The sequence below is a fragment of the Acinetobacter sp. ANC 4973 genome (assembly GCF_002135275.1).
GTDB classification, from domain to species: Bacteria; Pseudomonadota; Gammaproteobacteria; order Pseudomonadales; family Moraxellaceae; genus Acinetobacter; species Acinetobacter kyonggiensis.
The window spans coordinates 57,672-268,270 of record NZ_NEGM01000003.1 but is presented as its reverse complement, the minus strand read 5'-3'; the positions used below and the strand labels follow the sequence as shown (position 1 = coordinate 268,270).

General features: G+C 40.3%; 178 protein-coding genes, 4 tRNA genes, 3 rRNA genes, 1 pseudogene and 1 riboswitch (1 of these 187 only partly in view). Of the genes and pseudogenes, 116 read left to right on the top strand and 70 right to left on the bottom strand.

Annotation, left to right across the window (positions count from 1 at the left end; genetic code table 11):
* The first annotated feature begins 34 nt into the window (after nucleotides 1-34).
* The 11 genes from B9T30_RS05925 to B9T30_RS05875 all read left to right on the top strand — a co-directional run bounded on the left by B9T30_RS05925 (nucleotide 35) and on the right by B9T30_RS05875 (nucleotide 20,016).
* Nucleotides 35-6,250 (top strand): type I secretion C-terminal target domain-containing protein, encoded by a 6,216-nt coding sequence (locus B9T30_RS05925; RefSeq protein WP_205666508.1) that lies wholly within the window; start codon nucleotides 35-37, stop codon nucleotides 6,248-6,250.
* 128 nt (nucleotides 6,251-6,378) lie between these two features.
* Complete coding sequence (locus tag B9T30_RS05920; protein ID WP_086184181.1) at nucleotides 6,379-7,464, top strand: glycosyltransferase family 2 protein; 1,086 nt, start codon at nucleotides 6,379-6,381, stop codon at nucleotides 7,462-7,464.
* 874 nt (nucleotides 7,465-8,338) lie between these two features.
* A complete protein-coding gene (locus B9T30_RS05915) occupies nucleotides 8,339-9,841 on the top strand; it encodes a TolC family outer membrane protein (RefSeq protein ID WP_086184180.1) in 1,503 nt (500 codons plus the stop codon).
* The gene (locus B9T30_RS05910; protein WP_086184179.1) at nucleotides 9,838-11,979 is read left to right on the top strand and encodes a type I secretion system permease/ATPase; all 2,142 of its coding nucleotides are present in this window, start codon (nucleotides 9,838-9,840) and stop codon (nucleotides 11,977-11,979) included. Before B9T30_RS05915 ends, B9T30_RS05910 begins: the two co-directional genes overlap by 4 nt.
* A 3-nt stretch (nucleotides 11,980-11,982) precedes the next feature.
* Complete coding sequence (locus B9T30_RS05905) at nucleotides 11,983-13,173, top strand: HlyD family type I secretion periplasmic adaptor subunit (RefSeq protein WP_086184178.1); 1,191 nt, start codon at nucleotides 11,983-11,985, stop codon at nucleotides 13,171-13,173.
* A 350-nt stretch (nucleotides 13,174-13,523) separates the two neighbouring features.
* On the top strand, nucleotides 13,524-14,162 hold the full coding sequence (locus B9T30_RS05900; RefSeq protein WP_086184177.1) for a vWA domain-containing protein: 639 nt from the start codon (nucleotides 13,524-13,526) through the stop codon (nucleotides 14,160-14,162).
* A gap of 30 nt (nucleotides 14,163-14,192) precedes the next feature.
* On the top strand, nucleotides 14,193-14,834 hold the full coding sequence (locus B9T30_RS05895; protein ID WP_086184176.1) for a TerD family protein: 642 nt from the start codon (nucleotides 14,193-14,195) through the stop codon (nucleotides 14,832-14,834).
* A 10-nt stretch (nucleotides 14,835-14,844) separates the two neighbouring features.
* Complete coding sequence (locus B9T30_RS05890; protein ID WP_086164908.1) at nucleotides 14,845-15,480, top strand: vWA domain-containing protein; 636 nt, start codon at nucleotides 14,845-14,847, stop codon at nucleotides 15,478-15,480.
* Between the two features lie 98 nt (nucleotides 15,481-15,578).
* Entirely contained in the window at nucleotides 15,579-16,631 is a 1,053-nt protein-coding gene (locus B9T30_RS05885) for a TerY-C metal binding domain-containing protein (RefSeq protein ID WP_086184175.1), read from the top strand.
* 40 nt (nucleotides 16,632-16,671) lie between these two features.
* Nucleotides 16,672-18,459 carry a PP2C family serine/threonine-protein phosphatase gene (locus tag B9T30_RS05880; RefSeq protein WP_086184174.1) on the top strand — a complete coding sequence of 596 codons (1,788 nt, stop codon included), beginning with the start codon at nucleotides 16,672-16,674 and terminating at the stop codon, nucleotides 18,457-18,459.
* A 27-nt stretch (nucleotides 18,460-18,486) separates the two neighbouring features.
* Entirely contained in the window at nucleotides 18,487-20,016 is a 1,530-nt protein-coding gene (locus tag B9T30_RS05875; RefSeq protein WP_086184173.1) for a helix-hairpin-helix domain-containing protein, read from the top strand.
* 2 nt (nucleotides 20,017-20,018) lie between these two features.
* On the opposite strand, the gene B9T30_RS05870 is transcribed toward B9T30_RS05875, so the two are convergent.
* Genes B9T30_RS05870 through B9T30_RS05850 form a run of 5 tightly spaced genes read right to left on the bottom strand, consistent with a single transcriptional unit; the run spans nucleotide 20,019 to nucleotide 25,007 of the window.
* The gene (locus tag B9T30_RS05870) at nucleotides 20,019-20,951 is read right to left on the bottom strand and encodes an HpcH/HpaI aldolase/citrate lyase family protein (protein WP_086184172.1); all 933 of its coding nucleotides are present in this window, start codon (nucleotides 20,949-20,951) and stop codon (nucleotides 20,019-20,021) included.
* Nucleotides 20,948-22,108 carry a cysteine protease StiP domain-containing protein gene (locus B9T30_RS05865; RefSeq protein WP_086184171.1) on the bottom strand — a complete coding sequence of 387 codons (1,161 nt, stop codon included), beginning with the start codon at nucleotides 22,106-22,108 and terminating at the stop codon, nucleotides 20,948-20,950. The genes B9T30_RS05870 and B9T30_RS05865 overlap by 4 nt, the downstream gene beginning before the upstream one ends.
* Nucleotides 22,101-22,880 carry a hypothetical protein gene (locus tag B9T30_RS05860; RefSeq protein ID WP_086184170.1) on the bottom strand — a complete coding sequence of 260 codons (780 nt, stop codon included), beginning with the start codon at nucleotides 22,878-22,880 and terminating at the stop codon, nucleotides 22,101-22,103. Before B9T30_RS05860 ends, B9T30_RS05865 begins: the two co-directional genes overlap by 8 nt.
* Nucleotides 22,870-23,991, bottom strand: a complete 1,122-nt coding sequence (locus tag B9T30_RS05855) for a phosphoribosyltransferase domain-containing protein (protein ID WP_086184196.1) — start codon at nucleotides 23,989-23,991, stop codon at nucleotides 22,870-22,872. The genes B9T30_RS05860 and B9T30_RS05855 overlap by 11 nt, the downstream gene beginning before the upstream one ends.
* Nucleotides 23,991-25,007: an ATP-grasp domain-containing protein gene (locus B9T30_RS05850; protein WP_086184169.1), complete on the bottom strand. Its 1,017-nt coding sequence runs from the start codon at nucleotides 25,005-25,007 to the stop codon at nucleotides 23,991-23,993. Before B9T30_RS05850 ends, B9T30_RS05855 begins: the two co-directional genes overlap by 1 nt.
* Before the next feature lie 294 nt (nucleotides 25,008-25,301).
* Here B9T30_RS05850 and B9T30_RS05845 point away from each other — a divergent pair, with 294 nt between their 5' ends.
* The 7 genes from B9T30_RS05845 (at nucleotide 25,302) to B9T30_RS05815 (ending at nucleotide 31,529) form a co-directional block, all read left to right on the top strand.
* Nucleotides 25,302-26,498 carry a TerD family protein gene (locus B9T30_RS05845; protein WP_086184168.1) on the top strand — a complete coding sequence of 399 codons (1,197 nt, stop codon included), beginning with the start codon at nucleotides 25,302-25,304 and terminating at the stop codon, nucleotides 26,496-26,498.
* Between the two features lie 43 nt (nucleotides 26,499-26,541).
* Nucleotides 26,542-27,117: a TerD family protein gene (locus B9T30_RS05840; protein WP_086184167.1), complete on the top strand. Its 576-nt coding sequence runs from the start codon at nucleotides 26,542-26,544 to the stop codon at nucleotides 27,115-27,117.
* Between the two features lie 20 nt (nucleotides 27,118-27,137).
* Nucleotides 27,138-28,208, top strand: a complete 1,071-nt coding sequence (locus tag B9T30_RS05835) for a DUF475 domain-containing protein (protein WP_086164898.1) — start codon at nucleotides 27,138-27,140, stop codon at nucleotides 28,206-28,208.
* A 21-nt stretch (nucleotides 28,209-28,229) separates the two neighbouring features.
* Nucleotides 28,230-28,808, top strand: a complete 579-nt coding sequence (locus B9T30_RS05830) for a TerD family protein (protein ID WP_086164897.1) — start codon at nucleotides 28,230-28,232, stop codon at nucleotides 28,806-28,808.
* Nucleotides 28,809-28,913: 105 nt separating this feature from the next.
* On the top strand, nucleotides 28,914-30,200 hold the full coding sequence (locus B9T30_RS05825) for a vWA domain-containing protein (RefSeq protein ID WP_086184166.1): 1,287 nt from the start codon (nucleotides 28,914-28,916) through the stop codon (nucleotides 30,198-30,200).
* Nucleotides 30,201-30,209: 9 nt separating this feature from the next.
* Nucleotides 30,210-30,932 (top strand): TIGR00266 family protein, encoded by a 723-nt coding sequence (locus tag B9T30_RS05820; protein WP_086164895.1) that lies wholly within the window; start codon nucleotides 30,210-30,212, stop codon nucleotides 30,930-30,932.
* Nucleotides 30,933-30,944: 12 nt separating this feature from the next.
* The gene (locus tag B9T30_RS05815) at nucleotides 30,945-31,529 is read left to right on the top strand and encodes a TerD family protein (RefSeq protein WP_004649611.1); all 585 of its coding nucleotides are present in this window, start codon (nucleotides 30,945-30,947) and stop codon (nucleotides 31,527-31,529) included.
* 256 nt (nucleotides 31,530-31,785) lie between these two features.
* Here B9T30_RS05815 and B9T30_RS05810 read toward each other — a convergent pair.
* Together B9T30_RS05810 and B9T30_RS05805 are read right to left on the bottom strand one after the other, a co-directional pair.
* A tRNA-Gly gene (locus tag B9T30_RS05810) sits at nucleotides 31,786-31,861 on the bottom strand.
* A 40-nt stretch (nucleotides 31,862-31,901) separates the two neighbouring features.
* Nucleotides 31,902-31,977: transfer RNA gene (locus B9T30_RS05805), tRNA-Gly, on the bottom strand.
* Nucleotides 31,978-32,211: 234 nt separating this feature from the next.
* On the opposite strand from B9T30_RS05805, the gene B9T30_RS05800 reads away from it, so the two are divergent.
* The 5 genes from B9T30_RS05800 (at nucleotide 32,212) to B9T30_RS05780 (ending at nucleotide 35,060) form a co-directional block, all read left to right on the top strand.
* The gene (locus B9T30_RS05800; protein ID WP_086164893.1) at nucleotides 32,212-32,523 is read left to right on the top strand and encodes a BolA family protein; all 312 of its coding nucleotides are present in this window, start codon (nucleotides 32,212-32,214) and stop codon (nucleotides 32,521-32,523) included.
* A gap of 13 nt (nucleotides 32,524-32,536) precedes the next feature.
* On the top strand, nucleotides 32,537-32,929 hold the full coding sequence (locus B9T30_RS05795) for a SirB2 family protein (protein WP_086164892.1): 393 nt from the start codon (nucleotides 32,537-32,539) through the stop codon (nucleotides 32,927-32,929).
* Between the two features lie 82 nt (nucleotides 32,930-33,011).
* On the top strand, nucleotides 33,012-33,854 hold the full coding sequence (locus tag B9T30_RS05790; protein WP_086184165.1) for a ParA family protein: 843 nt from the start codon (nucleotides 33,012-33,014) through the stop codon (nucleotides 33,852-33,854).
* Between the two features lie 8 nt (nucleotides 33,855-33,862).
* The gene (locus B9T30_RS05785) at nucleotides 33,863-34,252 is read left to right on the top strand and encodes a hypothetical protein (RefSeq protein WP_086164890.1); all 390 of its coding nucleotides are present in this window, start codon (nucleotides 33,863-33,865) and stop codon (nucleotides 34,250-34,252) included.
* 217 nt (nucleotides 34,253-34,469) lie between these two features.
* Entirely contained in the window at nucleotides 34,470-35,060 is a 591-nt protein-coding gene (locus B9T30_RS05780; RefSeq protein WP_086184164.1) for a LysE family translocator, read from the top strand.
* A 27-nt stretch (nucleotides 35,061-35,087) separates the two neighbouring features.
* Here B9T30_RS05780 and B9T30_RS05775 read toward each other — a convergent pair whose 3' ends face one another.
* Complete coding sequence (locus B9T30_RS05775; RefSeq protein ID WP_086184163.1) at nucleotides 35,088-35,720, bottom strand: DedA family protein; 633 nt, start codon at nucleotides 35,718-35,720, stop codon at nucleotides 35,088-35,090.
* Nucleotides 35,721-35,912: 192 nt separating this feature from the next.
* Between B9T30_RS05775 and B9T30_RS05770 the strand changes: the two genes are divergently transcribed.
* From B9T30_RS05770 to guaA, 3 genes are all read left to right on the top strand, one after another.
* Nucleotides 35,913-36,329 carry a DoxX family protein gene (locus tag B9T30_RS05770; protein WP_086184162.1) on the top strand — a complete coding sequence of 139 codons (417 nt, stop codon included), beginning with the start codon at nucleotides 35,913-35,915 and terminating at the stop codon, nucleotides 36,327-36,329.
* Nucleotides 36,330-36,464: 135 nt separating this feature from the next.
* Nucleotides 36,465-36,833, top strand: a complete 369-nt coding sequence (locus B9T30_RS05765; protein ID WP_086184161.1) for a NirD/YgiW/YdeI family stress tolerance protein — start codon at nucleotides 36,465-36,467, stop codon at nucleotides 36,831-36,833.
* 152 nt (nucleotides 36,834-36,985) lie between these two features.
* Entirely contained in the window at nucleotides 36,986-38,569 is a 1,584-nt protein-coding gene (gene guaA / locus B9T30_RS05760; protein WP_086184160.1) for a glutamine-hydrolyzing GMP synthase, read from the top strand.
* Between the two features lie 322 nt (nucleotides 38,570-38,891).
* Here the strand turns inward: guaA and B9T30_RS05755 are convergent, their stop codons facing one another.
* Nucleotides 38,892-40,163, bottom strand: coding sequence for a GGDEF domain-containing protein (locus B9T30_RS05755; RefSeq protein WP_086184159.1), 1,272 nt, complete (start codon nucleotides 40,161-40,163; stop codon nucleotides 38,892-38,894).
* Nucleotides 40,164-40,488: 325 nt separating this feature from the next.
* Here B9T30_RS05755 and B9T30_RS05750 point away from each other — a divergent pair, with 325 nt between their 5' ends.
* The 3 genes from B9T30_RS05750 (at nucleotide 40,489) to B9T30_RS05740 (ending at nucleotide 42,598) form a co-directional block, all read left to right on the top strand.
* Complete coding sequence (locus B9T30_RS05750) at nucleotides 40,489-41,436, top strand: pirin family protein (protein ID WP_086184158.1); 948 nt, start codon at nucleotides 40,489-40,491, stop codon at nucleotides 41,434-41,436.
* Nucleotides 41,437-41,460: 24 nt separating this feature from the next.
* Nucleotides 41,461-41,862 (top strand): OsmC family protein, encoded by a 402-nt coding sequence (locus tag B9T30_RS05745; RefSeq protein ID WP_086184195.1) that lies wholly within the window; start codon nucleotides 41,461-41,463, stop codon nucleotides 41,860-41,862.
* A gap of 88 nt (nucleotides 41,863-41,950) precedes the next feature.
* A complete protein-coding gene (locus B9T30_RS05740; protein ID WP_086184157.1) occupies nucleotides 41,951-42,598 on the top strand; it encodes a glutathione S-transferase in 648 nt (215 codons plus the stop codon).
* A gap of 387 nt (nucleotides 42,599-42,985) precedes the next feature.
* On the opposite strand, the gene phoR is transcribed toward B9T30_RS05740, so the two are convergent.
* From phoR to B9T30_RS05725, 3 genes are all read right to left on the bottom strand, one after another.
* Complete coding sequence (gene phoR / locus B9T30_RS05735) at nucleotides 42,986-44,344, bottom strand: phosphate regulon sensor histidine kinase PhoR (RefSeq protein ID WP_086184156.1); 1,359 nt, start codon at nucleotides 44,342-44,344, stop codon at nucleotides 42,986-42,988.
* Nucleotides 44,345-44,369: 25 nt separating this feature from the next.
* Nucleotides 44,370-45,080 (bottom strand): phosphate regulon transcriptional regulator PhoB, encoded by a 711-nt coding sequence (gene phoB / locus B9T30_RS05730; protein WP_004649592.1) that lies wholly within the window; start codon nucleotides 45,078-45,080, stop codon nucleotides 44,370-44,372.
* A 221-nt stretch (nucleotides 45,081-45,301) separates the two neighbouring features.
* Nucleotides 45,302-46,009, bottom strand: coding sequence for a TetR/AcrR family transcriptional regulator (locus B9T30_RS05725; protein ID WP_086184155.1), 708 nt, complete (start codon nucleotides 46,007-46,009; stop codon nucleotides 45,302-45,304).
* A 231-nt stretch (nucleotides 46,010-46,240) separates the two neighbouring features.
* Here B9T30_RS05725 and B9T30_RS05720 point away from each other — a divergent pair, with 231 nt between their 5' ends.
* Nucleotides 46,241-47,080: an SDR family NAD(P)-dependent oxidoreductase gene (locus B9T30_RS05720; RefSeq protein WP_086184154.1), complete on the top strand. Its 840-nt coding sequence runs from the start codon at nucleotides 46,241-46,243 to the stop codon at nucleotides 47,078-47,080.
* 403 nt (nucleotides 47,081-47,483) lie between these two features.
* On the opposite strand, the gene B9T30_RS05715 is transcribed toward B9T30_RS05720, so the two are convergent.
* The 3 genes from B9T30_RS05715 to B9T30_RS05705 all read right to left on the bottom strand — a co-directional run bounded on the left by B9T30_RS05715 (nucleotide 47,484) and on the right by B9T30_RS05705 (nucleotide 50,633).
* Nucleotides 47,484-47,780, bottom strand: a complete 297-nt coding sequence (locus B9T30_RS05715) for an LLM class flavin-dependent oxidoreductase (protein ID WP_227518943.1) — start codon at nucleotides 47,778-47,780, stop codon at nucleotides 47,484-47,486.
* A 209-nt stretch (nucleotides 47,781-47,989) separates the two neighbouring features.
* Nucleotides 47,990-49,357 carry an MATE family efflux transporter gene (locus tag B9T30_RS05710; protein ID WP_086184153.1) on the bottom strand — a complete coding sequence of 456 codons (1,368 nt, stop codon included), beginning with the start codon at nucleotides 49,355-49,357 and terminating at the stop codon, nucleotides 47,990-47,992.
* A 121-nt stretch (nucleotides 49,358-49,478) separates the two neighbouring features.
* Nucleotides 49,479-50,633 (bottom strand): methionine aminotransferase, encoded by a 1,155-nt coding sequence (locus B9T30_RS05705; RefSeq protein ID WP_086184152.1) that lies wholly within the window; start codon nucleotides 50,631-50,633, stop codon nucleotides 49,479-49,481.
* Between the two features lie 226 nt (nucleotides 50,634-50,859).
* On the opposite strand from B9T30_RS05705, the gene B9T30_RS05700 reads away from it, so the two are divergent.
* From B9T30_RS05700 to B9T30_RS05685, 4 genes are read left to right on the top strand one after another with little or no spacing between them, the layout of a single operon-like run.
* Complete coding sequence (locus tag B9T30_RS05700) at nucleotides 50,860-54,231, top strand: type VI secretion system Vgr family protein (protein ID WP_086184151.1); 3,372 nt, start codon at nucleotides 50,860-50,862, stop codon at nucleotides 54,229-54,231.
* A gap of 5 nt (nucleotides 54,232-54,236) precedes the next feature.
* The gene (locus tag B9T30_RS05695; RefSeq protein ID WP_086184150.1) at nucleotides 54,237-54,773 is read left to right on the top strand and encodes a hypothetical protein; all 537 of its coding nucleotides are present in this window, start codon (nucleotides 54,237-54,239) and stop codon (nucleotides 54,771-54,773) included.
* Nucleotides 54,770-57,163 carry a M23 family metallopeptidase gene (locus B9T30_RS05690; protein ID WP_086184149.1) on the top strand — a complete coding sequence of 798 codons (2,394 nt, stop codon included), beginning with the start codon at nucleotides 54,770-54,772 and terminating at the stop codon, nucleotides 57,161-57,163. The genes B9T30_RS05695 and B9T30_RS05690 overlap by 4 nt, the downstream gene beginning before the upstream one ends.
* Nucleotides 57,164-57,173: 10 nt before the next feature.
* The gene (locus B9T30_RS05685; RefSeq protein WP_086184148.1) at nucleotides 57,174-57,638 is read left to right on the top strand and encodes a hypothetical protein; all 465 of its coding nucleotides are present in this window, start codon (nucleotides 57,174-57,176) and stop codon (nucleotides 57,636-57,638) included.
* Nucleotides 57,639-57,670: 32 nt separating this feature from the next.
* Here the strand turns inward: B9T30_RS05685 and B9T30_RS05680 are convergent, their stop codons facing one another.
* Nucleotides 57,671-58,591 (bottom strand): Dyp-type peroxidase, encoded by a 921-nt coding sequence (locus B9T30_RS05680; protein ID WP_086184147.1) that lies wholly within the window; start codon nucleotides 58,589-58,591, stop codon nucleotides 57,671-57,673.
* Nucleotides 58,592-58,753: 162 nt separating this feature from the next.
* On the opposite strand from B9T30_RS05680, the gene B9T30_RS05675 reads away from it, so the two are divergent.
* Complete coding sequence (locus B9T30_RS05675) at nucleotides 58,754-59,374, top strand: LysE family transporter (protein ID WP_086184146.1); 621 nt, start codon at nucleotides 58,754-58,756, stop codon at nucleotides 59,372-59,374.
* Between the two features lie 108 nt (nucleotides 59,375-59,482).
* Here the strand turns inward: B9T30_RS05675 and znuB are convergent, their stop codons facing one another.
* From znuB to B9T30_RS05660, 3 genes are read right to left on the bottom strand one after another with little or no spacing between them, the layout of a single operon-like run.
* A complete protein-coding gene (gene znuB / locus B9T30_RS05670) occupies nucleotides 59,483-60,283 on the bottom strand; it encodes a zinc ABC transporter permease subunit ZnuB (protein WP_086184145.1) in 801 nt (266 codons plus the stop codon).
* Between the two features lie 3 nt (nucleotides 60,284-60,286).
* Nucleotides 60,287-61,078 carry a zinc ABC transporter ATP-binding protein ZnuC gene (gene znuC, locus B9T30_RS05665; protein ID WP_086184144.1) on the bottom strand — a complete coding sequence of 264 codons (792 nt, stop codon included), beginning with the start codon at nucleotides 61,076-61,078 and terminating at the stop codon, nucleotides 60,287-60,289.
* A complete protein-coding gene (locus tag B9T30_RS05660) occupies nucleotides 61,054-61,548 on the bottom strand; it encodes a transcriptional repressor (RefSeq protein ID WP_086184143.1) in 495 nt (164 codons plus the stop codon). Before B9T30_RS05660 ends, znuC begins: the two co-directional genes overlap by 25 nt.
* Nucleotides 61,549-61,689: 141 nt before the next feature.
* Between B9T30_RS05660 and B9T30_RS05655 the strand changes: the two genes are divergently transcribed.
* From B9T30_RS05655 to adhP, 13 genes are all read left to right on the top strand, one after another.
* A complete protein-coding gene (locus B9T30_RS05655; RefSeq protein ID WP_086184142.1) occupies nucleotides 61,690-62,529 on the top strand; it encodes a metal ABC transporter substrate-binding protein in 840 nt (279 codons plus the stop codon).
* Nucleotides 62,530-62,699: 170 nt separating this feature from the next.
* Nucleotides 62,700-63,098 carry an ATP synthase subunit I gene (locus B9T30_RS05650; protein WP_086184141.1) on the top strand — a complete coding sequence of 133 codons (399 nt, stop codon included), beginning with the start codon at nucleotides 62,700-62,702 and terminating at the stop codon, nucleotides 63,096-63,098.
* A gap of 105 nt (nucleotides 63,099-63,203) precedes the next feature.
* A complete protein-coding gene (atpB, locus tag B9T30_RS05645; protein ID WP_086184140.1) occupies nucleotides 63,204-64,079 on the top strand; it encodes a F0F1 ATP synthase subunit A in 876 nt (291 codons plus the stop codon).
* 82 nt (nucleotides 64,080-64,161) lie between these two features.
* On the top strand, nucleotides 64,162-64,407 hold the full coding sequence (gene atpE / locus B9T30_RS05640) for a F0F1 ATP synthase subunit C (RefSeq protein WP_000424060.1): 246 nt from the start codon (nucleotides 64,162-64,164) through the stop codon (nucleotides 64,405-64,407).
* A 38-nt stretch (nucleotides 64,408-64,445) separates the two neighbouring features.
* Nucleotides 64,446-64,916 carry a F0F1 ATP synthase subunit B gene (locus B9T30_RS05635; RefSeq protein ID WP_086184139.1) on the top strand — a complete coding sequence of 157 codons (471 nt, stop codon included), beginning with the start codon at nucleotides 64,446-64,448 and terminating at the stop codon, nucleotides 64,914-64,916.
* Between the two features lie 12 nt (nucleotides 64,917-64,928).
* Entirely contained in the window at nucleotides 64,929-65,465 is a 537-nt protein-coding gene (locus tag B9T30_RS05630; RefSeq protein ID WP_086164853.1) for a F0F1 ATP synthase subunit delta, read from the top strand.
* A 45-nt stretch (nucleotides 65,466-65,510) separates the two neighbouring features.
* On the top strand, nucleotides 65,511-67,055 hold the full coding sequence (gene atpA / locus B9T30_RS05625; RefSeq protein ID WP_086184138.1) for a F0F1 ATP synthase subunit alpha: 1,545 nt from the start codon (nucleotides 65,511-65,513) through the stop codon (nucleotides 67,053-67,055).
* A gap of 88 nt (nucleotides 67,056-67,143) precedes the next feature.
* A complete protein-coding gene (gene atpG / locus B9T30_RS05620; protein WP_086184137.1) occupies nucleotides 67,144-68,013 on the top strand; it encodes a F0F1 ATP synthase subunit gamma in 870 nt (289 codons plus the stop codon).
* Nucleotides 68,014-68,039: 26 nt separating this feature from the next.
* Complete coding sequence (gene atpD, locus B9T30_RS05615) at nucleotides 68,040-69,434, top strand: F0F1 ATP synthase subunit beta (RefSeq protein WP_086164851.1); 1,395 nt, start codon at nucleotides 68,040-68,042, stop codon at nucleotides 69,432-69,434.
* 27 nt (nucleotides 69,435-69,461) lie between these two features.
* A complete protein-coding gene (locus B9T30_RS05610; RefSeq protein ID WP_004649563.1) occupies nucleotides 69,462-69,881 on the top strand; it encodes a F0F1 ATP synthase subunit epsilon in 420 nt (139 codons plus the stop codon).
* A gap of 121 nt (nucleotides 69,882-70,002) precedes the next feature.
* On the top strand, nucleotides 70,003-70,479 hold the full coding sequence (locus B9T30_RS05605) for a DUF2846 domain-containing protein (protein ID WP_086184136.1): 477 nt from the start codon (nucleotides 70,003-70,005) through the stop codon (nucleotides 70,477-70,479).
* 207 nt (nucleotides 70,480-70,686) lie between these two features.
* On the top strand, nucleotides 70,687-70,989 hold the full coding sequence (locus B9T30_RS05600) for a hypothetical protein (RefSeq protein ID WP_086184135.1): 303 nt from the start codon (nucleotides 70,687-70,689) through the stop codon (nucleotides 70,987-70,989).
* Nucleotides 70,990-71,486: 497 nt separating this feature from the next.
* Nucleotides 71,487-72,521: an alcohol dehydrogenase AdhP gene (gene adhP, locus B9T30_RS05595; protein ID WP_086184134.1), complete on the top strand. Its 1,035-nt coding sequence runs from the start codon at nucleotides 71,487-71,489 to the stop codon at nucleotides 72,519-72,521.
* Between the two features lie 58 nt (nucleotides 72,522-72,579).
* On the opposite strand, the gene B9T30_RS05590 is transcribed toward adhP, so the two are convergent.
* The 4 genes from B9T30_RS05590 to B9T30_RS05575 all read right to left on the bottom strand — a co-directional run bounded on the left by B9T30_RS05590 (nucleotide 72,580) and on the right by B9T30_RS05575 (nucleotide 75,608).
* On the bottom strand, nucleotides 72,580-73,164 hold the full coding sequence (locus B9T30_RS05590; protein WP_086184133.1) for a hypothetical protein: 585 nt from the start codon (nucleotides 73,162-73,164) through the stop codon (nucleotides 72,580-72,582).
* 147 nt (nucleotides 73,165-73,311) lie between these two features.
* Nucleotides 73,312-73,668, bottom strand: coding sequence for an RcnB family protein (locus tag B9T30_RS05585; RefSeq protein ID WP_086184132.1), 357 nt, complete (start codon nucleotides 73,666-73,668; stop codon nucleotides 73,312-73,314).
* 226 nt (nucleotides 73,669-73,894) lie between these two features.
* Complete coding sequence (locus B9T30_RS05580; protein ID WP_086184131.1) at nucleotides 73,895-74,440, bottom strand: glutathione peroxidase; 546 nt, start codon at nucleotides 74,438-74,440, stop codon at nucleotides 73,895-73,897.
* Between the two features lie 409 nt (nucleotides 74,441-74,849).
* The gene (locus tag B9T30_RS05575) at nucleotides 74,850-75,608 is read right to left on the bottom strand and encodes an AraC family transcriptional regulator (protein ID WP_413772554.1); all 759 of its coding nucleotides are present in this window, start codon (nucleotides 75,606-75,608) and stop codon (nucleotides 74,850-74,852) included.
* Between the two features lie 186 nt (nucleotides 75,609-75,794).
* On the opposite strand from B9T30_RS05575, the gene B9T30_RS05570 reads away from it, so the two are divergent.
* Nucleotides 75,795-76,709, top strand: coding sequence for a DMT family transporter (locus tag B9T30_RS05570; RefSeq protein ID WP_086184130.1), 915 nt, complete (start codon nucleotides 75,795-75,797; stop codon nucleotides 76,707-76,709).
* Between the two features lie 390 nt (nucleotides 76,710-77,099).
* Here B9T30_RS05570 and B9T30_RS05565 read toward each other — a convergent pair whose 3' ends face one another.
* The 3 genes from B9T30_RS05565 to B9T30_RS05555 are packed head-to-tail and all read right to left on the bottom strand — an operon-like array spanning nucleotide 77,100 to nucleotide 80,031.
* Nucleotides 77,100-77,669 (bottom strand): L-threonylcarbamoyladenylate synthase, encoded by a 570-nt coding sequence (locus B9T30_RS05565; protein WP_086184129.1) that lies wholly within the window; start codon nucleotides 77,667-77,669, stop codon nucleotides 77,100-77,102.
* 43 nt (nucleotides 77,670-77,712) lie between these two features.
* A complete protein-coding gene (gene dprA, locus B9T30_RS05560; protein ID WP_086184128.1) occupies nucleotides 77,713-78,858 on the bottom strand; it encodes a DNA-processing protein DprA in 1,146 nt (381 codons plus the stop codon).
* An 18-nt stretch (nucleotides 78,859-78,876) separates the two neighbouring features.
* A complete protein-coding gene (locus B9T30_RS05555; protein ID WP_086184127.1) occupies nucleotides 78,877-80,031 on the bottom strand; it encodes a LysM peptidoglycan-binding domain-containing protein in 1,155 nt (384 codons plus the stop codon).
* Between the two features lie 119 nt (nucleotides 80,032-80,150).
* Here B9T30_RS05555 and def point away from each other — a divergent pair, with 119 nt between their 5' ends.
* The 8 genes from def to rrf all read left to right on the top strand — a co-directional run bounded on the left by def (nucleotide 80,151) and on the right by rrf (nucleotide 89,491).
* Entirely contained in the window at nucleotides 80,151-80,681 is a 531-nt protein-coding gene (gene def / locus B9T30_RS05550) for a peptide deformylase (RefSeq protein WP_086184126.1), read from the top strand.
* Between the two features lie 92 nt (nucleotides 80,682-80,773).
* The gene (locus tag B9T30_RS05545) at nucleotides 80,774-81,199 is read left to right on the top strand and encodes a DUF2946 family protein (RefSeq protein WP_086184125.1); all 426 of its coding nucleotides are present in this window, start codon (nucleotides 80,774-80,776) and stop codon (nucleotides 81,197-81,199) included.
* 88 nt (nucleotides 81,200-81,287) lie between these two features.
* The gene (locus tag B9T30_RS05540; protein WP_086184193.1) at nucleotides 81,288-83,345 is read left to right on the top strand and encodes a TonB-dependent copper receptor; all 2,058 of its coding nucleotides are present in this window, start codon (nucleotides 81,288-81,290) and stop codon (nucleotides 83,343-83,345) included.
* A gap of 781 nt (nucleotides 83,346-84,126) precedes the next feature.
* A 16S ribosomal RNA gene (locus B9T30_RS05535) occupies nucleotides 84,127-85,666 on the top strand.
* Nucleotides 85,667-85,727: 61 nt separating this feature from the next.
* A tRNA-Ile gene (locus tag B9T30_RS05530) sits at nucleotides 85,728-85,804 on the top strand.
* 50 nt (nucleotides 85,805-85,854) lie between these two features.
* Nucleotides 85,855-85,930: transfer RNA gene (locus B9T30_RS05525), tRNA-Ala, on the top strand.
* 366 nt (nucleotides 85,931-86,296) lie between these two features.
* A 23S ribosomal RNA gene (locus B9T30_RS05520) occupies nucleotides 86,297-89,194 on the top strand.
* Nucleotides 89,195-89,376: 182 nt separating this feature from the next.
* Nucleotides 89,377-89,491, top strand: a 5S ribosomal RNA gene (gene rrf / locus B9T30_RS05515).
* The 16S, 23S and 5S rRNA genes sit together here with 2 tRNA genes alongside, the layout of an rRNA operon.
* A gap of 329 nt (nucleotides 89,492-89,820) precedes the next feature.
* Here rrf and B9T30_RS05510 read toward each other — a convergent pair.
* A pseudogene (locus B9T30_RS05510) lies at nucleotides 89,821-90,569 on the bottom strand (IS5 family transposase).
* A 409-nt stretch (nucleotides 90,570-90,978) separates the two neighbouring features.
* Here B9T30_RS05510 and B9T30_RS05505 point away from each other — a divergent pair.
* The 4 genes from B9T30_RS05505 to B9T30_RS05490 all read left to right on the top strand — a co-directional run bounded on the left by B9T30_RS05505 (nucleotide 90,979) and on the right by B9T30_RS05490 (nucleotide 95,141).
* A complete protein-coding gene (locus tag B9T30_RS05505; RefSeq protein ID WP_086184124.1) occupies nucleotides 90,979-92,328 on the top strand; it encodes an MFS transporter in 1,350 nt (449 codons plus the stop codon).
* Nucleotides 92,329-92,546: 218 nt separating this feature from the next.
* Nucleotides 92,547-93,227 (top strand): helix-turn-helix domain-containing protein, encoded by a 681-nt coding sequence (locus tag B9T30_RS05500; protein ID WP_086184123.1) that lies wholly within the window; start codon nucleotides 92,547-92,549, stop codon nucleotides 93,225-93,227.
* A gap of 60 nt (nucleotides 93,228-93,287) precedes the next feature.
* Entirely contained in the window at nucleotides 93,288-93,611 is a 324-nt protein-coding gene (locus B9T30_RS05495) for an ankyrin repeat domain-containing protein (RefSeq protein ID WP_086184122.1), read from the top strand.
* Nucleotides 93,612-93,959: 348 nt separating this feature from the next.
* On the top strand, nucleotides 93,960-95,141 hold the full coding sequence (locus B9T30_RS05490) for a PQQ-dependent sugar dehydrogenase (protein WP_086184121.1): 1,182 nt from the start codon (nucleotides 93,960-93,962) through the stop codon (nucleotides 95,139-95,141).
* Between the two features lie 604 nt (nucleotides 95,142-95,745).
* Here the strand turns inward: B9T30_RS05490 and B9T30_RS05485 are convergent.
* From B9T30_RS05485 to ribF, 5 genes are all read right to left on the bottom strand, one after another.
* On the bottom strand, nucleotides 95,746-96,288 hold the full coding sequence (locus B9T30_RS05485) for an NADPH-dependent FMN reductase (protein ID WP_086184120.1): 543 nt from the start codon (nucleotides 96,286-96,288) through the stop codon (nucleotides 95,746-95,748).
* A gap of 138 nt (nucleotides 96,289-96,426) precedes the next feature.
* On the bottom strand, nucleotides 96,427-96,909 hold the full coding sequence (locus B9T30_RS05480; RefSeq protein ID WP_086184119.1) for an FKBP-type peptidyl-prolyl cis-trans isomerase: 483 nt from the start codon (nucleotides 96,907-96,909) through the stop codon (nucleotides 96,427-96,429).
* Entirely contained in the window at nucleotides 96,902-97,444 is a 543-nt protein-coding gene (gene lspA, locus B9T30_RS05475) for a signal peptidase II (RefSeq protein ID WP_004650871.1), read from the bottom strand. The genes B9T30_RS05480 and lspA overlap by 8 nt, the downstream gene beginning before the upstream one ends.
* On the bottom strand, nucleotides 97,437-100,283 hold the full coding sequence (gene ileS / locus B9T30_RS05470) for an isoleucine--tRNA ligase (RefSeq protein WP_086184118.1): 2,847 nt from the start codon (nucleotides 100,281-100,283) through the stop codon (nucleotides 97,437-97,439). Before ileS ends, lspA begins: the two co-directional genes overlap by 8 nt.
* A gap of 64 nt (nucleotides 100,284-100,347) precedes the next feature.
* Entirely contained in the window at nucleotides 100,348-101,349 is a 1,002-nt protein-coding gene (gene ribF / locus B9T30_RS05465; RefSeq protein ID WP_086184117.1) for a riboflavin biosynthesis protein RibF, read from the bottom strand.
* 206 nt (nucleotides 101,350-101,555) lie between these two features.
* Between ribF and B9T30_RS05455 the strand changes: the two genes are divergently transcribed.
* Together B9T30_RS05455 and B9T30_RS05450 are read left to right on the top strand one after the other, a co-directional pair.
* Nucleotides 101,556-102,686: a TDT family transporter gene (locus B9T30_RS05455; protein WP_086184115.1), complete on the top strand. Its 1,131-nt coding sequence runs from the start codon at nucleotides 101,556-101,558 to the stop codon at nucleotides 102,684-102,686.
* 582 nt (nucleotides 102,687-103,268) lie between these two features.
* Nucleotides 103,269-103,838, top strand: a complete 570-nt coding sequence (locus B9T30_RS05450) for a 5'-nucleosidase (protein WP_086184114.1) — start codon at nucleotides 103,269-103,271, stop codon at nucleotides 103,836-103,838.
* Between the two features lie 116 nt (nucleotides 103,839-103,954).
* Here B9T30_RS05450 and B9T30_RS05445 read toward each other — a convergent pair whose 3' ends face one another.
* From B9T30_RS05445 to ubiG, 13 genes are all read right to left on the bottom strand, one after another.
* Nucleotides 103,955-104,569, bottom strand: a complete 615-nt coding sequence (locus tag B9T30_RS05445) for a TetR family transcriptional regulator C-terminal domain-containing protein (protein WP_004650865.1) — start codon at nucleotides 104,567-104,569, stop codon at nucleotides 103,955-103,957.
* 364 nt (nucleotides 104,570-104,933) lie between these two features.
* Complete coding sequence (locus tag B9T30_RS05440; RefSeq protein ID WP_086184192.1) at nucleotides 104,934-105,743, bottom strand: ABC transporter ATP-binding protein; 810 nt, start codon at nucleotides 105,741-105,743, stop codon at nucleotides 104,934-104,936.
* A gap of 10 nt (nucleotides 105,744-105,753) precedes the next feature.
* Complete coding sequence (gene ssuC, locus B9T30_RS05435; RefSeq protein WP_004650863.1) at nucleotides 105,754-106,569, bottom strand: aliphatic sulfonate ABC transporter permease SsuC; 816 nt, start codon at nucleotides 106,567-106,569, stop codon at nucleotides 105,754-105,756.
* The gene (gene ssuD / locus B9T30_RS05430) at nucleotides 106,569-107,744 is read right to left on the bottom strand and encodes an FMNH2-dependent alkanesulfonate monooxygenase (protein WP_086184113.1); all 1,176 of its coding nucleotides are present in this window, start codon (nucleotides 107,742-107,744) and stop codon (nucleotides 106,569-106,571) included. Before ssuD ends, ssuC begins: the two co-directional genes overlap by 1 nt.
* A gap of 30 nt (nucleotides 107,745-107,774) precedes the next feature.
* A complete protein-coding gene (locus B9T30_RS05425) occupies nucleotides 107,775-108,770 on the bottom strand; it encodes an aliphatic sulfonate ABC transporter substrate-binding protein (protein WP_086184112.1) in 996 nt (331 codons plus the stop codon).
* Between the two features lie 17 nt (nucleotides 108,771-108,787).
* On the bottom strand, nucleotides 108,788-109,759 hold the full coding sequence (locus B9T30_RS05420; RefSeq protein ID WP_086184191.1) for a sulfonate ABC transporter substrate-binding protein: 972 nt from the start codon (nucleotides 109,757-109,759) through the stop codon (nucleotides 108,788-108,790).
* 656 nt (nucleotides 109,760-110,415) lie between these two features.
* Nucleotides 110,416-111,768: an amino-acid N-acetyltransferase gene (gene argA, locus B9T30_RS05415; protein ID WP_086184111.1), complete on the bottom strand. Its 1,353-nt coding sequence runs from the start codon at nucleotides 111,766-111,768 to the stop codon at nucleotides 110,416-110,418.
* A gap of 150 nt (nucleotides 111,769-111,918) precedes the next feature.
* On the bottom strand, nucleotides 111,919-112,287 hold the full coding sequence (locus tag B9T30_RS05410) for an RcnB family protein (RefSeq protein ID WP_086184110.1): 369 nt from the start codon (nucleotides 112,285-112,287) through the stop codon (nucleotides 111,919-111,921).
* 233 nt (nucleotides 112,288-112,520) lie between these two features.
* Nucleotides 112,521-112,919, bottom strand: a complete 399-nt coding sequence (locus B9T30_RS05405; RefSeq protein ID WP_086184109.1) for an RcnB family protein — start codon at nucleotides 112,917-112,919, stop codon at nucleotides 112,521-112,523.
* 298 nt (nucleotides 112,920-113,217) lie between these two features.
* Nucleotides 113,218-113,373, bottom strand: a complete 156-nt coding sequence (locus B9T30_RS16470) for a hypothetical protein (RefSeq protein WP_167356328.1) — start codon at nucleotides 113,371-113,373, stop codon at nucleotides 113,218-113,220.
* A 195-nt stretch (nucleotides 113,374-113,568) separates the two neighbouring features.
* Entirely contained in the window at nucleotides 113,569-114,315 is a 747-nt protein-coding gene (locus B9T30_RS05400) for a YciK family oxidoreductase (RefSeq protein WP_086184108.1), read from the bottom strand.
* Between the two features lie 34 nt (nucleotides 114,316-114,349).
* Nucleotides 114,350-115,048 carry an HAD family hydrolase gene (locus B9T30_RS05395; protein ID WP_086184107.1) on the bottom strand — a complete coding sequence of 233 codons (699 nt, stop codon included), beginning with the start codon at nucleotides 115,046-115,048 and terminating at the stop codon, nucleotides 114,350-114,352.
* Nucleotides 115,045-115,761 (bottom strand): bifunctional 2-polyprenyl-6-hydroxyphenol methylase/3-demethylubiquinol 3-O-methyltransferase UbiG, encoded by a 717-nt coding sequence (ubiG, locus tag B9T30_RS05390; RefSeq protein WP_086165387.1) that lies wholly within the window; start codon nucleotides 115,759-115,761, stop codon nucleotides 115,045-115,047. Before ubiG ends, B9T30_RS05395 begins: the two co-directional genes overlap by 4 nt.
* A gap of 180 nt (nucleotides 115,762-115,941) precedes the next feature.
* Between ubiG and B9T30_RS05385 the strand changes: the two genes are divergently transcribed.
* Nucleotides 115,942-116,559 (top strand): thiol:disulfide interchange protein DsbA/DsbL, encoded by a 618-nt coding sequence (locus B9T30_RS05385; protein ID WP_074946839.1) that lies wholly within the window; start codon nucleotides 115,942-115,944, stop codon nucleotides 116,557-116,559.
* A gap of 349 nt (nucleotides 116,560-116,908) precedes the next feature.
* Here the strand turns inward: B9T30_RS05385 and B9T30_RS05380 are convergent, their stop codons facing one another.
* Complete coding sequence (locus B9T30_RS05380) at nucleotides 116,909-117,580, bottom strand: TetR family transcriptional regulator (protein ID WP_086184106.1); 672 nt, start codon at nucleotides 117,578-117,580, stop codon at nucleotides 116,909-116,911.
* A gap of 173 nt (nucleotides 117,581-117,753) precedes the next feature.
* Between B9T30_RS05380 and B9T30_RS05375 the strand changes: the two genes are divergently transcribed.
* The 4 genes from B9T30_RS05375 to B9T30_RS05360 all read left to right on the top strand — a co-directional run bounded on the left by B9T30_RS05375 (nucleotide 117,754) and on the right by B9T30_RS05360 (nucleotide 121,717).
* Entirely contained in the window at nucleotides 117,754-118,776 is a 1,023-nt protein-coding gene (locus B9T30_RS05375) for a flavin reductase family protein (RefSeq protein ID WP_086184105.1), read from the top strand.
* Between the two features lie 43 nt (nucleotides 118,777-118,819).
* Complete coding sequence (locus tag B9T30_RS05370) at nucleotides 118,820-119,956, top strand: fatty acid desaturase family protein (protein ID WP_171259182.1); 1,137 nt, start codon at nucleotides 118,820-118,822, stop codon at nucleotides 119,954-119,956.
* Between the two features lie 633 nt (nucleotides 119,957-120,589).
* Complete coding sequence (rph, locus tag B9T30_RS05365) at nucleotides 120,590-121,306, top strand: ribonuclease PH (protein ID WP_086184103.1); 717 nt, start codon at nucleotides 120,590-120,592, stop codon at nucleotides 121,304-121,306.
* Between the two features lie 228 nt (nucleotides 121,307-121,534).
* The gene (locus B9T30_RS05360) at nucleotides 121,535-121,717 is read left to right on the top strand and encodes a hypothetical protein (protein WP_086184102.1); all 183 of its coding nucleotides are present in this window, start codon (nucleotides 121,535-121,537) and stop codon (nucleotides 121,715-121,717) included.
* Here B9T30_RS05360 and nadC read toward each other — a convergent pair.
* Complete coding sequence (gene nadC, locus B9T30_RS05355; protein WP_086184101.1) at nucleotides 121,714-122,559, bottom strand: carboxylating nicotinate-nucleotide diphosphorylase; 846 nt, start codon at nucleotides 122,557-122,559, stop codon at nucleotides 121,714-121,716. The genes B9T30_RS05360 and nadC overlap by 4 nt on opposite strands.
* A 174-nt stretch (nucleotides 122,560-122,733) precedes the next feature.
* Between nadC and ampD the strand changes: the two genes are divergently transcribed.
* Together ampD and murJ are read left to right on the top strand one after the other, a co-directional pair.
* A complete protein-coding gene (ampD, locus tag B9T30_RS05350) occupies nucleotides 122,734-123,309 on the top strand; it encodes a 1,6-anhydro-N-acetylmuramyl-L-alanine amidase AmpD (RefSeq protein ID WP_086184100.1) in 576 nt (191 codons plus the stop codon).
* Nucleotides 123,310-123,382: 73 nt separating this feature from the next.
* Nucleotides 123,383-124,933 (top strand): murein biosynthesis integral membrane protein MurJ, encoded by a 1,551-nt coding sequence (gene murJ, locus B9T30_RS05345; RefSeq protein ID WP_171264126.1) that lies wholly within the window; start codon nucleotides 123,383-123,385, stop codon nucleotides 124,931-124,933.
* A gap of 201 nt (nucleotides 124,934-125,134) precedes the next feature.
* Here the strand turns inward: murJ and B9T30_RS05340 are convergent, their stop codons facing one another.
* A complete protein-coding gene (locus tag B9T30_RS05340; RefSeq protein WP_004650841.1) occupies nucleotides 125,135-125,293 on the bottom strand; it encodes a DUF1328 domain-containing protein in 159 nt (52 codons plus the stop codon).
* 192 nt (nucleotides 125,294-125,485) lie between these two features.
* Here B9T30_RS05340 and B9T30_RS05335 point away from each other — a divergent pair, with 192 nt between their 5' ends.
* Nucleotides 125,486-125,938: a YcgN family cysteine cluster protein gene (locus tag B9T30_RS05335; RefSeq protein ID WP_086184098.1), complete on the top strand. Its 453-nt coding sequence runs from the start codon at nucleotides 125,486-125,488 to the stop codon at nucleotides 125,936-125,938.
* Here B9T30_RS05335 and B9T30_RS05330 read toward each other — a convergent pair.
* Together B9T30_RS05330 and B9T30_RS05325 are read right to left on the bottom strand one after the other, a co-directional pair.
* Nucleotides 125,935-126,402, bottom strand: coding sequence for a DUF523 domain-containing protein (locus tag B9T30_RS05330; protein WP_086184097.1), 468 nt, complete (start codon nucleotides 126,400-126,402; stop codon nucleotides 125,935-125,937). The genes B9T30_RS05335 and B9T30_RS05330 overlap by 4 nt on opposite strands.
* A gap of 112 nt (nucleotides 126,403-126,514) precedes the next feature.
* Nucleotides 126,515-128,671, bottom strand: coding sequence for a bifunctional diguanylate cyclase/phosphodiesterase (locus B9T30_RS05325; protein ID WP_227518942.1), 2,157 nt, complete (start codon nucleotides 128,669-128,671; stop codon nucleotides 126,515-126,517).
* Between the two features lie 276 nt (nucleotides 128,672-128,947).
* On the opposite strand from B9T30_RS05325, the gene B9T30_RS05320 reads away from it, so the two are divergent.
* Nucleotides 128,948-130,222 (top strand): replication-associated recombination protein A, encoded by a 1,275-nt coding sequence (locus tag B9T30_RS05320; protein ID WP_086184095.1) that lies wholly within the window; start codon nucleotides 128,948-128,950, stop codon nucleotides 130,220-130,222.
* A gap of 260 nt (nucleotides 130,223-130,482) precedes the next feature.
* Here the strand turns inward: B9T30_RS05320 and purC are convergent, their stop codons facing one another.
* The 3 genes from purC to dapA are packed head-to-tail and all read right to left on the bottom strand — an operon-like array spanning nucleotide 130,483 to nucleotide 132,757.
* Nucleotides 130,483-131,202, bottom strand: a complete 720-nt coding sequence (gene purC, locus B9T30_RS05315) for a phosphoribosylaminoimidazolesuccinocarboxamide synthase (RefSeq protein ID WP_074946872.1) — start codon at nucleotides 131,200-131,202, stop codon at nucleotides 130,483-130,485.
* Nucleotides 131,203-131,238: 36 nt separating this feature from the next.
* Nucleotides 131,239-131,844 (bottom strand): lipoprotein-34 precursor (NlpB), encoded by a 606-nt coding sequence (locus tag B9T30_RS05310; RefSeq protein WP_086184094.1) that lies wholly within the window; start codon nucleotides 131,842-131,844, stop codon nucleotides 131,239-131,241.
* 13 nt (nucleotides 131,845-131,857) lie between these two features.
* Nucleotides 131,858-132,757 carry a 4-hydroxy-tetrahydrodipicolinate synthase gene (gene dapA / locus B9T30_RS05305; RefSeq protein WP_086184093.1) on the bottom strand — a complete coding sequence of 300 codons (900 nt, stop codon included), beginning with the start codon at nucleotides 132,755-132,757 and terminating at the stop codon, nucleotides 131,858-131,860.
* Nucleotides 132,758-133,476: 719 nt separating this feature from the next.
* On the opposite strand from dapA, the gene mhpT reads away from it, so the two are divergent.
* The 3 genes from mhpT to B9T30_RS05290 all read left to right on the top strand — a co-directional run bounded on the left by mhpT (nucleotide 133,477) and on the right by B9T30_RS05290 (nucleotide 136,624).
* Complete coding sequence (gene mhpT / locus B9T30_RS05300; RefSeq protein WP_086184092.1) at nucleotides 133,477-134,685, top strand: 3-(3-hydroxy-phenyl)propionate transporter MhpT; 1,209 nt, start codon at nucleotides 133,477-133,479, stop codon at nucleotides 134,683-134,685.
* Nucleotides 134,686-134,932: 247 nt separating this feature from the next.
* Nucleotides 134,933-135,565, top strand: coding sequence for a bifunctional nicotinamidase/pyrazinamidase (gene pncA / locus B9T30_RS05295; RefSeq protein WP_086184190.1), 633 nt, complete (start codon nucleotides 134,933-134,935; stop codon nucleotides 135,563-135,565).
* Nucleotides 135,566-135,667: 102 nt separating this feature from the next.
* Nucleotides 135,668-136,624 carry a bile acid:sodium symporter family protein gene (locus B9T30_RS05290; protein ID WP_086184091.1) on the top strand — a complete coding sequence of 319 codons (957 nt, stop codon included), beginning with the start codon at nucleotides 135,668-135,670 and terminating at the stop codon, nucleotides 136,622-136,624.
* Nucleotides 136,625-136,686: 62 nt separating this feature from the next.
* On the opposite strand, the gene B9T30_RS05285 is transcribed toward B9T30_RS05290, so the two are convergent.
* Nucleotides 136,687-137,940, bottom strand: a complete 1,254-nt coding sequence (locus B9T30_RS05285; protein ID WP_086184189.1) for a hypothetical protein — start codon at nucleotides 137,938-137,940, stop codon at nucleotides 136,687-136,689.
* A gap of 77 nt (nucleotides 137,941-138,017) precedes the next feature.
* Between B9T30_RS05285 and serB the strand changes: the two genes are divergently transcribed.
* The 3 genes from serB to B9T30_RS05270 all read left to right on the top strand — a co-directional run bounded on the left by serB (nucleotide 138,018) and on the right by B9T30_RS05270 (nucleotide 140,613).
* Entirely contained in the window at nucleotides 138,018-139,238 is a 1,221-nt protein-coding gene (gene serB / locus B9T30_RS05280) for a phosphoserine phosphatase SerB (RefSeq protein ID WP_086184090.1), read from the top strand.
* A 412-nt stretch (nucleotides 139,239-139,650) separates the two neighbouring features.
* Nucleotides 139,651-139,986, top strand: a complete 336-nt coding sequence (aciT, locus tag B9T30_RS05275; protein WP_086184089.1) for a ciprofloxacin tolerance protein AciT — start codon at nucleotides 139,651-139,653, stop codon at nucleotides 139,984-139,986.
* 147 nt (nucleotides 139,987-140,133) lie between these two features.
* Nucleotides 140,134-140,613 carry an SCP-2 sterol transfer family protein gene (locus B9T30_RS05270; RefSeq protein ID WP_086165369.1) on the top strand — a complete coding sequence of 160 codons (480 nt, stop codon included), beginning with the start codon at nucleotides 140,134-140,136 and terminating at the stop codon, nucleotides 140,611-140,613.
* An 84-nt stretch (nucleotides 140,614-140,697) separates the two neighbouring features.
* On the opposite strand, the gene dtd is transcribed toward B9T30_RS05270, so the two are convergent.
* Entirely contained in the window at nucleotides 140,698-141,138 is a 441-nt protein-coding gene (gene dtd / locus B9T30_RS05265; protein WP_086184088.1) for a D-aminoacyl-tRNA deacylase, read from the bottom strand.
* Nucleotides 141,139-141,457: 319 nt separating this feature from the next.
* Here dtd and pncB point away from each other — a divergent pair, with 319 nt between their 5' ends.
* From pncB to asd, 3 genes are all read left to right on the top strand, one after another.
* On the top strand, nucleotides 141,458-142,663 hold the full coding sequence (gene pncB, locus B9T30_RS05260) for a nicotinate phosphoribosyltransferase (RefSeq protein ID WP_086184087.1): 1,206 nt from the start codon (nucleotides 141,458-141,460) through the stop codon (nucleotides 142,661-142,663).
* 113 nt (nucleotides 142,664-142,776) lie between these two features.
* Complete coding sequence (locus tag B9T30_RS05255) at nucleotides 142,777-143,625, top strand: sulfurtransferase (RefSeq protein WP_086184086.1); 849 nt, start codon at nucleotides 142,777-142,779, stop codon at nucleotides 143,623-143,625.
* The gene (gene asd / locus B9T30_RS05250; RefSeq protein ID WP_086184085.1) at nucleotides 143,622-144,473 is read left to right on the top strand and encodes an archaetidylserine decarboxylase; all 852 of its coding nucleotides are present in this window, start codon (nucleotides 143,622-143,624) and stop codon (nucleotides 144,471-144,473) included. Before B9T30_RS05255 ends, asd begins: the two co-directional genes overlap by 4 nt.
* Nucleotides 144,474-144,653: 180 nt before the next feature.
* Here asd and B9T30_RS05245 read toward each other — a convergent pair whose 3' ends face one another.
* Together B9T30_RS05245 and argS are read right to left on the bottom strand one after the other, a co-directional pair.
* Complete coding sequence (locus B9T30_RS05245) at nucleotides 144,654-145,265, bottom strand: SPOR domain-containing protein (protein WP_086184084.1); 612 nt, start codon at nucleotides 145,263-145,265, stop codon at nucleotides 144,654-144,656.
* A 169-nt stretch (nucleotides 145,266-145,434) separates the two neighbouring features.
* Complete coding sequence (argS, locus tag B9T30_RS05240) at nucleotides 145,435-147,225, bottom strand: arginine--tRNA ligase (protein WP_086184188.1); 1,791 nt, start codon at nucleotides 147,223-147,225, stop codon at nucleotides 145,435-145,437.
* 194 nt (nucleotides 147,226-147,419) lie between these two features.
* On the opposite strand from argS, the gene B9T30_RS05235 reads away from it, so the two are divergent.
* On the top strand, nucleotides 147,420-147,704 hold the full coding sequence (locus tag B9T30_RS05235) for a DUF2798 domain-containing protein (protein WP_086184083.1): 285 nt from the start codon (nucleotides 147,420-147,422) through the stop codon (nucleotides 147,702-147,704).
* A gap of 61 nt (nucleotides 147,705-147,765) precedes the next feature.
* On the opposite strand, the gene B9T30_RS05230 is transcribed toward B9T30_RS05235, so the two are convergent.
* Genes B9T30_RS05230 through B9T30_RS05220 form a run of 3 tightly spaced genes read right to left on the bottom strand, consistent with a single transcriptional unit; the run spans nucleotide 147,766 to nucleotide 150,246 of the window.
* Nucleotides 147,766-149,073 (bottom strand): DUF445 domain-containing protein, encoded by a 1,308-nt coding sequence (locus B9T30_RS05230; protein ID WP_086184082.1) that lies wholly within the window; start codon nucleotides 149,071-149,073, stop codon nucleotides 147,766-147,768.
* Between the two features lie 30 nt (nucleotides 149,074-149,103).
* A complete protein-coding gene (locus B9T30_RS05225; RefSeq protein WP_086184081.1) occupies nucleotides 149,104-149,655 on the bottom strand; it encodes a CC0125/CC1285 family lipoprotein in 552 nt (183 codons plus the stop codon).
* A 51-nt stretch (nucleotides 149,656-149,706) separates the two neighbouring features.
* Complete coding sequence (locus tag B9T30_RS05220; RefSeq protein ID WP_086184080.1) at nucleotides 149,707-150,246, bottom strand: DUF924 family protein; 540 nt, start codon at nucleotides 150,244-150,246, stop codon at nucleotides 149,707-149,709.
* A 212-nt stretch (nucleotides 150,247-150,458) separates the two neighbouring features.
* Here B9T30_RS05220 and gshA point away from each other — a divergent pair, with 212 nt between their 5' ends.
* Together gshA and B9T30_RS05210 are read left to right on the top strand one after the other, a co-directional pair.
* Nucleotides 150,459-152,036, top strand: a complete 1,578-nt coding sequence (gene gshA, locus B9T30_RS05215) for a glutamate--cysteine ligase (RefSeq protein WP_086184079.1) — start codon at nucleotides 150,459-150,461, stop codon at nucleotides 152,034-152,036.
* Nucleotides 152,037-152,054: 18 nt separating this feature from the next.
* Complete coding sequence (locus B9T30_RS05210) at nucleotides 152,055-152,579, top strand: disulfide bond formation protein B (RefSeq protein ID WP_086184078.1); 525 nt, start codon at nucleotides 152,055-152,057, stop codon at nucleotides 152,577-152,579.
* 49 nt (nucleotides 152,580-152,628) lie between these two features.
* Here B9T30_RS05210 and B9T30_RS05205 read toward each other — a convergent pair whose 3' ends face one another.
* The gene (locus B9T30_RS05205) at nucleotides 152,629-153,960 is read right to left on the bottom strand and encodes a hypothetical protein (RefSeq protein WP_086184077.1); all 1,332 of its coding nucleotides are present in this window, start codon (nucleotides 153,958-153,960) and stop codon (nucleotides 152,629-152,631) included.
* Nucleotides 153,961-154,207: 247 nt separating this feature from the next.
* Here B9T30_RS05205 and B9T30_RS05200 point away from each other — a divergent pair, with 247 nt between their 5' ends.
* Both B9T30_RS05200 and parE read left to right on the top strand, forming a co-directional pair.
* The gene (locus tag B9T30_RS05200; protein WP_086184076.1) at nucleotides 154,208-154,789 is read left to right on the top strand and encodes a YqiA/YcfP family alpha/beta fold hydrolase; all 582 of its coding nucleotides are present in this window, start codon (nucleotides 154,208-154,210) and stop codon (nucleotides 154,787-154,789) included.
* Between the two features lie 14 nt (nucleotides 154,790-154,803).
* Nucleotides 154,804-156,684, top strand: a complete 1,881-nt coding sequence (gene parE / locus B9T30_RS05195) for a DNA topoisomerase IV subunit B (RefSeq protein ID WP_086184075.1) — start codon at nucleotides 154,804-154,806, stop codon at nucleotides 156,682-156,684.
* A 130-nt stretch (nucleotides 156,685-156,814) separates the two neighbouring features.
* Here the strand turns inward: parE and B9T30_RS05190 are convergent, their stop codons facing one another.
* The 4 genes from B9T30_RS05190 to B9T30_RS05175 form a co-directional block, all read right to left on the bottom strand.
* On the bottom strand, nucleotides 156,815-157,102 hold the full coding sequence (locus tag B9T30_RS05190) for a hypothetical protein (protein WP_086184074.1): 288 nt from the start codon (nucleotides 157,100-157,102) through the stop codon (nucleotides 156,815-156,817).
* Between the two features lie 120 nt (nucleotides 157,103-157,222).
* Nucleotides 157,223-157,978: a hypothetical protein gene (locus B9T30_RS05185; protein WP_086184073.1), complete on the bottom strand. Its 756-nt coding sequence runs from the start codon at nucleotides 157,976-157,978 to the stop codon at nucleotides 157,223-157,225.
* A 461-nt stretch (nucleotides 157,979-158,439) separates the two neighbouring features.
* Nucleotides 158,440-158,943, bottom strand: a complete 504-nt coding sequence (locus B9T30_RS05180) for a GNAT family N-acetyltransferase (RefSeq protein WP_086184072.1) — start codon at nucleotides 158,941-158,943, stop codon at nucleotides 158,440-158,442.
* A 104-nt stretch (nucleotides 158,944-159,047) separates the two neighbouring features.
* Nucleotides 159,048-159,776: an outer membrane protein OmpK gene (locus B9T30_RS05175; protein WP_086184071.1), complete on the bottom strand. Its 729-nt coding sequence runs from the start codon at nucleotides 159,774-159,776 to the stop codon at nucleotides 159,048-159,050.
* Between the two features lie 488 nt (nucleotides 159,777-160,264).
* Here B9T30_RS05175 and B9T30_RS05170 point away from each other — a divergent pair, with 488 nt between their 5' ends.
* The 5 genes from B9T30_RS05170 to B9T30_RS05150 all read left to right on the top strand — a co-directional run bounded on the left by B9T30_RS05170 (nucleotide 160,265) and on the right by B9T30_RS05150 (nucleotide 164,697).
* On the top strand, nucleotides 160,265-160,645 hold the full coding sequence (locus B9T30_RS05170; protein WP_086184070.1) for an HPF/RaiA family ribosome-associated protein: 381 nt from the start codon (nucleotides 160,265-160,267) through the stop codon (nucleotides 160,643-160,645).
* 170 nt (nucleotides 160,646-160,815) lie between these two features.
* Entirely contained in the window at nucleotides 160,816-161,358 is a 543-nt protein-coding gene (locus B9T30_RS05165; RefSeq protein WP_086184069.1) for an ankyrin repeat domain-containing protein, read from the top strand.
* Between the two features lie 27 nt (nucleotides 161,359-161,385).
* Nucleotides 161,386-162,153 carry a transporter gene (locus B9T30_RS05160; protein ID WP_086184068.1) on the top strand — a complete coding sequence of 256 codons (768 nt, stop codon included), beginning with the start codon at nucleotides 161,386-161,388 and terminating at the stop codon, nucleotides 162,151-162,153.
* Between the two features lie 18 nt (nucleotides 162,154-162,171).
* Nucleotides 162,172-164,013 (top strand): protein-disulfide reductase DsbD, encoded by a 1,842-nt coding sequence (gene dsbD / locus B9T30_RS05155; protein WP_086184067.1) that lies wholly within the window; start codon nucleotides 162,172-162,174, stop codon nucleotides 164,011-164,013.
* Between the two features lie 3 nt (nucleotides 164,014-164,016).
* A complete protein-coding gene (locus B9T30_RS05150) occupies nucleotides 164,017-164,697 on the top strand; it encodes a glutathione S-transferase family protein (RefSeq protein WP_086184066.1) in 681 nt (226 codons plus the stop codon).
* Here B9T30_RS05150 and B9T30_RS05145 read toward each other — a convergent pair.
* A complete protein-coding gene (locus B9T30_RS05145) occupies nucleotides 164,694-165,890 on the bottom strand; it encodes a GGDEF domain-containing protein (RefSeq protein ID WP_171264125.1) in 1,197 nt (398 codons plus the stop codon). The two genes, B9T30_RS05150 and B9T30_RS05145, sit on opposite strands and share 4 nt — an antisense overlap.
* Nucleotides 165,891-166,152: 262 nt before the next feature.
* Here B9T30_RS05145 and B9T30_RS05140 point away from each other — a divergent pair, with 262 nt between their 5' ends.
* The 3 genes from B9T30_RS05140 to B9T30_RS05135 all read left to right on the top strand — a co-directional run bounded on the left by B9T30_RS05140 (nucleotide 166,153) and on the right by B9T30_RS05135 (nucleotide 167,886).
* On the top strand, nucleotides 166,153-166,719 hold the full coding sequence (locus B9T30_RS05140; RefSeq protein ID WP_086184186.1) for an FMN-dependent NADH-azoreductase: 567 nt from the start codon (nucleotides 166,153-166,155) through the stop codon (nucleotides 166,717-166,719).
* A 249-nt stretch (nucleotides 166,720-166,968) separates the two neighbouring features.
* The gene (locus tag B9T30_RS16790) at nucleotides 166,969-167,100 is read left to right on the top strand and encodes a hypothetical protein (protein WP_264754374.1); all 132 of its coding nucleotides are present in this window, start codon (nucleotides 166,969-166,971) and stop codon (nucleotides 167,098-167,100) included.
* Between the two features lie 348 nt (nucleotides 167,101-167,448).
* Nucleotides 167,449-167,886 carry a DUF2147 domain-containing protein gene (locus B9T30_RS05135; protein WP_086184065.1) on the top strand — a complete coding sequence of 146 codons (438 nt, stop codon included), beginning with the start codon at nucleotides 167,449-167,451 and terminating at the stop codon, nucleotides 167,884-167,886.
* Nucleotides 167,887-167,970: 84 nt separating this feature from the next.
* Here B9T30_RS05135 and B9T30_RS05130 read toward each other — a convergent pair whose 3' ends face one another.
* Nucleotides 167,971-168,318, bottom strand: a complete 348-nt coding sequence (locus tag B9T30_RS05130) for a Spx/MgsR family RNA polymerase-binding regulatory protein (RefSeq protein ID WP_086165347.1) — start codon at nucleotides 168,316-168,318, stop codon at nucleotides 167,971-167,973.
* Nucleotides 168,319-168,760: 442 nt separating this feature from the next.
* On the bottom strand, nucleotides 168,761-169,588 hold the full coding sequence (locus B9T30_RS05125; protein WP_086184064.1) for an exodeoxyribonuclease III: 828 nt from the start codon (nucleotides 169,586-169,588) through the stop codon (nucleotides 168,761-168,763).
* 41 nt (nucleotides 169,589-169,629) lie between these two features.
* On the opposite strand from B9T30_RS05125, the gene pyrE reads away from it, so the two are divergent.
* The 8 genes from pyrE (at nucleotide 169,630) to B9T30_RS05085 (ending at nucleotide 191,706) form a co-directional block, all read left to right on the top strand.
* On the top strand, nucleotides 169,630-170,280 hold the full coding sequence (pyrE, locus tag B9T30_RS05120; protein WP_086184063.1) for an orotate phosphoribosyltransferase: 651 nt from the start codon (nucleotides 169,630-169,632) through the stop codon (nucleotides 170,278-170,280).
* 409 nt (nucleotides 170,281-170,689) lie between these two features.
* Nucleotides 170,690-173,350, top strand: coding sequence for a DUF11 domain-containing protein (locus B9T30_RS05115; protein WP_086184062.1), 2,661 nt, complete (start codon nucleotides 170,690-170,692; stop codon nucleotides 173,348-173,350).
* Between the two features lie 19 nt (nucleotides 173,351-173,369).
* Nucleotides 173,370-176,060 (top strand): hypothetical protein, encoded by a 2,691-nt coding sequence (locus B9T30_RS05110; RefSeq protein WP_086184061.1) that lies wholly within the window; start codon nucleotides 173,370-173,372, stop codon nucleotides 176,058-176,060.
* On the top strand, nucleotides 176,047-180,153 hold the full coding sequence (locus tag B9T30_RS05105; protein WP_086184060.1) for a beta strand repeat-containing protein: 4,107 nt from the start codon (nucleotides 176,047-176,049) through the stop codon (nucleotides 180,151-180,153). Before B9T30_RS05110 ends, B9T30_RS05105 begins: the two co-directional genes overlap by 14 nt.
* Before the next feature lie 264 nt (nucleotides 180,154-180,417).
* On the top strand, nucleotides 180,418-180,912 hold the full coding sequence (locus B9T30_RS05100; protein ID WP_086184059.1) for a hypothetical protein: 495 nt from the start codon (nucleotides 180,418-180,420) through the stop codon (nucleotides 180,910-180,912).
* Between the two features lie 39 nt (nucleotides 180,913-180,951).
* Nucleotides 180,952-183,648 (top strand): beta strand repeat-containing protein, encoded by a 2,697-nt coding sequence (locus B9T30_RS05095; RefSeq protein ID WP_086184058.1) that lies wholly within the window; start codon nucleotides 180,952-180,954, stop codon nucleotides 183,646-183,648.
* Between the two features lie 179 nt (nucleotides 183,649-183,827).
* Nucleotides 183,828-189,860 (top strand): SdrD B-like domain-containing protein, encoded by a 6,033-nt coding sequence (locus B9T30_RS05090; RefSeq protein WP_227518941.1) that lies wholly within the window; start codon nucleotides 183,828-183,830, stop codon nucleotides 189,858-189,860.
* A 235-nt stretch (nucleotides 189,861-190,095) separates the two neighbouring features.
* Nucleotides 190,096-191,706, top strand: a complete 1,611-nt coding sequence (locus B9T30_RS05085; RefSeq protein ID WP_086184056.1) for a DUF4435 domain-containing protein — start codon at nucleotides 190,096-190,098, stop codon at nucleotides 191,704-191,706.
* A gap of 11 nt (nucleotides 191,707-191,717) precedes the next feature.
* Here B9T30_RS05085 and B9T30_RS05080 read toward each other — a convergent pair whose 3' ends face one another.
* Entirely contained in the window at nucleotides 191,718-191,924 is a 207-nt protein-coding gene (locus B9T30_RS05080; RefSeq protein ID WP_086184055.1) for a DUF3565 domain-containing protein, read from the bottom strand.
* A gap of 116 nt (nucleotides 191,925-192,040) precedes the next feature.
* Between B9T30_RS05080 and gshB the strand changes: the two genes are divergently transcribed.
* From gshB to lpxC, 8 genes are all read left to right on the top strand, one after another.
* The gene (gene gshB / locus B9T30_RS05075) at nucleotides 192,041-192,985 is read left to right on the top strand and encodes a glutathione synthase (RefSeq protein ID WP_086184054.1); all 945 of its coding nucleotides are present in this window, start codon (nucleotides 192,041-192,043) and stop codon (nucleotides 192,983-192,985) included.
* A 322-nt stretch (nucleotides 192,986-193,307) separates the two neighbouring features.
* A complete protein-coding gene (murG, locus tag B9T30_RS05070; protein ID WP_413772553.1) occupies nucleotides 193,308-194,393 on the top strand; it encodes an undecaprenyldiphospho-muramoylpentapeptide beta-N-acetylglucosaminyltransferase in 1,086 nt (361 codons plus the stop codon).
* Nucleotides 194,394-194,406: 13 nt separating this feature from the next.
* The gene (gene murC / locus B9T30_RS05065; protein WP_086184052.1) at nucleotides 194,407-195,855 is read left to right on the top strand and encodes a UDP-N-acetylmuramate--L-alanine ligase; all 1,449 of its coding nucleotides are present in this window, start codon (nucleotides 194,407-194,409) and stop codon (nucleotides 195,853-195,855) included.
* Between the two features lie 56 nt (nucleotides 195,856-195,911).
* The gene (locus tag B9T30_RS05060; RefSeq protein ID WP_086184051.1) at nucleotides 195,912-196,841 is read left to right on the top strand and encodes a D-alanine--D-alanine ligase; all 930 of its coding nucleotides are present in this window, start codon (nucleotides 195,912-195,914) and stop codon (nucleotides 196,839-196,841) included.
* A 3-nt stretch (nucleotides 196,842-196,844) separates the two neighbouring features.
* On the top strand, nucleotides 196,845-197,699 hold the full coding sequence (locus B9T30_RS05055) for a cell division protein FtsQ/DivIB (RefSeq protein ID WP_086184050.1): 855 nt from the start codon (nucleotides 196,845-196,847) through the stop codon (nucleotides 197,697-197,699).
* Nucleotides 197,700-197,770: 71 nt separating this feature from the next.
* Nucleotides 197,771-199,033, top strand: coding sequence for a cell division protein FtsA (ftsA, locus tag B9T30_RS05050; protein WP_086165333.1), 1,263 nt, complete (start codon nucleotides 197,771-197,773; stop codon nucleotides 199,031-199,033).
* A gap of 159 nt (nucleotides 199,034-199,192) precedes the next feature.
* On the top strand, nucleotides 199,193-200,383 hold the full coding sequence (ftsZ, locus tag B9T30_RS05045; protein WP_086184049.1) for a cell division protein FtsZ: 1,191 nt from the start codon (nucleotides 199,193-199,195) through the stop codon (nucleotides 200,381-200,383).
* A gap of 123 nt (nucleotides 200,384-200,506) precedes the next feature.
* Nucleotides 200,507-201,409 carry a UDP-3-O-acyl-N-acetylglucosamine deacetylase gene (gene lpxC, locus B9T30_RS05040; RefSeq protein WP_086184048.1) on the top strand — a complete coding sequence of 301 codons (903 nt, stop codon included), beginning with the start codon at nucleotides 200,507-200,509 and terminating at the stop codon, nucleotides 201,407-201,409.
* 97 nt (nucleotides 201,410-201,506) lie between these two features.
* Here the strand turns inward: lpxC and B9T30_RS05035 are convergent, their stop codons facing one another.
* Nucleotides 201,507-201,947 (bottom strand): DciA family protein, encoded by a 441-nt coding sequence (locus tag B9T30_RS05035; RefSeq protein WP_086165331.1) that lies wholly within the window; start codon nucleotides 201,945-201,947, stop codon nucleotides 201,507-201,509.
* A gap of 108 nt (nucleotides 201,948-202,055) precedes the next feature.
* On the opposite strand from B9T30_RS05035, the gene B9T30_RS05030 reads away from it, so the two are divergent.
* From B9T30_RS05030 to guaB, 6 genes are all read left to right on the top strand, one after another.
* Entirely contained in the window at nucleotides 202,056-202,739 is a 684-nt protein-coding gene (locus B9T30_RS05030) for a M23 family metallopeptidase (RefSeq protein WP_086184047.1), read from the top strand.
* Between the two features lie 281 nt (nucleotides 202,740-203,020).
* Nucleotides 203,021-205,723: a pyruvate dehydrogenase (acetyl-transferring), homodimeric type gene (gene aceE, locus B9T30_RS05025; RefSeq protein WP_086184046.1), complete on the top strand. Its 2,703-nt coding sequence runs from the start codon at nucleotides 203,021-203,023 to the stop codon at nucleotides 205,721-205,723.
* Between the two features lie 2 nt (nucleotides 205,724-205,725).
* Entirely contained in the window at nucleotides 205,726-207,687 is a 1,962-nt protein-coding gene (locus B9T30_RS05020; protein WP_086184045.1) for a 2-oxo acid dehydrogenase subunit E2, read from the top strand.
* 131 nt (nucleotides 207,688-207,818) lie between these two features.
* A riboswitch (yybP-ykoY riboswitch) is annotated at nucleotides 207,819-207,960 on the top strand.
* A 74-nt stretch (nucleotides 207,961-208,034) separates the two neighbouring features.
* Nucleotides 208,035-208,610 (top strand): TMEM165/GDT1 family protein, encoded by a 576-nt coding sequence (locus tag B9T30_RS05015; RefSeq protein ID WP_086184044.1) that lies wholly within the window; start codon nucleotides 208,035-208,037, stop codon nucleotides 208,608-208,610.
* Nucleotides 208,611-208,792: 182 nt separating this feature from the next.
* Nucleotides 208,793-209,590 (top strand): MBL fold metallo-hydrolase, encoded by a 798-nt coding sequence (locus tag B9T30_RS05010; RefSeq protein ID WP_004650768.1) that lies wholly within the window; start codon nucleotides 208,793-208,795, stop codon nucleotides 209,588-209,590.
* Between the two features lie 234 nt (nucleotides 209,591-209,824).
* Nucleotides 209,825-210,599 carry the 5' portion of an IMP dehydrogenase gene (guaB, locus tag B9T30_RS05005; protein ID WP_004650767.1) on the top strand. Its footprint extends 692 nt past the window's final position, so 775 of the gene's 1,467 nt are visible here — the first part of the coding sequence; it begins with the start codon at nucleotides 209,825-209,827; its stop codon lies off the right edge, out of view.

The window sequence follows — 210,599 nt, the reverse complement described above, 5'->3', positions numbered from 1 at the left end:
AACTGGTTCTACAGGTGGAACAGGCTCTACCGGTGTGACTGGTGATATTGGCGCAACTGGTTCTACTGGTGTGACTGGCGCTACAGGCGGTACAGGATCTACCGGTGCGACGGGTGATATTGGTGCAACTGGTTCTACTGGTGTGACTGGCGCTACAGGCGGTACAGGATCTACAGGCGCTACGGGTGCCACAGGCGATACGGGTGCTACAGGTGGAACGGGATCTACCGGTGCGACGGGTGATATTGGCGCAACTGGTTCTACTGGTGTGACTGGCGCTACAGGATCTACAGGATCTACGGGTGCCACAGGCGATACGGGTGCTACAGGTGGAACAGGCTCTACCGGTGCGACGGGTGATATTGGCGCAACTGGTTCTACTGGTGCTACAGGCGGTACAGGATCTACAGGCGCTACGGGTGCCACAGGTGATACGGGCGCTACAGGTGGAACAGGCTCTACCGGTGCGACTGGTGATATTGGCGCAACTGGTTCTACTGGTGTGACTGGCGCAACTGGTTCTACTGGTGTGACTGGAGCTACAGGCGGGACAGGATCTACAGGCTCTACCGGTGCGACTGGTGGTATTGGTGCAACTGGTTCTACTGGTGTGACTGGCGCTACAGGCGGAACAGGATCTACAGGCTCTACGGGTGCTACAGGTGGTACAGGCTCTACGGGTGCGACGGGTGATATTGGCGCAACTGGTTCTACTGGTGTGACTGGCGCTACAGGCGGTACAGGATCTACAGGCTCTACGGGTGCCACAGGCGATACGGGCGCTACAGGCGGGACAGGATCTACCGGTGCGACGGGTGATATTGGCGCAACTGGTTCTACTGGTGTGACTGGCGCTACAGGATCTACGGGTGCCACAGGCGATATTGGTGCAACTGGCTCTACCGGTGCGACGGGTGATATTGGTGCAACTGGTTCTACAGGTGTGACTGGCGCTACAGGCGGGACAGGATCTACAGGCTCTACGGGTGCCACAGGTGGAACGGGATCTACCGGTGCGACTGGTGATATTGGTGCAACTGGTTCTACTGGTGCCACAGGCGATACGGGTGCTACAGGTGGAACAGGCTCTACAGGTGCCACAGGCGATACGGGTGCTACAGGTGGTACAGGATCTACCGGTGCGACGGGTGATATTGGCGCAACTGGTTCTACTGGTGTGACTGGCGCTACAGGCGGGACAGGATCTACGGGTGCGACTGGTGATATTGGTGCAACTGGTTCTACTGGTGTGACGGGCGCTACAGGTGGAACGGGATCTACGGGTGCGACGGGTGATATTGGCGCAACTGGTTCTACAGGCTCTACGGGTGGAACAGGATCTACAGGCTCTACGGGTGCCACAGGTGATACGGGCGCTACAGGTGGAACAGGCTCTACTGGCGTAAGTGGTTCAGCTGATTTGATCACTGGAACCAAACTAAATTCTGATGCTAACTCTAATGGCAAATTAAGTCAGGGAGAGCTTCGGGATGGCCCAAATACAATAACGATTGCTCTAGGTGCAGATGCAAAAGCGGGCGATAAGATTATTGTGAATGGTACAAGCTACACACTGATCCAAGCGGATATCAGTGCTAAAGAGATTACCGTTCCTGTAACTGTTGTTGATGGGCTAAACTTTATTCGTGTGGATGCTAATAATCCACAAGGTCAAACAGATGTAGAGTTTAAATTCTTTGAAGTATCAGCGGGTAAATACATTGGCAATGTTGAGGTTGTAAACGATGCAAATCACAACAATATTATTGATAATAGCGAGTTAGGTGTAGGCAATACTGTTAATGTGCGTGTGCAGATAGGCGCCGATGTTCGAGCTGGTGATGTTGTTACTTTGGATGGCATAAACCATACAGTAACTGCTGCGGATATAAGCAATGGCTATGTAGCGTTTAATAATGTCCCAGTCACACAAGGACAAAAGGAAACGCTAGAAGTTGAAATAAAAACAGGTGTTGATGTATTAGACAGTACTTCGAAGGATATCAGTGTCGATGGTGCAGCTCGCAATATTGTAGAGTCAATTGCCTTCCCGAATGATGCGAATGTGGATGGCACGCTTAATATCGTCGAAATGAATGGTAAAAATTATACAGCCGTTAAAATTACCTTGGGTACAGGTGCTAAAGCGGGAGACATCGTTGTTGTCAATGGTGACAAATATATTCTTAATGCAGCAGAAGTGGGCAGTGGAATACTCAATGTAAATGTCGCTGTACGAGAAGGTCAAAATCCAATTGAGGTCACAGCAACAGATGAGTGGGGTACTGTTGATCGTACATCTAATTCAATTATTGTTGATGTCTTACCGCCAGCCTCTCCAACACTTGCCCCAATAGCCATTGATGATATTCTATTGCATATAGGCAATATTTCCGATGGCTCGGTGACCAATGATAATCGTCCAGAAATTACAGGTAGCGGACGGACACAAGGAGAAACCATAACGCTTTATGTCAATGGTACAGCAGTGACTGGAGCAGGAACCCCCATCATTGTGCAAGCGGATGGTAAATGGAGCTACACACCTACAACTGGTTGGCCAGATGCTAATTATGACATTGCTTATACGGTGTCAGACAGCAATGGTAATGTCTCAAATCAATCACCAAAACTGAATTTTAAAATTGATACTGGTGCGCCTATAGGCGGTACAGTTGCGATTAATACACCAATCGCAGGTGATGGTGTGGTTGATACAGGTAAAGCGGGTACGAATATCTCGGTAACAGGTACAGTGACCATTCCTGTTGATGCAGTCACAACGAGCATCACAGTCACAGTGAATGGGCAAGATTATCAGGCGATTGTAAACACATTGACAGGAACATGGACAGCAACCATTCCAGGCAGTCAATTTGCCAAAGCTGCGGGCAATGTTCATGTAAAAGCCATCTTTACAGATGCCGCGGGGAATACATCCTTACCAGCAATTGACGATGAACCTTATAGCCTCAATATTCCTGCCCTCTTAAGTGATGCCGTACTTGCAGGCACAGGTGCAAACCCACCTGTAACAGGCAGTAATCTTAAAGCAGGTATCAGTTTGGGCATGAATAATGCCACAGAGCCAGTAACGGTTGTTGATGGCAATGGTAATCCAGTTCCACTGACTGTCGGTGGTGTACCACTGGTATGGAGTGGTACAGGTACAAGTGCTGATCCATTTGTTGCAAAAGCAAATGGTGTTGAAGCATTCCGAATTACCCTTACCGATGCTGGTACATACAGCATTGTACAAAGTCATAGTGTGGATCACCGCTTAGCCGGTGCAGACAAGATCACAATTAACATTCCAGTCTTGGCAGGTGGTCAGCCGCATGATGTATTGAAACTTGAAATTGCCGATGATGTACCGACTGCAACACCAGCTGCTAGTGCTAATTTAACTCAGACTGTGACACAAGGAGCAGATACGCTGATAGTGAGTACACCGCAAACCTATCGTGGCAGTGCCGTCGGAACATTTGGCGGTGATATGGATGGTGCGCATGTTAGCAAAGTCACGATTGAAGGGGTTAATTTCAGCTATAACGGTACCAGTGTTACGCCCCCTGCGAGCTTTGCGGGCACCAATGTCGTAGCGTCTCATACCGTGACGGATAGTTCAGGCACATCGTTAATTGTCACCACCGTCCGTGGTGAGACCATTACAGTGAATCTGAATACAGGTAACTATACTGTAGAGGTGACAGGTCAAGGCGTTGCACTCAATGAAGCGCCTGAGGCAAATATTACTGGAACTGGTGGTCTGCTAGGGGGCGGTATTATTAACGCTGATGCGTTGGGTGTGATTGATCTGGCGCAAACCCAAACCTTCTCGGTTTCAGATGCCAATGAGAACTTGCTGAAAGTGAATGTCGGTTATGAAACATCTAGTTTAACAACTGCTTTGGATGGATTGGTTACACAGCAGTTGGATAGCACTCTAGTTGCCTTAGCGAAGATTCCTGTAGTTGGTCCTATTGTTGCAAACCTCTTAATTGGGCTTGGGGTTAAACAACTTTTAAATGTGTTATTAAATAATCCTGTAATGCAATTGGTATCTGCTGCTGTTCTTAAACCTTTAACGGATACAGTACAGGCTGTTCTGAATAGCAAATTACTATTGGATTATGATGCTCAGCTTGCAGCCGAGCTTGGCTTAAAAGTCACTGCTGTTGCTGGAGATTATAACAATAACTTTAAAGCAAGCTTAGTGGTTGAATCCCTTACTGCAAATGGTGTAGTCGATTCTTTAGCGGTCAATCAACTATTAAGTACAGTTCACGCGAAAGATGATGGCGGTGGTTTGCTTGATTTGTTGGGTTCAAATCTTAACTTGTTGACCTCATTAAAATTGCAAGCTTTTGATCAGGACGGTGCTACTAGTACTCCAGAGTCTCAGGATATTACCGTTCAACTTGGCTTAATCACATCCAGTATTCAAGCGAATAGCATAGTGATTAAGGATAACGGCTCTAATCTGGATCAGAGTGGTGCAACATCATCGGTGCAAATCTATGGCCTAGGTGGAGACGACACCATCATAGGTAGTAACTTTGCTGACATTATTCGTGGCGGTACGGGCATTGATACCATTGATGGCGGTGCAGGAAATGATCTGATTATTGGCGGTAAAGGTAATGATATTTTAACAGGTGGCTTGGGTCGTGACGTTTTCCGCTGGGAAGCTGGCGATCAAGGTATTGTGGGAACACCCGCAATAGATACGATTAAGGACTTTGATATTCGTTCAGTGGCTCAGGGCGGCGATGTGCTTGATCTTTCCAGCTTATTGTCTGGTGCGAGCCGTGTCGGGACGAATTCGGTAAATATTGGTCAGTATCTTTTCTTCACTGAAAATGCGGGCAACACTGAAATTCATATCAGCAGTACAGGTAATACCGTAACGGCAGTCGATCAAGTGATTGTGCTTGAGGGTGTGACAGGTTTTGTGGGTCAGTTTGCCAGTAAGGAAGACTTGATTTCTTACTTGCTAAAGTCAGGTAAATTAATTATTGCAGATAAAACGGTTGATCAAGCCACTTACGATTTGATTAAAGGCGATGGTGAGCTAAATATTGACATTGAAATTCAGGATGGTGATGGTGACAAGGCATTACACGAAGTGGATTTAACGGTTGGTAATCTGCAAGATGCCAATAAATATTTACCAGACTTTGATCCAAACAATGTTGCACCAGAAGTGAGTGTCGAACTCAATCAGCTTTTAGGCTTGATTGGCGCAGATGCACTTGGGTTACTGGATTTAAGCCGTCAGGCCTATTCAGTGATTGATGTAAATCATAATTTACAACGAGTTGAATTGGTCTATCAACCGGTGGTGAATGTGGGTCTAACCCGTGCTTACTATTCTGTGAGTGCAGAATTAGCGGCAGAGCTGGGCTTAAAAGTTGAATCTGTGACCAAGGGCGGTCTATTAAATCTGCTTGGTTATAGTAATACGCTCATCATTACATCGTTGGATGGCAAAACCATCAGTAATCTTGCCATGAATGAGCTGTTAGCCGCAGTCGAGTTAAGAGCAGAAAATGGCACTTTGTTGACAGGAAATTTGTTGACAGCCGATGTCCTAAACTCGGTTTCCCTCACTGCAATTGACAGTCAAGGCGAATCCGCATCAGCAAGCGGTGATCGCTTAGTTGACGTGAATTTGCTGGATCAATTCAGCAATGGTCAAGAATACATTTTCGAAGGTAATACTGTAGCCAATCTATTGGATCATTCTACCAAAATCGAAAGTGTTCGCTTATATGGCTACGATGGTGACGATACGCTGATTGGTGGTTCAGGCCATGATTTATTGCGTGGCGGAGACGGTAACGACATCTTAAATGGCGGGGCAGGCAAGGACTTACTGATTGGTGGATCTGGTAATGATACGCTCACTGGTGGTACTGGTGCCGATACCGCATTGTTTGAGTTATTAGATAATCTTGATACAAGAGGCGGCAATGGTACGGATACGTGGACTGATTTTACCCTCGGAAATGTCAATACCAATAGCGAAGCAGATAAAATTAATATCGCGAGTCTATTGGATGGTCATCAAACCGAGGCAAATTTAGGTGACTATTTGTCTGTCAGTTTTAATGGCACTGATACGGTTATTCGTATTGATCGTGATGGTGGTGCTACAGCCTTCGCAGGAAAAGTCGATTTACTGATCTTAAAAAATGTCGATACAAATCTGCAAGATTTATTGAATAACGATCAAATTATCTTTTAAATTTTAGAATTTAAGGGATGCAAAAGGCACTTTGTAAATTGGTTTACAAAGTGCCTTACAAGTTGATAAAGCATTAATTTGATATATGTTTTTGTGTTGATTATATAAGTGAGGAGATTTTGAATTTAATGGAAACGCATATTCGCCTTAATATGATTGTCAAAAATGAAGCTCATGTTATTTTAAGATGTTTAGCCTCTGTAAAACCATGGATAGACTCTTGGTGTATTGTGGATACGGGTTCTAGTGATGGTACTCAGGAGCTTATTCAGGACTATTTAAAAGATATACCCGGACAGTTGTATGAACGTCCTTGGAAAAATTTTGGTTTTAATCGTACAGAAGCAATTGAACTTGCTCAATCCAATGATTTACCCCATGCGGACTATTTACTCTTTATTGATGCAGATGAAACCTTATTTGCCGATCCAGATTTTAACCCTCCCCCGCTGAAAGAGTCTGCTTATTATTTTAATGTGGTTTATGGCAGTTTGCGCTATAGACGAAATGCTTTGGTTTCGACCCAGTTAACATGGATTTGGAAAGGGGTATTGCATGAATTTTTACACTCTGCATCGCCCCATGTCTGGCATACCTTAGACGGCTTAAATATTTGTGTTCAGCATGATGGTGCACGAGCAAAAATTGCCGATACTTATTTAAAGGATATTGCATTGCTGGAGCAAGGTTTGCAGGATGAACCTGATAATTTGCGCTATTTATTTTATTTAGCCCAGAGTTATCGTGATGCAAAAATGCTAGAAAAAAGTCGTGAGTTTTACTTAAAAAGAGCCAGTGCAGGCGGTTGGGAAGAAGAACGCTGGATGGCGCAATTTCGTGCGGCCCAAATGGCTGAACGTCTGGGGCTAAGTGAAGAAATTGTCTACAAAGAGTATCTACAAAGTTGGGTTGCTCGGCAGCAACGCGCAGAGCCACTATATGAATTAGCACGATATTATAGAGGAAAGAACCTTTTTGATTTGGCGAGTTATTTTGCACAGCAGGCGGCAAATATTACTCTACCGCAAGATAAATTATTTGTGGATGCCAGTGTGTATGAGTGGCGTGCTTTGGATGAACTTGCTGTTGCAGCGAGTTATTGTGTTGCTTATAAAGCTGCGGGTAAGGCAGCAATACAAAAAATGATTATAGATAATAAATATCCGACTTCACAAAAGGAACGTATTTTAGCCAATGAAAAATTTTTTAAATAAAATTTAACATTAAAGTAACCGAATAATAATATTAACTGTCACTAGGTTTTCTAGTGGTGGTTAATCTATTATACTTATAATCTGTGGTTGTGTTTTTAATGTAGATAAGCTAAAAATAAAATATTAATTTGCTAAAATATAAATGGTTTATATGCTGAATGTTATTCACTTAATGATTATTTAAGGATAGGTTTATGCATTAATTTGGATGTTGATAAATTTAATATTGTTGCTCTATATTCTACGTTTCAACTTTAATAAAGAGTTTATTTTTATATTGGAAGTTATTGCAATTGATTGGGTTTTTAAAATAATTTGTATTGTGTTTGTCCTGTCTTTAATTAATATCTTATATTTAATATGGTTTTTATTTTTTTCAAATGATCAACATGTGCTTAAGCCTTTATTAAATCACAGATCAGTATGAGTGGAATGAATTAATATTTCAAGTAATTGATTTTTATGAATATGTAAAATTATTTTTTAATGATTTTACATATTTATATCATGGTTATGAATAAGACTGTAGAAGAAAGTAAAATTGAATTTTAATGAGTATGTAATGTGAAAATAATATAAATTTTATCAAAACAATTATGATGCTTAGATGTTTTTTCTTAAATGATGTAAATGATTTTTTTGTTAAATAAAATAAAAAATTATAATATGATATTTGAGTGATGCTAGTCATCAAAAATGATTTGTACTTGATTTTAATCTGCTCTATTTTTTTTTGTATTTGTTGTTGTCCTGAGTGGTTGTTGTTTTTTATATTTATAATGAATTTTTATTTTTAATTTGGTTTAAAATGCAGGTGGAATAATTAAAAATATATGCTTAAATAAGAAAATCAATTTTAATTATAAATTACTTAATGATGAAAATAAGGGTTACAATAATTTTAATTTTGCCTTTTTCTGTACCCATTGCATATGTTCATGCAGAAACATCAACAGACTATTTAACTTCTGTGCAGAGTGGAATCAGTCAACTGTTTACACCAAAGCCAACAGAAGATGTCAATAAAGTTAGTGTTCGCTCATTCAGTCATTTTCAATTAGATACTTCTCAAGTTCAAGAATTGCCGCAAGTGACTCTAGCCATAGGGGCTAATGCTGAAAGACAAAAACCATTTGCGGGTTATGCAACCAGCTTAAATTTTAATGAGGCGATTTTAGCGGCATTACAACGCCGACCTGAAATTACCCAGAGTATTGCGTCAGTCGCTGCTCAAAGTGCCTATATTGATGTGGCAAAAGCGCAGTACTATCCACAGCTTTCAGGTGGGATTGGCACAGGGGATTTAACTTCGGGGGAACGTGGGCGGCAAGTACTGAGTCTTTCAGCGACGCAAATGTTGTATGACTTTGGCAAGGTTAAAACCTCAGTTAATGTTGAGCAAGCCAAACGATTACAAGAACAAGCGAAGGTGCTGGTGACGCTGGATGATATGGCTTATCAAGTTGCCGATGCGATTGTCAATATCAAGCGTTATCAGGACATTGTGTTGATTGCAAATCAGCAAATCAAGGGCATTGGCCGGATTGCTGAAATTGCCAATTTACGCGCCAAAGCGGGCATTAGTAGCCAAGCTGATCCCATCCAAGCGCAGTCGAATTTAGAAGCGGCACAATCGAATTTAATTATTCAACAAACCTACCTCGGGCAGTATCAACAAAAGCTCAGAACCCTGCTGGGTTATGATATATCCGCAATTCATTGGCAAATTCCAGAACGTTTGGTTAAAGATTCTGAACTTTATGCCGATCCAGAATTTAATCAAATTCCCCGCATGATGGTGGCACAAGTGGGGGTGGAAGTTGCAAAATTACAAAAGCAAAAAACCAAACTGAGCAATTATCCCACGTTGAATGTCAAAGGCTCTTTAAGCCAAGCCATTAATGGTCGAAACCCCAATAATAATGAAGATGACGGTTTTTATAATTCCATCATGCTAGAAGCATCGAGCAATTTTTATCAAGGTGGTGCAATCGCTTCGCAAACACGTGCCGCCAGTTATGCAGAAGAGGCAGCAAAGGCGCAAGTCAATACCACCTATCTTGAGGTGTTAGATCAAATCCGATTGATTCGTGAAGAAATTGAAAATAAACAAAGGCAAATCGGCGTGTTGGCGGCCAGAAAAGAAACCACGGTTCGTACCAAAGAGCTGTATCAAGAACAATATAAATTAGGGACACGCACAGTGGTGGATTTATTAAATGCAGAACAAGCCATTCACGGTGCAGCACAAGAAATTGAAGCCGCACGGTATGACATTTATAGCGCTATTGTGAGATATATCCGAGTCACGGGTCGTTCACGTGACCTGTATGACCTCAATAATATTTCCATTCAAGGGTTTGAGGTGCAGCCATGAGTCATAGCATCAATTATCAGCCGTGGCTGCAAGCGGTCTTCACCATTGCCAAGCATTATCGTATCGAACCTTCTGAAGAACGTATTCGTTTGCAATTGGATTGGAATCCGAATCAGAGCATTGATGACATCTTGACCCTAATCACACGCCAAATTGGCATGAGCCTGCGCAAAGCCAGTTTTAGTGAAGATTTAATCAATCCATGGCGTCTTCCCGTGCTGGTTGAATTCCATAGTGGGCAAGTGGCGATTATTGACAAGGTCGATGTCGATGGCAATGCCAGTGTTCAGTTCAGTGGTGATCAGGGACTGGCGCAAATCTTAACGCTAGATGTGCTGAAAGAAAATATTGGTCATGTTTATATTCTCCGACCTGCAAAGTCAGTGCCTGATGCGCGCGTCGATGAATATATTAAACCCTATGAAAGCAGCTGGTTTTGGTCGATTGTTTTACGCGACTGGAAGCGTTATGTCGATGTCATGTTTGCATCCATGCTGGCCAATATTTTGGCATTGGCTACCATCGTTTTTTCCATGAATGTCTATGATCGGGTCATCCCTGCACAATCGACCACCACGCTTTGGGTACTGGCGGGTGGGGTGTTAATTGCGGCTATTTTTGAATTTAGTTTAAAAGTCGCACGGATTTATTTATCTGACATTATTGGTAAGCGTGCCGATTTACGTATTTCCGATCGGGTTTTTGGTCATGCCCTCAGAATTAAAAATAGTGAGCGTTCCAAATCAACGGGGAGTTTTATTTCACAAATCCGTGAGCTGGAGGGTGTGCGTGATTTGGTGACCTCGACCACAATCTCCGCCATTTCAGATTTACCCTTTTTCTTCTTATTTCTTGGCATTTTTTGGCTCATCGGTGGCAATTTATTTTGGGTGATGTTGGTTATTGTGCCTTTAATGATTCTTCCCGGTCTATTGGCACAAAAACCTTTGGCTAAACTGGCCAATGAAGGGATGCGCGAAGGGGCGATTCGTAATGCCATGTTGGTTGAAGCGGTACAAGGGATTGAAGATATTAAATTACTGCGTGCCGAAGCACGCTTTCAAAACCAATGGAACCATATGAATGAAGCATCTGCGGATGTTTCTATGCGACAACGTAAAATTGTCGGGGTCATGTCAGCATGGACACAAAAAATCCAAGGTTTGGCTTTTGCCATTGTGGTTTTGGTGGGTGCTTTTGCAGTGATGAAAGGTGATATGAGTACAGGTGCTTTGGTGGCGTGTTCGATGTTGTCTTCTCGGATGCTGGGTCCAATTGCACAAATCACTGGGGTGTTAGGGCGTTGGCAACAAGCCAAAGTAGCAAAAGCGGGTTTAGATGAGTTAATGAAAAAAGCGGTAGACCAGCCTGATCATGCACATTTAATCCATCGACCAGTGCTGAATGGGCATTATGAATTAACAGGCGTGAACTTTAAATATGGCGAAGATGATCCCAAGCCCAGCCTGATGATTGCTCAGCTTGAAATTAAAGTGGGTGAGAAAATCGCCATTCTTGGGCGTAATGGGGCCGGTAAATCGACCTTATTGCAATTGTTGTCTGGGATGCAAACACCTGTGCAAGGAAAAATTAAATTAGATGGTGTAGAGCTGGGCTTGATTGATCCGTCAGATGTGCGTCGTGATATGGCGTTATTAAATCAGAACGCGCATTTATTTTTTGGTACGGTACGCGAAAACTTAACTTTAGGCGCACCTTTAGCCAATGATGAAGAAATTTTAGCTGCACTGAAAATCACGGGGGCAATCAACTTTGTACAAGAAAAGAAAGAAGGCTTAGACCACATTATTTTAGAAGGCGGTGTCGGTTTTTCTGGGGGACAAAAACAAGCCTTACTGTTGTCGCGCTTGTTGATTCGTCAACCGAACATTCTGCTCTTAGATGAACCTACCGCGTCCATAGATGAAGTCTCGGAAAAACAATTTATTGAGCATTTAAAAGGCTGGCTCGGACAAAAAACATTGCTGGTTGCAACACATCGTCGTGCTGTTCTGGAATTGGTGGATCGGATTATTGTCATTAATGACGGCAAGGTGGTGATGGATGGGCCACGGGATCAAATTTTAAACCAAAATCAAAATCAACAACCACCAAAAGTGCATGTGGTCGGGGGCTAAATCATGGGCGAGAAAAAATTAGCATTAGAACGTCCGATGAAGGTGGTGGAATTAGAACCACCGTTACCGAAGGCGAGTGTTTTTATTTGGATTATTTGTATTGGCTTATTGGTTATTTTGGCTTGGGCTTGGTTGTTTAAATTAGAAGAAGTTTCGACCGGAACAGGTAAAGTCATTCCTTCATCCAAAGAGCAAATAATTCAGTCTTTAGAAGGCGGTATTGTCACCAAAATGAATGTGCATGAAGGAGAAATTGTCACCCAAGGTCAAGTCTTGGCGCAGTTAGATCCCACACGATTTGCATCCAATGTGGGCGAGTCCGAGTCCTTGCTAATGTCATCCCGAGCGACAGCAGCGCGTCTACGTGCAGAGGTCAATGGTACAGCACTGATTTTTCCACCTGAAGTTTTATCTGAAACTCAATTGGTGCATGAAGAAACGGCTTTGTACCGTTCACGTCGTGCCAATTTAGAACAATCTATTTCTGGTTTAGCACAGGCTTTGGTTTTGGTGCAACAAGAATTAGCCATGACCGAACCTTTGGTTGCCAAAGGGGCTGCGAGTGAAGTGGAGGTTTTACGTTTAAAACGTCAGGCCAATGAATTACGTAATCAAATGAATGATATACGCAACCAATATTATGTGAAATCGCGTGAAGAGTTGTCGAAAGCAAATACCGATATTGAAACTCAACAACAAGTGGTAAAAGGTAAGACGGATACTTTAAGTCGTGCAGTGTTTAAGTCACCTGTACGTGGCGTGGTCAAAGAAATTGATGTCATGACCATGGGTGGCATTGTGCCGCAAAATGGCAAACTGATGACCATTGTCCCTTTAGATGAACAACTGCTGATTGAAGCGAGAATTTCACCACGGGATATTGCCTTTATTCATCCTGGACAGGAAGCCTTGGTCAAAATCACTGCCTATGACTATTCGATTTATGGCGGGTTAAAAGGCAAAGTCAGCATCATTTCGCCAGATACTTTGCGGGATGAAGTGAAGCAGGATCAATTTTACTATCGGGTTTATATCCGCACAGATTCAGACAAATTAAGCAATAAAGCAGGTCACACATTCAGTATTACCCCCGGTATGGTGGCAACCGTGGATATTCGTACGGGTGAGAAAACAGTCTTGGATTATTTGATTAAACCCTTTAATAAAGCGCAAGAAGCATTACGCGAACGATAGGCTGTAATGTTTCATCAAATATTGAACAAGAACATGAATAACAATTGATGAGTGATGTAGCATTTTAGGCTTAACTCATCCGTTGTGATTTTTGAAAATAATAGAAAGCACATTTGCTTTAGGTTTTGGTCATACAGGTTGAATGGTGGTTTTGTGTAACTTAGCTAATAAGTTTCATCAAGGATATTTGAATGAGTGATCAAAAAATTGTAACTTTCACTTGTGGTTCTCTTGGCTTAATATTATTAATATTCAATAGAAAAAATTATAGGATTTTTTATAACGAATCAAAATTTTTATGATCAATCGCGACAGAATAAGAAAAAATTTAAAATTTTTTAGGGGGTAAAATGAGAAGACTACCAGTTTATTTATTACTCGATACATCAGGGTCAATGATGGGGGAACCTATCGAAGCAGTCAAAAATGGTGTTGAGACGCTGGTCTCTTCATTAAGACAAGATCCTTATGCATTAGAAACAGCGTATCTTTCGATCATTAGTTTTGACACACATGCAAAACAAATTATACCTTTGACTGAAATCGCGATGTTTAACTCCCCACCATTGCAAGCGACAGGAACAACACAGTTAGGCGAAGCATTGGTCTTATTGGCTGATAAAATTGAACAAGAAGTTCAAAAAACAACGCCTGAAACTCGGGGAGATTGGAAACCATTAATTTTTATTATGACCGATGGTATTCCTACTGATGATTGGAAAAAAGGCTTTGAAAAATTAAAACAAGTAAAAACAGGAATGATTATTGCCTGTGCAGCAGGTCACAATGCCGATACTTCAATTTTAAAGCAAATCACTGAAGTTGTGGTCGAGTTGGCAACTGCCGATACCAATACCATCAAAGCCTTCTTTAAATGGGTTTCTGCAAGTATTTCTACGGGCAGTCAGAAAGTTGATGCTGGTCAGAAAGAAGTGAGTGGATTGAATGATTTACCGCCGCCACCACCTGAAGTAAATGTTGTACTCTAATTAAAATTCAATAATACAAAGGAAATAATAATGGCGATCACATTAGCCAAAGGGCAAGGTTTAAGTCTTGAAAAATCACAACATAATTTGTCTTTAGTGACGATTGGTTTAGGTTGGGATATTGCAGCACAAAAGAAGCGTTTTTTAGGGGGTTTATTTAGTGAGCAACCTGCCGAATATGATCTAGATGTGGTTGCTTTTTTATGTGATGCAAACGATACAGTCCGAGATGTAGGACGTGATTCGTCAGGAAATCCAACGCTTAAAAACAGTGATGTAATTTTTTTTAATAATCTAAAACATCGTTCAGGTGATATTTGGCTGACCGGAGATAATCGTACAGGAGCCGGTGATGGAGATGATGAACAAATTATTGTGAAGTTAAATTCACTGTCTAATGATTATCACAAGATTGTATTTATTGTTCAGATTTATGAGGGTGCTAAAAATAATCAGCACTTTGGTCAAGTTCAGAATGCATTTATTCGTGCAGTTGATGCTTCTGGTAAAGAGATGGTGCGTTTTAATTTGTCAGGAAAAGATCAATACGATCAACAACGTTCATTATTATTTGCAGAGTTGGTTCGTGAAAGTAATGGCTGGAAATTTAATGCGCTAGGTTCATCTTCTGCATCTGATAATTTTGTAGAATGGTTAAAAAAATACGTCTAAAGAGATAAAAATGCGTCGTCTACCAGTTTATATTTTGCTTGATACCTCGGGTTCTATGCGAGGAGAACCGATTCATTCTCTCAATGTTGGGCTTCAGTCTATGCTCAGCGCATTAAGGCAGGATCCTTATGCTTTAGAAAGTGTACATTTGAGTGTCATCACATTTGATATGGACGCAAAAGTATATTTGCCTTTAACGCCTTTAGATCAAATCCAAATTCCTGATATTGATGTACCAAATGTGGGTGCAACTTTTATGGGTGCTGCTTTGGAGTTGTTAACGCATGAAGTTCAGCAAAATGTTAAAAAAACGACAGACGAGCAAAGAGGAGATTGGCGTCCATTATTATTCTTAATGACCGATGGTTCACCGTCGGACGTTTATGCCTATCAACAAATTGTACCCGTCATTCAGCAATTAAACTTTGCGAGTATTGTCGCTTGTGCTGCGGGACCGAAAGCGAAAACAGAATTTTTATTACAGCTAACCAATCAGGTGGTTGTACTCGACACAATGGACTCTAATTCTTTTTCAAGTTTCTTTAAGTGGGTTTCAGCCAGTGTGGTTGCGGGGAGTAGCAGTGCTGGAGTGACTGACTCTATTTCTTTACCGCCACCACCATCGGAAATACAGTTGGTTTTATAGTCCGTATTCAAAAGACATATGCACCATTCATAGCTGTCTTTTGAATATCCCAACCCTTTATATTTGATTGATATAACAAAAATAAGCTAGGTAAAAATATGCGCCGATTACCCGTTTTTTTCGTCATTGATTGTTCTGAATCTATGGCTGGACAGCCTTTACAGGCAGTACAGGAAGGCATTGACTTTATCATGAGTGGTTTGCGTACCGATCCCTATGCTTTAGAAACGGTCTATGTTTCAGTGCTTGCTTATGCAGGAATTGTAAGGACTTTAGTACCGTTGACAGAGCTTTTTGCCTATAGAAGTTGTGAACTTCCTTTGGGTGGAGGTACACATTTAGGCAAAGCACTTGATCATTTGGCTAAAGAAATTGAACGTTCTGTGATGAGAACGACGGCAGATGTCAAAGGGGACTGGAAACCGATTGTATATTTATTTACGGATGGTCGTCCGACAGATGATTATGAAGATGCAATTTCTCGTTGGAACGCTAAATATGAAAACAAAGTTACATTAGTCGCTATTGGTTTGGGACAAGATGTTGATTTTTCCATATTAAAACGTTTAACAACAAATTGTATTTCACTGACCCAGATTGATCATGAATATGTCAAAAGCCTATGTAAATGGATTAGTGCTTCTGTTGTTTCACAGAGTATTAGTGTTGGGAATAATCAAGAAAAACAAGATCTTTTGCCATTGGATGAGCGGTATATGCATTTGGCTAAGGAAAAGCTTTCGTTCCGAAAAGGTCGGGTTGATGATCGTACGGTTACATTTATAGGACGTTGTCAAAAGCTTCATCATCCTTATATTTTAAAATATACACGTCACTTACAGTATGGCGAGCTTTCTGATGTAAATATCAATTTATACAATTTTAAATTACAAACCTGTACCGGTATTTCAGAAGATTATTTTAGTTGGACAGATCATGCTGCTGAAAAGCCTAAAATTAATACCTCTGTTTTAGAGGGCGGTTCTAATTGCCCTCATTGTTATGCTGAAACAGCTTTTGCAATGTGTGCATGTGGCAATTTGATGTGCTATGACGGATACAGTGAATTTGCAGTTTGTCCATGGTGTCTGCGTCAAATTAGTTTTTCTGCATCAGGGGAAGATTTTAATCTCACTCGTGGGCAAGGTTAAGGCATAAAAATAGCAAAATGGTTCAGACTGGGGGAAAGTGATGATTGAATTTAAATGTAAAATAAAAACATTGTTAGAAAAAAATGAAATAGGATTGAATGATCAATTTATTCGCTATATTTCTACTGATGAAAATTTAGGACAATTATCCAAGTTATTACAAGCCTTGCGCCTGAACCCAAAATCGGGTTTAGGAATCGGAATTTCCCAACCTGAACAAAAGCAAAATTTTGCTCAAGAAAAAGCCGCTGCGCCATTAAAATTGACCGAAATTGAAGCGCTTGAGACTGCCATTATAGAACCCGTTCTTCAATCCAATAATGATCCCGTCAATACAGCAGAAAAAATATCTAATCTTTTTTTAATGCCAGAGGAAAGCGCTAAAATACAGTCTGCGGTGGTGAGATTAGAAGATCAACGTGAAACTGAACATCCTGATTTAGGTCAATCAATTGAAAATAAAGTCGATGATATGGGCACGACTTTAAAGCCTCATTTTAACAAAACGGAATCAGTCGTAGATCAAGTGAATATTCAAGATGCTATTCACATAGATACAAGTACCCTCAATCAAAATAAAAATAGAGCCGAAATGACCGACGTATTTAATAACGTATTTGCAGATGAAGTAAAATTTCAGGTCGAGAATGCTCGTGTAGGTCAACCCTACCAATCAAGCATTATGGTGATGTCTAAGCATGATCCTAAACAGATTACTTTTAAATCAGACAGTTTTAAATTTGCTGAGCATGATTTTTATTTTGATGATGAAACACAGACTGTCCAAGGTAAGCCTGAAATCGCAGAAGAACTAATCTTTTCTTTTCAATACTGTATTAAAAATGAGACTCGCACGGCAAAGTGCAAAATGAATATTATTCCTGATCCACGAAATTTATGGAAAGTACTTGAGCCTGAAGCAGAACAGCCTTTTATTAAAGCCCATACAGAACAAAAAATGATACAGACTGAAGATTATAAGATCATTGCAGCCAGTCGACGTGGTCGCTCACATGAACATGGCGGGACATTTCGTGATGATGATTTTACCATCATGCATATTCCAAATAGCGCATGGTCAGTGATTGCCGTTGCTGATGGAGCGGGGAGTGCAGAGTATTCTAGGGAAGGTTCACGTATTGCCGTGGAAATTGTGCAAAGTGAATTCCAGCGTTATTTACATGATTACACCATCGACTCTTTAAATGAGGATATCCAAAAATGGCGAGTGGGTCATCAAGATGAGCAAACCAAAGTCATTGCAAATAAATTGAATCAACAATTTTTTCATGTTTATTATGAAATTTATAAATCTATTATCACTCAAATAGAACAACACGCTCAAGACATGGGTGTGGCTGCTAAGGCCTTTTCAACAACTTTATTAATCGCGGTACTGTGTCACCAGAAAGATAAAACTTTTATGAGCACTTTTTCAGTCGGTGATGGCGTCATTGCAGCCTATAGCGATGCGCTGGTTCGCATTATGAATGTTGCGGATGGTGGAGAATATGCAGGTCAAACCAAGTTTTTAGACCGCAGTATTGGGCAAGAATTGGGCGCTCGGATCAAAATTGGATGTTATAGCAATATTGATGCAGTCATGGTGATGACCGATGGGATTTCAGATCCTATATTTGAAACAGAGGTTGGATTGGCAAACCAGCAAAAATGGAAAGACTTATATGGTCAATTAGCCCCGTTATTCCACACTGAAAATGCGGCAAGTAAGCTTTTGGAATGGATGCATTTCTTTACGCCAGGCCATCATGATGATCGTACCTTGGCGGTACTTTGCAATAAAAATAAGGCAGAGTTGCTTCAGTAAAATAGTTTAAAGATCAGGTGAATACATATGTCTGCAAAGATTATTAAGTGCAACACTGTAGATGGTAGAGCAATTGAATTTGTTGATGAAGTGATTGCTTCAGGCGCAATGAAAGATGTTTATTTTTCCCCTGACCGTAGTTATGTGGTCTGCTTTTTCAGTAAAGAAAAAAATAAATTTTATGAATCAAAAGCAGCATTAGAACAGCAAAAAGATCGCTTAAAAGAAATTGTTGGCAATAAGTGGGATGGTATTTTTAATGGTGTCGGTGGCGATTATTGGAAAAATATTTTTTGTTGGCCTGATGGACTCATTGAATACAATGATTTGTTAGGAATCACCGCGCCTACTTATAAGAAATATTACTTTTTTGCTTATGGTTCAAAAAATAACGATTTTTTAAAAATCAAAGGCAAGGAAAAGGAAGGGAAGTGGTTTGCGAGTGCCAATAACCAAAACCGCTTTTTAGATGAGCGCGAAAAAGGAAGTTGGCTGAATTACCTGAAAATTGGTATTTTAATTTCACGGGCTGTACGTCGAATGCATGCTGCTGGTTTAGCACATTCAGATTTATCTTATAAAAATGTACTGATTGATCCCGTGACAGGCAGTGCTTGTGTAATTGATGTGGATGGTTTAGTCGTTCCAGGAAAATATCCACCTGATGTTGTGGGTACACCTGATTTTATTGCACCTGAAGTGGTGATGACCAATCATTTATCTAAAGAAGATCCAAAGCGGTTTTTGCCCAGTATTGCAACAGATAAACATGCTTTAGCTGTGCTGATTTATATGTATTTGCTATATAGACATCCACTGCGCGGTGGCAAAATTCATGATATGGATGATCCACAAAAAGATGAAAATATGGGCATGGGGGAAAAAGCATTATTTGTTGAACACCCAACGGATCATAGTAATCAAGTGAAGTCTAATCAACTGAAATCATCACAATTACCTTGGGCTGATCCCAGTCAAATTTCATATCAAGTCACTGGACCCTATTTAACAGCATTATTTAATAAGAGTTTTATTGAGGGTTTACATGAGCCAAGTAAACGTCCATCTGCCAATGATTGGGAAACAGCCTTAGTTAAAACGGTCGATTTAATCCAACCCTGTCACAATGCAGCATGTAGTCAAAAATGGTATGTATTTGATAACACAACTCAGCCAAAATGCCCATTTTGTAATACCGCTTTTATCGGTAAATTACCGATTTTGAATCTTTATTCAGCGCGTCAACAAGGGAATTATAGACCCGATAATCATCGTTTAATGGTTTGGACAGGACAGTCTCTATTTGCATGGCATGCCAATAATATGATTGCACCCAATGAGCGTTTAACATCAGAACAAACGACACGTAAAGGCTATTTTGTCTTGCATAATGAGCGTTGGTGGTTAGTCAATGAGGGTCTTACAGATTTGACGGATGTAACAACCAAAACGGTGATCCCGATTGGAGGTAAAATTGAACTCAAAAATGGCGTTCAAATTTTACTTTCAAAACAAGAGGGTGGCCGTTTGGCTGTAGTACAGATGGTTGAAGCCTAGCGTTAAAATGTATTGAGCATGAATTTATCTTGGATAGATGCTTGAGACTTACATAAACCAAAAGTTTTATAGCGTAATAAAATCATTTCTGCCCAATTACGATGGGTCGCTGGTTCTAACATGGAGCCGTGGCTTTTAAATACACTTTTAGCATCTTTCGATAAAATTTGCTCTGCTTCATGAAATTCTTCGCTATTGATTTGAAAGGCGCGATGAATATATTCAATTTGCGAGGGGTGAATAGCCGTTTTGGTATAAATCCCGTTATTCATATCTTGGCATAATTCATCCATCAGCAATTGCGTATGGTCAATATGTTCACAGACTGGTGAACTGAGTTGAAAGCCAGATGGAATAAATAAGCCTGCCAATTGTGAAATTAACATGCCCACTGGCGTTTGGTAAATTGTACTGTTTTTAGGACGGCGTAAATGCAAACAGGACAACAGATCATTACCGCCAATTCTTAGACATAGGGTTTTATGAAAGTCATATTTGAGTGCTTGATTAAGCTCCATATTATGCCCCATATCAAAAATTTCTTTGGTTTCAAGCGTTGGCATTAGGTTAATGCTGGGCGGTAGCACTTCCATCCACTGTTTTAGATCGTGCAGCGTAAACTTGGGTAAAATCATGCCACTATAGGTGTGATTTAAGTCCCAATCGACAATGTGTTTCGCCATTTCAATATTTCTAGGGCGAATAAAGAGCGCAGGTGCTTTTAAGTTGGGTTGCTCTAAGCGCTTTTGTAATAAAAGCTTTAGATTGACCATTGCAGTTTGAACATCTTTTTCCAATACGGCATCTTCTAAACAGACCGCAATAGATTTTAGTATCGGAAATTTAATGCCTTCAGTCACGTTCCATAATTGCTCATGGGTTGCAGGAATATACATGGTTGCACCCAGTTCAATCGCATGTTGCAGTTGTTTCATTTATTTTTCTCGACTTTTTTTATCAGAGTCACTGCATGATATGGACCTAACTTGGCACCTAAAATATCTACGGGAATATTCTGTTCTTTGGCAAAATGGAGTAGCAATTGTACATGCGGATTGGATGGATCACGGATTAATATTTTTTCAGGAATGCGTCTTAATACAGCACGTGTGGCTTCTGCAATGCTGGGTTTAATATGATTAATATTTTTAATCATATAGGTGTCAGAAATCCAATCAATCGTGTCTAAACAAATTTTTTGTTGCTTGAGTCGAATGTGATTATTCCAATCTGCCAAATCGGTATGCGGATTTTGTTGAATAATATTTAAAATTTTGTCTGTAAACTCGACCGAAATATCATGCTGAGCCAGATGTTGATAAACTAAACAGCTATGCCAGTTATTTGGATCGGAGCAATTTTTTTTTGCCAGATCGAAATCGATGGTATCTTTTAAAATCGTCCGTGAGATCAAACCTGAAATCACAGATCCTAGCATCCCAAACGGAATCAGCCAGTCCTCACAGCTGGCACTTAGCCATGAATAACCGCCTAAATCGGCTAAGGTCACAAGGCGAGGAACCTCCCATCCTGCATCAAATAATGCTGGATAATCTGCCAAATTTTGGGTTAATTCTCGACAAATTGCACCCTTACCTGTCCAGCCATCCACAAAAACAATATTTTCCGCGCCGTGTTGCTCAATAATGGCATGTAAGGCGGCAAAATCAATACCGCGATCACGGATAATACTAATCCCGTAATGCTCACAATCCTGATGCTTGTGAATATAGTGTTTAAGGAGTACGCCTAAAGGAACACCTGCCCGCACTAAGCTAACCAAAATAATCGGTTGCTTGGGAAATCGAACCATCAATGAGTTGCCAATCTTCTGCACATCATTAGCCAGACGTTCAGCACCTTGCTCAAAAGCGTATTCAAAATGTCGCATTTGCTCATCTGTAGGCGGATGCTCGACACTAATCATTTGCGAGTAATGTTTTTTTCCTGATTGAATCAGGTATTCTTTTTCAGCGACTGGTGTCGGGTCTATTTCATCAATATTGAGCAAAAAGGTTACATCTTCAGGTCGATAAGAGCCATGGAAACCCAGTGTTTTAAGACTAGATGGTAACGCATGGTTTTTATACATGTCCTAAATATCCTTTTGAATGATGATCTTGTACTAGATTTTGGATTAAAAACTTATCCAGCTGACTATTTTTAGGCATACCAAACCAATCACAGCAGCCTAAAAAGCCTGCATCAGACAAACTGTCGCCCCAACCTAAAATGGCACGTTCGCGATTTGGGTCATATTTATTGATAAAAAATTCCACCGCTTTTTGTTTAGACACAAATTTGGGAATAATCGCCAAATTATTGCCATTGATATGCACATAGCAGTGTTCAAGTACTTCAGCGGGTAAGTTTTCAATCATTTGGTGCAGAAATAAAGGCGCAGGATCATTTTGCTTGGCAACGGTATAAACTTTCCCACCATTTTCTTCCATCGTCCAAGTTCGAATTGAACCCAATGGTTTGGCATAATCGAGCAAGAGCGCTGGTAAATTACTCAGTAATTCATCCAGTTCAGCTGCTGCCTTGTGCTGGATGGCAAGCCATTCCTGATCAACCTGTTGATCTGCTGCTAAAATAGTTCCACCATGTGAGCATACAGCACCATGCAAAAAAGGAAGATGTACGCGCTGCAAGCCTGCAACTGAGCGTGCAGTCACAGGAATAACATCAGCAGATGCCAACAACCAATTCACGAAAATTTGCTGTTTGGGAAGCATATAAGACAGCGGCTCACCAAATTTATCTAGTGTGGCAATTTTATGTAGTGGTGTCGGGGTACTTTTACGATTTGTTTGAAACAGCGTGTCATCTAAGTCAACAAAAATTAACGGCTTAGGATTCATAACTAATAATTTCCAAATTTTCTATTTGTTCAAATAGGAGAGGGTCAACGCTATTCTGTGCTGTTTCAATGACCAATAAAACCCGATCAAACTGTTGATGTTTAACGTTATAGGCATAATTATTAATATTTAGTCCATAATTGTCTTTAAATGAACAAATACTTTCAATGGCATGACCTTGCTTGATGGGAGAGCGCGTGGTTGAACTGTAATAGACCTCAGCACCTTGCTGCTCTAATTTCTCGGCGATCAAAAATGGAATCCAGCTAAACTCTCCTGAACCTAAGACCAAGATTTTTTCATTAGGCCGAGTGGGCTGAATATTTTGCCAAGCGCTACAATTGAGAAAGGTCGGTTCGCGTCCCCAATCATGAGGGGCAATAATTTTTTGTGCTTGCTGTTGGGTTGAACTAACATCTGGCATATCAATGTCAATATGTTGTTGGTTCTGCTGCCACTGCCAATGACCATGTAATAATGACACGACCTCAACAGGAATCCCTAAGTCATCAGTGACTAAATGTTGTTCCGCCCAATTGACCAAAGTCACCAAAATAATCCGTTCTACCTGTTGTAAACCCGATTTTTTCAGACTCAAGATTAAATTTCTAAAGGTCTTTCCTGTTGAAATTTCATCATCAATTAAAATGAGCGTTTTTGATGCAAGAATATGTTGATGCTTAAGCGGATCATGGCTGGATAAAATAAATTGATCTTGTGCATGGCTATGTTCTTCTAAAAATAAACCTAGCGTAGGCAACGTTTTAACTGGATGCCGCGTGGTGGTTAAAAAGATGGCATTTTGCCCAAAATCTTGTTTCAGCTCGCGATAAACGCCTGCCCCTAAACCCACTGCGGTCTCCGCCATACCAATCACACTAATTGGATAGGGCAGATCTTTAGGAACGATTGCAGCAAGGTCTTGATAACTTCTTTGCATAGTCGACGGTGCAACGGGGATATGTTTTCCAAGAACTTTAGAAACAAATAAAAATGCACGTTTGGGATTAATTCTTTCTGCAAAGCTGAGCAAATCATCCAATTTCCATTGTGGATGATGCTGATTCACAGTCACACTAATACGACCACGACTTAAATCAATATGTTTTATCAATGCTTACAATCCATTTTTATACTTTGTGTAATGGGTAAAACTTGAACGACGGGAACCAGTTCAGTGTGTTGCAGTGCTAATTGCAATTTTTTAGCCATCAATTCTGCAATTAAATTAATACCCGTATGTTGTGTATAGGCAAAACCACCTGCGGGGCGAGGGTTAATTTCTAAAATATGCCATACACCCTGATTGTTTTGCTTAAATTGCACATTGATCAATCCATCACATTGGAAATGTTGGACCAGAACTTTGCAGATTTCATGACAAGGATGCTCGATATAGCATTCCTGATAAAATTTAAATTTAATTCGAGTCACTAAGGCTAAAATTTCCCCATGGCTACAGGCAATATCGACAGAACATTCTTGCCCAGTTAAAAAAGGCATAATTAAATATTCAATAGGTTGATCTAATTGAGCATATGCTTCTATAAATTGTTGCGTATTACACTGCGTATTGAGTTGAAACTGCTTAAAATATGAAACGTCATTCAACAGTTGGACAAAACCAGAACCATATACGCCATACACCGGTTTTGCACAAATACGTGAATATTTTTGTTGATAATCTTCAATCGCTTGCTTTAATCCAACTGCATTATCCACTTTCGTGGCAGGAATGTTGGGTAAGTTCAAACTTTCACAAATTTGTCCAAATAAAAATTTATTGTTAATGTTTTCCTGTTGTGTAACGCCAATGGCACCCGTTATGAGTTGAATATCATGACGAGCAAATTCTTCACGAAATTTTTCAATAAATTGACCGTGTTTTCCACAAAATAGAAGTTGAATGGCATGCACTTTACATTGTTCTAAAAGCCAAGTTGCGCTGTCTTCAACGGGAGGTTGTTGAAAAAAATGATCTGCGTGCAGTTTTAGTTCTGGGCGTTGTTTACTATGAGAACAAAAAATTGTCAGATGATCAGTTAAATTTGAGCGTTTTAATAATTGAATAATGTCATTTTGACAGGAATAACTTTCAGCAATCCAGATGTTGTAGTGCGATTTCACAGTTGATTTGATCTCAATTTTCTTGAATAACAATTATTAATTTGTGCTTTTGATATATACCGCGTCAGGAATATATAATTTTTCATGCTGTTGGCGCAATGATTTTCTAAGGCCAAATATGCAATTGCAGAAATTGATTAAAAAACTCAATTTTGCTATTGAGCTTAAAAAAAATATGTTAAAACAATAGAAGCTTATTTAACTCGTTTTTTGACGAGTAATCTCAATTTTTATATTAATAATTCATATATTTAATGAATTAAAAAAATATTACGATCTCTTAAGAGGGTGTCTATGCAACTTGTTGCTGGTGGGAATATTGGTTTAGTCTCTGAGACTGTTGAAATATTAATCAAAACAAGTGTTTCTACACAAATTGAGCTTGATCTTACGGCATATCTTTTAGCACAAAGTACGCAAAAAGTGCGCGGTGACCAAGATATGATTTTCTATGGACAAGCTCAAACACCGAACCAGAGTGTTGTGTTGGTTCAATCTACATCAAATGATCCCTATTTAACTCAACTTAAAATTAATACAGCATTGCTTGATCCAGAAATTCAAAAAGTCACCTTATGTGCAACGATCAATGAACCGAATAATTTTAGTCGAATATCGCCTATTCATATGGAGCTTTTATCGGGGAGTCAAATTATCGCCAATGCAGTCGTAGAGACTCAAGCCAAAACTGAAAAAGCCTTAATTTTGGCTGAGGTGTATAAGCATAATGATAAGTGGAAATTTAGATTTATCAATCAAGGCTTTAATGGCGGTTTGAAACCTTTGGCTGAAAATTTTGGTGTCGTGATTGAAGAGACTCAAAGTAACATTCCACTAACACCAACACCAACACCAACACCAACACCAACAAAGTCGAGTCTTAATTTGTCAAAAATTAAGTTAGACAAAAATAATTCTAGAATTAATTTAACCAAAAAAGGCACAGGTTTTGGCAAAATTTTGGTGAATTTAAACTGGAATAAATCCGCACCTAAATCCGAATCCTTTTTTCAAAAATTAACCCGTTCCAATTCAATCGACCTAGATTTGGGTGCAATGGTGCAGCTTAAGGATGGCAGTATTGATTTAGTTCAACCCCTTGGAAATCGCTTTGGTCATTTTGAACAAGTCCCTTATATCAAATTAGATGCAGATGACCGCACGGGCGCATCGATTAATGGTGAAAATTTATATATTAATGGCAATCAATGGGATCGCATTGAGCGAATTGTCATCTATGCTTATATTTATGAAGGTGCAGCACAATGGGCCGCAACAGATGGTGTAGTCACCATTCGTCTTCCCGATCAACCTGAAATTGAGGTGCGTTTAACCGAAGGTAATCAATTAACGACTTGTGCAATTGTAGAATTAAAAAATATAAATGGCGAAATTCAAGCCAATCGAGAAGTCCGTTATTTCAAAGACCAACAATTTTTAGATAAGTTTTATCGCTTTGGTTTCCGTTGGACTCAAGGTTCAAAAGATTAACTGTATCAATTTAATTTACATGTAATAAAGAAGAGGGAAAATTATGGCTATTTCATTAAATAAAGGTGGAAATCTATCTTTAAGTAAAACTGATCCATCACTCAACCAAGTCTTGATTGGGCTGGGTTGGGATGCTCGGGCTACTGATGGCGTAGATTTTGATTTGGATGCTTCGGCATTTTTATTGGCCGCAAACGACAAAGTTCGTGGTGAAACAGATTTTATTTTTTATAACCAAACTCGCTCTCCAGAAGGTTCTGTAGAACATACTGGCGATAACCGTACAGGCGCAGGTGATGGTGATGATGAAGCCGTTAAAATTGATTTGGCTAAAGTGCCCACTGAAGTGCAAAAAATTGCCATTACCGTCACCATTCATGATGCAGAAAGCCGTGGTCAAAATTTTGGACAAGTGCAAAATGCGTTTATTCGCGTCGTCAATGATCAAACGAATGTTGAAATTGTACGTTTTGACTTAAATGAAGATTACTCGACAGAAACAGCGATGATTTTTGGCGAGTTATATCGTCATAACGGTGAATGGAAGTTCAGAGCTGTAGGCCAAGGTTATAACGGTGGTTTAAGTGCCATGTGCCGTCAATATGGCATCAGTATTTAAACGCTATTCTTAGGTGAAAAATGAAACATTTCCGTTTTTCGATAATCTTTAGCATTATCTGCTTGGCCATTTCAGCATATTGGGGTTTTACCCATGGCCCCCAAGCAGGCTTAATGGCAATGTTCAAAGTATTGGCTATTACTGCAATTTTAGCTGTCATGGAGGTATCGCTCTCCTTTGATAATGCAGTCGTCAATGCCTCTGTGTTGAAACATTGGAACCAATTTTGGCGCACCCTGTTTTTAACAGTGGGTATTATTGTTGCTGTATTTGGCATGCGACTAATTTTTCCCTTGCTTATTGTGGGTGTCACAGCCGATATGAGCATGATCGAAGTTGCTCAATTGGCGTTAAATGATCCCAAGTCTTATTCAGAAAAACTGATGGCTCATCATGCTGAAATCGCAGCATTTGGTGGCATGTTCTTATTGTTGGTATTTCTGAACTTCTTGTTTGATGATGAAAAAGATGAGCATTGGTTTCATTGGCTTGAATCAAGATTAGCCGATTTAGGCAATATTCAAGCGATTTCAGTCTTCATTTCATTGGTGGTTCTACTTATTCTCGCAAGCTATATCCCTGATGCATCACGTTTGGTGGTAGTGATGGCTGGAATTTGGGGTATTGTCGTCTATGTGGGGGTGAAGGTCATTGGTCATCTATTAGAAGGCAGTAGCAATGATGATGAATCTGAGCAATCAAATGGCGCAACTGCAACAGGCACGATTGTCAAAGGTGGTATTGGTGGTTTCTTATATTTAGAAGTATTAGATGCATCTTTTAGTTTCGATGGTGTAATCGGTGCTTTTGCAATTACCAGTGATGTGGTAATTATTATGCTGGGTCTTGCCATTGGTGCGATGTTTGTCCGCTCAATGACAATTTACCTTGTTGAAAAAGGTACGCTTGATGCTTATGTATATTTAGAACATGGTGCACATTATGCAATTGGTGCACTTGCGTTCATTATGCTGGCGAGCGGCACAGGATTACATATTCCAGAGGTTATTACAGGATTGGTGGGTGTTGCCTTTATTGTTTGGGCGGTCATCTCTTCAATTTCATATAGTAAAAAGCAACAATCTTCATAAACGAAAGTTAAGGAAACAAAAATGGCTATTAATTTATCAAAAGGCGGAAATATCAATCTTTCCAAAACTGCTCCGACAATGAATAAAGTCGACTTGGGTTTAGGTTGGAATCCACGCGCAACTGATGGTAAAGCATTCGATCTAGATGCTGTCGCATTCTTAACGGGTGAGGACGGTAAAGTTCGTTTAGATGGTGAATTTATTTTCTTCAATCAAAAAACATCACCATGTGGATCGGTTAACCATAAAGGCGATAACCGTACTGGCGATGGTGAGGGCGATGATGAAACAATTTCTGTCGACCTTTCTAAGGTTCCTCAAGAAGTTGTAAAAATTGTTTTTGCTGTGACAATTCATGAAGGACAGCAAAATGGTCAAAACTTCGGTATGGTTGATAAAGCCTATATCCGTGTGATTAACCAAGATGCGAATGCAGAAGAATTGGCTCGTTTTGATTTATCTGAAGATGGTAGCACTGAAGTTGCGATGATTTTTGGTGAATTATATCGTCACAATGGTGAATGGAAATTCAAAGCAGTCGGTCAAGGCTTTAATGGTGGTCTTGGCGCTTTAGCAGCAAGTTATGGTGTTGCAGTTTAAGTAAATAAGTTAAGTACTAAAAGAGTCATCTTTTAGTACTTGAAAGTAATTGATATAGATCTATTTATATTGAATTATTTTCAAGTACTAAATTAGAGAATCAAAATGCAGTTAGTTTCTGGACAAAAAATAGCGCTAAATCAACTGATTCAAAATGATACGAAATTTACTTTACGTGTGCACTTTAACGCACCATTTGATGTCGATATATCAAGTTTTGCTGTGGGACAAAACGATAAACTTTTCAATGATGATTATATGACCTTTTATAATCAACCTCAGACACCTTGCGGTGAAGTGCAATATCATCAGCAAGAAAACGCCAATTTATTTACTTTTGATTTAAGTAAAATCAACGTAGCACAGACCCCACGATTTGTGATTTGTGCAACAGTGGCGAATGATCAAGCCATGATGCAAAATATTCAAAGTGGTCAAATTTCTCTTGTGAATCATCAAGGCGAAGTTTTGGCCAATTACCAATTAAATCCATCAAATTTTAGCCAAGAAAAAGCGGTCATGCTGACTGAAATTTACTTTAAAAATGATCTGTGGCGAATGGCTGCTATTGGACAAGGTTTTAATGGCGGATTAAAGGCTTTAGTTGCTTATTTTGGAGGGGAGGTTGCTGAAGAGATCTCTTCTCCTATCCATCCCGCTGCTAAACTTGATTTAAAGAAAAAAGTGATTTTAGCTAAAATTGAAAATGCGGCGCCACATCTATTAGATCTCACTAAAAAATCATTGATGAGTTTAGAAAAAAACAATCTGTTGGGCATCAAAGCGCGTGTTGCTTTGGTTCTCGATTATTCAGGTTCAATGAACCAACAATATAAATCGGGTGATGTACAACAAGTGCTAGATCGAATTATGCCTTTGGCTTTGAATTTTGATGATGATGGGAGTTTTGAGTGCTGGGCATTTGCAGAAAAAGCACTTCGTTTAAATGATGTGCGTCTTGATAATTTAAATAACTATATCGCTTCAGAACAAGGAGGCTATAAAAAATGGAATGCGGGAGCTGGCTATAATAATGAGCCTGCCGTTCTTGAAGAAGTATTGGCTTATTTTAATAAAGACAGTTCATCAAACTTACCTGTATATATTGTTTTTATTTCTGATGGTGGTGTTTCTGAAGCTAGAAAAATTAAGAAAATTTTACAAGAGGCATCATCACAACCTATATTTTGGCAATTTGTAGGGATTGGGGGGCGAAATTACGGCGTGTTAGAAAAATTAGATACCATGGAAGGCAGAGTGGTAGATAATTGTAATTTCTTTAAAATAGATAATATTAAAAGTATTTCTGAATCAATGTTATACGATTTTTTACTTCAGGAATTTCCGATATGGTTAACAGAAGCAAAAAATAAAAATATCGTGAGTGGATAGGTAAATATAATGGCAGAATTTAATCTTGTTGGCAGTCCAGAACCTTTTTTACATGTCAGTATGAAGCAAGGTGAAGCAATTTATTGTGAATCTGATGCCATGGTTATGGTTGAACAGAATCTTGAAGTTGGCGGTAAATTACGTGGCGGAATTTTCCAAGCATTTATGCGTAAATTTACCTCTGGAGAGTCTTTGTTTCAACAGCAAATTAAAGCCGTTAAGGGGGCTGGAGAGTGTTTGTTATCACCAAATTTGGATGGTGATATGCAGATTCTTGATGTGGGTCAACGACAGTATATTTTATCTGATGGCTCTTTTGTTGCAGCAACCGAACACACCATGATCAAAGCAAAAGTGCAAAGTAATATAGGTGGTGCATTGTTTGGGGGCACGGGCGGTTTTGTGGTCATGGAAACCAGTGGGCAGGGTAAAGTCTGTATTTCTGGTAGTGGAACCTTACTCGAGCTGGATATTACACCAGAGCAAGGTGAAGTCACCATCGACAATGGTCATGTTACCGCTTGGGATGCATCGTTAAATTATAATATTGGCATTCCAAGTTCGGGCAGTGGTGGCTTTGTTGGCAATATCGTCAATAGCTTTACGAGTGGTGAAGGTTTAGTGATTAAGTTTCGTGGACATGGCAAAGTAATTGTGTGTTCACGTAATCGTGCGAGTTATTTACAGTGGTTAGCTACGGCTTTAGGTCGTGGTCATTCAAATTCAAACTGAGGTGAATTATCAATGGGCATTAGTTTAGTTAAAGGTCAAAAAATTTCTTTAGAGAAAGGTGATGGTTCATCTTTAACTAAAATATTTCTTGGCGCAGGTTGGGATGTCGCAAAAAAAGGCGGTTTACTGGGTATGTTCGGTGGTGGCGGGGATTCGATTGATCTCGATGCCTCTGCAATCGTTTTTGATGAGAACAACAAAGCTTTAGATAGCATTTGGTTCGGTCAATTACAGAGTCGTGATGGCAGTATCAAGCATTCTGGCGACAATCGTACTGGTGATGGCGCAGGTGATGATGAAGCGATCCATGTGGATCTGACTCAAGTTCCGAGCCAAGTAAAATCAATTGTATTTACAATTAGCAGCTTCCGTGGACAAACTTTCGAAAAAGTTGAAAATGCTTTTTGCCGTGTAGTTGATGCGACAACCAATGTTGAAATTGCAAAATATAATCTTTCAGCAAAAGGTAATTATACCGCGTTAATTATTGCTAAAGTTTATCGTCACAATGGTGCATGGAAAATGTCTGCATTAGGCGAAACCTGTAATGGCAAAACAATTCAGGATATGGTTCCATCCATTTTACCTATTTTATAAAGTAGTTTAATTTCGTTAAAGTGGCTTGATGAATCAAAAACTTGGTTTGTCAGGCTTTTTAAGTATATATGACTTTGTTTTATAAATTTTTTAAGGTGAAACCATTAAATTTGAAGTTTTAGAGTCGTTCACTTAAGCAGGATTAAGTTAAATTATATTGCGCCAAGAAAGAATCAATCTGCATGAGACATATTGAATTTAAATATATTTAAACATAAAAAAAGCCCCAGTCTTTCGACTAGGGCTTTTTTGAATTTGGAGCGGGAAAAGAGACTCGAACTCTCGACCCCAACCTTGGCAAGGTTATGCTCTACCAACTGAGCTATTCCCGCTTATTGAGCAGTTTTTAATAAAAACTTACACTAAAAAATTTGGAGCGGGAAAAGAGACTCGAACTCTCGACCCCAACCTTGGCAAGGTTATGCTCTACCAACTGAGCTATTCCCGCATGCCGTGTATAATACAGCATGTGAAAATGTGGTCAATCATTTTGTGAAAAAACTTGTATCAATTGCATAAAATAAAACCATTTTCCCCAAAGTGGGTTGTTTTATCAGCAAAGTTGATAGCCGTAAGAAAAATTTGAGCTGGAAAATGATGAATGATTCTGGAACGACAGGCAAAAGATTGAATCAGAACACGTTATACTGAAGCGAGAACTAGAGCCTTTGGGAGTATTATTTTGAATTTAGAACAGCAATTAATTCAACGATTACAAAGTTTGTCACCAAGCCATTTAGAAGTGGTGAATGAATCATCTGGTCATGGTGGTTATTTCCCAGGTAAAGAGTCACATTTTAAAGTGGTTGTGGTGAGTGATGCTTTTGAAGGATTACGTTTGGTACAGCGTCATCAAAAAATTTATGCTGCCGCAGGCGACTTACTCAGTCCTGGAGCGATTCATGCTTTGGCGATTCATGCTTTTGTTGCTTCGGAATGGCAAGGTCAAGCGACTGCTAGCCCTGAATGTGCGCATGCACCCAAATCTAAATAAGGAATATTGAAAAATGGACATGCAGCTGACAGTTAAAATTGTGCATATGATCAGTGTGACCTTACTGATTGGTGTGGTGATTGCGCGCGCTTTTACTTTATTTGTAGGCGTTCAGGGCAATCAACCGAATCCTGTAGCACGTAAACTTTTTGTGGCATTACAACATCTTTCAATGACTTTAATTGTTTTGACGGGTCTGACCTCTTTAGTCATTAAAAACTTTGAGGTGCAATCGTGGTTTTATGCCAAAGTCGTATTATTTCTGGTCTTATTTTCATCTTTAATCAAAGCTTATAAAAAAGATGATCATATTTTATTGCTACAACGTCGTGCAGGCTTAGCCATTGCTGTGGTGGCATTGATTGCGATAATTGGTCTGGTGATGTTGAAGCCTAATTTCGGCTAATTGTTAGACATTATTATTTGTGCAGCAATCGGTCTAGGTTAAACTGCAAACAATACATAAATATAAAGCATGGAGGTTATTAATGCGGACACGTGTAGTTTTTAATCAAAAAGGTGGGGTCGGTAAATCTAGTATTGCCGTGAATCTGGCAGCAATCAGTGCATATCAAGGTTTTAAGACCTTGTTAATTGATCTAGATCCACAAGCCAATTCTAGCCAATATTTATTGGGTGATGATGCAACGTATTCGGCGGATAAACCCGCTTTGGAGCCGAATATTGAAAATTATTTTGAAGAAATGTTGGGCACAACACAAAGCAAAGGGCTTTTGAGCAACGCGATTGGTTCTATTCTAAAAAATCGTGCCAAAGGTTTACAAAGTTATGTGCACTCATCTCCTTTTAAAAATTTAGATGTGATTCCTGCAAGCCCAACCTTGGGTGCGCTAGCCTATGCTTTAGAATCGAAACATAAAATTTATAAATTGCGTGATGCTTTACAGCAGTTGGAGGGAGAATATGAGCGTGTTTATATTGATACACCGCCAGCATTTAACTTTTTTACCCTATCGGCTTTAATTGCTTCGGATCGGGTATTGATTCCTTTTGATTGTGATGTTTTTTCAAAACGTGCTTTACAGACCTTAATTGAAAATGTCATCGAAACACAAGATGATCATAATGATCGCTTGGAAATTGAAGGGATTGTGGTGAATCAATTTCAAGCACAAGCAAAATTACCACGTGAAGTGGTACAACAACTTAAAGATGAAGGTTTACCCGTTTTAGCCAGCATGTTGCCGCCGTCAATTTTGATGAAGGAATCTCATTTTAAAAATCAGCCTCTCATTCATTTGGCTACTGATCATAAATTGACGCAAGCCTATCAATCGTTGTTCAATGAAATTGAGCAAAATAAGATTTGAGATTTCCTATGAAAAAAATTTATGTCAGCCTATTCATGGCAAGTAGCGTTTTATTAGGTGCATGTGCGACCACAGTAAAACCGACTTATATATCACCCACGCAGTATCAAGCTTTGAACTGTCAACAATTACAAAGCGAATATAACCGTATTCAGCAATATGTCGATAATGGTGTGCAACCTGCTAAGCGTACTGGCGTAGGTGTCGGTGTTGGATTGGGTGGGGGCTGGGGCAGTCGTGGCGGTTGGGGCATTGGTCCAAGTGTTTCAGTGAACATGGGGCAGTCTTCTAATACGAAAAATACTGAACTAGCACGTCTTTTAGGTGAGCAAGAAGCGGTGGTTCAAGCGGCAAAATTCAAAAATTGTCCCATTATTATTCGTAATAAAGCACAATAATGATCGGAATAAGCACACTGTTGTTGCGCTTTGAGAAACAACAGTGTGATAAAATATTAGCAAAATGTTTCAATAAAATATAATAAATATCATATGTTTAATTATTTACAAGATGGTATTTAAACGCTTGAAGTCATATTTTTTGATCGAAAGACTTGTCACTTTTTATGACTTTCATATAAGGTGTGTCACTGTTTAATGGTGATGTTAGGTCTGTATGATTGAGAGTTGGCTTTTTGTATTGGCAGTGATTGCGGTTCTGATGATTCCCGGTCCGACCAATGCATTACTTGCAAGCTCGGCACATCAAAAAGGGGTGGCAAAAACCAGTCTTTTTATTCCAGCAGAGCTATTGGGTTATTTTTATGCCATTAATTTGTGGGCATTATTTATCCATTTATGTAGCCCAACGTGGCCACATTTAATCAACTTATTACATTTACTCAGTGCCCTGTATGTTTTTTGGTTGGCTTTTCATTTATGGAAATCATCCCATTTGGAACAGCATAGTCAACGCTATCCATCTATTCGACCTCGCCAACTGTTCTTTTCGACCTTAAAAAATCCAAAAGCTTTATTGTTTGCTGCGGGCGTATTGCCGCCTGAAACTTGGCAGAATCCGAGCAATTTTATTTTAGTTTTTGCTGTGTTTGCTTTGGTACTTTTACCAACGGTGATGTTTTGGATGTCTTTTGGACGTGCGATTTTGGCAGGTCAATCAAAGCAAAAAAAAGCCGATCTTTTATATAAAGGATCGGCCATGTTATTGCTGCTGTGTATGTTACCCGTGGTGATGCGGTTTTTTTAACACTTACACCTTTTATCACACGCGTATTTAATGGCTCTTTTTCAGCTTTTGACGAATGAAACCAATAATACCGGGAAGTACACTAATAATAATAATGCCAAAAATAAGATGGGTAAAATTGTCTTTGACAATCGGCATATTGCCAAATAAATAGCCCAATGTAATAAATGAACCAACCCAGCAGATTGCACCAATCACATTAAAACTAAGAAAAAATTTGTAATTCATATTGCCTGCACCCGCCACGAATGGAGCGAAAGTGCGAGCGAAAGGAACAAAGCGTGCAAAAATAATGGTCTTGCCACCATGTTTCTCAAAGAACTTTTGCGTGTAATGTAAATGCTTTTTATTAATAAAACGTGATTCCATTTCAAATACACGTGGCCCGATAAATTTACCAATATGATAATTCAGTGTGTCACCGAGTACGGCCGCAATAAACAATAGCACCACCAAAACAAAGGGATCCATCACGCCCGTTGAGGCAGCTAGCGCACCTGCGGCAAACAATAAGCTATCACCCGGTAAAAATGGCATCACCACTAAACCCGTTTCTACAAAAATAATTAAGAACAGAATGGCATAAATCCAGATGCCATAATTGGTGATAAATTCGAGTAAATGGTCATCAACATGTAATATAAAATCAATCAGTTCCATGGGGTCACAGACAGCGAAAATGTGCTGAAATCCTAGCAGTCTAAGGTATGAAAGTCAGTATAAAAACGTAAATAAATTCCAGTTTAATCATTCTATATTTGCAACGATGTATCTACAAATAGCTGCTTTATTCAGCAAAAAAAACAGCCTAGTATCAATCCATCATCACAAAAATATTGAATAGGTCACCTCATGTTAAATCCGAATGTTGTACTAAAAAATCTGCTACAAGGCCCACAGGCCGATGCTTTGATCAGTCTCATTGCGCGTGTTCTGATGGCTTATATTTTTATTATTGCAGGCTGGGGGAAAATCACGGCTTATAGTGCAACTGTTGGCTATATGGAGTCGATGGGTGTACCCGGAGTCATGCTACCTTTAACCATTTTGGTTGAGTTTGGAGGTGGTTTGGCGTTGTTATTGGGTTTTCAAGCACGCTTTGCTGCATTGGGCTTAGCGGTATTTAGTTTGATCACGGCTTTCCTTTTCCATAATGGTGCAGAAGATGCAATTAATTTTATGAAAAATATGGCCATGACGGGTGGGCTATTGTTCTTGATGTTACACGGTGCGGGTAAATTCAGCCTAGATCATCATATTGAAAAATAATAGATTGATTTTTAGCGTTATAAAGGGTGATTTTATCTGGCTTCAATGGCCTTGAAATTACAAAAAGTCAGCGTACAGAGGGTTCAAATTTTGTTTAGATAAAATTTTAGCGCACTTTAGAATAGGAAAATAAATATGCATAAGATTTTGATGGTTATTCTATTCACTAGTTCTATTTTTACAACGGTAAATACTTGGGCGGGTAAGGACGATCATATTATTATTCGAGAAGCTGCAAGCAATCAGGTGAAAGTGGCAGAGGTTAAAAATTTAAAAGACGAAACTGCTGTCACTTTAACGGGTATTTTGGTGAAGCATTTAAACCAAGAACATTATGAGTTTAATGATGGCACAGGTTTAATTTTACTTGAAATCGATGATGATCTTTGGAAATCGGCAGGTGTTCAGGTGGGTGACAAAATTATAGCCATTGGTGAAGTGGATAAGCATCGTTATAAACCAACCGATATTGAAGTGGTTAAAATAGAAAAAGTGATGGATTGATTGCTATAGAGCACCCGAAAAAGGGTGCTTTTTTAGTGCTGAAATATAATGCAATCAATTGAATGTGTGCCTTGGATGAATGGTGTGCGTCTAGCAGATAAAAATGATAGAATGTCGCGCTTATATTCGTTTGCCTGCATAGTGGTTTATCCATGACTACCAATACCCAAATTACTGAAGATCGTATCCTGATTTTGGATTTCGGTTCTCAATATAGTCAGCTTATTGCACGTCGTGTACGTGAAGCTGGTGTTTATTCTGAAATGTATGCCTATGACATGTCTGAAGAAGACATTCGTGCGTTTAATCCGAACGGTATCATCTTGTCTGGTGGGCCTGAAAGTGTGCATGAAGAAGGTAGTCCACGTGCGCCAGAAGTTGTGTTCAACTTAGGTGTACCTGTATTAGGGATTTGCTATGGTTTACAAACCATGTCAGAGCAGCTTGGCGGTAAAGTAGAGCCAGGTACAGTTCATGAGTTTGGTTATGCAGCTGTAGATGTATTGGTTCGTGATCAGCTTCTTGGTGATTTAAACGATGCTGATTCTGAAAGTGGCGACAACAAACTCAATGTTTGGATGAGCCATGGCGATAAAGTTTCTGCGATCCCTGAAGGTTTCTCAGTCACTGCAAGCACGCCAAGCTGTCCATTTGCAGCGGTAAGCGATGAAAAGCGTCGTTTCTACGGTGTGCAGTTCCACCCAGAAGTGACCCATACTGCAAAAGGTGCTGAGTTACTGTCTAACTTTGTGCACAGCATTTGTGGATGTCGTAATCTTTGGAATTCTGAAAACATCATTGACCTCCGCGTTGAACAATTACGTCAACAAATTGGCGATCAAAAAGTTCTTTTAGGTCTTTCAGGTGGTGTTGATTCATCGGTTGTTGCGGCACTTTTACACCGTGCGATTGGCGATCAGCTGACTTGCGTATTTGTAGATAACGGTTTACTTCGTTTGAACGAAGGCGAGCAAGTGATGGACATGTTTGCAAAAAACATGGGTATCCGTGTGATTCGTGCCGATGCTGAAGAGCGTTTCCTAACTGCACTGAAAGGTGAAGTTGATCCAGAGAAAAAACGTAAAATCATTGGTCGTGAATTCATTGGCGTATTTGCTGAAGAAGCACGTAAGCTTGATGGCGTAAACTTCCTTGCACAAGGGACAATTTACCCTGACGTGATTGAATCTGCGGCAACTAAAAATGGTAAAGCACATGTGATTAAATCACACCATAACGTGGGTGGTTTGCCAGAAGATTTAGCCTTTGAATTGGTTGAGCCAATTCGTGACTTGTTTAAAGATGAAGTACGTCGTTTAGGGACTACTTTAGGTTTACCGTTTGAAATGCTATATCGTCATCCATTCCCAGGTCCTGGTTTGGGCGTGCGTATTTTGGGTGAAGTGAAAAAAGAATATGCTGACATTTTACGTCTTGCAGATGATATTTTCATGCAAGAGCTTCGTGCCAGCGGTTGGTATGATAAAACTGCGCAAGCATTTGCGGTATTCCAACCAGTTAAATCAGTTGGTGTTGTAGGTGACGGTCGTCGTTATGCATGGGTGATTGCGCTTCGTGCAGTTGAAACGGTTGACTTTATGACAGCGCGTTTTGCACATCTTCCTTATGATTTGGTTGATAAGATTTCAACACGTATCATGAATGAAATTGCTGATGTTTCACGAGTTGTTTATGACGTATCGTCTAAACCACCAGCAACGATTGAGTGGGAATAATTTAGGGATTTCAAGAAGCAACGCTTCTTGCCTAAATTACGGCAAAGGCTATGCCTGCGGCAGTGAGTAAAAAATTACTTCAAAAAGAGCGCTTAGGCGCTCTTTTTATTTAAAATTAAATCGTTAAAGAGAAATTTTTTTATTTTATGATCCGTGAAGGCTCTTATTCATGAAATTATTGGCAGAGAAAATGTTGCTATCAAAACTTTAAATGCTGTCAATTGCTTTGCTCAATAATTAGGATTAAGTGAAGAAGAACTAAATTTGATGTACTAAGCGTAAGAATATTTTTTAAAATCGTTTCGATGAAGAAAATTTATAGTTATTTATACGTATAAATGGCGACTTGATTACGTCCATTTTTCTTGGCTTCATAGAGTGCAATATCTGCATTTTTAATCAGTAAATTTAAATCGTTTTGCTGTGGTTGCAGTTGAGAGATACCAATGGACACGGTAAAGTTGAAAAACAATTTATTTTGAATACAAATTTGATGGTTTTCAATTTTCTGGCATAAGCGATTGGCAATAATAATTGCTTCATCCAGTGTGGTGTTGGGCAATAAGGCAATAAATTCTTCGCCTCCAAAACGAGCGAGTACATCGGTGTAGCGCATTTCTTGGCGAGAAATCTCAGCAAGTATACGAAGAACCTCATCCCCGACATCATGTCCGTAGGTATCATTAATTTTTTTGAAAAAATCGATATCAAACATCAGTAAGCAGGCTAAATTATATTTTGGCCATTTCTGAATGGTCTTTTCAGCCATCTGCATAAATTGTCTACGATTATTGAGTTGGGTTAGTTCATCTGTATGAGCAAGTTGACATAAAGCGTAATAATTCCAATCATTTAATAAAACCCGTAAAAAATTCCGTTTTGAATTTAAAGTATTATTCCAACTGATATACATGCTGAGTAATAAAACAGGGGTATATGTGAATGAAAATAGGATAGCTTCCTGAAAACTGACTAAGTTAAATACTCCTCCTAAAATAATTCCACTAGTGAGTAAAGAGGTAAATATGGAATATCGAAAGGAGACCTGTATGCATAAATTGCCCAATAAAATAAAAATAACAGAAGCATAGATATAGGTGTGAACGAGTGGACTCTGTGATAAATACAACAGTCCTAACCAGACGACCGCGGCTATTGCGACATAAATAGGCAGTAAACTGTCTAAAATATTAATATTTTTACAGTAACGGAAGAAGAAGATATTGATGAGTATTGCGCCTAGTACCAAACTGAGCCGCGCTATAGCAGAAATCATAACGATTTCAGGTAATAAGAACCAATCTACAAAAAAATAGATTAAAAATGTAAGTTGACCAATGTAATTAACGTATTTTAAAAATTGTCGTTGGTGTTTATTTTGATAGTTTAAGTAATATTGCTGAAATTGTATTGGAATACGCGTGATTGGAGCATCTAATGCTTGTTCTATTATTTTTCGATTTTCAGCACTACACACTTGCTCAGGTAAAATATAAGCAGTTTCATGGTTAAATTTTTTTTCTCTAGGTGTTTTAAAATGATGACTATTTTTATCATTTTTGTCACGAGAGCTTTTTTGATCTCTCCTAAACATTTAAATCAGCCCTGTATGGGGTGTACGTAAAGAATCATATGCTGAAGAATAAAACTTGTATATAAGATAAATACTGAACGGTTAGTGCAATTGTGACAATTTTTTTTATATGTATAAAATTCATATGAATAAGAGATTAATATTCAATTAGATCAATCAGCAAAGGATTGCTCATCAAGAAAAGTTTCAAAAATGATATTGTCCTATACATAGTATTCAGCGTATTAACTGACTTATAGGCTGAGTGTGTAAGAGTCTATATGATGATAAGAATAGATGAAGACATTAAAAGCACGGTTTAGTCCGTAAGACTTAGGATAAGAATATGACCAATAGTAACTATATAGAGCTTTCTAACTCAGACGATTGTGAAAAATACGTGAATCAATTTATTCAGGAATTCCCTTTGCGTAGTGCAGAAATTGGGCAGGGAACCGTCATTAAACGTGCATTGCCCAGTCGCCACAAACGCTTAATTGGCGCATGGTGCTTTCTAGATCATGCAGGGCCAGTCACTTTTCCTCAAGGTGATGGTTTAGATGTTGGCCCACATCCGCATATGGGTTTACAAACCTTCACTTGGATGATTGAAGGCACCATGATGCATACCGATAGCTTAGGCACCAAACAATTGATTCGCCCGAAGCAGGTCAATTTGATGACCGCAGGTTATGGTATTTCACATACTGAAGTTGCGCCAGAAACGGAAACCCATATGCATGCTGCTCAGCTTTGGATTGCATTGCCTGATGATAAAATAAATATGGCACCGCGTTTTGACCATTATCCAGAACTTCCCGTAGTCGAAAAAGATCAGGTGGAATTCACCATTTTGGTTGGTGAGTTTTTAAAAACCAAATCTCCTGTTGCGGTGCATACCGAATTACTCGGTGTCGATTTAACCGCAAAAGAATCGACCACCACGCGACTTCAACTCAATCCAACCTTTGAACATGGTTTTATGGCTTTGGATGGGACGGCTGTGGTGAATGGTCATGAATTGACTGAAGACAATATGGTGGTGTTAGAGCCCGGTCTGGCTGAAATTGAAATTCAGTTGCATGCTGGCAGTCGTATTTTATTGTTAGGCGGCGAACCGTTTGAGTCACCGATATTGCTATGGTGGAATTTTGTCGGACGTACGCCGGAAGAACTGAGCCTTGCCCGAGATCAATGGATTAATCAAGATCAACGCTTTGGTGATATTGCGGATTATCCAGGTCCAAGATTAGAAGCACCTGCCTTCCCAGATAAAATGCGTGCATCGCGATAAAAACAAAATAGAGGATTCATGATTATGGCAATTATTGCAAATGCTGAAGTACGAACGCTTGCTGAACCTTGGTCGGGTGAGGTGAGAAGTGGCACACACCAATTTATCACCGATAAACCTGAGTCTTTTGGTGGACAAGATCAAGGGCCTGCACCTTATGATTTGATTTGTTCTGGCCTGATTTCTTGTACCATGATCACGCTAAGCATGTACGCCAGCCATAAAGGGCTTGAGTTGGGTGAGTTTTCGGTTGAAGCTGACTTTTATGCCAATAAAGAAGGCAAAGAATGGATTGAACGTCGTTTATCTTTTGCACAGCCGCTATCGGAGGAACTGAAGCAAAAAGTTTTAGAGATTAGCAGTAAAACGCCTGTGACCAAAACCTTGTTGCGTAGTGTAGAGATAAAGACCGTACTTGTTGAATGACCCGATAGTTATGACATTTTGTGTAAAGCAGGGTGTCATTTTTTTAGAGCGATGCGTATAGTCAAAGCATAAAAATAGAGGTCAAAAAATGATTACATTACACCACTTAGATCAGTCGCGTTCTTTTCGAATTTTATGGGCTTTAGAGGAATTGGAACTTGATTATCAAGTGCAGTTTTATCAGCGCTTACCGACTTTTGCTGCACCCCCTGAATTAAAATTGGTGCATCCTTTGGCGAAAGCACCAGTATTAACCGACGATGATCAAACCATTGCGGAATCTGCGGTTATTTTACAGTATTTGCAAGAAAGCTATGATGTGCACCAGCAGTTTAAACCGCAGCATAAAGCAGAACAGCAGCAGTATCGTTATTGGATGCATTATGCGGAAGGTTCGTTAATGCCTTTATTGGTGATGCAGCTGGTGATGAATAATGTACCCAAACATGTGCCGTGGTTGATTAAGCCGATTGCAGAAAAAATAACAGTCGGGGTCAAGACTGGATTTATTCGTCCTCGTTTAAAAGATCATATTGAATATTTGGAAGATTATTTATCCAAGCATGAATATTTTGCTGGTACATTTTCTTTTGCAGATGTTCAAATGTGGTTTCCATTAGAAGCGATTCAATCCAGAACAACGGGTTCTTATCCAAATATCAAGGCATATCTACAACGTATTGCGCAACGTCCAGCGTTTCAACGTGCACGCTTGAAAGAGCAAAATTTAGCTTAAATTAGATAGTTTGTATAAATCAAAAAATGTTCAATATTTGATTTTTTAAAATCAGCACTACCTCACTTGATGAATTCAATTTTTATGCCTTTGCGTAGGCAGTATTTCTACTTTTGAAAGGTCAAAATGAGGAGCACTGCTACGCAAGAAAAACCTTTTGTTTCCCATACACGACATCCTGAGCCAGTTTTAAGCACTGCTTTAAAATGCAGCGCAAGGATGGGAAACGTGTGGCATCCATGCCACACTCATGAATTCAATACCTGTTAAAATTTGTTTTAAATTTTGGCTTTACGAACTACTCATTTTGATCAAGAAACGACTTGTAAAAGAAGTCTATTATTGATACTAAGTTTAAAAAACAGGCACTATAAAGTGCTGATATCGTTAGCTCATATGGTAGAGACGTTCTTTCGGGAACACCACTTTAAAGGTTGAACCTTGATTTTCTTTCGATTCAATTTCTAAGTGTGCGCCGTGTTGCATGAGCACATGCTTGACAATTGCTAGACCTAAACCTGTTCCCCCAGTTTGACGGCTACGTGCGCTATCGACACGATAGAAACGTTCGGTTAAACGGGGTAAATGTTTGGGGTCAATGCCAATGCCAGTATCTTCAACGGTAAAATACCCTTGTACTCCGTCATCGTGCCAGCCCATGGTAATAGTGCCCCCTTTGGGGGTGTATTTAATGGCATTGGTAATGAGGTTGCTAAACGCACTGGCAAGTTCCATATCCGAACCAATCAGGTCACAATGACTATCAATTTCGAGGTTCAGTGTATGCCCATAATCAACGTTATAGGCTTGCGCATCATCAAATAATTGATTCATCAGACTGGGCATTTCAATAATCTGATTTTTGGCAATTTGTTTGTTGCTTTCTAAACGTGAAAGCAACAGTAAGTCATTGACCAAGGCATTCATCCGTTTGGTTTGTGCCTGCATTTGGTCAAAGGCACGTTTCCAGCGCGGGTTTAAATCTTCTTGATCGGTAAAAGTTTCAATATAACCACTCAGTACAGTCAGTGGCGTGCGTAATTCATGGGAAATATTATCGACAAAGTCCTTACGCATTTGTTCTAGGTTATGCATACGCGTCACGTCATATGCCACCAATAAGCGACTTTCTCCACCAAAACGGGTCATTTTAACTTGCACATAATGATCTTCAAAAGCTGAAGATTTCATTTTTAAGCCGTCAGGTGCTTGGTCAATATGATTAAAATATTCAATAAAATTAGGCTGACGTAGAATCGTTAAAATATTACGCCTACGGTCTAGAGGTTGAATCCCCAGCAATTTTTCTGCTGCTGGATTCCACCATTCAATTTGGTGTGATTCGTCAATTAACACCACGGCTTCTGCTAATGCCACCAGTGAGGATTGAGCACGATCAATTAAGCCGACCATTTCTGCTTGTACAATACGTTCTTGGCGCTGTGCACGATAAACATTAAATAGTAATGCACCCCAAATGCCGTCTAAATTAGGCGGTACATCATAAGGACGATTAGAAATCCATTCATTGACCAAATACAATGAACGTAATTGCAGGACAAAAAAGATGCTAAAAGCGATAAAAATTAAAATCCAAAAATACCCAATCCCGATGCCAATAAAACTGGCAATCAGCAGGAGAAAGGCGAGTAGACGTAAATCTTGCTTCGCAAAAGTCCATAAGCTGCTGTAGCGAAATTTTTGATGTTCTCGTGTCAATTCTGGGACAGGGTACGGTTCATACATAAAACACAATTTACCTAAAAAACGGCTAACCTAAAGCGATATCCGCGCGGGTAGAAAAACGATAACCTGTGCCACGAACCGTTTGGACAAAGCGGTCTACAGCATATGGTTCGAGCACTTTGCGTAAACGTCGAATATGCACGTCAATGGTACGGTCTTCAATATATACGTTACCACCCCAAACTTGATCCAGCAATTGAGCGCGTGTATACGCACGTTCTGGGTGGGTCATAAAGAAGGCCAATAAACGATACTCGGTAGGACCCATCTCTAAAATGTTCTGACCAAAACTAACACGTTGGCTCACTGGGTCAAGGATTAAACCATTGGCATCAATGGTTTTTTCGCCACTTAGCGCATTGGCACGACGTAACACCGCTTTAATACGCGAAACCAATTCTCGGGTAGAAAAAGGCTTGGTCATATAGTCATCTGCACCTGCATCGAGACCTTGAACTTTATGGTCTTCTTCACCGCGTGCGGTCAGCATAATCACTGGAATTTCGGTCAGTGTCTCGTCACGTTTTAAGCGGCGACACAAGTCAACGCCACTGATCCCACCCGGTAGCATCCAATCGAGTAAAATAAGTGCAGGACGTTGATCCACAATCATTTGGTGCGCTTGTTTCGCATCTTCTGCTTGTAAGCATTGAAAGCCTGCCATGTCTAAAGAGGTATGAATCATCTCTCGAATGGGAAGTTCGTCATCGACGATTAAAATATAGTCATCTTTCACAACGCAATATCCTATTTGATGTTAACGGTGAACCGTTTTGTATTTATGACAGGCTTATTACAAAGATTAATTATGACAGTATCATTGCAGAAAAGGGCACTCTGCCCATTTTAGCAAATAAATGTGACAATTTTTATCTGATAAAATCAAGATTTTAAAATAAATCAGTCATATAAATATAACAAATTCAAAGCTTTGAATATTTTTTGATATGCTCATGATCATGGGTTTTCTTTTTTTAATATTTTTCCTTTTTCTGAAAAAGTATTCAGCAATGATAAAAAAACGATACTACACGATGATAAAACATCTTCCAGCGATTGTTTAAAGCCGCTGACCACCCAACGAATCGCAATTTGAGTCACATAACCATTCAGCCCCGTAGCAACGAAGGAAATTTCACGTTCTGAGCGATCAATATGCGGCATCATCAGCATGACAAAGGCCTGAATCATACGGTCAAAGCGTAACATGGTTTCATGAATGGTGGCTTGATTATGCAGTTCTTGAACCAGCATGGCATCGATATAAATAATTCGTGCCATTCGTGGATTATCTCTTAATGTGGTGAGTAAAGCGGTTAAACCTGCTTCAATCATTTTTCGTGGATCGGTGGATGCCTGCATGATGGCTTGCATCACATTGTGTTGTAATTGATCAATTAAGGTTAAAAAGATAGTTTGAAAAAGTTCATCACTTTTCTTAAAAGATTCATAAAAATAGCGCTCGGTAAGCTTGGCTTGATTGCAAATATCTTTGACCGTAACCGCAAAGAAACCATGTGTACCATAAGCTTCAATGCCCGCTTCAATCAGTTTTTCACGACGTGCTTGTTTACGTTCAGTTAAAGATAAGCCTTTAAATTGACGTTCTTTGGTTTTTGACGTTTTCTTTTGTTTTTCTTGGAGATGGTCGTGTGGTTCAGTCATAAAAGTCGTGTGCCAAATGCAATCAAGGTTTGCCCTATGTTAACAATAATTTGTGCGTAGACCTATGCTGGAAATCGAAGGAGGGTCTTTATTCTGTTGTTGATCTAATATTATATTGACAATGAGTATTGTCAAAATTATATTGGGTGGATGAACTGTACATCATTGCAGTAAAAAAATAACCAATCTGTTTGGCTTGATGATGCAGAAAGAATTGAATAAGGATGAGTCATGAAAAATTTTAAAAATAAAGTTGCAGCAATTACAGGTGCAGGTTCGGGCATTGGACAGCAATTGGCTGTTCTTTTGGCGAAACAAGGGTGTCATTTGTCATTGAGTGATGTTAATGCACAAGGTTTAGCACAAACCGTTGAATTGCTAGAAAAAAGTAATGTTCGTGTCACAACGCAAAAGTTAGATGTTGCCGACCGTGATGCAATGAAGCTTTGGGCTGCTGATACGGTACAGAATCATGGTTCAGTCAACATGATTTTTAACAATGCGGGGGTCGCACTGGGTTCAACCGTTGAAGGGGCTTCTTATGAAGAACTTGAGTGGATTGTGAATATTAACTTTTGGGGTGTGGTTTATGGCACCAAAGAGTTTTTACCGCTGATCAAGAAATCGGGTGAAGGGCATGTGATTAATATTTCCAGTCTTTTTGGTTTAACGGCGCAACCGACGCAGTCTGCCTATAATGCGACCAAGTTTGCGGTGCGTGGTTTTACTGAATCATTACGTCAAGAACTGGATATTGAAAATTGTGGCGTGAGCGCATTATGCGTACATCCGGGAGGCATTCGGACCAATATTGCCAATGCCGCAAAAATGAATGACAGCTTAAAAGCACTCGGGATGAATCCTGAAAAATCGGCAAAGACCTTCAATAAATTATTGCGTTGTCCACCTGAAGAAGCAGCGCGTCAAATTTTGGAGGCTGTACAAAAAGATAAGCGCCGTTTATTGATTGGTAACGATGCAAAAACCTTAGATTTAATTCAACGTGTTTTACCAACCGGTTATCAAAAAGTAACCGCGATGGCGACGACATGGAGTAAGCGTTTTAAATAAAAAAATCGCTTCGAAAACCCGCAATATTGATCTGACCTTCGAAAGTTGGATGGTTTGATTCAGCGGCTTTTAAGGACTGAGTTCTGTACTCTACAGGGCTCAGTCCTTTTAATTTAGCCTTGATTTGTTTTGCCTTACTGAGTTTAAGTATCGCAAGTTAGTCATTTTGGTTATGGCCTGCAAGTGTGTCGCTCGGTCTAGGTTTGGGCATGTTGCACATTGTCAACTTTATGTCTTTTGCCAAAGTGGGGGAGCAAACTTAGATGAGAGAGATTTCACCTTTTTTACAAGAAGATTCTTCAATCACACAATCACACAATCACACAATCACACAATCACACAATCACACAATCACACAATCACACAATTACACAATTACAGAGGCAAGAGCCATGAGCCTAACTCAAGCAGAGGCGCAACCAGTCACTGTGGCAAGTGCGGCAAATAAAGTCACTGGCTCAAAACCGACACCTTTATCGCCTAAGCCCAATTCACCTTCTTGTGCAGACCCCCAACGCACCGATAAACCATCTGCTAGAAAATAGGCATCAAATAAACCTTTTTCAGCGGTTTGCGCCAGTTCGATGGCATAATCTAGACTTAAATGATCCTGCGGACGTGACTCCGGATGACGCCAACCTGCGGCATGTTGTGAGGTGGTTGGAATGAAGGCACCCAGTTTAATTTGACGTTTTGACATTGTTCTATCCTATTGATTGTATTTTTCTCAATAGTGCATATTCAATATCTATGCCAGATAAAAAAATTAATTAAAACAATAGTATAAAATACATAATATTTTTAGGTGTTTAAAAATAAACAGCAAAAATGGGCGATTGTTGAGAATCAAACAGCATAAAAAATACTGATGTTATCTCAAACATGATCTCAATCAGATTGATCTCGGCGTTAAATCAAAGCTTGAATGGTTTTTCTTTTCCAGACCAATTGATAATACAGACCTTGCAGAATACATAAGCAGACAAATGCCAAAGCATAAGCATACCAAATGCCTTGTAATCCCCACCATTGACTAAATAAATAGGCACATGGCACTTCAATGGCAATAATAGCGAAGATGTTAATGATCATGGGTACAGTGACCGTCCCGCTGGCACGCATGATTGAGGCAAAAATTGAACTGGCACCAAAGAATAGAATTGACCACAACACGATAAATAATAACTGTTGCCCCAGCGCCACGACATTAGGGTCGGTAATGAACAAGGCCATTAAATATTTGGAGAATAGATAAGCTAAAGTGACCAAAGTGCCCGTAACCAAAATATTCATACTCAGTGCGGTACGCGTCACTTGCGCGAGTAAGTCCGATTTTCCTGCGCCAATGGCTTGCGCTGCAAAAATTGAAGCCGCAATGGAAATAGACAGGGCAGGGAATTGAATATAATTCAACACCTGATTGACGGCACCATAAGCTGCTGTTGCATTTGAACCATAATGATTGACTAAGCCGACAATCACCAAACCTGCAACGGATGTCGTTACCATTTGGATGCCTGTTGGAATTCCTAAACGCAGCACGATTTTACTCAGTTCGGGATGATGGCGAATATGACTCAATAGCAGACGGTCTGGTTTGAGTGGGTGATCTTTTTTATTTAAGTACACAAACAAAAAAATCAATACGGCAAAATAGCCAACAATGGTGGCAATAGCAGGGGCAATAATGCCCATTTTCGGGAAACCAAAATAACCTGCAATCAGCACAGGGGTAATTAATAAACCAATTAAAATGGTCATTCCTGAGACAATCAACGGTGTGGTGCTGTCACCAACACCGCGTAAAATAGAGGTGTAAATAATATAGAGAAACAGCAGTGGGCTTCCTGCCAGCATCCACTGCACATAGGGCAAGGACAGATGCATCACATCTGGGTCTGTGCCTAAAGCCAGTAGTATATGTTTGGCAAACACTACACCTAATAACGCAATCACACTGCCGCCAATTAAAGTCATAAACAGCGTTGAACCAACGACACAGCGGACTTTTTCAATATTTTGTGCGCCCCACGCTTGTCCGACCAAGACCGTTGCACCTGCGGAAAGTCCAATCACAAAAGCCATCAGAAAAAATAAAATGGGGAAGAATACCGCCACGGCAGCAATCGCATTGACCCCCATCATTTGTCCGACAAAAATGGTATTAATAGTCCCTGACAGGTTTTGCAGAATATTAGTCGCAATCAAGGGCATGAGAAAAATAAAAAATGTTTTCCATAAATTGTGTTGATTAACCATCGGCTGGTTTTTAGGCATTGAACGTCCTGTAAATATATTTTTATCATTTTGCAGATTTAAACTTACACTACCTGAGTTGGTTAAAAAAAGCCTTAGCTTTTAGGTAACTAAGGCGAAATTTTATCAGCTAATAATGCATTTAAACTGCTGACAAAATGGTAGCGGCACGTTCAAGCGTTTCATCTTTTTTAGCAAAACAAAAACGGATTAAACGTAAATTTTCGGGCGCTTGTTGATAAAAAACCGAAATTGGAATGGCGACAATGCCATGCTGTTCGGCCAGAAAGGTACACATCTCCACATCATTTAAATCGGGGCGAATCGCACTGTAATTTAAGTTCTGAAAATAGGTGCCTTGCGATGGGGTAAATTGAAAGCGTGAATTTTTCAATCCTGAATTAAACAGATCGCGTTTTTGCTGATAAAAGCTTGCCAATTCTTCAATATGTTCAGTATGTTGCTGCATAAAAGTTGCTAGTGCCATTTGCACAGGCGTGACAGCGCAGAAACTGGCAAATTGATAAACCTGTCTGAACATTTTCGTCAGTTCAGGGGCCGCAATGCAATACCCCGTTTTCCATCCCGTGACATGGAAGGTTTTTCCAAATGAACCGACCACAATACTGCGATCACGCAATTCAGCAAAAGACAGCGCTGAATAGTGTTTTTGACCATCGTAAATCAGATGTTCATAGACTTCATCGGACAGCAACACAATGTTTTTATCCCCCATCAATTCAATTAAATTTAACCAGTCTTGATGTGACCAAATTGCACCCGTTGGGTTATGCGGAGTATTGATAATGATCATTCGGGTTTTGTCATTGATGGCATCTTTCACTTGATTCCAGTCCACCGAAAAATCTGCTGAACTTAAGGCAATATGAACGGCTTTTCCACCGACCAGTTGTACACTCGGCGCATAACTGTCATAACTGGGATCAAAAATAATCACTTCATCATCGGTAGCAATAAGTGCTTGAATGGCCGCAAAAATAGCAATGGTTGCCCCAGAACTAATGGTAATTTCAGTCAAGGGGTCAAGGATGAGTTGATCGCGTTTTAAAAATTGTTGTGCCAATTGTTCACGGAGCGAAATGAGTCCATCACCCGAAGCATATTGATTAAATCCGTCTAAAGTTGCTTGGCTGAGGGCTTCAAGTAGTGCAGGCGGAGCAGCAAAGTCTGGAAAACCTTGCGATAGATTTAAGGCATTTAAGCGCTGTGCCATGGCGGTCATCACGCTAAAAATGGTGACCCCTTGTGCAGGTAGTTTGGAATGGAGATGAAGCATGATCCGAACTCTTTTAATATATTTTGATCATTTTTGAGTGTACCAGTAACCTCACAGGAGCAAAATAAGCCTGTAAATTTAATCGCTTAATTTTAAAATAGATGTATAAATTTAACCGAATTTCTGTTTTTGCTAAAATTAATCAAAAATTAACTAGACTAAAAAAACAACATTTTCTAGAATGCAGCCACTAATTAAAATAATACCCCTACAACAATAAATTATTATGCTAAAAACAATCCATGCTGTTATGGACGCTATGGGCTTAAGTTTGCAAAAGCGCGCCCTGCATATCCATTTTTCCAATGAATTACTCAATCCTCAAGTCTTGATTCAAAGAATTGAAGGATATCATCGTATCAATCAGGGGCTTAAAGCTGAACTGATTTGCTTATCGAGTAATGCATACATTCCACTGAAACAATTTATTGGCGCCCAAGTGGCCGTCGATCAAATCACGGATTTAGGGGAACTGTACCGAATTACAGGCATCATTACGGGGGCGAGCCAAGGGCAAAGTGATGGTGCATTAACTTTATACAAATTGACCCTTGAAGATGCCACCACACTTTGGCACAAACGCCGTAATAGTCGCGTATTTATGAACAAAACTGTGCCTGAAATTAGTGAAATCTTATTTAAAGAATGGCAAAGTAAGAGTGCATTATTTGCAGCAAGCCTAAGTTTAAACGCGCAGGGCTTAAACCAAGAATATGACGTGCGTCCTTTTGTGATGCAAGCCAATGAAACTGATTATGAGTTTTTAACACGACTCTGGCGCAGTGAAGGTATCAATTGGTTAATTGATGAAGCTGAGCATATGGTGCTGACTTCAGCGGCAGCGATTCAAGCACAAAAATTACGTTTAATTGATAATCATCAACCATATAGTGCTTTAAGCCGAAGATGTATTCGTTTTCATCGCAGTCATGCCACCGAACATTTAGATAGCATCACCCATTTTAGTGCTGAACGTTATTTACAAGCAACGGCTATACAGACACAGCGTTGGCAAGCCAATCGCTTATCTCAAGATCAAAGCAATAGTCTACTGACTCAGCATCAGCATAGTGATGTACAAGACAATGAAAGCTTAAGTTTGGAACAGGCTTGGAGCCTCAGCCCCGCGTGGACAGCTGATTTAACAGGGGCAGATCAAAGCACAGCTTCAGGCAGTCAGCAATTAGATAAACTTAGTCAAAAACTGTCGCAATATCAGAACTTACAATCCAAATATTTTACTGCCAAGAGCAGTGTACGTGATGCACAAGTGGGTTATTGGTTTGAATTAATCGATCATCCTGAAATTGATTCACATTCAGGTTCAGACAAAGAGTTTCTGATTTTAGGCAAAACTTTTTATCACCAAAACAATTTGCCCAAAGATATTTTACCGCAATTCGATCATCTATTAAGTTTAAGTCATTGGCAGCATCAAGGGGATGAACGACAAGCCAATGAGCTGTATGTGGTGCGCCGTACGATTCCCGTTGTGCCTGAATATCATCCTTTACAGCATCGCCCAGCAGCCTATCCACAACGTGCCAAGGTGGTTGGGCCTGAAGGTGAAACGATTTATGTCGATGCTTGGGGACGGATTAAAGTTCGCTTTATGTTTACTCGTACCAATGACCATGCACATGATGGCGGTGCGGGAAGCAATGACAATGATGCCGATTCTGCTTGGGTGGATGTGTTGACCCCTTGGGCAGGTGAAGGCTATGGGGCGAGATTTCATCCACGTATTGGTGAAATTGTAGTGATTGATTTCTTTGAAGGCGATGTTGATCGTCCCTTTGTGGTGGGGCGTATTCATGAAGCTGAGCGCCATCAGACCATGTTTGATATCAAAGGACAGTTACCCGATACCAAAAAACTCAGTGGCATTCGTTCACAAGAGGTTCGTGGTTCGGGGTTTAACCAGCTACGTTTTGATGATACGACGGGACAAATCAGTACTCAATTACAGAGCAGTCATGGTGCGAGTCAGCTTAATTTGGGTCATTTAAGTCATCCAAAAGCCGCTGAGACCAGTACGGGGCGAGGCGAAGGCTTTGAACTCAGAACCGATCAATGGGGAGCTGTTCGGGCGGGCAAAGGGATGCTAATTAGCACCTATGCTCAGGAACAAGCCATTGCAGATCATTTGGATGCAGCGCAAGCACAGTCTTTACTCATCCAAGGTCACGAAAGCATGAAAATGCTCAGTGACATTGCCGTTAAACAGCAAACCGATGCACTCAATGTGATTGGTCGCTTACCGAAATTGATTCAATCTTTGGAACTCAAAAGTACCAGTCAAGCCTTGAATACCACACTTGATTTATTTAAACAGAGTGTCAGTCGTGATCCACTGAATGCTTTAAAAGATTGTGGTGGTTTTATTCAGGATATAGGGCAGTTTGCTGAACATAGCAAAGGCGTTGTTGATGAATTTAATCATTTCTTCACCGATACAAAAGAAGCAGTCGAAAACTTAAAAGAATTTATTGAAAATGTCGAAAAACATGGTTCTGACCTGATCAAAGGCAAGCTTGCGAGTATTAAAGAGAATATTGAATCGAATCCTTTCGGCAGTTTACAAGACGTGAGCAAAGTGTTGGCAAATGTTGATATCCAAGATTTTGACATTATGAGTACTTGCGGCACGTTCAGTAAGGGCAACAAATTAGACATCACACCAAATAAGGCATTCAGTTCATTACAAGGCTTTATGGAGGATTATACCCAAGGTTTAGAAAGTAGTCGTGATACTGGAAAACAGCAACAAGGAAAATTGTTTAGACAAGCATTGATGTTATTGGCTTCACCGAATGGTATTGCTTTAACCACACCTGAAGACATTATTTTACAAGCGTCTCAGGATGTTGCGACGAGTGCACAAGGTTCAATTAACTTAAGTGCACAGAAAAATATTGTGGCACATGCTCATGAGAAAATTAGTTTATTTGCAGCACAAAAAGGACTCCGAGCCTTTGCTGCGAAAGGCAAGGTCGAAATTCAAGCTCAGGATGATGCTATTGAAGCTATTGCACGTAAAGTCATAAAGCTGATTTCAACTGAAGAAAAAATTGAGATAACCAGTCCAAAAGAAATTGTACTGACTGCTGGGGGTTCACAGTTAAAGATTAATGGTGATGGGATTTTTACCACGACTGGTGGCAAGTTTGAGAGTAAAGCAGGGCAGCATTTATTTACTAGTGGGGCAACTGTAAATGCGCAGTTACCGAAAATGCCGGAGAGCGGTATATTTAGTCGGAGATTTGATTTTGGTGATATTTTTAATTTAGAAAATTTGAAAGATGAAATTAGATTTAAAGTCATAAACAAAACAAAAAATACTGAATATATTGGAATATTGGATGAAATGGGGCGGACACCAAGGATATTTAGTGATTCATCAGATAATGTTGAAATTCAATTTATTAGTAATAGTGATGATGAAAGTATTATACCTACAAAGGAATTAGACGAAGATCTTTATAATCATGATACTGGGGATTTAGTAGATGATGGGATTCATAGTCAGCTTGAAGAAGCTTCAGACGATGAATATAAAGATGACTTAGAAGATGATTTTAATAAATTTGGAGTATAAGAGAGATGAAACGAATTCTAATATTGGTGCTGAACACATTTATTTCAATCCAAGCTTTTGCTGAAGAAAATGCTTGTGAAAAAATTTGGGATATCTTCAAAAATAAGAATGAAAGTATCAAAATTGATAAAAGTAATGTCCCATGTAAACAAATTTGGGAAGATGCCAATAAAGCAAAACTTGTAAAGACTGTGGGCTTAAATCCAAAGGATGCTCAATGGATGTCAATAGGAGAATGCCAAGTTATTGAAGTAAATAAAAATAAATACCAAGTTTATTATGCTTATCTAAAAAATGACCATAGTGACATAAGAATAATTAATGACACTAATGGTAATTATTTTTCATATTTTAGAAATTTAGGCCACTATGATATGTTTGAAGATAAGTTTTCTCCAACAAAAAAAGCAAATAAAAATGGTGTGGAGTTAAGTTGCCCAGGATTGGGTGATTTTGAGAAATTAAAACCTATTTTAAGCTCATATATCAATAATAAAAAAATTGATATTAAGCGATTTAGTTTTGAGGACTTAAATAAATGAAAAATGGTAAATCTATAAATCAAAAATCTTATCCATTAACGCGATATGGATTTATTTGTGCCGTTTCAAGAAAAGAATCTTCATCAGATTTAAGTTTACCTTTAAATGCATCTGTAAACATTGACGTAAGCAAAATAAAAAACTCTCTGGGTTATATTGGTTTTTTTCAGTTTGGTGAAGCTGCACTTATAGATCTCGGCTATTATAAGCATTGGGATAATAATTCTGATAAAACCAAAGCAAATGATTGGACTGGGAGTTGGGTTGGACACAATGGTGTTAATTCTTTATCAGATTTTTTGAAATCCCCAGCTAAGCAAATTCAAATCATTGGAGAATGGATAGATCTTCTTTGCAAACGACTAAGAAATAGAAGCTTTAATGAATACTATGGAAAAATAGTAAATGGAATTGAAATTACTGAATCAGGTGCTATAGCAGGGGCTCATTTAGTTGGTGAAGGAGGATTGGGTTCTTTTTTAGGTGTGCCAGGTTTTAAGGGAAACTATAAAGAATCAGATGGGAATAAAGTTCATATTAGTAAATATATTGATATGTTCAACCATTATGATTTAGAAAGCTGTTGTAGTAGGAAAATATATATATCCTTAAAAAATCAAATAGGACAAATAGCAAAAAATAAAAAAGTAACTATTGAATCTGAATATAGTGGTAAGTTTAAACAATCTAAATTTATTGTAAATGCAGAGTCAGACGAGCAAGGACTATTACCTGTTATTATTAGACATCCAGGCAGTAAAATTGTCATTAAAGCAGATGGTAAGCAATCGACTGTTATCATACAAGCTACTGATAAAAAGCAATCTATTGAATTAAGTGTAAGTGAAAATATTAAAGTTCAATCTGTCTTACAAAAAACTGCTGAACCAGAATCAAAACAAGAAAAAGTTGTCGTTGTTGAACAGAAAACGAGTGATTCTAAGAAAGATGAGGTGAAAACAGAGGCTTCTAAAGATATAAAATTTGATATATCCATAATAGAAAGTGACACAAATAGAAAAATAACGAACATGAAGTTTTTTGTAAGATATAAAGATAAAATCAAAGAACATACTTCTGATGGTTCAGGAATAAAAACAGGTCTCATTGCTGAAGAGGGTGAGAGTTTAGATATATTAGTAAATGGGAGTAAAGGTCATCAGAAATTAAAAACAATATCTGTAACTAAAGGAGTAGAAAATAGCTGTATATCAGTCCCATTAGGGCTTGTCAGCGTAAAATTGAAGATACATGATAGTAATGGTAAGATTTTAAAAAATAATAAGTTTTTTGTCTCATATAGAGGTAGAGAAATAGAAAAAACAACAGATGATAATGGCTTTATTCAATTAAAAATGTTAAATGCATTTATTTATAAGTTATTACTTTTAAATAAAAAACCTATTTTAACATTAAGAAATGATCCGAGTATCTCAGTTATCAATGTGAACTTAAATCCTGCTGCCACAACAATACAGATGCCTCCAGTGGCTTCAAATACTCCAAGTAAGACAGTACCAGTAAAAACAGCACCAGCAAAAGAAACACCAGCTAATAATGAAGAGAGCTTTGTTGATTACTTAATTGATTTTATTCCTTCACTTGGAAAAACAGAGAATGTTCATACAGAGAAAAATGGTAATCCATTAACAAAGCAATATGGTAGTGATGTTTCATTCACTATAAAAACAATAAATAAAGGAACGGGTAAGGAAGAGAATCTTTCCTACTCGATTAATTACAATGGAGCAAAAAGAACGCACTATACAGGACAAGATGGGGTTGGATTAAAAAAACATAGAGGAGAGGATGGGAAAAAAATAGAAATTATTGTAGATCTAAATGGAAAAGATCAAGTTCTCTATATTGCAACTCTAAAAAACCCTATGCCAGTTATTGAAATAAGAATAGATAAGCCAAAAGATGATGGATTATATTTATTCCCGCTAAAAGTGCGGACAAATTCTTATAAAAAAGGCTTTGCTCGATTTGGTTCTAATCGAAGTGGAGGAAAACGTAAACATGCTGGATGTGATCTTTATGCTTCAGCAGGGACAGAAATTAGAGCGATGGCTGATGGTGTGGTAAGAAGTATTTATTACTTTTATGATAATACTGATGCCATTGAGATTACTCATCAAAAGCATATTATACGTTATGGTGAAGTTAGAAAAGGTAAAGCCTTAGTAAAAGCAGGGGATAAAGTCGTGAAAGGGCAAGTAATAGCTCATGTTGGTAGCTTAACAACTAAGGGTATTCCAAGTATGATGTTGCATTTGGAAATGTACTCAAACCCAAGTAATAAAGGCACTTTAAGCGGCACAAGTGTCTATAAACGGCGTTCGGATTTAGTTGATCCAACACCAATTTTAGATAGCGCATCATTATGAGCACTCTTTCATGAAGAATATTTATATCTTAATTTTTATAAGTACTTTAATTGCATGTAGTAGTAAAAGCCAGGATAAAACACAAGGTAGTTCAAATAACGAACAAACTGTAATAAATACCGAAGCGCAAGAGCAACAACCTATTGATACAAGTGAAGCTTTAGCGGTAAGTGAACCAAAAGAAGCTGTAGATAAGGCAGTTGCAACGAAAGAAAGTGATCAAGCAGTTCAAATCTCTTGTTCAAATCAAAATATTAAAGAATGGTATGGTTTCAATGAGGTATTTGAGGAACCGAAATGCCAAAAAGTGAATAAATTGAGTCTAATATCTTACAAATGTGAAGTTTCAAAAAATGCTTTTGGTGCAGATAATGATGCAATTTTATTGGAAAATAATGAGCAAAGAGTTTTTGCTTATTCTAGTTTGAAAGACTGTAAAGAAGCACTTGAAATACGAAACTCTAATGCACCCTAAGAAAAAGCTGACGAAAGTCAGCTTTTTATATTTCAACCTTTCAAAATTTCTTCTAATAATTCTTCACTTGGTGCAAAATAATACGCTCCATCCATTGGGGTGACAAAATGAAGCAGTCGGTCATGAATACCATCACCACTGGTTCCAAACATACGGAATAACATTGCATCAATAATGCCTAAATTTTGGGTGTAAGCAATAAAAAATAAACCTTGATCACCTTTACCATCACCATAAGGCAGTGAATGACGAAGAATTTCCATTTCTTCTCCCTCAGCATCTTCAACCACTGTACGGGCAACATGAGAGTTTTCAGGTTTGACCTCATCATCAAGTTCGATAGACTCTAATTTAGTACGACCAATCACTTGTTCTTGTGTATCAACTTTGAGTTGTTTCCATTTTTCTAAGTTATGTGCATAACGTTGCGCAAATACAAATGACCCATCAGAAAAAACACCATGATCTTCACCCAGTAAAGCAACTTCAGCACGATCATCTGGGAATTGAGGGTTTTCAGTACCATCAATAAAACCCGTCAAGTCACGACCATCAAAATTGCGGAAGCAAACGCGTTCCTCCAGTACGTCAACCTTGTCCGTAATCCCTTCAAAAAAAGCTTGGCTCAGTGCAAAACAGATATCTGTACGCTGCGCTGCAATATGAATGAGCACATCGGCAGGTTTTACAGGCATTTCAAAAGAACCATGAATGGATGCTAATGGTTTAAAACCTTCAGGTGCTTGTTGATAAATTTGTGCCCAAAGCTCAGGACCAAAAGCAATGGCTATTTTAATTTGTGCATGAGGATGTTGCGTGATTAAACGATCACGTGTTGATAATAAAGCTTCAATTTTTTCTTTTAATTCTTGAATGCTTAAGTCTTTTAAACGCAGAACAATAAATCGAGCATGATCTGAAGGTAAGGGCAAAATTACAGATTGGGCGGTCATTTATGGCTCCTAAAATTTTTATAAGATACGTGGCTAGCTTTTATTGTGCCTGATCATCAAGAGAGTGAATAGCCTAAAATTCTATTTTAGTGGGTGGGAATTTGCGCATTTAAAAGATGAAACATCATATAGTTTGAAGGTCTTTCTCTTACGCTGTTGAATATGTCTTACCAAGTTTGGCTGGCTTATATGCTGGCGTGTTGGATGATTAGCATTTCACCCGGCGCAGGTGCAATTGCATCTATGTCGAGTGGTTTAAATTATGGATTTCGACGTGGTTATTGGAATGCTTTAGGTTTGCAATTGGCCTTATTGCTACAAATCGGCATTGTCGCGACTGGGGTTGGGGTATTATTTGCCACAAGCCCTTGGGCTTTCATGTTGGTAAAATGGTTTGGTGTGTTGTATTTGCTGTATTTGGCTTTTTTACAGTGGACAGCGCCGATGCAATCTCTGGATATTCAAACCGAGCAACCCAATAAGTCTATTTCTCAATTGGTTTTGGCTGGTTTTTGGGTCAATTTAAGTAATCCAAAAGCGATTGTCTTTTTACTGGCTGTGTTACCGCAGTTTTTGGATTTGTCCAAACCGCAGTGGATTCAGTATCTGATTATGGCTGTGACCATGATCAGCATTGATCTGATTGTCATGGCTGGATATACCGGTTTAGCTGCGAAGCTACTTCGATTATTAACTTCGCCAAAGCAGCAAAAATATATGAATCGGACTTTTGCTATATTGTTTAGTTGTGCAGCGTTGTTCTTAAGTATGCTGCATCAATAATTAAACTTTCTAAAAGCTTTCCTTTAAAACAAAAAAGCATGCTCCACCAGAGTCATCTGGATTGAAGCATTGTTTTTTTGTTGCGGAACAGGAGCTAAAAAATATGATTCAAGCGATCTTTTTAATTTTCTGAAAAATAAAAATCCCAGTAAATAGAATAGCCATGGTGAGAACAATACTTAAACCCGTGGAAATATTTAAACCAGCACTTGACCATAAACCAACCGTCACCCCAATTTGCGCCATCACAAAAGCCCAAATCACCATCTGTTTGGGGGAGTGTGCCAGTAAACGTGCCGTTAAGGCGGGAATAACCAGCAGGGCACCCATCAATAATGAACCAACGGCACGTAAAGCCAATACAGTAAACAATGCCAACAGCAACATAAACACCAAGCGTTGCCATTGCGCATTTACCCCTTCGCTTACCGCTATATCAGGATCAATGGCAATTTGAATTTGCGCTTGCCAGTTTTTATAGAGCACAGCTAACGCAGCCATAATCACTAAGGCAAACATGGGCAAGTCTGACCATGAAATTTGTAGTAAATCGCCAAATAAGTAGCTGAGTAATTCAGGTCTCAAGCTTGGAATATGTTGAATAAACAATAAACCTGAGCAAAGTAGGGTAGCTGAACAGAGCGCAAGCAAAGCATCATTCGGGAGGCGAGGGTCATGGAGTACCCATAAAATCGCCACCAATAAAAAGGCTAAAAAAGTCACACCCAGCCAAAGCGGTAAACTTAAAGCCCCTGCAATGGCTACACCAAGTAAAGTTCCATGCGCCATGGTGTCAGCAAAAAAAGACATACGTCGCCATAACATTAAGCAACCCAGTGGTGCAGTGAGAAACACCAATAAAGTGCCCATTGTCCATGCAGGTAACAAGAGTTGTAACCATTCCATCATGGCTTAGGCTTCCGGTTCAGGGTGAATGTGTGGTCGTGAATCATGTTGACATGGAACGGCACTATCACCATGTCCACAATGGTCATGATGATGTTGATAGAACACCCGATTGGTGCCAAAAATAGCTTGATATTCTGGGTGTTGTTGTACGTTTTCAGGTAAGCCGCTACAGCAAATATGCTTATTTAAACAGACCACTCGATGGGTTCCTTGCATCACCCATTGCAGATCATGTGAAACCATGAGTACAGCACAGCCATATTTTTGTGGCAGGCTGCGTACATAATCATACAATTCGGCTTCAGATTGAATATCCAAACCTTGCATCGGTTCATCAAGCACTAAAATGTGGGGTTGACGCAGTAAAGCACGTGCCAATAACACCCGTTGTCGCTCGCCACCAGACAATTGTTGTACTTTGGAATTCTGTAATTGAGTAATGCCCGTATCACGAATAATTTCTGCTTTTTTCAGAGCATCACATTTTTCTAGAGCCAATAAATCCTGTACGCGCAACGGTAAGCTATGCGATGGATTAAACTTTTGTGGCACATAAGAAAATTTTAACTTTTGCTGGCTCAAAACTTTGCCTGAATTGGCTTTTACAATGCCTAACAGGACTTTAATTAAGGTCGATTTCCCTGCGCCATTGGGACCAATTAGCGTGACAATTTCTTGCTCATGTAGCGTAAAATCGACATTTTTTAAAATGTCGATTTCATCAATCCGCACACTGATTTTATCTAAGGTAATCAGCGTATTCGCTGTGACTATTTGCTGCAACACTGCTGACATATCCCAGAAATTTCAATAATACTGTGATGTGCAGTAAATTGATCAGATGCTGAAAGCTCATCTAATTGTTTAAGTAAACCTTGTGCAGATGCTTCTTTAACATTTTTGCATTCTGTACAAATTAAAAATGCAGCCTGATGCCCTTCACGCGGATGGCAACACGGAATATAAGCATTAATTGAAGTTAAACGATGAATTAAACCTTTTTCTAATAAAAAGTCTAAAGTACGATATACCGTGGGTGGAGCAGCAGGGCGATCAGATTCACTTTTTATTTTTGCCAACAAGTCGTATGCACCCATTGGTCCTGTCGCATTTAAAATCAGTTCGAGGACTTCTTTACGTAAGGGCGTTAAGCGTGCACCAACAATTGCACAGAGGTTTTCTGCTTCAGCAAGACGTGTTTCGACATTATGATGGTCATGTACGCCATGTAATGCATTGTGATGTTCATGTGAACATAAGCTCATAGCAAAACCTCAAGAGCGAAATTGATAAAAACAAAATGACATGAAATCTTAACATGAAGCGCTAGCTGTTTCGATTAGACGTATGTATTTCTGCCTATTTGTTATATTATAACACCTAATGAATATTTGGTGATCTTCTTCATGTCCCGTTTTTTTGCATTTTGTACACTGGCTTTATTGAGTACCTTAGGCTGGTCACACAGTTTAGTGGTTTCGACGCATCCGATTTATTTGATTGCGCAAGAAATCACGCAAGGTATTGAAAAACCTGTACTGTTGTTGGAAAACCAAACTGGACATGATGTGACTTTAACACCTGCTCATCGCAAGGCAATTCAAGATGCCTCTTTGGTGATTTGGTTGGGTAAGGCCCATGAAGCACCGCTAGATAAGTTATTATCAGATAATCCTAAAGCGATTTCTATTTTAGCTTCAGACATTGTTCAAACGCTACCGCAGCGTAATACCCGTGGTGTTGCTTTAAACAATACTGTCGACACCCATGTTTGGCTTGATCCAAATAATGCAGTACGGATTGGTTTTTTTATTGCGGCATTGCGTTCACAGCAAGTTCCTGAACAAAAAGAGGCGTATTGGGCGAATGCAAAACGTTTTGCCCAAGAAATGTTAATAACGGCACAACAATATAATAGCAACTCATCTTTGAAGACTTACTGGTCATATCATGATGCTTATCAATATTTAGAGCGCGCCTTAAATTTAAAATTTGCTGGAGCGTTGACTGATGATCCTCATGTTGCACCGACCCTTGCACAAATTAAATACCTAAATGACAGTCGTCCAAATCGAAATATGTGCCTCTTGGCAGAGGGACATGCCAGTAAAAATCAGTATCAGAAGCTAAATCCCATTACCTTTCAAGCGGTCGATGAAAGTATGAGCGGGGCAGGGGATTTTGTGCTGGCATGGAAAGCATTGGCTTCGAAAACCTCTAACTGTGTGCAAAATGCACGAAAGTAAGGTAAAAAATAAACAAAAATTGAATGTAGTAAAGCAGGCTGAACTTCGAAAAAAACACGACTAAGGTCGGGAAAAGATTGCATGTTCAGGGGTGTAACTCTATAATGCCTGCGATTAAAAACGATCATCAGCTAGACTTGTCAAGCATGAATGCTGTGAGTGAATAAATAATGAGCCGAACTAGTCGCATGGTTGACCGACGATTAGCGAAAGCTTTAGTCATTTTACAAGCAGGCATGATCCCTGTTTCAGCCTTGATAGCGTGGGTCTTGAAAGACTCAACTGCAGCTTTAAGCGCCGCACTTGGTGCGTTGGTTTGTTGGCTTGCCAGTTGTTATTTTTCTTGGCAATCGTTTCGAGCCGCAGGTGCGCGAGCCTCAAAACAAGTTCTTTCGAACATGTATCGGGGGTTAATGGGCAAGTTTGCAATTGTGATTGTTGGTTTCATTTTAATTTTAAACACTGTTAAACCGTTGTCAGCGGCGGCATTGTTTTGTGGTTTTATTCTCGTTCAAGCCATGTCGTGGGTCGCGCCATTTTGGGTGTCACGGCAACAAAAACGAGTATAGGCGCAACAAAAAATTGAAAAGTTTTTTAGGAGATGAACGAGATATCAAGCAGCACGCGATGTTCGTTCACTCTATTTAGTATTTGACATTGACCAGGTGTGATTTATGGCTGCTGAAGAACATGCCCTTACTTCGACCGAGTATATCAAGCATCACTTGACCAATTTGACCTATGGCAAAATGCCAGATGGTTCATGGAAGTTGGCTGAGACTGCTGATGATGCTCAACAGATGGGGTTCACTGCTATTCATTTGGATTCAATGGGTTGGTCAATCACCCTTGGTGTGATTTTCTGTTTGTTGTTCTGGTGTGTAGCGAAAGCTGCTAACTCTGGTGTTCCAACCAAGTTCCAGTCTGCAATCGAAATGATTATCGAGTTTGTTGACTCAAGTGTCCGTGACACATTCCATGGCAAATCACGCTTAATTGCACCACTTGCACTGACCATTTTCGTGTGGATTTTCCTCATGAACACAATGGACTTAATTCCTGTTGACTTTATCCCGTATACGGCTCAACTGATTGGTGCAAATGTATTTGGTATGGATCCTCACCACGTTTACTTCAAAATCGTTCCATCTACTGATCCAAACATTACCCTAGGTATGTCTTTGTCAGTTTTTGTTCTGATCTTGTTCTATAGTATTCGTGAGAAAGGAATCGGCGGTTTCGTCGGTGAATTGGCACTCAACCCATTTAACCCAAGTAACCCAGTTGCAAAAGCGTTGCTTATTCCAGTAAACCTTATTTTGGAATTAGTAACATTCCTTGCACGTCCAGTTTCATTGGCTCTTCGACTTTTCGGTAACATGTATGCAGGTGAGTTAATCTTCATCTTGATCGCATTATTACCGTTCTGGATCCAATGGGCGTTGTCTGTGCCTTGGGCGATCTTCCACATTCTTGTTATTACGCTACAAGCATTCATTTTCATGATGTTGACTATCGTATACTTGAGCATGGCAAGCGAAAAACATTAATGGTATTGCCTAACTATCACGAGATGGTTAGGTACAGTTTTTTAACTTAATTTGGTATAAACCTAACCTCTGAGGAATTATCATGGAACTCACTTTAGGTCTAGTTGCAATTGCATCTGCTATCTTGATCGCTTTTGGTGCTTTAGGTACTGCGATTGGTTTTGGTCTTTTAGGCGGCCGTTTCCTTGAAGCTGTTGCTCGTCAACCAGAATTGGCTCCACAACTTCAAACTCGTATGTTCTTAATCGCAGGTCTTCTTGATGCTGTGCCTATGATCGGTGTTGGTATTGGCTTGTTCTTCATCTTTGCTAATCCATTTGTAGGTTAATTGGCTTAATTCCTAAATTAAACTATTGAGGAATAGCAATGAATATTAACCTCACATTGATTGGTCAAGCGATTTCATTTGCGATCTTTGTCGCATTTTGTATGAAATTTGTATGGCCACCACTAATCAATGCGATTAGTGAGCGTCAGCGTCGTATTGCTGACGGCTTAAATGCTGCTGAAAAAGCGAAAGCTGATCTTGCTGATGCGCAAGCACAAGTTAAGCAAGAAATTGATGCAGCAAAAGCACAAGCGGCTCAATTGATCGAACAAGCGAACCGTCGTGGCGCACAATTGATCGAAGAAGCGCGTACCCAAGCATCTGCTGAAGGTGAGCGTATTCGTCAACAGGCGAAAGAAACTGTTGATACTGAAATCAATGCTGCTCGCGAAGAATTGCGTCAACACGTAGCTGCTTTAGCAGTAACTGGCGCAGAAAAAATTCTAAACCAGCAAGTTGACGCAGAAGCTCACAATGCCATGCTAACTCAGCTGGCTGCTAAACTTTAAGCGAGGCGAAATATGGCTGAACTCTTGACGTTGGCACGCCCGTACGCCAAAGCAGCATTTGCTTTCGCTTCTGAGCAAGGTGCAACTGACAATTGGTCGAATGCGTTACAAGTGCTCAGTGCTGCGGTGCAAGACGAAGCATTTTCCGCTTATTTGAATCGCCCTGAGCTTACTCCTGCTGAGCAGGTCAGTATTTTTGCAAAAGTTTTAGGTGAAAACCAAACACAAGCAGTGTCAAACTTTTTGACGCTTCTTGCGGACAATGCGCGTTTAGCGTTGTTACCTGAAATTGAAGCAGAATACGAACTACTCAAATCACAGAATAACAATACTGTGGATGTTGTGATTGAATCAGCATTCCCAATGACTTCTGTACAGGAACAATTATTGACCCATGCGTTAGAGAAAAAGTTTAACGCTGCAGTAAATGTTTCTGTTGAAGTTAACCCAGCGTTAATCGCGGGTGTTGTTATTCGTGCAGGCGACCAAGTGATAGATGACTCTGCGCTTAACAAGCTTGAAAAAATGCGGACTCGTCTTCTTGCATAACTGCTCGAAGAAGACTGAACTAATAAAAGATTGAGGTATAGCGCAATGCAACAACTGAATCCATCCGAGATCAGTGCGCTCATTAAACAGCGTATCGGCGATCTGGACACCAGCGCGACTGCTAAAAACGAAGGGACCATTGTTATGGTTTCCGACGGTATTGTGCGCATTCACGGTCTTGCTGATGCAATGTACGGTGAGATGATCGAATTCGACGGCGGCTTATACGGTATGGCACTGAACCTAGAACAGGATTCAGTGGGCGTCGTTGTTTTAGGTAACTACTTAAGCCTTCAAGAAGGTCAAAAAGCACGTTGCACAGGTCGTGTATTAGAAGTTCCGGTTGGTCCAGAACTTTTAGGCCGTGTAGTAGATGCTTTGGGTAACCCAATTGATGGTAAAGGCCCGATTGATGCAAAACTCACTGATGCTGTTGAAAAAGTAGCACCAGGTGTAATTTGGCGTCAATCAGTGGATCAACCTGTACAAACTGGTTATAAATCAGTAGATACAATGATCCCTGTAGGTCGTGGTCAACGTGAGTTGATCATTGGTGACCGTCAAACTGGTAAAACAGCAATGGCGATCGATGCGATCATCGCTCAGAAAAACTCTGGCATTAAATGTGTATACGTAGCTATTGGTCAAAAACAATCGACTATCGCTAACGTTGTACGCAAGCTAGAAGAAACTGGTGCTATGGCGTATACAACTGTTGTCGCTGCTGGTGCAGCCGATCCAGCAGCAATGCTGTATTTGGCACCATATTCTGGCTGTACAATGGGCGAATACTACCGTGACCGCGGTGAAGATGCGTTGATCATTTATGATGACTTGTCTAAACAAGCTGTTGCGTATCGTCAAATTTCATTGCTTTTACGCCGTCCACCAGGTCGTGAAGCGTATCCAGGTGACGTATTCTATCTTCATTCACGTCTACTTGAACGTGCTTCACGTGTATCTGCTGACTATGTTGAGCAATTCACTAAAGGTGAAGTTAAAGGCCAAACTGGTTCATTAACTGCATTGCCGATTATTGAAACTCAAGCGGGTGACGTATCTGCATTCGTACCGACTAACGTAATTTCGATTACGGATGGTCAGATCTTCTTAGAAACATCATTGTTCAACGCGGGTATTCGTCCTGCTGTGAACGCGGGTATCTCTGTATCTCGTGTTGGTGGTTCTGCGCAAACGAAGATTATCAAAAAATTGTCTGGTGGTATCCGTACTGCTTTGGCGCAATACCGTGAATTGGCAGCATTTGCTCAGTTCGCTTCTGATCTTGATGAAGCAACGCGTAAGCAACTTGAACATGGTCAACGTGTAACTGAATTAATGAAGCAAAAACAATATGCTCCATATTCAATTGCTGACCAAGCTGTTTCAATTTATGCATCAAACGAAGGTTATATGACTGACGTTGAAGTGAAGAAAATTGTAGACTTTGATGCTGCATTAATTTCTTACTTCCGTTCAGAAAATGCTGCGTTGATGCAAAAAATCGATGAGTCTGGTGATTATAACAAAGACATCGAAGCTGCAATTAAAGCAGGTATTGAAAGCTTTAAAGCGACTCAAACTTACTAATTTTAGCAGTTGCTAAAAGCTAGTTAAGTTTGGTTCACGGATCAACCTTCGGAGGCTTGAAAAAGCCTTCGAATACTAGGTTAAGCGTATGGCAAATTTAAAAGAAATTCGCGCCAAAGTAGCCAGTATCAAGAGCACGCAAAAGATTACTCGAGCGATGCAAATGGTGGCTGCTTCTAAAATGCGTCGTGCGCAAGAGCGCATGGCTCAAGGCCGTCCGTATGCCGAAAATATGCACCGTGTAATTGCTCATTTGGTACAAGCGAACCCTGAATACAAACATCGTTATATGGTTGAACGTCCGGTAAAACGCGTTGGCTATATTATTGTTTCTTCAGATCGTGGTTTGGCAGGTGGCTTGAACATTAACTTGTTCAAGAAAGTTGTTAAACACGTACAGCAACAACAAGAGCAGTCAATTGAAGTTCAATTTGCTTTAATTGGTCAAAAAGCGGTTTCGTTTTTTAAAAACTACGGCGGTAAAGTGCTTGGTGCAACGACAAATGTCGGTGATACACCAAGTCTTGAACAGTTATCTGGTTCAGTGCAAATAATGTTGGATGCATTTGATAAAGGCGAGTTAGATCGTATTTATCTTGTATCGAATGGCTTTGTGAATGCCATGACTCAAAATCAAAAGATTGAGCAACTCGTTCCTTTGGCTGCGGCTGAAGAAGGCGATAATTTGAACCGTTCATACGGTTGGGATTACTTATATGAGCCTGAAGCTGAAGAGCTTTTAAATGGCTTATTGGTTCGCTATATCGAGTCTGTGGTGTATCAAGGTGTGATTGAAAATATCGCATGTGAGCAATCTGCACGTATGGTCGCTATGAAAGCAGCGACGGATAATGCGGGTGACATCATTAAGAGCCTACAACTTATTTATAACAAGCTGCGTCAAGCCGCGATTACTCAGGAAATTTCTGAGATCGTTGGTGGTGCCGCTGCCGTTTAACATTATTTTGAATTGAGGAGACAGCAATGAATAGCGGTCGTATCATTCAGATCATCGGCGCGGTTATCGACGTCGAGTTTGAACGTAATAGCGTTCCTAAGATCTATGACGCTCTGCAAGTTGTTGGTACTGAAACTACTTTAGAAGTTCAGCAACAGCTTGGTGATGGCGTAGTTCGTACCATCGCAATGGGATCTACTGAAGGTCTTAAGCGCGGTTTAACCGTTACGAATACTGAAGCACCGATTTCTGTACCAGTAGGTACAGCATGTTTGGGTCGTATCATGGACGTTTTAGGACGCCCTATCGACGAAGCTGGTCCAGTTGCAACTGAAGTGCGTTTGCCGATTCACCGTCAACCACCTTCATATGCAGAACAAGCTGCTTCTACTGATCTTTTAGAAACTGGTATTAAAGTCATTGACTTACTTTGCCCGTTTGCGAAAGGTGGTAAGGTTGGTCTGTTCGGTGGTGCCGGTGTTGGTAAAACTGTAAACATGATGGAATTGATCAACAACATCGCGAAAGCTCACTCAGGTTTATCTGTGTTTGCTGGTGTTGGTGAGCGTACTCGTGAAGGTAATGACTTCTATCACGAAATGAAAGATTCTAACGTTCTAGACAAAGTAGCAATGGTCTACGGTCAGATGAATGAGCCACCGGGTAACCGTTTACGCGTAGCGTTGACTGGTTTGACCATGGCTGAATATTTCCGTGATGAGAAAGACGAAAACGGTAAAGGCCGTGACGTATTGTTGTTCGTTGACAACATTTACCGTTACACATTGGCTGGTACCGAAGTGTCTGCACTTCTAGGTCGTATGCCATCTGCAGTAGGTTATCAGCCTACACTTGCAGAGGAAATGGGTCTTCTTCAAGAGCGTATTACATCAACTAAGTCTGGTTCGATCACTTCGATCCAAGCGGTTTATGTACCTGCCGATGACTTAACAGATCCATCGCCTGCTACAACGTTTGCTCACTTAGACGCAACTGTTGTATTAAGCCGTGATATCGCATCTTCTGGTATTTACCCAGCGATCGATCCACTAGATTCAACTTCACGTCAGCTAGATCCTTTAGTTGTTGGTGTTGAGCATTATGAAATTGCGCGTTCTGTACAGAACATTTTGCAACGTTATAAAGAGCTTAAAGACATCATCGCAATTTTGGGTATGGACGAATTGGCTGAAGAAGATAAATTGGTTGTTTACCGTGCGCGTAAAATCCAACGTTTCTTCTCTCAACCATTCCACGTAGCTGAAGTATTTACTGGCGCGCCTGGTAAATTAGTATCTCTTAAAGAAACGATTCGTGGCTTTAAAGGTCTTCTAGCTGGTGAATACGACCACATTCCAGAACAAGCGTTCTATATGGTTGGTGGTATTGACGAAGTTATTGCTAAAGCAGAGAAACTTTAATTAGCGACTCTAATTTAGGAGATTCTCATGGCGACTATGCAATGTGATGTTGTAAGTGTAAAAGAGTCTTTGTACTCTGGCACTGTAACTATGCTAATTGCGAAAGGTGCTGGTGGTGAGTTGGGTATTATGCCTGGCCATGCTCCACTGGTAACTTTGCTTAAGCCGGGCGCGATTCGCGTTCTGCTAGAAAACGGTACAGAAGAGTTAATCTATGTATCTGGTGGTGTTCTAGAAGTTCAACCGCATGTTGTTACTGTTCTTGCAGATACTGCAGTTCGTGCTGACAGCTTAGATGAAGTAGCAATTCTTGAAGCGCGTAAAAACGCTGAAATATTGCTTGCGAATCAAAAAAGCGATTTGGACTCTGCTGCTGCATTGGCTGCTCTTGCAGAAACTGCTGCACAGTTGGAAACCATCCGCAAAATCAAAAACCGCGCTCAATAAGAGACGGTTCGAGATTGAAGAAGCCATCCGAAAGGGTGGCTTCTTTTATTATAAATAACATCTTTCTAAAAATTACTTATTTTACAAATTGATATATTTAACTTAAAAAATAGGGCATCAAATGACCATTAAATTAATTTTTCCAGTGCTTGTCGCATCATTATTTGTTGGGTGTGCATCAGTACCTAAAGTAGATCAACAGCTGTCTCAAAATATAAAGGAATTAACAGCACCTCAAGAAGGTAAGGCTGGTCTATATGTTTATCGTTCTAATACTATTGTGGGTTCAGCATTAAAAAAAGATATTTGGGTTGATGGGGAATGCTTGGGTGAGACAGCGAGAGGTGTATTTTTTTATAAAGAAGTGGTAGGAAATCAAAATCACACCGTTTCAACTGAATCAGAATTTTCTCCAAATCATTTGAAAATTGAAGCACAAAGCGGCAAAAATTATTTTATTCAGCAATATATTAAGCCTGGTGTTTTTGTGGGTGGTGCAGATTTAAAATTAGTAGATGATACTCAGGGTAAAAAGGCAATTACTGAGTACAGTCTAGCTTCAGCTGGTAAATGTAGTAAAGCAACGATTCAACTTTAAAATTAATGTTGAATGGCAAGGGTATTTATGGGATTCAGCTCATTCAGAAAAATGCCCTTGCTTTATTGTAAAGACTAAATTTTTTATCTGACAGACTTTTTTAGAATGCAGACAGATGCAAGAAAGAATAAAAAATTATATCTAAAGTTGAATTCGTTTAAGGCTTGCATTGAGTTAAGCTTTTAGGAAATTGCATAAAGATTATTAATGAACATCATCGAACACGAACCGCATTTCTGGGAACTGTACCAAGACTTTGAAAACTATTATTTGAGTATTGCTGTCGATATGAGCTCAGTGGTGTCATGTTGGGACTTGGTATTAACCCAAGATGAAATTTTGGCTTATGAACATCGTGGCCGTGAAAGTATTGTAACTTTGGCAAAGTCGATGGTTGCTTTAGCTTATCGAGGTGATTTTACCGAAATGGAATCTCGTTTAGCCAAACCTGATGAACGGCAGGCGATGCAGTTGGCTTTTAAAGCTTGGCAGGACAGCCAAAAAAGTTAAACCCTGATTGATACAAAAAGAAGCTGAATGGGAAATTCACTATTCGCCTCCAATGTTGACTTTAAAAATTTCGTCAAAACCTTTAGCTAAACTTGATGGTTTTCACTTTTATACGTTGTATCTACACTCACTTTAGCCAGATAGCTTGCATTATTCGGAAGCAATTTGGTATTTAAGAGACTGTTTAACTTGGTGTTAAAATAATAATAAATCACTTCCAAGCCAGCCGCTTGAGTACGCCATATATATACGCATTCTGCTTGAGAGTTGGATGGGTACGATCAATGATGCTCTGCATTTTAAAACTGAACAAGTTTCAAAAATCATCACTTTAAATTGTGATGAAAACTGAGCCTACAAATGAACTGTAATAGGCATCTAAACCCATCGAATTCGCTACAAATTCGCCACTCTTGATTATTTATTATTCTCTATAGTTAAAACAAGGGTTCTTAAAGAAGGACTTTTTCGGTATTTGGAATATGGAGAACATCACAATGGCGAATACGATGAAAGCAGCGGTAGTCACTGAATTTAATCAACCGCTACAAATACAAGAGGTCGAAATTCCTAAAATCAGTTCGGGTAAAGTGCTGGTGAAAATGATTGCAACAGGTGTTTGTCATACCGATTTACATGCGATGCATGGGGATTGGCCAGTAAAACCGACTTTACCTTTTATTCCGGGACATGAAGGTGTAGGGGAGGTCATTGAGATCGGTGAAGGGATTGAGCATTTAAAAGTCGGTGATATTGTGGGGGTTCCATGGCTTTATTCAGCCTGTGGTCACTGCGATCATTGTTATGCAGGCTGGGAAACGCTATGCAAGAAACAACAAAATTCAGGTTATTCGGTCAATGGAAGCTTTGCCGAATATTGCCTTGCAGATGGTGATTATGTCGGGGTGATTCCTGATGGTGTAGACCTTCTGGAAATTGCACCGATTCTATGTGCTGGTGTCACGGTCTATAAAGGTTTAAAAATGACTGAAGCTAAAACTGGGGATTGGGTTGCCATTTCCGGAATTGGCGGTTTGGGTCATGTGGCGATTCAATATGCCAAAACCATGGGCTTTAATGTGGTCGCGATTGATGTTGATGACAGTAAAATTGAGCTGGCCAAAAAATTGGGTGCCGATGTTGCCATTAACGCGCTTAAAGCTGATGTGAAAGACGAAGTACTAAAAGCCACAGCTGGTGAGGGCTGTCATGGTGTGTTGGTGACTGCGGTATCGCCCAAAGCCTTTGAACAAGCTGTTGCCATCGTCCGTCGTGGCGGAACCATGGTCTTGAATGGTTTACCACCTGGAACATTCGACTTATCTATTTTTAATATGGTGCTTGAAGGGATTACAGTTCGTGGCTCAATTGTCGGAACACGTTTGGATTTGAAAGAAGCACTGGATATTGCGGCACGTGGTAAGGTGAAAGCACATATTCATGTTGAACCATTAGAAAATATTAATGATATTTTTCACCGTATGGAGCAGGGCAAAATTGATGGTCGTATTGTCATTGATATGAGACTTTAACACTAAATTTTACTCGACCAATTCAGTGTTAATGAATTGGTCTGAGTGACTTTGAATATTAGCTTTCTTGCTCTTGCTTATCCTGTCCTTGTGGAATCATCATGCCTGCCAATTTGATCATTTCCGTTTGTATGCTGCCCATTTGCTGTTCAATTTTTTTGAAATCGAGCTGATTTAAATCGATGTTGCCATTTAAAAATGGTGTAGCAAGGACTTGTTGATTGGCATGCAGAATATTTTGGCGAATTGAATCAATTTCTTGGCTTTTTAAGTTCAAGCTGGTCAGTGCTTGATTAAATCCAGTCAGTTGTTGTTGCAGGGTTTTGGCCGTCGCTTGTAGTTGTTGTTGATCTTTGTCATTGATTGCCGTTTGTAACTCATTTTGAGTTTGCTTGAGTTGTACAACATAATCACCTGCTTTCAGTTGCATATCGGCAACATCGCGAACCATATAAAACATATTGCCGCTTTTTAAATCGGCTGTCGCTGTTGTTTCAGTGGGTTGATTCAGCGCAACATCAGTCGATTGCGTTGTTTGAATGTCATCAGACTGAGGTTCAGAAGCTTGTTCACAACCACTCAATAAAATGCCTGCACTCAACATTGCAAAAGGTAAAACTGCCTTTTGGATGAATTTTTTCATAACTCAATTGATATTATTTCTAGATTAGAACGAATATAAGACTGAAAGATGTGTAAAAAACGGATTGTTGCAAAGCAATAACAAATTTACTTCATCATACTTAAAAAGAGTGCCAAAGCACTCTTTTCACCCAATGATAGGCGTGTTTTAACCTTGAATGACTTTAATCACTTTATACGTGGTGCTGTTCATAAGCACATAATCACCATTCACTTTAATCCACTGCTGATTTTTAGTCGGTTTGCTTAATTTTTTATATTTGCTGGCATCTACTTTAAAGCTGTTGCCGTGATATTGGGTCGGTACTTTATGACCTTGCTGCCAGTCGTGTGAAGGACGGTCTGTTTTTTTGAGACTATGCTGAGGTACTTTGATCGAGTTTTTGGCTTGTTGTTGAGCTGTATGTTGCGGTGATGAATGATGCTCTTGTGGAGCAGCCATCACAGGGGCTGCAACTAAAGCGCTGGATAAAGATAAAATGATGGCTTTGATGAGAGTATTCATATTTTAAATTATCTTCATGGTGGTTTGTTTATCCTGTTATCTTATTTCTAAGCTATTTATAGACCATGAATAAAGTGTTGTTCAAGTATTAAAATAATGAACAAAGTATGAAGTGTTCAATTCTATTTTTATGTCATTCAGCTCTGTTGCACTTCGTCTGAGAATCTAAGTAATGAAAAACGTAAGCAGCTATAGCATGTATAAATGCTTACGTTACTATAATGAATTACTTGGCAAGTTCTGCGTTAACGGCATCTACGATACGTGCATCATCTGCGGTAATATCGGGCGCAAAACGTGCCACCACTTCACCCTCTTTATTGATTAGAAATTTTTCAAAATTCCATAGCACTTCTGGTGGTTCATTTGGGGTTAAACCATAATCCACCAAGTCTTTCCACCAAGGGCCTTCACCAATACGTTCTGGAATCGCTTGAGTCAAAGTTTGATAAAGCGGATGTTTATCTTCGCCAGCCACTGAAATTTTAGAAAACAGTGGAAAAGCAACTTGATAATTCAATGAACAAAATTCTTGAATTTCTTCATCAGAACCAGGTTCTTGTGCTAAAAAATTATTGGCAGGGAAACCTAAAATTTCAAGTCCTTGCTCTTTCTTGTCTTGGTATAGTTTTTCTAAGCCTTCATATTGTGGTGTTAGACCACACTTTGATGCGGTATTTACAATCAACAGTACTTTACCTTGATATTGGTTCAGTGTGGTTTCATCGCCTTGAATGGTTTTGACTGGGATGTCATAAACAGAATGGCTCATTCGCTTGTCCTTAAATACTTGAGATTATTACTGCTTTGTTGTAACGGTTATTGGGTATATCGACAAGCATTTATTATGATTTGTGTATAAATATTTGTGTGATAAAAGAATAAGAAAACAGCTTAAGAGTGCTATTTTTCATGATCAGCTCGAAATTATGGGCAGTATGGCTTTTGTTTTAGCAATCTATAGTTTATTGCACGACTGTTTTTAAATCAGTTTTAATATCCATCTGTATCGATTTTATTTCATTATTAAGCCTTATACTCTTGTTTTTAGATTTAAAAATATTGCACATATTCAATTAAGTATGGCAATAAAATCATATCTGGATCTTTATTTTGATGAGATTGTTTTTGTTGCTCAGCTGCTACAAGTTGCAAAAATGGTAATTGAAACAGGTAAAAGATTAAACATCACGTAATTGAGCAGGTGTTTGTTCTGTATAGCGTTTAAAGAACTCAATAAAACTGGAACTATGCTGATACCCCAATTCATAGGCGAGTTTTTTCACTGTTTTACCTTGGCGAATTTGCGTAATGGCATATAAAATTTTAGCGCGATTGCGCCATTCCGATAAGCTTAACTGTAATTCTTGTTGGCTTAAACGCAGCAAATGTCGTTCACTCATCGAGGCATTGTTGAGTAGTTGTTGTAAGCTTTTATGAAAGAGTTCTGGATTGGATAACTGTTGTAAAAGTGGCTTCAGTGAAACATGGGTGCTCTGAGGTAAATAATGTTCATAGGCGGGGGCCGCTTTCAATTGATCGACCAATACTTGTAACAAATGCCGATAGTCCGCGGTTGCACTTCCTTTTTGTTTCTGTTCTAAAATTTCATGTACCAGATGGCGAAGAAAAGGGCGAATACTTAAAGTTTTGGTGCAAGAGGCAAAATCTCCACAGAGGGAGGGATGGATGCGAATACAGACATAGTGCGTGATTTGTTCATCTAAAGCGATGGAGGTGTGCGCGGTTTGCGGGGGTAGCCACAAACCATAATTTGGTGGTGACAGATAAATTTGTTGTTCAATTTCATATTCTAAAATACCATTCAAACTAAAATTAAAATCGCCCCATAGCGAACTATGCGGTGCCACAATTTCATCTTTCTGATAAAAAAAATCATCCACTTCTATGTATTGTTCAATCGGCAGCTGCATATCCATGTCCTGTTTTTGCTTTTTTATCTGTCTATATGTCCATTTTTTAGCGTGTAGAAATTTTATTGAATTACTGAATGAAAATATCGCGGTGTCTGTAGCGCGATATTGATGTCTGAAATTCGATATTCTAATTATTTCAGACTTCAGTGAAAATGAATACTGAGAATATGGATACATCGGGAGAAAGACATGACGCAGCAAAACAAAACAGTCTGGTGGGCGCTAGCTTTACCGCTGTTGGCCGTTTTAATTTGGTCATTGAATATTACCGTGACACGTTATGTGGTGGATTATATTTCTCCCGTCAGTATTAGTTTTTATCGTTGGTTGGTGGCTTTTCTGGTTTTAACCCCTTTTATGTCGGTTAAAGTTTGGCGTGAACGTCAGTTGGTGGTGCAACATTGGAAACAGCTTGCGGTACTTGCTGCTTTTGGGATGGTGCTGTATCAAGGCTTGGGCTATACCGCAGCGCATTATACCACTGCGACCAATATGGGCATTATTAATGCTTTTATTCCAATCTTTACCATTTTTGTTTCTATGTTGATGCTGAAGGACATTCCCAACCGTTTTGCTGTGGTGGGGAGCCTTTTATCTTTTACGGGCTTACTCTATGTGATGGCACAAGGAAATCTACTCAATCTGGTGCAATCGGGGGGGCATCTAGGCGATGTCATGATGGTGCTTGCGGTATTCTTCTATGCTTTTTATGGCGTATTTTTGAAAAAATGGCAGCTGAAAATTCCATTGATGATTAGTCTGTATGTGCAGATTATTTTTGCATTGTTGTACCATCTGCCTTTTGTTTTATGGCTAGGACTAGATGCAATTAATCCACAAAATGTGGGGAGTGTGCTCTATGCCGGTATTTTTCCGTCACTGATTGCTCCTTTGGTTTGGATGTTGGCAGTGCAAATGATTGGCCCGAATCGAACCAGTATTTTTATGAACTTAATGCCAGTTTTTACCGCAATTATTGCCAATATCTGGTTAGCAGAAGCATGGACGGTGTATCACAGTCTGGGCGGTGTGATCATTTTATTGGGCATTGTATTGGCACAAAAGAAAGATGGGGCAGTCAAAGTCGCAAAATTAAATGTATAATGCAAGTGTTGATTAAAAAACAATCAAACGAATTTATTTTTTTTGACTTGTTTTTAATTGAATGAGTGTGTGAATAATCATTTTAAAATGTTTTTTTTCACAAAAGTTTATTAAAAAATAGTGAGATAATTTAAATTGTTAAGAAGAAATGATGAATCCATCATCATATTCAAATTTTTTATAAGATGAATAATATATTTGTATAATAAAACAATTTATTACATAATACGTATCTCGTAAATATTTAAGTTATTGTTGATAATTGCTTAGGTTTTACCGCCAGATTGATAGACCCTCTGGATGTGTTTATGCACATCCTTTTTTATGCTCAACCATGTTATATGGTTGAGCTTTTTTTTATCTCAATTTTTGTCAACGCAGATACCATGCTCAAGCACGAATGACTTCACCTGTTTCAGCATCAATAATTCGGCTTGCTTCTTGGCTAAGCCCTAAATCACCATTCAAATAATTAATTTGATTTGAAAAATACAGGTTGGCCTGTTGTAGTGATAGGGCTGGTTTTTCCCCAGTGGGATTGGCACTGGTCGATACAATAAAACCATGAAATGCATTGCATAGCGCCATGCATAAAGGATGGGTTGTGACGCGTACAGCCACTTTGGGATGGTTGCCTTTAATCCATGTTGGGATATTGTCACCCGCAGGCAATAACCATGTCGTTGCTCTTTCGGTGGGGGAGCGGTGACTCCAAGAATCGATGACTTTTTGGTACATTTCTGGACTGAGGGGTTTTAATAAATGTTCGACTTGTGCAATTTGTGCTGCCAATAAAATAACGCCTTTTTCAATTGGACGTTGTTTTAAGCGTAAAATTTCTAAAAAAGCGAGTTCATTAAAAGGATCACAGCCTAAGCCCCAAACGGCCTCTGTCGGGTATGCTAAAACATGTCCTTGTTTTAAACATTCAGCAGCTTCGGCAACAGAGGTGGTAATCATTAGATTTTATCTCGTCAAATTTTTTAAAGGGCTATTGTGAACTTTATTTGCTGAGACGACAACGGAGATACAAACCTGCTTGTTGTATACATAAGCCCAGTAACTCTAATTCCATGAGCTGGCTGGTCAATGTGCTGATATCTAATCGCAGTTTGATAATCAGCTGATCTAAATTTTGCCCAATCCAATCCAGTTGCGTATACAGCGGTGCTAAATGCGTAGGTAATTCGATTTGTATTTCAAGCTCAGGAATGCTTTTTGATTGTTCAATCTGTTGTTGATTTTGCCATTGTGTTGGCAGTGCTAAGTCTTCAAGCACTTGCTCAGGATGATCAACTAAAATTGCGCCTTCACGAATGAGTTGGTGGCAGCCTTGATGGTGTTCACTATAAATATGTCCCGGAATGGCAAAAACCAATTTACCTTGTTCAGCTGCAAGTTTTGCGGTAATCAGTGAACCACTTTTCAGTGCGGCTTCAGCGACAACCACGCCTAAACTTAAAGCACTGACAATTCGATTACGCCGTGGGAAATGATGTTGTAAAGGTGGGGTTCCGGGTAAAAACTCAGTAATGACTGTGCCTGAATGGGCAAGAATTTGTTGTCGTAATGCTTGATGCTGTGAGGGATAAGTCTGTTCTAAACCTGTGCCCATTACTGCAATGGTTTTATGATGTCGTAAAGCCCCCTGATGTGCCGCCTCATCAATCCCTTGCGCTAAGCCACTGTTAATATAAAAGCCTTTTTCACTTAAATAATAAGCAAAATCGTAGGCGACTTGTCGTCCATGAGCGCTAGGTTTTCGACTGCCGACAATGGCAATTTGAGCTTGTGATAGGGCTTTGGCATCGCCTTGACCAAATAAAATAGGCGGTTTATCTGCATAAGGGCGTAGTTGGGTCGGATAGTCTGGATGATCCAGTGTCAGAATAAAATCGCTATTTTTCTGAATGTCTTGTAATAGGATTTGGAATTTTTGTTGCCCTATTGCAGTCTGAAATTCACTGAGGCGCTGTAAGTGACTTTGATGTAATGCGAGTGTCGACCATTGCGGAAAGTTTTGAGGATCAATCGCTTCGCGAATATTGCCAAAGCGCTGTTCCAGCTTATAAAAACTCGATAGCGAATGTTGAACCAAATACCATAGCGTAATCGTTTCAATTTGCGTTGCTGATAAATGATTCAACATAGAATGACCTTAAATCAATTAGTCATCCATCAGCGGTGGTTGAATACCAGCGCCGACTTTAATTGGTAATTCACTATCAAGAACATAAGCATAGCTTAAATGATCAAAGCTTTTGAACACCATGACATTACCAATACGTTGTCCAGGTAATTGAATACGTTCTTTGGTTTTTGGATCGGTGACCACTTCACCTTTTTGGTTAATGCTGAATACATGACCGACTTGAACACCTTGTAAGCTACCGCGATCAATTGTTACCACACTATTTTTTGCAGCAGTACCAATGGAGCCCATCACGCGAACCACTTGACCACCAGCTGCGACATCTTCGGCATTGGTTGGATAGAACAATGTCGGTAACATTGGATCATATTCAGGTAGCACACGGTCACCACGACGGACTTCAGAATTATAGGTGTCAGTCAATTCAAGCGTGGTAATGTCATTTTCACCGCGTATAGCAACCCCTGCGGCCACTTGAATGAGTTCAAGACCTGCATTAAATTTTTTGCCATTTGCACCAGTAAACATATACGGTTCTCCTTCACGGTAAACTGCATAACGCTGACCAATTTCGAGACCATTACCGCGGGCATAAACAGTTTGCCCTTTTGCCGCAAGGACACGTTGGTCGGCGGTGCCTAAAATGTAAGGTGTAGATTGAATGGATTCAGGCGCAACAATACTGGTACGTTCTAGCCAGTGTTGGATATATTCCAGTGGAATTACAGGAATGGCATTATTTAAAGATTCAATGCGAACTTGAGGTTGTAACTTGGTGCCACCTGTATAGCGACGGATAATCCCTTCACAACCATCACCTTCGTCTTTACCGATAATCGGACGGCCATTATAGGTACACATCAATAAACGGTCACCGGGGAAAATCCAATGCGGGTTTTTTACGTGTTTGTTACTTGCCCAAATTTCAGGCCAGCGCACTGGGTTTTTCAAAAAACGTTTTGAAATATCCCACAAGGTATCGCCTTTTTTCACCACATAGACCTGTGGTGCACCTGCTTTCAACGCGGGTGGATTGACATTGCGAGCTGGTGCCGCTTCAGCAACATTGACGACACCAACCCCAACACTTACGCAAACTGCAAGTGCCAATAATTGTTTTTTAAACCCCAAGGCACTAAAAGTTGGCATGCCCTTAAAAACCTTTTTCATTATCATAATTCCTAAAATTATGTATGTAGTTGCGTTATAATAACGATATTACACACATTTTTTTGATGAAGCATTCCTTCATTTTGTTTTTTGATCAATGGCATAAGTGAGGACACCGTATGGCCTTATTACCTATTTTAAGTTTCCCGGATCCCCGTCTTCGCACCATTGCTAAACCAGTCGAAGAAGTCACTGATGAAATTCGTCAGCTTGCAGCAGATATGTTTGAAACCATGTATGAAGCTCCGGGCATTGGCTTGGCTGCGACACAAGTTGATCAACATATTCAGCTGATTGTCATGGATTTATCTGAACACAAAGATCAACCCCTAGTGTTTATTAACCCGAAGGTTACGCCATTAACTGAAGAAACTCAGCCTTATGAAGAAGGCTGTCTATCTGTGCCTCAAATATACGATAAAGTTGAGCGTCCGTCACGCGTAAAAATTGAGGCCATTAACCTTGAAGGTCAATCATTTGAGGTAGAAGCAGACGAACTTCTCGCTGTTTGTATTCAACATGAAATGGATCACTTAAATGGTAAATTATTTGTCGATTATTTATCGCCCTTAAAGCGTCAACGTGCACGTGAAAAAGTGGAAAAAGTGGTTCGTCAGCGCCAAAAAGACAAAGTCGCAGTAAAGCGCTAAGCGACTGCTTTAAGAAAAAATATGCCAAACAAAGCCCAATTTTGATTGGGCTTTGTTATACTTGCGGCGCGAAAAATTGCAGGATTCACTTTTTGCTGTTACGTAGTGGCTTATTGCTATCTTGTATAGCTGTGTTTTTACAGATTGCTGTTTTTTTACAGCCCTTGTTACCGAAGCAGTATCAGATTGCTCCGGTCTGTGAAACCATCACGCGTGCATTATTGCTTCAGCCTGCTACTTCTCATCAGTCCCATCACCAATCTTCTCATCACTTTGTTGATCAGGACAGTCAACTGCATAGCCAAGATGCAGGACATCATCACGATGCCAATCATCAATGTCAGTACTGTACGGTTTATGGCAATTTGGTTTTGCCACCTGAATTAAATGTCAAAGAAGTGTTAGATCGGATACAGATTCGTTTAGTTGCCTTTCAAAAAGCATTTTTACATGTTTATTTTGTTCTGCAACGCCTCTATTTACTCCCTCAAGGGCGAGCCCCACCACACTTTGCTTAAATCAAAACTTAATTTTTAGGGTCTTTAAGACGCTAGACCTTGTGCTGCTTTATTCGCAGCCCATATTTATGATTTAAGAGAGATGAAAATGGCTCAGCCAAAATTCTTTTTACAGCCTTTGTCGGCTGCAATTTTTGTTGCGTGTTATTCGGGGGCGGCATTTGCTGCGGAGCAAGTCCATGTGGCACAACGTTTAGCGCCAATCGTCGTGACAGCTCAGACTGCACATGATGCCAATGGGCTGATTATTCGGGCCGATCCTAAACAGCCGATTCAACCCATTCCAGCCACCGATGGTGCAGATTATTTACAAAGTATTCCGGGCTTTAGTTCAATTAAAAATGGTGGAACCAATGGCGATGTCACGTTTCGTGGCATGTTTGGTTCACGGATTAAAATCTTAACCGATGGTTCTGAAAGTCTAGGCGCATGTCCAGCACGTATGGATGCCCCGACGTCTTATATTCAGCCCGAAAGTTATGATCAGATTTCTGTGGTTAAAGGCCCGCAAACTGTGCAATACGCCAATACAGGCTCAGCGGCAACGGTTATTTTTGAACGAAAAAAACCAGAACTCACTGCTGCAAAACCTTATCAAGGTCAAGCCAGTGTACTAATGGGTTCCTTTGGACGCTTGGATCAAAATGTGGAAACAACACTCGGGGATGCCAAGAAATATATTCGTTTAAATGCCAATCGTTCAGAATCGAATAGTTATCAAGATGGTGATGGGAATACAGTACCCTCTGCTTGGGAGCGCTGGAATGCCGATGTGGCACTGGGTTGGACCCCAGATGAAAATACGTGGTTGGAGTTGACGGGTGGAAAGTCGGATGGCGAGGCTTTATATGCAGGTCGTGATATGGATGGTTCACGATTTGCTCGTGAAAGTCTGGGGCTGCGTTTTGAAAAGAAAAACCTGACCGATGTGATTCAGAAAGTTGAAGGGCAGGTCAATTATAGTTATAACGACCATGTCATGGATAACTTTAGATTAAGAACGCCACCGATGACACACGACATGATGACGCATCAAATGGTATCTAATCCATCAGAGATGCAAGTCACCCGCCGTACTTTGAATACCCGTTTCGCCATGACCAGTGAGTGGGACAAGCTGAATTTAATCACTGGTATCGACTCTCAGCAGAATCATCATGCAGGAAGCATGATTATGTACGCCATGCCTACAATGAATACACCATTGACCACCAATATGAAATTTCAGTCCTATGGTGCATTTGGTGAGATGGCGTATCAATTCAATGAGCGCTCTAAACTGGTAACAGGTGCACGACTTGACCAAGTCAAAATTGATGCGTTGAAGCTCAATGATGACCGTTCAGAAACTTTACCTAGTGGTTTTATCCGTTTAGAAAACCAATATCCTGAACATGATGCGAAAAGCTATATCGGGTTAGGCTATGTTGAACGTGTTCCTGATTATTGGGAGTTGTTCAGTACCGCGCACGGTAACTCTGGGATGTCTAAGCCAGCATTTAATGATTTAGATACTGAAAAAACCTTGCAGTTGGATTTGGGCTATCAGCATCAACATGGTGCTTTTAATTCATGGGCTTCAGCTTATGCGGGTTTAATTAATGATTACATTTTGATGAGTTACCATAACCATAGTTCAGGTCATGGTCATAGCTTCAGTGCAGGAGCAAAAAATGTCGATGCCACTATTGCAGGGGCGGAAGCAGGATTAGGCTATCAATTTAGTGATGCTATTCAGGCGGATGTGAGTGCTATGTATGCATGGGGTGAAAACAGCACAGACAATAAGGCATTACCGCAAATCGCACCGTTAGAAGGGCGCTTTAATCTGCGTTACGTTCAAGATAAATATACCTTGGGCATGTTATGGCGTGTCGTTGCAAAACAAGATCGCATTAGCTTAAACCAAGGGAATATCGTGGGCTATGACATAAATGAGAGCAAAGCGTTTAGCACACTGGCATTAAATGCCTCTTATCACCTTATGAAAGATGTTGATGTAGCCGTTGGCGTTGATAACGTTTTAGATAAAACCTACACCGAACACTTAAATAAAGCGGGAAGTTCAGGTTTTGGTTTTGCCAGTAATGAGCAATTCAATAATACTGGTCGTAATTATTGGGCACGAATCAGTCTGAAATTTTAATATTTTATCTTTATAAGTATGGAAAACCGCTGTTGAGAAATGGCGGTTTTCTTTTTTACAGCTGCTTAAATACATATTTAAGTGATATTGAGCCTAAAGTTTGAAAAGAGTATCTGGGATATAAAACGGGGTTTTGATGATTAAACAACCAATGTGATGCAGAATACAGCAAGATTGGTGTTAAATTTAAACGATAAATTTCAGATTAAACATATTAATTTAAATTAAATAATAAAAAACAATATCTTATGTTTGTTTGTTGTAGATATTGATGAGTGATCTAAAAAATTATAAAAATATTAAAAATAAATAAGCTTTATATATCAATTGTATATGTGTTTTGTGGTTTGAAAATCAAGCATGTAAAATGAAATATGCCAAATAAGGGTTGCATGGGAAATTTTTTCCCCTATAATGCGTATCCATCGGCGGTGATGTTAAATAAAACCTCTGGTAAATCAATGAGTTGGTTGGATTGTTAAGATTTCGAATGAGATTTTAAGATTAGATTTAAACTTGGGTTTGTCGGAAAAGAATTTAACAAAACCTGTTGACTTTCTCTGGAAAGAGAGTAGTATAGCCGACCTAGCTTGTTGATGACGAATCAGCAAGAAGATCATTAAGAGATTATGAAGAACAACTTGTGTGGATTTTTACTGGTTGATTGATCGAAATTATTTTCATTGATTGATGGTAGAAATTACTCGAAGTTTATTTGAGAAATATTTGTCAGAAAATTGATGAGCCAAGATTGGCACCCTTTAAGGTGCTAAGCAATATTAAACTGAAGAGTTTGATCATGGCTCAGATTGAACGCTGGCGGCAGGCTTAACACATGCAAGTCGAGCGGAGATGAGGTGCTTGCACCTTATCTTAGCGGCGGACGGGTGAGTAATACTTAGGAATCTGCCTATTAGTGGGGGACAACATCTCGAAAGGGATGCTAATACCGCATACGCCCTACGGGGGAAAGCAGGGGATCACTTGTGACCTTGCGCTAATAGATGAGCCTAAGTCAGATTAGCTAGTTGGTGGGGTAAAGGCCTACCAAGGCGACGATCTGTAACGGGTCTGAGAGGATGATCCGTCACACTGGGACTGAGACACGGCCCAGACTCCTACGGGAGGCAGCAGTGGGGAATATTGGACAATGGGGGGAACCCTGATCCAGCCATGCCGCGTGTGTGAAGAAGGCCTTTTGGTTGTAAAGCACTTTAAGCGAGGAGGAGGCTACTTAGATTAATACTCTAAGATAGTGGACGTTACTCGCAGAATAAGCACCGGCTAACTCTGTGCCAGCAGCCGCGGTAATACAGAGGGTGCAAGCGTTAATCGGATTTACTGGGCGTAAAGGGTACGTAGGTGGTCTTTTAAGTCGGATGTGAAATCCCTGAGCTTAACTTAGGAATTGCATTCGATACTGAAAGACTAGAGTATGGGAGAGGATGGTAGAATTCCAGGTGTAGCGGTGAAATGCGTAGAGATCTGGAGGAATACCGATGGCGAAGGCAGCCATCTGGCCTAATACTGACACTGAGGTACGAAAGCATGGGGAGCAAACAGGATTAGATACCCTGGTAGTCCATGCCGTAAACGATGTCTACTAGCCGTTGGGGTCTTTGAGACTTTAGTGGCGCAGCTAACGCGATAAGTAGACCGCCTGGGGAGTACGGTCGCAAGACTAAAACTCAAATGAATTGACGGGGGCCCGCACAAGCGGTGGAGCATGTGGTTTAATTCGATGCAACGCGAAGAACCTTACCTGGTCTTGACATAGTAAGAACTTTCCAGAGATGGATTGGTGCCTTCGGGAGCTTACATACAGGTGCTGCATGGCTGTCGTCAGCTCGTGTCGTGAGATGTTGGGTTAAGTCCCGCAACGAGCGCAACCCTTTTCCTTATTTGCCAGCGGGTTAAGCCGGGAACTTTAAGGATACTGCCAGTGACAAACTGGAGGAAGGCGGGGACGACGTCAAGTCATCATGGCCCTTACGACCAGGGCTACACACGTGCTACAATGGTCGGTACAAAGGGTTGCTACCTAGCGATAGGATGCTAATCTCAAAAAGCCGATCGTAGTCCGGATTGGAGTCTGCAACTCGACTCCATGAAGTCGGAATCGCTAGTAATCGCGGATCAGAATGCCGCGGTGAATACGTTCCCGGGCCTTGTACACACCGCCCGTCACACCATGGGAGTTTGTTGCACCAGAAGTAGGTAGTCTAACCGCAAGGAGGACGCTTACCACGGTGTGGCCGACGACTGGGGTGAAGTCGTAACAAGGTAGCCGTAGGGGAACCTGCGGCTGGATCACCTCCTTAACGAAAGATTGACGATCGGTAAGAATCCACAACAAGTTGTTCTTCATGAAGATGTATCTGAGGGTCTGTAGCTCAGTTGGTTAGAGCACACGCTTGATAAGCGTGGGGTCACAAGTTCAAATCTTGTCAGACCCACCAATCTAACGCGAGCTAGAGAGAAGAAGATATATCGAATCTAATGATAAGCTGGGGACTTAGCTTAGTTGGTAGAGCGCCTGCTTTGCACGCAGGAGGTCAACGGTTCGACTCCGTTAGTCTCCACCATATATAAAGCTAGGTGATTACAGAATTTAGTAAATATACAATCAAATCATTGATTGGTATTGTGTTTATTAAATTCTGTGATTTATCACAGTTACCTACGATCTGACGAAGACGTAGTTAATCATTAACAGATTATAAATTTGAGTTGAAATAAATTGTTTAAACTCAGAACCAATTAAACACAGCAATGTGACACGCAAGTGACATGTTGGAGTGAATAAAAGGAACTGAGCACTAGCGATTAACTGAATCAAGCGTTTTGGAAAACGAACTAGATTGAAGCTGTACTGTAGTTAAATCTACAAAACTTTAAGCAAGGTCATCAACATTAACTTGTAGTGTTGAAACGACTGTTTGGGGTTGTATAGTCAAGTAATTAAGTGCATGTGGTGGATGCCTTGGCAGTCAGAGGCGATGAAAGACGTAATAGCCTGCGAAAAGCTCCGGGGAGGCGGCAAATATCCTATGATCCGGAGATTTCTGAATGGGGAAACCCACTTACCATAAGGTAGGTATCGCATGATGAATACATAGTCATGCGAAGCGAACGAGGGGAAGTGAAACATCTCAGTACCCTTAGGAAAAGAAATCAATTGAGATTCCCTTAGTAGCGGCGAGCGAACGGGGAAAAGCCCATTAAGTTATCTAAGTTCTAGTGGAATGCTCTGGGAAGTGCAACCATAGTGGGTGATAGTCCTGTACACGAAAGGGCTTAGATAATGATGTCGAGTAGGGCGAGGCACGTGAAACCTTGTCTGAATATGGGGGGACCATCCTCCAAGGCTAAATACTCCTGACTGACCGATAGTGAACCAGTACCGTGAGGGAAAGGCGAAAAGAACCCCTGTGAGGGGAGTGAAATAGATCCTGAAACCGCATGCATACAAGCAGTGGGAGCCGGCATTGTGTCCGGTGACTGCGTACCTTTTGTATAATGGGTCAGCGACTTATATTCAGTAGCGAGGTTAACCGAATAGGGGAGCCGTAGAGAAATCGAGTCTTAATAGGGCGAATTAGTTGCTGGGTATAGACCCGAAACCAGGTGATCTATCCATGAGCAGGTTGAAGGTTGGGTAACACTAACTGGAGGACCGAACCCACTGTCGTTGAAAAGCCAGGGGATGACTTGTGGATAGGGGTGAAAGGCTAATCAAACTTGGTGATAGCTGGTTCTCCCCGAAAGCTATTTAGGTAGCGCCTCGGACGAATACCATTGGGGGTAGAGCACTGTTTCGGCTAGGGGGTCATCCCGACTTACCAAACCGATGCAAACTCCGAATACCAATGAGTACTATCCGGGAGACAGACTGCGGGTGCTAACGTCCGTAGTCAAGAGGAAAACAATCCAGACCGCCAGCTAAGGCCCCAAAATTATAGTTAAGTGGGAAACGATGTGGGAAGGCATAGACAGCTAGGAGGTTGGCTTAGAAGCAGCCACCCTTTAAAGAAAGCGTAATAGCTCACTAGTCGAGTCGGCCTGCGCGGAAGATGTAACGGGGCTAAAACTATATGCCGAAGCTGCGGATTTGCAATTTATTGCAAGTGGTAGGGGAGCGTTCTGTAAGCCGATGAAGGTGTATTGAGAAGTATGCTGGAGGTATCAGAAGTGCGAATGCTGACGTGAGTAACGACAATGCGAGTGAAAAACTCGCACGCTGAAAGACCAAGGGTTCCAGTCCAACGTTAATCGGGGCTGGGTGAGTCGACCCCTAAGGCGAGGCCGAGAGGCGTAGTCGATGGGAAATTGGTTAATATTCCAATACTTCTGTGTAATGCGATGAGAGGACGGAGAAGGTTAAGTCAGCCTGGCGTTGGTTGTCCAGGTGAAAGGTTGTAGGCATGTATCTTAGGCAAATCCGGGGTACTCTATGCTGAGAACTGATAGCAAGCTGTACTTGTACAGTGAAGTGGCTGATACCATGCTTCCAGGAAAAGTCTCTAAGCTTCAGTTACACAGGAATCGTACCCGAAACCGACACAGGTGGTCAGGTCGAGTAGACCAAAGCGCTTGAGAGAACTCTGCTGAAGGAACTAGGCAAAATGGTACCGTAACTTCGGGAGAAGGTACGCTGCCGACGGTGATGGGATTTACTCCCTGAGCGGTTGGCAGCCACAGAAACCAGGCCCCTGCAACTGTTTATTAAAAACATAGCACTCTGCAAACACGAAAGTGGACGTATAGGGTGTGATGCCTGCCCGGTGCTGGAAGGTTAATTGATGGGGTTAGCGTAAGCGAAGCTCTTGATCGAAGCCCCAGTAAACGGCGGCCGTAACTATAACGGTCCTAAGGTAGCGAAATTCCTTGTCGGGTAAGTTCCGACCTGCACGAATGGCATAATGATGGGGGCGCTGTCTCCAGCAGAGACTCAGTGAAATCGAATTCGCCGTGAAGATGCGGTGTACCCGCGGCTAGACGGAAAGACCCCGTGAACCTTTACTGCAGCTTGACATTGAACTTTGATCTTACTTGTGTAGGATAGGTGGGAGGCTTTGAAACTCGGACGCTAGTTCGAGTGGAGCCAATCTTGAAATACCACCCTGGTAATATTGAGGTTCTAACTCTGCTCCATTATCTGGAGCGAGGACCATGTCTGGTGGGTAGTTTGACTGGGGCGGTCTCCTCCTAAAGAGTAACGGAGGAGTACGAAGGTGCGCTCAGCGTGGTCGGAAATCACGCGTAGAGTATAAAGGCAAAAGCGCGCTTAACTGCGAGACCCACAAGTCGAGCAGGTACGAAAGTAGGTCTTAGTGATCCGGTGGTTCTGTATGGAAGGGCCATCGCTCAACGGATAAAAGGTACTCTGGGGATAACAGGCTGATACCGCCCAAGAGTTCATATCGACGGCGGTGTTTGGCACCTCGATGTCGGCTCATCTCATCCTGGGGCTGAAGCAGGTCCCAAGGGTATGGCTGTTCGCCATTTAAAGAGGTACGCGAGCTGGGTTTAGAACGTCGTGAGACAGTTCGGTCCCTATCTACCGTGGGCGTTGGAAATTTGAGAGGATCTGCTCCTAGTACGAGAGGACCAGAGTGGACGAACCTCTGGTGTACCGGTTGTGACGCCAGTCGCATCGCCGGGTAGCTATGTTCGGAAGGGATAACCGCTGAAAGCATCTAAGCGGGAAGCCTACCTCAAGATAAGATTTCCCAAGGACTTTATGTCCTCTAAAGAGCCGTTGAAGACTACGACGTTGATAGGTTGGATGTGGAAGTGCAGTGATGCATGAAGCTGACCAATACTAATTGCTCGTGAGGCTTGACTATACAACACCCAAACAGTTGTATTGCTCATCTAATTCGATACAAAATACTTGATTTAGTTCAAAAGCTAGTTACAATACCAACTCAAATTTAGCATAATCTGTTAATAACTCATTTGGAAAAAGCGAAGGCATACACTGAAAAGTGCATAAATAAGACCCAAGCAAGTATCCATAAACAGTTGTGCTGGCGACAATAGCAAGAGTGAACCACCTGATCCCTTCCCGAACTCAGAAGTGAAACCTCTTCGCGCTGATGGTAGTGTGGGGTTACCCATGTGAGAGTAAGTCATCGCCAGCTCATTATTCCTAAAAACACCCCCAACCTAAACGTTGGGGGTGTTTTTTTATGTGGGGAATAATGATTAAAATATTAGGCGGCATAGTATGAATCGACTTGACTACTTTACATACAAAATAATGATCGAAATACGCTGTCGAGCTGTATAGATAATCGTTGAAGTTTATTTTTTACTTAGGGCTTGTTAATATTTACTAGATCACTTGTACTAAAGCAGCTGATTTAGATCAAACCGATAATTTGAAAATAGATATAATTCATATCAATCCGCTAACTTTATTTTTGAGGATAAGCCATAAAATTAGAGAGAATGATTCTAGAGCGTGTCCTCATTTGGCTTTACACCAAATAAACATGCAGGCAATGTAGACCATAGACTGATAATTTCGTGCAAGCTTATCAAATCGTGTTGCAATAACTCGGAAATGTTTTAACCTCGCAAAGGCATTTTCAACTAGATACCTTAATCGATATAGATATTTATCAAATTCTTTATTTAATCTTTTATTATTTGATCTGATTGGAAGAACTTGGATCATCTTCTTGTTTTTATTAAATATTCTTATGTTGTCAGCATCATATCCCTTATTTGCAATCAGATAATCTGCTTCTTCTACAGGATCTATCAATTGCTCTCTAATTGGGCTGTCGTGGACTTCACCCCCAGTGATTTTAAAATCAATCGGCAATCCATTCGCGTCGGTTGAAGATGTATTTTTGTTGTTCATCCACCGCGTGATTGTCCAATTGTTCGTTCGAAACCATTCCCAGCTCCACTTGCATATTGATGCACGCGTATGTAGCTTCCGTCAATGAGTACCCATTCTTAATCCAAGACGCCTCGTAATCTAAAAAAACTTATTCCACAATCCCTTACTTGCCCAGAGATTAAAACGATTATAAGCAGTTTGCCAAGGACAAAATTCTTGAGGAATATCACGCCATGTCGCGCCTGTACGTATTTTCCACAAGATAGCTTCCATGATATTTCTACTGTTCTTTGAACAGTAGTAACCGTACACCGCGTTGTATCTTGGATTTGTTGCCAAATATCATCTGTTAAAATGGTACGTACCATTGAAAAATATAGAAATACAAATAATTTGGAAGACTATTTTAAGTCTTTAAAATCTATTCTTCAAATGAGGACAGGCCCTAAAAGAAGAGTAAATGCTTTGGGTAAAGTGAGAATAAATATATAAAAAACACACTAAAAATAAAGTGCTAGCTGTTTAGTAGAAGTGGATAAAAGTAGAAAGAGTACTGTCTAAAATATGTATGAAATAAAGATAACTCCTGCATAAAAATTATATTTTTAGAAAATAAATATAAAAATCATATGTTTGTAGATTATTTAATATAGCGTTACTGTTTATCCCTAGGTCTAATTGTCCATGAAATTTGACTCGCGTATATTGCGCCAAAATTGAATTTTACTTAAAAATTCATGTGAAATTTTTAGCAAGTACTCATGGGAGATGAGAACGATGACAACAGAGAACTTAGATATTAATTCTGTAGTCGATAAAGCGAAATTTACCCCGTTCCACTTCAATGTCGTGGCTTGGTGCTTATTGATTATTTTATTTGATGGCTATGATTTGGCAATTAATGGTGTGGTATTGCCGCTTTTAATGCAAGATTGGGGCTTAAGCGCTGTGCAAGCTGGAATGCTTGCGAGTACAGCATTGGCTGGTATGATGTTTGGCGCAATGTTCTTTGGCTCTTTAGCAGATAAGATTGGCCGTAAAAAGGTCATCATGATTTGTATTGTATTATTCAGTGGTTTAACCTTTGCTGGCGGCTTTGCATCTAATCCAACTGAATTCGGTATTTTGCGCTTTTTAGCTGGTTTAGGTATTGGCGGTGTAATGCCGAACCTTGTTGCATTAACTTCTGAATATGCACCCCAAAAGATGCGCAGTACACTGGTGACTACAATGTTCAGTGGTTATGCGGTGGGTGGTGTAATGGCCGCATTATTGGGTTCATGGTTTACCCCAACATTTGGCTGGCAGGTGATGTTCTTTATTGCTGGTATTCCTCTTTTTTTATTGCCTGTGATCTGGAAATTTTTACCTGAATCTTTAGCATTTATTGTAAAAGAAAATAAACAGGAAAAGGCCCGCAGTATTGTTCGTCGTTTGGCGCCAAATCTAACGGTCAATCAGAATACAACATTTACTTTGCCGAAGGTTGATGAACCTGAGTCTGCAAATGTCGTGAGTTTATTCCGTCGTGGCCGTACAAGCAATACACTCTTGTTCTGGTTAGCATTTTTTACATGCTTACTGACGATGTATGCATTGAGCAGCTGGTTACCGAAGCTGATGATGGCTGCGGGCTACTCAATGGATAACAGCTTAATGTTCATGATGGTTATGAATGTAGGGGCGGTAGTCGGTATTGTCGGTGGTGGTATTTTAGCGGATCGTTTCCATTTAAAGCCAGTGTTGATGTGTCTTGGTATGATGGGTGCAGTTGTAATGAGCTTAATGGGCTTCCAGTCGAACCAGTTCCTACTTTATATTTTGGTGTTCTTGGCTGGGGCGGCTTCAATTGGTTCGCAAATGCTGTTGTATAGCTATGTTGCACAATTTTACCCATTGGCGATACGTTCAACAGGCATTGGCTGGTCGTCTGCAATTGGCCGTATGGGTGCAATTGTTGGCCCAATTTTAATTGGCAGTTTATTGGGTATGGACTTGCCTGCGCACTTTAACTTTATGGCAGTGGGTTTACCTGTATTAATTACGGCAATTGCGGTTGCTTTAATTATGCATGATGATGAGCCTGAGAAAGTGAGCAGTGCTGAACCAGCAGTTTCTAAAGCTTAAGAAATCAAATTTAAAAAGGAGCCTCCGAAAGGGGGCTTTTTATTGTATATTGAATACATCTAATAATTTATAATATTTAAAAATATGAGCGGCTTAGAAACAATAGGGTTAGGTGTAATTACTAATTTAATTAGTGATGGCATAAAGAAGATTAAATCTCCGAAAAAGAAATCGGAATCAAAAAAATTTCTGAACGTCTTCAACTCATTCTTAAATTAATGAATGAAGAACGTAATGAGAAATTTACAATCGCAGAATTTAGTAAAATATTAAAATTAAAGAAAGTAAGTGACTTAGAAAAATATTTTCTGAATGAAGATGAACCAACTTTCAAATTTCTAAAAAAATTTTCAAATGAATTTGGAATTAATATCACATGGCTGACTGAAGGGAAAGAATATCCTTTCAAATGGGATCAAGATATATATATTCATTACTATGATAATTGTTTAAATAAAATTGAAAAATTAAATCCTCAAATTATTTATTTTATTAGATCTGATAGTTTAAATGGCGAAACCTGCATAATGCTTGAAATTGATGATCATCACTTTATTGTTCTAAATACATTTTTTCATTTTAGTATTCAGAATGGTCATGGTGGTACTCTTTCCTTAGTTGATTTAAGAAAACTGATTATGACCCTTATAATAGAAAAGAAATATATAACTAAAGGAATAATCGTTTCTAATAAAATTTTCAATGACTTATATGAAGGAAAAATTTCTCCTTACACTGCCTTATGTCGAAAGAAGGGGAGATTTCAACATTGGCATGATGATTTTACCGATATTCATAATGAAAGATATGGTTATCAACATCACCAAAAATATAATCAAAATTTTAAAGATGCCTTTAACATTGTAAAAAATTACATTGAAATAAATAGTGAAATTTGACTCCTATTCCTTTTTTGGAGTTTTATGTTTTAATCGATTAAAGTTTTTGGAAAAATTTATATGCAATTTAATTCTATCTCCCCAATCCCTGAAGATGATGACGAGCTGCATCTTCCTGAACTGGTGTACTGGGCATCTTTAGGCGACATCGAACAGGTCGAGCAGGCGCTACAGGAAGGTCTGGACGTCAACTCTGCCGATGAAGAAGGTTATAGTGCCTTACATGCAGCAGCTGAAAATGATCATTTAGAGGTAGTGAAGCTATTGATTAGTAAAGGTGTAGATATTAATCATCGCAGTACTTATACAGCTTTAGAACTTGCTGAAATGGCAGGAAATCAAGAAATAGTGAGTTATCTAAAGAGCTTAAAAGGAATAGCTTAAATCACTTAAATGCAAAAAAGCCCTATCATGATGAGAGGGCTTTTTTGTATGCGTTGCTTAGGTATAACTTCTGCCATACCTCACATCCTGATGTTCAAACTTATTGTTATTGTTTTCATTTGAGAAACGTCCTGTTTCCTAATGAGTTAAGCATAATAAAACTCCATTCGTTGGTATATACGCAAAAAGCAGCAGCCTGTGTACGTTATTTCCTACACTATATATAATTTTTGTCCATTATTTTTTTTAGGATCAATGGGCAGTAGCAATTAACAATAAAAAATAGTGATTTTGAATAAATTACTTAGAATGACAATGATAGCAACTTGCATAAAAGTGGAAATCATAATGAAAATATTACGACTGAGTCTGCTTACTACGGTGACTTTAACAAGTTCTTTGATTTTAATGGCATGTAATGCACAAACAAACTCTTCTAAATTTGAGCAAAAAACAGCGGCTGAAACAGCCAAAGCAACATCTGCAAGTCGGATCGATCAAACCTATCAAATGAAAATGATTGCACAGTTTAATGAACCTTGGGCAATGGCAGCTTTAAAAGATGGTCGTGTACTGGTGACGGAGCGTAAAGGAAAGTTAAAACTATTTAATCCAAAAACAAAACAACACGTTGAAATTAAAGGACTACCTACAGTGGCTTATGGTGGACAAGGCGGCTTAGGAGATATTGCATTACATCCTCAGTTTCAACGTAATCATTGGCTTTATATCAGTTATGTCGAAGCGGGACAGGGTGGTTATGGTGCTGTGGTTGCACGTGGTGAATTAGATTTGTCGGATGCTCAAAACCCGCAGATAAAACATTTAAAGACCATTTGGACACAAGTGCCCAAAGTACAGGGGCAAGGACATTATTCACATCGTATTTTATTTGGTGCAGATGGAAAGCTATGGATTAGTTCAGGTGAGCGGCAGAAATTTGATCCTGCACAGGATATGAACTCCAATTTAGGCAAGATTTTACGTTTAAATGATGATGGTACAGCTGCGTCGGGTAATCCTTTTGTAGACAGAGGTGAAATTGCCAAACAAGTCTGGTCATTGGGGCATCGTAATCCATTAGGTATGGCATTTGATGATAAAGATCAGCTTTGGAGCGTTGAAATGGGTCCTAAGGGTGGCGATGAACTCAATATTATCGTTAAAGGTGAAAATTATGGCTATCCCGTGGTTTCGAATGGCGATCATTACGATGGTACAGATATACCTAATCATGATACTTATCCAGAATTTAAAGCACCTGCGATGAGTTGGACACCTGTTATCTCCCCATCTAGTTTAATTTTTTATACAGGAAATCAATTTCCTGCATGGAAAAATAAAGCGCTGATTGGTGGCTTATCTTCTAAGGCAATTGTGATTGTGGATACTGAAATGAAGCCTGTGATTGAAGTACAGCATTTAAAGATGCAGCAACGGATACGTGGTTTACTCGAAGTTGGGGATGGTTCAATTTGGGTGCTTGAAGATGGGAAAAATGCCAGATTACTGCAATTCACCGCGCAATAATCTGCCTTTAATCAGGGGTAATAGACGCTGTACATAACGCTTTAAAAGAAGCCTTTTAACTTCCTAAAATAGATCGTGATGTTCATTTAGTGGTGCATCGCATTGATTTTCTGCGCCACCAGACTTATGACAACCCGAACTGTTTATGCTCATCCGTATTGATTGTTTTACGGGGCGATCTTGAGCGACTCAACGTGATTTATATCGCTTGATTGTGGAAAAATTACATCACTTCTCAATTTCATCAGGTCAAAATTATTTTACGAGAAAGTGCTTTAGAGAATGGGGAGCATACGGGGTGGGCAAGCGGCGTTTAATGTTGATTTAGGCTTTCAAGTAAATCTTTAATTGATAAATTCTGAGTGTCCCAAGCATGAAATAAAAAAAGCCCCGACATCCTGTCGAGGCTTTTTCATATTCATTTAAAGGTATTACTCCTGTCGTACTTATCAGCTTCCTGCTGTTTATGCTTTATTGTTATTTTTTTATGCATTAGAGACTTCCTGTCTCTGTATGACTTTAATATAGCGTTATAAATGATGTGTGAAAAGTGCTGATTTTCTGCAACTGTTGTAAGCCAAAACCGACAACAGGCTAAAAAATATCAGGCACTGACATATTGGATCAATTTATCCAAAATGGATGTCAGCCTTTTTTCATCAAATTCATTGGGTTCAAATTCTTCCGTTTTATTGCGTGAGAAGATGTCACGAATTTCAATGACTGCATTACTGTCAATTAAGCCCAATTGTGTGCCGACTTGACGAATTTGATCAATCGAACGTGATCCATTGGTTGCACCATAGCCAATATAGGCCGCGGGTTTACCTTGCCATTCTTTGCCTAAGTAATCTAAAGCATTTTTTAAGGCTGGACTGTAGCCATGATTGTATTCAGGGCTGATAAAAATAATGGCATCGGCTTGGGAGATTTTGTCTGCCCATTCTTGTTGTTTGGGTTGATCATAAATACCCGTAATTGGAGGATGTGCTCCTGCAAAAATAGGCAGATCCCATTGTTTTAAATCGACCAGTTCAGTCTGAACGGTACTAAAATTTGCTTTTTCGATACTGCGTTGTACCCAACGTGCGACTTTAATCGCAATACGCCCTTCACGCACACTACCAACAATAATTTGAATTTTCATGTTGAACCTGTATTTTTTTATGTCGTTGCGCTCTAAATTAATATGAATATGCAGGGCTGAATATGAAGATTTTGTATTTGACTTAACCTAAAAAAGCTCCCGAAGGAGCTTTTTAATGAGGTTTCAGCGAATGCTGAATTACATAATTTTAATGCCTTGCTGACCAGCAGGTGTGACTTTAAAGATTTCCACTTCAAAAGTAATATCTTTGCCAGCAAGCGGGTGATTGAAATCAATTTCAGTAATATCTTCACCGACTGATTTCACCACACCAAATAAGCTTTGTTTGGCTTTATCTTCAAATTCAATCATATGACCGACAATTGGCGTTTGTTCGAATTTCACCGTGTCAAAAGTTTGAATATTTTCAGAATTCCACGGACCAAAAGCATCTTCGGGTGGAAGGCTGACGGTACGACGGTCACCAGCACGTAAACCAAACAGTGCTTTTTCAAAGCCCGGCAGTAAGCTGCCATCGCCCATGACAAGGCTAACAGGTTCTTCACGGCTACGGGTATTGTCAATTTCTACGCCATTTTCAATAGCAACAGAAAAGTGAAGCTCTACTTTTGAGCCTTCAGCAATACGGGTTTCTTCATTGGGATTAATCATTTCAGTCATGTTGTTGCACTTCAGCACGTTGAATACGTTGTTTTTCGAGGAAAAACGTATCGATAAGCAGCAGAATTGTGCCTAAGGTAATGGCACTATCTGCAATATTAAAAGCAGGGAAATGGCTGTTGTTGTAGTACACATGAATAAAATCGACCACATAACCTAAAGAGACACGGTCAATTAAATTACCGATGGCACCACCCAAAATGAGGGCAATCGCCAGCGGTAAAATCACGATTTTTTTTGGCATACGCATGAGCCAAAATACAAAAATGACAGACACTAAACCTGCGAGTGAAGTAAAGAAATAACGTTGCCATCCACCTGCATCGGACAAGAAACTAAAAGCTGCGCCATAGTTATGTAGCAATGTCCAATTTAAAAAGGGCAGTACCGGCACAGGATCTGCATAATTCAGATGTGTCGTTGCAATCCATTTCGTCCATTGGTCGAGAATAATCGCGACAATGGATAAACCCACCCACACTAAATTGTGTAGGTAGAATTGGAATAAGCCCTTTTTCGGTTGTGGATTAGGCATATTTTCTCTCTTCGCCTTGACCTGTAGGAAGGTTGATAATACAACGAGAACACAGACTTGGATGTTCAAGATGTGTATTTACATCTGGAAGGACATGCCAGCAACGCGCACACTTTTCACCTTCCGCAGCCGATACCTTGACGCGTAAGCCTTCGAGATCAGTCGCTTCACCTTGGGTCTCATCAAATGCATTGACAATTACAGTTGAGGTAATTAGGACGAAACGAAGCTCATCATTTAATTGATCCAGTACCGTTTTGAGCTCAGCATTGGCCCAAAGTTCAACTTTGGCAGACAGATTTGAACCAATCAATTTAGCATTACGTGCAGCTTCAATTTGCTTGTTCACTGCCGATTTAACTGCAATCATGGTTTGCCAATCGGCTTCTGAAATTAGGTTCGCAGTTGAAGCAACAGGAATGTCATACCATTCAGTGGTGAACACGTATTTTTCAGTTTGACCCGGAATTAACGGCCAAGCTTCTTGTGCAGTAAAGGTCAAGATTGGTGCCATCCAACGGACAAAGGCTTGTACCAAATGATACAACGCGGTTTGTGCAGAATGACGTGCTTGAGAATCAGCTTTGGTGGTGTACTGACGGTCTTTGATGATGTCGAGGTAGAAACCGCCCAAGTCATTGATACAAAAATTAGTCAAAGCATTGGTGACGATATGGAAATTCATATCTTCGTAGGCTTGTTGAATGGTTTTCTGTACATCCGCAGCACGTTGTAAAATATATTGATCTAGTGCGATCAATTGGTCTACAGGTAACGCATCTGTTGCAGGAGTGAAACCATTTAAGTTGGCTAACAAGAAACGCAAGGTGTTACGAATACGACGATAACCATCTGATGCACGGCTAAAGATTTCTTTACCTGCGGTCATTTCATAACGGTAGTCTGCAGATGCAATCCAGAAACGTAAACCATCAGCACCCATATCTTTAATGATGTCTTGAGGGGCAATGATATTACCCAGTGATTTAGACATCTTACGACCTTTCTCATCCACCACGAAACCATGGGTGAGTAGGCCTTTATAGGGTGCACGCTTATTAATGGCAATCGAAGTCAATAACGATGATTGGAACCAGCCACGGTGTTGGTCTGAACCTTCAAGGTACAAATCAGCAGGATCAGTGAGTTCTTCACGTTCACGCAGTACGGCAAAATGGGTTGTACCTGAATCAAACCAGACATCTAAGGTGTCACGAACTGCATTGTAGTGCTGCGCATCTGCACCGATAAACTCAGATGCATCGCGGTTATACCAACCATCAATGCCTTCTTTTTCAATCAGTTTAGCCACTTCTTCAATCAGTTCAGGCGTACGAGGATGTAGCTCGTTGGTGTCTTTGTGCACGAAGAATGGGATTGGCACACCCCAAGTACGTTGACGTGAGATACACCAGTCTGGACGACCTTCAATCATCGAGTGAATACGGTTTTTACCCCAATCTGGTACAAAACTGATGTCATTTTCGATGGCATTGAGCGCATTTTGACGTAAGCCTTGATCATCCATGCTGATGAACCACTGTGGGGTTGCACGGAAGATGATTGGTGTTTTGTGACGCCAGCAATGTGGATAGCTGTGTTTGATCACCACATGCGCCCAAAGTTTATTGTTGGTCGTTAATGCTTCAATGATTTTCGGATTGGCTTTGTAAATATGTTCGCCTGCAAAAATGGGTGCAGTCGGTAAATACACACCGTTACCGCCGACAGGATTATCCACTTTTAAGTTGTACAGCAAGCCAACTTTATAGTCGTCCACACCATGGCCGGGAGCAGTATGTACCGCACCTGTACCACTGGTTGCGGTGACGTGTTCACCTAAAATGACGGGTACTTGGCGCTCAGAAATTAACGGATGTTGTAATTGTAGATTTTCAAGTGTGTTACCCCTAAAGTCTGCAATGACTTCAACGGTAGTAAAGCCATAGCGTTCAGTGGCAGATTCCACTAAATCTTTTGCCAAAATGAAGTTTTGCGTAGCTTTTTCTGTCCCGCGTGCGGTGACTAATTGGTATTCAATATCTGCATGTAATGAAACGGCTTGGTTGGCAGGCATCGTCCAAGGTGTCGTGGTCCAGATCACGATATCGGTTGAATCTGTAACACTTACACCGACACGTGCAGACAAATCAGCTAAATCAACAACGCTAAAACCGACATCAATCGCATCTGATTTTTTATCTTCATATTCAACTTCAGCTTCTGCCAGTGCAGAACCACAATCTAAACACCAGTTGACCGGTTTCAGACCGGGTTGGATATGACCTTGTTTTTGAATTTCGCCCAATGAACGCACAATGTTGGCTTCTTGTGCAAAGTTCATGGTTAAGTAAGGATTGTCCCAATCACCGAACACACCCATACGCACAAAGTCTTTCTTCTGTAATTCGACTTGAGTGTAGGCATATTCACGGCAATGTTTACGGAATGTTGCGGCATCGACTTTGACACCGACTTTCCCCACTTTTTCTTCAACTTTCAGTTCAATTGGTAAACCGTGACAGTCCCAACCCGGAACATAGGGCGCATCAAAACCATCCATAATACGGCTTTTGATGATGATGTCTTTGAGGACTTTATTCACCGCATGACCGAGGTGAATTTGACCATTGGCATAAGGAGGGCCGTCATGAAGCACATATTTTTTCTTGCCAATACGCGATGCACGAATCTGCTGATAAATGTTGTCGGCATACCACTCTTCTAACCATTTTGCTTCACGTACTGCAAGATTTGCTTTCATTGCAAATTCAGTACCTGGGAGGTTTAGCGTGGCTTTATAATCCACTGCATTTTCAGGAGTTTGCTTATCGCTCATGCAAGTTGTCTTCCAATTTAATCAGGCTTAGGCTGACGCATTTTACAGTAAAAAAATTTGGGATTTAAAAGGGAAAATGAGGGCTGTTTTGTCGAAACTCAAGCAGTTTCTCAACATCATCATCAATTCCCGCTTTTAATGCTTCAAGCGAAGGGTAGTCCTTTTCACCATGTAAATAGTTTAAGAACGTCACCCGCATTAACAGGCCATACAGATTAGCAGAAACATCAGGAAAATGTACTTCTAATCGCCATTCAGGATGTTCCTGTTTGATGGCTGGCCGTGTACCCACATGTCCTGCACCAAACAGGGCAGTGGGGTCATAAGCTGCAATCCCGAGTTTTTCAGGATGCTCGGCTTGGACTTTATCTTTTAAAGATTCGGTTTCACATAAGACTTCAACGCCGTAAATACCATTTAAACAGGGTTTATGACGGTTGAGACGGACATTGATGGTCGGGAAATTAATTGTCCGTCCAATTTGATCACCATATTGCACCCGACCTGTGATGCTATAAGGGCGACCTAATAATTGTGCAGCGAGTGCTAAATCACCAGCTTGTAAGGTTTGCCGAATACGGGTGGAACTGACCCGTTCACCGTTTTGTTCGATGGTATTTAAATTGGTGACATGGAAACCATAGTGACGTAGAAATTCGCTATTGCCCTGACGGTTTTTGCCAAAATGGAAGTCATCACCCAATACAAGGCTATGTGCATTGAGTTTTTGTTTGAGTATTTGTGCAAACTCTTCAGCACTTAAGCTACGGAAATAATTATCAAATTTTGCGATGACAATATAGTCGACACCCAGTTCAGTCAGATATTCGACTTTTTCACGTAATGAACTAATACGTGGCGGTGCTTCATAACCTTTAAAGAACTCTAAAGGTTGTGGTTCAAAAATCATCACCAAGGTTTTTAAATTTTGCGCTGCTGCAAGGTCTTTTAATTGTGCAATCATCGCCTGATGACCCAAATGTACACCGTCAAAATTACCAATGGTGACGGCAGTTTTTGGCAATTGAAAATTAGGCGCTAAAGCATTCAGGCGGAGCAGCTTCATGGGCGAATCAATAAATGAAAAATTATCAGGGCTATATATTGCCATAATCTTCAGCATTCGTCTTGTTGTTGTGTTTTTACTCAAAAAAATTAATGAAAGATTGGCTTTGTTATCAATTAAATTGATTAATCGAATAAAAATAAATCAATTTTTCTTATTCTTAAAGGCTCGTAAAATACGGATATAGCCTTTGATGAGCAACAGCGATGAAAAAGCCATTTTATCAACTTGAACAAATGCAAGATATTGTGCGCCAATTTACCCCAAACTGGTTTACTGCCAGCATGGGGACGGGTGTTGTGGCCTTGATTCTAGCTGAATTGCCCTTTGCCCACACTCTGATGGTGCAATTGGGAGCATCCTTATGGCAACTGAATATTGTATTGTTTATGACCTTTTGTATTTTATATGGGCTGCGTTGGCTCATTTATCCGACTGAAGCCAAACAAATTTTCTCGCATGCCAGTATGAGCCTGTTTTTGGGTGCCATTCCGATGGCACTGGCGACCATCATCAATGGCTTATTAAAGTTTGGCATTAGCCTATATGGCGATGGGGTGATTCAGCTGGCGCAGATGTTGTGGTATGTCGATGTATTGCTTGCGGTTGTTATTGCTTGGCTGGTGCCATTTTGTATGTTCAGTCGGCAGGAGCATCAATTACATAATATGACAGCAGTGTGGTTATTGCCGATTGTGGCTTGTGAGGTTGCGGCAACCTCTGGTGGTTTGTTGTTGCCACACATTGCCGAAGGGCAACAGGCAGTGGGCATTTTGGTTGGGAGCTATGTGTTATGGGGTATTTCAGTGTTGCCTGCCTTTGCAATTTTAACCATTTTAATGCTGCGTTTGGCACTGCATCAATTGCCCAGTAAGGAGTTGGCCATTACCAGTTGGTTGGCATTGGGCCCCATTGCGACAGGTGCATTGGCCTTGTTGGTACTGGGTGCACAAGCACCACAAGTATTGGCAACTGTGGAGATGCAAAGTTTAGGTGTGTTTTGTCAGCAGGCGGGGATCGTGGCGAGTATGCTGTTACTGGGTTTTGCTGTGTGGTGGTTGGGCATTGCCGTTTTAACCACCTTAAAACATGCCAAAACGGATTTACCTTTTAATTTGGGATGGTGGGGTTTAACTTTTCCATTGGGAGTATTAACCCTTGCAGTGCTGAATTTGGGGCAACAGATTCAGGTCAGTTTTATTCAGTCTATTGCTTATGCTTTGGCAATCATACTGGTGATGTTATGGCTGTTGGTGGTGAGCAAAACAGCGCAAGGTTTTTACCGTGGCAATTTGTTCTTTTCACCGTGTTTAAAATGCTATTTGGAGCAGAGATAAAGTTTTTCTCTTTTCGGAAAGAATAAATAAATTATGTAAGGGGGAAATAGGTGTTAAGTCTAAATTTTTTAATCCCCCTAAATCCCTAATGCCAGTCAGTTAAGAAATTGACTGGAATTTTATTTTTAAATTCATGATGTTATTCGATACGCGGAAACGTCATTCGCAACTGTTCGAGGCATGAGGTGTATACACCGCAAGATTAAAAAAGTAAGGTTTCTGCGATTTATTAATCAATAGAAGGTATTTGGCGAGTTTTGCGGATGACAAATGCCTTTGATTACTTTGGGCTTATCCAAAGTAATAGATGAGCTCCAAGTATTTGATTTAAAAAATATAAGACTCCGTCATGAACAACTAAAAACTAAGGACTTTATTTCTAAAACCCTTAACTGATTGGCATTACCCTAAATCCCACCTTTTTAAAGGTGGACTTACTGCCATGAATACCTTCAAGAAAATAAGTAAAAGCACAGCTCCTCAAGAAAAATACCCCTTTGAAAAAGCGGATTAAAATTTGCACCTGATGGTATTTTCTTTTCTAATGAGCACACTTTTTACCTTTCTCCATGAGTACATCACATGATTTCTGATCTGGCTTTAATTATGGCATTGCCAAATGAATCGAAAGGCTTATTTGAGCAAGCAGGGATTGATGTGCATTACAGTGGTATCGGTAAAGTCAATGCGGCATTTAAAGCCTTTGAGGTGATTCAAAAGACTGGTTGTAAAACGCTATTAAATTTGGGCACAGCAGGCAGTTCACATTTTGATGCACATAGCTTGGTTGAAGTCATGACGTTTGTACAACGCGATATGGATGTTTCACCACTGGGCTTTCAGGTGGGTGTGACCCCGATGGATCATGATTATCCAGCTGAAATTGCTTTAGATGTCCATTTCGGGCATTTAGCCCAAGGGATTTGTGGCACGGGAGACAGCTTTGAAACAGGTCTACCGAAAGTGCCGTGTAACCTCGTGGATATGGAAGGTTATGCTTTGGCCAAAGTGTGTAAAAAGTTAGATGTACGTTTAATTTCAGTCAAATATATTACCGATGGCGCAAATGATACGGCACATTTAGAGTGGGAAGAAAATTTATTATTGGGGGCGCAAAAATTATTGGCACTTTATCAAAAGCATTTTGTTTAAAATGAAAATCGTGAGTTTTTATTATTAAATTATTAGTAAGTCATTTATTGGGAAGTTTGGCGACCATAGAGGGCTATGGTCGTATGCCAAAATTATCGCGCACGATAATTTAAGGTTTATGCACGAGGAATAACGCCATATAACATCATATGGACTGTATGTTGAATAATACGTTGCTGCATACTGCGGTTACGTAAAGTTTTGCCTGTCACCATTTCCATTTGGGTGGCAAAATCTGCATAGTTTTGTGTGATAGCCCAAATGTTAAGAATTAACAGCTCAGGATCAATTTCCTTGGCAATTTTTCCCTGTTCTTGCCATAAAGCAATCACTTTGGCTTTACGCTTCACCAATTTCTTTAATGGACCTTTTAAAATAGGCAAGATATGTGGCGCACCTTGAATCACTTCCAAAGCAAACAATCGAGACGCTTTCGGTTGGGTACGAGAAACCTCAATTTTCTGCAATAAATAATTGCTGATTGCTTCTTCAGGTTCGAGGTCTGTTTCCAGCATTTGCAGTGGAGAAAGCCACTTTTGCAATACCGTGGTCAGCACTTCAACATATAGCGCTTCTTTATTTTCATAATAATAGAAAATATTAGATTTGTGCATTTCAGCAATTTGAGCAATTTCGTCTAAGCTTGCTCCATTAAAACCATAAAGGGAAAATACATCCAGCGCTGCATTTAGCAGTTGATGTCGTTTTTGAGTACTCTTTTTTTGTTCCATTGGCAATGCGACAATAATCAAAATTGGAATCTTAAATTGTACGGCAAATCGTCAGATTTGTGCACAGGCAAAAGTTTTAATTTGATGAATATTGGTGATTTATTTTTTAGATTGGCGATTAAAGCATTCACTTTTTGAGCAATGTAAAACTATCCTGAAAAAGACCAAATGGAATAAATTAATGAATATTTATTAAAACTTTCAATAAGATTGAATTTTTATATTTTGTCATGTCTTACATTTAAGCCGTTAGCTGTTGCATGAATGCTTAAAATGACTCAAGAATCAGCTTACATTTAGACAACAGAATGCTGAAATGAGCCCAAACTAAACCAGAGTAATGTGCCCATTTCACCTGTAAAAATTATGTTGCCAATACGGCATTTAAAACCTGTTGCTCTAATTCGGTAAACGCATAATCTTTTTTTCGTGGTCGTGCCAAATCTACTTTAAATTGCTTAGCAATATGGCCTTTATCGAGCAGGATAATGCGATCGGCCAATTGTACGGCCTCACTGACATCATGCGTGACCAAAATAGCGGTAAAACCCTGTTCACGCCATAGTTTTTCAATCAGTGCCTGCATGTCTAAACGCGTCAGTGCATCCAGTGCGCCTAAAGGTTCATCGAGTAATAAAATGCGTGGTTTGTGTGACAGTGCACGTGCCAATGCAGTACGCTGACGTTGCCCACCTGAAAGTTGCGAAGGCCACAATGCGGCTTTATCTTTTAGTCCGACTTTTTCTAAAAGGGAGGAGGCATTGTCTTGTTGTTGTTTGGCTAAACCGAGTTGTACATTTTGTTCAATGCTGCGCCATGGTAACAGTCGTGGGTCTTGGAACATGACTCGAATATCATCACTAGTAATGCCTTCACGAATGTGACGAGCCGATTTAAACTTAATTTCACCATAACTCGGTTGTTCTAAATCGGCAATCAGGCGCAGTAACGTACTTTTACCACAACCACTACGCCCGACAATAGCAAGGAATTCTCCTGGTTGAATATGCAGGTCTAAATCTTCTAAGACACTGACTTCACCGTAAAATTTATATAATTGCTCAATCAAAATTTCTGCACCGACCACAGCGCTTGGATTGATGTCGGTAGTGACAGGATATTGGGGTGCCGTAGTATCTTCAGCGACGTGGCGCCCTATGCTTAAATCAGTCATAACCCATTCCTTATTTTTGGTATCCAGCATGCCAGCGCAATAGATATTTTTCTAAAGTCACTGCCAAGACATCCGCTAATTTACCCAGTAGGGCGTATAACAAAATCCCGACCAGTACCACATCTGTTTGTAGAAATTCACGTGCATTCATGGTCATGTAGCCAATGCCCGATTGAGCCGAAATGGTTTCTGCCACAATCAGCAATACCCAAACCAAACCCAGTGAAAAACGTAGGCCCACTAAGATGGACGGCATTGCACCCGGTAAAATAATGTCTTTATACAATTGCCAACGTGTCAGTCCGTAGCTTTTACCCATTTCAATCAATTGTGGATCGACTGAACGAATCCCATGATAGGTATTAATATAAATTGGAAAAAACACCCCAATGGCTACAAGAAATAATTTTGCTGATTCATCAATTCCAAACCATAAAATCACCAAAGGAATTAAAGCTAAAGCAGGAATATTACGGATCATTTGCAAGGTGGTATCGAGTAGCGTTGATGCCAGTTTAGATGAGCCATTGAGTAGTCCCAGCAGTAAACCCAAACCACCGCCAACCAGTAAACCCAGTAGGGCACGTCCAGCACTGACTTTGACATGTTGCCAAAGTTCACCGCTGATCAATAGCTGCCAAAATGCAGTCACGACAGCACTTGGTGCAGGCAGAATACGGCTGGCTAAAAGCCCAGTGCTCGACGCGATTTGCCAAATCAAGATCAGAACGATGGGGAACAACCAAGGCAGCAAACGCTGCCCAAATGCTGTTCCACGTGAAACCTTAGTTTTTACCAAGGCTTCAGCAGAAATGCTTTTGCTCATTAAGCCGGCTCCTTAGTTTTGACTGCTTTTTTGGCTTCATCGGGAACATAGTTATTCGCTACGATTTCACCAAATGGCCCTGTTAAATTCGGTTGTGCTAATTTTTGACGTATTTCTAATGGAAGCAATGGGAACACTAATTCAGCAAAGCGAATGGATTCTTCTAAATGAGGATAGCCCGAGAAAATGAAGGTATCGATACCCAAAGCGGCATATTCCTGAATCCGTGCAGCGACAGTTTCTGGGTCTCCGACCAGTGCCGTACCCGCACCACCACGGACTAAGCCGACACCTGCCCAAAGGTTAGGCGAAACTTCTAGTTTAGTTCGATCACCATTATGTAATTCAGCCATGCGACGTTGGCCCACGGAGTCCATTTGCTTGAATTTTTTCTGTGCTGCGGCAATGGTGGCATCATCGACATATTGGATCAGTTCTTCAGCTGCTGCCCATGCTTGTTCATTGGTTTCCCGCACAATGACGTGTAAGCGAATACCATAATTTAACGTCCGGCCACGTGCTGTGGCTTTAGCACGCATGGTTTCTACTTTTTCTTTTACCGCAGCAGGTGGTTCACCCCAAGTTAAATAGGTATCGACTTGTTCCGCAGCAAGTTCAAGGGCTGCATCAGAAGAACCACCGAACCAAAGGGGTGGATACGGCTTTTGTACTGGTGGATAAAGCAGTTTTGCATCATCGACTTGTAAGCGTTCGCCGTGGAAAGTAAAGGATTCACCTGTATGCGAACGAGTTAAAATTTCACGCCAAATTTTGGTGTATTCAGCAGCAGTTTGATAGCGCGTTGCATGATCTTCGTAGACTCCATCGCCTTTTAATTCTTGCTCATCACCGCCTGTTACCAGATTGAGTAACACTCGACCATTGGATAGACGATCAAAGGTTGAAGCCATACGTGCCGCCAGTGCAGGTGTCGTTACTCCCGGACGTAATGCCACGAGAAATTTCAAATTTTTGGTGGCATCAATTAAACTTGCGGCAGTAATCCACGGATCTTCACATGAACGACCTGTTGGAATAAGTACCCCTTCATAGCCCAAGTGATCTGCCGCGACCGCAATTTGTTTCATATAAGCATGATCAACTTGGCGTGCACCTTTACTGGTTCCTAAGTAACGACTATCACCATGGGTAGGAATAAACCAAAAGATTTTCATGTCAGATTTCCTTCGTTAATTTTGAATAAATTACTGTTTGCTCGGAAGTGTCCAGACCGCGTCTTGAACGTTAATTTTTTGTGGAATCAGTTGAACCTGCTGAAATAAATCAGCGATATTTTGTTGTGTCTGGATCACTTCAGGCGTTAAGGTCTGAATTGGTGATGGTTTTAAGCGGCGATCAAAAACACGCTGTGCAATGCTTTTATTTAGACCCGTACTTTGTGCATAAATATCTAAAGCCACTGTTTGATTTTTTAAAATCCATTGGTCTGCGCTATTCAATCCGCCAATAAACTGCGCTACAGCCTGTGGGTGTTCAGTAATGAACTTGGGATTGGCAATATAAAATGAATAGGTTTTTGGAAAATCTGCCGCACTGCTGAGTACTTTCGCTTTACTGTCTAGCTCCGCCGCACTTAAGTAGGGATCCCAAATTGACCATGCATCAATAGATTGCTTGTCAAATGCAGCGCGCGCATCCGCTGGGGGCAACCAGATGGGTTGAATATCTGTCCAGCTTAAACCCGCTTTTTGTAAGATCTTTGCCAGTAGCTCATGGGCACTCGAACCTTTTTGTACCGCAATGCGTTTACCTTTTAAATCAGCAATGCTTTTAATGCTGCTACCTGCTGGAATAAGTAAGGCTTGAGAGTGTTCAGGCACCACTTCATAACCGATGTAACGTAAATCTTTATTGGCTGCTTGAGCGAAGATTGGGGGAGTATTACCGACATAGCCAAAATCGACTGCATTCACGGCCAATGCTTCAAGCATTTGTGGGCCAGCAGGGAACTCGCGCCATTCAATTTTAGCTTGAGGAAATTGCTGTTCAAATAAGGCGTGTTGACGCGCAACCAATAAATTTAAGGATGATTTTTGGTAGCCAATAGACAATGTTTTGACTGGAGTACCTGCACTGGTTGCAGATGTGTTGGCTTGTTTTTGTTCAGGTTTTTGGCATGCAACCAGCCCAAGACTGAGTGCGGTCACAGCAATTAGGCTAAAAGATTTAAGTACACCCATGATGCTAATCCTATTATTTATTTGCTGGCCTGATTTAAAATGGCAGCTTGAATATTGATTTTATTGGGGATGAGTTTTTGTTGATAAAACGCATCAGCGACATATTGCTGTTCTTGAGTCACTTCCGCAGAAATGGGTTGCACACCGAAACCCATGCGTGAAATAGAGGTTTTCAGGATGTCGGACGATAACCCTGTAGGTTTTTCTAATAGTTTTGCCGCTTCATCTTGGTGCTGTGAAACCCATTGGGTGGTGGTGTTAAGTTCATTCACCAGCGTTTTTAAAATTTCTGGGTTTTGCTCAGCAAATTTACGCTCGGCTAAATAGAATTGGTGGTTGCTAACGAGGTTCTGACCGGTGGCCAGAATACGCGCACCAATTTGATGTTCGGCTGCTGCAAAGAAGGGATCCCAAATGACCCATGCATCGACAGCGCCACGTTCAAAGGCAGCACGTGCATCAGAAGGTGGCAGGTAAACCACTTGAATGTCTTGCAGCGTCAGTTTATTGGCTTCTAGTAGTTTTAATAATAAATAATGTACGTTTGAGCCTTTATTCAGCACAACCCGTTTACCTTTTAAGTCTTGAATGCTTTTGATCGGTGAATCTTTTTGTACAATCAGTGCTTCTGCCAAAGGCGCAGCGGGTTGGTTGGCAATATAAACCAAGTTTGAATTTGCCGCCTGAGCGAAAATAGGGGGTGCTTCACCAGCTTCACCAAAGACAACACTGCCGACATTTAAGCCTTCAAGTAATTGTGGGCCAGCAGGGAATTCAACCCACTTTACGGTCACGCCTTGTTCTTTTAACGCACTTTCTAAAGAGCCTTGTGCCTTAATAATCGGCAATAAACCATATTTTTGAAAACCAATATTTAAGGTCACCGTTTCAGCTGGTTTTTTGCCACAACCAGACAGCATCATTGCACCGGCAATTACTGAAGAAAGAACCAGAAATTTCGCTAAAAAAGGTGCTTGAATGGTGCTCATGAACGTGTGCTCCGCAACAGGAAGTGTTGAATATTGCACACAGGCTAAAGTCTTTTCTTTTTCGAAAAAAATAAAAAAATAGGGATTGATCATGAATAAAAAAGATAAATAAAAAACAGCAAAGCTTTGCTCAAAAAACGATTTATATGGTCAGTAAAATATGTAAATTTATTTTATAAGTTATTAATTATTATTGTATTTTATTCTAAGTGTGACATGGCTATAAGTTTATGAAAAAAGTGTATAAGTTAAATGCGCCAGATTCAGCCAAATGCGAGATAAAGTTATCAAAAATAAAGATATCGTAAAATAAAAAAAGCCACCTTAAAGTTAATACCAGTCAGTTAAGGATTTTAGAAATAAAGTCCTTAGCTTTTTAGTTATTCATGACGGAGTCTTATATTTTTTAAATCAAATATTTGGAGCTCATCTATTACTTTGGATAAGCCCAAAGTAATCAAAGGCATTTGTCATCTGCAAAACTCGCCAAATACCTTTTATTGATTAATAAATCGCAGAAACCTTACTTTTTCAATCTTGCGGTGTATACACCTCATGCCTCGAACAGTTGCGGATGACGTTTCCGCGTGTCGAATAACATCATGAATTTAAAAAATAAAATGCCAGCCAATTTCTTAACTGACTGGCATTACACCTTAAAGTGACTTTTTGAAGACCAATGAATTACGTTGATAGTTATATAGGGCCTGACGTGTATTCGGCAGATCATCGACACTGGCAGGTTCAAAGCCATGTTCCACAAACCAATGTGCGGTACGTGTGGTCAATACAAACAGTTGCTGAATGCCTAAGCCTTTTGCCTTGTCTTCCAAATAGTGCAGAATTTGGCTGCCCCGATTGGATTTTCGATAACTTGGATCGACCGCGACACAGGCAATTTCCGCCGACTGAATTTCATTGGCAGCCGTGGGAATGGGGTAAAGCGCTGCACAGGCTAAAATCATGCCATCCCGTTCAATCACTGCAAATTGCTCAATTTCACTTTCGAGTCGTTCACGCGAGCGATAAACCAAAATCCCTTCAGCTTCGAGTGGACGAAGTAAATTCATCAAGCCGCCAACATCTTGAATATTGGCGGTGCGAACTTCTTCATAATGTGCATCGGTCATCATGGTGCCTGAACCATCGCGGGTGAAAAGTTCTTCCAGTAATGCACCATCGTAAGTATAGGAAATCAGATGAACGCGATTGACCCCTTGAAGGGAGGCATTTTTTGCCCCACGGAGCTGTAAAGCAATATCGGGGTTTGAGTCTTGATATTGTAAAATATGCTGATCGAGCTGATGGGGTGGAATTTCTCGTTGTAATTGCCCCAACTCATTGACTAAACCTTGTTGTTTACCCAAGAAAATCAGTTTATCTGCTTTCAGTAATATTGCGGTATTGGTTGCCACTTCTTCTGCGACCAAGTTAAACACTTCACCCGTATTGGAATAACCGGTTGGGCCGAGCAAGACAATATTATGATTTTTAAGATGGCGTTGAATGGCGTGAGTATCTACAGTGCGCAGTTCACCGGTCAGTTGAAAGTCAATGCCATCACGAATGCCATAGGGTTTGGCGGTGACAAAATTGCCTGAGATCACATCAATACGTGCGCCGTACATCGGTGAATTGGCCAGTCCCATAGAAAGTAAGGCTTCAATTTGCAAGCGAATAGAACCGACTGCGTTCATGACACAACTTAAAGATTCGCGGGTGGTAATGCGGCGGTGCTTATGAAATGGCGTTTCAATACCACTGGCTTTTAAATTTTGATTGATTTGCGAACGTGCGCCATGAACTAAAATCAAGTGAATGCCTAAAGAATGTAACAGGGCAATGTCATGAATAATATGTTGGAAATTTTCATGTTGTACTGCTTCACCATCAAACATAATGACAAAAGTTTTATTCCGATGGGCATTGATATAAGGCGCAGAATGTCGAAACCAATGCACATATTGCAAAGTTATGCTTTGTGATGTTTCAGAGGAATTCGCGTGCATACCTATCTCAAATGAAGAATAAAATCCTATGCATGATTCTAATCAAAAAAAAGCTGAGCGGAACAATAAAATAAAAAAAACACCTTAACGATGGTTAAAGTGTTTTTAAGAGCTGATAGATTTAATGAACACGTACGGAAAATAAATGCCTTAGTTTTGAATACGAAGAATGCGATTGTTACGTTCATTCACTAAAACATAATCACTATTTATTTTATACCATTGTTGATAACGACCTGTTTTAGCTAAGCGGCGTGCTTCACGGTCACTGACTTGAAAACGTGAGTTGCTGTATTGACGTGGTAGGGTTTGACCGACACGCCAGTCACGGCTTGGGTTAACACGCTTATTGTCATAACGATCGTGGTCATAATGGTTGTTGTTATTGTTCCAACGATTGTCTTGAGTATGGTTGTTATAGCGTTGCTGATCGTCATAACGATGATCCGATGCTGCCATTGCAGACGTTGCCATCAATGCAGATAAAGACAGCGCAATTGTAGTGATCATTTTTTTCATTTCTTTCACCTTATTTCAAATAGAATGCTTATTTCGATGAGTTAAAAATAACGAAAAAGTCGAGATAAAAGATGAGAGCTGTATAGTTGAATTGTGAAATTCGTGGAGAAAAAAAGAAGATGGCAAAACGCTGAAAAAGCCACAGAGCAAGACTAAGCGCTAAAATAAACAAGACGGGAGACATAAAAAAAGCCCAAATTTGCGTTTGAGCTGAGTGTGTTTAGAATAGGGGACTAGAACCCTTGAATACGCAGAATATTATTACTGTCGGTATCGACTAAAATATAATCATTATTAATTTTGTACCATTGTTGATTACGCGACGGTTTGGGTAAGTCATGCTCTTTATAATCGACTTTATAACCATTACCACGATAATGCTGTGGCATCACATAACCCGTTTGCCATTTATGCTGCTGTAACCGTTTTACGCCACGTTCTTCGCGAACCCGACGTTTATCTTGCATACGGTCATCGTCGTCATCATTGTCACGAAAGTCGCGCCCTTTATTCTCAGATTGATGACGTGGTTGATCCCAATTGCGGTCGTTATCGTGAGGTGCAGCAGTGGTTACACTGTTTGCCATCAATGCACTGAAAGAAATTGCCAAAATTGTCAAAATCTTTTTCATGTTGAACCCCCATAAAAAAAGTATTAATTTCACTAACACTAATGTACGAAATAATTGCAGAGAAACTGTGAAGATCAATCACTCATTTATTAAAAAATGCAGAGACAATCAGGATATTCTGCATCTATAGCGCATGATTGAAAAATTTGAAGACATTTTTATAGTTTGGATTAAAGACCATAAAAACAGCATTTTGATTAAAAAATTGTATCCAATTTTGGACATTCATTTTATGGTTTTCAACGGCTGCTGTCAAAATGCTATAACAATGTATTACAACAGGTTAGTCCAGCATATTTTAGTTCCATTGTTCGGCTAAGTCTTGTAAGGAGCGGATGGCTTCAGCAATGCTTTCTGCTTGCTTGGCATCATTGAGACCGATTATTAAGGCTGTTGAAAGTTGTAAATTTTCAATCGAGCGAATGGTATCCATTTTACGTTTTGGGTCAGCCATTTTAGATTCCTCAAATGTGGTGTTTTGCCATGAGGATCAGCATAGCTGGATTGAATTGATTTGAAAAACCATATATTTTTATAAAATTTATTTGAAAATACGATTAAAAGTCATGTTTATGCAATATACGGTGAAATGCTTTAAAAAATAGCCATAAAAAAGGAAGCACGTTCTGCTTCCTTTTTAGTTTAAAGCTTAGTCCTGTGCATCAATACTTTCACCATTCATCGCTAAGCTGTCTTCACCCATTAAATACAGGTAAGCCGGCATAATCATTTCAGGTGTGGCTAAGGTTTTTGGATCTTCATCTGGATAGGCTTTAGCACGCATGGCTGTACGGGTCGCCCCGGGATTAATACAGTTGAAACGTACATTAGGGTAGACATTTTCTTTGGCAAAGATCTGGTTGACGGCTTCAATGGCAATTTTGGATACCGAGTATGCACCCCAACGCTCACGTGCTTCGCGACCAACGCCTGAACTGGCAAAAACCACAGAGGCGTGATCTGATTTGTTAAGTAGTGGCAACAGTTCTTGGGTCAAAATAAAAGGTGCGCGTAGATTCACTGCCATCACATCATCCCAAACATCAATCGGGTAATGAGCGAGTTCTGTGCGTTCACCCAGAATCCCAGCATTATGCAAAATGCCGTCTAAGCGACCAAATTGTTTTTCTAAAGTATCGACCAGTAATTCATAATCTCGAGGAGAGGCGCTGGAGAGTTGCAACGGTAGAATAGCCGGTTGTGGTGCACCTAAACTTTCAATTTCATCATAAATGACTTCAAGTTTATTTAAGGCACGTCCATGCAGTACCACTGTTGCACCGTGTAGTGCATAGCTCAGTGCTGCTGCACGACCAATACCATCGCCCGCACCTGTAATCAGGATAATGCGATCTTTTAACAGATCGGGGCGAGGTTGATATTCTGAATATTTCATTGCAGACCTCCTCGTTTATTGTATTTTTATGTGTTTATGAAATCAGAGAATGATGTTGTTGTTTAGGCATAAGCAGTTGCTGAATCACCTGCTGCAATTCAGCAACAGTATTTACTATACAATCCGCTTGCCATGCTGTTAAGTCATCTTTGTGCTGCAATGGTAAATAACCATAGGCCGCTAAGATGGTGTACATCTGGGCATGACGACCCGCATCGATGTCACGTGGATGGTCACCGACATAGATACAATCTTCTGGCTGAATCTGAATGTGTTTCGCTGCCAAATACATCGGTTCAGGATCGGGTTTGGTCTTGCTGACATCTTCTGGACAGACCAAAACAGCACAGCGATCGGTCAAATTCAGCGCTTTAAGTAAGGCTTCGCTTAACCAACGTGGCTTATTGGTAACAATGCCCCACGGAATATCTTGGCTTTCTAATGCTTCTAGCAGTGGATACATGCCTTCAAACAAGTCAGTCTCTACTGCAATATCATTGCCATAGATATCTAAAAAACGTTGTCGATGAGCGAGAAAAACTGGATCTTCAACATCCAATTCTGGATAAACCAATTTCACCATAGCACGTGCGCCTTCCGACACTTGGGTGCGAATTAGATCGGCAGCCACCACTTCACATTGTTTATCGCGGCACATATCTTGAATAATGCGAATAAAGTCAGCAGCAGTGTCAATGAGTGTGCCATCTAGGTCAAACAGAACCGCTTTCATTCGGCACCTGCTTTGACGGTATAGACCATGTAGTTCACGTCAACATTTGGTGCCAACCAATAACGCTTCGTGAGTGGATTGAAATGTAATCCTGTCATGTCTTTGAGGGTTAAACCCGCACTACGAATATCATGTGCCAGCTCAGATGGTTTAATAAATTTATGATAATCATGGGTGCCTTTTGCCAGCATGCGTAACACATATTCCGCGCCAATAATGGCGAATAAATATGATTTTGGATTACGGTTAATGGTCGAAAAGAACACATGACCACCCGGTTTGACCAGTGTTTGGCAGGCTTGAATAATCGATGCCGGATCGGGTACATGCTCCAGCATTTCCATACACGTCACTACGTCATATTGTCCCGCTTGTTCTTGGGCTAATTCTTCTACTGGAACTTGACGGTATTCAATATTGCTCACACCTTCTTGTTCGGCATGAATACGTGCGACATTTAATGGGGCTACACCCATGTCGATACCCAAAACCTGAGCGCCACGACGTGCCATACTTTCAGATAAAATACCGCCACCACAGCCGACATCAAGTACTTTTTTGCCTGCAATGCCACCTGAATGTTCATCAATCCAATTTAAGCGTAAAGGGTTAATTTGATGCAGTGGACGGAACTCAGAATGCTGATCCCACCATATGGCTGCGAATGCTTCAAATTTGGCAATTTCTTGTGGATCAACATTCAATTGCGACATCGGTGTCACCTCAATCAAGTCATTATAATTTAAAAAATCTCATCTGCATTAGTGTAGCGTTAATTCTAAAAAAAGCGATAAAAGCTGTAAAAAAGTTCACAGAATGAAAACGAATTCGGGATAATTGATTTATAGTGATCGTATAAACTCATCATAATGATTTAGAGGACAATAAGGTCAATGAAACAATTCCTTTTCAGTAGTGTTGCTACTGCTATTTTTGCCTTTTCAGGCACGGCAATGGCTGCCAATTTTGTTGCAGGTAAAGATTACACCGTTGTTGCCAATCCCGGTACAGTTCAGGTTCCAGGGAAAATTGAAGTCCGTGAATTCTTTTGGTATGGCTGCCCACACTGCTTTAAATTAGAACCACATATGCAGACTTGGCTCAGAAATATTCCGAAAGATGTCAATTTTATCCGTACACCGGCTTCAATGAACCCATTGTGGGAGCAAGGCGCGCGTGGTTATTATGTTTCAGAAGCTTTAGGCATCCGTAAAAAAACCCATCTTCCGCTGTTCCATGCAATTCATGAGGGTGGTCAACAAATTTTCGATCAAAAATCACAAGCTAAATTTTTTGTGAAATATGGTGTACCTGAAGCCAAATTTAACAGCATGTTTAATTCATTTGCGATTACCTCAAAAGTGGCTCAGGCAAATAAATTGGCACAGCAATACCAATTGACAGGCGTGCCTGCAATTGTGGTGAATGGTAAATATGTGGTGCAAGGTGAAGACGGTAAAGTAACGCAAGTGGTGAGCTACTTGGTGGAAAAAGAACGTAAAGCAAAATAATTTTTTTGTATAAAAGCCCGCAATCATTGTAATGCCAGTCAGTTAAGAAATTGACTGGCATTTTATTTTTTAACTTCATGATGTTATTCGATACGCGGAAACGTCATTCGCAACTGTTCGAGGCAAAACTATTTTAAAAAAATAAGGTTTCTGCGATTTATTAATCAATAAAAAGTATTTGGCGAGTTTTGCGGATGACAAATGCCTTTGATTACTTTGGGCTTATCCAAAGTAATAAATGAGCTCCAAGTATTTGATTTAAAAAATACAAGACTCTGTCATGAATAACTAAAAACTTTATTTCTAAAACCCTTAACTGACTGATTGCGGGTTTTTTATGTCTGAGGGTTTAGGGGCGGGATGACTCCGCTGCTGTCGTTGGCACCATATCCCAATTCGAAATACCCCGAAAAATTAAGTGAACTTGGGTAATGGTCTGTAGCTTGAATTGTTTTTGTTGTTCTAGGCGTGCTTGGTCTTGAAATTGACGACTCATGTTCATCCACGTCATGGCCCAAGTAAAGGATAAATTGATTAAAATATTGGCAAGGACTTGTAAGTCTTGTGCATTACGAATGTGTTTGACCGTTTCCATTTGCGCTAAATCATTGGCCAAATCTTCAATTAAAAAATTAATTTCACGTGCAATGGCATGTCGAATCACTTCCGAGCCTCCCCAACGCTCTGCAATCAAAAACACCCAAGGTTCAGGATTATGCTCAACGGCTTGGAAAAACAGATCTAAGCTAATTTTTGTTTTGGTATTAGGTTGATAAATATAGGCTTGCCCCAGTTGATGCAAAATGCCTTTTAAATGCAGTGCAACTTGATCCACCAACTCTAGTCCAAGCTCATTCATGTCTTGAAAGTGACGATAAAAAGCCGTCGGTACTAAACCGACATGGCGTGCGATTTCACGCAAACTAATGCTACTGAAAGAACGTCCAGACGTGCTTAAAGCAAGTGCAGCATCCAAAAGTGCTTGGCGGCTTTGTTGTTTGCGCTCATCCCGTATCGACATTCGACTACCCTAAAAAGATCCTGAGCGAAGTCTATCAAAAAAATACAGATTAAACGACGAATGTCAGTGAACAGGTGTTGACTGAATGAAAAAATAATTATAGTGTACAAGTGTTCACTATAAGAACACCTGTTCACTCAAATAAATAACCAGCAATAAAAGAGGAACGTCATATGAGTCATGTGATGCAGTATCAGCCGCAATGGATTCGAGAAGATTTCGTCGATTTTATTGCTGAAAAAATAAATCCACTGTGGGCGTGGAAAAAAGTGAAAGCCACGATTGTCGATATTCAAGCCATTGCGCCTGATTTTTATCAAATTCAGCTGCAACCGAATCATAACTTCCAAGCCGAGGCTTTTTCTGCTGGGCAAAGTATTTTAGTGACTGTGCTGATCGCGGGTGTGCGTCAGCAACGACATTATTCGATTGTGAAAATCACCAATACTGGCAACATCATCATTGCAGTGAAACGTCAGGGCAAAGTATCGAATGCTTTAAGCCATTTGAGCAGCGGCAGTGTGGTGGAAATTTCACAGGCTCAAGGTGATTTCAGTTTAAATTCATCTCCAGATTCTATTTTATTGCTGGCTTCAGGCAGTGGTATCACTGCAATTTATGCGCTGCTACAACAGGCACTCACGCAAAAAATTAGCCAGATTGACCTGATTTATTTTAGCCGTGATGAGGCTTTTCATGCCGAACTGTTGCAACTGGCAGAGCAATATCCACAGTTGCACTATCATTATTTTAATACCGTGGCACAGCAGCAACATTTAACTTTACCACTGCTGGAAACTACGGTGGCAGATTTCGGGCAACGCCTAAGCTATGCCTGTGGTGCTGCGGGCATGATGCAAAGCCTGAATCAAATTTATCAACAGTTGGGTATTGCTCAGCAGTTGAAACAAGAATATTTCCAAGTCTTAGTTGATGAAACAGCTTCTGTACAACCAGTGGTGTTTTTACGTGCGCAACAACAGTTTGAGGCCAAGAGTAATTTACTGGACAGTGCTGAACAGGCGGGTTTAAGACCCGCGCATGGTTGTCGTATGGGCATTTGTAATACCTGTACCTGTACCAAAGTCAGTGGTTCAACCAAAAACGTATTGACCGGTGAAATTGACCACGATAGCAATACCCAAATTAAATTGTGTATTAGCCAAGCGGTGAGTCCTGTGGTGATTAATCTTTAACAATATATTGTGCTTATTTTGGCTGAGGAGAAAAACAATGAATATGTCAGTTAAATTTACAGAAACGAGTAAATCGAAACATCTAAATGCGGAACAAATGGCAGCATTTGGTCAACAAGTCGATGCTATCCGCCGTGAAATTATGGACAGTATTGGCGAGCAAGATGCCCAATACATTTATAAAATTCGTAATTTTGTTCGCTATAGTGAAATCGCATCACGCGGTATGTTGATGTTCGGTGGCTGGATTCCACCGATTTGGTTGTTGGGTACAGGTTTATTGGGTATTTCTAAAATTGTAGAGAATATGGAGTTAGGGCATAACGTGATGCATGGTCAATTCGACTGGCTCAATGACCCAAGCTTAAATGGTGCCAATTATGATTGGGATACCATGGCCACAGGCGATGATTGGAAATACACGCATAATTATATTCATCATACCTATACCAATATTGTCGGCAAAGACCATGATGTTGGCTATGGCTTGTTGCGTGTCAGCGAGTCGCAAAAATGGGAACCGCGCTTTTTATTCAATATTCCTTTAGCCATTCAATTGATGGTGTTTTTTGAATGGTATGTTGGCTTGCAAAATTTGCATATTGAAGATGTCGTGGCTTATAAAACCAAAACATGGAAAGAAGTCTGGAAAGATTCAGCGAAATTCCGTAAGAAAGCAGTACGTCAGGTCACCAAAGATTATGTATTTTTCCCGTTGATTGCAGGACCCAATGCCATTCCTGTGTTTGCGGGTAATGCTGTCGCCAATGTCATTCGTAGCTTATGGTCATCAGCGGTGATTTTTAATGGTCATTTCACTGAAGATGCAGAAACCTTTGAAGCAGACAATACTGAAAATGAGACCCGTGCGGAGTGGTATTTACGCCAAATTCGTGGCTCAAGTAATTTTACGGGAACCGAATGGTTACATATTTTAAGTGGCAATTTAAGTCATCAAATTGAACATCATTTATTCCCAGACATGCCCGCCAATCGTTATGCAGAAGCAGCACCTAAAATTCGTGCCTTATGTGCAGAATATGGCATTCATTATAACGAAGCCAGTTTTATAAAACAGTTTGGCAGTGTATGGGTACGTTTAGCCAAAGCTTCATTGCCAAATCACTGGTCGTCTAGCATTACCCAGTCTATGCAAAAGGTGAAAGGACTGTTTGCCTGATTGAATGGAGCAAATGCTGAGTCACTATCTAAAATGTGGTTTAGCATTCAAAGTTTTGGTATAGGCATGATAGATAACTTGCATAAATCAAAAAATGTTCAATATTTGATTCTTTAAAATTAGCACTGCCTCATTTTGAGTACTTCAATTTTTATGCCTTTGCGTAGGCATTATCTCTACTTTTGAAAGGTCAAAATGAGGATCTCAAAATATATTTTGAGTCCGCAAGAAAAACCTTTTGTTTCCCATACACGACATCCTGAGCCAGTTCTAAAGCACTGCTTTAAAATGCAGCGCAAGGATGGGAAACGTGTGGCATCCATGCCACACTCATGAATCCAATATTTTCTAAATTTTGTTTTTAATTCTGGCTTTATGAATCACTTATATTGATAAAAAATGACTGATGAAAAAGTCTGATATTGATCAGGCATCGTAACCAAATCCCTTAGTTGTGCTGAAGGAGCCTCTTTGTTCCTCAGCACAACGTTTGCTTATTCCTTTTTGTGAATTGAATCTTTATGGTGTTGCTTAGAGCACGATATGCAAAAACCATCAAGTTGTAGCAAAATCATCTGATCTGCTTCTGTTATACTAAGCCGCAATGAATTTTAGCCCCAATAAGGACCCATTATGCGTATCGACCAACGTACATTAGATCAATTACGTGATGTAAAAATTACCCGTAACTATACGCGTTATGCGGAAGGTTCAGTATTGATTGAATTTGGTCATACTAAAGTTCTTTGTACGGCCAGCATTGATAATTCAGTGCCACGTTTCCTTAAAGGTAAGGGACAGGGTTGGGTGACAGCAGAATACGGCATGTTGCCACGTTCTACCCATACTCGTAGCGACCGTGAAGCGGCACGTGGTAAACAAAGTGGTCGTACGCAAGAAATCCAGCGTTTAATTGGTCGTAGCTTACGCGCTATGGTCGATTTGAAAAAACTGGGTGAAAATACCATTACCATCGACTGTGATGTGATTCAAGCCGATGGCGGTACACGTACCGCTGCAATTACTGGTGCAGCAGTGGCTTTAATTGATGCCATGAATGTTTTACTTGAAAAGAAAAAAATTAAACAAGATCCTTTAAAAGGCTTGGTTGCTGCCATTTCTGTGGGCATGTACAAAGACCAAGCATTATTGGATCTTTGCTATGAAGAAGACTCAAGTTGTCAAACCGACTTAAACGTGGTGATGACCCAAGCGGGTGAGTTTATTGAATTTCAAGGCACTGCCGAAGAAAAGCCATTTACTCGTGCGCAGTGCAATGAAATGCTTGAGTTGGCTGAAAAAGGCATTCAAGAGTTAATTAAAAAACAACAAGAAGCTTTAGGCTGGTAAGTTGTTAATTTCAAAAATGCACGTTTAGCTGTGTTTTAGATAAAGAACAAAACCCCATCACAGAATTCTGGATGGGGTTTTGTTTGTTCTGTGCTTTCTTTAAACAATTGAAAATAAAAACTGTCAGATACAAAAAGGGTGCAATCGCTGCACCCTTTTAAACATTTGCTTAATATGACGTTCATATTTGCTGTTTAGACTCAGCTTTTCGCTTTAAGGAGTCTTAAGATGTTGAATATCTTGATCATCGTTATTTCTATGGTAACGCTGGCATTGATGACCAGTGATCCAAGAGCATCCGCACAAAAGACCGAGCAATCCGCTTGGCAGCAAGCATCGACTGACATTCAAGATTTAGCCGCTAAAGCAGAATTAGCCTCTAAAGCAAAAAATAAGACCGAGCAAACTTAAGCATTAAAACGCATGGATAAATCGATCGCTTTCACATCTTTGGTTAAAACACCCATCGAAATATAATCCACGCCAGTGGTTGCCACTTCACGCAAATTTTCAATGGTAATGTTGCCTGACGCTTCCAATTTACAACGACCAGCCACATATTGAACCGCATCAATCATTTGTTGTTGGCTAAAATTATCCAGCATCACAATATCGGCATGCGCTTCTAAAGCTTGATTCAGTTCATCCCAGGTTTCCACTTCCACTTCAACGGGTTTACCTGGGGCAATTTGACGCGCTTTGGCAATCGCTTGAGCAATGCCACCTGCCGCCATAATATGGTTTTCTTTAATTAAAAATGCATCAAATAAACCTAAACGATGGTTTTGTCCACCGCCCATTGCCACAGCATATTTCTGTGCAATACGTAAGCCTGGCAGGGTTTTTCGAGTATCTAATAATTTAGTGTTTAAACCATCGAGGTGTTTGACATATTCAGCGGTTTTCGTCGCAACCGCGGATAGGGTTTGCACAAAGTTTAGTGCAGGACGCTCAACCGTCAGTAAGCTACGTGCTGAACCAGCCAATTTTAAAAAAGCTTCATTGGCTTGAACATGGTCGCCATCATTTTTCAGCCATGTTACTTGTACATTGGCATCGTAGGCTTGAATTAACGCATTGACCCAAGGTTGCCCTGCAAGAACCATCTCTTCACGGCTAATAATGGTCGCTGTGGCTTGCTCATCTTCAGGAGTTAATAAAGCGGTGAGATCACCTTCGCCAATATCTTCTTGTAATGCCTGTTGAATATTGATTTGAATCGATTGTTCAAGCAACGATTGAGAGATGCTCATAAGTATTTCCGTATCTTTTTTAACCCATGAAAATTGCGCGTTATATTAGCATTGTTCATTTAAAAGAAATGTTTTTTCAATGGATTTTATCTTTGTAATTTTAGATTTTAAGCTTAAAGTTTAAGGATTGCGCTAAAATCAGCGACTTAAACCCACACGACTCAGGATAGGAATATGCAACAGGTGCCGTCTTTTCAGGTCATCGATGGTCAGTTAATCGGTGCAAGGCAAATCGCATCCCCGAATTATAATCAACGTCCTGAACAGACCGAAATTCAATTGCTTGTGGTGCATAATATTAGTTTGCCACCCTCGCAGTTTGGTGGGGGCTATATTGAACAATTTTTTCAAAATCAGCTCGATTGGTCTGTGCATCCTTATTTTCAAACCATTGAAGGAATGCAGGTTTCCACTCACCTGTTAATTTTGCGAACGGGTGAGGTTCTACAATTCGTCAATTTTAATGACCGTGCTTGGCATGCGGGGCGTTCCACCTATTTAGCGAAAAAAGAATGTAATGATTATTCGATAGGCATTGAACTTGAAGGCAGTGATGACAGGCCTTTTGAAGATATTCAGTACACGGTTTTAGCGGAAGTGATTCGCGTATTGCAGGCAGCATATCCTAAAATATTACAGCATTTGGCAGGGCATTCAGACATTGCACCGGGACGTAAAACTGATCCAGGGCCATTTTTTGATTGGGCAAAAACCAGAGCGTTAATACAACAAGCGAAAGCAGATCAATAATAACTCGAGTTTATGATTTAACAACGAAATTCCTCTGGAGTTTCTTTACAATAGCGACTTATTTTAGTACTAGGTGGAAACGATGGCGCTTTGGCGATCGACCTTTATTGTTAGTGCAATGACGATGTTGTCTCGGGTCTTGGGTTTAGTCCGAGATATCGTTTTGCTAAATGTATTTGGTGCAGGTAAAGATTTCGATACCTTTGTGGTGGCCTTTCGTATTCCGAATTTCTTTCGGCGGCTCTTTGCCGAAGGGGCATTCTCACAAGCTTTTATTCCGATTTTAACCGAATATAAAAGTACGAAAACCCATGCTGAAGTGCAAATTTTGATTAGTCGAGTGTTTGGTTGCTTAGCAACCTTCATGACGGCTTTGACGTTTATTGCGATGATTGCTGCACCTGCAATCTTGTATATCTATGCACCGGGTTTCCATGATGACCCTGAAAAATTTGCTTTAGCCACGGACATGTTCCGCCTGACTATTCCCTATTTACTGTTTATGTCATTGACTGCTTTTGCCAGTAGTATTCTCAATAGTTACGGTTCATTTTCGACCCCTGCATTTGCACCCGTTTTATTAAATATCACCATGATTGCAGCTGCATGGTGGTTAACGCCATATATGGCTGAACCAATTATGGCTTTGGGGTGGGCGGTCGTGGTTGCAGGTGTGCTGCAACTGGCGATTCAAATCCCTGAGTTATGGCATAAAAAGTTGCTGATTCCACCTAAAGTTGATTTTAAACACGAAGGTGTCGACCGCATCATGAAACTGATGCTTCCTGCATTATTTGGTGTGTCTGTGACGCAAATTAATTTGCTGTTGAACACCATCTGGGCATCATTTATGCAAGATGGTTCAGTCTCATGGTTATACAGTGCGGAACGTATGACTGAACTGCCTTTAGGTTTAATTGGCGTTGCCATTGGTACGGTGATTTTACCGTCTCTGTCGGCACGTCATGCCGAGCAAGATCAGGTCAAGTTCCGCGGCATGATTGATTGGGCTGCAAAAGTCGTGATGTTGGTGGGTATTCCAGCCAGCATTGCTTTATTTATGCTGTCGACCCCGATTATTCAAGCGCTGTTTCAACGTGGTCAGTTCACCCTAGAAGATACACAAATGACCGCACTGGCATTGCAATGTATGAGTGCTGGGGTCATTTCCTTTATGTTGATTAAAGTCTTTGCACCCGGTTTTTATGCACAACAAGACACCAAAACCCCTGTCCGTGTGGGCTTAATGGCTGTGGCAGCGAATGCGATTTTAAACGTCATTTTTATTGGTTTCTTTAAGTTAATTGATTGGCAAGCAGAGCACATGGCATTGGCATTGGCATCTTCAGGCTCTGCCTTGGTCAATGCAGGGATGTTGTATTTCTATCTGCATAAACGGGATATCTTCCGTTTCGGCGCACACTGGAAAAAACTGTTTCTTCAGTTTGCTATTGCCAATATCAGCATGATTGCGGTGCTTTGGTATGCCCTGACTTGGTATAATAGCGAGCTATCACAATGGATTCGTATCTTTGAAGTGATCGGGCTGTGTGTGGTGGGGGTATTGGCTTATAGTATTGGTTTAATTGCGACTGGTTTTAGACCACGTCATTTAAAACACTAAGCGATCGTTAAAAATATAGCCTTTAGCTTAGAAAAATGAATCTTGATTTGAAGTTAATGGACAGAAAACGTATGTTTCATCAATTAACTTCAAGTTTTTTATAAAATGGTATTAATGAAATTTACAGATGAAAAAAGAGCCTCAAATAGACTCTTTTAACGATGTTTACGTCCTCAGTTTCTATTTACATGTAGGGGATCGTTATACTTTGCCTCGAGATAGGAAACCGATAATCGCTAAAATCACCGCGATCACCAGTAAAATAATCGCAAAGTCCTTTGATAAGCCTGCGACACCACCGAAGCCGAGTAAACTGGCGATCAGCGCAATCACTGCAAAAATAATTGCCCAACGAAACATAAGCTTTCTCCATGCGTTGTTATTTTCAAAGTAGATTCAGTATAGGGCTTAGAAATTTCGAAGATTGTTATGCTTCTGTTTGTAAAGTGTTCAATTGAGTGGTAAGTATATGATTAAAAGTAAAAATAACATTCCATACATCATGAACTTGAACACGCTATAATAAGCAATATTCTTTATTTTTTCACTTTTATGATCGAGCAATTACGTCCGCAATTCTGGAAAAAATATCCTTTAGCTGAACTGAATCATGCTGAATGGGAGGCATTATGTGATGGCTGTGGTTTATGTTGTTTAATCAAATTGGAAGATGAAGAACTTCAAGAAGTGGCCTATACCAAAGTGTCCTGTAAACTTTTAGATTGCAAAACGGCACAGTGTAGTAATTATGCGCAGCGCCTTGATTTTGTCCCTGATTGTATTCAATTAACCCCAGAGAAATTAGCGACCATTCATTGGCTGCCAGCAAGTTGTGCTTATCGTCGTTTAAAGGAACAGAAAAAATTACCCTCTTGGCATTATTTAAATACTGGTACACGCAGCAGTGTGATCCAAGCCAGAAAATCGGCAGCAGGTCGTTGTATTTCTGAAGTTGAAGTTAATGAAGATGAGATTGAAGATTATATCGTGCGTTGGGTACGTTAAGTGGATGGATGGAATAATTCAAAAAAAGCCGTTTCTGAGATTACGTTAAAACCATGTTGTCTTAATAGTGCAGTTGTTACGCCCATCGCACTGACTTTTTGATTGGAAAAAGTACCATCATAAATAAAGTTACTTCCACAGGAAGGGCTATTTTCTTTTAGCACCACAGTGGATACATGATGCTGCTGAGCCAAAGCTAAGGTTTGATACGCCCCTTCAATAAAAGCGTGCGTGACATCAACACCATCTAGATCGATGACTTGCGCACGACCTGTTAACACATCTTCTCCAGTACCCCCAAAAATTTCTGCGGGTTTACGTGGAATGGAGAGTCCTGCTAAAACTTCAGGACAAGCCGTGATGACTTGTTTTAGTTCAATGAGGTGTTGAATTTGATCATGCAAATATGATTTTCCATCATAACGTACCGCTTCACCTGCAAGACAAGCACTGATTAAATACATGGTAGCCCCCAAGTTTATTGGTCATATGATCTGAATCGAATAAAGTTTTGCAATAAAACAATGTGCTCAGACATTTACTGTTTTATAGAATGGCGCAGCGGTGAGTAGCGATTTAAGATCCCGAATCAGGCGCATCCACAGGCTGTAATAATGCTGTGATATGATCAAATGCCATCGGACGATGAAAATAAAAACCTTGTCCAATATGACAGTCACATGCTTTAAGTGCATCTAATTGTTCTAGATGTTCAATGCCTTCAACCAATATATTTAACGAAATGCTGGCGCCTATTTGGCTAATGGCTTTGACAATTGCCATTGCGGAAGGATCATCATGCATATTTTCGATAAAGTTACGATCGATTTTAAGACAATCTACAGGATAATTTCTTAAGCGGGTTAAGGATGAATGTCCTGTACCAAAATCATCTAATGAAATGTGAATTCCCGCTTTTTTTAATAATTTAAGGGCACGAATGACATAGTCTGAGCCGCGTTCTGAAAGACTTTGCTCAGTAATTTCGATTTCCACCATTTCATATGGAATATTAAACTGCGCCAGTCGATTTAATAACGTTTCTGCATAATTATCTCTTAAGAATTCAACCGGTGCAGCATTAATTGAAATGGGTAAAAGCTGCATGCCTGAGTCTAGCCACTGCGTCATATCTTGAAAGACTTTTAATTGCATAATTTCGCTGATGCGCGTCGCCAGTTCATAATCTTGAAAAGATGAAAAAATATGCGAGGGCAGTTGTATGCAACCTTCTTTATCGTACCATCGCAGTAAAGCCTCAAAACCAATCACTTTCGCATCAGCCAGACGTACTTTAGGCTGATAGAACGGAACAATTTTATCATTTTGAATGATTGCTCGAGCAAGGGCCAATTGTTTTGTGGCGACCTCGATGGCTTTAAACATGGTACTTTTAAACATACGAATGCCACCACGGCCACTGATTTTAAGATCATTCAAGGCGACATCTGCGCATTGCAGTAACGTTGAGCTATTTTGCGCATCGCGAGGATAAATGGCACAGCCAGTACTCATGCCACCATTGATATATTGGCCTGCATAACAAATCGGGATATCCAGCTGTAAACGAGCTGTTTTGGCAATCTGTAATAATTCTGATTCATCAGTCAGATTGGGGACAATAATCGCAAATTCATCACCACCTAATCGTGCAACCACGACCCCACTTTTAAAACAACCACTTAAACGTTGACCTAAAATCTGAAGTAAATAATCTCCAGCAATATGACCGAGAGTGTCATTGATATGTTTGAAATAATCTAAATCAATCAGTAAAAAGCCGACCGATTGTTGCTGCTGACGTGCATTTTGAATGGTTTTTTTAAAGATCTTATTAAATGCCCGACGATTATATAAACCTGTTAATTCATCTAATTCAATGACTTGTTTTAGTTTTTTTTCAGCCATTTTTTGTGGGCTGATATCACGAGAAACACAGAGGATGCTCTGGATTAGACCCGCATCATCCAGTACAGGACTTAAAGTATGCTCCCAATACTGCGCTGGTTGACCTGCAATGACCATCATGCCATCAAAATGTGAATTTTCTCCTTTTATGGCATGGTTGAATGCATTTTGGCCTGAATTTCGCATGGATTCAGGTAATAAGTTTAACCAAGACATACCGATTTTTTTTGCATTTATGGATACGCCAAGCGCAAGACAAGCTGAGCGATTCATATCGCTGACCCGACCATCCGCTGTTAACATTGTAATGCCATCTAGACTTGCATCTAACATTTGGCTTTTTACGGTGACTTGGTGAGCCAATTCAAGTTGTTTTAAATAATGCTCATGGATATCGTTCACGGTGACCATCCAAGCAAAATTATTTAAATTTTTAGGGTGATGCTGTACGGAAATCAAACAAAATCGATATCCTTTTTGCGCATGCTTAATGCGACATTCTTTTGCAAAATCGTGTTGTGTGAGTAATGCTTGTTGCCATAAAACAATGAAGTGTTCAAAATCTTCAGGATGAATAAAGTTTTGCCAAAAAATTATCTCATGTTGATTGAGATTTTTACCAAGATATTGGCATATTGCTTGATTATAATAATATTGATTTTGTTTGCTTTTCACCCAAATAGGTTGGGGTAATTCATCTAATAAGGCTTGGGACATTAAAGTTTCTGTAGGTAATTGAACATTACTTACTTCATTGATATGGTCAAGCTGAATATTAAACTCCTGTCTAAGAGGTACTAGCTTGCTTTTGAAAGTATATTTCATACAGCCTACCCATTTAAAAACGACCATAATAATGAGAGAAATGTGATGCTATTCACATAATAATTATACACTTTTTTGATAAAAAGGAGAATTATTAATCTATAATCACAGTAAATATAGTTTATTTTATTTCAATCTGGATTCAGATAATCAACAGTAATATGGCATAAACTTAAAAAAAAGCGATATGATTTTTTTGTAAAAGCCTTAAATTGAAATACGCGAGCTTAAAATTACATAGTAGACTTGTTTTAAGCACAGTAAAGAAATAACAAGATGTCAGACAGTAACATTCCTCTTCCTGAACGGCTCCGCCCACGCGATTTATCCGAGATTATGGGGCAAGACCATTTGTTAGGTGCTCAAGCACCGTTACGCCAAATGATTGATCAGGGGCATTTACCCTCCATTATTTTTTGGGGCCCGCCTGGTGTTGGAAAAACCACCATTGCTTTGCTGTTGGCACAAGCGGTAGATCGGCCTTTCGTCAGTCTATCGGCACTCAATACTGGGGTGAAAGAGCTTCGTGAAGTGATTGCCGAAGGTGGGGATTTACTAACGCCTGTAGTCTTTATTGATGAAATTCATCGCTTTAATAAGTCACAACAAGATGCATTACTGAATGCTGTGGAAAAAGGCAAAATTACTTTAATTGGCGCGACCACTGAAAACCCTTCTTTTGAAGTCAATAATGCTTTGCTATCGCGTTGTCAGGTTTATAGCTTAAATGCATTAACAGACGATGCTATTCAGACCTTGTTGAATCAAGCGTTGCAAAATGATGATTTTTTAAAACAGCGCTATATTCAAATTGAAGAATATGAGGCATTGATCCAATTTGCGGCGGGAGATGCACGTAAGGCATTAAACCTTTTGGATCTGATCGCCAGTACTTTTGAAGCTGAATTGGAAAATAGCATTACCAATGCTGTGGTGGTAAAAGTTGCACAGCAAAGTATTGCCCGTTATGACAAATCGGGTGAGCAGCATTACGATTTGGTTTCTGCCTTTATTAAGTCCATTCGCGGCAGTGATCCAGATGCGACCTTATACTGGATGGCACGTATGCTTAAAGGTGGTGAAGATCCAGTTTTTATTGCTCGTCGTATGCTAATTGCAGCCTCGGAAGATATAGGTAATTCCAACCCAAATGCCTTGTTGCTGGCTGGTGAATGCTTTCGTTCGGTTCAAGCGGTCGGCATGCCAGAATGCCGAATTATTTTGGGACAATGTGCTGTGTATTTGGCCACCAGTGCCAAGAGTAACAGCACTTATTTAGCCATAAATAAGGCGTTGGATTTAGCTGAAAAAACCGCTCATTTATCCGTGCCATTGCATTTAAGAAATGCCCCGACCAAGTTAATGAAAGAGCAGGGTTATGGCGTGGATTATCTCTATCCACATAATTATCCTGAGCATTTTATTCTGCAAGAATATTTGCCGCCTGAATTAAAAGGCACCAAGTTATATGAGTCAGCTCGAAATAAACGTGAAGTGGAAGGTGAAAAACTTCAACAACGTCGTTGGCAGCAGGAACAGCAGCAGCAATAAAAAAAGCCCAACTCGGGAATGAGTCGGGCTAAAAAGGATGTCTGAGATTGGGAGAGGACATCCTTTAGGAATAACAGTTGAGCGCAATTAAATTTGGCTTCAAGACCTTAAAGTTGATCTTGTCTGCGATATGATTATTTTAGCGCGATAACTGAATTTTGTAAAAACGATCATTTTTATTAGTAACATTTGTTTTTTCGATTTATGGGCGCATAAAAAAACCGAGCCATCAGGCTCGGTTTTTTGAATCAGTATGCGGATTAGATATCAGAAAGGTCGATACCTAAACGTGTAGCCACTTCTTCATAGGCTTCAACAACACCACCTAAACCTTGACGGAAACGGTCTTTGTCGAGTTTTTTCTTGGTGTCTTTGTCCCATAGACGGCAACCGTCTGGAGAGAACTCATCACCAAGAACGATACGGTCGTGGAACACACCAAATTCAAGTTTAAAGTCAACCAGAAGCATATTGCCTTTGTCGAACAAATCTTTTAGGACTTCGTTTACTTTGTAAGTCAGTACTTGCATTTGTGCAAGTTGTTCCGCAGTTGCCCAACCTAAAGCAATGGCTTGAGATTCGTTGACCATTGGATCGCCAAGCGCGTCGTCTTTGAAGAATAATTCAAATGTAGAAGGGGTTAATTCTTTACCTTCTTCAACACCTAAACGACGGCACAAGCTACCCGCTGCGTAGTTACGAATTACACATTCAACCGGAACCATTTGCAATTTTTTCACTAAAACTTCAGTTGGAGAAAGAAGTTTTTCAAAGTGAGTTTCAATGCCAGCAGCAGCCAATTTTTCCATGATAAAGGCGTTGAAACGGTTATTAACCTTGCCTTTGCGATCTAGTTGTTCGATTTTTTCGCCATTAAACGCAGAGGCATCATCACGAAAGACTAAAATCAGGTGATCTTCACTGTCTGTTTCATAAACAGATTTCGCTTTACCAGTATAGAGCAAGGTTTGTTTCAACATGGGGGAACCTTTTTCAAAAAAAAATGCCTAGTACGACTAGGCTGGCCAATTTTGGTAAATCTGGGTTAATAATTCAGCAGCGATTTCTTGGTCTGCAAAGCTATTATCGGCATTGAACACGGCTAGGTTATTACTTGCACCGACAGAGGTCAGTCTTAATACATACACCTTTTGATCGACCTTAATGGTTACTTCGTAACGATTTTTGCTCTGACCAACAATGCTATGGTTAAGGCTGCTGAGGGTAGCAAGTGTGTACTGCCAAATTGTAGCAGAATTTCCATCAATTTTGAGTAACGGATTTTGATTTCCATCACGAACAAGTTGTGGACGACTGACATTGGTATTGTCATCTTGACTATTGATTAAGCTGTTTTCTTGCACTTGATTTGGACGGGGAATCGCAAAACGGTTGCCCTTTTTATTTTCCAGTTTAGGTGCGTGTTCAAGGGCAAGAGGGTCAACCTTTGGAGCTGGGTACAATGGCGTTGCAGGTCGAACCATTGAACCTTCAGGATATTTCAGGGGTTCAAGGGATGCAGTATTTTTATAATCCAGAGAACCATTGTTGATTCCCATAGAACTACAACCCATTAAACCAAATGCTGAAAGTGCAAGGGTTAAACCAAAACGTAATTGCATAGTGTTGTGCTCTTTATTGAATGACACCCGAAGCGTTGAGTGCTTCACGCAACGGTGTGCGATATTGTTCTGCAAGAGGAGTTAATGGTAAACGAATACCCGTACCAATTAAGCCCATTTCATGAAGTGCCCATTTCACAGGAATTGGGTTGGATTCACAAAATAGAATATTGTGTAAATTTGCAATTTCGTTGTTCAAAGTTTCAGCACGCTCTGAATCACCTGAAATAGCAGCAGCACAAATTTGGCTCATTTCTTTCGGTGCGATATTTGCAGTCACAGAAATGTTGCCTAGTGCGCCTAGTGCGATCAGTTGATAAGCCGTTGCATCATCACCAGAGTAAACGGTCATTTCTTTACCGCGTAATCCTTCAATCAGCGCTTGACCACGTGGTACATCACCTGTGGCATCTTTAATCCCAACAATTTGCGGGATGTCAGCAAGGCGAATCACGGTTTCATTAAGCATGTCTACGCCAGTACGGCCCGGGACATTGTAAAGAATTTGAGGTAAATCAACTGCTTCAGCAATCGCTTTGTAATGCTGATATAAACCTTCTTGTGTGGGTTTATTATAATAAGGGGTCACTAACAGTGCGGCATCTGCACCCAACGCTTTTGCTTCTTTGGTGAGTTCGATTGCTTCATGGGTCGAATTGGCACCCGTACCTGCAATGATTGGAATACGTTTGTTGGCTACACGAACGATTTCTTTAATGACTTGTTTATGTTCAGCCAGACTTAAAGTCGATGCTTCGCCTGTCGTACCAACCGCAACAATACTGTTCGTGCCTTGTGCAATATGCCACTCAACGAGCTTTTCTAGACCCTTCCAATCTACGCTGCCATCTTCAAACATCGGAGTGACGATTGCGACAATTGAACCTTGGATGATCTGTGCTTGCTGAGTCATTTTAAAAAAATATCCTATTTGTCCATCCGGCAGAGGTAGAAAAACATAAATTTGGATGGGTGCGTATTTTGATTTATAGCAATTTCAATACGATTAAAGCGAATTGAATAATGCTTATGCAAATTATGAACGAACAAACGATGAAGAACAATATGCTTTAGTCAAAGCATATAAAAACTTTATGCAAAGTCGTTAAAATAAATATAGCAAAGTTATGTTCAGAAAACCTTTAGCCCTAAAATTTTAATGAATATCATGACCAGTGTCAGGCTATTTTTGTATAAAAAATACGAGTAAAAATGTCCTATTTGCACTTTAAAGCCAACAGCAGCAGCAATTCCGTGTAAAAACATCAGGATTTAAGATTTAATAGAGATTAGCATAGACTTTTAAGCTATATAAAACAAGAATTTAATCTATGTAAAACCGTATTAAAAAGTTGCAGAATAATCAGTTAAAACGATGACTGCCATTTTTTTATTTCATTATAAACAGGCGTATAAAGTTGTAATTATAGAGAAAGACTTCAGTTTTTTACGCTGTGGATAATCCGATTAAGTGTTTTTGCGACTATTTGTTCTGCCCACGAAAAACGTTAAATATCTATTATTTTTGTTCATAAACTGTAAATCCTTCCACTTATTGGTAGTTATTTGAATTTCCTGAGTCATGGATGATGGCGTTCTATTTTGGACACTGATTGAATAGGGAAATTGCCAATGGAAAGATCAGATAACAGGCATGCTGCAATTACGGTGGCAATCTGCTTTTTAATTGCGGTTATTGAAGGTTTGGATATTCAGGCAGCAGGCATTGCAGCGGCGGGTATTCGTGAAGCCTTTGGTTTAGACAGTTCGCAATTGGGTGTGTTTTTTAGCGCAGGGATTTTAGGTTTATTACCTGGAGCGCTGATTGGTGGGCGATATTCAGATCGTATTGGGCGTAAAAAGGTATTGATTTGCTCCGTTGCAGTTTTTGCCTTATTTACTTTATGTACGGTATGGGTGAACAGTTTTAACAGTCTGTTATTGGTTCGTTTTTTAGCGGGTGCAGGTTTAGGTGCGGCAATGCCGAATTTAATTACGCTGGCTTCTGAAGCGGTTAAAGCTGAAAACCGAGGACGTGCTGTTGGTCTAATGTATTGTGGTATGCCTGTCGGCGCTGCAATTTTGTCGTACATTGCAAGTTTAGATTTTGGTTCAAATTGGAAAAACATTTTTTATTTAGGTGGCTTGCTGCCTATTTTTGTTATTCCAATCATGATGAAATTTTTACCCGAGTCACGTGAATTTTTAAAAGCAAAAAATACAGCGGAAACCACAGCAGTAACGACTCAAGGTTCTTTTAAAGATTTATTCAATAGTCATAACGTGGCGCGTACCTGCTTAATTTCAGTGAGCTACTTCTTTACCTTGATGGTGGTTTACATCATGTTAAGTTGGTTACCTTCACTGTTTATGGAGCTGGGCTTTACGCGTAAAGAAGGCAGTACTGCACAATTTTTCTTTATGCTCAGTGCAACCGTTGGTACGGTAGTGTTAGGCATGTTGACTGACCGCTGGAAAAAAACCTATGTGATTATTTTAATGTACGGTGGCATTTTAGCTGGTTTATTTTGCTTAAATGCGGCAAGTTCATTGACGCAAATGTATTTGGCTTCAGCATTGGTGGGTGCCTTTGTGATTGGTTGCCAAGGAGTACTGTATGCGTTTGGCAGTATTGTTTACCCAACTGAAGTCCGTGCAACAGGTGTGGGAATGGCTTCAGCTGTAGGTCGGATAGGTGCAATGCTGGGTCCTGCAATTGCAGGTCAACTCCTTGCAGCGGGCTTTGGTGCAGCAGGGGTTATTTCAGCCGCTATTCCTTGTATTGTGATTTCAGCGATCTTCATGTTGATTTTGGTTCGTCGTTTACAAACATCAGCTTAAGTTTTAGTTTGATGAAATAGCTCGCATATTGCGGGCTATTTTTTTAACTTAAAATGTATTTCTATCTTTTAGCCATAGTAAAAAAATTTCGAACTTTCAATGATGCTACATATCGAATTTGCCCAAGTATCGTGATTATTTAAGTTGTCAGTCATCTTATTTTTACTGTCCAGCCTAAATACTGAAATTTATTTTGTTATATGCTTAGTCACAAAAATGACAACTCACTAAGAATGGATTGAAAATGATGCAAAACAATACTGCGCTGATCGTCGTGGATGTGCAAAATGGTTTTACCCCGGGTGGAAATTTAGCTGTGGCGCATGCAGATCAGATTATTCCGAACATTAATCAATTGGCGCAGTATTTTAAAACGATAGTGATTACTCAAGATTGGCATCCTGAAAACCATGTGTCATTTGCTATCAATCATGATGCTAAACAGCCGTTTGAAACGATTGAGCTGGACTATGGTACGCAAGTCTTGTGGCCTGTACATTGTGTTCAAGGTACGCCAGATGCAGAACTGCACCCTAATCTTCATTTGCCCAGTGCCCAATTGATCATCCGTAAAGGCTGTCATGCGCATATCGACAGTTATTCTGCTTTTATGGAATCTGATCAAAAGACCACGACAGGCTTGGCAGGTTATTTAAAAGAACGTGGCATTGATACAGTGTTTATTGTCGGCATTGCCACCGATTTTTGTGTGGCATGGACGGCAATTGATGCATGTAAGTTTGGTTTTAAAGCCTATGTCATTTCCGATGCCACCAAAGGCATCGACTTAAATGGTTCATTGCAGCAGGCATGGCAAGAGATGTTGGCGAAAGGGGTGAAACGGATTTTGGTGAAAGATATTATTCAGCAGCATGCATGAAAAATGCATAATCGGGCCGAGAACAGAAACACTTGAGTTCGATGAGCCTGTTAAAAGTGATCTCACGATTTGAGACTAGAATAAATAGGGGATGTCACCGTTATGTTTACTTTTTTGCGCTTTACCCAATTTATTCAGAAAACCTTTGCGCTCTGGGTGGTGTTATTTGCGGGTATTGCGTTAATCGTACCTGAAGCTTTTGTCTGGCTGAAAGTCTATATCATTTGGATGCTGGGCATTATTATGTTCGGTATGGGCATGACCATGACCGTAGATGATTTTAAAGGGGTGCTACACAGTCCTAAAGCGGTGCTGATTGGCGTGGTGGCACAGTTTATGGTGATGCCTGCACTGGCTTATCTGTTGTGTCAGTTGTTTCAATTGCCGCCTGCAATTGCGATTGGGGTAATTCTTGTCGGTTGTTGCCCAGGGGGAACCGCATCTAATGTAATTACCTATATGGCCAAAGGTAATACCGCTTTATCGGTGGCGTGTACTTCCGTTTCGACCATTTTAGCCCCTGTATTCACCCCAGCAATTTTCTATTTTTTAGCCAGTCAATGGATTGAAATTAATGCACTATCGATGCTGGGTTCAATTTTAAAAGTGGTGTTATTTCCCATCATTTTGGGACTGATGGTTCGTTCGGTGCTGAAACAAAAAGTAGCGGCTTATATTCAAGTCATGCCACTGATTTCGGTGGTTGCGATTGTCACCATTGTCGCAGCGATTATTGCAGGCAGTAAGACGCAAATTTTGGAATCGGGTTTACTGATTTTAGCCGTGGTGGCATTGCATAATGGTTTGGGCTATTTACTGGGTTTTGGGGCAAGTCGTTTATTTAAATTGCCCTATGCCGACAGCAAAGCGATTGCCATTGAAGTCGGTATGCAAAATTCGGGTTTAGGTGTGGCTTTGGCTGCGGTGCACTTTGCTGCATCACCGATTACTGCTGTACCGAGTGCTATTTTTAGTTTATGGCATAATATTTCGGGGCCAGCGCTAGCGACATATTGGGCCAGCAAAGCCAATCAAATAAAAACAGATCCCATTGAATAGTCTGTTGTTTGAAGCGAAAAAAAAACCGAGCACATCGGCTCGGTTTTTTGTTGCATCCGTTTTTAAGATGCTTTCGATTGTTTAGCTTTTAAAATTTCAGTTCTAAAGGTTTGTGCCAGTTCAGCCACTTCGCTGTCCATACCATTCATCATAAATGCGTGACGCGTCAGTACATTGGTTGGATTAGGAATACTGACCAATTGGTAACGATCTGAAATGTCTTTGAGTAATTCATTGGGCAAATGAATCGCACTTTCTTTTGCAGCCAATTGTTGCACCAGACGTTCCGCTGCTTGTACTGGTGTCAGTTGCATGGCATCGACATGACTGGAAATGGCACTACGGGTTTGTAAAACAAAGCGCTTTTCTTCACGGTAGCGTTTGTATAAGACATCTGACAACAGTTGGAATACGGTGCTGATCATGACCAAACATTGCACTGCATTTGGTGTTTCTACCGACATGCTAATAGTGGCACCATGTTCATCAAATTTATGTACTGTAGAAATATCTGAACTATTGAGTTTGTAGTGTTGTACACATAACTCTGCTGTTTTATTCAGGAAAATTTGACACAAATTAAAATAAGGCACCGAAACTGTTTTATTGACCGAATCCATCAGTTGTTTAGGGTCATAGAACTGAATATTTAAGGCAATACAGTTGTCATTCAGTACGACAGGCTTTGGCTCTTTGATTTTAGCTTTTGCTTGCGCATGGTGTTGTGCTTGGGCAATAGCGACAGCAGCATTGTGTTGTTCTTGTTGTAAAGCTTGAGTCAAGGTTTGAATTTCATGTTTTAGGCGTGATTCATTATTAATCCGCGCCAAATATTCGGTACGACTTGGGCGGGCAATTGCACGGTAAGCCAACCAAATTAAGCCATGAATGATAAATGACAATAAAATGGCCAACCATTGGGTACGTAAAATTTCACCAATACTGGATTGAATTAAAGTAATTTCAATACTGCCGACTTTCTTTTCATTTTGCAGCGCTTCACGAACAAAGACTTCACCTTGACGTGTTTTGGTTAAACCACCTGTTGCAAGTACCTGATTATTCGCATCTAAAATACGAATAGAAGCAACACTTGGGTTGGTTGCATAACGGTCGGCTAATAATGCTAAGGACACAGGATTGGCAGGTTCAAGCTCGGATAGGCTGTCTGTGACCAATTGTGTGGTCATCAGTTGTCCCTGACTGGCACGATTTGCATTGAGTTGGTGTGTCGTCGCAAGTACCAGTAAAAACGTGTGTAAAGCAAAACTTACAATTAGTAGGCTAGCAAATAGCCCTTGTCTAGGCGCATTCAACGTAAACTTCCAAGGCATTTATATTCAAATTGGATTATGATTCTTACAATAGTTGTAGCTCAGATCCGAGTCAATTCATGCGAGAAATCATTCTTATATCATTTTTGGGACCAGACCAGCCTAATCAATTTACACGATTAATGCAGGTGTTGTCCGTACATTCTTTACAAATTCTGGATGTTGGACAAGCCGTCATCCATAACCAACTGACTTTAGGTATTGTTGTTTCGTCAGATGACCAAACTGCTACAGCATTAGCCATGAAGGAGATCTTGATTCTAGCACATGATATTGGCTTAACAGTGCGCTTTAAACCAATCTCTACAACAGAATATGATCAATGGGTCAGTGAGGGTGGTCAGACCCGTTATATCGTTACGGCACTGGCACCAGAATTGACTGCTTCGCAATTACAAGCCGTGACCAAGATTGTCTCGAATCAAGGTTTTAATATTGAAACCGTGACACGCTTATCGGGTCGTCCAGATCTTCATCGTCAAGTCGATGAACCTAAACGTTCTTGCGTACAATTTGGTTTAAAAGGGCAGATGTTAGATGCCATTGCCATGCGTGCGGCATGTTTACGTTTATCCTCTGAACTGAATGTAGATGTCGCGGTTCAAGAAGACAATGCATTCCGTCGTAACAGCCGTTTGGTCTGCTTTGACATGGACTCGACTTTAATTGAACAAGAAGTGATTGATGAACTTGCGATTGAGGCAGGTGTCGGTGAGCAAGTCGCTGAAATTACTGAACGTGCGATGCAGGGTGAACTGGATTTCCAACAAAGCTTCCGCGCTCGTGTGGCCTTGTTGAAAGGGATGGATGCATCTGTGTTACCTAAAATTGCACAACGCTTAACGGTCACAGAAGGGGCGGAACGTCTGATTTCAACCCTGAAGGCATTGGGCTATAAAACTGCGATTCTTTCAGGTGGTTTCCAATATTTTGCTGAATATTTGCAAGCAAAATTAGGCATTGACGAAGTGCATGCCAATGTTTTGGATGTGCAAGATGGCAAGGTAACAGGTGAAGTCAAAGGGCATATTGTCGATGGGGCGCGTAAAGCTTTATTGCTGCGTGAACTTGCCGACAATATGGGCATTTCATTAGAACAAGCGATTGCTGTAGGTGATGGTGCAAATGATTTACCAATGTTATCGATTGCAGGTTTAGGGGTCGCATTCCGTGCCAAACCTTTGGTTCGTCAAAATGCAAATCAAGCGATTTCAAGCGTGGGTCTAGACGGTGTGTTATATCTGCTTGGTGTACATGATAAAGACCTTAATCGTGCCTAAGTATTGAAGTTTATTGACGAAACGCGACACTAATGTCGCGTTTTTTGTGGCAAAAATCACTAAAATACGATGAACGGTTGACTTGGGTTGCTGATAAAAACAGCGTTCAATCGGTTCTGAAAAAATATTTTTTTAAGGCTAAAAATGCCTATTTTTTTTGTAATGACACGGCAAGTCCTAGCCCATCTCACTTTTAGAAAAAGTTAAAAATAAAAAAATGTAATGACAAAATAATATTGCGACAAGGTATGTCGCTTTATAAAAATACAAGACTTTTTTTCTTGCAAAAACTCCGCATAATGTTTGCATAAGAAATTGATATAGATATATTCCATCATTTATTTAACGGTCATCGGGGATTCGATTTAGGCAAAACTTAAATGTCCAAATGGAGTCTTAGACGGAGGTTTTTATGGTCACAGCAAATTTAGCAACCATTGTGGGCTTAAGCTTTATTGCGGCTGCGTTAATAGCTGTTTTCTTCTCACCTTATCGTCGTTTGTTAAGCTTTATGTTCGCAGGGATGTTGTTTTGGGGTTTGATTGAAATCGTCCGTTTCAGTACAGAAATGGTGTTTGAATTGCCCATGACCTATAGCTATCTCACTGCGATCATGTCAGCGATGCTGATTGTGACGATGCTGTTATTTCGGGAAGACCACCGTGCAGAACGTGCTTTAGCCAAACGCCGTTGTATTGAACATACCCCCGTGTACGAAGATGACCAACAACAATGCTCCAGCCGTTAAAGCAACGGATCTAAAAATTTTCAAAAAGAGGTGCTTTGAGCACCTCTTTTTTGTGCATTATTATTATACAAAGCCTTAGTTCAAAAAACACAACTTATGTTAGGATAAGTCGTCAATTTTTCAACAATTACAATAGGCTTAAATGTCATGAAACTTTCTTCGATTCCTGTCGTAAAATTACCACTGGTCGATGTCAGCACGGATCCGCTTGATTTGTTAGTGGCGGGTTTGGCTTTGCGTATGAAGCAGTTGGCGCGTACCAGCCCAAAATTTATTGAGCTGGTTCATGAACGTCAATTCCGTATTCAAATTGGGACTGATTTGGGCGTTGCACGTCAAATTATCGTCAACAACGGGCAAATTGACAGCGTATCTGGTGCTGCTGAACAAGCTGACTTTATTTTGCAATTTGCAGACAGTGAACAAGGGGTCAAAACCTTAATGAAAGGTGATCCGACCGCTTTCATGACAGGCATGCAAAATGGCAGCATTAAAATGGAAGGCGATTTTGGTCTTTTGGTTTGGTTTAATAAAGTCGCGAAGTTGATTCCACCTAAACTACCAAAACCAATTAAAGAAAAAGTAAAATTGGTTCGTTCATTTATTCGTGAAAAAACGGGTAAGTAATTCAGTTTTAGCTGCTTAAATGCATTAAAAAAGCCCTGAATGATCAAACTTCAGGGCTTTTTTGTTTCTGATTGCTTTAACGGCTTATTCAACTTCCAAATTGAATGTCACAGGTCCATCATTGACCAAATGTACTTTCATATCAGCGGCAAAAATACCAGTTTGTACAGCTTCAAATTGGCTTTGAGCATAAACAACCAATTGTTCATATAATGCTTTGGCTTCAGTAGGTGGCATGGCTGGTCCAAAGTCAGGACGTAAGCCTTTTTGTGTTTGTGCCATTAAGGTGAATTGAGAAACCAATAATAATCCACCCCCTGCTTGAGCAACATTCCAGCCCATCTTGCCTTGTTCATCATCAAAAAAACGATATTTTAAAATCTTATCAATCAGCTTTTTGCCTTTTTCGAGATTATCTTCTTTCGCTAAACCCAGAAAGACCACAATACCATGTTGAATTTCTCCCGTTGTTTCAGCATCCACGACAACTTTTGCTTCAAGAACTCGTTGCAATAACGCACGCATAATTTAACCAAATCAGTAATTTCAAATTTGCTGTGAATTGTAGCAAATACACACTTAAAGACTAAACCAAGTCCGTCTTACTCTATGCTGAAATAATTGGTTTATTTTCACTGAGACTGGTTTGAGGTTGCCTTAGTTAAAAAAGGGGGCTTATTTTTTAAGATGCCGTAGTGTGAATTGAACGAAGTGAATAGGCGGGTTGAGCTTTTATACAGGTGCTGTAAATCATCCAATTGCTTTGAGCATTTACGAAAACTTTCGTTATTCAACTGAATAAAATATGCTTTAATGCAAGTAGTTGATAAAAACTGAAAGTTATATGTCTGCAATTATTCATTCATTATTAGATACCGACTTGTATAAATTTACCATGTTACAGGTGGTCTTACATAAGTTTCCTCAAACGCATAGTGTCTATCATTTCCGTTGCCGTAATTTGGAAGATACGGTTTATCCACTGACGGATATTTTGCATGATTTGAATGAGCAGTTGGACTATTTATGTCAGCTGAAGTTTAAAGAAGATGAGCTGCTTTATCTGCGCAGTTTACGTTTTATCAAAAGTGATTTTGTTGATTATTTAGAATTATTCCAACTGAAACGTCGTTTTATTAAAGCCAGTATTGATTCAGAAGGTCGTTTGGATATTTGGGTTGAAGGCCCGATGGTTCAAGCAATGATGTTTGAAATTTTTGTCCTCGCCATTGTCAATGAATTGTATTTCCGCCGTATTCGTAGTGATGAGGTTTGGGCAGAAGGCGAACGCCGTTTACAGGCCAAAATGGTGCTGCTGAATCAATATCAACAAGAACAAAATTCGAATGATCCACCCTTTTTAGTGTCCGACTTTGGCACGCGCCGTCGTTATAGTTATGACTGGCAAAAACATGTGATTGAAGCCTTTAATCACGCTGCGCCTGATATTTTTCGTGGCACCAGTAATGTCCTGATTGCTAAAGACTTGGGTTTGACCCCAATTGGCACTATGGCACATGAATTCCTGCAAGCCTTCCAAGCTTTAGATGTGCGTTTACGCGATTTTCAAAAAGCAGCATTGGAAACATGGGTACAAGAATATCGTGGCGATTTAGGTATTGCGTTAACCGATGTGGTCGGTATGGATGCTTTTTTGCGCGATTTCGATCTGTATTTTGCCAAACTATTCGATGGTCTACGTCATGACAGTGGCGATCCCTATGAATGGGGCGATAAGGCCTATGCACATTATAAAAAACTCAAAGTCGATAGCAAAAGTAAGATGTTAACCTTTAGTGACGGGCTGAACTTAGAAAAAGCTTGGGCTTTACATCAATACTTTAAAGATCGTTTCCAAGTGAGTTTTGGTATTGGCACCAACTTAACCAATGATATGGGACAAACCCCCTTAAATATTGTGTTGAAACTGGTTGAATGTAATGGTCAATCGGTGGCGAAAATTTCCGATAGCCCCGGCAAAACCATGACCGATAATGATACTTTCCTTGCCTATTTACGTCAGGTGTTCCAAATCACAGAAACAGCATAAAGTTCGCTTTGCTATATCTGATTTTTTGCTAAATGAATGCAAAAAATCAGAATAATAGTGAAAATGACTTGTGCTAAGATCACAGATGTTGATCTAAATAAAACGCGAAAAGTATGACGATATCTACATTTAATTTTGCGCTGCTGATTGAAGCAGAACAGCTGTTGCCACATTTGGGTCATGATCAATTACGTATTGTCGATTTAAGCCGTAGTTCTGTTTATGATCAATTACACATTCCGCATGCGATTCATGTCAAACCTAAGCAGTTGCTACGCCAAGAAGAACAAGCTTCGGGTTTACTGCCAGATGTGGAGGCGCTGCAAGCACTGATTGAATATTTAAATATTTCTCCACAGCATCATGTGGTGGTCTATGACGATGAAGGTGGTGCATGGGCAGGGCGTTTAATTTGGAATTTACATTGCTTGGGTTTTAAAAATACCAGCTTACTCAATGGTGGAATTCATGCTTGGTTAGCTGCGGGTTATCCAACCTCTTCAGAAGTGGAAAAATTAACCCCTGTAGAACATTTAGTTGAAATAAAGCAAACGGATATCGATCAATATCGTATTGAATATCCAGAACTGCTGGATAAAGTACAAAACAATGCAATCCAAATCTGGGATTGTCGTACAGAAGATGAGTACACTGGACTGCGACTTGCAGCGCGACGCGGTGGTCACATTCCAAATGCCCGACATTTTGAGTGGAGTACTGCCCTTAACCGTGAAAATCATTTAAAATTACATCCCTTAGAACGCACTCAACAACGCTTAGAACAATTGGGATTCAATTTAAATGAACCAGTCGTGGTGTATTGTCAGTCACATCACCGTTCAGGTTTAGCTTATATCTTGGGTCGATTACTCGGTTGGCATATTCAAGCTTATGACGGTGCGTGGAGTGAATGGGGCAACCGCCTCGATAGTCCGATTATTACCGGAGAGTTACCATCTTGAGCTTCACATCACGTTTAAAAAAACAAATTTTTATTCAAGCACAACGTGTTGTGCCACAACATCAATTATCACGTGTGGTGGGCAAACTTGCAGCCAGTGAAAACCCAATTGTAAAAAATACGGTGATTCAGGCTTTTAAAGCTCAATATGGTATTGATATGTCAATTGCTGAACAAAGCAATGCATTGAAATATAAATCATTTAATGAGTTTTTTACTCGTTCATTAAAAGATGGTGTACGCGCGATTGATACTGATCCTAAAAGTATTGTTTCTCCAGCAGATGGCGCAATTTCACAATTGGGTAAAATTGAACAAGGTGATATTTTCCAAGCCAAAGGTCAAACTTTTTCGGTGGAAAAATTAATTGCCGATCCACAATTGGCTGAACCTTTTAAAAATGGTCAGTTCGCAACAGTATATTTATCACCTAAAGATTACCATCGTGTACATATGCCTGTTGCAGGGACGTTAACTGAAACGCTCTATGTGCCGGGTGAGTTATTTTCGGTCAATCAAACCACTGCGGAAAATATTCCGGGTTTATTTGCACGTAATGAACGCATGGTCTGTTTGTTTGATACTGAATTGGGTCGTATGGCCGTGGTTTTAGTCGGTGCGATGATTGTGGCTGGCATTGAAACGGTAGCAACAGGCAAGGTGAAACCTACAGGGCGTTTGGAACTCAATCAACATGACGTATTCCTTGAAAAAGGGGCAGAATTGGGGCGTTTCTATTTAGGTTCTACCGCAGTCATTTTATTTGAACAAGACAAAATGGTTTGGGATGCCGCATTTAAAGCCAATTCAACAGTGGTGATGGGTGAAGCTTTAGGACATGCGGTTTAAATGCTTTTAGCCTCCCTTTTTAAAAGGGAGGTTGGAGGGATTTAAAGAATTTACTTTTATTAAGTGATCTAAATCCCCCTCATTCCGCCTTTTTCAAAGGGGGAGGCTCCTTCTCCTAAATGCAGAGGAGTCGGGCAAGGTCAAAAAAAGCGCCATTAGGCACTTTTTCATATCTGGGGTTTATCGTTTCACCACAATCGAATCAATACCACTACGTTGTAGCGTTTGCTGGGCCATGATCGCAGCTTCAGGTGAATCATAAGGGCCAGACATAACACGATACCAAGTTTGACCATTTTCCACTGATTTAACCACATCGGCAGATAGACCATTTAAAATAATTTCAGCGCGTCGCGCATCGGCACTATCTGGATCTGCATAGCTACGGACTTGAAGAATATAACTGGGCTGATGTACAACGGGCGCTTCTGATGCTTCAAGACTTGGTTCGGTGACGGGAGTGTTGGTCGCAGGTTCTACTTCTGGTGCTTCAACAATGACTACGGTGCTTGCATTCTTGCTTTCAGGCACAGCTTGTTCTGGAATAGGTGTGACTTGCTGTTGAGGCAATAAATCGTAGAAACGATAGTCTTTATTGGTGTCTTCTTGATAATGTTCAGAATTAATCTGATTCTTCGGCTGAACAGGTGCCCACGGTTTCCATAGCATTAACGCTACGGCAAAACTTAACACGATTAAAATGACCACAAGTGTCCCCAGCCATGTCGGAATCAAGGGCTTTTTCGGTTTATTTGGTCGCTCTGATACACCGCGCTGCGTTTTTCCAAACACTTGTGAACCTCATTATTCTAATATTCAATTGGTTGTGCTTTAAGCATTGCCCACATCAGGAGCATACCCAGTATTATTTCACATATGGACGCAGACAATAGTCGTCATCAAGTGAGCATAGCAGTGTTGATATGCTCACTCGGACTTTGTCTTGCAGCAATGTAAAATATTACATGCTCTCGGGAGCGGATACACCTAATAATTCTAAACCATTACGTAGCACTTGTTGTACGTTTACTGAAAGTAATAAACGTGCTTGCGTAAGTTCAGCATCATCATTGAGTACTTTATGCTCATTATACCAACCGTGGAATAATGCAGCCAATTCTTTCAGATAATTACCCACTTGATGTGGTTCATAACTATTTGCTGCGCGAATCACAATTTCAGGATAAGCGGCAAGTTTAGCTAAAATTTCCGTTTCAGCATCCAGATCAAGTTTTGCCGCAAATTGACGTGCATTCACAGCATCAAAATTCACGTCAGTCGCTGCTGCTTTTTCGAGCATACGGCAAATACGTGCATGGGCATATTGAATGTAATACACCGCATTGTCTTTGCTTTGTGACACAGCAAGGTCAAGGTCAAAGTCAATGTGTTGTTCAGATTTACGCATCACGTAATAGAAACGTGCGGCATCATTACCGACTTCTTTACGTAGGTCGCGTAATGTTACGAACTGACCTGAACGCGATGACATTTGTACCATCACGCCACTACGCCATAGGCTGACAAACTGAACCAACAGTACCGTCAATTTTTTCGAGTCATAGCCGAGCGCATCAATCGCTGCTTTGACACGGGAAATATAGCCATGGTGGTCAGAACCCCAAATATCGACAATGTCGGTATAACCACGTTGTAATTTATTCAGGTGGTAGGCAATGTCAGAGGCGAAGTAGGTGGTTTGACCATTACGACGTTTTACCACACGGTCTTTTTCATCGCCAAATTCAGTCGATTTAAACCAGATGTTACCGTCTTGTTCATATAAGAAGCCACGTTGATCCAGCATTTGTAGTGCTTCATCAATTTTTTCAGTCAAACTGGCTTCACTGAACCATTGGTTAAAAGTTACCCCGAATTCGCCAAGATCATCTTTAATGTCATCAAGAATGGCTTTTAACGCCGCTTGATGGAAAACACGGTAGCCTTCGCCAATCAAACGCTGTGAATTATAGATTAAGCCATCGATGTGTTTTTCTTTGTCACCTGAAATTACCACTTTATTGCCATCGCTATCTGGCTCAGCTGCATATTGCACATCTTCAGGCACATCTTGATAGACTTCAGCGACAGGGCGTGCGTACGCATCGCCATCTTTGTCGATAATACTTTGTGCAATTTCTTTAACATAGTCGCCCTGATAGGCATTTTTTGGGAAAACCAGTTCCTGACCTGTTAATTCAAGGTAACGTAAATACGTCGATGTTGCGAGGATGTCCATTTGACGACCCGCATCATTGACGTAATATTCGCGGTCAACCGTTGCACCCGTTGCTTCAAGTAGATTAGCAACAGTCATACCATAGGCGGCACCACGACCATGACCGACATGTAGGCTGGATGTCGGGTTAGCAGAAACGAATTCTACTTGAACACGTTTGGCTGCATTTGCACTGGTGCGACCGAATTGATCTTGTTGTGCTTGAACCTGATCCAGTACAGCAAAGCGTTGGTCGGCATTTAAAAAGAAATTAATAAAGCCAGGGCCCGCAATTTCTGCTTTGCTGATATCAGCGACTTCGGGAAGATGTGCGAGGATTTTTTCCGCGAGATCACGAGGCTTGAGACCCGCAGCTTTAGAACCAATCATTGCAATATTTGACGCGAAGTCACCGTGGCTTCGGTCTTTGGTTCGCGTTAAGTTACCACTGTTATTAAAGTCGGATGGGAGTACACCTTCAGCTTGAAGAGATTGCACTGCATGTTCGAGAGCTGCTTGGATTGCCGTATTCATAATCAGTCGAAAAATAAATGTCGCGGAAAAACAATGAATATAGCAAATTTTGCCGTCTTTAGGTAAACCCATTTGTATTGAATAAAACATGTCCGATAGTCTACATCGGGAGGAAGGGGATAAAACGAGGAAAATATTCAAAAAAGCATGATTTATGGCATATTAGAAGACTGTAAAAAATCCGAGTCGAGCATATGCAACCTGACCGTCCTATGATTATCGGTAATATTCCCAAACTGCCTGCAAAATGGGCCACAGTGGTGATGCCATTTATTTTGTCTTGTCTGATGAGTGGTATTATTTCTTTTATTAATATGCTGCGTAATTTAGGTTGGATCGACGGTTTTATCAATTTATGGCTGCATAACTGGATGATTTCTTGGGCTTTTGCTTTTCCTATTGTGTTGGCTATTTTGCCGCTAGTACGTAAAGTGACGGGCAAACTGGTTGATATGCCTGCTCAGAATGCACCAAAGTAAATCAATACTTAAGTGCAGATTGCCTGTGGGTCGAAGATGATTTTTTATCTGAAACACATTTTTACAGTACTAAATCAACCAAAGCACGAATAATCCCAAGCACCAAGCCAATAAATGCACCGACAACCACGCCATTGACGCGGATCATGTGCAGATCACCACCGACTTCATTTTCAATTTTGTCGATCATTTCTCGTGAATCCCATTCATGAATGCGTTCGCTAATAAAACGAATGACTTTTTCACTATATTGATCACTTAAATTGATGGCAATAGCACTCATTTTTTCATTCAGTAGATCACGTACTGCTTGATTAGAAATAATATTTTCACCAACTTGTTGAATGGCGACCCGCAGATTTTGGGCAATGCCTGAATTGGCTTTCAGTAAGTCCGCTTTAATCGCATCACATAAAATCACCACCGCGCCACTAATAAAATTCAGCACTTGTGGACTATCGAGCAAGGCATTTTTGCTGCTGTTTAAGCGATGGCTGGCACTACTTTCATCATCCGCAAGTTCTAGCATGAGCTGATGACCGATTTCTTCAATCTGTTGTCGCCACGGATGTTCTGGGTCGGCCAGCATGGATTCAACCCGTGCGATTAATGAATCAATGGTACGCTGTTGTACATCAATGCCAATCCAACTGGCACCTTTGGCCAGTTTTAACACCCCCAGTTCTTTGAATAACTTACGGGTCAGTTCGCGGGTTTCTTCTGGATGTGAAAGCATCCATTCATGTGCTAAGTCGAGTCCGTGTTGTAACACATCTTGGTGGAAATCATTTTCTAAAACGGCACGCAGCATTTCACTGGCGAGGGTGTTGATTTGGGTGTTACGTACCCATTGCACGCTATTATTTTGAATAAAACGTCCAATTTGTTCCTGTCCGACAAATTCAAAAATTTTCGGTACGGTTTGCTGAATAACCTGTGTAACTTGAGCATTATTTTCAGTTTTTGCCAGCCATTGGCCCACAGCAAGGCTAATATCAGTACTGTGTAGACTTCTTTCGACCACTTGTGGAGACAAAAAGTTTTCTTGAACAAAGCGGCCCATCGATTCTGCAATACGTGCTTTATTGCGTGGAATAATTTCGGTGTGATCGAGTAAAAATTTAGGAATGGGCATTTTGCCAAATGGGTTGCGAAACAGCACCGTAATGGCATACCAATCTGCTAAGCCACCGACGACCCCTGCTTCAGCAGCGAGCATTAAAATGTGAATCAGCCACACATATTCAGGAAGGAGCTTGGCAACCACCATCAGGATTAACCATGTGACAATCGCCATGATCAGGGCAATGGTGGCAAGGCGTTTACTGCGTTGCAAACTTGGGGTGGTTTCTGCTTCCGCTATGGTCATGCAAGCTTCCTGTTGATGTGTGACATCGGGTTATTTTGTTGTTGTCGGCATTTGCGGTGCTAAGACTTGACCTGTCGGGCTAAGTCCGTATTTTTGACCCAAAGACTGTAAAATTAAAGTGGCATCAAAAGCATCGCTCGGTGCTTTTTTTTGATCTTTATAGCATTCAATGGTATAGGAAACTTGCACGGGGTCAATCGTGACCACTTGTGGCATATCATAAAATGGATCAGGCCAGAAACCAGGGTAACGACGGTAATAACCGTATGGAGCGTACATTGGGGTTGGATAGACTACGGCTTTGCGTGGTGGTTGGTTGACATTGCTCGGATCATTCAGCACTTTAAAATAGCGGAATCCATTTTGTATTGTGGTTTGCGCTGCTTTGACTAAGGTAATTTCTTCTGCTGTGCCAAAACTCATATTGGGACGGGCTTGAAAACTGATGCGATAGGATTGAGCATTCAAAGGCGTATTACTGAATTGACCCAGTTGGTCAAAAGTCAGCGGTTTTGAAGGCGTCATGGCACAGCCAGAGAGGGCCATCACCAGTCCTATACTTAGGATAAAATTATTTTTCATGTTAAACCTCCATACTAATTTACTGTGCAAGGGAGGAGACACAATAAATACTTAAAAGCTACTGTTGGGTTGAGTTAAAAATTCGAGTTCTTCGGCAGTCGAGGGACGCGCTAAAATTTGGTTACGATGCGGATAGCGCCCGAAACGATCAATAATGACTTTATGCTTTTTTTCATAATCCAGACCGATAGGCAGGCCTAATTGTTGAAACAATTTTAGCCCAACCTCGTGGATCAATTTCGATTCACTGTGCATAAAGGGCATATATAAAAAAGCACGTTGTTCTGGGTTTAATTGCTGATCTAAATTTAACTCGATGACTTCTTGGGCAAGTGCCAAGGCTAAAGCATCTTGGGCAAAGGCTTGCGCCTGATCACGAAACAAATTACGCGAAAATTGGTCAAGTATGATCACTTCAGCTAAGCGACCTTCAGCGCTTTTACGCCAAGACCATAGCTCGGCTTGTGCGGCTTGATGATGTATGTCATAAAATTTTTGATGAATTAATCCATCAAAATCATCATTTTTTGCAAACCAGTAGGCTTGAGTGTCTGGATGAAACCAAAAGTCCAAAATATCTGAATAATTCATAATATTTACAATTCTTTAGCACTTATTATTCAATACAATCACAAAATTTAGATGTCTTGTAGAGTAACTTTGTGATAAAAATTTGCCAGAAATATAATTGACGGTTTACTTGAAAAATATACAGCAGATCATGTGACAGTCCCAAATCACGTTATACTGCTATAAACTGATGATTTTATTTTAGTAGTTATCTTCCGATAAGCGAGATTGTAATGAGTCAACCCGAATCGACCTCTCACGTTGTATTGCCAACTTGGGTGGATTCTTCGCTGTTTAAAGGCATGTTGCGCGGTATTGAGCGTGAAAGCCTGCGTATGCAAAGCAATGGTTTTTTATCGCAAGCCTTGCATCCAAAAGCATTCGGGTCGGCTTTAACACATCCGCATATTACCACTGACTATTCTGAAGCCTTGATGGAGTTTATTACCCCTCCACAAGACAGCATCAAAAAAGCATTACATTATTTAGCCGATATCCATGCGATTGCACATCGTCATTTGGAAAATGGTGAAAAGCTCTGGCCGTTGTCGATGCCGTGTATGCTGGATGATCAGGAAGAAAACATTCGTTTAGCCCAATATGGAACATCGAATGTTGGTCGCTTTAAGACCTTGTATCGTCATGGTTTAGGGGTGCGTTATGGTCGTCGTATGCAGACCATTTCAGGGGTGCATTATAATTTATCTTTCCCTGATCAAGTCTTTGAAGCACTGCAACAGCATGAGAGCGATGAGGCTTTAAAAAGTTTGAGCTTACAGGATTATCGCAGTCATCGTTATTTTGCTTTAATTCGTAATTTTATTCGTTTAACTCCATTGGTGATGTTCTTGGTTGGTGCTAGCCCTTCGGTGTGCCAGTGTTTTATGACTGGACGTGAGCATCACTTATTGCCTTTACTTAAAGGCACGTTATTTCTGCCTTATGCCACAGCATTACGCATGGGCAATTTTGGCTATCAAAATTCAGCGCAGAAACAGTTGGGTATTCACTACAATACCATGTCGGGCTATTTAGAAGGTTTACAGAAAGCGGTCAAAACGCCTTATGCACCGTTTAGCCATTTAGGTTTAACCGATGAACAGGGTGAGCCGATTCAAATTAATGATCATGTGCTACAAATTGAAAATGAATACTATAGTTTAGTCCGTCCGAAACAAGTGCCGAAAGCGGGTGAAACACCATCGCAAGCCCTTGAAAATCGAGGGGTAGGTTATGTTGAATTACGTGCAGTGGATGTCAATCCGTACAGTTCAATTGGCATAGATGAAAACACGGCGGCATTTTTGGAAGTGTTAGCGCTGCATTGTTTATTACAAGATAGTCCTGATTTACTGGATCAAGAACAACAGCAGATTGAACGTAATCAAGCAGAAGTTGTCAATCGTGGTCGTGCACCGAATGCCTCCATTTTAGATGCGACAGGTGAGCATCCGATTGAAGCATGGAGCCGTATGCAGGTCATCGCAATGCAACCTTTAGCTGATTTACTGGACGCAACCTATACTACTGATTTGTATTCAGCCGCCTTAGCATTGATGCTCAAACGTATTGATGAAGTGGATGAAACGCTGTCTGCACAGGTGATTGCCGATACTTTAGAAAATGGCGGTACATGGGGCTTTGGTAGTCTGATGGCACAACAACATGCTATGAGCTATGAGCAGCATCCATTAAGCCCAGATACCTTGTCGTATTTTGATGATTTGGCTGTACAGTCATTGCAACAACAACAGCAACTTGAACAAGATAGCAGCCTCAGTTTTGAGCAATATCTTGCTGATTATCGATAAAAATTAAGAGGATTTGCCATGCAATGGCGTTATCGTTCCGTGAGTGGTTTTTTATTTTTAGCCAGCGTTATTGGCATGGCTTTTGCGCTGTATTTAGAACATGTACAAGGTCTTGAGCCTTGCCCACTCTGCGTCTTTCAGCGTATTGGATTGATCGGGTTAGGGCTTATTTCTTTGCTTGCTTTCATTCATAATCCGAATTCAAATGTTGGAAAACGTGTGTATGCCTTTTTGGGTACGCTTTCTATTCTTTGGTCGGCAGGTGTGGCAGCACGTCATGTTTGGCTGCAAAATTTGCCACCTGACCAAGTGCCGAGCTGTGGTCCGGGCCTAGATTATTGGCTCAATACCTTGCCATTAAAATCGGTTTTCCAACAAGTTCTAACTGGTTCTGGTGAATGTGCAGTGGTTGATTGGACCTTTTTAGGGCAATCCTTGCCTGTCTGGTCATTCTTGTTTTTTGCTGTATTGGTGCTGGTGAGTGTGTGGCAATTATTGCGTAACTATGCTTTGACTACGCCTAAAGCAGGGAAGAAGAAATAAAAATGGTCATCTAAAAAAGCCACCGCAAGGTGGCTTTTTTATGATTCATTTAAATTGGTGCACTGTTGGATAAATCTTCGAACTGCATCCGATATTCATGAACCTGTTCTTTAATTGGGGCATCAGGAGGCGGATAAAACCATCTCACAATCTGTTCAGCTACATTGGAGTGATAGTGAATCTCAAAGTGATGGATGCCATAGAAAATGGCTTTATTTGATTTGGGCAGCTTCAATTGAAAACGCGGATTAGGATGTTCTCCCAACGCACTTTTAACACTGACTAAATAGTCACCTAGCAGGTCGAAATGACGATTTTTTCTATTTTCATAGACAACAGACCCTGCAATTAAAAAGGTGTTGATATGCGAAGGTAGCGGGGCAGGTTTACGATTGTCATCCATGCCACCAATGCGGGCCGTATTATGTTCCCAATCATCATCACGCACGCTGCCATAACGTAAATCCAGAATGCCATTGCTGCGAATATTCACAATATGTCGGACGATTTTCACAAACGGGAAGTGCCCCAGTCGATCCTGTAAAATAAAACCAAAACGTTCTAAAACTGCCCCATGATGTGGTGAGCCTAAGCAGACTAAATTTTCAGTCAGGTGCATCCATTGATGCATATTTTGTTTGCCATAAAATAAGGCACTGCGTAACACTAAGCCCCCCATGCTATGTCCAATTAAATCAATACTGGTAATCAATGGGTTACGTTGAAGCAAATCTTCTAAAGTGTTGGCAAGGCTGCGCCCATTGGCAGAAATACGGCGTCCAGTATTGTAGTTTAAGTAGAGCATGGTGTTATGGTCACGCTGAGCCAATAATTTTTCACCAATACCACCGTATTGACGGGTTGACCAGTCTAAATGGTTCATGCATAAGCCATGGGTAAAAATGACCACACGGCCTGAAAGATCACCTTTTTGTAATTCAGTATAGTGGTCGTAGAGCACCATGGGTAATGCAAGCGGGTTTTGATATTTTAATAAATAATCACCCAGCACCCCGTTTAAAGCCCCAACTAAAAAATGCAATGCAGGGGTGAGTGGTTTTTCATGTAATTTTGGATATTTTTCAATAATTTGGCGCAAACTTGGCGCAATTAAGTAATGACCATAACTGAGTAAGCTGTCATAGGCAAACTGGTACATTTTGTCAATATAGGGGATTTTTTGTATTTTTTTCGAGCGTTGTTCACTCATCCCAAATATGCTGATCAAAATTTCACGTTGAATTTCTTGTATAAGGTCTTGCACCACATCCCCTAAACGAGTCGTTACCAATTGAGCAAGTCCTTCTAATACATCGGCTTGGCTTGGTGGTGTACGATCCCATTTACAATAGGTTTCATGCAATGGTGTTAAACTTGGCATTTTATCCTATCCCTTTTATGGCACTACTATCTGAGGCACTTTATTTTTTCTTAAGCTCACGCTATCAATTCGTTGCTTTTAATTTAATATGATTCATCTCGAATAGCTTTTACAATAACGAGGATGAGCTATAAGTTTTAACTTTTTTGTCTGACAATTGCTGTTATATACACATTAAAATAAAGTTGCGCTAGGTATCTTATTTTTTATAACTTAAATTAAACCCATTGGTATGTCATAAAAAGCAATGAACATCATCTATTTGCATGGATTTCAAAGTAGTACTTTATCAATTAAAGGGCAATACATTCAGGCATTTTGTCAAAATCAGCATCATATTCAAGTGCATTTGCCTGATTTAAATATGCCCCCGAAACAGGTGTTGGCCCATGTTTCAAAGATGATTGAATGTTTAGATCAAGTGGTCTTAATTGGGAGTAGTCTTGGTGGTTTTTATGCGACACAATTGGTCGCAAAACATGCTGTGCCTGCTGTTTTAATTAATCCAGCTATGCGACCATGGCAATTATTTCATGATTTATTTGGCGCTGAGCTGCCTTATGTGGTGAATGCCCAATGGACTTTAGATCAGACACAACTTGATCAACTCGAGCAGATGGCTGTGCCATTTGTGCAAGATGCAGACAAAATTCTAGTGTTACTGCAACAAGATGACGAAGTTTTGGATTATCGTGAAGCACAGCGTTATTATAGCAATGCTGCGCATCCGTCGATGATGATCACGGAAGCAAATGGCAATCATGCGATGGATAATTTCGCAGACAAAATACCGATGGCATTACAGTTTTTATCGGATTGTATAAAATAAGGAAACAGTACAACGTGTCTCAATATACGGCTCAATCACTTGAAGTTTTATCTGGTTTAGATCCGGTTCGTCGTCGTCCCGGCATGTATACCGATACCACTCGTCCAAACCATTTGGCACAAGAAGTAATTGATAATGCAGTGGATGAGGCACTTGCAGGACATGCCAATAAAATTACCGTGACGGTCTATAAAGACGGTTCTTTGTCGGTAGACGATAATGGTCGTGGCATGCCCGTCGATATCCATCCTGAATATGGTCAAAGTGGGATTGAAATTATCCTGACCAAGCTCCATGCAGGGGGTAAATTCAGCACCGATAACTACCAATTTTCCGGTGGTTTGCATGGTGTAGGGATTTCTGTGGTCAATGCACTGTCGAATCGAGTCGAAGTTGCCGTACAACGCCATGGTAATCTTTATCAAATGGCATTTGAGCATGGTGAACCTGTCTCACAACTTGAAGTGTTGGAAGGTAAGGCACCTAAACGTGCTTCAGGAACCACCGTTCATTTTTGGCCAGATGCAAAATATTTTGATTCACCCAAATTTTCCTTAAAAGCGTTAAAACATAATTTAAAAGCCAAAGCCGTGTTAGCCGCAGGCTTACAAATTATTTATTTCGATCAAATTAATCACGAAAAAATTGAATGGCAATTTGAAAATGGTTTAGTTGATTATTTGATGGATGAATTGCAGGATCGCGATATTATTCCGTGTCCTGCCTTTGTGGCAACGGGTGAGGCTGAGCGTGCCAGTGCTGAATTTGCGATTTGCTGGAATGCTGAGGGTGGCGAGCAAGTTCAAGAAAGCTATGTCAATTTAATTCCAACCGCACAAGGCGGTACACATGTCAACGGTCTGCGTTCAGGTGTGACCGATGCGATGCGTGAATTTTGTGAACTGCGTAATTTGTTACCGCGTAATTTAAAATTGTCTGCGGAAGATGTTTGGGATGGGGTAAATTATATTCTGTCGTTAAAATTCCAAGAACCACAATTTTCGGGGCAAACCAAAGAACGTCTTTCCAGTCGTGAAGCATCGGGTATTGTATTGAATATTGCCAAAGATGCTTTTGCACTGTGGTTAAATCAAAACTCTGATATTGCGATGCAGCTTGCTGAATTGATGATTGCGAAAGCAGGTCGCCGTTTAAAAGCTGCCAAAAAAGTAGAGCGTAAAAAGATTGTTGCTGGCCCGACGTTACCAGGAAAATTATCCGACTGCGTTGGTCATACTTTGGAAGAATCTGAACTGTTTATTGTGGAAGGCGATTCTGCCGGTGGTTCAGCCAAGCAAGCACGCGACAAAAACTTCCAAGCCATTATGCCCATTCGCGGTAAAATTCTAAACACATGGGAAGTTTCTTCCGATGAGGTTTTAGCCTCACAGGAAGTGCATAATATTGCAATTGCAATTGGCGTAGACCCAGGCAGTGATGATCTTTCAGAATTGCGCTACGGCAAAGTGTGTATTCTTGCCGATGCCGACTCGGATGGTTTACATATTGCGACCTTATTGTGTGCTTTATTTGTGAAACATTTTCCGACCTTGGTGGAAGCAGGGCATTTATATGTGGCTATGCCGCCCCTATTTCGTATAGATGACGGCAAAGATGTGCATTACGCTTTAGATGAGGCTGAATTAGAAGTAACGCTCAAGAAAGCCAAGACCAAGTCCCCGCAAATTACCCGCTTTAAAGGTTTGGGCGAAATGAATGCCAGTCAGCTTCGCGAAACCACTTTAGATCCAGACACGCGTCGTCTGGTGCAGCTGGATTTAGACGATGCGCATTTTACTTCAGGCTTACTGGATAAATTGTTGGCAAAAAAACGAGCAGGTGACCGTAAGCATTGGTTGGAACAAAAAGGCAATTTAGCCGATTTGGCTGTTTAAGTGTAGATTGTAGGATAACTCTATAAAATTGTAGGAATAAGCTATAAATTGTGTAGGATCATACTTTGTTATTTGCATTGATGATCCTCATTCATAAATTTATCTAAAGAGTTGATAGGCTCTCACTGCCTTATTTCTTCTTATTAAAGAATAGTAAAATAATTGAAAGTAAAGATAAGATAAAAATTACAGGCCAAATAATAAGTAAATCTACCCGAATATTTGCATCTGGTGTTTTTATTTTTATTAAGAGCTCCCATAGTGCATAGAGTAACCATAATATAGAGGTCATCCCTAAATATCTTGTGCGATGTCCGAGGTTAAACTTACGAACAATTAAATATATAATCAAAAATACAAGAGCAATTAAGAAAATAGAAAAGGGTTTTCCAATCAGTAAGTTCGCTAACAATTGCATAAACTCTCCTCGCTATCAGTCTGTAAAGGGCTTATTACAAATGTACTTTACTGCCTTCGACTAGCTCAGGCAGTATGTGGATTAAGTTGGTCGAGATCTAACTTACGAAATTTGGTCAATTTATCCACCAAATACAACGGCATCAGGAACTTCATATCGCTCAGTTCCTATTCGAATCATATTTAAGTCAGCTTCTTTGGTACTGCTAAATTTTTGATGGTCAATCTGACTGTTTTCATAGCCAACAGCTTGTCCATTTTTAAAGATAATAGTGCGAGTTTTCCCATTGGGGTGAGTAACCGTAACTAACGCATTTCCATTTTCTTTTCTTACCACACCAAATTGACAATCTCCTGTTGGTTGCCCAGATGCAAGTGCGCATGGTACTTTTCCGACAGCATGATATTTTGTTCCCGCGACTTTAGCATCAAAACTTCTCGACGTAGTAGATGAGGACTGATTATTCACCATAATTTCCAGGCGATAAGGTGCAACTTCATTTCTCCGTGCAGCAGATCGCATCATATAGACACGGATTTTATACTGCCCTGTTTTAGGTAAAGCCCCTTCGAACTGGTTACCACTATTTGAACCAATAAACATTGCTGTTTCATTTTCTCCAGGCGCGAGAATATTAAAGTACGTTGCTGTATTTTTTGTCGCTAAACTCGTGTTCATGACCTGCCCAGCACTTGCCCTAAGCACATAGTCAACAATTTCATATCCTTTAATAGAAGAAGAAATAACAGTACTAGATGTCCCTTTCTTAAATTGAACTTGTTCAGTACGGATGTCCGTTGCAGCCAAAATCATTGGTGTTTGTAATAAGCATAGAGACAACAAAAAAGGTTTAAGGAAGCGATGATGTATTGTCATGATTAGATCTCGCGTTTTATTGTTTTTTTAGTCTAATTCTTAAACTTGAATTAATCAATTAAGTGGGTTGTAGATTAAACATTTTTTATTTACCTAAGCTTAAAAAAGATAGCAATCGATTTAAGGAACTCTTAAACTGAAATCGAATAATAATTAATCAGAATGCTAAGAAACTTAAGATGAGGGGCATAAATGAAGAAATTGTTGCTTTTAATTCTTGGAAGCATTGCAGTCGCAGCCCACAGTGCAGATGTTGTAGCTTTTTATAGTCTTATCCTACAATTAAATTTATAAGTTTATGGTTCAACAGACTTAGTTAAACTGGAAGTTGGCTCATTTTTTATAAAGTTATCCTACAACCGACATTAAGTATGCTGAGCCCCGAAAGGGGCTTTTTTATTTAAATCATCCATGAACAGGCAAGTGAACTTTCTAATACCGTGCAAAATTTTTCTGTATCCTTAATCAAGGATGCGTTGCATCAAAACTAAATCACGCCATTGCCCAAATTTTTTTCCAACTTGTGGCATATAACCAGTTTGAATAAAGCCTAATTTTTCATGCAACACAATCGAGGCTTTATTTTCATGATCAATTGCCGCCACCATGACATGGATCTTATGCTGCTGAGCATGATCAATCAGTTTGAGCATTAAGGCTTTGCCCAGACCTTGACGGTTAAAGTCTGGATGAATAAAAACCGAATGTTCAACGGTCTGTTTAAAACCATGAATTTGACGGAAAGCGGAATAATCAGCGTAGCCCGCAATTTTTTTCGATGTGCGATGTTCCGCGACAAAGAGTGGAAATTGTTGCGCGACTAAGCTGCTAAACCATGTTTGAAAATCAGCGCTAGACTTTGGCGTATTATTCCAACTCGCAGTGCCATCTAGAATTTCAGCATTATAAATAGCTAGAACCTGTTCTAGATCTGATATTTGAGCGGGACGCAGGAGAAAGTCCATGACATATGCCGAATCAATAAAGAGTTTATTGTAGAAATAATCCTATTTTAGGGCAATAAAAAAGCAAGACCGAAGTCTTGCTTTTTTGACATCAACAATCAAGATTAGAAATGGTATTTAACCAATGCACTGACATTGTTTTCATCTTTGTCTTTTAGACCGAATTTGTTGTTCCAAACTGAATGTTCGATACCAAGGTATAAGCGCGTATCTGGAGAAATGTGTTTACCAGCATTCCATTTCCACTGTGTGGTCCAGTTAAGCTCACTTGCATGGTCATTTTTTTCAGCTGTAGACCAGTCAAGGAAACCATCTACAAGAAAATCTTCAGCGCCTAATTTAAATGGTACGCCATAAGTAAGCGTCATTTGATAGTCATCTTTAATTTTTTCGTTGTTAGCACGGTAGAAATTTACACTCGCATATTGGAAATATGGAATATCAAGATCGAAACCAACACCATAAAGGAAGTTGTCGAAGTTGTTGCCATCTTCACTATTACCTTCCCAAGTCGTAGACACTAACAGGTCTTTTACAGGACCAAATGCCAGTTTTTGACCAGTCACTTCACCCAAGCTTAAACGAGGCGATAATTCAAAATAAGTTGATTTGTGGTCATTACCACCGCGCATACGGTCAGCAAAGAAGAAAACATCTGCATATTTAACTTTTGCTGCATATTCAACAGTTAAAGTCGTTTCTTTCTCATCTACAACTTCGTAGTTTTCACCATAAAGACCTGTCAGGCTAAAATCTTGCCAGATTGGTGCAGCTTGAGTAAGTGCAGCAGTTGAAGCCAATGCACATGTAGCAAAAATTTGTGTAAGTTTCATTAAAAAATATCTCCCCCGAGAAGCAAGCAAAGCATACAGATTCTTAAGCAAAAATAAAGCCAAAATTGATCAATGACCTAAAAATAATAGATTTTCTAAAACATTCGATGGCTAAAATAACAGTACAGCTTGAATACTTAAAAATACATATGGATAAAACCGATAAAACGAAGTGAAGCACAGTTTTAAGCGAGGAAAAAATAATGTGAGACTTATCAAATAACTTAAGCAATAAAGTTGAATCACATATTGACTATAGGGAATTGCAAAAAATATCAAAATACTACTTGCATATGCTTCGCTTAGCCCCTTATATTCAAGGCATAAGGACACGATTCTGCAGACTCAAAAGTGTTCATCGTTCAATGTGGAGGAATTCGTTCCAAACTAAGTTGAAGATGCTCAGCGCTGTTTTTGACAGCAAAGTTAAACGTGCCAAGATAAGAAGTTTTGCACAAAAAAGATTCGAATAAAGAGGATGATATTATATGAACATTGAAATCCGTACTGATAAAAACATTCAAAATAGTGAACGTTTAATTACTTATGTTCGTGCAGAACTGAATGCAGAATTCCAGCGACACAGTGAACGTATTACCCATTTTTCCGTCCATTTAAGTGATGAAAATGGCCCCAAAGGTGGGGACGATGATATTAACTGTATGATTGAAGCACGCCCAGCAGGATTGAAACCTGTGGTTGTGAATCATCGCGGTCATAATATCGATACAGCAATTCATGGTGCGATCGATCGTTTAAAACGAAGTCTTGAACATCTCTTTGAAAAGAAAGAGAACCCACGTGGTGGAGCACTTGAATTTGCAGAAACCACTGATGTGAATGGTACAGATGATCTCGATGATGACTAAGCCAAATTTTGCTTAAATTAGACAGAAAAAAAAGCTCTTCGGAGCTTTTTTTATGTGCCGATGTTATGCAAGCCAAATGAAGAATAAATATATTTGTTATACATTTACCCAAAACAAAGCAACTTTTATTCGGCATAATAGTTTAAAACTGATTAAAGAGAGCTTTCTCCATGTTAACCGCGCAACAACAAGTCTTTGTGCAAGCCATAGAAGAACTAGACCTTGCTCAAGTGCAAAGCCTTTTAGCAGACGGTCTGGATCCTAATTTTATTGATCTTGAAAAAGGCCCAGCCATTTCTGTCTGGTCAGATGGTTTGTTCAAATGGTGGGAGCAAATTTGTGAAGCACATGAAGCGGGTACGCCGTTATCTGAGCAAGAAAAACAACAAAATTTGGCTCCGCATATTGAAATTTTAGATGCACTGATTCAAGCCAAAGCAAATCTACATTTATGGGATGCAGAAGAACTGTATGGTCCATTATGGGATGCTGCAAGTTCCGCGTGTGTCCCTGCGGTGCAACGCTTATTAGCAGAAAACGTCGATCCAAATAGCAAAGATGAAGAAGGTCTCACCATTTTGTCTTCAATCAGTGATTTATTCTTTGATTGTGATTTTGACGAAATTAACTGGTCGGAAGCGTTGGCTGAAGAAAAACAAACTTTAGAGTTGCTTCGTAGCCACGGGGCTAAAATGAGCAAAGAACTCATATAAAAGAACCAACATCAGAGTGAGATAAAAATGTCAGCAGTAAAAACAGTAGGTTTTATTTTTGGCGCAGCTTTAAGCATGAATGCGATGGCTGCCGATTTTTCCTTTGACCGCCCTGGCGCAGGTATGGGGACAGGCATTACGCCTGTCGGGAAGCTGGCATGGGAACAAGCGTTACCCAGCGCCAATTATAACGAAACGATGGTGAATGGCGAAAAGCAAAAAACCGTTACTTTAAATGGTGATATGTTATTTCGTACCGGTTTGGCGAAAGACCTAGAGTTACAATTGGGGTGGCAAGGACCCGCATGGAGCAAAGTGAAACGTGCAGGTCAGTCGGTTGAAGAGGATGGTTTGGGCGATGTCAGTATTGGCGTGAAAAAAGCCATTGATTTAGATGATGACAAACTCTCGATGGCTGTTGCAGCAGAAGCTATTTTAGCGACGGGCAATGATGGCTTCAGTAATGATGACGATATTTACAGCATCAGTTCTGCGGTTGCTTATGATTTTAGCGATTTAATTTCGACCTCCATCACTATGCGTTACGAAGTACAAGACAGTAATTGGGCTGTGACTGCCGTGCCGACGATTGAATATAAAATTGCCGATAAATGGTCAGGTTTCTCTGAATTGGTTTATCGTAAAGTTGAAAGTGAGCCTTATCAATATTCATTGGGTTCAGGGGTTATTTATGCTTTGAATACACGTATGCAATTAGATGCGAGTGTCGGTGTGGACTTAAATGGTAAAGATAAAAGCTATCAATCAGGTTTGGGTGTATCCTTCTTATTTTAATTAAAACTATAAAACCATATGAAAAAGCATCTTCAAGATCTTGAGTTCTTGGGCAGGTCTGCAATCAGTGGATTGATTTGTAGTGTCATTTTTTTATTTTCAATGACCTTACAAGCGCAGGATCAATTACTTTCCGCAGAAGATGCTTTTTCTTTTACGGTTGAATCTCATCGTGAGCATGAGGCACAGCTTAATTGGCACATGCCCGAGCGTTATTATTTATATCAGCACAAATTTGAAGTCCAACAGGGCACACAAAAACTGGCTTTAAAGTTACCTCCAGCAACGGATTTGTATGATGAAAATTATGGCCATACGCAAGTTTATTTTCAGAATGTACAATTTAATATTGCAACCGAAGCATCGAAAACCTATCAGGTGACTTGGCAGGGCTGCGCCCAAGACCGTATTTGTTATCCACCACAAACCATTGAGTTTCAGACCGATGTCGATGGTTTAGTGTTGCTGCAAAATCAGGCCAAATCAAATAAACGTTTACTCGATCTTGCCCAAACATCCAATAGCAATACAAGTGCTCAGCCGACTTTTGCCGCTGAAAATCATGCTTCGCGCAGCACGGCTCAACCTGTGGACATGGATACTGCTCAAGATCAAATATGGTCAGAAAAATTGGCTGAAAGCTCTTTGTTTTATGGCTTATTGTTGTTTTTTGGCTTAGGCATATTATTGGCTTTTACACCATGTTCATTGCCGATGTTACCTATTTTGACCTCCCTTATTGTACGGGACAGTAAAGGCTTAAAAGCATGGATGATTGCTTTGGTCTTTGTTTGTAGCATGGCGATGGTATATGCCATTTTGGGCTTAATTGCATCTTCGGCTGGGCTAAATTTCCAGCGCTGGTTACAGCAGCCTTCCACGCTGATTGCTTTTAGTGTGCTTTTTGTCCTGTTTGCCTTGAATTTATTTGGTCTGTTTGAAATTAAATTACCGCATGCTTTAGTGAACCGTTTAGATCGTGTGCATTCACTACAAAAAGGCGGCAGCTTAGTGGGTGCAGCGGTGATGGGGATCATCTCTGCGTTATTGGTCGGCCCTTGTATGACTGCACCCTTGGCAGGAGCGCTATTATTTATTTCTCAGACGCAAAGTCAGTGGCAGGGTGCATTGTTATTGTTCACATTGGGTTTTGGTATGGGCACACCATTACTATTAGCGAGTGTTTTGGGGGCAAAGGTACTGCCTAAAGCAGGGTTGTGGATGCACCAAATTAAGGTATTTTTTGCCTTTATTATGTTGGCTTTAGCACTGTATTTTATTCGGCCTTTAATGTCTGAAGCATGGATGCAATGGCTCAGTCTGGCTTTGGGCTTAAGCTTTATTGTTTATCTACTTTCTCGCTTAATCACACAAAAGACCCAGTTTAGATGGCTGTATATTGTGGCTTTGCTGATGGTGATTCCTTATTTGGCATATAGTCAATATCAACAAAGTCAGCGCTTTTTTGTTGAACAAAGCACTACTCAAGCGACATGGCATATTGCGAAAACAGCAGCCGAATTTCAGGCATTATTAGCCCATGCACCATCGAATCAAGCCATTATTATTGATGTTTATGCCGATTGGTGTATCGCCTGTCAGCCAATTGAACATCGTGTTTTAAAAGCAGCCCAAGTTCAGCAGGCGATAGCGCCCTATTTTTTAATTAAACTGGATTTGAGTGCCTATGATGCAACACATCAGGCTTTGCTGAATCAATGGGATATTTTAGGCCCACCGACCTATTTATTTTTAGATCCGAAACAGCAGGAAATTCGTGGTTTGCGTTTAACGGGCGCATTTACCGAAGCTGAATTAATAAAACAAGTCAGTATGTTTCAAAAACATTTAGGGCAATAAAGAATGTATCAGCTGTATATCGCCAATAAAAATTATTCCAGTTGGTCAATGCGTCCGTGGTTGGTACTTCAAGCCTTCAACCTGCCTTTTGAAGAAATCATGCTGCCATTTCCATCAGAACGTCATACAGGCACTTTTAAGCAGGATATTTTAGCCATTAACCCCAATGGTAAAGTCCCTGTGTTAATGGATGATGGGCTGTTGCTTTGGGATTCCTTGGCCATTTGTGAGTATCTGGCAGAACAACATCCAGAGCAAAATTTATGGCCAAAAAATTCGCAGCAACGAGCGCGTGCCCGCTGTATCGCTGCGGAAATGCACAGCGGATTTCCACATTTACGTAATGCCTGTGGGATGAATATTCGAGCCAATTTAAGCCAAGTGGGCAAGCGTTTATGGCAGGAAAATGCAGAACTGCGTGAAGAGGTTGCACGCATCGAGCAAATTTGGTCAGAACGGCCAGAAGCACAGGATTTTTTATGTGGCGAATTTTCGATTGCAGATGCATTCTATGCACCTGTCGTGACACGTTTAATGAGCTATGCTTTACCTGTAAGTGATGCGACGCAGCAGTATATGCAAACCATGTTGCAACATCCTGCAATGAAAGCTTGGGTGACTGCTGCATTACAAGAAGTGGCTTGGGTAAATTATTTAGAGCCTTATCAACACCACGTACTTTAGTATAGTTTGGCTTCGACCAAGCGTTCTGCATAACATTTGACTTGATTACGACCACAGGCTTTGGCTTCATACAGGGCTTTATCGGCTTGGCTTAATAATTTTTGTGGGTTGGTCTCTGTACTGGAGAATGCAACTCCAAAGCTTGCAGTCACTTTAATAATGTCGCCCACATTGCTGAGTAAATGCAGGGCTTGAATTGCTTGGCGACAGCGCTCAGCAATATTTTCTGCTTGTGCTAAAGAAGACTGATGCAGAATCAGAATAAATTCCTCTCCACCAAAGCGACCGACCACATCGTTATCACGAATGATTTGTGAGAGGGCTTGACTGACTTGAATAAGAGTTTCATCCCCTTTGTTATGACCATATTGATCATTAATTTGTTTAAAATGATCTAAGTCAATTAAGATCAGTGCATATGCTTTTGTGGGTTTATGTTCTAATTTTTCTAAACAGGCTTTAATACTGCGTCGATTCAATGTATTGGTGAGTGGGTCAATTTGACTTAAATGTTGAATCAGTTGTTCTCTATGCCGCCATTGGCTAAGCAAAATTTCAAATAAAATTAAACAAATAATCAGAATAGGTACAATGAAATACAACATTGAGATGACCCAAAACTTATTTTGGTAAGGGCTTGTGCTTAGATTAAATAGAGGCGCATAACTGATTTGACCTTGCAGGCTTAAATAATTGGATAAGATTAAAAATAGGGTGACGGGGATCAAAGTATAGTAAACAATTTTACGGTTAAACAGCACCAAACCCACCGTGACTAAACTGACGTAAGAGACCATGGTGGCAGGGCTGAGTACACCGATCATAGAGCCATTACGGCATAAAGAGAGCACCAAAATTCCAATGGATAAATAGGGCAGCCAGCGTTGTGCCCACTTTTTTTTATGCCAATAAGTACAAGGGAAAACCATTATGATTAGAAGGCAGCAGAATAAAATATCGAGCTTAAGTTGTAGTTTGAGTAAAGGTAAATGAACAAAATCCCATAAATTGGGAGAAAGTAGAATAAAACTTTTCCAAATAATCCAGATGACATGCACCAAGCTGCCTAAAATCAGGATGAGAATACATTTATTGAGGACACTCCAATTCATGATCACTTCATCTTCGAGCAAATATTTTGCAATTTTTGCTTTGAATGAGGTCAGAGTATTGGGGGGCAAATTTTTCTTCATTGAATAGCGCCGACCTCTAAATCTTTAAATGATAATTTAAGGATAATTTGATCTAATTTATTTTTTATAATTCACAACATAGCACGTTTTTTTATGAATGGTAATGGCTATATTTCATACAGATTAAAATCTAAAAATAGAGTTCATTACAATGAAGTTTGTTCTAAAAATAAAACAGTGTGTTGTATATAAGTATATTATTCTATTTTTATAGATCGCTTAAACTGCTGTTATTGAATAAATACAGATGAAAGGTTTAAGCATGAAAGTTTTACATATCGATTCCAGTATTTTTGGTGATGCTTCTGTTTCACGTCAACTTAGTCAGGCCATTGTTACGCAATTAACTGCGAAACATAGCGATGCCAGCGTGGAATATTTAGATTTAGCGACACAGATGATTCCACATTTAACTGCTGAAATTTTGATGGGACAAGATGCTGAACAAGCCGCTTTAGGCGAAAAAATTATTCAGCAATATCTAGATGCAGACGTTGTGGTGGTCGGTGCTGCCATGTACAACTTTGGACTTCCTTCAACCTTAAAAGCATGGATTGATCGTATTAGCGTGGCGGGTAAGACCTTTCAATATACTGAAAATGGTCCTGTTGGTTTGGCCGGTGATAAAAAGGCCTATATTGCCAGTAGTCGTGGTGGTGTTTATGGTGCAAATAGCCCAGCAGACTTCCAAGAAGGTTTTTTGCAAACCGTCTTTAACTTCACTGGTGTGAAGGATGTTGAAATTATTCGTGCTGAAGGTGTGAATATGGGGCCAGAGTTAAAAGAGCAAGCGATTGCAAGCGCTTTAGCTCAAGTACAGGCACTATAATTTTTAATTTAAGTCTTCCTCTTTGGTCAGCTTCGGCTGACTTTTTTTATTGATGTGATTATATTCATTGAGATTTAGTTTTGATTGGGTTGATGTGTAGATTTGGTAAAACAGACCCAAGCCAAACGTGTACAGAAGAATGATTAGATAAAATAGATTTTTGGCTTGAATGCTTTCATTGAACAAGTTGTGATAGAGGTCAAAAATGACATCCATCACTTCAGGTTAAGGGTGTACAGGTGACAAGGGATGTTTGACATAAATCACTTGTATTTGTGTGTAGTGAAAGGGGCTAAAAATGCCCGATGGGTATTGAGTGAACCTAAAAAAGCAGGTTTCGCCATGCAGATGAAAACAGTGAATTATGATGATTTATTTTGAGATTTTAATTGTTTAGCCACTCAGTCTAATGGTCGAATTTGAACCAGTTTATTGCTTGAAAACCCACGTCATATTTGCTCTAATGTAAAACGTAGCGCGTCGGGAGTGAAGTTCAATTGGTTGGGTTTACGGATGGTCATTTTTAAAATACTTTCTGTAATGAGTTGTTTCCATAAAGGACTTATCTTCATTTTTTCCATCTCGTTTTTCTGTTATGAGATGCTGCTGTATTTACCAATACAAGTTACAAAGTTACACTAAACTAAATAGTCACATTCAAAAATTGCAAAAATGGTGTGACTTTTTAACAATAAACAAGTCTAAACCAGACTAGGGAAATGAACAAAAATGAAAAAAATTGCACTTGCATTAGGATTGCTTGGATTAACCGTTTTAGCGAACGCTGCTGACCCATTAAATGGTACGGTATGGAAAACAATTGATGACAAAACCAAACAACCCAAAGCTATTGTAAAATTTACTGAGCAAAAAAATGGTTCACTCTCAGCGAGTATTCAAACCATTTTGACACCAGGTGAAGAAAATGCATGTAAAAAATGTGAAGGTCCGTACCATAATAAATCTTTAAAAGGTTTAAGAATTGTTCAAGGCCTTAAAAATGCGGGTGATAATAGCTATGAAAATGGCACAATTCTTGATCCTCAATCTGGTAAAACCTATAAATTAAAAGGTGAAATAGTAGAGGGTGGTAAAAAATTAGAATTACGTGGCTTTATTGGCGTTTCTGTTTTAGGTCGTAACCAAGTTTGGATTCGTGCAAACTAATTCAAAAGAAGAATAAATCAATAAAAAAACCTAGCTGATATTCAGTTAGGTTTTTTTTTATTGCAGCAGGCTACTACTGAATTTTTACTTTAAAGCGTGATAAGCGGCTTCATCATAACCCACAATATAGCCTTGCTCAGTTTCCAGTACAGGGCGTTTGATTAAACTGCTATGCGTTGTTAACGTATGAATTAAATTAGTTTCATTGGAAAGTGCAGCTTGTTGTTCTGCTTCGGTTAATTTGCGCCATGTGGTGCCTTTTTTATTGAGAATCACATTTTCCCCAACCTCATTCAGCCATTTTTTGACCGTTTCAGCATCAATACCTTGTTTTTTATAATCATGAAATTCATATGCCAAACCAAGTTGATTTAAGAGATCGAAGGCTTTTTTCATTGAACTACAATTTTTGATACCATAAATTTTAAGCATAAGAGGATCATTCCATTTTCTATTGCGAGATAGCGTAACGAAAATTTTATAGAAGCTCTAGAGGAAATAAGCAGGATTAAATCTTTAAAGATCGTGAACAATGTCATGAAATTGACATTTAGATTTGCCAATATAGTGCTATAGATCAAAAGAACGTGATGATTAAAAGAATAGAGATATAAAAAGAGAAAACCCGCATTTAATCATCCTGATCATGCGGGTCTCAATATAACGTCCATTGTCACATCCTTGCAAAATAAACAACCAAAGTGGTTTATTTTGTTTTCATCCTACGGCGTCCTATCCTTTTGCTGTCATCCTGACATGTCCCTGTGCCGTGAAGCTATAATGCACTTAAAAAGGCTGTATAAAAATATACAAACGCGTCAAGTGTTGTAGGTTTTTGGGTGGTATTGAGTGAACTGGTGTTCACTCAAATGAACTATATCGCTTCGATTTTATAATCAATAATCACTGGGGCATGGTCGCTAAACCAAGTCTCTTTATACACCCAAGCATTGATGGTACGTGGCTTCCAGTCAGGCGAGCAGGCTTGGTAATCAATACGCCAACCGACATTATTGGCACGAGCTTGTCCGCGATTTGACCACCATGAATAGATTTCAGCTTCTTTACGAACTTCACGGAAGGTATCGACATAACCTAAATCATCATAAATATGATCTAGCCATGCACGTTCATGTGGTAAACAGCCCGAAGATTTTTGGTTACCTGACCAGTTTTTAATATCGATGCGTTTATGTACGATATTGTAGTCACCACAGACGATGATTGATTTATCTTCATCCCGCCATTGTTTTAAAATATGTTGATATTGATCTAAAAAGTGGTCTTTACGTGCTTGAGCTTCTTCACCTGATGAACCTGAAGGTAAATAAAGTGAACAAATATGGACTGGCTTGTCTAAACCTAAATCGAATTCCGCAGCAATAAAGCGTCCTTGAGAATCGGCCAGTTCAAAACCTAAACCCTCCGTTACAGAAACAAAAGGTAGGCGACTATAAATTGCAGTGCCTGCATAACCTGCTCGTTCCGCAGGGAAGAGGTGGGCATACCAGCCTTCAGGTTTAAATTTATCCGTCCATTGAGCATGGGTGATCCTACTTTCTTGCATGCAAATCACGTCTGCATCAGATTGTTCCATCCACTCCAGTAAGCCTTTGGTGACAGATGCACGCAAGCCATTGACGTTAATTGAAACGACTCGTAGAATTTTTTGATCACTTGGATAGCTACTCTTTGGTATCATGCGCAGTCATAACCTCTATATTATGAATTTCGGAGCACCTCATGACCTCGCAAGCGACTTTTAACCCTCAAGCTTTTATCGAACTTGCACTCTCACGCGGTGTGCTTAAATTTGGTGAGTTTACTTTAAAATCAGGTCGTGTGAGTCCTTATTTTTTTAATGCGGGTTTGCTCAATGATGGTGAAGCGCTAACACTGTTGGCTTCTGGCTATGCGGATCAATTAATCGCTTGTGATAATGTTGAAGTGATTTTTGGACCTGCATATAAAGGTATTCCATTTGTTGCAGCAACGGCGGTGGCTTTGTCTCAAAATCATGGTGTAAGTGTGCCTTGGGGTTTTAACCGCAAAGAAGCCAAAGATCATGGTGAAGGTGGTGTTTTGGTCGGTGCTTCTGTTGAAGGTAAAAAAGTTTGGATCATTGATGACGTGATCACGGCAGGGACTGCGATTCGTGAAGTGGTGACGGTTCTTAAAAATGCTGGTGCGCAAATTGCAGGTGTTTTGGTCGCTTTAGATCGTCAAGAAAAAGGTCAAGGCAAACTTTCTGCGATTCAAGAAGTGCAAAAAGAGTTAGAAATTCCAGTTCATGCATTAATTACCATGAAAGATTTAATGGACTTTTTGGATGCTAAAGGTGAGAAAGAGGCTTTAGCGAAAATGGAAGATTACCGTGTGAAATATGGCATCTGATTACAGTATTGCTAGGATTTGAAAATAAGGAGCTTAAAGCTCCTTATTTTATATATTGCAGTATAGATAGAAGAATAAAAATCATACATCACCGCCAGCATGGCGCGCTGATTTTGATTGCTGGTCGGGTTTATAACTATATGATTCGGTAGCAAGAATGTTGCTGTAAAAAGAGTATGAATTTGAAGTGTTTTTGAACGTTTATCAGATTAAATGGCTTAAAATATGACGAATGAAAAGTGCTAGCTGTGAATTCTTTAAAATAATGACCAATATATAGAATTATTTTCTGTGTGATAATTTAACGAAAATGTTTCATTGTGTGTTTAAGTTCATATTTTTGTAGTATTATGTGTTGAGAATTGTAAATAAACTTTGTCTTTATAATAAATGTTGCAGGTTCATACACATGATAAGCCAATTCAAGAAAAGTGCTGTTGCAAAAACGTCATTGATCACTTTGTTTGGCTTATTTATTGGATTTCAAAGTTCAGCGGTTTTTGCTCAGCCTAAAGCAGGAAGCAGTATTACCAATATTGCGAGCGGTGATTTTTATGACGAGCAGGGCAATCTGCAAGTTATTAATTCCAATGCTGTTGTTCTAACTGTTCAGGCCATTTATGCGCTCAACCTGCAAAGCAATCAACAGAATATTGGTACCATTGGCAGTAAGCTCAATTTTCCACATGTACTGACCAATACCGGTAATATTGTAGATAATTACACATTAAGTTTAAGCCAGCTGAGCAATGATCAATTTAATCTAGACAATGTGGCTGTTTATATTGATCGGGATCAAAATGGTGAGCCTGATGATAACAATAATTTACTTAATTCCAGTGCCAGTCTTCGATTAGAAGCTGGTGAGTTTGCTTCGCTGATTGTTGTTGGAGGGATTCCGACCAATGCAGCAGCGGGCAACATCGCGAATTTTACTTTAACGGCTGTCAGTCAGTACGATAATGCAATTATAAAAACAGTCAGTGATACCGTAAAAGTTGTTGATGATGCTGTTATTCAGGTCACTAAAGCTCAAAGTATAAGTACAGGGAAAACAGGCACAGAAATTACCTATACCCTTGCTTATGCAAATACGGGTACAGCAGCGGCTCGACTGGTTTTACGCGATACATTAGCAGCGGACGTGAGCTATAAATTAGGTAGTGGTAGTTGGGGCAATGGTTTAGGCGCTCTTACTGATGCCGATGATGTTGAAACGGGTGCGAACTCAGCAGTTAAGTATCAAGTGAATAATGGTTTAGTCGAATTTGAACTTGCCAGTGTTTCTGCTTTAAGTAAAGGTACAGTCAGCTTTAAAGTGACAGTGAATCCGAATGCGCTAGAAAAAGTTCCCAATACTGCGGACTATCAACAATATAATGCATCAAATACGGTGTTAAAAAGTACGACCACCAATACTGTAATCTTTAATGTGCAGCAAACTTTAGGCGTAGTATTGAACTATAGTTCTGCCAATGCAAATGACGATGGTGAGCCAAATGGTGGTTTGAATAATTTGCAAACCCAAAATAATACATTTGGTGGGATTGCTAAGGAAGTTCAATTTGATCATTATGTTTGGAACACAGGGCAAGCCACAGACACTTATAATTTAAGTTTCCTCAAAAGTAATGTTCCAAGTTGTGCAGTTGTTCGTTTGTATCATGCTGATGGTCGTACTTTACTGACGGATACCAATGGTGACGGCATAATTGATACAGGTGGTTTAGCGACTGGAGTTTCAAAGAGAATTAAACTTGGTGTTTATTTCCCTGCGAATTGTACATCAACAAGTACAATGGATTTTGACATCACTGCGACATCGGTTACGGATACAAGTATAAAAAATAGTACGCGTGATCGATTGATTAATACCGTTGCTGTCGGTGAAAGTGATTTATATAACAGTAACAATTCTGGTCTGGGTGTTGGAAATGTTGCTGGTTCAGATGGACAGGCATTATTGGTCAAGAATGCTGTAAACGCTACTGATGTTGTTTTTCCGTTGGTGATTAAAAATAGTAGTGCAGTGTCAAATAATTATAATTTATACGCTTCGAGTACAAATATTGATATCAATAGTATAAGCACAACGTTACCAACAGATTGGAAGGTTAAATTTTATAATGGTGATACGACTTGCCAGTCCCTACAAAGTGAAATAACCAGTACAGGAAATTTAGTTGCTGGAGCAACAAAACAATATTGTGCGGTGGTTAGTGTTCCTGCCAATACAACTGTATCGAATTTACCCATTTGGTTCGCAATGAAATCTCCGATGAATGCTCAAGGAGATAGTATTAAGGATCAAGTGGATATTGCATTACGCAAATTAACCTTGGCGAATGATCAACAAGGGCGAATCAATATCGGTGGTACAGTTGTTTATCTGCACACTTTAAAGAATATGGGTTCATTTGTTGAGGGGGATACGACTGGCAAAGTGAGCCTCAATGTCGTACCGCAAAATATCAATGATGGCTTTAGCTATACCTTATATTATGACGCCAATAATAACGGGGTACTGGATGGCACAGATCCAATCGCCACGGATTTATTTATTTCCAGCGGTTTAGCACCTCAAAATTCAATTCAGCTGCTGCTAAAAGTTCAGGCGCCAACCACAGCAACCAATGGTATGGCGAGCACTGCCAATATTGTTGTATCAGCAACAAATACGATTCAAGGTTTAACACTTACATCTATTCAAAATACAGATTTAACCACTGTCGATCCTACACAACTTCGTTTAACCAAAGAACAAACTAAAGATGAAGCTTGTGTATTGATGAATGCTGCTACAGCAACATATAGCAGTACGCCATTAATGATTAAACCGAATCAATGTGTGACCTATCGATTAACAATCAAAAATGATGGTTCAACACCAGCCGCTAATGTTGTGATTAATGATGTCGTACCTGCTTATAGTATTTTGCGCAGCAGTTTAGCGCCATCGGTAAGCAAAGGTGCTGTAGTGGTGAGTGGCAATCAAATTTCAGGAAATATTGGAGCACTTGCACCACAAGAGCAGGCTGCATTGTATTTTTCTATTCAAGTAATACCTTAAATTGGGCGGATAATAGAAGATGAATATAATGAATACATTCGAAAATTTCCGTACCAAAATCATTTATTTCGCTGTTTTAGTCAGTACTGTGCTGGTGATGCAGCAGTCCAGTTTTGCAGCTGCTTCGACTCGGCAAATTATCAGTAATATGGCAATTGGTGAATATACCGAAGAAGGCTCTACGGTTGTTCAGGTCAGCCGCTCGAATTTAGTTCAAACCAAGATTCTGCCTGTTTATTCAGTCAAGTTAACGGCAGACAATATAAAAACTGTTGTTGCAGGGCAAACGGTCTATTTTAGTCATACCTTAACCAATACTGGTAATGAAACAGATCAATACAGTTTTGTTGTCAGCAATAATACAAATGATGATTATGATTTTAATAATGTATCGGTCTTTTTAGATAAAAATAGCGATGGCGTGCCAGATGGTGCTGCAATGACATCTTATGCCTTAAGTGCAGATGAATCTGTAGGATTAATTGTTGCAGGCACCCTGCCGAATACGGTGGCTTTAGGGCAGAACGGAAAATTGACTTTAAATGTCAATTCATCCAACAGTGCTTTAGATAATAACATCAATATCGATACAGCTACGGTTACCAATCAGTCGGCTTTAGTGGTACGTAAAAAGTTTTATCAAACCTCCGTAGCCAATGGTGATGTTGTGACTATTCGCTTGGATTATCAAAATCTAAGCAATGTGGCGACTGGTAGCGTGACCTTAACCGATACGCTGGATTCTAGTTTGGTATATCAATCAAATAGTGGGGAAAATTGGAATGGCACAGCGGTTGATTCAGGTATAGGAAATGATCCAGCAGGGATTAATTACAATGTCACATCCAATGTGGTTAGCGCTGTATTAAATACAGTAGCGGCAAATAGCGTCGGCTATATCGAATTTAAAGTTAAAATAAATAAAGTGTTGGCTGGCACAGTTAACAATACCGTTATTTTTCAATACGATCATGATAATGACAATAATGTTTCCACATTGCCAATTTCTGATTTAAGTAATACCGCAGTCGTCAATGTGGCACCAATTTATGCGGTCAAAATTAATGGCAGCACAAGCGATGTAAACAACAGTACTGCAATTACTGCTGCATCAGTCATGCAAGGTGGCGAGCTAGTTTTTAATAACTATGTTTGGAACACAGGAAACAGTGTCGATAGATTCAATCTAACTTTGACTGGGAGTACATTTCCTGCGGGTAGCCAAATTGAATTTTATCGTGCGGATGGTGTAACACCATTATTAGACAGTAATGGTGATGGAATTCCTGACACGGGTTTATTGTCATCGAGTACCAATTTCCCCATCGTTGTCAAAGTGCGTTTACCAAGTAGTTATGCGGTTACAGCAGATACAACATTTGAGGTTTCACCTCAAGCACAATCTTTAGGTGATATAACAAAAACCAGCTTAATTAAGGATCAAGGGGACTTACTTGCAACCACCATGGCTCAATTGGTTGATTTAACCAATAGTCCTGAAAACAATGCTTTAGGTAATGGCAATGTTGATAATGCAGGCAATGCTTGGAAAACGATAACGACATCAACCAGTATTAATCCAGTCGCTGGTGGTCAAGCAGTTTTTCCATTAAAAGTAACTCATACCGGTGTTGGAACAGAATATTTACTCAGTGCAAATGCGAGTAGTGATTTTACGAATTTGATTTTGCCTAATGGGGTAAATAGAGTTCGTTTTTATGTATCAGCAAATGGTTCAAATTGTAGTGTTTTGGGAGCTGAGACGGGTAAAATACTTTATTTAAATAATGGTGAAAGCCAATTGGTTTGTGCTGTTGTGGAGGTTGATCAACTTAATAACAGTGTGATTACACCCATTTATTTTCGTGTCCTTTCTACAAGTTTTGTCAGTGGAAATAACAGCAGTAATCCAAGTCAAGACACGATTAAAAATGCGATTACCATTCAAAGTGTAAATGCTGTAGCTAAAGTAGAATTTATGCCGAACTCCCGTGGTCAGGTTTCACCTTTGGGGACAGTGATTTATAGCCATACGTTAACAAATAATACGGATACAGATCTTACTGGGAATTATAGTTTTCTTGTGAGTAATGATCAGGAAGCATTTAACAGCACACTTTTCTATGATGTGAATGGAAATGGCGTGTTTGATGCGGGTGATTTAGTCATGAGAAGTTTGGCTGATTTGCCAAGTGGTAAGTTGGCTGCACATCAGCAGGTAAAATTGCTATTGCAAGTTCAGAATATGGCTGCGAATAACACCACTCAAGCAAATAGTACTGTGGTGAATCTGACAAATTCCAGTAACAGTCAAGTTTTAGCTTCCATTGTTGATGTGACCACAGTGGCTCAGGCACAGCTTAAGCTGAATAAATTGCAAGCACGAGATTTTGACTGCAACGGTACAGCGGACGAAGCATACAGCACCAATACTTTGAACATTGGTCAGCAAGCCAATGGGCAGGGTCAGTGCGTATTGTATAAAGTGACTTTGACCAACACCAGCGCAGCGGATTTGAATCGTGTTTTTACTTTTAGAGATATGACACCTGTTTATACAGTGCTATCACAATCTCCAGTGTGTACATCTTGCAGCAGTGTCACCAGTCCTGCAATGGGACAGGTGGGGGCATTAACTGGAACGTTAAATAGTGTAATGGCAAATCAAAGCTACGAATTTAATTTTGGGGTGCGCTATGTTGGGCAGTAATCAAAATATACAGAAAAAAATATACGAGTTCAGTGTGCGATATTGTTTTGCTTTATGGATAATAATAGCGACTTTTTTTATTAGCCAAAGTATTTTTGCGGTTACATTTGATTCAACAGCTGCTACAGCTCGTTTTGAAGTTACTGGTACGACACAATCGCCAATTGTACGTGGCGGATCGGGAACACAAGTGATTACGGTTCAGAACAAAGGACCTAATAATGCAACAAATACTGTTGCAATAGTAAAAGCAAGTTTATCTACAGGTGTAACGATTGCTTCTGTAACTTCATCTGTAGGATCTTGTTCTGGGAGTGGAGCTGGACCTTATACTTGTAGTATAGGTTCTGTGGTGAATGCAGGAACTTTTATTTTAAGTATTACCTATAATGTAAGTCTTGCTGCATCAGTTGGAACAGCACAGCAAATAGCAGTGAGTGTAAATAGTGATCAGTATAACCCAGGTAGTGGTTCAGGGGAAATATTGCACAATGCTTGGGGTGCGATTGGTGCTGAAACAACAGCTTCACAATATGGTGCATTTTGGGTTGGACGGACGAGTACTACTGCAACTTGTAATACAAAATCATCTCCTTGTTTATTGGGTTCTGCCTCGGAAGAAGGTGATGCTTTATTGTCAGCTTGGCCAAAAGATCAGGTCAATCCTACAGGGCAATATTTGAATAGTGCCGTAACAGGTAATAATAACGATACTTATTTTACTAGCGATACTACAAATCCAACAGTGAGCCAAGTTGTACCGAATATTAGTACTTATGCATATAAATCATTGGTTTTAAGTCAAGGCAGTAACTTTGTAAATAACCGTCGTGCATGGCAGTTTTCAAGTTATGTTTATATCCCAGCTTCAACCACCAGTGTTTCCCTCTGTGTGGGTACGAGCGGTGCAATGATTGATGATGGTGCTTATATTACGTTAAAAAAATCAACGGATAGTACTCGAACAGTAGTTCAAAGTCCGCGAGATACTTATGATAGTACCAATGCTTATGTTGTCACAACGACAGGTTTGAGTAGTGGTTATTATGAATTGGTTTATCGTATGGTCAACCAAAATAATGTGAGTAGTGGTGAGAATGCACCAGGTCAATATGGTGCTGTTGGTATGTCATTCAATGGTGGGTCTTGTACTGATGCAAATTTACAAAATGCCTTAACAGCAGGTTTTCCTACATATATTAGTATTGTTAACCCAGACTCAGATTTAGCGATTACTAAAACAAATAATACGAGTCTTGCTGTTGGTGGCACATCAACCGATTATATTGTGCGTGTAACAAATAATGGTCCTGATGCTGCGGTAGGTGCGATTTTAAAAGATGCTGCGGTGGCGAGTTTAACTAAAACAGCGATCGCATGTACCACAACTGCAAGTAATAAATGTACTTCTGGTACAACACCAACCATCATCGCGATTGAGTCGGGTTCAGGCTATACTTTACCGACTTTGGCGAATGGTGAGTTTTATGAGTTAAAAATTACAGCTACGGTTGCAAGTACAAGTACACTAACTTCAGTTAGTAATACAGCGACTGTAACAGCACCAGCAAATACAACAGATTCTGTATCAACCAATAATAGTGCAACAGATACGGATAGTATTCGAGCACGTATTCGAATTGCAAAAATCTCTAATAATGGATTTGGTTCTTTTAATTTTACGGGACTGACCAATTTACAAGATAGCAGTGGTAATAGTGTAACAACAGATACTGTGACTACTATAGCAAGTGGAAGTGCAGTTACATCTAGTAACTCTCTCTATAGTTCAAATTTAAATAATGCAGTTTTGATAAGCGAGACCATTCCTGCCAACTATAATTTAAGTTCTGCCAGTTGTATTGATAGTAATGCAGCGAACTCAGGGAATCCTGCAACAGCATTTGGTACATTGTCATCCGGTCAATTGGCGATCCCTGCTGCAAATATTGTGGCGGGTGCAAATATTGTTTGTACATTTACCAATAATCGTAAGAGTGCAACTTTTCGAATTGCAAAAGCTTGGGGAGCCAATAGTGTGAGTGGTAATGTTGCTCAGATTGCGGCAACGACAGGTTTGACGAATAATACCAGTGCATTAACGAGTACAGCTCCAACCAATCTGAATGGCTCAAGTGTGACTGTGTATGCAGGAGAAACTGTTACTTTACCTGTAGAAACCATGACTACAGGAAATCTCAATAATTATAATACGATATTGTCTTGTAGTGCAGGAGGTGGGGCAACTGCAAATAGTCTTTCTGGTACAAATGGTCAAAGTAGCAACTCTTTAACTGTTGGCGATGGTGATGAATCTAAATTAATTACATGTACCTATACCAACACACGTAAAAGTACAACGCTAACACTAAGAAAGACATGGGCGAATGCCAAATTAAATGATGCGGCGACAGTCAGTGCGACAGGCTTAACCAGCTTAAGTTCAACAGCGAATACCACGAATGAAACAGATGCAGGCACAGCACAAACTGTTTATGCGGGTGACGTGATTACACTTTTAGAAACGATCACAACAGGTGCAGGAAATTATACCGCTGGCTTGGCATGTACAGGAAACACAACTGCCTTAAGTGGTTCACAACTGACGGTAAATGCTTCAGATAGCTCAGTGGTGTGTACCTATACCAACACCCGTAAGAGTGCAACGCTTACCTTAAGAAAGACATGGGCGAATGCTAAGATTGCGGATTCTGTGACGGTTAATAGTGCAGGATTTATTAATAATGCTTCTGTATCTTCGATTGTAACAACTTCAGGAAATGACACAGCAACAAGTACTATTGTGACAGTTTACGCTGGAGAGATCGGAACAATTGTTGAGAGTTTTATAGTGGGTAATCCTACGGATTATAATTCATCATTAGCTTGTTCTGGGACAACTGGATTAGTAGGTAATTCACTCACAATAAATGCAAATGATACAAATGTACTTTGTGTTTACACTAATAGTAGAGTGACTCAAGTCATAATCTCTGGAAAAGTGTTTGATGATAATAGTGGTACAACAAATAACATTGCTAATGCTTACAATGGTATCCAAGATAATGGTGAGCTTGGAATTGCGAATAGCTTAATTCTTCTGAATGATTGTAGCTCAACGCAAGTAGCTACAATCAAGACGAATGCTAATGGTGAATATAGCTTTAGTGTTAATCAGAATTCATTACCATCATCTTTTTGTATCGTTCAGCAAAATTTACCTGAGTATATTTCTGTAAGTGGAACCAATGGATATACTAGATCAACAGATACGATTGCTTTAACAAAAACAAGTGCAACGAGTTACACAGCAAATAACTTTGGAGATGTCATTGTTAATGTTGTGTTAAGCGAAGATGGGCAACACACCGTGATTGCGGGTGATGTTACAGACTATCCTCATCGTTTAACAACACAGACACCCGTTCAACTGACTCAATTATTGCAAACCCAAACGCAGCAACCTAATTCCAGTATTGATCAGCAGTGGCAAGCTTTGGTTTATCGCGATACCAACTGTAATGGTAATGTGGATGCGGGAGAAACTTTATTTAATCCAAGTATGGCAAGTTCAGTTTTATTACAACCGAATGCGGATATTTGTTTAGTACAACGTGTACATGTGCCAACCAATGTGGTGGCTGGTGCACAGCATATTGGAGCATTGCAAGCGAGCTATGCTGTGACTTTGGCTGATCCTGTGCAGACAATTACGGCACAGACTGCTAAACGTCAAGATGTGACACTTATTGGTAGTGCTGGCTTAACATTGACAAAAAAGGTCCGTGCAGTTGCAAACTGTTCTTCAACGCCAGTAGATTCCAATGGTTTTGTTACAAATAACGAAGTGCAAAAAATAGATAATTTAGAGTACGAAATTATCTATAAAAACAATAGCAGCAAGAAACTTCAAAACGTAAAAATCAAAGATAGTTTACCAATAGGTACTAATTTTGGCAGTATCAGCTGCGCCTCAACGCCTAGCGGAAACACGTGTAGTGCAACTAGCTTGGGTAGTTCATTGCAATGGAATTTAACAGGAGTGTTAAATCCTGCTGCTACAGGGGCGCTCAGATTCTGCGTCACACAATAATGCTGAGCGTAAGCAAACTTTAAATTAGCAAAGATGGATTTTAAATCAGCAAAGGCAACTGGAACACCAAAATGGACAAAATTGGTATAAAAGTTGCTTTGCTTGAATCAATTCGTATTTAACGTAAAAAAGTGTGATATTTATCAACAAAAGCGTATCGAAATGATGTATTTTTGTAATTATCTGGCGTTTATTTGAATAGTGTATCGAAAAAGTCGAAGCTGCAGTTCAAAAAATGGGATCGTGCGTTTTGGAGCAAGAAATATGTATTTAAAAAGTCAATGGAAAACAGGTCTACTTGCAGTGGCAGCTTTACTTTTAGCTGTGAATGCAAGTGCTGAAACTAAAGTTTCAAAAGACCCTGTCTCAGTAGAATTAAAAACTTATCTGGTGAGTGCAAGTGCAGATGGAAAACCGACAGCTAAGTTAGTTACCAAAGTTAAGCCGAATGATGTGATTGAGTATCGTGCAACGTATACCAATAACACGGCTGGAAAAATTAAAAATCTTGCAGCGACTTTACCTATACCAGTAGAAACCCAATTTTTGGCCAAGTCACAGCCAGACAATGCGCAAGCAAGTACAGACGGTATTAATTTTGCCCCGATGCCTTTAAAGCGCAAAGAGGGTAACCAAATGGTGAATGTTCCGCTTAAGGATTATCGTGCATTACGTTGGACCATTGCAGAGCTTCCAGCAGGAAAATCTGTCACGGTTTCGGCTCAAACACGTATTAATAGCGACAAAACCAAAAACTAAACAAATCGACATTGAATATTCAATCGGGGTAAGTTCCAAATGTCCAATCAAACACAACGTTTAAAGTTCACGCAACTCGCAGCATCTATTGCCTTGGTTGCTGGTGGTGCTGCATTTGTTCCTGCAGCGAATGCTGCGGCACCAACTGCGGGTACAAATATCAGTAACATTGCATCTGCAAGTTATACCGACAGTACAGGTAACTCTAAAACTGTTACGTCAAACGTAGTAACAACCACTGTTTTACAAGTGGCCAGCTTTACTTTGGTGTCTGACCAGACCAAAACTGCAAATGCCAATGGTCAAGTGTCTTTATCTCATACCTTAACCAATACAGGTAATGGTAGTGATATCTTTAACGTGGGTGTTGTGAATAACGATACACGTGATAGTACTGGAGATAACTATGACTTTACTGGTTTAAATGTTTATCTAGATGCCAACAAAGATGGTATTCCAGACAGTCAAACGCCTGTTACTAGTGTCGCTTTAGCTGCTGGTGAGTCGGTGAACTTAATTGTACAAGCAACAACGGCTAGTACTAATGTGACAGCTGGTGATCTTGGTAAGTTGACTGTTTCTGCAATCAGTGGTTTCGATACAAGCATCACTGCTAAAAACGTTGATACCGTTAAAATTACCAATGGTGCGGTCATTAGCTTGGTTAAATCTGCAAGTGTAAAAAATGTAGATGCAACTCAAGCAAGTACGACAGCGCGTGAAGTTGAATATAGCTTAGCATATCAAAATACAGGTAACACTACGGCAACTGACGTTACCATTACTGACGTACTTCCTGCTGGTTTAACTTATGTTGCTGGTTCAGCAACTGTAAATGGTTCTGCATTGAATGATGGTACCGCTGATGCAGATGGATATGATTACACATCTGGTATTGTTAAATTAGTTGTTCCTACTGTTGTTGCCAACAGTGGTGGTGTTTTAAAATTCAAAGTTAGAGTCGATCTAAATACGCCTGCAGGTACTATTACCAACACCGCAGAAGTCGATCCAGATGGTCCTGGCACAGAAGGTAAAACACCGTCTAACCCGAATGATATTACAGTGTTAAGCGTTAAAAAAGGGACCATCAATGATAGTACTACTGATGCCTTTGCCGATGGTGTAACGCCAACAGCAACAACTCCTGTGGATGACATCATTACTAAGTCTACTACTCAAGGTACGCCAGTTATCTTTGGTGGAATGGGTTCTGGTGTAGAGCCAATTGTTATCCATAATACGGGTAATGTTACTGAAAGTTTTAACATTACTGTGAATAAAGCTGCTTTACCGTCAGGCAGTATTGTTGAGCTGTTCAAAGCTGATGGTGTAACACCATTAACCGATACCAGTGGTGATGGTATTGTTGATACTGGGCCAGTAGCAAGCAATGCGGTATACCAAGTTGTTGCTAAGATTACGTTACCATCTGGGTATTCTACGGCATCCGCAATCAATACCATTTTAACCTCGGTTCCTGTTACGAATCCGACCGCGACAGATACCATAACTTTAAGCATTGATAAAGTAACCGCTTCTACAGTGGATTTACATAATGGCGATGCAACGAATAGTGCTGTAGGTTCTGTTTCAGGTGCATCGGGTCAAGATACTGGGCAATACGTTGAAACTAAATCAGCTAAGCCAGGCGTAGCCGTTAATTTCCCATTAACGATAGAAAACAAAGGTGCAACTGGAGATAACTTTAATTTATCTACAGCACCAGCATTGCCTACAGGCTGGACAGTTCAATATTACCTAGCAGATGGTTCTGGTAATCCAACAGGTGCTGCAATCACCAATACGGGTAATATTCCCGCTGCTGGCACAGTTAATTTTGTTGCTGTTGTCACATCTCCTGCAAGTGCTCCAGCAGGTGACCAAGAAGTGATCTTCAAAGTTGCATCTCCTGCAACTGGTCTGACTGATGTAATGTCTGATCGTGTCACTGTAGAAACAAATCGCGTACTTAGCTTGCAAAATGATCGCACGGGTCAAATTGCTCCTGGGGGTACGGTAGTCTACAAGCATACTTTGACCAACAACGGTAACATTGTTGAAGGTGCTACTGCTGGTAGTTTGCCATATACGATTACGAATGATCAGGCTGCAAATGGTTGGGTAACAAGCTTATTTGTTGACTTAAATAACGATGGTATTGCGGATGCAAATGAGTTAGTCACAGGCAATGATCTTGCAGCATTAACTGGCAGTATTGCGCGTAGCACTGCTGTTAACTTACTGATTAAAGTTCAAGCGCCAACAAATGCGACTGCTGGAACACCAAGTTCAGTTGTATTTACCATCTTACCTACACCGGTGGGCAATCAGTCAGTTGTTGCACTCGTGAATACTGATTTAACCACGGTGACGAATGGTCAAGTGCGTTTGGTAAAAGAACAATCTCTAGCGAATTGTTCTAGTGGTGCTGCTACGGGTGCTTATACACAAAATACGGTCTCTGCTAAACCAGGTGATTGTGTGAAGTATAAAATTACAGCGACTAATGAAGGTAATGCTGATGTGACGAATGTGGTGATTAGCGATGCGACACCTGCTTATACTACGTTAAAAGTAATTGCAAACGCGTCTCCTTTAGCAACTAATGCATCATTAAGTACATCAACGACTGCTTTAACAGATGGTTCAACAGGTACAGTTGCTGCTGAAAAAACACCTTTAGTGCCAAATACAAGTGCAGTATTAGAGTTTGTCATTAAAGTTAATAATTAAGATTCATTTGATGATCTTTGATCGTTAATTATGAATTGATTAAGCATGTGAGCATTTGCTAAATGCAGGTGCTCACATCACATAATTTTAAAATTTGTTTTTATTTAGACTATTTAGTTAAAGGGTAGAGCGCTGTGCAGCGACGGAAGCAATTTCAAGTATGTCAGAACATGAGTTTCATGTTATCCACGTTGGCAATATCGATATTGTCAGCGCAGTACGGTCATGCAGCGAATATGCCTGAAGTCGGAAGCACTATTCAGAATATTGCTTATGCAACCTATATCGCACCAAATGGTATACAACAACAGTCAGTTTCCAATGCTGTGGAAGTCAGTGTCTCAGCATTATATGCAATTGCGTTAACGTCACCACCTGTACAGGATATTGAACCGAGTGTTCGTGTGGTTTGGGCGAATACACTGTCAAACAATAGTAATGCTTCAGTAAATGTTCAGCTAGAAGCACTAACAATAAATCAACTCAGTAATATTAAAATTTATATAGATAGCAATAAAAATGGTCAATTCGATGCCAATGACCAGCAATTAATAACGACTGTACCATTACAAGTGGGGCAGAGCGTTAATTTGTGGGTTGTTGCCACAGCCAGTGCAAATTTAATCGAAGCGCAGCAATTTAACTTGCCGATCAAGGCCGTAGTGGGTGAAGATCAGAATGCGACAGCTGCAGCGACCAATAGTGCTGTGAGTTATGGCGCAAAATTAGTGGCCACAAAAGAAGTATTACAAAAGACGTTTGAACCCTCTGCTGTAGCAAATTATGACTTGAACTATACTTTAAACATTAGCAACCAAGGTCAAAAAGCAGCGAAGCCTACGGATGTTATGGTGGATGGTCAACTACAGAAAATGGTGCTGTTGGTCGATGAACTGCCTGTAAATACCACGTTTAAATCGGCACAGGCTAAAAATGCTCAAGCTAAAATTTTGTATAAGCTTGCAAATGATCGTTACAGTACCGTTAGTCCGAATGATATAAATCAAATCAATCAGTTGGTGGTTGGATTTCCGCAAATTGATGCCAATACCACAGAGCAGATTGATCTTGTGGTCAGCATGAACCGTAATATTGCAAAAACAACGGTGAATAATACCTATCAAGTGTCTTATGCGGTGACGGATAGCCAAAAAACGGTTTTGTCCAATACCGCTTCTACTGTCGTGGGTGGTTCAGCAAATATTAGCAATAACTCTGGTGACTTTAAAAATATTTTAGCCACTGGTAGTGTAAATAAGCCGCTTTATATTGAAGCGAAGAATGCCAGCTGCAATGCAGACCGCTATAGTTCAGATCGGGTCAAAATTCGGATTAAGTCAACCAAAACTGGCGATATTGAAGAAGTGATTGGCGTGGAAACAGGGGTCAATACCGGTGTATTCCAGTATACCTTGCCGACTACATTTTCAGACAAAGGCATTTCATATGACGCTGTGCTGCAAACGCTTAAGCGCGACCAAGTTGATATTCGTCTAACCGATTGTTTGGATGCTCAAGGGAAATCCACAGGCACAATTACCGATATTAGTACCAACGTATTGATAGATCCGTATGGTACGGTATTTGATGCCAAAACAGGCAAGCCTGTTGCTGGGGCAACAGTGACGCTTTTAGATCAAAGTGGTCAGCCAATTGGGAATAATATTGCCTTTGCAATTGACCCTCAAACTGGGAATAAGGTTTCTATTCCAGCGACACAAGTTACAAATGATGCAGGTGAATTTGTTTATCCATTTGTTGAAGCGGGTACTTATAGTTTCGTGGTGGATACCAGCACGATTCCGGGAAATTCTCGCTATACCTTTAAAAGTGATACATCTGTATATCCAAGCTTTTCAGCAGATAAAGCGGTTGATCTTAAATGGTCATATGCAGGACAGTTCACCTTAAATAATGGTGACCCCGCACTGAATATTGATATTCCGATTGATCCTAAAGTAGCAAATATCAGTTCATCGTTATTTGTTCAAAAAACTGCTTCAAACAAAACCGCAGAAATTGGCGAATTCGAAGAATATACTGTCAAGGTTGTAAATCGCGGAACTGTAGATTCAACCGATGTTGCCATTACCGATACTTTACCAAGAGGTTTTATTTACGTGCAAGGTTCTATGCGCGTAGACGAAACCAAAGTGGATGATCCTGTTGGCGGTAAAGGACCTTATTTAAAACTTGGATTAGGCACACTCACACCCAATAAAGAAGTTAAAGTTGAATACCGCGTTTATATTGGGCCAAATGCGCTCAATGGCGATGGTATTAACCGTGTGCGTGCTAAAGATGCTCAAGGTATTGAGTCCAATGAAGCCTTGGCAAAAGTTGAAGTCATACCAGGCGCCATGATTTCGGATGGCTTCATTGTCGGCAAGGTGTTCACTGACTGTAACCGCAATGGGATACAGGATCCGGGTGAGATTGGCGTGCCAGGGGTGCGGATTTATCTTGAAGACGGTAGTTATGTGATTACCGACAGTGAAGGTAAATATGATTTTTATGGCATCAGTGCCAAAACCCACGTTTTAAAAGTTGACCGTACCAGTTTGCCGCTTGCTTCTGAATTGGTCTTGATCAGCAACCGTCAAGCGGGTGATCCCAATAGCCGTTTTGTTGATTTAAAACGTGGTGAGCTGCATCGGGCGGATTTTGCCATTACCGATGATACTTCGCAATGCTCACAACCTTTGATGCAGCGGATACTTGATCGGAAAAAACAGATTGAACAAGATAATACCAATTTGGAGCAAGTGCTGCGTTCAGATTTAACCCTCGATCCGATTTTCTCTAAAGTGACGGATGTACGCGGCCAGCCAGCCAGTGGTTGTATTTCTGCACAAGGTGTTCAAGCAAACTGTAATCTTGATTTTTCTAAAGAGCAGATTAAAGAATTAAAACAAGTTCAGTTTGAACCGGATAAATCAGGGATAAGACCTTCAGTTGCCTTACCTCTCTCTGAAGCTTTAGTTATCCCGAATGGTTCACCCGCAGAATTGATGAGCGCGCTGAAAATGATTAATTTGGAAACTGCTTTAGAAAGCGCTGCCAATAATCAATTAGAAATTTTAAATTTAAAAGATGGGCAGGTTTTGGCTTATCCTCAGACTTCTATTCAGGTAAAAGGCGCTGCTGGTACGCAGCTACAGCTGTGGGTCAATGGCGAGCAAGTGCCAGAAAAACGTATCGGTAAACGTGCCGTTTTACCGAGTTTGCAGGTTTCAGGTCTCGATTTTATTGGGGTCGATCTTCAGGCAGGTCGCAATGCGATTGAAGTCCGTCAAGTGGACATGATGGGCAATACCCGCGACACAAAACGCATTGAAGTGGTTGCGCCTGACCAATTAGATAAGTTACAGCTTGAACCAAGCAAGGCCGCAGCACAAGCCAATGGTTATGACCGTTTTAATGTGGCTTTGAAAATTGTGGATCGTCATGGCACTTTGGTTTCAAGCCGCACCCCAATGACCTTAGATAGTTCAATCGGTAAAATTGACTTATTAGACTTAGATCCGAAACAGCCCGGTATTCAGGTCTTTGTTGAAGGCGGTACATTGGTTGTGCCGATTCAAGCGCCGATTGAAGCTGGCGAGGGAACTTTATCGGTTGAGAGCGGCATTTTCCATGCCAGCACTCCTGTACGTTTCTTGCCTGATTTACGACCAATCATTGCTGTCGGTATGCTTGAAGGCTCAATTAATTTTAAAAAGTTTGATCCGAAACAATTGAGCAGCATCAATTCAAATGACGGTTTTGAAGAAGAACTCAGTGAAATTTCTTCTTCTCGTAATGGTCAACGCAGTACCACTGGACGGGCAGCATTATTCTTAAAAGGGCGGGTCAAAGGAGAGTATTTACTCACGCTGGCTTATGATTCTGACAAGGATAAAAATCAGCGACTGTTCCGTGATATTCGTCCAGATGAATATTATCCAGTTTATGGCGATTCAGCGGCCAAAGGTTTTGATGCGCAATCGACCAGCAAATTGTATGTGCGTGTGGATAAAGGTCGTTCATATGTGATGTATGGCGATTATGTGACCCGTACTGAAAATGATGAAGGGTTATCTTTAGGGCAATATAACCGTTCTTTAACCGGTGTCCGTGGTGCCATAGAAACAGATAAATACAAAGTGACTGCATTTGCAGCCAATACCAATACCCAGCAGGTTGTGAATGAACAACGCGCGATGGGTATTTCTGGCCCTTATGGTTTGGGCAGCGTAAATGCGCAAGACATTCGTGACAATAGTGAAAAAGTCGAAGTGGTTACCCGTGACCGCAACAATCCTGGGCTCATCATTACGCGCACGACATTAACCCGTTTTACCGATTATGAAGTGGATTCTTTTAGTAACAGTATTTATTTAAAAGATCCTGTACCAAGTGTTGATGCAGATCTGAATCCAGTTTACTTACGCATTACCGTGGAGTCTGACCAAGGCGGTGAAGAATACACGGTTGGCGGTGTATCGGGTTCAATGAAAATAACTGAGCAGGTTAAAGTAGGAGCCGCTTATGTCAATAGCGATAACCCACTTGCTCAAGATCAACTTGCCAGTGTGAATACGGTGGTTAAATTTGCCAATGATAAAGCTAAATTCATTGCTGAATTTGCCCGTTCAGAAAGTGTGAATGATGGCCTTGATCGCTTAACGCAGATTAATGCTAAACCCGATGCGCCTGGAAAATTATCAGGCAATGCGGGGCGGATTGAATTAAATTATGCTTATAAAGACTTGGAGATGAAGCTTTATCATAACCAAGCGGATAGCGGATTCTACAACACAGCGGCATCTATTACTGCTGGCCGTAAAGAAAGTGGCATTAAAGGGCGTATTCAGTTAAATAAAATTGGTTTAGCCAAATTAGAAGCGATCCGTACCGAAGATCAGTTAAGCGGTGTGAATCAAGGGGTTTCGGCAAGCATTGAACGGGCGATTAACCGCATCGTGGCGGTAGAGCTTGGCTTAAAATATTATGATGAATCGGCTGATCCAGCGACGTTGAATACCACGCAAATAGCCCCTTATCATGGCACGTCGGTTCGGACAAAATTGACGGGTCAGCTGCCTTGGCAAGGTTCTAATGTCTTTGCTGAATACGAGCAGGATATATCGGAAGCAGATCGTCGTGTTTTCGCTTTGGGCGCAAATTATCAGATTAATACCAAATTAAGAGCATATGGCCGTCATGAGCTGGTCTCAAGTATTAATGGCTTGTATGATTTAAATAGCAGTCAGCGCCGTAATGTCACTGTTTTTGGTGTTGACAGTAAATATAATAACAATGGCACTGCATTTAGTGAATATCGTGTGCGTGATGGCATCAGTGCGCGCGAAGCTGAAGCTGCCATTGGTTTGCGCAATCGCTGGGAAATTGAAAAAGGCTTTTATGCCAACACCAGTTTTGAGCAAACCAAAGCATTGTCCAATGCCAACAACCGGAGTTCAGACAGCACCGCAGCATCCTTAGGGGTGGAATATTTGAAAAATCCGAACTGGAAAGCTGTTGCGCGTATTGAAGCGCGCTGGGCAGACCAAGCGGATACGCTGTTGAATAATTTAGGGCTTGCTTATAAATACTCGGATGATGTGACCTTATTGGCAAAAAATGTTGTTAGCCAAACGGACAGTAAGAGCCAAAATAGCGGAGACCGTTTGGTTGATCGCTTCCAGCTTGGTTTGGCATACCGCGATACTGAACGCAACCGTTTTGATTCGTTGGCGAAAGTTGAATACCGTTATGACAATAATCAAACAGATTTAAGCAAGTCTTACTTAAAGCATGTTTATATTTTCTCCAACCATTTGAATTACCATCCAACGCAGGATTTCACTGTTTCGGGGCAATATGCGGTAAAAAATGTCAACACCACATTCTCTGGATTAGAGTCTAGCGGCATGACCCATATGTTGAGTGCGCGTGCCATGTATGACATTAATGAACGATGGGATGCTGGTGTGCATACTGGCGCATTGTGGTCTAATATGAGTTCGGGGCAACGCATTTTGTTGGGTGCTGAAGTGGGTTATTTGGTGGCTGCAAATTTATGGGTTTCTGGTGGCTATAATTTCTCTGGCTACAAAGATGATGATTTGGTAGAGAGTGACACCACGCTTCAAGGCGCCTATGTGCGTTTTAGATTCAAGTTTGATGAAAACTTATTTGCCAGCAAAAATACTTTAAGAGAACCATAAAGATGAAGTGGCTTAAATTTAATATATCAAATATATTTTTCTTTTTATCGTGGGATATTTATTTTTATATAAGGGGGCTTTTTAGATGCGAAAAGCGCTAAATAAGCTTTAGCGAAAATGGAAGCTTACTGTGTGAAATATGGTATCTTATTATTTACAAAGATTTTTTAAATTGGGGAGCTGATAGCTCCCTTTTTTATTTATAATAAAAATATAATTTTAGAAAAATTTATATATGCAAATTAATTTACCAAAAAAATATACTCAAACAGGGTTAAGTTATATTCAAACAGAATTTAATAGTCTCATTGTTTTAGGGGCAAATGGTTCTGGAAAAACTAGATTAGGTTCTCATATCGAGAACTATTCAGAGTATAAGAATTCAACTCATCGGATTTCAGCACATAAGTCATTAACTTTTCCAGAATTTGCAGATTTAAAACCTATAGAGATAGCTGAGTTGGGCTTTAAAGTCGGATATGGAGATGGCGGACGGATAGATGTAAAGAGTATTTTAGGAAATTTTGATTATTATAAAAAAATTTATAAGTATCGTCATAATACGAATAGTGGGATGGTAAATGATTTCCAATCCTTGGTTGATTATTTATTTTCCATAGAAATAGACGTTAGTGTTAAATATAGAAAGGATTCTATTCAACAATTACAACAACCGCCTAAGACAAAATTGGATCGTCTCAAAGAGATTTGGGAACTTTTGTTACCTTTAAAAGAGTTGCTCATAGAGGGGCAAACAATTAAAGCTAAAATAAGGGAAAGTGATGAAAAATATAATTCTCAAGAAATGAGTGATGGTGAGCGAGTAATTTTTTATTTAATTGGTCAAAGTCTTTGTGTACCTGAAAATAGTTTTATCGTAATTGATGAACCTGAACTACACATTCATAAATCTTTGCAAAATCGTTTATGGAAAATTTTGGAGCAAGAAAGAGCTGATTGTAATTTTATCTATTTAACTCATGATATTGATTTTGCATCAAATCATAATTCAGATGTGATTTGGATGAAGTCTTTTGATGGAATGCAATGGGATTGGGAAATTCTCGAGAATCTTGAAGATTTACCTAAAGATTTAATTTATGAAATAGTTGGCTCGCGTCAGCCTATTTTATTTACAGAAGGGACAAAAGGAAGCTTTGACTATCAACTATTTACACTATTGTTTCCTGATCATTTAATTAAGCCTCTAGGTTCTTGTACTCAAGTAATTCAAACCGTTAAATCGATTAAAAATATTCCACAATTAAATGGATTAGATATTTATGGGATTGTGGATAGAGATAGAAGGTTAGAGCATGAAATTCAAGCATATGAAGAAGATCGGATTTATACGTTAAAAGTTGCTGAAATTGAAAACATGTTTATTGTCCCTGAAGCGATTACGAAGGTATGTGAACTATTGGGGTTGGATCAATCAGTAGAGCAAATTCAAGCCAAATTATTTAATAGACTGAAAGGTGAGTTATCGACACAGGTTATGGATAGAGTTAGATCAGAAATATCTTTCTCATTGCAGACACTAAACTTAAAAATGGCTAAAAATATTGATCAGTTGGATGAAATTTTAAATAGTATTAGTACATTGGATGTTCAAGAAAAATATTCAGATATTGAGAGTATTTTTAATCAGATCATTCAAGAAAATAATTATAGAAGGCTGTTAGCTTTTTATAATAGAAAATCTTTACTTCAAACAGTCGCTAAAGAATTGGGATTACAAGAAGACGTATATATTCGTCAGGTATTACGAGGGCTAAAAGAAGAAGCATTTAGGAGAATTTATTTAAGCTCATACATTCCTAATTTCACTAGAAATAAATCTTAACTTAACAGAATTTATAAATGAGCAGAAATTTTCTGCTCCTCACACTTTTTACATTGCAACATCATCCCTAATTTTTCTTGCCGTCCTGCTGCTGTCATTACCCAAGGGCGGTTTTGCCACGGTGGATTATGTCGTACATGTTGTGCATGACCACAAGCAAGCTTCGCCACCCAATCTTGCTGATCATCCAAATGAAAACCAATAATGGCTTGCTGCATAGATTTCTCCTCAATCCTCTTCACAATTATAGATAAGGCTTTAGCAAGAATGTGAAAACACATTGCAGTAATCTCCGCTATACTTTTCCCAATCTAAAAATATCAGAGTAAAAGATATGCGCGTACTTGTGGTGATGGATCCGATCGAAAACGTCAACTTGAAAAAAGATTCATCTATGGCCATGCTTTGGGCGGCCAGCCGTCGTGGACATACCTTGGGATATGCATTACAGCAAGATTTATATATCGAACAAGGCAAAGCATTCGGTTTAATTTCACCGCTGAAAGTGTTTGAAGATTACGATCATTATTATGAATTAGGTGAAAAACAAAAAGAATCGATTGCCGATTATGATGTGGTGTTGATGCGTAAAGACCCACCATTCGACATGAACTTTGTCTATACCACTTATATTTTGGAACAGGCAGAGCGCGAAGGGGCGTGGATTATCAACAAACCACAAAGCCTGCGTGACTGTAACGAAAAACTCTTTGCGACTCAATTTCCAGAACTACAAGTCCCGACTTTAGTGACATCACAAGACCGTTTGATCCGTGAATTTTTGAAAGAACAGGTGGATGTGATTGTAAAACCACTTGATGGTATGGGCGGAACAGGCATTTTCCGCTTATATCAAGATGGCATCAATATTGGGTCTACGATTGAAATGCTGACCAATAACGGGACTCAACCGATTATGGCACAGCGTTATATTCCTGAAATTGTCGAAGGGGATAAACGTATTTTGATGATTAATGGCGAAGCTGTACCTTACTGCCTTGCGCGTATTCCACAAAATGGTGAAGTCCGTGGCAACTTGGCCGCAGGTGGTTTAGGACAAGCCCGTCCATTAAGTGAAAATGACAAAGCCATTGCTGCAAAAGTTGGACCTTATCTTCGAGAGAAAGGGTTGATTTTTGTCGGGCTAGATGTAATTGGGAATTATGTGACAGAAATTAATGTCACCAGTCCAACCTGTATCCGTGAAATTGATGACCAGTTTGGAACCTCTATTGCAGACGACTTATTTGCTGTTTTAGAAGCGGGTTTGAAGGCTTAAAGCGCCTGTTGTTAAAAGAAGAGTCCAATGCGGGCTCTTTTTTTTAACCAGAGCTATTTGCCAGAAGAAGATTGAATTTATCGACCAGTTCAAATTAAGCGTACAAAACTGGATAAAACAGGCATAAAATTATATATTAATGCATCGAGTAATAATAAAACTAGTTTAAACTTTTAAATCCGTAGAAAAAAACAATCAAGCACTTCGTGAAAAAAAGTAAATACGCTTCCCCGACTTAGTGTTTGTGATTACAATTGAACGCTTAAAATGAATTTTCCATTGCCTTTATTTTGAATTGAAGAATTAGACTGTGACCAAAGCAATGAAAACAAAGCCCCAACATGTCATGATGATGGCTGCAGGTACAGGTGGACATGTTTTTCCTGCATTAGCTGTTGCTAAACAATTACAGCAACACGGGGTACAAGTGTCTTGGCTTGCAACGCCAACGGGCATGGAAAACCGATTATTAAAAAATCAAGACATTCCAATTTATCAAATTGATATTCAGGGTGTACGTGGTAATGGTGTGGTGCGTAAATTATTAGCGCCGTTTAAAATTTTAAAAGCAACGCTCAGTGCGATGCGTTATATGAAACAGCTCAATATTGACGCTGTGGTTGGTTTTGGTGGTTATGTTGCTGGCCCTGGTGGTTTAGCAGCACGTGCTTTAGGGATTCCTGTCATCATTCACGAACAAAATGCGATTGCAGGTTTTACCAACACGCAATTATCGCGTATTGCAAAAACAGTGTGTCAGGCCTTTCCAAATACCTTCCCTGAAAGTGCAAAAATTGTTACCACAGGCAATCCTGTACGCAAAGAAATTACTGAAATTTTAAATCCGTCTTGGCGTTATCAAGAGCGTGCTCGAGCAGAGATGCCTATACAGATTTTAATTGTCGGTGGCTCTTTAGGTGCTCAAGCATTAAATCAAATTGTTCCAGAAGCATTGAAACAATTGGATGTGCCGATGCAGGTATTTCATCAATGTGGTCAAGGCCACAAAGATGCGACGCAAGCACGTTATGGTGATGTACCGACCACGTTACAGGTCGAGGTGCAACCCTTTATTGAAGATATGGCAAAAGCGTATGCTAATGCAGATCTGATTATTTGCCGAGCGGGTGCTTTAACCGTGACTGAAATTGCAACGGCTGGGGTGGCTGCAATCTTTGTCCCACTACCGAGTGCGGTTGATGATCACCAAACTGCAAATGCCAAATTTTTAGCCAATATCAATGCTGCGAAAATTTGCCCACAAAGCAACATGACAGCAGAAAGTTTAAAAGAATTACTAACACCACTGATGAATCGCCAATTGCTGTCTGAAATGGCAGTCAAAGCACGTCAAAAAGCACAACCCGATGCAACCCAGCATGTGGTTCGTTTAATTCAAGAATTGTAAATTAGAGTTATATATGTCTCCATCTACTCCTGCTGATCAAGCGAAAAAGTTAATTAAAGTGCCTGAAATGCGCCGTATCAAACACATTCATTTTGTGGGAATCGGTGGTGCAGGGATGTGTGGCATCGCGGAAGTATTAAAAAACCAAGGCTATAAAGTGTCTGGTTCAGATATTAAAGCCTCTAAAACCACGGCACAGCTCGAAGAAAATGGCATTAAAGTTTTCATTGGGCATAGCGCTGAAAATATTAAAGATGCCAATGTGATTGTGGTGTCGACAGCCATTGATCAAGAAAACCCAGAAATTAAAGCAGCAATTGAAACCCGTACCCCAGTGGTTCGTCGTGCTGAAATGTTGGGTGAGCTGATGCGTTACCGTCATGGTATTGCAGTTGCAGGAACACATGGTAAAACCACCACCACCAGCCTTGTAACCTGTATGTTGGCAGAAGAGAATCTGGATCCAACCTATGTGATTGGTGGTTTGCTGAACCGTACGGGTGTGAACGCTGCGTTGGGTGCGAGCCGCTACATTGTGGCTGAAGCAGATGAGTCGGATGCATCATTCTTACACTTACAGCCGATGGCCACCATTGTGACCAATATTGATGCTGACCATATGGATACCTATGGCGGTAGCTTCGACGTATTAAAAGATACCTTTGTCGAGTTTCTACACAAACTGCCATTTTACGGTTTAGCTGTGGTGTGTGGTGATGATGCCAATATCCGTGAAATTATGCCGCGTATCGGTCGTCCGTTATTGACCTACGGTTTTAACGAAGATAACGATATTCGTGCTGTTGACGTTGATCAAGATGGTATGCGTACGCATGTTACTGTGCTGCGTAAAGACCGTGAACCTTTGCGTGTTACCATCAACCAACCGGGCTTACATAATGTATTGAATGCCTTGGCTGCGATTGGGATTGCAACCGATGAAGGCGTTTCTGATGGTGCAATCTGCCGTGCATTAGAAGGCTTTAGTGGTGTGGGTCGTCGTTTCCAAGTGCACGGTGAGTTTGAACTGGACGGTGGTAATGTGAAATTGGTGGATGACTATGGTCACCATCCTAAAGAAGTGGAAGCCACCATTAAAGCAGCACGTCAAAGTCATCCTGATCGTCGTTTAGTTATGTTGTTCCAGCCGCACCGATTTAGCCGTACCCGTGACTGTTTTGATGATTTTGTCGATGTATTGTCACACGTTGATCAATTATTGTTACTTGAAGTGTATCCTGCGGGTGAAAAGCCAATTGTTGGTGCAGATAGCCGCAGCTTGGCACGCAGTATTCGTTTACGCGGTGAAGTCGAACCGATTTTGATTGACCCTGTAGAAGGCAATTTAGAAAATGTGATGCATAAAGTGTTACAAGCGAATGACTTGTTATTAACCCAAGGCGCAGGTAATGTGGGTGCTATCTCGAGTGAGCTTGCACAAAATAAATTGTATTTAAAATAATCACCTTGTGTGATTTTGAATTTGATTGTTCAGTTATAAAGTTTAAGGATATAAACGTGGCAAATGCTTCAGAATTCGGCAAAGTTGCCGTGTTGCTTGGTGGGAAATCAGCTGAGCGCGAGGTTTCTCTAAATAGTGGTAAAGCTGTACTTGAAGCATTGGTACGTTCAGGGGTAAATGCCGAAGCGTTTGACCCGCAAGAGCGCAGTGTGACTGAACTTGTGAACTATGATCGTGCTTTTATTGTGTTGCACGGTCGTGGCGGTGAAGACGGTCAAATTCAAGGTGCATTAGAGTGGTTGAACCTTCCTTATACCGGTACTGGTGTACAGGGTTCAGCGATTGGTATGGATAAAGTCAAAACCAAGCAAGTTTGGCAAGGTTCAGAGCTTCCAACCGCACCATATCGTATTGTGACCAAAGATTCCGATCTCAACGCGGTGGTGGAGAGTATTGGTTTGCCGTTTATTATTAAGCCGGTACATGAAGGTTCAAGTATCGGGATGAGTAAAGTTGAACGTCTTGAAGACTTTGCGCTGGCAATTGCGAAAGCGACCGAACATGATGCTGTGGTGATGGCTGAAAAATGGATTACAGGGCGTGAATTTACCATTGTTATTCTGAATGGTCAGGCACTTCCGGTGATTCGTCTTGAACCGCCAAAAGATGTGGCATTTTATGATTATGACGCTAAATATAAGCGTAATGATGTGCAGTATGGTATTCCTTGCGGTCTGACCGAAGCTGAAGAAAAACAACTGCAAACGTTATGTTTGCGTGCATTCCAAGCAGTTGGTGCAAGTGGTTGGGGGCGTATTGATGCGATGCAAGATGAACAGGGTAACTTCTGGTTGTTAGAAGTGAATACTGTGCCGGGCATGACCAGTCATTCTTTGGTCCCCAAAGCTGCGCAAGCAGTTGGTTATAGCTTTGATGAACTGTGTGTTGCGATTTTAGAACAAACATTGACGGCTGTGGCTCACTAAACTATGGCTCAACTTCCTGCTTCAATGCGCCGTAAACGAGCAGCAATCACATCAATACACGATAAGCCACCGACGCGTAAGGAAAAGCTTGCGAATTTCGGTGGTTGGTTGTTATTGCTTGTTGCACTCGCAGTATTGGCGGTAGGGGTATATGGTTTATATACGGTCATGACCGATGCACAAGTGGCTGAGCTTAACGTGGTCGGAACACGATCAGATGCTGAAACGCGTCAGGTCATGACACATGTTGCACCGACAGTCACGGCCAATTATTTTACTGCTGATTTAGAAAAAGTTCGAGATCAAGCATTGGCGTTGTCTTGGGTTGATCGCGTGGTGGTATCACGTGCATGGCCAAACTCAATCCGAGTACGCGTCATGCCGCGTCATGCGATTGCTCGTTGGGGAACAGGCCGATTATTAAGTGATAGTGGTGATATTTTTGCAGAGGTCATACCGCAAAATAATCAGAAATTACCCTTGCTACACGGACCCACTACGCAGTCAAAAATGATGATGCGGCGTTACAATGAAATTAATCAATTATTTTTACCAGTCAATGTTCGTTTAAAAGAATTATATTTAACAGAACGTATGACTTGGTTTATGCAGTTTGATTCTGGTTTACGCATCATTGTGGATCAAGATCAAACCATGAGTAAACTTCAACGCTTGAGTCATCTGGCACAAAGTGATTTAAAACCAATTTGGTCTAAAATTTCATCGGTCGATTTACGTTATAGAAATGGATTGGCCATACAATGGAAGAATGCAGCAGCACCAAAGATTGTAAATGGTCACTTTGTTGTAACGATTGATGACACAAGCATTGCAGATGCAAGAACGGTAAAGCCATAATTGAGCGGCTTTATATAAAATAGAGGCTTTAAGCCAAAAATTAACTAAACACGTCATGGTAGTAGTAGATAATGAATGAAGCTGTTCCCTCGGTTGTTGCGATTGACATTGGGACACACAAAGTTTCAGTTTTGATTGGTAAGGTACATGCGCCAGACAATATCCAAGTAATTGGTATGGCGACCGCTCGTAACCGAGGCATGAATAAAGGAAAAATTGTAAGTCTCGACAAAGTCATTACTGCAATCAAAAATGCCGTACAAGAAGCAGAAGATATGGCTGAATGCCGAGTGCATTCCGCTTGGATTTCAATTCCAAGTGCAGAATTAAAAAGCTTTTATGCATCAGGTCGTACACCTATTGAAAATAGTGACCACACCATTACCACAAGTGAAGTGGTACGCGCACTAGAGCTGGCCAAAGCCAGTCATTTAACCTCTGATCATTATTTGGTCAGTGCAGTACCTTTGGGTTTTGAATTAGATGATTCAACAGAATGGGTACAGAATCCGATTCGGATGTCTGCACACAGTATGAAGGGGCATTATCAGTTGATGATGTTGCCGATTAGCACCATGCAGAATTTGGATCGTGCGCTTAAAGGTGCCAATATTGGCGTTGAAAAAATGGTGGTGTCTTGTTTAGCTACGGCTGAATCTAGCTTGCTCAAAGATGAAAAAGAGTATGGAGTATGTTTGCTAGATATTGGTGCAGGTACCACCAATATTGCCGTGTATTTAGATGGTCGTCTTGCTTTAACCCATACCTTACAGCGTGGTGGTGAGAATGTAACCCGAGATATTGCTGCGGTACTGCAAACCACAACAGAGGAAGCTGAACGAATTAAGCTTCTGTATGGTTGTGTTGAACTCAAAGTGGTCAAACCAGATCATATGATTCAATTCCAAGGCATTGATGGGCCGCAAACGATTAGTCGCATTGAATTAACTGAAATTATTATTGCGCGCTATGAAGAAATTTTGAATCAAGTGCATCAAGAATTACAACGTAATGGTGCAATTCATGGTTTATATCATGGTGTGGTGTTGACGGGCGATGCCAGTCAAATTGAGGGTATGGTGAATTTGGCACGTCATATGCTGGGTGTTTCTGCTCATTTAGGCAATCCACCCGTACAGGTCTATGCTGAAGAACAAAATCAGGCGGCTTTGCGCCGTTCGCAATATGCAACAGCGGCTGGATTGTTAATGTTTAGTCAAAGTGACACACAAGATACGATTGTGGAAGCTACTGATCCTGAAAAGCTGTCTGTTTTCAAACGAGTAGGGCGAGCATGGTCGGCATTGAATAATCAGTTAAAATCGATATTTTAAGTTGAATTTATTGGGAATATTGTTAGGAAGTTGTACGTCTAACGGCTTGCACTTGACAAGCGCGCAGTTGAACAGCATTCTAAAAAACAATTTTATTAAGATTAAGGCAGTATACGGGCTTAAGTGACTGCCAATTACGCATTAGGAAATCCAAAGGTCATGGCCTCATTTGAATTTTTAGAAGATGATCAAAACGATAGCAACGGTCAAGCCCGTTTCACTGTGTTTGGTGTAGGTGGTGCTGGTGGTAATGCTGTACAACATATGCTTGAGTCAGACATTCAAGGTGTAAAATTTGTTTGTGCCAATACGGATAAACAAGCTTTAGATCGGATGAATGCACAATTCAAAATTCAGTTAGGCGAACAAAGCACGCGTGGTTTGGGTGCGGGTGCAAATCCTCAAGTGGGTCAAACTGCTGCTGAAGAGAGCCGTGAAATCATTCGCCAACACCTTGAAGGCACGGACATGGTCTTTGTCACTGCTGGTATGGGTGGTGGTACAGGTACGGGCGCTGCGCCTGTTGTTGCTGAAATTGCCAAAGAAATGGGGATTTTGACTGTAGGTGTGGTGACGACTCCATTTAACTTTGAAGGCAAACGACGTCAACAATCTGCTGAAAAAGGCATTGAAGCTTTGGAAGCGCATGTGGATTCTTTAATTATTATTCCGAATCAACGTTTGCTTAAAGTCTTCCGTGATATTTCCATGAAAGACGCATACAAAAAAGCAGATGACGTATTACTCAATGCGGTACGCAGTATCTTTGATCTGGTGGTTCGCCCAGGACATATCAACCTTGACTTTGCCGATTTAAAAACTGCAATGAGCACGCGTGGTTATGCCATGATGGGTGTAGGTTCTGGTCGCGGTGAAACGCGTGCCCGCCAAGCTGCTGAACAAGCCATTCGTAGTCCGCTGCTGGATAATGTGACCATTATGAATGCCAAAGGTATTTTGATTAATGTCACTGGTGGTGATGACGTGACTTTCGGTGAAATTGAAGAAATTACCGATGTGGTCAATCAGATTGTCGATCTAGATGAAGGGCAAGTGTTCTACGGCACTGTATTTGATCCAGATGCGCGCGATGAAATTAGCGTTACCGTGATTGCTACCGGTTTAACACGCAATTCAGCCGATTCTGTGGATACGGTAAAACGTCCAACAACGCAGTCTGCAACTCGTCCAGTGAGTTCAGTTGCTCAAGCTGCTGTGGAAGATGACGATGTGCCAGCCATCCAACGTCAACAGAGTGAAGCGAGTGCGACCACTGCTCCAGCAGTCGGTACAGCGCGCCCAACACCGATGAGTATTCAAGATTACTTGAAAAATCAGCAACGTAAATAAAGATGAATTAATGTGGTCTGCATAAATTCAACAGAAAAGGTAGCCTAAAGGCTACCTTTTTGTTTTTTATCAATGGCTAAATATGCTAACGTATAGCGGTTTGATGAGCAGATGATAGAAAACATGTTGAAACAAAGAACCCTACAACGTGTCGTGAAAGCGAGCGGTATTGGTCTTCATAGTGGGCAAAAAGTCTTAATTAACTTTGTGCCGCACCATGTCGATGGGGGAATTGTGTTTCGACGTATCGATTTAGATCCACCTGTCGATATTCAAGCCAATGCCATGCTGATTCAAGAAGCATTTATGTGCTCTAATTTGGTTCAAGAAGATGCCAAGGTCGGCACCATTGAGCATGTCATGAGTGCGATTGCTGGATTAGGCATCGACAATCTGATTATTGAGGTTTCTGCTTCTGAAGTACCGATTATGGATGGCAGTGCAGGCCCATTTATTTATTTGCTGATGCAAGGCGGTCTAGCTGAGCAAAATGCACCGAAAAAATTTATCAGAATATTAAAAACAGTCGAAGCACTGATTGATGATAAACGTGCTGTTTTTCATCCACATCAAGGCTTTCAGCTAAACTTTACTATTGATTTTGATCATCCTGCATTTAAAAAAGAATACCAGTCAGCGACCATTGATTTTTCAACCGAAACCTTTGTGTATGAAGTCAGTGAAGCACGAACTTTTGGTTTTATGAAAGATTTAGATTATCTCAAAGCCAATAATTTAGCCTTAGGCGCAAGTTTAGACAATGCGATTGGTGTGGATGAAACAGGTGTAGTGAATGAGGAGGGGCTACGTTTCTCTGATGAGTTTGTACGGCACAAAATTTTAGATGCTGTTGGTGATTTATACTTACTTGGACATCAAATTATTGCTAAATTTGATGGCTATAAGTCAGGACATGCATTAAATAATCAATTATTACGCAATGTTAAAAGTGATCCAACCAGTTACGAAATTGTAACATTTAATGACGAAACGCAATGTCCAATTCCTTATGTAAGTGTGACATAAGTCATTGTCTTTTAATGTGTGTGTTATAATATAACAACTATGACTGTTAAGTCGGTCACATAATTTTTGGCTGATTTCAGCGACAGCAAAGTGCTGGTTACTTTTTATTGCTTGCCAAACGTAGCATTGCTTGGCTAAGCTTGGGGTCGCTCACAAAGTCAGCAGCATCACGAATTAAATCTTGAGTATCTGGGCTAAGGGATCTGGTCAGCGCTTCAGGTTTTGCGGGTGTTGGTGTTTGAATTCTTAAACGAACTTGCAGTTTGTGTAATTCTTTGAATTCTTCTAATTGTAATAATTGAGCAATATATTGCTTTTGAAGATATGCCAGTTGACTAATCATAGCTTGATTTTCACCGGTAATGGTCAAAACGCCATTTTGATAACAAACAACTTTCCATTGCTCCGGTTGGGGCAAGATAGGTTGAATGATTTTTGTAAGTTTCTGCCATGCAGCAACTTGTGTAGAGAGAAACGTAAAGTTTCCTGTTTTTAAGTGTTTTCTTGTTTGTTGAAAGAGCTTCACTGGTTCAGACATACATTGTTCCTTCATATTTGTGTCTTAATCTTATGCGCTTCGTTCAGTAGATATCAAGGAAGAGATCACACAAGGACATTAACTAAGAACAGTTAAAAGAGGTTTTTTATGCATACGCGACGTATTCTATTAGCGTTTTCATTGGCAGCGTCTGCTGCATCTGTAGCTTTTGCGGATTTAGTTGAACTAAATTCTAACGACGTATCAACAGATCGTATTGAACAACTGACTCGTACTTTGGCTCAGGGTTCTTATGTAGAGTCAAATGAGATTGACCTCCCTGCTGAAACTAAAATGAGTGTTCAATTACGTGAAAAAACTGTTGAATTGAACAATGAATCGCTGGCAAAGAAATACGGCTCAAGCACCTCAAAAAGCTATTCTAACAATCCTTACTCTTGGTTGGTATCTCACCCATTGCCTGATATGAATCGTGTCAGTTCAAACTATGGTGGTCGTACCATGGGTGGCCGTGCTGAAAATCATTCAGGTTTAGATATGTCTGCCCCAAGTGGTACTGCTATTTATGCAACCGGTCCAGGTGTGGTCACTAAATCGGGTTGGGGGACAGGCTATGGTCAATATGTGGAAATTAATCATGGCAATGGTTATCTCACGCGTTATGCACATGCATCTCGTCTGATTGCCCGCGTTGGCGATAAAGTACAAGCCGGTGAACATATTGCTAATGTGGGTTGTACGGGGCGTTGTACTGGCCCTCATTTACATTATGAAGTAGTCAAAGATGGTCAACGTAAAAATCCGTCAACTTATTTAGCGATGTTGCCATAAGTTTTTCCATGATGGATTACAACTTTGCTCTGAATAGTCTTAAAGAATGTGATCTAAGCGCTTATAGCTTTTAACTCTAAATATTATCATTCAAAAGAATACTTATTGTATAAAAAACCGCCTTTATTGGCGGTTTTTTGTTTTATTGCGTAAAGAATGGTCAGTAGATATTTATTTTCTAAATAATAGTGCTATTCCGTATTCAGCTGTGGCAATAACTGAAATCAGCCAAAGTATGATACATATAGAGAATATAAATAGGCTCAAGGAATAGGTGCAATATGGCGTTTTATGGTGATACTGACGCGCAAGAAACCCAAGAATGGCAAGATGCTTTCGATTCGGTTTTACAACATATGGGAACGGAGCGAGCGGCATTTTTACTGGAAAAACTTTATCAGCGTGCAATTGCTACACATGTTCCTATTCAGCGCCTAAATACGCCTTACCGCAATACAATTTCGGTTGACGAAACGCCAGCAATGCCAGGCGACCAAGATATGGAACGCCGTATTCGTGCGTTGATTCGTTGGAATGCTTTGGCAATGGTACTGCGTGCGAATAAAACAGGTGATGATTTAGGTGGTCACTTAGCCAGTTTTGCATCTTCAGCAACTTTATATGATGTTGGTTTTAACCATTTTTTCCGTGCCAATAGTGATCACTTTGGTGGGGACATGATCTATTATCAAGGTCATTGTGCACCTGGTATTTATGCACGTTCATTCCTTGAAGGGCGTTTGACTGAAGACCATTTAAATAATTTCCGTCGTGAAGTGGGCGGTATTGGTCTTCCAAGTTACCCACATCCGTACTTAATGCCAGATTATTGGCAGTTCCCGACTGTATCGATGGGCTTAGGTCCTATTATGTCGATTTATCAAGCGCACATTCAAAAATATTTGATGAACCGTGGCTTGATTAAAGAAGAAGACCGTAAAGTTTGGGCTTATCTGGGCGATGGTGAAATGGATGAGCCAGAAAGCTTGGGTGCAATTTCACTGGCAGGTCGTGAAAAGTTAGACAATTTAATCTGGGTGGTGAACTGTAATTTACAGCGTCTAGATGGTCCTGTGCGTGGTAACGGCAAGATTATTCAAGAACTTGAATCATTGTTCCGTGGTGCAGGCTGGCGTGTGATTAAAGTGGTTTGGGGCCGTCATTGGGATCCATTGTTGGCGAAAGACAGCACAGGCGCACTTCAAGCCGTGATGGAAGAAGCGGTCGATGGCGATTTCCAACGTTACCAAGTGAAAGGTGGTGCATATACGCGTGAAAAATTCTTTGGTAAGTATCCTGAAGCTGCGGAACTGGTCAAAGATTTAAGCGATGAAGATATTGATAATCTGAACCGTGGTGGTCATGACCCATACAAAGTATTTGCTGCCTATGCAGAAGCGTGTACAGCCAAAGGTCAACCTACTGTAATTCTTGCGAAAACAGTTAAAGGTTATGGTTTGTCTGAAGAAATTGAAGCGGTCAACAAAACGCATCAAATTAAAAAGATGCAAATTGAATCTTTAAAATACGTTCGTGACCGTTTCAACTTGCCATTCAATGATGAGCAATTAGAAGAAGTGCCTTTCTACCGTCCAAGCGAAAATTCGCCTGAATTGAAATATATGAAAGCGCGTCGTGAAGCATTGGGTGGTTACTTACCTGCACGTCGTAAAGAAAGTGAACAGCTTGCCATTCCTGAGTTGTCTGTATTTGATGCAGTGTTGAAAGGCAGTGGTGGTAAAGAACAATCAACCACGATGGTGATGGTGCGTTTAATCTCTGCATTATTGAAAGAGAAAGCCATTAAAGACCGTGTTGTCCCTATTGTTCCCGATGAAGCACGTACTTTCGGTTTGGAAGGCATGTTCCGTCAATTGGGTATTTATGCAGCGCATGGTCAAAAATATACCCCTGAAGACCAAGAACAATTGATGCATTACCGTGAAGCAAAAGACGGTCATATGCTTCAAGAAGGGATTAACGAAGCGGGTGCAATGAGTGCATGGGCAGCATTGGCAACCAGTTATTCAACCAATAACTTGCCAATGATTCCAATGTACATGTACTACTCGATGTTTGGTTTCCAGCGTATTGGTGATATTGCATGGGCAGCAGGCGACGCACAAGCACAAGGCTTCTTGTTGGGTGCAACTGCAGGTCGTACTACGCTAAACGGTGAAGGTTTACAGCACCAAGACGGTCACTCGCACATTCTTGCGAACACCATTCCAAACTGTATTTCTTATGATCCATGTTTTGGTTATGAACTCGCTGTGATCGTACATGATGGTTTACAGCGTATGTATGTCAACCAAGAGCGCGTGTTCTATTACTTAACTGTGATGAACGAAAACTACGAACATCCTGAAATGCCACAAGGCGCTGAGGAAGGCATTAAGCGTGGTATGTACTTATTGCAGGAAGATGAAAAAGCCACTGTACAGTTGATGGGTTCAGGCGTAATTCTTCGTGAAGTGATTAAAGCGGCGCAAATTTTGCGTGACGAATACCAAATTCATTCAAACGTGTACAGCGTAACCAGCTTTAATGAACTGGCACGTGATGGTATGGCATGTGAAGAATATAACCGCTTGCACCCAATGGCTGAAACAGCAAAAGAAGCGTGGATATCGAAGCAACTTCGCAATACCAATGGTATCGTGGTTTCGGCTACAGACCATATGCGTGCATACAGCGAACAAATTCGTGCTTATCTTCCAGATAACCGTCCATTCGTAGCACTCGGTACAGATGGCTATGGCCGTTCAGATACACGTGCAAATTTACGTAGTTATTTCGGTGTTGATGCTGCGCATATTGTGGTTGCGACGTTGAAAAAATTGGCAGATGAAGGCGAAGTTGATGCGCGTTTAGTAAAAGATGCGATTTCTAGCTTTGAATTAGATACAGACCGCCCAGTGGCGTGGTTGCCACAAACGCATCCAGAGCTTCATGCGGTTGCTGACTACAAAGAGGAGAACTAATCATGCAAATTATGACTCCAGATATTGGTGTAGATAAAGCAACAGTGGCAGAAATTTTAGTCAAAGTGGGCGATACCATTAGCGTTGATGACAGTATTATCTTACTTGAATCGGATAAAGCCTCTGTTGAAGTGCCTAGCACTTCGGCAGGTGTGGTTAAAAGCATTTTGGTTAATCTTGGTGATGAAGTTGCTGAAGGTGCAGTATTGATCGAACTAGAAGCAGAAGCCGCGACGGCATCTGAAGTAGTTGCAACACCTCAGCCTGAAGCTGTGGTTGCACCTGTTCAATCAAATACAGCGCCAGTGGTTGAAGAAAAAACGTCAACTCCTGCTGCTACGACAGCAACGGTTGTTGAAGTGAAAGTGCCTGATATTGGTGTGGAAAAAGCCTTGGTCGGTGAAATTTTGGTGTCTGTGGGCGATGAAATTGATGTAGATCAAAGCATTGTTGTGGTTGAATCAGATAAAGCAACAGTTGAAGTACCAAGTACAATTGCAGGCACTGTGGAAGCCGTTGAAATTCAGGTTGGTGACAGCGTGAAAGAAGGCGTGGTTCTGCTTAAAGTGAAAACTGTAGGTTCGGTCGCTGTAGCAGTGCAAGAGGGGCCAAAAGTAGTTGCGCCTGTTGCTGAAACTGCACCAGTTGAAGTGACTCCTCAGGTCGTTGCTTCAGCAGGTCCAATTGAAGTTTCAGTCCCTGATTTAGGGGTTGATAAAGCTATCGTTGCTGAAATTTTGGTGTCTGTGGGTGATCAGGTTGAAAAAGACCAAAGCATCATCGTGGTTGAGTCAGATAAAGCGACAGTTGAAGTACCAAGTACGATGGCAGGTGTGATCAAAGCAATTCATGTTGCACTTGGTCAAAATGTTTCGGAAGGCATTGCACTGGTGACGATTGAAGCTGAAGGTCAAGCTGCTGCACCTGTTGCAAAAGTCGAAACAGCAAAAGCGACAGCTCCTACTCAAACAGCAGCTAAAGTACAACAATCTGCACCTGTAGCTGCGACTACAAATGACGTAGATAAGTTAACCAAAGAGCAAAGTGCTGCAAATTCGAAAGTATATGCAGGCCCTGCGGTGCGTAAACTTGCACGTGAACTGGGTGTAGTGTTGTCAGAAGTGAAAGCATCAGGCCCGCATGCTCGTTTGATGAAAGAAGATCTGGTTGCTTATGTAAAAACGCGTTTGACAGCGCCTCAGGTTGCTCCTGTGGCTCAAGCCGTTGCTCAAGTTTCTGGTTTGCCAAAACTGCCTGACTTTAGCGCATTTGGTGGTACAGAAGAAAAAGCCATGACGCGTTTGCAACAGGTTTCTGTTCCGCAATTGTCATTGAATAACTTCATTCCACAAGTTACACAGTTTGACGCAGCGGATATTTCTGAGCTTGAAGCATGGCGTAATGATCTTAAAGGTAACTTTAAGAAAGAAGGCATTAGCCTGACCATTATGGCATTCATTATTAAAGCCGTTGCGCATCTACTAAAAGAAGAGCGTGATTTTGCAGGTCACTTGGCAGATGATGGTAAGTCAGTGTTGTTACGTAATGAAATTCATATGGGGATTGCCGTTGCGACACCAGATGGCTTAACCGTTCCAGTACTGCGTAATCCAGATCAAAAATCAATTAAGCAAATTGCGGTTGAATTGGGTGTACTGGGTCAAAAAGCTCGCGACAAAAAACTTTCTCCGAAAGATCTTCAAGGTGCAAACTTTACCATTACCAGTCTAGGTTCAATTGGTGGTACAGCATTTACACCGCTGGTAAACTGGCCGCAAGTGGCAATTTTGGGTATTTCACCTGCAACCATGCAACCTGTTTGGAATGGTGAAGGTTTTGATCCACGCTTAATGTTGCCGTTGTCATTGTCTTATGACCACCGTGTGATTAATGGTGCAGATGCTGCGCGTTTCACCAATAAATTGACCAAGCTTTTGGCTGATATTCGTAGCTTATTGCTGTAATTCTTAGTCTAAAACTGTGCATGAAAACCCTGCTTAGGCAGGGTTTTTTATTGGGTGAAATTCATTGCTTTGTATTTCGTGGGCAAAAATAAAATCTCATTTGAAAAAAAATGCTGTGTAAATTACACTAGCACTACTTCATTGGGGAGTAGCCGCTTTTTACGCAATGTAAAAAGGTGATGGTCAACATAATTGTTCAACAGAACATGGTCATCATAGCAAAGAACCAATTCAGCTTTTCAAAAAGCTTTTTTTGTTGGCAAGACCTTTGATTTATTACTCTGCAGATTTTTGGCTAGCAGGAGTGGTAAGTCATCGGCAAATTTTGCTAGCCAGAGAAAGTTCATATGTATGAGTTCCTGATCTCGACCGCAATTGTTGCACTTGCTGAAATGGGTGATAAAACCCAGTTATTGGCACTCTTGCTCGCAGCACGCTTCCGTAAACCGATTCCAATTTTATTGGCTATTTTACTGGCAACCTTATTAAATCATGGTATTTCAGCCGTTCTAGGTCAGTGGATTACTACGGTTCTTCGCCCTGATGTGTTGCTTTGGATTGTATCGCTTGGTTTTATTGCTATGGCACTGTGGATGCTGGTTCCAGACCAACTGGATGACGAAACCGACAGCATTAATAAATGGCAAAAATATGGTGTGTTTGGTGCCACGTTTGTACTGTTTTTTCTCGCAGAAATAGGTGATAAAACTCAAGTGGCAACCATAGCCCTAGCTGCACGTTTTGACAGCATTTTCTGGGTGATGGCGGGTACAACAGTCGGGATGATGATAGCCAATGCCCCAGCAGTTTTTATTGGCGATAAGCTGGCAGATAAGTTACCCATTTCACTGATTCATAAAATTGGTGCAAGCATATTCTTGCTGATTGGTGTTGCAACTTTAGTCCAACATTATTTCTTTTAAACCTGTGTTAGGGTAGAAATCCTTGCGTTTTTGTCGGGATTTTTACCCGCTTAAATGTGGCACAATTTACTGATAAATTTAAGAATATTTAAACACATGTTTATTGTAAATTTCTACAATTCCATATATGTTGTGAGGGATTAAAAGGGCAACTTTAAAACAATATTTTTGGGGAATAGGGTATGGCGTTTGACCGCACTACATCACAAGTGTTATTTGATAATGGCACACATAAATGTATTAGCTTTACCAGCCTAGTCAAAGGTGAAGGTGTACAAGCGAACCAATTTCTAATTCTGGATAACGAGCGTGCAGCAGTACTTGATCCAGGCGGTGATTTAACCTATGTCCCTTTGACCATGGAACTGAATAAGTATACCCGTTTGACCAATCTTGATTATGTCATGGCATCGCATCAAGATCCCGATATTATTACTTCTATGCCACGTTGGTTGGTCTATACCGAAGCCAAAGTGGTGGCATCTAAACTTTGGGCACGTTTCTTGCCGCATTTGAACTCTGCATTTATGAGTGACCGAATGAAAGGTGGATGGTTGGAACGCTTGATCGAATTGCCAGACCACGGTGGGATCATTCCATTGGGCGAATCAAAAATTATTGTTGTTCCTGCCCATTTTCTACATTCCGTTGGTAACTTCCAATTTTACGATCCGATTGCAAAAATTTTATTTTCAGGTGATATGGGGGCATCGATGGTGGATGATGCCAATAAGCCTTTGGAAAATTTTGCTTCGCATATTCCAAAAATGAAATCTTTTCATCAACGCTATATGTGTTGCAATAAAATCATTCGTTTATGGGTGAAAATGGTGCGCACGATGGATGTTGAAATGATCGTCCCGCAACACGGTACACCTTTTATCGGGAAAGAGCAGGTCAATCAATTTCTGGATTGGATTGAAACGTTAGAGTGCGGTACTGATTTGATGGATGAGTCGGTCTTTACCTGCCCAACTTAATCAATGTCATCCCTTTGCCATACCTGACAAGGATGTTCTGTATGGCAAGCCAAAGGTCTTGCGCTGCGCAGCTTAAAAGAAGCAGGCGTGGATAAAGTCTATTGATGATAATTTTATAAAAAATTGATGAATATTCAGCAATGTAAATTTATTTTACCTCGCTGTTTGAAATTAACATGAATAAAACTGTTTTTTTGTTTATAATAGCGCACGGAAATTACCAGTGAGACTGTTATGTTGACCATCGTTCAAGAAGCGCTAACCTTCGATGATGTCTTATTACTCCCTGCCTACTCAACTGTCCTCCCAAAAGATGTCTCTCTAAAGACACGCCTAACTCGTGGCATTAATCTGAATATCCCGCTTATTTCAGCTGCAATGGATACTGTGACAGAATCACGTATGGCAATTGCGATGGCACAAAATGGTGGCATTGGCATCCTGCATAAAAACATGGATATTTCTGCGCAAGCAGCTGAAGTACGCCGTGTGAAAAAATTTGAAGCAGGAATGGTGAAAGATCCCATCACTGTGACCCCAGAAACCACGGTTCGCGAACTCATTGCAATCACTCAAGCCAACAATATCAGCGGTGTACCTGTTGTTAAAGATGGTAAAGTGGTCGGTATTGTGACGGGTCGTGATACACGTTTCGTGACCAGTTTAGAACAGCCTGTAAGTAACATCATGACTGGTCAAGACCGTCTGGTGACGGTTCGTGAAAACGAATCTAAAGAAAATATCCAAGCCTTATTACAAAAAAATCGTATTGAAAAAGTACTGGTGGTGGGCGACAACAACGAGCTGAAAGGTTTAATTACGGTGACAGATTTCCGTAAAGCAGAACTTTATCCAAACAGCTGTAAAGATGATTTAGGTCGTTTACGTGTCGGTGCCGCAGTCGGTACTGGCATTGAAACGCCTGCACGTGTTGAAGCATTGGTTGATGCGGGTGTGGATGCCATTGTGGTTGATACGGCGCATGGTCACTCTGCGGGCGTGATTGAAC

Excerpts from the sequence above, each read along its gene's own strand:
- B9T30_RS05920 (WP_086184181.1), top strand. The coding sequence starts at position 6,379 with ATGGAAACGCATATTCGCCTTAATATGATTGTCAAAAATGAAGCTCAT.
- B9T30_RS05915 (WP_086184180.1), top strand. The coding sequence starts at position 8,339 with ATGATGAAAATAAGGGTTACAATAATTTTAATTTTGCCTTTTTCTGTA.
- B9T30_RS05910 (WP_086184179.1), top strand. The coding sequence starts at position 9,838 with ATGAGTCATAGCATCAATTATCAGCCGTGGCTGCAAGCGGTCTTCACC.
- B9T30_RS05905 (WP_086184178.1), top strand. The coding sequence starts at position 11,983 with ATGGGCGAGAAAAAATTAGCATTAGAACGTCCGATGAAGGTGGTGGAA.
- B9T30_RS05900 (WP_086184177.1), top strand. The coding sequence starts at position 13,524 with ATGAGAAGACTACCAGTTTATTTATTACTCGATACATCAGGGTCAATG.
- B9T30_RS05895 (WP_086184176.1), top strand. The coding sequence starts at position 14,193 with ATGGCGATCACATTAGCCAAAGGGCAAGGTTTAAGTCTTGAAAAATCA.
- B9T30_RS05890 (WP_086164908.1), top strand. The coding sequence starts at position 14,845 with ATGCGTCGTCTACCAGTTTATATTTTGCTTGATACCTCGGGTTCTATG.
- B9T30_RS05885 (WP_086184175.1), top strand. The coding sequence starts at position 15,579 with ATGCGCCGATTACCCGTTTTTTTCGTCATTGATTGTTCTGAATCTATG.
- B9T30_RS05880 (WP_086184174.1), top strand. The coding sequence starts at position 16,672 with ATGATTGAATTTAAATGTAAAATAAAAACATTGTTAGAAAAAAATGAA.
- B9T30_RS05875 (WP_086184173.1), top strand. The coding sequence starts at position 18,487 with ATGTCTGCAAAGATTATTAAGTGCAACACTGTAGATGGTAGAGCAATT.
- B9T30_RS05870 (WP_086184172.1), bottom strand. The coding sequence starts at position 20,951 with ATGAAACAACTGCAACATGCGATTGAACTGGGTGCAACCATGTATATT.
- B9T30_RS05865 (WP_086184171.1), bottom strand. The coding sequence starts at position 22,108 with ATGTATAAAAACCATGCGTTACCATCTAGTCTTAAAACACTGGGTTTC.
- B9T30_RS05860 (WP_086184170.1), bottom strand. The coding sequence starts at position 22,880 with ATGAATCCTAAGCCGTTAATTTTTGTTGACTTAGATGACACGCTGTTT.
- B9T30_RS05845 (WP_086184168.1), top strand. The coding sequence starts at position 25,302 with ATGCAACTTGTTGCTGGTGGGAATATTGGTTTAGTCTCTGAGACTGTT.
- B9T30_RS05840 (WP_086184167.1), top strand. The coding sequence starts at position 26,542 with ATGGCTATTTCATTAAATAAAGGTGGAAATCTATCTTTAAGTAAAACT.
- B9T30_RS05835 (WP_086164898.1), top strand. The coding sequence starts at position 27,138 with ATGAAACATTTCCGTTTTTCGATAATCTTTAGCATTATCTGCTTGGCC.
- B9T30_RS05830 (WP_086164897.1), top strand. The coding sequence starts at position 28,230 with ATGGCTATTAATTTATCAAAAGGCGGAAATATCAATCTTTCCAAAACT.
- B9T30_RS05825 (WP_086184166.1), top strand. The coding sequence starts at position 28,914 with ATGCAGTTAGTTTCTGGACAAAAAATAGCGCTAAATCAACTGATTCAA.
- B9T30_RS05820 (WP_086164895.1), top strand. The coding sequence starts at position 30,210 with ATGGCAGAATTTAATCTTGTTGGCAGTCCAGAACCTTTTTTACATGTC.
- B9T30_RS05815 (WP_004649611.1), top strand. The coding sequence starts at position 30,945 with ATGGGCATTAGTTTAGTTAAAGGTCAAAAAATTTCTTTAGAGAAAGGT.
- B9T30_RS05795 (WP_086164892.1), top strand. The coding sequence starts at position 32,537 with ATGGACATGCAGCTGACAGTTAAAATTGTGCATATGATCAGTGTGACC.
- B9T30_RS05790 (WP_086184165.1), top strand. The coding sequence starts at position 33,012 with ATGCGGACACGTGTAGTTTTTAATCAAAAAGGTGGGGTCGGTAAATCT.
- B9T30_RS05785 (WP_086164890.1), top strand. The coding sequence starts at position 33,863 with ATGAAAAAAATTTATGTCAGCCTATTCATGGCAAGTAGCGTTTTATTA.
- B9T30_RS05780 (WP_086184164.1), top strand. The coding sequence starts at position 34,470 with ATGATTGAGAGTTGGCTTTTTGTATTGGCAGTGATTGCGGTTCTGATG.
- B9T30_RS05775 (WP_086184163.1), bottom strand. The coding sequence starts at position 35,720 with ATGGAACTGATTGATTTTATATTACATGTTGATGACCATTTACTCGAA.
- B9T30_RS05770 (WP_086184162.1), top strand. The coding sequence starts at position 35,913 with ATGTTAAATCCGAATGTTGTACTAAAAAATCTGCTACAAGGCCCACAG.
- B9T30_RS05765 (WP_086184161.1), top strand. The coding sequence starts at position 36,465 with ATGCATAAGATTTTGATGGTTATTCTATTCACTAGTTCTATTTTTACA.
- guaA (WP_086184160.1), top strand. The coding sequence starts at position 36,986 with ATGACTACCAATACCCAAATTACTGAAGATCGTATCCTGATTTTGGAT.
- B9T30_RS05755 (WP_086184159.1), bottom strand. The coding sequence starts at position 40,163 with ATGTTTAGGAGAGATCAAAAAAGCTCTCGTGACAAAAATGATAAAAAT.
- B9T30_RS05750 (WP_086184158.1), top strand. The coding sequence starts at position 40,489 with ATGACCAATAGTAACTATATAGAGCTTTCTAACTCAGACGATTGTGAA.
- B9T30_RS05745 (WP_086184195.1), top strand. The coding sequence starts at position 41,461 with ATGGCAATTATTGCAAATGCTGAAGTACGAACGCTTGCTGAACCTTGG.
- B9T30_RS05740 (WP_086184157.1), top strand. The coding sequence starts at position 41,951 with ATGATTACATTACACCACTTAGATCAGTCGCGTTCTTTTCGAATTTTA.
- phoR (WP_086184156.1), bottom strand. The coding sequence starts at position 44,344 with ATGTATGAACCGTACCCTGTCCCAGAATTGACACGAGAACATCAAAAA.
- B9T30_RS05725 (WP_086184155.1), bottom strand. The coding sequence starts at position 46,009 with ATGACTGAACCACACGACCATCTCCAAGAAAAACAAAAGAAAACGTCA.
- B9T30_RS05720 (WP_086184154.1), top strand. The coding sequence starts at position 46,241 with ATGAAAAATTTTAAAAATAAAGTTGCAGCAATTACAGGTGCAGGTTCG.
- B9T30_RS05715 (WP_227518943.1), bottom strand. The coding sequence starts at position 47,780 with ATGTCAAAACGTCAAATTAAACTGGGTGCCTTCATTCCAACCACCTCA.
- B9T30_RS05710 (WP_086184153.1), bottom strand. The coding sequence starts at position 49,357 with ATGCCTAAAAACCAGCCGATGGTTAATCAACACAATTTATGGAAAACA.
- B9T30_RS05705 (WP_086184152.1), bottom strand. The coding sequence starts at position 50,633 with ATGCTTCATCTCCATTCCAAACTACCTGCACAAGGGGTCACCATTTTT.
- B9T30_RS05700 (WP_086184151.1), top strand. The coding sequence starts at position 50,860 with ATGCTAAAAACAATCCATGCTGTTATGGACGCTATGGGCTTAAGTTTG.
- B9T30_RS05695 (WP_086184150.1), top strand. The coding sequence starts at position 54,237 with ATGAAACGAATTCTAATATTGGTGCTGAACACATTTATTTCAATCCAA.
- B9T30_RS05690 (WP_086184149.1), top strand. The coding sequence starts at position 54,770 with ATGAAAAATGGTAAATCTATAAATCAAAAATCTTATCCATTAACGCGA.
- B9T30_RS05685 (WP_086184148.1), top strand. The coding sequence starts at position 57,174 with ATGAAGAATATTTATATCTTAATTTTTATAAGTACTTTAATTGCATGT.
- B9T30_RS05680 (WP_086184147.1), bottom strand. The coding sequence starts at position 58,591 with ATGACCGCCCAATCTGTAATTTTGCCCTTACCTTCAGATCATGCTCGA.
- B9T30_RS05675 (WP_086184146.1), top strand. The coding sequence starts at position 58,754 with ATGTCTTACCAAGTTTGGCTGGCTTATATGCTGGCGTGTTGGATGATT.
- znuB (WP_086184145.1), bottom strand. The coding sequence starts at position 60,283 with ATGATGGAATGGTTACAACTCTTGTTACCTGCATGGACAATGGGCACT.
- znuC (WP_086184144.1), bottom strand. The coding sequence starts at position 61,078 with ATGTCAGCAGTGTTGCAGCAAATAGTCACAGCGAATACGCTGATTACC.
- B9T30_RS05660 (WP_086184143.1), bottom strand. The coding sequence starts at position 61,548 with ATGAGCTTATGTTCACATGAACATCACAATGCATTACATGGCGTACAT.
- B9T30_RS05655 (WP_086184142.1), top strand. The coding sequence starts at position 61,690 with ATGTCCCGTTTTTTTGCATTTTGTACACTGGCTTTATTGAGTACCTTA.
- B9T30_RS05650 (WP_086184141.1), top strand. The coding sequence starts at position 62,700 with ATGAGCCGAACTAGTCGCATGGTTGACCGACGATTAGCGAAAGCTTTA.
- atpB (WP_086184140.1), top strand. The coding sequence starts at position 63,204 with ATGGCTGCTGAAGAACATGCCCTTACTTCGACCGAGTATATCAAGCAT.
- atpE (WP_000424060.1), top strand. The coding sequence starts at position 64,162 with ATGGAACTCACTTTAGGTCTAGTTGCAATTGCATCTGCTATCTTGATC.
- B9T30_RS05635 (WP_086184139.1), top strand. The coding sequence starts at position 64,446 with ATGAATATTAACCTCACATTGATTGGTCAAGCGATTTCATTTGCGATC.
- B9T30_RS05630 (WP_086164853.1), top strand. The coding sequence starts at position 64,929 with ATGGCTGAACTCTTGACGTTGGCACGCCCGTACGCCAAAGCAGCATTT.
- atpA (WP_086184138.1), top strand. The coding sequence starts at position 65,511 with ATGCAACAACTGAATCCATCCGAGATCAGTGCGCTCATTAAACAGCGT.
- atpG (WP_086184137.1), top strand. The coding sequence starts at position 67,144 with ATGGCAAATTTAAAAGAAATTCGCGCCAAAGTAGCCAGTATCAAGAGC.
- atpD (WP_086164851.1), top strand. The coding sequence starts at position 68,040 with ATGAATAGCGGTCGTATCATTCAGATCATCGGCGCGGTTATCGACGTC.
- B9T30_RS05610 (WP_004649563.1), top strand. The coding sequence starts at position 69,462 with ATGGCGACTATGCAATGTGATGTTGTAAGTGTAAAAGAGTCTTTGTAC.
- B9T30_RS05605 (WP_086184136.1), top strand. The coding sequence starts at position 70,003 with ATGACCATTAAATTAATTTTTCCAGTGCTTGTCGCATCATTATTTGTT.
- B9T30_RS05600 (WP_086184135.1), top strand. The coding sequence starts at position 70,687 with ATGAACATCATCGAACACGAACCGCATTTCTGGGAACTGTACCAAGAC.
- adhP (WP_086184134.1), top strand. The coding sequence starts at position 71,487 with ATGGCGAATACGATGAAAGCAGCGGTAGTCACTGAATTTAATCAACCG.
- B9T30_RS05590 (WP_086184133.1), bottom strand. The coding sequence starts at position 73,164 with ATGAAAAAATTCATCCAAAAGGCAGTTTTACCTTTTGCAATGTTGAGT.
- B9T30_RS05585 (WP_086184132.1), bottom strand. The coding sequence starts at position 73,668 with ATGAATACTCTCATCAAAGCCATCATTTTATCTTTATCCAGCGCTTTA.
- B9T30_RS05580 (WP_086184131.1), bottom strand. The coding sequence starts at position 74,440 with ATGAGCCATTCTGTTTATGACATCCCAGTCAAAACCATTCAAGGCGAT.
- B9T30_RS05575 (WP_413772554.1), bottom strand. The coding sequence starts at position 75,608 with ATGGATATGCAGCTGCCGATTGAACAATACATAGAAGTGGATGATTTT.
- B9T30_RS05570 (WP_086184130.1), top strand. The coding sequence starts at position 75,795 with ATGACGCAGCAAAACAAAACAGTCTGGTGGGCGCTAGCTTTACCGCTG.
- B9T30_RS05565 (WP_086184129.1), bottom strand. The coding sequence starts at position 77,669 with ATGATTACCACCTCTGTTGCCGAAGCTGCTGAATGTTTAAAACAAGGA.
- dprA (WP_086184128.1), bottom strand. The coding sequence starts at position 78,858 with ATGTTGAATCATTTATCAGCAACGCAAATTGAAACGATTACGCTATGG.
- B9T30_RS05555 (WP_086184127.1), bottom strand. The coding sequence starts at position 80,031 with ATGAAAAAGGTTTTTAAGGGCATGCCAACTTTTAGTGCCTTGGGGTTT.
- def (WP_086184126.1), top strand. The coding sequence starts at position 80,151 with ATGGCCTTATTACCTATTTTAAGTTTCCCGGATCCCCGTCTTCGCACC.
- B9T30_RS05540 (WP_086184193.1), top strand. The coding sequence starts at position 81,288 with ATGGCTCAGCCAAAATTCTTTTTACAGCCTTTGTCGGCTGCAATTTTT.
- B9T30_RS05505 (WP_086184124.1), top strand. The coding sequence starts at position 90,979 with ATGACAACAGAGAACTTAGATATTAATTCTGTAGTCGATAAAGCGAAA.
- B9T30_RS05500 (WP_086184123.1), top strand. The coding sequence starts at position 92,547 with ATGAATGAAGAACGTAATGAGAAATTTACAATCGCAGAATTTAGTAAA.
- B9T30_RS05495 (WP_086184122.1), top strand. The coding sequence starts at position 93,288 with ATGCAATTTAATTCTATCTCCCCAATCCCTGAAGATGATGACGAGCTG.
- B9T30_RS05490 (WP_086184121.1), top strand. The coding sequence starts at position 93,960 with ATGAAAATATTACGACTGAGTCTGCTTACTACGGTGACTTTAACAAGT.
- B9T30_RS05485 (WP_086184120.1), bottom strand. The coding sequence starts at position 96,288 with ATGAAAATTCAAATTATTGTTGGTAGTGTGCGTGAAGGGCGTATTGCG.
- B9T30_RS05480 (WP_086184119.1), bottom strand. The coding sequence starts at position 96,909 with ATGACTGAAATGATTAATCCCAATGAAGAAACCCGTATTGCTGAAGGC.
- lspA (WP_004650871.1), bottom strand. The coding sequence starts at position 97,444 with ATGCCTAATCCACAACCGAAAAAGGGCTTATTCCAATTCTACCTACAC.
- ileS (WP_086184118.1), bottom strand. The coding sequence starts at position 100,283 with ATGAGCGATAAGCAAACTCCTGAAAATGCAGTGGATTATAAAGCCACG.
- ribF (WP_086184117.1), bottom strand. The coding sequence starts at position 101,349 with ATGAAGCTGCTCCGCCTGAATGCTTTAGCGCCTAATTTTCAATTGCCA.
- B9T30_RS05455 (WP_086184115.1), top strand. The coding sequence starts at position 101,556 with ATGAAAAAGCCATTTTATCAACTTGAACAAATGCAAGATATTGTGCGC.
- B9T30_RS05450 (WP_086184114.1), top strand. The coding sequence starts at position 103,269 with ATGATTTCTGATCTGGCTTTAATTATGGCATTGCCAAATGAATCGAAA.
- B9T30_RS05445 (WP_004650865.1), bottom strand. The coding sequence starts at position 104,569 with ATGGAACAAAAAAAGAGTACTCAAAAACGACATCAACTGCTAAATGCA.
- B9T30_RS05440 (WP_086184192.1), bottom strand. The coding sequence starts at position 105,743 with ATGACTGATTTAAGCATAGGGCGCCACGTCGCTGAAGATACTACGGCA.
- ssuC (WP_004650863.1), bottom strand. The coding sequence starts at position 106,569 with ATGAGCAAAAGCATTTCTGCTGAAGCCTTGGTAAAAACTAAGGTTTCA.
- ssuD (WP_086184113.1), bottom strand. The coding sequence starts at position 107,744 with ATGAAAATCTTTTGGTTTATTCCTACCCATGGTGATAGTCGTTACTTA.
- B9T30_RS05425 (WP_086184112.1), bottom strand. The coding sequence starts at position 108,770 with ATGGGTGTACTTAAATCTTTTAGCCTAATTGCTGTGACCGCACTCAGT.
- B9T30_RS05420 (WP_086184191.1), bottom strand. The coding sequence starts at position 109,759 with ATGAGCACCATTCAAGCACCTTTTTTAGCGAAATTTCTGGTTCTTTCT.
- argA (WP_086184111.1), bottom strand. The coding sequence starts at position 111,768 with ATGCACGCGAATTCCTCTGAAACATCACAAAGCATAACTTTGCAATAT.
- B9T30_RS05410 (WP_086184110.1), bottom strand. The coding sequence starts at position 112,287 with ATGAAAAAAATGATCACTACAATTGCGCTGTCTTTATCTGCATTGATG.
- B9T30_RS05405 (WP_086184109.1), bottom strand. The coding sequence starts at position 112,919 with ATGAAAAAGATTTTGACAATTTTGGCAATTTCTTTCAGTGCATTGATG.
- B9T30_RS16470 (WP_167356328.1), bottom strand. The coding sequence starts at position 113,373 with ATGGCTGACCCAAAACGTAAAATGGATACCATTCGCTCGATTGAAAAT.
- B9T30_RS05400 (WP_086184108.1), bottom strand. The coding sequence starts at position 114,315 with ATGAAATATTCAGAATATCAACCTCGCCCCGATCTGTTAAAAGATCGC.
- B9T30_RS05395 (WP_086184107.1), bottom strand. The coding sequence starts at position 115,048 with ATGAAAGCGGTTCTGTTTGACCTAGATGGCACACTCATTGACACTGCT.
- ubiG (WP_086165387.1), bottom strand. The coding sequence starts at position 115,761 with ATGTCGCAATTGAATGTTGATCCACAAGAAATTGCCAAATTTGAAGCA.
- B9T30_RS05385 (WP_074946839.1), top strand. The coding sequence starts at position 115,942 with ATGAAACAATTCCTTTTCAGTAGTGTTGCTACTGCTATTTTTGCCTTT.
- B9T30_RS05380 (WP_086184106.1), bottom strand. The coding sequence starts at position 117,580 with ATGTCGATACGGGATGAGCGCAAACAACAAAGCCGCCAAGCACTTTTG.
- B9T30_RS05375 (WP_086184105.1), top strand. The coding sequence starts at position 117,754 with ATGAGTCATGTGATGCAGTATCAGCCGCAATGGATTCGAGAAGATTTC.
- B9T30_RS05370 (WP_171259182.1), top strand. The coding sequence starts at position 118,820 with ATGTCAGTTAAATTTACAGAAACGAGTAAATCGAAACATCTAAATGCG.
- rph (WP_086184103.1), top strand. The coding sequence starts at position 120,590 with ATGCGTATCGACCAACGTACATTAGATCAATTACGTGATGTAAAAATT.
- B9T30_RS05360 (WP_086184102.1), top strand. The coding sequence starts at position 121,535 with ATGTTGAATATCTTGATCATCGTTATTTCTATGGTAACGCTGGCATTG.
- nadC (WP_086184101.1), bottom strand. The coding sequence starts at position 122,559 with ATGAGCATCTCTCAATCGTTGCTTGAACAATCGATTCAAATCAATATT.
- ampD (WP_086184100.1), top strand. The coding sequence starts at position 122,734 with ATGCAACAGGTGCCGTCTTTTCAGGTCATCGATGGTCAGTTAATCGGT.
- B9T30_RS05340 (WP_004650841.1), bottom strand. The coding sequence starts at position 125,293 with ATGTTTCGTTGGGCAATTATTTTTGCAGTGATTGCGCTGATCGCCAGT.
- B9T30_RS05335 (WP_086184098.1), top strand. The coding sequence starts at position 125,486 with ATGATCGAGCAATTACGTCCGCAATTCTGGAAAAAATATCCTTTAGCT.
- B9T30_RS05330 (WP_086184097.1), bottom strand. The coding sequence starts at position 126,402 with ATGTATTTAATCAGTGCTTGTCTTGCAGGTGAAGCGGTACGTTATGAT.
- B9T30_RS05325 (WP_227518942.1), bottom strand. The coding sequence starts at position 128,671 with ATGAAATATACTTTCAAAAGCAAGCTAGTACCTCTTAGACAGGAGTTT.
- B9T30_RS05320 (WP_086184095.1), top strand. The coding sequence starts at position 128,948 with ATGTCAGACAGTAACATTCCTCTTCCTGAACGGCTCCGCCCACGCGAT.
- purC (WP_074946872.1), bottom strand. The coding sequence starts at position 131,202 with ATGTTGAAACAAACCTTGCTCTATACTGGTAAAGCGAAATCTGTTTAT.
- B9T30_RS05310 (WP_086184094.1), bottom strand. The coding sequence starts at position 131,844 with ATGCAATTACGTTTTGGTTTAACCCTTGCACTTTCAGCATTTGGTTTA.
- dapA (WP_086184093.1), bottom strand. The coding sequence starts at position 132,757 with ATGACTCAGCAAGCACAGATCATCCAAGGTTCAATTGTCGCAATCGTC.
- mhpT (WP_086184092.1), top strand. The coding sequence starts at position 133,477 with ATGGAAAGATCAGATAACAGGCATGCTGCAATTACGGTGGCAATCTGC.
- pncA (WP_086184190.1), top strand. The coding sequence starts at position 134,933 with ATGCAAAACAATACTGCGCTGATCGTCGTGGATGTGCAAAATGGTTTT.
- B9T30_RS05290 (WP_086184091.1), top strand. The coding sequence starts at position 135,668 with ATGTTTACTTTTTTGCGCTTTACCCAATTTATTCAGAAAACCTTTGCG.
- serB (WP_086184090.1), top strand. The coding sequence starts at position 138,018 with ATGCGAGAAATCATTCTTATATCATTTTTGGGACCAGACCAGCCTAAT.
- aciT (WP_086184089.1), top strand. The coding sequence starts at position 139,651 with ATGGTCACAGCAAATTTAGCAACCATTGTGGGCTTAAGCTTTATTGCG.
- B9T30_RS05270 (WP_086165369.1), top strand. The coding sequence starts at position 140,134 with ATGAAACTTTCTTCGATTCCTGTCGTAAAATTACCACTGGTCGATGTC.
- dtd (WP_086184088.1), bottom strand. The coding sequence starts at position 141,138 with ATGCGTGCGTTATTGCAACGAGTTCTTGAAGCAAAAGTTGTCGTGGAT.
- pncB (WP_086184087.1), top strand. The coding sequence starts at position 141,458 with ATGTCTGCAATTATTCATTCATTATTAGATACCGACTTGTATAAATTT.
- B9T30_RS05255 (WP_086184086.1), top strand. The coding sequence starts at position 142,777 with ATGACGATATCTACATTTAATTTTGCGCTGCTGATTGAAGCAGAACAG.
- argS (WP_086184188.1), bottom strand. The coding sequence starts at position 147,225 with ATGAATACGGCAATCCAAGCAGCTCTCGAACATGCAGTGCAATCTCTT.
- B9T30_RS05235 (WP_086184083.1), top strand. The coding sequence starts at position 147,420 with ATGCAACCTGACCGTCCTATGATTATCGGTAATATTCCCAAACTGCCT.
- B9T30_RS05230 (WP_086184082.1), bottom strand. The coding sequence starts at position 149,073 with ATGACCATAGCGGAAGCAGAAACCACCCCAAGTTTGCAACGCAGTAAA.
- B9T30_RS05225 (WP_086184081.1), bottom strand. The coding sequence starts at position 149,655 with ATGAAAAATAATTTTATCCTAAGTATAGGACTGGTGATGGCCCTCTCT.
- B9T30_RS05220 (WP_086184080.1), bottom strand. The coding sequence starts at position 150,246 with ATGAATTATTCAGATATTTTGGACTTTTGGTTTCATCCAGACACTCAA.
- gshA (WP_086184079.1), top strand. The coding sequence starts at position 150,459 with ATGAGTCAACCCGAATCGACCTCTCACGTTGTATTGCCAACTTGGGTG.
- B9T30_RS05210 (WP_086184078.1), top strand. The coding sequence starts at position 152,055 with ATGCAATGGCGTTATCGTTCCGTGAGTGGTTTTTTATTTTTAGCCAGC.
- B9T30_RS05205 (WP_086184077.1), bottom strand. The coding sequence starts at position 153,960 with ATGCCAAGTTTAACACCATTGCATGAAACCTATTGTAAATGGGATCGT.
- B9T30_RS05200 (WP_086184076.1), top strand. The coding sequence starts at position 154,208 with ATGAACATCATCTATTTGCATGGATTTCAAAGTAGTACTTTATCAATT.
- B9T30_RS05190 (WP_086184074.1), bottom strand. The coding sequence starts at position 157,102 with ATGCAATTGTTAGCGAACTTACTGATTGGAAAACCCTTTTCTATTTTC.
- B9T30_RS05185 (WP_086184073.1), bottom strand. The coding sequence starts at position 157,978 with ATGACAATACATCATCGCTTCCTTAAACCTTTTTTGTTGTCTCTATGC.
- B9T30_RS05180 (WP_086184072.1), bottom strand. The coding sequence starts at position 158,943 with ATGGACTTTCTCCTGCGTCCCGCTCAAATATCAGATCTAGAACAGGTT.
- B9T30_RS05175 (WP_086184071.1), bottom strand. The coding sequence starts at position 159,776 with ATGAAACTTACACAAATTTTTGCTACATGTGCATTGGCTTCAACTGCT.
- B9T30_RS05170 (WP_086184070.1), top strand. The coding sequence starts at position 160,265 with ATGAACATTGAAATCCGTACTGATAAAAACATTCAAAATAGTGAACGT.
- B9T30_RS05165 (WP_086184069.1), top strand. The coding sequence starts at position 160,816 with ATGTTAACCGCGCAACAACAAGTCTTTGTGCAAGCCATAGAAGAACTA.
- B9T30_RS05160 (WP_086184068.1), top strand. The coding sequence starts at position 161,386 with ATGTCAGCAGTAAAAACAGTAGGTTTTATTTTTGGCGCAGCTTTAAGC.
- dsbD (WP_086184067.1), top strand. The coding sequence starts at position 162,172 with ATGAAAAAGCATCTTCAAGATCTTGAGTTCTTGGGCAGGTCTGCAATC.
- B9T30_RS05150 (WP_086184066.1), top strand. The coding sequence starts at position 164,017 with ATGTATCAGCTGTATATCGCCAATAAAAATTATTCCAGTTGGTCAATG.
- B9T30_RS05145 (WP_171264125.1), bottom strand. The coding sequence starts at position 165,890 with ATGAAGAAAAATTTGCCCCCCAATACTCTGACCTCATTCAAAGCAAAA.
- B9T30_RS05140 (WP_086184186.1), top strand. The coding sequence starts at position 166,153 with ATGAAAGTTTTACATATCGATTCCAGTATTTTTGGTGATGCTTCTGTT.
- B9T30_RS16790 (WP_264754374.1), top strand. The coding sequence starts at position 166,969 with ATGTTTGACATAAATCACTTGTATTTGTGTGTAGTGAAAGGGGCTAAA.
- B9T30_RS05135 (WP_086184065.1), top strand. The coding sequence starts at position 167,449 with ATGAAAAAAATTGCACTTGCATTAGGATTGCTTGGATTAACCGTTTTA.
- B9T30_RS05130 (WP_086165347.1), bottom strand. The coding sequence starts at position 168,318 with ATGCTTAAAATTTATGGTATCAAAAATTGTAGTTCAATGAAAAAAGCC.
- B9T30_RS05125 (WP_086184064.1), bottom strand. The coding sequence starts at position 169,588 with ATGATACCAAAGAGTAGCTATCCAAGTGATCAAAAAATTCTACGAGTC.
- pyrE (WP_086184063.1), top strand. The coding sequence starts at position 169,630 with ATGACCTCGCAAGCGACTTTTAACCCTCAAGCTTTTATCGAACTTGCA.
- B9T30_RS05115 (WP_086184062.1), top strand. The coding sequence starts at position 170,690 with ATGATAAGCCAATTCAAGAAAAGTGCTGTTGCAAAAACGTCATTGATC.
- B9T30_RS05110 (WP_086184061.1), top strand. The coding sequence starts at position 173,370 with ATGAATATAATGAATACATTCGAAAATTTCCGTACCAAAATCATTTAT.
- B9T30_RS05105 (WP_086184060.1), top strand. The coding sequence starts at position 176,047 with ATGTTGGGCAGTAATCAAAATATACAGAAAAAAATATACGAGTTCAGT.
- B9T30_RS05100 (WP_086184059.1), top strand. The coding sequence starts at position 180,418 with ATGTATTTAAAAAGTCAATGGAAAACAGGTCTACTTGCAGTGGCAGCT.
- B9T30_RS05095 (WP_086184058.1), top strand. The coding sequence starts at position 180,952 with ATGTCCAATCAAACACAACGTTTAAAGTTCACGCAACTCGCAGCATCT.
- B9T30_RS05090 (WP_227518941.1), top strand. The coding sequence starts at position 183,828 with ATGTTATCCACGTTGGCAATATCGATATTGTCAGCGCAGTACGGTCAT.
- B9T30_RS05085 (WP_086184056.1), top strand. The coding sequence starts at position 190,096 with ATGCAAATTAATTTACCAAAAAAATATACTCAAACAGGGTTAAGTTAT.
- B9T30_RS05080 (WP_086184055.1), bottom strand. The coding sequence starts at position 191,924 with ATGCAGCAAGCCATTATTGGTTTTCATTTGGATGATCAGCAAGATTGG.
- gshB (WP_086184054.1), top strand. The coding sequence starts at position 192,041 with ATGCGCGTACTTGTGGTGATGGATCCGATCGAAAACGTCAACTTGAAA.
- murG (WP_413772553.1), top strand. The coding sequence starts at position 193,308 with ATGAAAACAAAGCCCCAACATGTCATGATGATGGCTGCAGGTACAGGT.
- murC (WP_086184052.1), top strand. The coding sequence starts at position 194,407 with ATGTCTCCATCTACTCCTGCTGATCAAGCGAAAAAGTTAATTAAAGTG.
- B9T30_RS05055 (WP_086184050.1), top strand. The coding sequence starts at position 196,845 with ATGGCTCAACTTCCTGCTTCAATGCGCCGTAAACGAGCAGCAATCACA.
- ftsA (WP_086165333.1), top strand. The coding sequence starts at position 197,771 with ATGAATGAAGCTGTTCCCTCGGTTGTTGCGATTGACATTGGGACACAC.
- ftsZ (WP_086184049.1), top strand. The coding sequence starts at position 199,193 with ATGGCCTCATTTGAATTTTTAGAAGATGATCAAAACGATAGCAACGGT.
- lpxC (WP_086184048.1), top strand. The coding sequence starts at position 200,507 with ATGTTGAAACAAAGAACCCTACAACGTGTCGTGAAAGCGAGCGGTATT.
- B9T30_RS05035 (WP_086165331.1), bottom strand. The coding sequence starts at position 201,947 with ATGTCTGAACCAGTGAAGCTCTTTCAACAAACAAGAAAACACTTAAAA.
- B9T30_RS05030 (WP_086184047.1), top strand. The coding sequence starts at position 202,056 with ATGCATACGCGACGTATTCTATTAGCGTTTTCATTGGCAGCGTCTGCT.
- aceE (WP_086184046.1), top strand. The coding sequence starts at position 203,021 with ATGGCGTTTTATGGTGATACTGACGCGCAAGAAACCCAAGAATGGCAA.
- B9T30_RS05020 (WP_086184045.1), top strand. The coding sequence starts at position 205,726 with ATGCAAATTATGACTCCAGATATTGGTGTAGATAAAGCAACAGTGGCA.
- B9T30_RS05015 (WP_086184044.1), top strand. The coding sequence starts at position 208,035 with ATGTATGAGTTCCTGATCTCGACCGCAATTGTTGCACTTGCTGAAATG.
- B9T30_RS05010 (WP_004650768.1), top strand. The coding sequence starts at position 208,793 with ATGGCGTTTGACCGCACTACATCACAAGTGTTATTTGATAATGGCACA.